Here is a 226,926-nt window from a genome sequence, read left to right as displayed (position 1 = left end):
GTGGTGCGCGATGTCGACGGCCACGACCCCGCCGCCATCGATGCCGCCATCACCGTTGCACTCGGCGTCGGCAAGCCCAGCCTGATCTGCTGCAAAACAGTGATCGGCCGCGGCGCCCCCACCAAACAGGGCACCGAGAACTCGCATGGCGCCCCGCTCGGCCCGGATGAAGCGGCCAAGGCCAAGGCGGCATTCGGCTGGAGCCACCCGCCGTTCGTGGTGCCAGACGACGTTTACGCCCAATGGAACCAGCGCGCCCGCGGCGCCGGCTTGCACGCCGACTGGACCCAGCGCTTCGAAGCCTACCGCGCGGCCTTCCCCGAGCTCGCCGCCGAGTTCGAGCGCCGCATCAACGGCGATTTGCCGGCAACCTTTCCGGCCGCGACCGCGCACGCATTGGCCGAGGCCAAGGCCGCCGGCAACGTCGCCAGCCGCAAGGCCGGCCAGGTGGCGCTGTCGGCGTACGCGCCGGACCTGCCCGAGTTGCTCGGCGGCTCGGCCGACCTCACCCACTCCAACCTCACCAATTTCAAGGGCTCAACTCCGATCACCCGCGACGCGGCCGGCAACACCATCCTGTTCGGCGTGCGTGAGTTCGGCATGAGCGCGATTGCCAACGGCATCGCGCTGCACGGCGGCTTCATCCCCTTCGTCGCCACCTTCCTGGTGTTCTCCGACTACGCCCGCAACGCCATCCGCATGAGCGCGCTGATGGGGCAGCGGGTGGTCTACGTCTTCACCCACGATTCGATCGCGCTTGGCGAGGACGGCCCCACCCACCAGCCGGTCGAGCACGTCGAAAGCCTGCGGCTGATCCCCAATCTCGACGTCTGGCGGCCGGCCGATGCGGTCGAGACCGCGTTCGCCTGGCGGGCGGCGCTGGTTCGCAAGGACGGCCCGACCGCCATCGTCCTGTCGCGCCAGACCCTGCCGGCCCAGCCGCGCGAGGCGGCGACGGAAGCTGCAATCGCCAACGGCGGCTACGTGCTGTCGGAGCCCGCGGCCAAGCCGGCGGCGGTGTTGGTCGCCACCGGCTCGGAGGTGGCGCTCGCCACCGCCGCCCGCGACCTGCTCGCCGCCGACAACATTGCGGTGCGGGTGGTGTCGATGCCCTGCCGCGAGGCATTCGAGCGGCTCGGCACCGCCGAGCAGGCCACGGTGATCGACCGCGCGATCCCGCACGTCGCAGTCGAAGCCGGGGTGACCCGCGGCTGGCGGGCGGTGGTCGGTTTCGGCGGCGACGTCGTCGGGCTCGACCGCTTCGGCGAGTCGGCGCCGGAGAAGGACCTGCTGGCCCATTTCGGCTTCACGCCGCAGCGGATCGCCGATACCGTCAAAGCCCTATTGGCTCGCTGACCTCGCCCAAGGGGTTTGACCTTTTTCAGGAGACTTGAACATGGCCCTCGTATCGCTGCGCCAGTTGCTCGACCACGCCGCCGAGCACGGCTATGGCCTGCCGGCCTTCAACGTCAACAACATGGAGCAGGTCCGCGCCATCATGGAGGGTGCGAGAGCCGTCCAGGCGCCGGTGATCCTTCAGGCCTCTGCCGGCGCCCGCAAATATGCCGGCGAGCACTTCCTGCGGCACCTGATTCTCGCCGCCGTCGAGTCCTATCCTGAGATTCCGATCGTGATGCACCAGGACCATGGCGCCTCGCCGGCAGTGTGCGTCTCGGCCATCCGCAACGGCTTCACCTCGGTGATGATGGACGGCTCGCTGAGGGACGACGGCAAGACCCCGGCCGACCACGCCTATAACGCCGCCGTCACCGGCAAGGTGGTCGAGATCGCCCACTCCATCGGCGTCTCGGTCGAGGGCGAGCTCGGCGTGCTCGGCTCGCTGGAGACCATGAAGGGCGACAAGGAGGACGGCCACGGCGCCGAGGGCACCATGACCCGCGAGCAGCTATTGACCGACCCCGAGGAGGCCGCCCGCTTCGTCGCCGAGACCCAGGTCGATGCCCTCGCCATCGCCATCGGCACCTCGCACGGCGCCTACAAATTCAGCCGCAAGCCGACCGGCGACATCCTTGCCATCGACCGCATCAAGGAGATCCACGCCCGCATCCCGAATACGCACCTCGTGATGCACGGCTCGTCCTCGGTGCCGCAGGAACTGCTGGCCGAGATCCGCGAGTTCGGCGGCGACATGAAGGAGACCTACGGCGTGCCGGTCGAGGAGATCGTCCAGGGCATCAAGTACGGCGTGCGCAAGGTCAATATCGACACCGACATCCGCCTTGCCATGACCGCGGCGGTGCGCCGGGTGTTCGCCAAGAACCCGTCGGAATTCGACCCGCGCAAGTACCTCGCCGTCGCCCAGGATGCCGCCAAGAAGGTCGTCATCGCCCGGCTTGAGGCGTTCGGCGCCGCCGGCCAGGCCGGCAACATCAAGCCGATCGAGCTCGACGAGATGGCCGCGCGATACAAGAAGGGCGAGCTGAAGCAGGTGGTGACCGACGGAAAGGCCGCCGCATGAGCATGGTGATCGCGCCGTCGATCCTGTCGGCCGATTTTGCGCGGCTCGGCGAGGAGGTGAACACCGTCCTCGCCGGCGGCGCCGACTGGATCCACTTCGACGTGATGGATGGCCACTACGTCCCGAACCTCACCATCGGACCGCCGGTGCTGGCCTCGCTGCGCAAGGTGACCACGGCGCCGATCGACGTCCACCTGATGGTCGAGCCGGTTGACCTGCTGGTGGAGATGTTCGCCAATGCCGGCGCCAATCTCATCAGCTTCCACCCCGAAGCCAGCCGCCACGTCGACCGCACCGTCGAGTTGATCCGCTCCAAGGGCTGCCAGGCCGGCCTGGTGCTCAACCCGGCCACGCCGTTGTCGGTGCTCGACTGGGTATTGCCCAAGCTCGACCTGGTTCTGCTGATGACCGTCAACCCCGGCTTCGGCGGACAGGCCTTCATCGAAGGCATGCTGCCGAAGATCGCCGCCACACGGCGGCTGATCGAGGAGTCGGGCCGCGACATCCGGCTTCAGGTCGATGGCGGGGTGACGGTGAAGAACATCGGCCGGGTTGCCAAGGCCGGCGCCGATACCTTTGTCGCCGGCAGCGCGATTTTCGGCTCGTCCGACTATGCCGCCACCATCAAGGCGATGCGGGCCGAGATCGATGCCGCGTTTCAGGTCGCCGCCTAAGTTCGCGCCGGCCACCGTCGATGCCCCCGGCGCCAGCGGCGACCGGGGGTTTTTATGCGGTTTCCCCGGCGGCGCGGCACGCTCCGTCTTCAAGCAGGCAACCGCTTCTACGGTGTCCGAATGAACCCGCGGTGATCGGGCACATCCTCGCCGATAATACCAGTGGCCCTGAGGAGCGACCTTTCGCGGCCTCATGCTGAGGAGGCTGCGAAGCAGCCGTCTCGAAGCATGGGCCGAAGGCCGCCGTCAGCGTCGCCTTATCCTTCGAGACGCGGTCTTGCGACCGCTCCTCAGGATGAGGCGAGCCGACGTCGACCAAAGGTCAAACGTAAAGGCCGTTGGTATAATTCATTGATGAATTGAGTCTTTTGCCGACGATCAACGTGTTGCGTGGCCTGATCGGCCGGGCGCCGCGTCGGCGCTTTCGCAAACAGCGCCAGCGCAATCTCGCTCGATCCGCCGCCGGTCAATGTCCGGCCCCTCCGGCCTCCCGCCGGCCAAGCTCCGCCGGACGCGCGGCGCAGCCGACGAATGCCTCCTGCAGCCGAGTGCCGTCGAGCGCGCGCCCGACCGCGACCACGCGCGGGTGGTGGCGTGGCCTGCCGCCCGCGTCGAACTCGACCGCAGACACCCCCTCAAGGTCAAATCGGATCCAGCCGCCGCCGGATCTGACGATGCCGTCCACGCTCTCGATCTCGCCGTAGCTGCCATTGCTGATGGCATCGAGCAATTCCCGCAGCCGAACCGAATCGCAGTCGAGATCGAGCGGAATGCTCCAGGCCCGAAGCTGCGGCGTCGTCCCGTCGGGCGCGTGGTCCTGGCTGGCTTCCCGAACCAGCGGGCAAGCCTCGCACAGCGTCGGCCAAGCCTGCGGGCCGGTGCGCAGGTTCTCGTGCGTTCGCAGCCCCCACCGCCACAGCACGGCGACCGGCAGCGGCACCACCAGGAACCAGTGCTCGATCACCGCGAGCCCCGACAGCGTCGACAGCAGCGAATAGGCCGCCGCTGGAAACGGCGCGGACGTCACCGCATTATGCACGAGGTAGGTCGTGAACAATGTCGACGCCGTCACCGTGAACGGGAACAGCATGTTCATCGGCCGGCGGACGAAATAGGTCTTCAGGTATTCCAGGTGCGTCGGCAGAAACTCTTCGGACAGGTTGGGAACGCCGAGGAAGATGTTGAACTTGGTCGAGAGCCGCATCAGCCACAGCACGAAGAACGTTACTGTCCCGACCTGGTTTGGCGCTCCCCAGGTCACCGCCACCACCAGCGCCGCCGACGCCAGAATCGCCAGCTCGTGGTGGAGAATCGTACGGGTGGCGAGGGAAAACCGCGCCCATCCGGTGACCGCCGGCGGACAGGGCGCGCGCACCGGACCGGTGGCGTATCCCATCAGGAACGCCATCTCGTTCCAGGCCCACACCATCAGCCCGCACGAGAAGCCAGCGTAGGCCCCGAACGGCGTCACGTCATAGGACGTCGCCCAGACGCCATGCAATGCCCCGGCCAGCAGCGCGGTGGCGCCGGCCATGCTCCACTTGAAGGTCCACCGCGGCAGACCGTCGAGAAAAAGTATCGCGCCCGTGCTAAACCACCACAAGAACAGGGCGTAGAGCACGGCAATGCCGTAGTCGGCCATGGGCGCCTCCCCTCTACTGGGCGGGCGCCTGGCGGACCCGATGAGGCGGCGGGTTCGGAAGGATCGGAACGATCACGCGACTGCCGATGCTTGCGCCCGCGGACCGCCGATCATGGACATGGACACCGCGCCGAGTGACCGACGCGGCGGCGCAAAAGTCGGCGGCCGTGAGGCCGGATGGTATCGCTGAACCATCCTCCGAGGTCGAAACGCTCATTGCGTCGCCTCTCCCGCCTTGCCTTCCTGGGATTTGAGGAACCGGGTGAACTGGGCGATGTTGGTCGGCCCGAACGCGTTGAGGACGAAGTCACGTCCGGTTGAAAGATCGGTCAGCGTCAGGCGACCATCGGAAAACAGCGACAGGCGATAAGGCTTGTCACTACCGTCGCCGGCGACCTTGCGCTCATGAGCAAACGCACGAACCATGCCGCGCAAAAAGCCCCATTTGTCGCCCTCGAGCAGATAGATGCGATCCGTGCTCACCGCGTCGAACACCGCGATGTGGCCCTCGTCGTTGGTCTCAAACCGCAGATCGCGGGTTTCAACCACCGTGCGCGGCTGCGCATCAGGCGGAACGCCGATATCACCCCTCAGGTGGGGGCCGAACACGAGCACCGCGACAACGGCCACCGCCGCTGCGAACCCCAGCAGGGTTCGCAGCGAAAGCCGATTCCGAGGCTGGGGGGGCGTTCCGTCCACGGCTCACTCCTAACGGTTTACTTATTGACCGAGGCCGACTTCGGCTGGTCCGTCTCGATCTCGGTCGCGGTCGCCTCGTTCGGCGCAGCCGCCTCGGCGGTACCGGCTGCGGCCGGCGCCGCGTGTCCCGCGCCGTCGTTGCCGCCGAACCACGCCTCGTCCTTGGCATGCTGCTCGGCGCGCGCGGCGGCGGCGGCACTCATTGCGTTGGCGAGGATTTCAGAAACCTTCGCGGCATCGGGAATGCACCGCAGCATCGGCTCGGGGCGCTCGAAACGCCACGGCCGCACGTACGGCCACATCGCGACGTAGTTGACGGTGCTGCTCGGGCTCAGCGTCAGCGGAATGTCGCCGGTGCCGTCGGAATAAAGCCGGAGGGCAGCGCGTTCGATCGCCTTGAACGGCAAATTGAACGTCATCTGCAGCACCACGCCGCACTGGATGATGACCCGACGGGTGGTGATGGTGATCACCGTGCTCCGTGTGGTGGCCCAAGCGGCGAGCAGGAAGACGCCGACCGCAACCGCACCGCCCGTGAACAGCCAGCTCACGGTGAGGGTAAGTGCCTTGGTCGTCTCCGAACCATAGCCGGCAAGCAGGGCCCAGACGATCAGCAGCGCAAAATACGCTGCGACCGCCCGTACATGGAACGCTTGTACAGCGAGGCGCCGCCACTGCGGCGCCCCCTGCCAGAGCATGTCCTCGCCTGCCGGGAGTGGACCCGGCAGGCCAGGAGCATACTCACCTTCGAAATCGTCGTGGCTCACAGCAACGATTCCGCACGCTCCGGCGTCGCGTAGAGCAGACCGCCAGCGTAGTAGGCCGACACCTTGTCTTCTTCGCGCAGCGTGATCTGGTCGCGGCTCTGCAGACGCGGCACGTTGGCGAACTGCTCGGACAGGATCGACGTCACGACGATCTTGTCCTTCTTGACGTCGCAGAAGCCGAGCGGGATCAGCGCGGTGCGGGCGCTGCCGGCCACCGAGAGCTCGAGGTAGCGGAAATAGTGCTCCGAGCGGTCGACCCAGAGGTCGGTAACCGTACCAGCCTCGACGCCGTCAGCGGCAACCACCGGCAGGCCACGCGGATCGACGTCGCCTTCCGCGATCGAGAAGTCGGTCGCAACGCGCAGCGGGACGATCTTGGCCTTGCCGTCAACCGTGGCGTCGACCACTTCCGCACGCTCGGCATACGAAGCCGGGCCGACGGCGTCGACCAGCGGATTGCCGGTCGGCTGCAGCGGGGCGCCTTCGAAGCCGTCGGTCTGCGCGAGCTTCAGTTCGCGGGTTTCCGGACGACGACGCGGAACCGTGACGGTGCCGCCGTGCGGGAGCACGAACGTCTTGGGATAGGGCAGCTCGTAGACCTGGCCGTCTTCCGGCGCCAGCTTGACGAGACCAAGCGGCTCGACCAGCGGGTAGCCTTCGCGACGGTCCTCACGGCGGAGGTACAGCAGGACAACCGTCCAGATGACCAGCCACTGCGCGTACCATACGAGTTGTGCGATGTCTAAATGTTGAGCGAGAGCGCCGTGATACATAAGAACCTCCGTGGGCAGAAAACTGTCTAGCCGGGGAATTCGGCAAGACCAAACGAGGAATCCCGACGAGAACGGTGCTGGCCATGGGATTTTACCAGCGGTCCGATCACGACGAGCGCGGCGAACAGCAGGAGCAGTTCGATGGAATAGACGAACTCATAACCGGCGAGCGGGCTGTTCATCGCCGGGCCGAGCAGCCCGAGGGAAGCGAACTCGGATACCACGTCACGTAGCGCGCCGCCTAGAGCGATTGCCCCACCAGCGGCAGTGGCTTGGACCGCACCCCAGGCCCCGAGCGCGAGCCCATTTTGCTCGGCATCGAGACCCATGGCAAAGGTCAAGGTGCCCACTGAGAACAGACCGCCGGCGAAACCGATCAGCGCAACGCCGATACGGAACAGCAGCGGTAGCTCCAGCGGGCCGGCGAGAATGACGACGATAAACGCCGCCACACCGATCAGCATGCCGAATCTGGCAAGCCGACACGGATCCATTCCGCGGCCGAGCAGACGGGCGGCGAGCCCAAAGGCAACCAGAGATCCAGCTGCCATCAGCGCGGTCAGCGCGGTCGTCGCCGAAACCGACAGGCCGAGGATTTCCCCGCCATACGGCTCCAGCACGATATCCTGCATGTTGAACGCCGCCGTTCCCAGGCCAAGGGCGACCAGGAAGCGAGCAGCGTGTGTCTGTTTGACGAAGCCACGCCACACCTCGCCGAACGGCGGCTCGACGATGGCGACGCGCTTGGAGTTGCGCGGCTCCTGGCCCCACAACGCAATCAGGTTCAGCACCAGCGACACCACGGCGAGGCCCTGGATCACCTGGATCAGCCGCAGCACGCTGAAGTCCTGCAGCAGCAGGCCATATCCGAACGCGCCGACCAGCATGCCAACCAGCAGCATGACGTACATCATCGCCACCACGCGGGGCCGCGATTGTTCCGACGCACGGTCAGTGGCGAGCGCAAGACCTGCGGTCTGCACCGTCTGCATGCCAGCACCGACTGCCAGAAATGACAGTGCTCCGCCAACGTGGCCGACCCACACCGGCCCCACCGCGTCGCCCGACATGATCATCAGCGCCCACGGCATGAAGGCAAAGCCGCCGAACTGAAGCATGGTGCCGAACCAGATGAACGGCACCCGCTTCCAGCCCAGCGACGACCGGTAATGGTCCGACTTGAAGCCGATGATGGCGCGGAACGGCGCGACCAGCAGCGGGATCGCGATCATCGCCGCCACCAGCCAGGCGCCCATGCCCAGCTCGACGATCATCACCCGGTTCAGCGTTCCCACCAACATGGCGGTCGCCATGCCGACGGTGAACTGGAACAGCGACAGCCGAAGCAGCCGGCCGAACGGCAGATCCACCGAGGCCGCGTCCGCGAACGGCATCAGCTGGGAGGTGAACTTGCTCCAGAACTGGACGGCCGGCAGTTCCGGGTTCGGCGGGGTCTCGTTACTCATGAGCGGACGAGCTCCATGGCCTCGGAAATGTAGAAGCCACTGGTGACGCGCTGCAAGCGCCCGGGCCGCCATCCGGCCAGCACCGGCTCGGCCGCGACCAGCCGCGCGAGTTCGGCCGCGGTCACCGGCACGATTGCCGGCGCGCGGTCGCCACGCGGGAACAGGCGGCCGATCAGGTGCATCAGGGTCAGAAGCGGGGTGCGAGGTGCAAAGGTGAACAGGATCGAGCTCGAGGTGCGCGGGGCGATGCCGGCCAGAACCCGGATAATGTCCGCCGCCTCGTAATGGATCAGTGAATCCATCGCCACGACATGGTCGAAACGGCCGAGGTCGGGGTCGAGCATGTCGCCGACGCGGAAATCGATCGAGCCGGCGCCGAGGTCTTTCGGCAGCCGCTCGGCGGCGAGGCCGACCAGGGTCGGCGACAGGTCGATCGCCACCACATCGGCGCCGCGCCGCGCCGCTTCGACCGACAGCGCGCCGGTGCCACAGCCGGCGTCCAGCAGCCGCCGGCCGGCGAGGTCCGCCGGCAACCAGGACAGCAGCGTGGCGCGCATGCGATCGCGCCCGGCACGTACGGTCGCGCGGACGCCGCTGACCGGCGCGTCGGACGTCAGCTTGGACCACGCCTCGACCGCGGTGCGGTCGAAGTAGGTCTCAAGCTCGCCTCGGCGCTCCTGGTACGACGCGGTTCCCATCAATCAAACCCCAGAAGATCGAAAATCTCGCGATCCCTCAGCGGCTTCACGACCAGAGGGTCGACGCCGGCATAAAGCGTCTCCGCGAGTTGCAGGTATTCGTTCTGCACGGCCACCACCTCCGGCGTCGACTCCATTTCGAACAGAGTCGCCTTCTTTAACCGGCTCTGGCGGATGACGTCGAGGGCGGGAATGCGCGCACGGGTCTTGAGACCCACAGCTGCGTTGAACTTTTCGATCTGGTCGATATCGACCGACCGGTTGGCGATCACGCCGCCGAGCCGGACCGGATAGTTCTTCGACTTCGCCTGGATCGCGGCGACGATGCGGTTCATCGCGAAAATCGAGTCGAAATCGTTGGCCGCGACGATCAGCGCGCGCTCGGAGTGCTGCAACGGCGTGGCGAAGCCGCCGCACACCACATCGCCCAGCACGTCGAACAACACCACGTCGGTGTCCTCGAGCAGATGATGCTCCTTCAGGAGCTTGACGGTCTGGCCGACGACATAGCCGCCGCAGCCGGTGCCGGCGGGCGGGCCGCCGGCCTCCACGCACATCACGCCGTTATAGCCCTCGAAGACGTAGTCTTCCGGACGCAGTTCCTCGGGGTGGAAATCCACACTTTCGAGGATGTCGATCACCGTCGGCACCAGCCGCTTGGTGAGCGTGAAGGTCGAATCGTGCTTGGGATCGCAGCCGATCTGCAGCACCCGCTTGCCGAGCTTGGAGAACGCGACGGACAGGTTGGACGACGTGGTCGACTTCCCGATACCGCCCTTGCCATAGATCGAGAAAATCTTCGCCGTGCCAAGGCTCAGGCGCTGGTCCATATGAACCTGCACGCTGCCCTCGCCGTCCGGCCGCCGGGATCCACTATCGATTAGGGTAACGGGCTTCACCATAGTCTCCCTGAGATGCCGCAATTACGCAGCGACATCCACGCCGACGCCTTCAAGTCGATCCTCGAGCTCCTCTCCGGCCCGCCGCAACGCCTCCAGCGTCTCAGGGTCCGGATTCCAGTAGTTGCGTGCGTGCGCTTCAAGCAGGCGATTGGCAACCTTGGCGGAGGCGGTCGGATTGAGGGCCGCCATGCGCTGACGCATTTCATCGTCCAGCATATAGGTCTGCGTGAGTTGTTGATAGACCCACGGCGCCACCTGCCCGGTCGTCGCCGACCAGCCCATGGTGTTGGTGACGTGCTCTTCGATCTGACGCACGCCCTCATATCCGTGTTTCAACATACCCTCATACCATTTCGGATTCAGCATCCGGGTACGGGTTTCCAGCGCCACCTGTTCGCCGAGCGTGCGCACCGAGCCGTCGCCGCGGGTCTGGTCGCCGATATAGACCGGCAGGTCGTTGCCGCCTTTGGCGCGCTTCACCGCGCGGCTGATGCCGCCGAGCGTGTCGAAGTAGTGGTCGATGGTGGTGACGCCGAGCTCGACCGACTCCAGGTTCTGGTAGGCGAGCTGCACGTTCGACAGCACGCTGGTCAAGAGCTCGGGCTGCCGCACCGCGCTACCGGCGCGGCCATAGGCATAGCACTTGCGGCGGGTATAGGTCTCCGCCAACTCGTCCTCGTCCTCCCACCGGCTGTTGCCGATCAGCTGATTGACGTTCGAGCCGTAGGCGCCGTCGGCGTTCGAGAACACCCGGAGCGCCGCGGTCTCGATGTCGCAATTGTTGGCCCGCTGATAGGCCAGCACGTGCTTGCGGACGAAGTTCAGCTCCTCCGGCTCGTCGGCGGTCGCGGCGAGGAAGGCCGCTTCGGCGAGCAGCTTGATCTGCAACGGCAACAGGTCGCGGAAGATGCCCGACAGCGTCATCACCACGTCGACGCGCGGCCGGCCAAGGTCGGCGAGCGGAATGAGGTTCGCCCCGCACAAGCGGCCGTAATTGTCGTAGCGCGGCGTGGCGCCGATCAGCGCCAGGGCCTGGGCGATCGGACCGCCCTCGGATTTGAGGTTGTCGGTGCCCCACAGCACCAGCGCGATCGATTCGGGGAACGGATTGCCGTCCTCGACGTAGCGGGCAAGCAGCCGCGCCGCCTGCTGGGCGCCGTCCTTGATCGCGAAGGCACTCGGGATGCGGAACGGGTCGAAGCCGTGGAGGTTGCGGCCGGTCGGCAGGATCGTCGGGGTGCGGAGCAGGTCGCCACCCGGCGCCGGCGGGATGAACCGGCCGTCGAGCGCGCGCAGGATCGCGGCGATCTCGTGGTCCTTCGCCAGCAGCCGGTCGGTCTCCGCCAACTCCTGGAACATCGCCCGCGCCGCCTCGTCATTGGCAAGGCCGCTCATCGCCAGCGCCTGATCGGCGGGCGTGCCCTCGACCAAGGCCTCGATCGAGTCCTTCGACGGCCGCAGGCTATGAGTGGCCTCGGCCACCGACATCAGCAGGTCGACGCGCTCGGCCGGCGTCGCCGCTTCGCCGATCACGTGCAGGCCGTGCGGAATGAGGGTGTATTCGAGTTCGAGCACCGCGGTGTTGAGGGCGAGGATTCTCGCACCGACCTCGCTGTCCTCCCAGGCCGGCTCGGCCTGAACGAGATCGACGCTCGCGGCCTGGGCCTGGATCAGCACGGTCAACTCGCGCCGCTCGCTGGCGGCCTCGGGCGGAAGCTGGCGCCAGCGCTCGATCGAGCCCTTGAGTTCGAGCAAGCCGCGATAGAGCCCGGCGTGGGCGATCGGCGGCGTCAGATAGCTGATCAAGGTGGCGTTGCCGCGCCGTTTGGCCAGCGTGCCCTCCGAGGGGTTGTTGGAGGCGTAGAGATAGAGGTTCGGCAGATCGCCGATCAGCCGGTCCGGCCAGCACTTGGACGACAGGCCCGCCTGCTTGCCGGGCATGAACTCCAGCGCGCCGTGGGTGCCGAAATGCAGCACGGCGTCGGCGCCGAAGTCCTCGCGAATCCAGCGATAGAACGCGGTGAAGGCGTGGGTCGGCACGAAGCCCTTCTCGAACAGAAGGCGCATCGGGTCGCCCTCGTAGCCGAACGCGGGCTGGACGCCGACGAACACGTTGCCGAACTGCTCGCCGAGCACGAAAATCGACGAGCCGTCGCTCTGCTGGCGGCCGGGCGCCGGACCCCACATCTGCTCGAGTTCGCTGAGATAGCGCTCGCGCTTGACGTGGTCGGCTGCCGGGATGCGGACGAACACGTTGGCGTGCGCGCCGAAGCGGGACGAATTGCCGCCCGTAATGCGCTCGCGCAACGCATCGACGCTCTCGGGCACCTCGACCTGGTAGCCGGATGCCTTCATCGCCTTCAGCGTATTGTGGAGCGAGGCAAACACCGACAGGTACGCCGCGGTGCCGGTATTGCCGGCGTTCGGCGGGAAATTGAACAGCACGATGGCGACCTTACGCTCGGCCGTCGCGCGCTGTCGCAGCGCGATCATGCGGTCGACGCGGGCGGCGAGCATCGCCGCGCGCTCCTCATGCACGCGCATGTCGCGGGTGTTTTCGTCCACGCCATTGGCGGAGCGGCCACCGAACACCATCGAACCGGTGGCGCCGTCGAGCTCGGGAATGGCGACCATCATGGTGGCCTCGACCGGCAACAGGCCGCGCTCGTTGTCCTCCCACTGCTCGATGGTCTGGAACTCGACCGGCGTGACCGACACGTACGGCACGTCGAGCGCGGTGAGCATCTCCTCGGCCGCCTTGGCGTCGTTGTAGGCCGGGCCGCCGACCAGCGAGAAGCCGGTGAGCGAGACGATGGCATCGACGGTGGCGCGGCCGTTCTGCAGGAAATAGCGTTCGACCGCCGGCCGGGCGTCGAGACCGCAGGCGAACGCCGGCACCACCGACAGGCCGCGCGCCTCGAACGCCTTGATCACGCCGTCATAGTGCCCGGCATTGCCGGCCAGCACATAGGAGCGCATCACCAGAAGGCCGACCCTGCCGCGCGCGCCCGACGCCGTCGGCAGCTTGTCGGCCCGCTCGCCGATCTTGTCCTTCAGCCGCGGATGGTAGACCCCGACCTCGGGATATTCGAATGGCGCCGCGGCCTTCAGCGTGCCGCGCAGGCTCTTGCGCGGACCGTCGGCATAGCGGTCCACCAGCAGGCGGACCATGTTGGCGACGTTCTCCTCCGACCCCGCCATCCAATACTGCATGGTGAGGAAGTAGGCGCGAACGTCCTGGGCGGTGCCGGGGATGAAGCGCAGAATCTTCGGGATTCGCCGCAGCATCTTCATCTGCTGGGCGCCCGCCGAGCCGCCGGGCTTGGAGGAATCCTTGCCGCGCAGCCGCTTGAGGAAGCCGAGCGCGCCGCCGCCCTCGTTCATCTTGAAGCGGCCGAGCTTGGTCAATTTGCTGACGTCGGCACCCGACATGCAGACCACCAGCGCGTCGCAGTCCTCGCGCCGCTTCTCCAGCCACGGCAGAACCGGCTGGATGTGGTCTTCCATGAACAGCATGGTGGCGACGATGATGTCGGCCTTCTCGATGTCGGCACGGCAACGCTCGAGCGCGTCGGCATCGGCGTGGAAATCGGTGGCCGCGTGCAGCGTGAAAGTCAGGCCGGGCAACTCACGCCGCAGCTTGGCTCCGGCGCGATCGACCGCGCTCGCCAAGTGATTGTCGAGAGTGACGATAACGACGCGAATGCTCGTCGTGTCAGCGGCCGAAGTGCGCTTTTGCATCGTAGAGCGTGTCCACGGTGATGATCGAAACGCCCCGCTCGAGCGCGAAGCGTTCGGTGTTGCGACGGGCCTTGCCCCTGACGAAGAACGGAATTTTCCGCAATTCCTTCTCCGCTTCGGGCACCCAGGTGAGCGACGCGGGCAGCGTGGTCGAGGTTGGCGACGACGGCGCCGATTCGGCGTTCAGGGAAACCGCCTCGCTCCCGGGCAAGGACGCGTCGGTCTCGGCGCCGGCGGCGGACGGCAGCGCGCCGCCAAGGTGCGACGGCGCGTCGTGAAACTCTGAATCCTTCCGGAACATCGTCAGGAGATGCTCCTCAAGGCCCATCATCAGCGGGTGAACCCAGGTGTCGAAAATGACGTTGGCGCCCTCAAATCCCATCTGCGGGGCGTAGCGCGCCGGGAAGTCCTGTACGTGGACCGGCGCGGAGATCACCGCGCACGGGATGCCGAGGCGCTTGGCGATGTGCCGCTCCATCTGGGTGCCGAGCACCAAATCGGGATGGGCCTCGGCCACCTTGGCCTCGACCTCCAGATAGTCGTCGGTGATCAGCGGCTCGACATCGTAGCGCTTGGCGGCCTCGCGCACCTCGCGGGCGAACTCGCGGGCGTAGGTACCGAGCCCCACCACCGTGAAGCCGAACTCCTCCGCCGCGATGCGGGCGGCGGCGACGGCGTGGGTGCCGTCGGCGAAGATGAACACCCGCTTGCCGGTGAGATAGGTCGAGTCGACCGAGCGCGAGTACCACGGCAGCCGCGAGCGCACGCCCGACAGCACCGGTGACGGGTCGACCCCGGCGAGCTGCGCCACCTCGTTGATGAAGTCGCGCGTGGCGCCGTAGCCGATCGGCACCACCGTGGTGAACGGTTGACCGAAGGTGCGTTTCAGCCACCCGGCGGCCTGACCGGCGGTCTCGGGATACAGCACGACGTTGAAATCGGCCTCGCCGAGCCGGGCGACGTCGGCCGGCGTCGCACCGAGCGGCGCGGTCACCGCCACCTCGATGCCGAGTTCGCCAAGCAGCCTAGTGATCTCCACCACGTCGTCGCGGTGGCGGAAACCAAGCGCGGTCGGCCCGAGCAGATTGCAGCGCGGCTTGGCACCGGCGGCCCCTGCCGGACGCGGCTCGCCGGGCTTGGGCGCGTGCGGCGCACACAGCGCGCGGACCAACTGGTAGAAGGTCTCGGCCGCGCCCCAGATTTCCTTGCGCTGATAGGACGGCAGATCGAGCTGCACCACCGGGATCGGCAGGTTCAGCGCGCGGGCGAGCCCGCCCGGATCGTCCTGGATCAGTTCGGCGGTGCAGGAGGAGCCGACCAGCAGCGCCTGCGGCTTGAACCGCTCATAGGCTTCGCGCGCGGTCTCCTGAAACAGCTCGGCGGTATCGGCGCCGAGATCGCGAGCCTGGAAGGTGGAATAGCTGACCGGCGGCCGCTTGGAGCGCCGCTCGATCATGGTGAACAGCAGGTCGGCGTAGGTATCGCCCTGCGGGGCGTGCAGCACGTAGTGCAGCCCCTCCATCGCAGTGGCAACGCGCATGGCACCGATGTGAGGAGGCCCCTCGTACGTCCAGACCGTCAGCTGCATGGCCTAGACCTCCAGCCGCGCGCGCCGCATCAGCGGACGGGCAAAGACTTCTGCAAGGTCCCCAGCCTGCTCGTAGCCATGGATCGGCGAGAACACAAGTTCGATTGACCACTTGGTGGTCAGCCCTTCCGCCTCCAGCGGATTGGCGAGGCCGAGGCCGCATACCACCAGATCCGGCTTCTGGGCGCGGCAGCGGTCGAGCTGGTTTTCGACATGCTGCCCCTCGCTGAGCACGACGTCGGCCGGCAGCAGCGCGAGTTCGGCGGCGAGGTTCTGGCGGTGGAGATACGGCGTGCCGACCTCGGTCAGCCGCATGCCGAGTTCGCGCGACAGCATCCGCGCCAGCGGCACCTCGAGCTGGGAATCGGGGAAGAAGAAAATGCGCTTGCCTTCGAGCTGGTCGCGGTAGCGCGACATTGCCCGCTTGGCGCGCTCCTGGCCGAGCGCAGTCACGGTGCGGAACCGCTCGGGGTCGACGTTGAAGGCCTCGGCGGCAGCGGCCAGCCACGCCGTGGTGCCCTCGGCGCCGAACGGGAACGGCGCGGTGAGGCGCTTGGCGCCGCGCTGCTCCAGCGCCCGCACCGTGTCGGACACGAACGGCTGCGCCATCAGCACCCGGGTGCTGGGCCCGACCGGCGGCATCTCATCGGCATGGCGCGCCGGCAGAAAGCGCACTGAATCGATGCCAAGATCGGCGAACAACCGGCTGAACTGGTCCTCGACCACGTCGGCGAGCGCGCCCACCACCAGAAGCGAAGGCGGCGCGTCCGGCGCCTCCGCCGGCAACTCCGGCACCAACGCGGCCAGGCAGGCGTCCTCGCCCTGGGTGAAGGTGGTCTCCAGGCCGCTGCCGGAATAGCTCAGCACCCGCACGCCGCGACCGGCCTGGAGCTGATCGAGCCGTTCGGCGGCGCGGGACAGATCGAGCTTGATCACCTCGGACGGGCACGAGCCGACCAGGAACAGCAGGCGAATGTCGGAGCGCCGCTCCAGGAGCCGCGTCACCACGCGGTCGAGCTCGGCATTGACGTCGGCCAGCCCGGCGAGGTCGCGCTCCTCGATGATGGCCGTGCCGAACCGCGGCTCGGCAAAGATCATCACGCCGGCGGCCGATTGCATCAGGTGGGCACAGGTGCGCGATCCGACCACCAGGAAGAACGCGTCCTGAATCTTGCGGTGCAGCCAGATAATGCCGGCCAGCCCGCAGAACACCTCACGACGGCCGCGCTCGCGCAGCACCGCGAGTTCGCCGCAGCCGCCAGGGACCGTCGACCGGGGCGTTGCCGCCAATCCGCTCATTTCGTCAACCTCGCCACGCCGGGATCGATCGCCGCGCCTTCGATGGCGACACCTTCGATCGCAGGGTCCTGGGCAACAGCAGCGCCCGAGTGCGCCCCGTCCAGCCTCGCGGCCCTGAGCTTCAGCAGGAATTGCGTGGCGTTGATAACATAGGTTGCATAGGCCGCCAGTGCGATGAACATCTGATGGCGGGGATCGGCATCGACATAGAGGGCGACGAGATAGGCGGTGTGAAGCGCCAGCACCAGCATCGAGAAGACGTCTTCCCAGAAAAACGCCTCTACGAAAAGATACTTGCCATATACGTCACGTTCCCAGATCGAGCCCGTGATCATGATCGTGTAAAGAACCACCGTCTTGATGACGACGGATACCGTTGCGGCAAAGAAACCTTCACCAGTCAGGAGGTAGCTTACCACCAGCCACAAGCTGACCAGGAACACCAGGAACTGAAGCGGCGCCAATACCCCCTGGACGATGGTCCAGGGCGAGGCATCCCGACGCCGACGCTCTTCCGGTGAATAGAGGGGTTTTCTGTGGCCCGGCTGACGCATCACCTCTCCTCGCTCGCGCCGCTCCACCGTGCCGAGGTCGACCCTCAGAGGCGGAACACTAAAACCGGCCCGATCGCCTGTCAAAGAATTTGGACGTCAATGCGACTTTACGGCGCCCGGCTGCGGAGTCGAATACGCGGAGGCCCTGATCGAATGCAGACCGGAAATGTACTTAACTGGAAAAAAAGAGGGGAAGAGGGCGGGGAGGACCGCGGTCGCCTTCGTCCCTTTGGCTGCAAACTGCAACCGATAATCGTAACACGGCAAGTGCTGGGGACACCCATGGCTGGCGTGATGCCGCTTGCGACGACGCGAACCGATACCCTTGGGGACGACACGGATAGGGGCGTTGCTGCCCTGTTCGAGAAAGCCGACGGCTCCCCGATCGACACCGAGCTTACCCGCACCATCGAGGGTGAGATCATTCCGCGCCTGATGCTGGTGCATCGGGTCGAGCCGGCGCTGACGCCGGCGGACGACGACGAACGGCCGGCGCTCAACACCGACGAGGTGGCGGAGTTCGCCCGCCTCGTGATGTCGCACGACATTGCCGATGCCTCCCAGTACATTGAGAAGCTGCGGTCCGTCGGCATGTCGCTGGAGACGCTGTTCCTCGACCTGCTGGCCCCCACCGCCCGCCTGCTTGAGGACCTGTGGCAGGTCGACCTGTGCGATTCGACCGACGTGACGGTCGGGCTGTGCCACCTTCAGCAGCTTCTGCGGGAATACGGCCCGGCGTTCGAGACCGAGGTCGAGCACCACGAGCACGGCCGCCGCGTGCTGTGGGCGCCGCTGCCCGGCGAGCCCTGCACCTTCGAACTGCAGCACGCCTTCGGCGTCCGCATCGCCGAAGAGTTCTTCCGCCGGGCCGGCTGGGACGTGTGGAGTGGCAACCCCGGCTCGGTGAACGAGCTGGTTTCGATCGTGCGCCGCGAATGGTTCGACCTCGTCGGCTTGACCGTCAACTGCAACACCCCACTTGATCAGGTGGCCTCCATGGTTGGCGCGATCCGGCGGGCCTCCTGCAATCGCGCCGTTGGCGTGATGGTCGGCGGCCCGATGTTCGTCGATCACCCCGAATGGGTCACCCAGATCGGGGCCGATGCGATTGCTGTGGACGGACGCCAAGCAATTCTGCAAGCTCAGAGTCTGCTCGGTCTGATGGCGCGACGGTGCTAGGACGCACGCGGCAACAGGGACGTTGATTGGTCACTTGACCCCGGTATCGCGCTTTAAAACTCCTGAACAGTCGCTCGGCGAGCTCGACACGCTGGACGCGGCCAAATTGATCGCGGCCGCGGCAGACATTGCGCTGATCCTCGATCAGGACGGGGTCATCCAGGATGTCGCCTTCGGCAGCGAAGACCTGCAGAAGGGTGGATTCGGCCCGTGGCAGGGCCAACGCTGGGTCGACACCGTCACGGTGGAGAGCCGGACCAAGGTCGAGCAGCTGCTGAAGGAAGCCGCAGACAGCGGCACGCCTCGCTGGCGCGAGATCAGCCACGCCGCCCCGCGCGGCGGCACGCTCCTGGTGCGCTATTCGGCCGTCCGCCTCGGCGACAATGGCCGGGTGGTCGCGATCGGGCGCGATCTGCGCGCCATCGCCAACCTGCAGCAGCGCCTGATCGCCGCCCAGCAGTCAATGGAGCGGGAATATGCCCGGCTCCGCCACGCCGAAACCCGTTACCGCCTGTTGTTCCACCTCGCCGCCGAGGCGGTGCTGATCGTCGACGTCTCCACTCAGAAGATCGTCGAGGCCAACCCCTCGGCCGCGCAGCTGCTCGGCATGCCGGCCGGCCGGCTGGTGGGCAAGCCGATCACCGAACTGTTCGCCGACAGCGGCGCGAGTGCGGTGCAGAACCTGCTGGTGGCAGTGCGCGGCGCCGGCTGGGCCGATGACGTGCGCGCCCGCCTTGCCAACGGCGAGCAGGAATTCTCAGTGTCGGCCTCGATCTTCCGGCAGGAAAACGCCTCTCACTTCCTGCTCCGGCTGGCCTCGCTCCACAATGAGCCGAGCGGCGTGCTGCCGCGCGCCAAATCCAAGCTGCTCAAGGTGGTCGACTCGATGCCGGACGCGCTGGTGGTCACCGGCCCCGACCACACAGTGCTCGACGTCAACCCGGCCTTTCTTGACATGGCGCAACTCGCCACCGAGGAGCAGGCCCGCGGCGAACCGCTCGACCGCTGGCTCGGCCGCAACGCCGTCGACTTCAGTGTCCTGGTGGCGAACCTGCGCGAATACGGCTCGGTGCGGAACTTCTCGACCGTCGTGCACGGCGAGTTCGGCTCGATCGAGGAGGTCGAAATCTCGGCCGTGGCGGTGATCAACGGTGAGCAGCCGTGCGACGGCTTCGTCATCCGCCACGCCCGCCACCGCGAGACGGTCGAGCCCACCGGCGAGAAACAGTTGCCGCGCTCGGTCGAGCAGTTGACCGGATTGGTCGGCCGGGTGTCGCTCAAGGAGCTGGTCCGGGAAACCACCGATGTGATCGAGCGGCTGTGCATTCAGGCTGCCCTCACCCACACCGGCGACAACCGCGCCTCGGCGGCGCAGATGCTCGGCCTCAGCCGCCAGAGCCTTTATGCCAAGCTGCGCCGGTTCGGCATGGGCGATCTCGGCCCCGACGAGGCCGAGGACGCCGAAGAAAGCTGACCCGGCCGCGCTGACTCGGGAAAACCGACCCGCCAACGTCGTTCCACCCACGCCATTTCGATGACTGTCCATCCGGGCTGGCACGAGGGCATTTCGACTGTCAGGTTCAATTGACGGGCCGAAGTGTCATGAATAGTGTCCGCGCCATGCAACGTCCGACCCTTGCCGCGGTTCTTGAGCTGCTCAAGCCGATCACATGGTTTGCGCCCATGTGGGCGTTCGGCTGTGGCGTGGTTTCCTCCGGTTTGCCGGCGTCCGAACGCTGGCCGGTGATCGTCGCCGGCATCGTGCTCGCCGGGCCGCTGGTGTGTGCCACCAGCCAGGCGATCAACGATTGGTTCGACCGCCACGTCGATGCCATCAACGAGCCCAACCGCCCGATTCCATCCGGCCGCATTCCCGGCCGCTGGGGCCTCTACATCGCCATGATCGGCACCGCGCTGTCGCTGGCGGTCGCCGCTACGCTCGGGTCGTGGGTGCTGGGCGCCGCCATCGTCGGGCTGGTGCTGGCGTGGCTCTACAGCGCGCCGCCGATCCGGCTGAAGCAGAACGGCTGGTTCGGCAACAGCGCCGTGGCGTTGAGCTACGAGGGGCTGCCCTGGTTCACCGGGGCGGCGGTGATGGCAGCGGTGATGCCGGACTGGCGCATCATCCTGGTGGCCTTTCTCTACAGCGTCGGCGCCCACGGCATCATGACCACCAACGATTTCAAGGCGGTGGAGGGCGACCGCAAGCTCGGCGTCCGCTCGCTGCCGGTGATGCTGGGCGAGGACTTCGCCGCCAAGCTCGCCTGCGTGGTGATGGCGGTGCCCCAGATGGTGGTGATCGGGCTGCTGGCCTATTGGGACCGGCCGGTTCACGCCCTGATCGTCGGCGGCCTGCTCGCTGCGCAGTTCGTGCTGATGGTGTCGCTGCTCAAGGATCCCAAAGGCAAAGCCGCCTGGTATAACGCCACCGGAACAACGCTTTACGTGCTCGGCATGCTGACGTCCGCGTTTGCTCTCGGTGCGGGTGGGGCATGACGCAGACCCCGCTCGGCTGGTTCGGCATCATCCGCCTCGGTCTGGTCCAGACCGCGCTCGGCGCCGTCGTCGTTCTCACCACGTCGACCATGAACCGGGTGATGGTGGTCGAGCTGGCGTTGCCGGCGATGATTCCCGGTGCGCTGGTCACGTGGCATTACGCGTTGCAGATGCTGCGGCCGCGCTGGGGCTACGGCTCCGACGTCGGCGGGCGGCGCACGCCCTGGATCGTCGGCGGCATGGCGGTGCTCGCGACCGGCGGCATCGGCGCCGCGCTGGCAACGGCGTGGATGGCGACCGATTTCGCCGCCGGCGCCATTCTGGCGGCGCTGTCCTTCACCCTGATCGGCATCGGTGTCGGCGCCGCCGGCACCTCGCTGTTGGTGCTGCTGGCCAAGCGCGTCGCCGCGCCGCGCCGCGCCCCGGCCGCCACCATCGTGTGGATCATGATGATCGCCGGCTTCGCGGTGACCGCGGGCATCGCCGGCCATCTGCTCGACCCGTTCTCGCCGGCCCGGCTGGTCGCGGTGACCTCCGGCGTGGCGGTGGCCGCCTTCCTGCTCGCCGTGGTGGCGGTGTGGGGCGTCGAGGGCCGCGCCAGCGCGACCCATCAGCCGGCCGAGGCCGCTGCCGCCAAGCCGCCGTTCCGCGTCGCGCTTGCCGAGGTGTGGGCGGAGCCCGAGGCTCGCCGCTTCACCATTTTCCTGTTCATGTCGATGCTGGCCTACAGCGCCCAGGACCTGATCCTGGAGCCGTTCGCCGGCGCCGTGTTCGGCCTGACGCCGGGTGAGTCGACCAAACTGTCCGGCCTCCAGCACAGCGGCGTGCTGACCGGCCTGATCGTGGTCGCGATCGCTGGATCCTCGCTGTGCCGCGGCTGGGCCGGCTCGATGCGCCAGTGGGTGATTGGCGGCTGCCTCGTTTCTGCGATGGCGCTGGCGAGCCTGGTGGTTGCCGGCGCCGTCGGCCCGGTGTGGCCGCTCAACGCCTCGGTGTTCGTACTCGGTGCGGCCAATGGCGCCTTTGCTGGCGCCGCCATCACCTCGATGATGGGCCTTGCCGGCCAGGGCCGCGCCTCCCGCGAGGGCGTGCGCATGGGCATGTGGGGCGCCTCGCAGGCGGTGGCGTTCGGGCTCGGCGGCTTCGCCGGCACCGTCGCCGTCGACATGGTTCGCTACTTCGTGGGTGAGCCGGTGATTGCCTATACCGGCGTGTTTGCCACCGAAGCACTGCTGTTCGTCATATCTGCCGTCCTTGCGCTGCAGATTCACGGTCTTGAACAACCGGTCGAACGCGACCGGACCCGGACGGTCGAAGAGGGTTTCGCCGCCGGCACAGGGAGGGGATGAGCCATGAGCGGGCACGAAACCTTCGACGTCGTGGTGGTCGGCGGCGGTCCTGCCGGCGCCACTGCGGCAACCGATCTCGCCCGGCGCGGCCACTCTGTCCTGCTGTTGGACAGGGCAGGCCGCATCAAGCCGTGCGGCGGTGCGATTCCGCCGCGGGCGATGCGCGATTTCGACATTCCGGAATCGCAGCTCGTCGCCAAGGTGACCGCGGCGCGGATGGTGTCGCCCTCGAACAAAGAGGTCGATATGCCGATCGAGGACGGCTATGTCGGCATGGTCGATCGCGAGACCTTCGATGAGTGGCTGCGCGAGCGCGCCGCCAAGGCCGGCGCCACCCGCCGGGCCGGCTCGTTCGAGCGGCTCGACCGCGACAGCGACGGCGTCGCGCTGGTGCGCTACCTGCCCAAGGGCGGCGGCGAGCTGGCCACCGTGCGCGCTCACGCCGTGATCGGCGCCGACGGCGCCCGCTCGGAAGTGGCGCGCCAGACCGTGCCGAACGCCGACAAGGTGCCGTACGTGTTCGCCTATCATGAGATCGTCCGCGCCCCGGCGCAGGGCACCGGCACCTACGACCCCAGGCGCTGCGACGTCTATTACCAGGGCGATGTCTCGCCGGACTTCTACGGCTGGGTGTTCCCGCACGGCCCGACCGTCAGTATCGGCGTCGGCTCCGCCCACAAGGGCTTCGCGCTGCGCGAGGCGACCCAGTTGCTGCGCCAGCGCGCCGGGCTCGAGGGCTGCGAGATGATCCGCCACGAGGGCGCGCCGATCCCGCTGCACCCGCTGAAGGTGTGGGACAACGGCCGCGACGTGGTGCTGGCGGGCGATGCCTCCGGCGTGGTGGCGCCCGCCTCCGGCGAGGGCATCTTCTACGCCCTGACTGGCGGCCGCCTCGCCGCCGAAGCGGTCGAGAAGTTCCTGGCCACCGGCGACGTCCGCGCGCTCGCCACTGCCAGGAAGCGCTTCATGAAGGACCACGGCCGGGTGTTCTGGATCCTCGGCCTGCTGCAGCGGTTCTTCTACACCAACGACAAACGGCGCGAGCGCTTCGTCTCGATCTGCCGCGACAAGGACGTCCAGAAACTGACCTGGGACGCCTATATGAACAAGGAGTTGGTCCGCAAGAAGCCGGCGGCCCACATGAAGATCCTGTTCAAGGACATCGCCCACCTGCTCGGCGTCGTCCGGCCGTAACGCCGATCCGTCGCGGCCGCCTGCGCCGCGCCGCGGGCAGGCAGGCCGCAACGGGGCGGCAGCCGGTCGACATGTCGTTCATTGGTCGAAATTGCGCGATTGAATCGGCTTTTCGATGCGGCAGGCCCTGATCACGCCGCGATCTTCGGGCCAAGAGTGGGGCGCCGTCGCCCGGCCCAACCGGCGCCGCGGCTTCGGCACCCGCCCGCGCAGTGCGGACGGCCGCGGTTCGGGAGTGAGATCTGATGGCGATGGCGACAGGAACCGGCGCAGCGTCGGCCTCGATCTGGTGGATGGCCATTCGGCCACGCACCTTGTCGATGGCGATCGTGCCGGTGGCGGTCGGCGCCGCCTCCGCCGTGGCCGGCAGCGGGCGCTTCGCCGTGCTGGGGTTTCTGATCGCGCTGGCGGTGGCGCTGGCGATCCAGATCGGCACCAACCTGCTCAACGACTGGCGCGACGGCGAGTCCGGCCTCGACACCGCCGACCGGCTCGGCCCCACCCGCGTCACCGCCAGCGGCCTGATGAAGCCGGCCGACGTCAAGCGCATGGCCTATATCGCCTTCGGCTGCGCCGCGGTGGCCGGGCTGTTCGCCATCGTGCTCGGCGGCGTGCCGATGCTGGTGATCGGGGCGGCCTCGCTGGTGGCCGGGCTCGGCTATTCCAACGGGCCGCGGCCGATCTCGGGCACACCGTTCGGCGAGGTGTTCGTGCTGGCGTTCTTCGGCCTCGCCGCGGTTGTCGGCACCCATTGGCTGATGACCGGGGCGTGGTCGCTGACCGCCTTGATGTGCGGCCTGCAGATCGGGCTGCCGGCTGCCGCGGTGCTGCTGGTCAACAATCACCGCGACCGCGTCGGCGACGCCGCCTCCGGACGCCGCACCCTGGCCATTCTGCTCGGGCCTGAGCGCTCCCAGTCCCTCTACGGACTGATCATGGTCGGCGCCTGCCTGTTCGGGGTGCTGGTCGCCCTCACCTCGCTGTCGTTCGGACCGCTGGCGACGCTTGCGGCGCTGCCGCTCGCGCTCGCGCTGCGCCGCCGGATCGCCGCCGAGGCGGTCGGGCCCGGCCTCAACGAGGTGCTGGTGCGCACCGCGCAGTTCCAGGTGCTGCTCGGCGTGCTGCTGGTCTGCGGGCTGCTGATCGCGGTCTGATACCCAAGCCTAAGATCGGCCGGAGCTGTTCGGCGAGCCGACGACGAAACCCCGGCCGATCGGCCCGTTTCACATGACCTGCCGGGCATCCCGCGCGAACGCGCCGCCCGCCTTCGAACCGTCGTGGCTCTGATGGCGCCACCAAATTGCGGCGTCCCGACCCGGCGTGAGGCGTCAGGCGTTGCGTTTGGTCGCAATGTGGATCGCGGCGATGCCGAACGACAAATTTATCCAGCGCACCTCGGCGAACCCGGCCTGTTCGATCAGATGCGCGAACGCCGGCTGATCGGGGAACCGGCGGATCGACTCGATCAGGTAGCGGTAGGCGCTCGGGCTGCCGGCGATCGCCGCGCCCAGCGCCGGGATCGCGGTCGACGACCACGCCTGATAAAATGGGCGAATGATCGCGTGGGGGCGGGAGAATTCCAGGCACAGGAACCGCCCGCCCGGCTTCAGCACCCGATGGATTTCGGTCAGGGCCTCGCCGAGATGGGTGACGTTGCGAATGCCGAACGAAATCGTCAGGCAATCAATGGTGCCGGCACCGAACGGCAGCCGCTCGCCCTCCCCCGCCACAAACTCCAGCGCGTCGTCCGGCCGCCGGCCGGCGCACATCATCGCCGTCGACGGATCGACCACCACCACCCGCGCGCCCGACCCGGCCATCAGCCGCGCAACGTCACCAGTGCCGCCGGCAAGGTCGACCACCGTCTCACCTCGCTTCGGCGCCGCCAATGCTGCGAACTGCCGCTTCCACAGCCGGTGGATGCCAAAGCTCATCAGGTCGTTCATCACGTCGTAGCGCGGCGCCACCTCGACGAACACGCGGCGGATGAGCGCCCGCCTCTCCTCGGGCGAGACGGTTTCGGTGCCGAAGCTGCCGGACAGCGGGTCGGTCATGGCGGGCATTTCCCTGATAGACAACGGCATGCGCAACCGCGCTGCGCCGCTTGGGCGGCAACGTTTCGCGCGCCGCGCGTTGTAGCAGAGGTGCCGGCGTTTGGGGCGGAGTTCGTCAGCCGCGCGAGCGGAGAATGGGCGGCGGCTGGCCACCCTCCTCTGGCGCTCATCGCGGCGTGAGGACGCCGTTCCCGCCAAATCACGCGGTCGCGCCAAGCAGCAACGCCGTCGGCTGCGCGCGATTCGGGCGCTGGAGGCATTCGTGGCCGCGAAATTCAAATCCAGCTGCAATCACGCCGTCCGGCCGCGGTGCCTCGCACGACAAGAGCTTTCGCCTTCGCAGGCTTTTCGCACCGGTATATGGTAATCTGGCAAATCAGATTGCAGATGCTAGAACTTTGACACGTCCGGTTCGACTAAGCTGAAGCGGTGACTGGCTGCATTGAATTCGCCCTCGCCCGGCCGTCCGTCATTCCCATTCATGTCGCAGAAGCGCCGGTACCCGCAACGATGCGGCGAGGCAGACAGGTAATTCAGCCGCCACCAAAAGCGGTATCTCTCCACCAGATCTCCGTTCAAACCGGTTTTGTCAAAAAATTTACTTATGCGTCTAGCGCATACCGGTTCAGGTGACAGCGGTGCGGCCGAATTCGGTTGCGCCCTTGGCTTTGTGCGCCTTTCGCGTGTATTTTCGCGACTCTAGTTTGTATCGCTTTGGTGCCGCAGCATTTTTCGTCCGCAAACTCGGCAATGCCGCTTTGCCGAATTCCAAACTTCTAATTTCATCGGAAACAGGTCTCTCCAGCCTGAGTTTTACATCAGCTTTCCAAAAAAATCGCCGACGATTGCGCGGTTTCGGGCAAAACCGGCTGAGAGGGCACACCATCGTCCCCGAATTCTTTCGCCAAATCTGCCTTCAACCGGTCAGCCAACCTGACGCTACACCACGAACTCGGTTGCAGAACGCGCGTACACAATTCATAGTGGGCGCCATCGGCCGGATCGTCCCTCCCGAGTTGAAATCGCCAACCGAGGCTTTTCCTGGCTCAGGTCTGCGGCCTGCACATGGTCGGCGACCGTGTCCTCTCCCTTCGCCGCGGTTTCTCTTGTCCACCGGAAAACCAGATGTCATGGCTTGGTTGTCCTTAAGTTAGATTTTTTTCACCATGTCGCGTCCTCTGGCCGTTCGCCGCCTGTCGGAAATCCTCCGCCGCGTTCACGCGGCGGGGTCGGTATCCGTTGTCGAACTCGCAACCGCGTTCGACGTGTCGCGCGAGACAATTCGGCGTGACCTCAAGCTGCTCGCCAACCGCGGAGAACTTGAGGTTGTCCATGGCGGCGCCATGCGCCGCGACACGCTCGACATTCCCCAGCCACAGCGGACGACCCGCGATTCCGGCGCCAGCGGCCGTCAGGCCATCGGCCAGCTCGCCGCCAGCCTGATCGAGGACGGCGCCACCGTTCTGCTCGATTCCGGCGCGCTGGCCGGCGCGATCGTGTCCGGGTTGCTTGGCAAGCGCGACATCACCGTTTGCACCCACTCGCTCACCCACGCTCTCGCGCTGGTCCGCCACCCGCTGATCCGCGTCTTCGTGCTCGGCGGCCAGGTCGACGCCACCGAGGAGGCGGCGTTCGGGGTCGACACCGTTTTGGCGCTCGACAGTTATTCCTGCGACCTTGCGTTCATCTCCGCCCGCGGCTTCACCAGCGACGGCGAGCCCACCGACACCACGCGCCACGGCGCGGAGTTGCGCGCACGCATGCTGCTCGCCGCACGGCGGCCATATCTGCTCGCCGACCACGCCCAGTTCCAGCGCACGACCCCGATCCGCATTCCGAACAGCGACCGCGCCGCCGGCCTTCTGGTCGACCACGCCCCGCCCGAGACGCTGGCGGACGCGTTTCGTCGTAACGGGTTGCCGGTCACCGTCGCCGGCACAAGTGTCAGGACAGATTGACGCACCCTGCGGTCGCGACCGCAGGCACCCCTCGGTCAAGCCTCGGTCAAGCCTCAGCAAAATCGTACGAACTTGACGCCGCCGTTCGGCTTTGTCATTTGCGCTTGACGCAGATCAAGGCTGCTTTCGCCCGCTGGTGTCCATGGTGGGGCGAACATGCAGTGGACCGGCCCCGAAGGGCTCCGAGGAGCGTAGCATGGATTATCAGACCTTCTTCCGTGGTGCCGTCGAGAGCCTGAAGGCCGAGCGACGCTACCGGGTGTTCGCCGACCTCGAGCGGCGTGCCGGTGAGTTCCCGCATGCCACCTGGCATTCGCCGGAAGGCCCGCGCGACGTCGTCGTCTGGTGCTCCAACGACTATCTCGGCATGGGCCAGCACCCCGCGGTGGTTCAGGCGATGACCGAGACCGCCGCCCGCATGGGCACCGGCGCCGGCGGCACCCGCAACATCTCCGGCACCAACCACCCGCTGGTGACGCTGGAGGCCGAACTCGCCGACCTCCACGGCAAGGAAGCCGGCCTGGTGTTCACCTCCGGCTACGTCTCCAACCAGACCGGCATTTCGACGCTTGCCAAGCTGATTCCGAACTGCCTGATCCTGTCCGACGCGCTCAACCACAATTCGATGATCGAGGGCGTCAAGCAGGCCGGCTGCGAGAAGAAGATTTTCCGCCACAACGACATGGAGCATCTCGAAGACCTGCTCAAGGCCGCCGGCAAGGAGCGCCCCAAGCTGATCGTGTTCGAGAGCGTCTATTCGATGGACGGCGACATCGGCAAGATCGGCGAGATCTGCGACCTTGCCGAGAAGTACAGCGCGATGACCTATATCGATGAGGTCCACGCCGTCGGCATGTATGGCCCGCGCGGCGCCGGCATCGCCGAACGCGACGGCCACATGCAGCGCATCGACGTCGTCGAGGGCACGCTGGCCAAGGCGTTCGGGTGCCTCGGCGGCTACATCACCTCGACCGAAGCCGTGGTCGACGCGGTTCGCTCGCACGCCGCCGGCTTCATCTTCACCACCGCGCTGCCGCCGGCAATCTGCGCCGCCGCCACTGCCTCGATCCGCCACCTCAAGGCCTCGACCGCCGAGCGCGACGGTCAGCACGCCCAGGCCACCCGCGCCAAGGCGGTGCTGGCCAATGCCGGCCTGCCGGTGATGCCGACCGACACCCACATCGTGCCGGTGATGGTGCGCGACGCCGAGAAGTGCAAAGCGGCGACCGACCTTTTGCTCGCCGAGCATGGCATCTACATCCAGCCGATCAACTACCCGACCGTGCCGGTCGGCGCCGAGCGGCTGCGCATCACCCCCACCCCGTTCCACAATGACGCGCTGATCGACCATCTCGCCGGCGCGCTGGTCGCGGTGTGGAAGAAGCTTGGCCTGCCGTTCACCCGCCAGGCGATCGCCGCCGAGTAACGACAACGGCACAGCGGCGGCACCCGCCGCCGTGCCGCCCGCCGATGCGGTTTTCCGAGGGCCATCGGTTCGCCACGGCCATCCGCATCTGCCCATCGCCGCGGCGCGTGGGCAGCGTCACGTTCAACGAGCCGCCCGGCGGCCCTTCTTGCAGGGTACCGCCGGTCGGGAGGGCGCCACGTCGAGCCGCCGGACACCTTGGTCCGGCGGCTCGTTTCTTTTGGCGGTTCGTCAGCCGATCGGCTCGATTGCCCCCGGCTCGACCCGGAACTGCACCGTCTCCGCCCCCACCGCCGCGAACGCCGCAGCGTCGGTGCCGGTCATCCACGCCTGCACGCCGAGATCGGCCAGCGCGCGGTGAAGCGCGGCCCGGCGGTCGGGATCGAAATGGGCGGCGATCTCGTCGAGCAGCAGCACCGGCAAGAGGCCGGTCATCGCCCCGACCAGCCGCACCTGCGCCAGCACCAGCCCGACCAGCAGCGCCTTCTGCTCGCCGGTCGAGGCGCTCGCCGCCGGCACGCCCTTGGGACCGTAGATGACGATGAGGTCGGAGCGGTGCGGCCCCTCCAACGTGCGACCGGCGGCGCGGTCGCGCGCACGGGCGTCGGCGAGGCGGGCGCGGTAGCGATCCTCCAGCGCCAGCGCCGGGGTGCCGCCGACCTCCGCCTCCAGCCAGCCGTCGACGGCAATGCCGGCCCACGGAAACGGCCCGGACGCCGCGCGCGTCGCGGCGATCTCGCCGACCAGCCGGCGCACCGTCTCGGCCCGCGCCGCCGCCACCGCCACCGCCACCTCGGCGACCTCGTGCTCAACCGCGTCGAGCCAGCGCGTGTCAGCCGTGCCCTGCTCCAGGAGACGGTTGCGCGAGCGCAGCGCCCGCTCCAGCGCGTTGATGCGCCCGCCATGGGTGGGATCGACCGCCAGCACCATGCGGTCGAGAAAGCGCCGCCGCTCGGCGGCCGGCCCGGTGAACAGCTGGTCCATCTGCGGGATCAGCCAGGCGATCGCGAGATGCTCGGCGAACGCCGCCGCCGAGCCGACCGGGGCGCGGTCGATGCGGCACTCCCGGACGGTGGGCGGCCCGCCCGCGCCGCGCGGCGCAATGCCGGTGCCGAGCAGCGCCGGCCCGACCTGTCCGTCGATCTCGGCGGACACCGCCCAGGATCCTTCGCCCAAGGATCCATCGCCCGAAGATCCGTCGCCGGGCGGTCCATCGCCGGACAAGCCGTCGCCGACCCGCGCCACCTCCTCCAGCGTGGCGCGGCGCAGGCCGCGGCCGGGGGCGAGGAAGGAGATCGCTTCGAGAATGTTGGTCTTGCCGGCACCATTGGCGCCGACCAGCACCACCGAGGCCGCGCCGGGCTCGATCACCACGTGGCGCCAGGAGCGGAAATTCACCAGCGCCAGCCGCCGCACCCGCGCGGCGGGGCGGCAATCGGGCGGAGCCTCGACCGAGGTCATCATCTGCCGACCCTGCGCCGGCCCGAATCCCGCCGACCTCGCCCGCTCACACCCGCATCGGCATCAGCACATAGAGCGCGCCCTGGCTGCCCTTGTCGCGCACCAGGGTCGGCGAGCCGGGGTCGGCCAGTTTCAGCTCGGCCTCGTCGCCCTCGAGCTGGCCAGTGATCTCCAGCAGATAACGCGAGTTGAAGCCGATCTCGAGCGGATCGGCGGCGTATTCGGCCTCGATCTCCTCGGTGGCAGAGCCGGAGTCGGGGTTCACCACCGTCAGCACCAGCTTGCCCTCCGACAGCGCCAGCTTGACGGCGCGGCCGCGTTCGCTCGACACCGTCGACACCCGGTCGATCGCCGCAGCAAAATCGGCCTTGTCGACTACCAGGGTCTTGTCGTTGGCGACCGGGATCACCCGCACATAATCGGGAAAGGTGCCGTCGATCAGCTTGGAGGTCAGCACGATGTCGCCGAAGGCAAAGCGGATCTTGGCGGTGGAGAGTTCCACCACCACCTCGGCCGAGCCATCCTCCATCAGGCGCTGCACCTCGGCCACGGTCTTGCGCGGCACGATCACGCCCGGCATGCCGACCGCGCCGGCCGGCGCCGGCAGCTCGATCTGGGCGAGGCGGTGGCCGTCGGTGGCGACCGCGCGCAGCAACTCGACGTCCGCACCCGGCACGGTGTGGAGGTAGATGCCGTTGAGATAGTAGCGCGTCTCCTCGGTCGAGATCGCGAACTGGGTCTTGTCGACCAGGCGCTTGAGCTCGGCGGCGCTGAGCGCGAAGCGGTGGCCGAACTCGCCGGCGGTGAGGTCGGGGAAGTCGGACTCCGGCAGCGTCTGCAACTGGAAGCGGGCGCGACCGGCACGGATCACCAGCGTGCCCTTTTCAGCGTCCGCCTCGAGCGAGATCTCGGCGCCCTCCGGCAGCTTGCGCACGATGTCGTAGAACATGTGCGCCGGCACGGTGGTGGCGCCGGCCACCTTGACGTCGGCGGCAATCGATTCGACCACCTCGAGGTCGAGGTCGGTGGCCTTCATCTCGAGCCGGGCGCCGTCGGCACGCAGCAGCACATTGCCGAGAATCGGAATGGTATTGCGCCGCTCCACCACCCGGTGGACGTGGCCGAGCGATTTTGCGAGGTCAGCGCGCTCAACAACGGTACGCATGAAGACACCTCGAAGGCCGGCGACACGCAACCGCACGGCAGACAATCCAGCAAATACATCCGTCGCCGCGTCAGCGAAACGCCCGACAGTTTCGGCAAACGCCGAACCGGAGCGCAGGCCATTGCGCCTCGGGCAGGCCCGCCGCGCTTCAGCCCGCTTCCGCGCCGGACTGACGTGTTTATTCGAGAATTCGGCGTTTGAGAAGCTCGACCTCTTCGGCAAAGCCGCGATCGGTCTTGGTCTTGCCCTCGATCTTGCGTACGGCGTGCAGCACCGTGGTGTGATCGCGGCCGCCGAACCTCCGGCCGATTTCCGGCAGCGAGCGCAGCGTCAGGGTCTTGGCAAGGTACATCGCGACCTGACGCGGCAGCACCACATTGGCGGTGCGGCGCGAGGACAGGACATCCTGCTTGGTGATGCCGGAATGCTCGGCGACGATGCGGATGATGTCCTCGATCCGCACCCGTTTGGTGTTATCGGGGCTGCGCACCAGATCGCGGATGGCGTGCTCGGCCATCTCCAGCGTCACCGCGCAGCTGGTCAGCGTGTTGTGGGCGAGCAGCCGGTTCAGGGCACCGTCGAGGTCGCGGCCATTGGCAGTGACCTGGGCCGCGACGTAGCCGACCACCTCGTCCGGCACCTCGAAGCCCGGGTGCTTGGCGCGGATCTGGCCGATGCGGGCGGCGAGGATCGAGCGGCGCAGCTCCTCCTCGAGCGGCCCGATCTCGACCGGCAGGCCGCCGGCGAGGCGCGAGCGCACCCGCTCGTCCAGGCTCTCAAGTTCCGCCGGCGGACGGTCGGCGGCGATCACCACCGGACGGCCCGAATCGATCAAGGCATTGAGAGTGTGACAGAACTCCTGCTGCACCGACTTGCCTTGCAGGAACTGCAGATCGTCGATGATCAAAAGGTCGATGCCGCGCAGCGCCTCCTTGAACGCCAGCGCGGTCTGATTCTTCAGCGCCGCGACGAAGCCGAACATGAACTTCTCGGCGGTGAGGTAGAGCACGCGGCGGCCGAGCCGGCTGGCCTGCCACGCAATCGCCTGCAGCAGGTGGGTTTTGCCGAGCCCGACGGCGGAATGGACGTAGAGCGGGTTGAAGCGGGTGCTCTCGCCGGCGCGGCACTCGGAGATCTCCCGTGCGGCGGCGTGTGCCAGGGTGTTGGAGCGGCCGACCACGAAGGTATCGAAATTCAGCCGCGGGTCGAGCGGCGAGGCCGGCAGCCCGTCGACGCTCGCCATCGGCGCCTCGGCGGCAAACGGCACGGCCGTGCGCGGCCTCGGCGCAACGGCGGCGGCAGCCGTCGCCTTCGGCGCTGCGGCCTGCTCGCCGACCGGACGGAGCGGCATGCGGGCCACCGCCGAGCGCACCACGAGGTCGACCTGCTTGAGGGTCGGCACCTCCTCGCGCCAAAAAGTGTCGAGCGGCTCGGCATAATGGGTCTGGATCCAGCTCTTCAGAAACCGGGTCGGCACCGACAGCTGCACGCCCTCGCCCGCCACGGCGTCGAGCTGCATGCAGGCGAACCAGCTCGTATAAACCTCCTCGCCCAGCGTCGACTTCAGGCGCGAGCGCACACGATCCCAGGAAGCAGCGGCCGTCTGCGAGTCGAAACGCGCCGGCGTGCGGGCAAATGACCCCTGCGCGGGTCGCGCCGACTTGTGGCCGGGGAAAAACCCGCTCGCGATACCTTCGCTCTTGTACATTTGCCGCTCCATTTTCTTATCGATAGGGTCGCAAGGACCTCGCTCTGCCCGATTAGGGCAGAGAGCAAAACTCAACTTGTACTGAAGAGATACCGGGGCGGCGCGCCGAAAGCGCGCCAGCGGCGCCGGTTGATGTCACGCGTTAGGTGCCGGACCGGATCCCGGGCCCGCCGCCGCCACCTCGTCCGCCGGCGGTGCACTCGGCGCCCACGTCGAGCCGGAGCCGCGTCCAACTGAGCCTATCAGCGTTCGCAACCTGGGCCGTCAGCGCGGCGGCCGCGCGGAGGGTGCGGCTCCCGATAATCACGGACATAGTGTTCCCCCGGCTGCAACAACGCGCAGCTCTTTTTACTTGGTATGTCGATTTGAATGAATCCAATCGCCGTCTTGCGACCGGTCAATCATCTACCGAACAAACGTTCGAGTAGAACGCTCACAGAATTCTTACGCCATGCACAAGACCCTGGCAGAAATTCGAATCATCATAAAAAGCTCCCCGCATCCGACTCAAAAAAATCTGGTCCCACACAAACTCACCTGTGGATCGCCCCCAGGTGAACGGAGTCTTAACACGCCTCCCGCCCTTCGCAACCGGACTGGCGATGCGGCCGAACCGCACCCGAAACGAAAGCGGTCGTCGCGGCCCGATGCTCAGCCGGCAAATCGCTGAGGACTCTGTTGGAATCCTGGGGAGGACGCCCCCCCGACCGGCCCGGCCACGATACGGCTACACCAGCTTTGCCTTGCCCCCAAACCGGGTCCCGGCCCGACCCCCCCATCGCCCTTAGGGTCCAAGCTCTTGTCCTACATATAGAAAATTTGTGCGGGCGAGCCGAGCCCCCAACGCTACTGCGCCGCGCAAAAAGCCGGAAATTCCGAAAAGTGTGTCAATAGGGTAAACGCAGATTAAGCCGATTTGGCACCCGATCGGGGCCCGCCCAACGCAAAAGGGCGCCGGAGACCAGCTCCGGCGCCCTTTTTTGATTTGGTGTTCCGTTCTGGAACAGACCCGCCCATCGTCGCGATGCGGGCCCGGCCGACCGACGGCGTCAGGCGCCGATCTTCTTCACCCGCTTGGTCAGGCGCGACACTTTGCGGGCGGCGGTGTTGCGGTGCAGGATGCCCTTGCCGACCGAGCGCATGATCTCCGGCTCGGCGAGCTTGAGCGCGGCAACGGCGCCGACGGCATCGCCCTTGGCGAGCGCGTCTTCGACCTTGCGCACCGCGGTGCGCACCCGGGTGCGCCGCATCTTGTTGATCGCGGTCCGCCGGGCGATCTTACGGGCCGCTTTCTTAGCGGAACTGGTATTGGCCATTCCTGGAATCCTGTGCCTTTCGATGCGGCCCGACGCCGCGCCTGCAGGGCTGCTTATCTGGATCGCTCACGCGAGCTTCCCGGCTCGCCGGCGTGCCGGGCCGCAACTCGCACGCTGGCTCTATAACCGCGGGCTGGAGGAGCGTCAACGGTACCATTGCCGCCCAGCCCCGGAGCAATGGGGGAAATGCTTGCAGTAAAGCTTGCGGCTATGGAAGAACGGCGTGCCGGTTCAGCCGCATCCTGCCTGCTGAGCCCGCCGGCCAAGGGTGACATATGACGCTCGGCGATCTGATCGAAGCGACCTGCCTCGGACTTCTCGAAGGTCTTACCGAATTCTTACCGGTCTCATCCACTGGACATCTGTTGCTCGCCGGGCATTTTCTCGGCTTTGACTCGCCGGGAAAGACCTTCGAGGTCCTGATCCAGCTCGGCGCGATCCTGGCGATCTTGGTGGTCTACTTCGCCAAGTTTACCGGCATTGCGATGCGCTTGCGGACAGACCCTGCGGCGCGGCGGTTCGTCATCGGCATCGTCGCCGGATTCCTGCCGGCGGCGCTGATCGGCGTTGCCGCGCACGGCTTTATCAAAACTGTGCTGTTCCATACGCCGGCACTGATCTGCGTCAGCCTGATCGTCGGCGGCGTGGCGCTGCTGATCGTCGACCGCCTGACCTTGACGCCGCGCCACCACGACGCCACCGCGCTGTCGCCGCTGACCTGCTTCTATATCGGCTGTTGCCAGACCGTGGCGATGATCCCCGGCGTGTCGCGCTCGGGCGCCACCATCGTCGGCGCCATGTTGCTCGGGGTCGACAAGCGCGCCGCCGCCGAATTCTCGTTCTTCCTCGCCTTGCCGACCATGGCCGGCGCCTTCAGCTACGACCTTTACAAGAACTGGTCGACGCTCGATGTCGACCACGGCCTCCTGATCTTCGTCGGCTTCGTCGCCGCGTTCTGCGCCGCGGTGCTGGTGGTGAAATCGCTGCTCGACTTCATCTCCCGCCACGGCTTCGCGCCGTTCGCCTATTACCGCATCGCCGCGGGAACGGCCGGCCTGCTGGCGCTGTGGCTGGTGGGATGAGCCGGCGCCGAGCGTGGCGGGGCGCGCCGCCCCGCCACTGCCCCCCGGTAACACTGCCCGCCGGTAACAACGTAACCGCCGGCGCGAGGCGGCGTCGCCAGATCGCGCCGCGAACGCCGAAACCGTGTCAGACCGCCGACGAGCCGGCGAACTGGCCGGTGCGGCGGAACCGCGACAGATAGCTCGGCAGGATGGTGAGCAGCGCGGTGGGCTGGATGCCGAGCCCCTCCAGCGTGCGGCCCGAATCGATCGCGGCGTGCGAGACGATGTTGTTGGTCTTGAGCAGCGTCACCTGGTCCGGCGTCATCAGCGGGTTCGGCAGATATTGCAGCACCGAGGCCTGGAGATAGGCCACCCAGAACGGCAGCGGCACCAACAGCCGCTTGCGGCCGGTGATGTTCAGGATCAGCTCCAACAGTTCGCGGAAGGTCTTCACCTCCGGGCCGCCGAGCTCGTAGACGGCGGGCGCCGCCTGGCCATCCGCCCCCTTCACCACCGCTTTGGCGACGTCGCCAGCATAGACCGGCTGGAAGCAGGTGGTGCCGCCGCCGACCAGCGGCAGCACCGGCGAGATGCGGGCGAGGCTGGCGAACAGGTTGAAGAAGCCGTCCTCCGGGCCGAACACGATGGAGGGCCGCAGAATCACCGCGCCCGGCGCCGCCGCAATAACCTTGGCCTCGCCCTCGGCCTTGGTGCGGGCGTAGATCGAGCCCGACGCAGCGTCGGCGCCGATCGCCGAGATGTGCACCATGCGCGCGCCGACCGCCGCAGCCGCCTCGGCCACCGTGCCGGCGCCCTGGGCGTGGACCGAGCCGAACCGCTGGCGGCCGGTCTCGAACAGGATGCCGACGGCGTTGACCACCGCCTCCGAGCCCTCGACCGCGCGGCGGACCGAATCCGCATCGCGCAGATTGGCCTGGATGGCGGTGATCTGGCCGACCGAGCCGAGCGGCTGCAGATGCCCGGCGAGGTCCGGGCGCCGCACCGCGGCACGCACCCGCCAGCCGGCCCGCGCCAGCGCCCGCACCGCGTGGCGCCCAACGAAGCCCGACCCCCCGAACACCGTGACGAGACGATCCATTTTCGAATGTCCTTTCCCGCGTTATGCGGAATTCTGCCCACCTCGGCGGGCGGTTACAATCCTGTAGCCGCTTCCCCGTCCGCGTAAAGCGCAGCGCCACCGGTGCACTGCCGCAGCGGGCTTGCAGTCCGCCGCCCTGCCCGCTACCCCTCCGCCGGAGCGGGAGTGAGTCAACATGAATGTCCTTCTGATCGGCTCGGGCGGCCGCGAACATGCGCTGGCCTGGAAGCTGGCGGCGAGCCCGCGGCTGACCCGGCTCTATTGCGCGCCGGGCAACCCCGGCATTGCCGAGGAGGCAGCCTGCATCGCGCTCGACCCGGCCGACCATGCCGCGGTGATCGCGTTCTGCCGGGTCAAGAGCATCGACCTCGTGGTGGTCGGCCCCGAGGCGCCGCTGGTCGCCGGCCTGGTCGACGACCTCGAGGCCGCCGGCATCAAGGCGTTCGGCCCGACCAAGGCGGCAGCCCGGCTCGAAGGCTCCAAGGGCTTCACCAAGGACCTGTGCCGCGACGCCGGCATCCCCACCGCCGATTACGCCCGCTTCGACGCCGCACAGCCCGCCAAGGCCTATGTCCGCCGGCACGGCGCGCCGATCGTGGTCAAAGCCGACGGGCTTGCCGCCGGCAAGGGCGTGGTGGTCGCCGCGACCATCGAGGAGGCGGAGGCCGCCATCGACCACCTGTTCGCCGGCGCTGCCGGCGCCGAGGTGGTGATCGAGGAGGTCCTGGAGGGCGAGGAAGCCTCGTTCTTCGTGCTCAGCGATGGCGTCACCGCGCTGCCGCTCGCCACCGCCCAGGACCACAAGCGCGCCTTCGACGGCGATGAGGGTCCCAACACCGGCGGCATGGGCGCCTATTCGCCGGCGCCGGTGATGACCAAGGCCATGGTCGAGGACACCATGGCGACCATCATCCGCCCGACCCTCAAGGCGATGGCGGACAAGGGCTGCCCGTTCAAGGGCATCCTCTATGCCGGCCTGATGGTCGGCCCCGCCGGCCCCAAGCTGATCGAATACAATGTCCGGTTCGGCGATCCGGAGTGTCAGGTGCTGATGATGCGGCTGATCTCCGACCTGCTGCCGGCGCTGGCCGCCGCCCGCGACGGCACGCTGGCAGACATCGAGCTGCGCTGGTACGACGCCCCCGCCCTCACCGTGGTGCTGGCGGCAAACGGCTATCCCGGCCACATCGAGACCTCGGGCTCGATTATCCGCGGCCTCGACAAGGCCGCCGCCGGCGACCTCGACGTGGTGGTGTTCCACGCCGGCACGGCGCGGCGGGGCGAGGACATCGTCGCCGCCGGCGGCCGCGTGCTCGGCGTCACCGCGATGGCGCCGAGCATCGAGCAGGCGCAGGCGAAGGCCTATGCCGCGGTCGACCGCATCGATTGGCCGGGCGGCTTTTGCCGCCGCGACATCGGCTGGCAGGCGATCGGCCGGACATCCTGAGTTATTTCAGCGGGATCGGATAGACCCGGCGCACGCCGTGGGCGACCAGCCCGGCGACCACCGCCTTGGCGAGGTCGCCCGGCACGAACGCCAGCGAGCCCAGCGCCGCGGTCTTGAGCGACAGCCCGGCGGAGAACGCCAACCAGGGAATGCCGAGCGCGTAGCAGGCGCCGATGCCGCCGACCACGCAGGCAAGACTGACGACCGCCGCCCGCTGCCACCCCGGACCGCGGCCCTGGCCGAACCGGGCGACCAGCCAGCCGATGGTGTAGGCGGCGGCAACGAAGCCGATCAAAAAGCCGCCGGAGGGGCCCAGCAGCACGCCGAGCCCGCCGCGACCGCCCGACAGCACCGGCAACCCCAGCGCCACCAGCAAAATCAGCAGCGCGGTGGCGGCGGCGCCGCGCTTGGGGCCGAGCACCGCACCCGCCAGCATCACCGCGAGGTTCTGCAGCGTGATCGGCACCGGAATGCCGGCGACCGGAATCGCCGGCACCGCGCCGAACGCCACGATGATCGCGCCAAACAGCGCAATGAGAACGATGTCGCGAATGGTCATGGTGCCCCCGAACAGAACGCCCACCACACCACGGATCGGCCGCCGCCGGCAATTCGCCCTTCGCACAGCGCCGCCTCTCGGCGCCTCCAGCGCCTCGCCCGAGGATGACGCGTCGAGGTGGTGCGCCGGCTCGCCCCGCGGATGACGCGTCGAGGTTGGTGCGCGGAACCTCGACCTGTCGTCCCCGGCGAGCATCGCGAAAAGCGATGCGAGGGAAGGGGACCCATGATCCGCGAGGCTTGCAGGAAATTCGCGGCGCGCGGTGGGAGCAGCGACCGGCGCTGCGCGATCCGCCCGAGGCTTGCTCTTCCGCCCGACCTCTTTCCGCCCGAGCCTTGCTTCTGGCGCCGTCAGTCGCCGGCCCGGGCGGGCGGAAAGCCGCGCGCCTCGATGGCGGCGGCGACGTCGTCGGCGTCCTTGAGCGTGCGCACCACCAGCGGCACGATCAAGGCCAGCGGATTGGCGTCGAGCCCGCGCGCCGCCTGGGCCTCGCGCACCTCGCGGTAATGGCCGAGGATGCCCGGCACGAAGCGCAGCACCAGCGACACCGCCAGCGACACCCGCGCGGCGTCGACCAGACCACGGCGGTCGAGCGGCGCCAGCGCGCGCTCGATCGCCTCCAGCATGTCGGCGCTGCGGGTCGACAGCGTCACCACCAGCGCCGCCACCACCAGCGCCGAAAACCGCGACGCCACCACCGCGCCATGGTGGAGCCCGCTCGACAGCGCCGCCAGCACCGCCACCACCGCGATCAGCACCGCCACGCCGGCGAGCTGGCGGCGCACCCGCTCACGCGGCGGCCGCAGCGCGGCCAGCACCGCCGCCGCCACCACCGCCGCCGGCACGAGAATCCATAGCGCCGTGGTAAGGAACAGCGCAGTGCCGAGCCCGGCCAGCGCCAGCAGCTTCACCCCCGCCGGGGCCCGGTGCAGCACGCTGTCGCCGGGGAAATAAAGCGGGGTCACGACGCCCGCCCCACATACCAGGGGACGGCGGCGGCCGGCGCATCGTCCGCCGCCACCCGGCCGTCCTCGATCACCAGCACCCGGTCGAACTCACCGATCAGATCGAGATCGTGGGTGACGACGATGGCCGACTGCGGCAGCGCCGCGATGGCCGCGCGCAGGCGGTTGCGGTTGTTCAGGTCGAGCAGCGTGGTCGGCTCGTCGAACACAATCAGCCTTGGCCGCATCACCAGCACCGAGCACAGCGCCACCATCTGCTTTTCGCCGCCCGACAGCGAATGGCTGGCGCGCTCGGCGAGATGGGCGATGCCGAATCGCCCGAGCTCAGCGGCGATGCGGGCCGGAATCTCAGCCTTGGCAAGGCCGACATTCTTCAGGCCGAACGCGACGTCCTCCGACACCATCGGAAAGACGATCTGGTTGTCGGGGTTCTGGAACACGAAGCCGACGGTGCGGCGAACCTTGGCGGCATCGGCGACGGTGTCGAGACCATCGACGGTGACGCGGCCGGCGGTCGGCGCAATCAGGCCGTTGACCAGGCGGGCGAACGTGCTCTTGCCCGAGCCGTTGGCGCCGATGATGGCGACCCGCCGTTCGGCGAGGGTGAGCGTGGTCGAAAGCAGGATGGCACGATCCTCGATCGTGACGCAGGCGCCCTCGAACGCGACCTTGGGCGTTGCGGCTTCGGGCGGGGACGGATCGGGCGAGCGCATGATAACCCTTGCAGGCGGCGATGGCCGGTCATAGCCGGCGCAGCGCAGCTGCGCCACCGCCCCGTGCCGGCGGCGGCCGGCCGGCACCGACCGGGCAAAAACGCATGGATCGGTAATCCGCTAGCGCGCGCCAGCGTATCCTCCATAGCGGGCAGTCCGATCAGGGGTGTTGCGGACCTCCGGGCGCGACACCTTGAACTTTAGCGCGCCGGGCACCCTGGGCTATGCCGATCCCGCCGAAATCGGCATAGCCGCGCTGTTGCAAGCACTTGCGGTCGACGCCAGGACGGGCCAGATTCGAACTAGGAATTTAACCTAAGGAGTGAGTCTCATCCACGCCTTCGTCAACCCGCGTTCCGTGTCCGACGCCCGCTTGGACAGCGTGCTCGACACCGCCGTCGATGGCATCGTCGTCATCGACGAGAGCGGGAGCATCCTTGTGTTCAATCAGGCATGCGAGAAGCTGTTCGGCTGGAACGAAGACGAGGTCCGCGGCCACAACATCAGCATCCTGATGCCGGAGGACTACGCCTCCAAACACGACGATTACGTCGCCAATTATCTGACAACCGGCGTCCGCAAGATCATCGGCATCGGGCGGGAGGTGCGCGGCCAGCATCGCAACGGCACCTCGTTCCCGGTCGAGTTGTCGGTGGGCGAGGCCATCACCCCTGAAGGCCGCCAGTTCGTCGGCTTCCTGAGCGACCTTCGCCCCCGCAAGGAGGCCGAACAGCGGCTGAACCAGTTGCAGACCGACCTGCTGCACATGGCGCGGGTGTCGGCGATGGACGAGATGGGCGCGGCGCTGGCGCACGAACTCAACCAGCCGCTCACCGCGGTCATGCTCTATCTGCAGGCGATTTCGCGCGCCAATGCGCGGGAGACGGCGCGGCTGGGCGGCAGCAGCGGCTTCTCCGAGAACACCAAGCTCATTCTCGACAAGGCGGTGCGCGAAGCCGAGCGCGCCGGCAACATCATCCAGCGCATGCGCCAGTTCGTCGAGAAGCGCGAGCCCGAGCGCCGCCTGCTCGACCTCAACCCGCTGGTCGACGACGCGGTGGAACTGACGCTGCTCGGCCACCGCCGTGGCACCCGCATGACACGCGCGCTCACCGACAACCTGCCGCAGGTGCTGGTCGACCCGGTCCAGATCCAGCAGATCGTGGTCAATCTGGTGCGCAACGCGCTGGAGGTGGTCAAGAACGTCGACTCGCCCGAGGTGCAGGTCACCACCCGCACCTGCGACGACATGGTGGAGATGGCGGTCGAGGACAACGGTCCCGGCATTCCGCCCGACGCGGTGCCGAACCTGTTCCGCGCCTTCGTCACCTCCAAGCGCACCGGGCTCGGCCTCGGCCTCGCCATCTCGCGCACCATCGCGCAGAACCATGGCGGCGACCTGACGGTGGACCCCGGCGGCAACGGCCACGGCGCCTGTTTCGTGCTGAAGCTGCCCATTTCGCGGACGGCGCCGTCGTGACGACCGACGCAGACCACATCCGGCACACGGCAGCACCGCTCGATCGGAACGCGGCCGAGACCCTCTCGGGCGGCGGGCTGGCGGCGAACGGCGCGCGACGAATTTCCCATTGCGCCCGGCGGCAGCGGCGTGGAAATTCGGCGTCAGCATCATACCGACTGCGGCGGCAGCCGCGCGGTGGTCCGGGACACGGCGTTTCGCGAAATCGTCGATTTCACGAGAGCGCCCGGCACGGTTCGACGGCCCGACGCCACCGGCGTGCCGGGCCGCCAGCGCAGGTGGTGAGCAGGCGCGAACGGCCGGTCGCCGCGGCCCGCACCTGACGGGCGAAGGACAGCAAGAAGGCGAGCAAGAGGAAGACCATGCCGACGACTCAAGCAATGGGCGCCAACGAGGTCTTCGTTGTCGACGACGATCCCGCGGTCCGCGACGCGCTCGCGACCGTGCTGACCATCGAGGGATTCCACGTCACCGGCTTTGCCGATGGCGGCGCCTTCCTGGTGGCGGCGCGCTCGCGCACGCCGGCCTGCATCCTGCTCGACGTCCACATGCCCGGCCGCTCCGGGCTCGACATCCTGCGCGACCTCAACGCCCAGCACTACCCGGCGCCGATTTTCATCATCTCCGGCCAGGGCGATATCCCGATGGCGGTCGAGGCCATCAAGAACGGTGCGCTCGATTTCATCGAGAAGCCGTTCGACGCCGAGACGGTGGTGTCGCGGGTGCGCGAGGCGATCGAGGCCAGCGTCCGCCGCACCCAGAACGGCAAGGCCGACTTCCTCCACATCAGCTTTCCCGGCCACGACCTGCTCACCCCGCGCGAGCGCGAGGTGCTGGCGCAGATCGCCTCCGGCGCCTCCAACAAGGAGGCCGGCCGCCACCTCGGCATCAGCCCGCGCACCATCGAGGTGCACCGCGCCCGCATCATGGAAAAGCTCGGCGCCAAGAACGCCGCCGACCTGGTGCGGATCGTGCTGACCGAAAGCCGCAATCAGTGAGCGGACCGGGCGCCGCAACCCTGGCGCGACCGCGCCGATGACGAACACAGGGCGCAAGAGCGCGCGCACCGGCGGTCACCGGGCGGGAGAATTCGTGCGGTTCACCGCGCCGTCGCATTTCCCCGCATTGTTGTCGGGTCGAACGACGGTCTTTTCTAGCGGCTGGCGGTGGACGGCTACTGACGATTGCCGATTTTGGAAGCGTTGAAGGTGACAATCCATATTGTCGAAGACGATCCGGGAGTCAGAGATGCCTTGGTCCTGCTCCTCAAGAGCCTGGGACATCAGGCAGTTGCGTATCCCGATGCTGAAACGTTTTTCCGCCAGGAACCGCCCGGGTCCGGCGATACCATCATCATCGACCTGCTGCTGCCGGGCATCAGCGGCGTGAAGGTGATCCGCTGGTTGCAGCATCTGGCCAACCCGCCCGCCATCATCGCCATTTCCGGCCAGCCGCAATCGGCGATCGAGGCGCAGTTCCGCGGCATGGAAATCCCGCGTCTGCTGCGGAAGCCCCTGACCGAGGACATCCTGACGCAAGAACTTGGCTGATATGCGCCCGACGCATGGCTCCGACCCCGGATGCGTAGCCACCCGTCATTGACGGGTCCCGATCGTTACGCCAACAGATGGCGCGGCCGGGTTGCGGCGCCACGGTCCGGCGTTATCCCTAAGTACGTAACCGGCTATCGCCCGGAGGCCGCCAGACTAGGCTTTTCGCAATAAGCAAGCCGGAGCCGTATGTTTTTCCGGCAAGACGGGGGAACCATGAAGCAACTCATCGAGGAGCGGCAGGGTGAATCTGCCGCACGCTGCGGTCACACCCCCGTCCTTCATGCGCCGCCGGTGCTGCCCGTTCACGAAGGCGACTGCGAGATCGAAGGCCAGCGGGTTCGATTCGCCCAGCACGCGCTGGTTTTCCTTGAGGGTGACCCCGCGGACCGCATCTTCCAGGTCGTCGACGGCGCGGTGATGCTCTACAAGCTGCTGCCCGACGGTCGCCGCCAGGTGGTCGAGCTGCTCGGCCCAGGCGACATTTTCGGCCTCTCGTTCAAGCCGAGCTTCGATTCCTCCGCCGAGACGCTGACGCCGACGCTGGTGACCTCGTTCGAGCGCACCGCCGTGGAGCGTTCGCCCAATTTTCTGGCGCGGCTGAACCGCTGCGTCCAATCGCAGATTTGCGCGCTGCACGAGCACGCCGTGCTGCTCGGCCGCAAGTCGGCGCTGGAACGGGTGGCCAGTTTCCTGATGCGGTTCGTGCCGCTGCACATCTGCCCGACCCACCACGGCCGCGAGCAGCTGTTCGCCACCATCCGCCTGAGCATGACGCGGCAGGAGATCGCCGACTATCTCGGCCTCACCATCGAAACGGTGTCGCGCGCCTTCTCCGAGCTGCGCCGCCGCGGCATCGTCTCGCTGGAGCGGCAGGACGAGGTCAAGATCAACCACGTCTGCGGCATCTGCCGGCTGACCGGCACGCACTGAGCGGCAAGGCGCCGCCCCGAGCGGCGGGTCGGGCGGCCGCGGGCGCCCGTGTCACCACATCGTCGGCCTCACGGCACCCTCGATTTCGCACCGCGGTATTGATGCCCCCGCGCGGCACCGACCGTCCGCTCCGGCGGCGGCGGTCGATCGAAGCGGGCTTTTGCGGCGGCCGCCCGACGACACGCCGGCCTGATCGGCCGGGTTCGCCTCACACGTCGACGCTGGCGGTCAGGGCGTTGTCCTGAATGAACTCGCGGCGCGGCTCCACCACGTCACCCATCAGCTTGGTGAAGATGTCGTCGGCCTCGTCGATCTCCTTGATCCTCACCTGCAGCAGCGTGCGGACGTTGCGGTCGAGCGTGGTCTCCCACAATTGCTCGGGGTTCATCTCGCCGAGGCCTTTGTAGCGCTGCAGCGCTACGCCCTTGCGGCCGGCATTGGTCACCGCCTCGAACAGCCCGACCGGGCCGAAGATGGCCTGAACGTCGCCCTTGCGCGCCAGCGTCGCCGGGCGGGCATAGACCTCCTGCAGCGCCACGGCGTGGGCGTCGAGCTTGCGGGCGTCGGCGCTGGACAGCAGCGCCGCGTCGATGGTGGCGACCTCCTTGACGCCGCGCAACACGCGGGCGAAGCGGAACGACCCGCCGGAGAACTCGCCCTCCCAGCCGCGCTCGATGTCCTCGGCCACCACGTCGAGCCGGCGCGCGATATAGCCGGCCGCCTCCGCCGCCTTGTCGGGATCGTCGAACACCGCCGGGGTCAGCACGCCGGCGATGGCGGCCTGCTCCACCACCGGGCGGGGATAGCGCGGATGCAGGCCATGGAGAATGCCGCGCACCGTGCGCGCCTCCTCCACCAGGCGGCGCAGGTCGCCGCTGCCGCGCACCTCGCCGGACGCCAGCGTCAGCGTGGTCTCGTCGAGGCCGGCGTCGATCAGATAGTCCTCGTGCGCCCGCTCGTCCTTGAGGTACTGCTCGCTCTTGCCGCGGGTGACCCGGTAGAGCGGCGGCTGGGCGATATAAAGGTGCCCGCGCTCGATCAGCGCCGGCATCTGCCGGAAGAAGAAGGTGAGCAGCAAGGTGCGAATGTGGGCGCCGTCGACGTCGGCGTCCGTCATGATGATGATCTTGTGGTAGCGCAGCTTGTCGGGGTTGAACTCCTCGCGGCCGATGCCGGTGCCGAGCGCGGTGATCAGGGTGCCGATCTCCTGGCTCGACAGCATCTTGTCGAACCGCGCGCGCTCGACGTTGAGGATCTTGCCGCGCAGCGGCAGGACCGCCTGATAGGCGCGGTCGCGGCCCTGCTTGGCCGAGCCGCCGGCCGAGTCGCCCTCGACCAGGAACAGTTCCGATTTCGCCGGGTCCTTCTCCTGGCAGTCGGCCAGCTTGCCGGGCAGCGAGGAGATGTCGAGCGCCCCCTTGCGGCGGGTGAGTTCGCGCGCCTTGCGCGCCGCCTCGCGCGCCGCGGCCGCCTCCACCACCTTGCCGACGATCGATTTCGCCTCGGCCGGGTGCTCCTCGAACCACACCGACAGCGCCTCGCCGACCAGGTTCTCCACCACCGGCCGCACCTCGGACGACACCAGCTTGTCCTTGGTTTGCGAGGAGAATTTCGGGTCCGGCACCTTGACCGAAAGCACCGCGGTCAGCCCCTCGCGGCAGTCGTCGCCGGTGAGGTCGACCTTCTCGCGCTTGGTGAGGCCGGAGGATTCGGCGTAGGCGGTGACGTGCCGGGTCAGCGCGGCGCGGAAGCCGGCGAGGTGGGTGCCGCCGTCGCGCTGCGGAATGTTGTTGGTGAACACCAGCACCGACTCGTGGTAGCCGTCGTTCCACCACAGCGCGCATTCCACCGTGATGCCGTCGCGCTCGGACTTCGACACCACCGGCGCCGGCACCAGCGGCGTCTTGTTGCGGTCGAGGAAGCGCACGAACTCCTCGACCCCGCCGTCGTAATGCATCTCCTCGCTGCGCGGCTCGGGACCGCGACAGTCCTCCAGCAGGATGCGGACGCCGGAATTGAGGAAGGCGAGTTCGCGCAGCCGATGCTCCAGGGTGGCGAAGTCGAACTCCACCATGGTGAAGGTTTCGGTCGAGGGCAGGAATGTCACCTCGGTGCCGCGGCGGCCGTTGGCCGGCCCGACCGCGACCAGCGGTGACACCGGATCGCCGCGCCGGAACTCCAGGAAGTGCTCGGTGTCCTCGCGCCAGATCGTCAGCTTCAGCCAGCTCGACAGCGCGTTGACCACCGAGACGCCGACGCCGTGCAGGCCGCCCGACACCTTGTAGGAATTCTGGTTGAACTTGCCGCCGGCGTGGAGCTGGGTCATCACCACCTCGGCGGCGGAAACGCCCTCCTCCGAGTGGATTTCGGTGGGGATGCCGCGGCCGTCGTCGGTCACGGTCACCGAGCCGTCGGCGTTGAGGCACACCCGAACGTGGGAGGCGAAGCCGGCCAGCACCTCGTCGATGGCGTTGTCGACCACCTCATAGACCATATGGTGCAGGCCCGAGCCGTCGTCGGTATCGCCGATATACATGCCGGGGCGCTTGCGCACGGCGTCGAGGCCGCGCAGCACGGTGATCGACTCGGCCCCATAATCGGTTTCGGAGGCGGGCTTGCGAACGGGTTCGACCATAAACGGAAAAAGTCCCGGAAAGCTGAGGAATCGGACTTCCGGAATATAGGCAGTCGCCCGGCCGATTTCATGCGAAATCGCAGGACATTTTGTCATGCCGAATCAATTCATTATCGATTGTCGTCCGCTTTGGGCCTCAGCTTGGCCGGCGATCCGGCGCCCAATGCGGGCCCGCCGCCGACGGTAGCGGCGGGCATGCCCTGGCGACGGGCTCAGCGTCCTGCCGCGGCCGGGGCTCCGGCGGCGGCAGGCTCGGTGGCCGACACTTGCTGGCCGTTGCCCGCCCCGCCGTGCAGGGTCGCGGTGTGGTGGTTGAGGGCATAGAGGCCGTAGCCGACCACCGCGCTGCTGACCACCGACCACGCCAGCGCGGCGACGGCGATGCCCAGCACCAGCCGGGACGACCGCGCCGTCGTCGCCGCCGCCGAGGCCGGCGCCGGCTCGTCCGCCGGTTGCACGTCCGCAGTCACGTCGACCGCGGCGATGCCGGGCGAGTCGCGCAGCTCGATCAGCGGCCGGTAGGACCCCGGCAGCATGTGGATGCGAATGAGCGATTCGCGACCTTCCTCGGCGTAATACGCCGTCAGCGCCGCGCGCAGGCGGGTGGCCTCGACGCGCACGATCGGGTCCTTGCCGGGGTCGAAATCGGAGGAGCGCCCGAGCGCCCGGGTGGCGATGGTATAGGCTTTCAGCTTGTCGCCGCGGCCGACGAGGCTCTCTTCGACGACGAAGGCCAGGAATCGCCGAAGTTGTACCGCACTCCGCAACCTTGCGCTGCGCATCACCTGCTCGAGCGCAGCGTTGACGGTTTCGGTATCGATCAAGCCAGGCGATAACGGCACAGCACCGGTTGCAGCTCTCGGCGGAGCTGCCGTAAATGTTACGGTGGCGGCACCCTCTGTTGCGTCCGGTCTTTCAGCGTCGCAATAGTCTATGCGCATCTGCAAACCCTTCTGCTGACGGTTCCCTATGCTCCACCAGCACGAATCACTCGCTATCCCCAACCGCAACATGCCGTATCATCCGACCACCGAATATTCCCATTTCTAATAATGAAACGGCGTCGAATCACTTCGGCTGTGGAAACCACACGCTTACGTGGCAAATTCGGTAAGCGCATTTCCGAATTAACGGGCAACTCACGCAACTCTTGCGCGCGCATTCCGGTTGCCGGGGCGGCGCGTGCGCCGCGTTTACGTTGCGACCGCTCTGCCACCGGCATCACCAAGTCAAATCCGCAACATAGCGCGAGAACGACTATCTCGTCCGGCGGAACAGTGACGGAATTCTTGGAGAAACTCGGCCAGTGCCAAGCCTGTCACCAATTGAATTCAATAATTTTCCACTTTTCTTGCGGATGGTCCCGCCGGCCGGCTGCAATGAAACCGCTAACGGGATTCAATCGATAAGGCCGAGGCGAAGTGCCTGGGCGACCGCGTGCGCCCGCGACGATGCCCGCAGCTTGGCCATGGTCGAGCTGAGATGGGCCACCGCGGTGTATTCGGAAATGCCGAGAATGGTGCCGATCTCGCCGGCGGTCTTGCCGTGGGACGCCCAGCTCAGGCATTCCCGCTCGCGCCGGGTCAGCTCGTCGGCGACCGCCGTCCGCAGCTCGGCAGCGGTGCTGTGAATGGCGGGCGCCGCCAGGGTGAGAAACTCGACATCGTCGGGCGAGAACGGCGCCGCCCGCCGGAACAGCACGAAACCGCCGTCGCGGCCGCAATAGCTGATCGGCACGCCGACCGCCTCGCCACCGACGCTGCGCTCCAGCTCCGCCAGCCATCGAACCATCGGGGCGTCCGCCGCCGCGGCGCGGATCTCCGCCGTGGTCACCACCCGCCGCGCGCTCAACGCCCGCACCTGCGGGTCGAGCTTGGGCCAGTCTGGCTGGAAGAAGGCGTCGCGGATATCGGGCTGGCTGCTGCAGGCGAGCAGAACGCCGCTGTCGGAGCTGATGCCGCGGAACGGCCGGCCCACCGCCAGGAACCAGTCGAACGGCACCACCGCCCGGACCTGACCGAGCAGGCGCTCGAGCCCGTCGCCACGCGCCCCGCCGCAACCGCCTGCGCCTGGCCGCAAACCCGGCCGAACGATCGGTCGGACGCTCGAGGAGTCCTGCAACATCGGAAGCTTCCCCCTCCTCTTGCCGGAGCGAGGCCGTCATCGCCGCCGAATCAAGCCATGGCAGCGGTTCGTTCTAGCGGCGTCAGCTTGAACGGAACAATGCCGACGCCGCCGCAAGAACCCGCCGCCGAAAGCGTTGCCTTGACCGGGCGACCGGCCCGCCAGCATCAAGTAGCGCAAAATGTACGGTTGAATTGCGGCGGCGCGATTCACAATCGCCCCGATCGATCGCGCCGGCGCGGTATCGGGCGGGTTCTTGCCCGACGGGTGGCCTCACCGCACTGGGACCGCCCGCCGTTCATCACCGCTGCCGACGGCGGCGACCGCCATTTCGGTAACACGATACGAAATCCGGCCGATCAGCCCGGCGTTTCGTCGTCCTGTCGCCGAAACACCTTTTCGATCAATGGCTTTTCGGCAAGATCGTTTGCGGGGTCACGTCGTGATCAACCGGAAACGGCATGAAACCGCAAATTGCGGCCGGCCGGCGACCCCGGCTTTGGCGCGGATCCGGCGCCCGCTGCCGCCGCGGCCTCGCCCGCAGCTCAATCGATCAGGCCGCGGCGGAGCGCCTCCGCCACCGCCTGGGCGCGGGAGACCGCCCGCAGCTTGCGCACGGCGCCGTTGAGATGGGCCACCGCGGTGTGCTCGGAGATGCCGAGGATGGAGCCGATCTCCCAGGCGGTCTTGCCGACCGAGGTCCAGGCCAGGCACTCGCGCTCGCGCGGGGTCAGATCGTCGGGCGGGCCTGCCACCGGCAGTTCGGTGGCGGCCAGCAGCAAGGCCGGCGCCGCCAGCTCGCAATAGCCGACCTCGGCGTCAGAGAACTCGGCGCCGCGGCGGCGGAACACCACATCGCCGCTCAGCCGGTTGCGAAAGCGCAGCGGGATCGCCAGCACCGCCGGCCCCAGCGCCGCGACGGCAGCGGCGAAGCACGGCATCAGCTCAGGGTCGGCCTCAGCCACCGCGCGCACCTCGGCGGTGCGAACCGGCAACCGCCCGGCACGGCTGGCGAGCATCACCGGGTCGCGCTCAAAATCGCGGTGTTCGAGATAGCGCCGCCGGTAGTCCTCCGGCAAATTGTCGGCCAGCAGCCGGCCGGAACCGCCGCCGCGCCCGCACGCCGGCGCCACCGAGATCGCGTAGACGTCGAACGGCACATCGATCGACAACCGGCCAACGAGCTTCAAAAATCGCGTCTCTGCCTCGGTCGGCGCGTCTGAGCGGATGGAGACTGGCGGTTCGAGCCCAGACATTGCGACCATCACCCGAGTTCAATCAACGCTGCGGCAACATGCAACCGACACCCCGAAATGGCGGCAGAAGCGTCAATCGACAATAATTTTTTCTTCACCGCCCCGCACTTACCCGTCCTCAAGGGACAATAGGCGCATGCCCGCATTATCGGAACGGCACATGGGCAACTATATACCGCGAGGCGGCGCTTTGGAGGCGGCGCCGACGGTTAGATGTGAATTTTTCTGGCGAAGGTCCCGTCTTTCTCCTGTTTCCTCAGCAGCGCTGCCAGGCGTCCCGCCAACCCGCCGCAACCGCCCGCTGCGTGGGCGGCGCTCGCCGAAAGGTCGGGTCGAATGCGAAGTTTCGGCAAGATCGATGACGACCGCCACGTTTGCCACTTTTTTTGCTGAAATAGCCGGATATATCGCCGTTTTTGCGTAACGCTTGGAGCCGGGCGATGCGACCGCCCCAGCGTCCACACCGGCGGATGCGCTAGTCGCGGCCGAGGGCGTGCGGCGGCGCCGACCGCGTGCCGAACCACACCGTCCGGCCGCGCTGGCCGGCAAGCTCGACGGCGGCAAAGCCGCGGACGTCCAACCCGCGCCCGGCGCAGTCGGCGTGGTCGCGCAGCTCGAACCGGCTGGCGCGGGTGCATAGCAGCGTCGGCCCGCCCCACGCCAGCGCCCGCCCGCCCTCCGTCACCACCGCGCCGTCCGGCCCCACCGCCTCAGCGAAGCTGAACAGCCGCCGCGGCGCGGGGCCGAGGGCGTCGGGCGCCACGCAGCGGCCGGGCTCGACCCGCCACCAGCCGCGGCTGACGATGGCGCCGTGGTCGTCCTCGCCCAGCGCCGCCATCACCGCGTGCCGGGTGTCGTTGCACCAGGTCAGGCCACGCCCGCCGGCGGCCTCCGCCGCCGCCACCAGCCGCTCGAACACCGCCGGCCCGCGCGCGGTATCGGCGGGCAGCCGCCGGGCGGCGACCAGCCGCGCCAGCGCCTGGTCGGTGCGCCGCCCCGGCAGGCCGTCGATCGGGCCGGGGTCGTAGCCCGCCACCGCCAGCAGGCGCTGCACCCCGGCGCGGCGGGCAGCGTCGATGGAAAAGTCGGCGTCCTCGGTCAGGGCGGCGGTCGGGCCCTGCGCGGTCGCCTTCGGCACCACCACCGCGAAGCGGGCCGGCCGCGCCGGCGCGGTGCAGGACGTCGCCGCGGCGATCAGGAAATCGCCGTCCTCGACGCACAGCTCGCGGTGGCCGTCCTGGCTGAAGGCGTCGCGGCCGTAGATCGCCAGGGCGCGGGCGTGCAGCAGCAGCTGGCCGCCCGGCATGTCGCCCGACAGCACCGGCCGGCACTGGCCGGGCTCGAACCGGAACCAGCCGCGCGTCGCCGTCGCCCCGGCCGCCTCCAGGCCGATGGCGGCGTCCAGCACGAAGCTGGTGCGGTTGCACACCGTGAGGTCGGCCGCGGCCGGACTCGCCGCCGCCAGCGCGGACACCAGCGCCAGCGCGGCGCGCCGCGTCCATCCGCGGGTTCGTCCGAACCCGGCGGATGCGCGCGACGGCCGCGTGACCGCACGTCCGTCCGCCCGCGCGGGCAACGCGCCTACGGACCGTGCGTCAGCGATGAAGCAGCGTCCCGGCGCCGGCATCGGTGAGCAATTCCATCAGCACCGCGTGCGGCGCCTTGCCGTCGAGGATGACGACGCCTTCGACGCCCTTCTCCAGCGCGAAGATGCAGGTCTCGACCTTGGGGATCATGCCGCCCGAGATGGTGCCGTCGGCGATCAGCCGCCGGGCGTCGGCCACCGACAGCTCCTTGATCAGGCGCTTCGACTTGTCGAGCACGCCCGGCACGTCGGTGAGGAACAACAGGCGCTTGGCCTTCAGCGCGCCGGCCACCGCGCCCGCGAAGGTGTCGGCGTTGACGTTGAAGGTGCCGCCGTTCGCCGCCGCCGCCACCGGCGCCAGCACCGGGATGATCTCGGTGCCGATGATGCGGTCGAGCACCGTGGTGTCGACCCTCTCCGGCTCGCCGACGAAGCCCAGATCCACCACCTGCTCGATCGCCGAGTCGGGGTCGACCACCGTGCGCGTCACCTTTCGCGCGGTGACCATGTTGCCGTCCTTGCCGCACAGGCCGATGGCCTTGCCGCCGGCGGCGTTGATGAAGCCGACGATCTGCTTGTTGATCGAGCCGGCCAGCACCATCTCGACGATCTCGACGGTGGGGGCGTCGGTGATGCGCAGGCCGGCGGCGAACTTGCTCTCGATGCCGAGCCGCGTCAGCATCGACTGGATCTGCGGCCCGCCGCCATGCACCACCACCGGGTTCACCCCGGCCTGCTCCAGCAGCACGATGTCGCGGGCGAACTCGCGGGCGAGCTGCTCGTCGCCCATGGCGTGGCCGCCGTACTTCACCACCACCGTGGCATCGTCATAGCGCTGCATGTGGGGCAGCGCCTGGGCCAGCACCCTTGCCTGCATCTGCGGATCGGTGGGGACGGCGATCTCGGCCATGACCTGACTTCGCGTTGACGTGACGGGGTGTTGCGGCATGAATCTTCCGGCTTGAGCGCCGACGCGCTTGTCTACCAACCGTCGCCGGGCGCTGCTAGTGTCCTGGCGACATGCTGACCATCCCCGCCCCTGCCCGCGCCGCGCGCGGCTTTGCCGACGTTGACGCCTGGGTGTTCGACCTCGACAACACGCTCTATCCGGCCCATCTCGACCTGTGGTCGCAGATTGACGAGCGGATGACCGATTACATCACCGGCTTTCTCGGCGTCGGCCGCGACGAGGCGTTCCGGCTGCAAAAGGATTATTACCGCCGCTTCGGCACCTCGATGCGCGGGCTGATGATCAATCACGGCCTCGATCCCGCCGAATTCCTCCACTTTGTCCACGACATCGACCATTCGCCGATCGAGCCCGCCCCGCTGCTCGGCGCCGCGCTGGCAGCGCTGCCGGGCCAGAAGCTGATTCTCACCAACGGATCGGTCGCCCACGCCGAGGCGGTGACCGGGCGGCTCGGCCTCAGCCACCATTTCGACGGCGTGTTCGACATCTTCGCCGCCGACTTCGTGCCCAAGCCGAATCCGGAGACCTACCTCCGCTTCCTCGATCGCCACGGCGTCGACCCCACCCGCGCTGCGATGTTCGAGGACCTCGCCCGCAACCTCACCGTGCCGCACGAGCTCGGCATGACCACGGTGCTGGTGACCCCGGACGCGGCGCGCGAGGTCGAGCGCGAGGCGTGGGAGTTGGAAGGCCGCGCCGACCCCCACATCGACCACGTCACCTCCGACCTCGCCGGCTTCCTCCACGGCATTGCCGCCGCGCTGACGCGGCGTTGACGCATCCGGCCGGCCGTGTTTGATCGCGCCCAACCGGGAGCACCACGATGACCAACCCTGCCGCGTCCGACCTTGCCGCCGTCATCGACGACGCCTTCGAGAACCGCGCCTCGATCGGGCACGCCACCACCGGCGCCGTGCGCGATGCCGTCGAGGCCGCGCTGGAGCTGCTCGATTCTGGTCAGGCGCGGGTCGCCTCGCGCGGGCCGGACGGCACCTGGACGGTCAATCAGTGGCTGAAGAAGGCGGTGCTGCTGTCGTTCCGCCTCAACGACATGGTGCCGATCGCGGGCGGCCCCGGCGGCGCACACTGGTGGGACAAGGTGCCCTCGAAGTTCGTCGGCTGGGACGAGGACGCGTTCCGCAAGGCCGGCTTCCGCGCCGTGCCGCACTGCGTGGTGCGGCGCTCCGCCTACATCGCGCCGGGCGTGGTGCTGATGCCCTCGTTCGTCAATCTCGGCGCCTATGTCGACGAGAGCGCGATGATCGACACCTGGGCCACGGTCGGCTCCTGCGCCCAGATCGGCAAGCGGGTTCACCTGTCCGGCGGTGCCGGCATCGGCGGCGTGCTGGAGCCGCTGCAGGCCGGGCCGGTGATCATCGAGGACGACTGCTTCATCGGCGCGCGCGCCGAAGTGGCCGAGGGCGTGATCGTGCGCCAGGGCTCGGTGCTGTCGATGGGCGTCTATCTCGGCGCCTCGACCAAGATCGTCGACCGCTCGACCGGCGAGGTCCATATCGGCGAGGTGCCGCCCTACTCGGTGGTGGTGTCCGGCACCATGCCGGGCAAGCCGCTGCCGAACGGCGAGCCGGGGCCGGGGCTCTACTGCGCGGTGATCGTCAAGCGGGTGGACGAGAAGACCCGCTCCAAGACCTCGATCAACGAGTTGTTGCGGGATTGACGGCTACTCACCGCTACCGGATGCTGACGGCGTGATCCCGCGGCCTGCCGGTCTCTGCTCGAACAGCGGCCGGCGAGCCATCTCGCCTCCCCCGCAGCGGTTGTGATCATGCGTGTCGATCCTGTTGCCTTCACCCGCGCCCTGGTGCGGTGTCCCTCGGTCACGCCGGCCGAGGGCGGCGCCCTGGCGCTGCTCGAAACCACGCTCGCCGCCCTCGGCTTCACCGTCCACCGCGTCACCTTCGCCGCGCCCGGCACGCCGGACGTTGAGAATCTGTTCGCCACCCTCGGCAGCGGCCGGCCGCATCTGGTGTTTGCCGGCCACACCGACGTGGTGCCGCCGGGCGATGCCGCGGCGTGGACGTCGCCGCCGTTCGAGGGCGCCGTGGTCGACGGCCGGCTGATCGGCCGCGGCGCCGTCGACATGAAGGGCGGCATCGCCGCCATGGTGGCAGCGGTGAGCGAGGTCATCGCCGCGCGCGGGCCGGACATCGGCGGCACCGTCTCCTTCCTCATCACCGGCGACGAGGAAGGCCCGGCCATCAACGGCACCAGGAAGCTGCTCGAGTGGGCGCGCGAGCGCGGCATCGCCTTCGACCATTGCATTCTCGGCGAGCCGACCTCGGTGGCCGAACTCGGCGACACGCTGAAAGTCGGCCGGCGCGGCTCGATGTCCGGCACGCTGGTGGTGGAGGGAACGCAGGGCCACGTCGCCTACCCCCACCGCGCCGACAACCCGATACGGCGGCTCAGCCGCATTCTCCACCACGTGCTCGCCCGCCCGCTCGACGGCGGCACCGCGCAGTTCCAGCCCTCCAACCTCGAATTCGTCTCGCTCGACACCGGCAACCCGGCCTTCAACGTCATCCCCGCCAAGGTCGAGGCGCGCTTCAACATCCGCTTCAACGACCGCTGGACGCCGGCCACGCTGCGCGCGCACCTGGAGGCCGAGATCGGGGTGGCGGCGCCGGTCGGGCGCTGGCGCGTCGAGTGGGACCCGACGGTGTCGGAGTGCTTCATCACCCCGTCCGGGCCGTTCACCGCGATGGTGGCGGACGCGGTCGAGGCGGTCACCGGCCGGCGGCCGGAGCCTTCCACCGGCGGCGGCACCTCCGATGCCCGCTTCATCAAGGCGGCCTGCCCGGTGGTGGAACTCGGCCCGGTCGGCACCACCATGCACCAGGTCGACGAGGCGGTGCCGGTGGCCGAGCTGGAAGCGCTGGCGACAATCTACCGGCGGGTGCTGGAGCAGTATTTCGCCAATTAGAGCATTTTCCGCACAACGGTTTCCGTTTGACCAGCTCGGCTCATTCTTCCCTCTCCCCTTGCGGGAGAGGATGCCGAGCGATCGCGAAGATCGCGAGGCGGGTGAGCGACTGTCTTTCTGGTCAAGCGGTTCGCCATGGCTGTTTGTCTCTGAGGATGGCGTTGAGGATGACGAGGAGGCGCCTGGCGACGGCGACGAGAGCGAGCATCTTGGGCTTTCCGGCGTCGAGGAGGCGGCGGTAGAAGGTTTTCAGGACGGGGTTGTACCGGCTGGCGACCAGCGCGGCCATGAACAGCACTGTTCTGACGGTCGAGCGACCGCCGCCGATGAAGCTGCGCCCCTTCCAGGACCCGGACTGGCGGGTGAAGGGGGCGAGCCCGGCGAGGGCGGCGATCTTCTTGCGGTCGAGCGTTCCCAGCTCGGGCAGCTCGGCGAGGAGCGAGCGCGCCACGATTGGCCCGACGCCGGGAACGGAGGACAAAAGGTCCTCGGCCTCGCGCCAGGCGGGCGAGCTGCGGACGGCGGTGTCGATGTCGCGGTCGATCTCGGCGAGTTCCTTTTCGAGGGCCTGGATGAGGCGCTCGATCGATTGGCGCACGCGCGCGACGGCGGTATGGCGCAGGCGCTGGCGCTCTGCGCCCATCATCTCGACGATCTGCCGGCGGCGGGCCATCAGCGCGGCGAGACGGCGCGTCGCCTCGTCGGGCATCGGCCGCACCTCCGGCGCGGTGGCCGCGGCGAAGTGGGCGATCACCGCGGCGTCGATCGGATCGGTCTTGGCGCGCTTGCCGAGGGCGCGGGCAAACGCACGCACCTGGGCGGGGTTGACCACCACCACCGGCAGGCCGGCCGCAACCAGCGCTGCGGTGACGACCGCCTCAAAGCCGCCGGTCGCCTCCAGGGCGACGAGGGCGGGGGCGAGCGCCGTCAGGCGGTGGCAGAGATTGGCGAGGCCTTCGCCGTCGCGCGGGACGGCAAACGCCTCGCCCAGGGGGCGGACATGGACATCGAGGCGATCCTTGGAGACATCGATACCGACGGTGATCTGTTCCGACATGACCCGACCTTGCCGAAGCGAGCTCGTGCGGCCCTGGCGACTGTCCGGGTTCGAAGGAACGACGGGTGGGGCGCCGATCTCACCCACGGTCTCGGACGACCCAGGGGTTTGCGGGCTCCCACCCGTCACCGCACCCGGTAGCTTACCCGATCGCGGCGCATTCAAGTTACAAGGGGTGCTTGCCCGCAAGGGGAGAGCGAATCGACGCGGCCCTCGGCCAACGGCCAGTCCGAACTGATCAACCGGGAACCCGGTCACTGCCCGCGCCCGAACAGGCGGTCGATCAGCCAGCCGTCGAGGCTGCCGCTCTCGCCCGCAGCCCGGCCGCCGAAGCCCGGCCCCTGGATGGCGGGCCGCTCGGCCTCAGCCGACGGCGGCTGATCGGGGGTGGTCCAGCGGAAATTCGGCCCGCGGCTGCCGCCGGGCAGCTCGGTCGGGGCGAAGTCGCGGTGGGCCTCGCGCATGAAGCGGCCCCAGATCTCGGCCGGCAGGCCGCCGCCGGTCACCTTCTTCATCGGCGAGGAGTCGTCGTTGCCGAGCCACACCCCGGCCACCAGCCGACCGGTGAAGCCGACGAACCAGGCGTCCTTGAAGTCCTGGGTGGTGCCGGTCTTGCCGGCCGCCTGCCAGCCCGCGATCTGGGCCTTGCGGCCGGTGCCGGACACGATCACCTCCTCCAGCATCGCGTTCATCATGCCGACATAGCCCGGCGCCACCACCCGGCCGCGCGGGTCGGCGCGGCGGACGTAGAGCGTCTTGCCGCCAGCGGCGCGCACCCGCTCGACCATCACCGGCCTCGCCGGCAGCCCGCCATTGGCGAACGGCGCGAACGCCGAGGTCAGCTCGAGCAGCGTCACCTCCGAGGTGCCGAGCGCGATCGAGGCGTTGGCTTCGAGCTTGGCGGCGATGCCGAGCCGCTGGGCGGTGTCGACCACCGCCCTGGGGCCGACCTCCAGCGCCAGCCGCACCGCCACGGTGTTGAGCGAGTGGGCGAGCGCGGTGGTCAGCGTCACCGGCCCGCGATAGTCGTGGGTGTAGTTCTCTGGCTTCCAGCCCTTGATCTGGATCGGGCTGTCGTCGCGCAGCGTGTCCGGGGTGAGGCCGCGCTCCAGCGCGGCGAGGTAGACGAACGGCTTGAACGCCGAGCCGGGCTGGCGGCGCGCGGTGACAGCGCGGTTGAACTGGCTGTCGGCGTAGCTGCGGCCGCCGACCAGCGCCCGCACCGCGCCGTCCGGGCTCATCGCCACCATCGCGCCCTGGCTGGCGTCGGCCTTGGCGCCATCGCGCGCCAGCGTCTCGACTAGCGCGCGCTCGGCAAGCTGCTGCAGCACCGGATCGAGGGTGGTGATGACGGTGACGTCATCCTCAACGTGTCCGACCAGATCGTCGAGCACGTCCATCACGTAGTCGGCGACAAAGCCGATCGAGCCGGCATCCTGGCGTTTCACCACCTGGGCCGGGCGGGCCAGCGCCACCGCCTCGGCCTGGCGGTTGATGTAGCCCTCGTCCGCCATCGCCTGGACCACCAGCGCAGCGCGGCGCTGGGCGGCGTCGAGGTGGCGGGTCGGCGCCAGCCGGGTCGGCGACTTGACCAGGCCCGCCAGCATGGCGGATTCGGCCAGCGTCAGCTGGCGCGCCGGCTTGCCGAAATAGCGCTGCGCCGCCGCCTCCACGCCATAGGCGCCGGCGCCGAAATAGACCCGGTTGAGGTAGAGTTCGAGGATCTGGTCCTTGGAGAACTTGCGCTCCAGCCACAGCGCCAGCACCACTTCCTGCAGCTTGCGGGAGAAGGTGCGCTCCTGGGTGAGGAACAGGTTTTTCGCCAGTTGCTGGGTCAGGGTCGAGCCGCCCTGCGACACGCCGCGGCGCAACACATTGGCGACCGCGGCGCGGGCGATGCCCACGGGGTCGACCCCGAAATGGTCTCGGAAGCGCTTGTCCTCGATGGCGATGAAGGCGTCGGGCAGATAGTCCGGCAGCGCCTGCAGCGGCACCGCGGCCCCGCCCATCTCGCCGCGGGTGGCGATCACCCTGCCGTCGAGCCCGGCGATCTGCACCGTCGGCGGGCGCTTCGGCACATCGAGCGACTGAATCGGCGGCAGATGCGCCGCCTGCCACACCAGCAGGCCGAGCCCGGCCAGCCCGGCCCAGATCGCGATGACGACGCTCCAATAGACCGCCCGGCCGATCCAGCCGAGAAAACCGCGGCGGGCCTTGCGCACCGGCTTGCGCGGCGCCGGCTCCGGGTGGGCGGCCTTGCTAGGGGGCGGGCGCTTCTTCGCAGTGGGGGCTTTGGCGGCGGGGATTCTCCCGCCGGAGGTTTTGCCGCCAGCGGGGCCGCCGACGCGGTCGGCGGGATCGAGGCGCAGGTCGAGCGTGCCGCGCGGCCGGCTCTCGCCTTCCGGCGCGCGGTGCCCGCCCTGCCTGCGCTCCTTCCACGCCATGCCGGACCCGTCCCGCCCAACCGTTGAGGCGCCCCCGATCTGCAGGATGCCGGCGGTTTCGTTAAGGGGCGGTTAGGGAGGAAATGCGGCGCCCGGCCCGGCCGATTTCGCGATTGAGAGCGCCCGGCCCCGCGCTCTTACCGCCTTGACCGCTCCGGCCGGCGCCGCCATCGTCGCGGCCTGCCGCCGATGCGGCAGGCTGGCGGCGCGCGGCCTCGAAGGTCTGGCGCGCGAGCCGGCAGTCCGTTCATGACGGCGGGGGCGTGTCATGCCGTTCGTATTCATCTCGCTGCAGGCGCTGATCATCGGCGTGGCGACGTTCGATCTGATCGGCGCACTGGTCAATGTCGCCGAACTGGGCTCGCGCACCTTCCTTCGCCACGCCGTGCTCGACGGCGGCGTGATCGTGCTGTCGGTGGCGAACATCTATTTCATCCTGAAGGTGCTCAACGCGCGCTACGCCGACCACATCCGGCTGGAGATCATGTATTTCAGCCAGTTGCTCTGCCTCGGCGCATTGGTGTTCCTGCTCCGCCACTTCCAGCATTCGCTCGATTTCGAGGCGGGCACCCTCACCTATGAGAGCGGCCGGCTCGGCGGCGCGGTCACGGTGTGGCTGGGCTATTCGGCGGCGATGGCGGCTTGCCTCGCCGCAATCTGGAAGCTGTGGACCAAGTCGCGCTGGGTGGCCCAGCGCTTCGAGCGCTAAGAGACCGTTTGGAAACTCGGACGGCAGGCCGCGTTGTGCGCGAACTGCCGGACGCCAGGAGGAAAGCGAGACCGATACCGGGGAGTATCGGCGAGCTTTTTGACGCCGCGACCGGCGTTCGCCCCGCAACCCGAAGGGCCGGGCCGCTTTCGGGCGCCCGGTTCGTCGCCGATCTCGACCGTACTCCCCGGTACGCTCTTCGATCGGCTCCTGCCGGAGCGCCCGAAATCGGCTCCGGCGCGGCCCCGTCGGAGTTTCCAAACGGTCTCTAAGAGACCGCCATCACGTCGCCATCGACTTCGGCTGGTGTAGGCTTGGCCGGGAGTGGCGGTGATTCACCGCCGATCCGGGTCGGGACGTCAGGAGGAGACGATGCGGCGGACATCGACAAAGCGGCGGAGCACCGGCTTCAGCCTTGTTGTTGCGGCGGTGGCGGCGCTGATAGCGGCCCCGGCCGCGGCGACGCCGGCTGCAGCACCCGCAAGCGTGCCGTGCCGCACCTCGGGCAGCTTCGAGAGCTGGCTGGAGGGGGTGAAGGCCGAGGCGCGCGCCGCCGGCGTGGCCAATTCCGCCATCGAGGCCGCGCTTGCCGGCGTGACCTATGATCCGGCCATCATCCGGCGCGACCAGGGCCAGGGCGTCTTCCAACAGACCTTCCTCACCTTCTCCGATCGCATGGTCTCCAGCGACCGCATGGTGCGCGGCCGCAAGTATCTCGGCCAATATGCCGGCGTGCTGTCGCGCATCGAGGCGCAATACGGCGTGCCGGGCGCGGTGCTGGTGGCGTTCTGGGGGCTGGAGACCGATTTCGGCTCCGACCTCGGCAAGTACAGGGCGCCAGCGGCGGTGGCGACGCTGGCCTACGACTGCCGGCGCGCCGACTATTTCCGGCCCGAGCTGATCGACCTGTTGCGTATCGTCGCCCGCGGCGATCTGAAGCCCTCGGAGATGGTCGGCGACTGGGCGGGCGAGCTCGGCCACCTGATGTTCACGCCCACCGACCTCTACCGCTACGCCGCCGACGGCGACGGCGACGGCCACATCAACGTCATGCGCTCGGTGCCGGACTCGTTCGCCACCGGCGCCAACTTCCTGCGCGGCCTCGGCTGGCGGCGCGGCGAGCCGTGGCTGGAGGAGGTCGCGGTGCCGGCCGACATGGACTGGTCGCAGGCCGACCTCGACACCATGCTGCCGCGCGCGGCGTGGTCGCGGATGGGGGTGCGCACGCCCGCGGGCACCGCGTTGGCGGTGGGCGGGCCGCCGGCGGCCCTGCTGTTGCCGATGGGCCGGAACGGCCCGGCCTTCCTCGCCTACCCCAACTTCAAGGTCTATCTCGGCTGGAACAAGGCGATGGTCTATTCCACCACCGCCGCCTACTACGCCACCCGCCTTGCCGGCGCCCCCCAGGTCTCGCGCGGCCGCGACCCGGTCACCCCGCTCTCCACCGAGCAAATGCGCCACCTGCAGGCGCTGTTGCAGCGCGCAAGCTTCACCCGCGATGCGCCGGACGGCCGGTTCGGCCAGGGCACCCGCGCGGCGGTGCGGGCGGCGCAGATCGCCCTCGGCCTGCCGGCCGACGGCTACCCGTCGACCGAGCTGATCGCGGCGCTGGAGCGCCGGCGCTGAGGGGAACACTTGGTTCGGCGCACGCCGACCTCATGCTGAGGAGGCGTGAAACGCCGTCTCGAAGCATGAGGCCCTCACCCTTCGAGACGGCCTTCGGCCTCCACCGCGTGAGGGCAGCAGCTCACCGGAACGCGACATCCCGCAGCGCCAGCGTGATCCACGGCAGATAGGTGATCGCCATCAGGCAGGCCAGCACCGCCGCGATGAACACCACGAGCGGCGCCATCATGCGCTCGAGCGGGATCCTCGCCACCTGGGCCGCAGCGAACAGGTTGACCCCGAACGGCGGGGTGATCATGCCGAGCGCCAGGTTGACCACCATCACCGTGCCGAAATGCACCGGGTCGATGCCGAACCGCACCGCCGCCTCGGCCAGGATCGGCGCCAGGATGATGATCGAGGCGCTGGTCTCGACGAACATGCCGACAACGAACAGCAGCAGATTGACGCCGAGGAGATAGAGGGCCGGAGTGTCGAAGGTCGCGACGATCCAGCCCGCCGCCGCATCCGGCACGCCCTGGCGGTTGAGCAGGTACGAGAACAGGCTAGCCATCGCGATGATGAACAAGATCACCGAGGACGTGATCGCCGAGCGCCGGAAGACCGGGTAGAGGTCGTGCCAGGAGATCTCGCGGTGGATCGCCATGCCGACCACCAGCGCGTAGACCACCGCGACCACCGAGGCCTCGGTCGGGGTGGTGACGCCGCCATAGATCCCGCCCAGCACCACCGCCGGCATCATCAGCGCGAACGCCGCCTCGCGCAGCGCCGCCAGTGGCTTGAGGCGCCCCTCGCCGTCGCCGCGGCCCCAGCCCTTGAGCCGGCACCACGCCAGCACCGTCAGGCTGAGCACGGCGCCGATCAGCAGGCCGGGGCCGATGCCGGCGATGAACAGCTCCGGCACGCTGGTCTGGGTGGTGACGCCGTAGAGGATCAGCGGGATCGAGGGCGGGATGATGACGCCGAGTTCGGCCGAGGCGGCCTGCAGCGCCGCGGCGAACGGCGCCGGATAGCCGCGCTTGACCAACGCCGGAATCATGATGGCGCCTATGGCAAAGGTGGTGGCGACCGAGGAGCCGGAAATCGCGGCGAAGATCATGCAGGCGAGGACGCAGGTCGTGGCCAAGGCGCCCTGCACGCCACCGACGATGGCGCGGGCGAACTCGATCAGCCGCCGGCTGATGCCGCCGACCTCCATCAGATTGCCGGCCAGGATGAAGAACGGCACCGCCGCGAGCGGAAAGCGGTCGAGCCCGATGAAGGCCTGCTGCGCCACCACGATCAGCGGAAACTGGGTGAAGCCCGCCATGCCGGCGACGCTGGCGAGCCCCACCGCCACCGCGATCGGCACGCCGGCGACGAACAGCGCCAGCATCACGCCGAGCATCAAGGCGGTCACGGCTGCGCCTCCCCATCCAGCGGTGCCGGATCGAGGAAGCGCGCCACCGCGCCGACCGCGGCGAACCCGGCGCCGACCGGAATGGCGGCATAGCCCCAGGCAATCGAGATATCGAGCCCGGCCAGCACCTGAAACCGCACCCGCTCGGCCATCTCCCAGCCGAACCACACCAGCACGCCCATCAGCGCAAGATTGGAAAGGAGCGCGAACGCCTCCAGCGCCCGCTTCAGCGGCGGCGGCGCCAGGCGGCCGACGAGATCGATCGACAGCAGCGCCCCCGACCGCAGCGCCGCACCGAGCCCCAGCATCGTCATCCAGATCAGCGCGGTCCGCACCAGCGCCTCGCTCCACGGCGACGGCGCCTCAAGCAGGAAGCGCGCCGCCACCTGCCAGACCCCGGCGCCGAGCGCCACCACCAGCGCCGCCACCGCCAGCGCGGTGGCGCCGCCGATGGCAAGGCGGTCGGCGGCGGTGAGGACGCGGCGGAGGGCAGCGTTCATCTCGCGAGATCAGAGCGAGCCGCGCCGCCACCCTCTCCCCTCGTGGGAGAGGGTGGCGAGACCGAGCGACGCGAGGTCGAGCCGGGTGAGGGGGGGCTTCGAAGCCGTACGGACAGCCCCCTCACCCGCCTCGCGATCTAAAGATCGCTCGGCACCCTCTCCCACAAGGGGAGAGGGGAAGAAGGGGCTGATCCCGCGGCCGGCCGACTGGGGCATGTTCAATCAATCACTGCGATGGCGCAGCGGCGCGGATGCGGGCGATGAGGTTGCCGTCGAGCTCCTTGGCATAGACCGCGTAGGCCGGCGCCAGCGCCGCCTCGAACTTGGCGCGGTCGATGTCGGTGACGACGCTCATGCCGCGGCGCCGCAGCTCCGCGACCCCGGTCGCCTCGTCGGCGCTGACGCGGTCGCGGTTGGCCGTCTGCGCGGCGCGGGCTGCCTCGATCATCGCGGCGCGGTCCGCCGCCGAGAACCGCGCCACCGTGGCCGGGGCGGCCACCAGCACCGCCGGCGAATAGACGTGGCCGGTGAGCGAGAGATATTTCTGCACCTGGTCGAGATTGTTGGAGACGATCACGGTGATGGGGTTCTCCTGGCCGTCGACCGTGCCCTGCTGCAGCGCAGTAATGATCTCGCTGAAGGTCATCGGGGTCGGCAGCGCGCCCAGCGTCTCGAATGCGCGCATGTGCACCTGATTCTCCATGGTGCGGATCTTCAGGCCCTTGATGTCGTCGGGCGTCACCACCGGGCGCCGGCTGTTGGTGAGATGGCGGAAGCCGTTCTCCAGCCAGATCACCCCGGTGAGGCCGCGCCGCTCGAACGCAGCGAGGATCTCGTTGCCGATGTCGCCGTCCAGCACGCCGCGGGCGTGGGCGGTGTCGCGAAACAGAAACGGCACGTCGAGATTTTTGGATTCGGGCACGAAATTGCCGACCGGCCCGGTCGATGAGACGGAGAAGTCGAGCGTACCGATCTGCAGGCTCTCCATCATCTCGCGCTCGTTGTCGTTACGTTGGACCACCACGCGGTAACGCCCGTCGGTCAGCCGCTCGAAGGCGTCCTTGAAGGCGCTGGCGCCGGCACCATAATGACTGTTGAGCGGTAGCGGATGCTGGATGGTCAGCGTGGTCTGGGCCGACGCCGGCAGCGCCGCTACCGCAAGGGCGCCGACCGCGGCCAGCACGACCCTGGCAGCAGCGGTGCCGGCGGCGGCCAGCCAACCCGCCAGCCGGCTCGATCGTGTCACCGCCATTGCGTCCTCCCGGCAGATTTTGAAGTTGTTGGTTGGTGCGGACGGCATTTCACCGCGCAGGTCCGGTTGTGTCGAGCGCGTTCGGTTCGAAACCGCAGCGATCGATTGCCGCCGATGGCAAATGAACCGTAAAAGGGCCACCGGCGCGGGGTTGCGGCGCCAGCGGTAGCGCGGTTGCTTTGCCGGCGCACCCGCTTGCGCGGCGGAAGATCACGGAAGATCGGTATGCCCCTGATAAGAAATACGTGCTAGCACGCGACAGGACCCCCGGCCTTGGCAAGCACAGACAGTTTGTGGACACAGGCAGATGACTGCGAACCGACAGACAGCCCGCCGTAACAGCGTGGCGTACCCGAAATCACTCTGGGCGGCGGTCACAGCCGACGGGCCCACCTATCACACGCTGGACGGTGAGGCGACTGCTGACGTCGTGGTCGTGGGCGGCGGTCTCGTTGGCCTGTCGGCGGCGCTACAGCTTGCCGAGTCCGGCGTCGACGTGGCGGTGGTCGAGGCGGTCGAACCCGGTTGGGGCGCTGCCGGCCGCAACAACGGCCAAGTCATCCCGACCCTGACCCAGCACGACCCCGACGACATCGTCGCCCGCGAGGGCGAAGCCGGCGAGCGGTTCGTCGGCCTGCTGCGCAACAGCGCGCAGACGGTGTTCAACACCATCAAGCGCCTGGGCATCGCCGCCGAGGCCGAGCAGACCGGCTGGATGCAGCCGGCCCATTCGTCCGGCCGCATGCGGCTGGCCGAGCAGCGCGTCGAGCAGTGGGCCAAATATGGCGCGCCGGTCGAGCTGCTGTCGCGCGACCAGGTGCGCGAAATGACCGGCTCGGACGTCTGGCACGGCGGCTGGCTCAACCGCTCCGGCGGCCTGATCAACCCGCTGGCGCTGACGCGCGGGCTCGCCCAGGCGGTGATGGTCGCCCGCGGCCGCGTCTATGCCCACGCCCCGGTCTACGGCATCCGCCGCGACGGCGACCGCTGGGTGGTCGACGCCAAGTCCGGCCGGGTGACGGCGCGGGCGCTGATCCTCGCCACCAACGCCTATACCGGCGAGTTCTCCTCGCTGATGGGCACGCCGGCCACCGACATCCGCCGCGAGATCATACCGGTGATGTCGTGGCAGATCGCCACCGAGCCGCTGTCGGCCGAAATCCGCCAGGCCGTGCTGCCCAAGCGCCAGGCGCTGACCGACACCCACCGCGACCCGCACTTCATCCGCTGGGACGTCCGCGGCCGCCTCGTCACCGGCGGCGCGCTGATGAACCCGCTGAGCGGGGCCTGGAACCTCAAGACCCACATCGCCCGTCGGCTGAACGAGCTGTTTCCGGGCCGGTTCGAGGCGGCACGGTTCGAATACGCTTGGCACGGCCGCATCGCCGTCACCCCGGACCACTTCCCGCGCTTCCACAAGCTCGGGCCGGACGCGGTGGGCTGGGCAGGCTGCAACGGCCGCGGCGTGGCGCTCGGGGTGTCGGTGGGTAAGGAACTGGCGAAGTCGGTGATGGGCGTACCCGACAGCGAGGTTGCGCTGCCGTTCGGCCCGCCGACCGTGGTGCCCTATCTGCCGCTGGTGAAGGCCGCCGCGCCGCTGGCGGTGGCGTTCATGCGCTGGCAGGACCAGCGCGAGGTTCGCGACCGCCCCGACGCGTGAGATCACCGGCCCCGGATGCTGACGCATCGGCTCGACGCCGGCCACCCTCTCCCCATGCTGGGGAGGGTGGCCTGGCTGTGAGTTCGCAACGCGGATAAGGCATCCGGCCGGGCCGGTGTTTCGTTGCCCCGTCGCCGAAAAGTCCCTGTCCAAGAAAGAATTTTTCGGCGCGGTTGTCTCTGCCGATCACGGCGTGATCAACCGGAATCCGTATCAATTTGCCACCGGAATTCCGCCCCGCCGAACGTGAAACCGCCGGTCGTTCCGGGCGAAGCGAAGCTGCGACCCGGAACCCATGATCCGCGACGTTTCCGGCACCGGCAGCGCGAGCGATGCCGCGCAGCTAGGGGCGATGCGGACAATGGCGAGAGTCGCGGATCATGGGTCCCGGATCGCGCGGCTTCGCCGCTTGTCCGGGACGACGGCGCGAGGTCTCCCGCCGCAGGGCCGGTCTTGGACGTCGGACGGCACGGCGCCGTGGAGTGCAGTGCGTCCAGTTTCTGTTTAGCCCGCCCAGTGGCGGCGGTGCTGATCGACGATTTCCTCGACGTCGTCGGCCGACACCGACACCAGATCGGCGTGGCCGAAGCCCTTCGAGTAGTCGGTCACCGACACCACGTCCGGCACCAGCCGCAGCATGGCGATCTCCGCCGGGTTGGGCGCCGGCAGCACGCGGTATTCCGGGTAGCGTTGCAGATAGAGCGTGCGGGCGTGCTCGATCTCGCTGCGGTCCTCGACCACCACCGCGCGGCCGGCCAGCGACAGGCCCTTGATGTCGAGCGGCCGGCGGGTATCGCTTCCGACCGCCGCCGACACCCGCGGCTCGTGCCGGATGTTGCGGACCTTCTGGCTGTCGCGGCTGACGAACATGTAGAGCGCCAAGCCGTCGTTGCAGAAGCCGACCAGGGTGGCGTGTGGCCAGCCATCGGGACGAACCGTGGCCAGCGTCAGCACGCGATGCTCGCCCAGCAGCTTGACGATGGCGTCCTTGAAGGCACGGTTCATCAGACGTCTCCAACCCAGGGCGTAACCCGCCTCCACGGGCCGGCAGTCGCCCAATGCCGCAGCGCGACGGAATCCTGCCGGAAGATCAGTCCCGTAAATGGGTAGCGCCGTCCACCGTCTTCTCGCAAGAGGCGGCGGGCGGTTCGACACCGGCTTGCGGCGAGCACGTACGGAGGGTAGCGAGGGGAAAGCCCGAAGGGACCCCATGCCACGCTACCGGCTCACCATCGAATACGACGGCACCCCGTTCGTCGGCTGGCAGATCCAGGCCGCCGGCCTCAGCGTCCAGGGGGTGCTGACCGAGGCGGTGCGGCGGCTGTCCGGCGAGCGGGTGCGTCTCACCGGCGCCGGCCGCACCGATGCCGGCGTCCACGCCCTCGGCCAGGTCGCCCATTTCGACCTGTCCCGCGACTGGCGGCCCGACACCTTGCGCGAGGGCCTCAACGCCCACCTGCGGCCGCACCCGGTGGCGGTGCTGGTGGCGGAGGCGGCCGCCGACGATTTCGACGCCCGCTTCTCCGCAACCCGCCGGCATTATCGCTACGTCGTCGTCAATCGCCGGGCACCGCTGACCGTCGCGCGCGACCGGGCCTGGCGGGTGATCCGGCCGCTCGACGCCGGCGCGATGCACGACGCCGCGCAGCTATTGGTCGGGCGGCACGACTTCACCACCTTCCGCGCCGCCGAGTGCCAGGCCAACAGCCCGGTGAAGACGCTCGACCGCCTGACGGTGACGCGGGCCGGCGCAGAGTTGGCGATCGAGGCCTGCGCCCGCTCGTTCCTGCACCACCAGATCCGCTCGATAACTGGCTCGCTGGTCCAGGTCGGCATCGGCAAGTGGACTGCAGCCGACCTCAGGGCGGCGCTGGAGGCGCGCGACCGCAGCCGCTGCGGCCCGATGGCGCCGCCCGACGGGCTCTACCTCACCGCGGTCGAGTATTAGAGCATTCTCCAAGCAAGCGGATACCGCCCGTTTGGAATAATACCGGCGGCAGCCGGCCGTTGGTCCTGATCGTAGATTATCGTGAAATCCTGATTTCAAGGACGAAAATCTGCGAGCTTCAACGGCCCATGCGTCAGCAGCCGGGACCGTCGGTATAAATATATATCAGATCGCTAAATTCTGGGTTGCGCCAGCGAGCGCCTGTGGCGAGCGCCTTCACGCGCGCGCCACCCCATTAAGTTGTATTTATGTGACTCAAACGGCCGGTCGCTTTGCGGCGCAGCGACCGCCGCCGTCGTAAATTTGTTTACATGCGATGTTTTTTTGAGCGCCGGAAATGTTCATCGACATCGTAATCCGCCGATCCGCTGCGCTGCGGTAAACGAATGACACCGGATCAGCCTAAGCTGGTCTTACTCTATTCCAGATCAAATCTGCCGACGCCGCCGACCTGGGCGCTTTTGAACACGCCAATCGGCGCCACCCTGAGCTGCGACACTTTGTATAGCGAGCGGAACCGATTTCGCTTTAATCCTTTGTTGTGGCGCCTCACCATAGGATGCAGGCATCGGTCACATATTCAGCTATTTGACCACACTGCTCATGGACGCTGGACTGATTTGGAATGAAGCGCCTTCACATTCTCCGCCTCCCCAGTCTTGTGGTTAGCGGCCAGAGTTCCGCGATCTTTGGCGTCTGTATTATCGCGATGCTATGGGGTGGGGTTATATTAAAATATTACGATGACAGCCGGAACGACCTGAAGGAAGCGGTATCCGTCATCGACAACTACTCTATCGTTTTCGAGGAGAACGTACTGCGTTCGATCGGAGAGATCGATAAATCGCTGCTTTACACCCGCAGGCTGATCGAGCGCCGCACCGGACCGGACGGGTTCGACCGGATCGTCGGAAGCGACGACCTCATCAGCGAGATCATCCTCCAGGTTGCCATCGCCGACGCCGACGGCGTGCTGCGCGCTTCGAACGCCGGGCCGCACCCGGCGCCAGCGCTCGATCTCAACGCCCGCGACCACGTCCGCATCCACCGCGACGCTGCCGACGACCGCTTGTTCATCGCCCGGCCGCAGATTGGGCGGGCCGCCAAGCAATGGCAGATCGAGCTCAGCCGCCGTTTCCTCAATCCCGACGGCAGCTTCGGCGGCGTGGTGGTCGCCTCGCTCAAGCCGGAGCACTTCACCAACTTCTACAACAAGCTCAATTTCGGCGCCTCGGTGTCGATCGCCCTGATCGGCCACGACGGCGTGGTGCGCTCCAGCGGCGGCAGCGCCGGCGGCTTCCATCTCGGCCAGAACCTCAGCGACACCCGCTTCTTCGAGCGCGCCCGCAACGCCGCCGGCACCACCTTCATCGACACCAACGCCTTCAGCGGCGAAAAGCGCCTGCTCGCCTTCCAGGCCGTCCATGGCCAGCCGCTGTGGCTGAACGTCAGCACCGCCGTCGACTCGGTCTACGTCAACGCGCTCGCCAATCTTCGCGTCAACGTCATCGTCGGCCTTATCCTCACCGTGGTGATGCTCATCGCCATCGAGCGCATCCTGCGGGCCGAAGCCAGGGCCCGCCAGAAGGCCGAACAGCTGCGCTGCACCCTGGAGAACATGAGCCAGGGCATCATGATGGTGACTCGGGACCTCGAGATTCCCGTCATCAACGCCCGCTGCGGCGAACTGCTCGACCTGCCGCCCGACATGGTCCAGCACCCGCCGCGGTTCGACGCGCTCACCACCTTCCAGGCCCGCCGCGACGCCGACCGCCGCAACGGCCGGCGCCGGGCGCGCGAGGTGCCGCACCCGCCGCCAAGCGAGCGCTGCAGCGAGACCGTGCGCGAGATGGCCGATGGCACCGTCCTTGAGGTCCGCAGCATGCCGCTGCCGGACGGCGGCTTGGTGCAGACCTTCACCGACATAACGCAGCGCCGTCTGGCCGAGGCGCGCGTGGCGCGGTTGGCGTCCGAGGACCCGCTGACCGGACTGCTGAACCGAAGGGTGTTCCGCGCCATGCTGGAGGACATCTTCCCGGTCGACAAGGCGCTGCACCCCGAGGCGGAATCGCAGCTCGCCCTGCTGTTCCTCGACCTCGACCGCTTCAAGGTCATCAACGACGCGCTCGGCCACCGCACCGGCGACAGACTGCTGCAGGAGGTGGCGGGGCGGCTGCGCCAAGCGGTCGAGCCCGGCGCGCTGCTGGCGCGGCTCGGGGGCGACGAGTTCGCCATCGCCGCGCCCGGACCGCGTTCGCACGCCGAGGTCGCGAGCCTTGCCGCCCGGCTGCTGGAAACGGTGCGCCCGCCGCTCGAAATCGACGGCTATCAGGTCCGCACCGGCGCCAGCATCGGCATCGCCATCGGCCCAGGAGACGGCGCCGACGTCGAAGACCTGCTCAAGGCGGCCGACCTCGCGCTCTATGCGGCGAAGGCGGAAAGCCGCGGCACCTACAAGTTCTATAACCAGAAGATGAGCGCCGCGCTCAAGGACCGGCGCGAGATCGAGACCGACCTCCGGGCCGCGCTCGAGCGCAACGAGCTGGAACTGCACTACCAGCCCATCGTCAGCTTGCAAGACAGTCGCATCAGCGGCTTTGAGGCGCTGGCGCGCTGGCGCCATCCGACCAAGGGCATGATCCCGCCCTCGCAGTTCATCCCGGTGGCGGAGGATTCCGGGCTGATCCTGTCGCTCGGCGACTGGGCGCTCGCCGCCGCCTGTCGCGAGGCGACGCGCTGGCCGGGCGACCTCAGGGTCGCGGTGAACCTGTCACCGGTGCAGCTGCTCATGCCCGACCTCGCCGACACGGTGGCCAAGCTGCTGGCCGAAACCGGCCTCGCCCCGCACCGCCTCGAGATCGAGATCACCGAGCAGACCGTGCTCGCGGACAACGAGCACACCATCGCCACCCTGCGGCGGCTGAAGGAGATCGGCATCCGCATCGCCATGGACGATTTCGGCACCGGCTACTCGTCGCTGAGCTATCTGCGGACCTTCCCGTTCGACAGGGTCAAGATCGACCGCAGCTTCGTCGCCGACCTCAAGCTGGGCTCCGACCACGCCGTCATCGTCCAGGCGGTGGTCAGCATCGCCGGGGCGCTCGGCATCACCACCACCGCCGAGGGCGTCGAATCCGAGCACCAGCGCGATTTCCTGAAAGCACTGGGCTGCAACGAGGCGCAGGGCTTCCTGTTCTCGCCGGCGATCCCGGCCGACTTGATCCCCCGCGTGCTCGCCGATCGCGGCTACCACCCGGTGCTGGCGGCCTGATCGACGGCAAGCCGCATCAGGGTCAGGACACCCCCTCGCACGGCGCCACCACGGCGTCGAGTTCGTTGCCGCGCATCAGCAGCATCCGCGGCGTCAGACCGCCGCGCTTGGCGATCCAGCTCCGCACCTGCGACGGATAATGCGAGAGCATGAAGCGCGTCGCCTTTGAGCTCGGAGTGCGGGTGGAGCCATCGGTGTACCAGGCGGCGTGGAAGCCGAACACCGCGTTTCGGGTGGCGCACACCCGGCCGCGCGGCAGCATGCCCAGCACCAACGTGCAGGCCGACATGCACGGACCATCGATGATCACCCGCTCGCCGCTGCGGCGGATCTGCTCAAGGCGCGCAGAATAGGCGCCGAGGTGTCCACCCGGATCGTACTGAATCCGCACGTCGGCGCGTGCCGGCACGCCCGATAGGGCGAACGCAACGCCAATGCACGCTGCCATAACTCGCATCATCCTCTGCCCTTTCGCAGTGGCGGCCGCCTTCATCGCGATCGCCGTTCCAGATCATGTCCAATGCACGTCCGAAGCCAGACCTTCGCCTCGGACTGACAGACTGTAGGCAATCGCGATCAATTGCAGTAGCCGCCAAGTTCCCGATTGGGTTGTCCCGACCTTTGCAGCCGCAAAAATGCCGCTTTGCCCAAGCTAAAACTTCAGCGCAAGCTGGCTCGTCTTATGCCGGCCTTGCCTTGAATCGAACGTAAGCTTGGCAACGAGCGCCCCGCCCGCGGCTGGTGGCGTTTGGTGCTATTCAGAGCCGTTCGGCCAACCGGAGCCACGATGTCCCAGTCCGTTTCGCAGCCCGCCCCGCCGCATGGCAGGGCCATCGCGCTGGTCGCCCACGACCTCAAAAAGCCCGCACTGGTGGCGTGGTGCGGCCGGCACCTCGACCAGCTCCGCCGCTTTCCGCTGATCGCCACCGGCACCACCGGCGGCCGGATCCAGGATGCCTTTCCGGAGCTTCAGATCGAGCGGATGAAAAGCGGACCGCAGGGCGGCGACCAGCAGATCGGCGCCCGCATCGTCGAGGGCCGGGTGATGGCGCTGATCTTCTTCGTCGACCCGCTGACGCCGATGCCGCACGACGTCGACGTCAAGGCGCTGACCCGCATCGCCACCGTCTACGACATCCCGTGCGCGCAATCGTCCGTCACCGCCGACTGTATCCTGTACGCCATCCGCGACGGCCACATCGCCGTCGGCTGATCGATGCCGCCGCGGCCATCGGCCAAGGCCGCCTCAGCGGGCGGTCGAACGGCTGGCTGCAGCGGGCCGACAGGCACGCCGGCGCGCGGGAGGCCGGTTTGCCGCACCGGTCCGCCGTTGCGGAAACAACGGTCGAGCAGCCGCACTCTGCTAGTCTCCTCGCCGATCGTCTCCTCGCTGATCGACGCGCCGCCGAGTCGGCGAGGGAACCCGCACCAGGAGATCCGCAATGGGCCACGGGCGCACCACCGGCAAGCCCGCCAATTCCCCCGACGCCACCTCCCGCGCCACCGCCGCGCCCGACGCCCGGCCGCACGAGAGCGAGGTGCTGCGCGCCGCCCGCGAGAAGGCGGCGCTGGAATCGATCTGGCCGACGGTGAACAAGCCGGAGCCGCACACTCCGCCCAAGCACTACAGGTACGTCGAGGAACTCGCCCACCTGCAATACGAGCTGATCAAGCTTCAGGAATGGGTGCGGGTGCAAGGCCTGAAGGTGGCGGTGATCTTCGAGGGCCGCGACGCCGCCGGCAAAGGCGGCGTCATCAAGCGCATCACCGAGCCGCTCAATCCGCGCACCTGCCGGGTGGTCGCGCTCGGCACCCCGACCGAGCGCGAGCGCGGCCAGTGGTACTTCCAGCGCTACGCTGCAGAATTGCCGGCGAACGGCGAGATCGTGCTGTTCGACCGCTCCTGGTACAATCGCGCCGGCGTCGAGCACGTGATGGGCTTCTGCACCGACGACGAATACCGCGAGTTTCTGCGCGCCTGCCCGCTGTTCGAGGAGATGCTGGTCAGGTCCGGCGTCAAATTGATCAAGTACTGGTTCTCGGTCAGCGACGAGGAGCAGGAGCGGCGCTTCATCGAGCGGGCGCAGAACCCGTTCAAGCGCTGGAAGCTGTCGCCGATGGACATCGAATCGCGGGCGCGCTGGGTGGACTATTCGAAGGCCAAGGACGTGATGTTCGCCGCCACCGACACCGAGGTCTGCCCGTGGAACGTGGTCGACGCCGACGACAAGAAGCGGGCCCGCCTCAACGCCATCGCCCACCTCCTGACCCAGATCCCCTACCAGCACGTCGAGCCGGCTGCGATCGAGCTGCCGCCGCGCCAACCTGACACCGGCTACCGCCGCCCGAAGAAATCGAACCAGCATTTCGTGCCGAAAATTTACTAAACAGAACCTGTACGCACTGCGCGCCACGGCGCCGTGCCGTCGCGCGTCCACGGCCGGCCGCGGCGCAGACCTCGCGCCGTCGTCTCGGACAAGCGGCAAAGCCGCGCGATCGGACCCATGATCCGCGAGGCTTGCCGTCGTCCGCATCACCCCTAGCTGCGCGGCATCGCTCGCACTGCCGTTGCCCGAAACGTCGCGGATCATGGGTTCGGAGTCTCAGCTTCGCTTCGCCCGGAACGACCGGCGGTTTCATGTTCGGCGGGTCGGTTCTCCCGGTGGCCAACCGATACGAAATCCGGCCGATCAGGCCGCAGTTTCGCCGTCCTGTCGCGAAAATCTCTGATCAAGGAATTTCGGCGAGGTTGTTTCCGCTGGTCCCGACGCGGTCAACCGCAGACCGTATGCTGCCGCCGGGCGCAACCCTGATCGTTGCGCCTGCCATCGCCGCCGGGCCGGCCCGGCGGCGCAATCCGGCCCGCGCCGGCAGCCGCATCCCAAACACGGCTGAAATCAAGGCCGTGGAGAGCCCCGGCCCGTGCTCGGCCCGATGCCGAGCGGCCGGATTCGGCGGCGGCCGGCACGCGCCGGCCGGCCGCACGGCGCTCCGCCGCGGCAGCGTGGTATCCCCGGTCCTTGGCCCGGCCCCTTGCCCGGCGGCGGCGGGACTGGTAAACCGCAGCCGGGTGAAGTTTGAATTTGCCCGATATTTCAATACGCTAGGGAAAGCGGCTACGCTTCCCCAGCCATCTTTCTCCCTTCGGGAGCGTGCGCCGAGCCGGCGCCCTCCCTGGTGTGTGTGCTGAATGACCTTGCGTTTTCACCGCGGCGATCTGCCGGATCTGTCGCATTACGGTTCGTCCGTGGCCGTCGACACCGAGACCATGGGGCTGCTGCCCCACCGCGACCGGCTGTGCGTGGTGCAGCTTTCGCCCGGCGACGGCAGCGCCGACGTGGTGCAGATCCCGCCGGGTGCGCCCAAGCCGGAAAACCTGATCCGCCTGCTGGCCGACCCGCGCGTGCTGAAGATCTTCCACTTCGCCCGCTTCGACCTCGCCGCGATCGAGCACGCCTTCGGCATCATGCCCGAGCCGGTCTACTGCACCAAGATCGCCTCGCGCCTGGTCCGCACCTACACCGACAAGCACGGCCTCAAGGACCTCGTCCGCGACATGCTCGGCATCGACGTATCGAAGCAGCAGCAGAGTTCGGACTGGGGCGCCGCCACCTTGACCGACCCGCAGATCGCCTACGCCGCCTCCGACGTGCTGCATCTGCACGCGCTGAAGAACAAGCTCGACGTGCTGCTGGCCCGCGAGGGACGCACCGAGCTGGCACAGGCCTGCTTCCGTTTCCTGCCGACGCGGTCGCGGCTCGACCTCGCCGGCTGGGCCGAGCAGGACATCTTCGCGCATTCTTGACCGCTGCCGGACGCCGGCGACGGCAGACGTCCGCGCCAACGTCGGGTAAGATGTCTCGCCCCGCAACCACAGATCGTGCCGGGCGGCGACCGCAACACGGAAGGCCCGGCCTCGGCGTCTGGGGCCGAGGCCCTGGCCAGGGTTTCAAGGTCCTGGCCAGGGGGTCCAAGGTCTTGGGCCAGAGCAGTCTCCGCAAAAGTCGAAACCGGTTTTGCGAATGAGAATGCGTAATTCAAAGACTTAGAGCGACCGCCTGGTGCAATCGGGTCGGCGGACGCTCCAAGAGCTCGAAGTCCCGGATTCCGGGTCGACCTCAGGCGAGATGGATGTGGGCAACGCAAGGCGCATGACGATGCCGCACACGACCGCTCCGCGGACGCCGGGGACGCAGCTCGACGCGGTATTCGAGCCGCGCGGCGACCTCGACACCGTGTTCCGCCGCGCGCTCCGCCACAGCCGCCGGGTGCGCTTCCTGCGCGTGGCCGTGCCAATGGTCGCGATCATCGCCATCCTGGCGCCGCTGCTGTTTTCGGCGATCCGCTCGATCTCGCTGACGGTGCCGCTCGGCGATTTCGGCCGACTGGTGCTGACCGGCAACAAGCTGACGATGGAAGCGCCCCGCCTCGCCGGCTTCACCAAGGAAAACCGCGCCTACGAGGTCACCGCCAAGCGGGCGCAGCAGGACATCACCCACCCCTACGTGGTGGACCTCGACGAGATTCAAGCCAGGATTGAGCTTACGGAGGGCCGCATCGACATGACCGCCGAGCACGGCCAGCTCGATGCCAAGACCGAACTCTTGACGCTCAGCCGCGGCATCTTCATCAGGTCGAGCCAGGGCTATGAGGGCCACCTGACCGAGGCCCACGTCGACGTCAAGGCCGGCACCGTGGTGTCGCCGCGACCGGTCGATCTGAAATTCCTGCAAGGCGACCTCCGGGCCGACACCATGAAGCTCTTCAACAAAGACCAGATGGTGCGGTTCGACGGAAACGTGGTGTTGAACGTGAAGCTGCCGCAATCGGACGGCACGCCTGCCGCCGATGCGGGAGCCCGTCCATGAAACGCGTCCTGATGCCGCGCGTCCTGATTCCGATCGTCCTCGCCGCGGCGTCTTTGGCCGCGCCCGCCGGGGCCCAGCAGGGCAACGTTCCCAACGCGCTACAGGGCTTCGCCAAGAACCGCGACCAGCCGGTTCGGGTGGAGGCAGCCAGCCTGGAGGTGCGCGACCGCGACCGCACCGCCGTGTTCACCGGCAATGTGGTGGTGCAGCAGGGTGACACCACCATGCGCTCCAAGCAGTTGGTGATCCACTACAATCTCGATGCCGACAAGGGGCAGGATAAAGGCCAGGCCAAGGGCCAGGCGGCCAAAGGCCAAGCGGACAAGAGCCAGGCGGCCAAGACCGCCACCGAGGGCGTGGCGCCGCGGCAGATCGAGCGGCTCGAAGCCAGCGGCGGGGTGATCGTGAACACCCGCGAGCAGACCGCGACCGGCGACAACGGCCTGTTCGAGATGAAAAAGAACACCGTCACGCTGTCGGGCAACGTGGTGCTGATGCAAGGGCCGAACGTGCTGCGCGGCGAGCGTCTGGTGGTCGACCTCAATTCCGGCGTCTCGCGCATCGAAGCTGGCAAAGGTGGTTCCGGCCGGGTCCAGGGCCTGTTCGTGCCGGGCAGCGAGAAGTCCGACAAGGGCGACGCCAAGGCGGAGTCCAAGGGCGATTCCAAGACCGACCCCAAGCCCCCGCGGGCGCCGGTGTCGCCGATGCCGTTGCGGGGCAACTGACCCGCCCCGACATTGCCTCTCGTCGTCCCGCCCGGGCAACCCGGGCCGGGTCGACCCCGTAAGGTGTGGTGCGTGCGCAAGCTGATCGACAAGTTGTTGCAGAGACGGCCGTCTGAGGCGAAGACCGCCCCGGCGACGGACGATCTTTACACCTACCGCCTCGACGAGGACTTAAGCGGGCCGGAAAGCCCGCCGTGGTCGGACGCCGTGCCGATGCAGCTGCCCCGCGAAGCCTCGAAGCCGGCGCCGGTCACCGATTTTGGCTGGCTGGAGCCGGACCTGCCGTATTTCGACGACGCTGCCGGCCGCGCCGCCCCACCGCCCGCCCAGCCGCGCGGGCAGAGTTATGGCCAGGACCACGGCCAGGACCACGGCCAAGGCTACGCGCGCGATGCCCACGGCTACGAGCAGGGCTCCGGCCGGAGCAGCCAGGGCAGCCCGGCGCGGCAGCCCCGCCATGCCACCCCGGCCTACGGCGAGGCGTACGACGACGATATCGCCGACGATCTGACCCAGCCGGCGACCCGCGAACCCCAGCCGGCGGCCCGCGACAGGGCCGAGGCCAAGACCGCTCCCAAGACCGCAGCCAAACCCGCGACCAAATCCTCGCGCAAATCCGCCGCCAAGCTCGACGGGTTCGACGGCGTGCTGATGGTCGACGCGGTCGAGAAGAGCTATCGCGGCCGCAAGGTGGTGCGCGGCGTGTCGCTCTACGTCCGCGAGGGCGAGGCGGTCGGCCTGCTCGGCCCCAACGGCGCCGGCAAGACCACGGTGTTCTACATGACCACCGGGTTGGTGAAGGCCGACACCGGCCGCATCTTCCTGCACGGCTATGACATCACCGCCATGCCGATGTACCGCAGAGCCCGGCTCGGCATCGGCTATCTGCCGCAGGAGCCGTCCATCTTCCGCGGCCTCAATGTCGAGGACAACATCCGCGCCGTGCTGGAGGTGGTCGAGCCCAACCGCAAGAAGCGCGAGGAGGAACTCGACGCCCTGCTCGACGAGTTCGGCATCGCCCGCCTGCGCAAGTCACCCTCGATCGCGCTGTCCGGCGGCGAGCGCCGCCGCTGCGAGATTGCCCGGGCGCTGGCCACCCGCCCCTCGTTCATGCTGCTCGACGAGCCGTTCGCCGGCATCGACCCGATCGCGGTCGGCGACATCCAGGCCCTGGTGCGCCACCTCACCCACCGCGGTATCGGCGTCTTGATCACCGACCACAATGTGCGCGAAACGCTCGGCCTGATCGACCGCGCCTACATCATCCACTCCGGCGAAGTGCTGATGGAAGGCTCCGCCGACGACATTGTGTCGAGTCCGGATGTCCGCAGGCTTTACCTCGGTGAGGAATTCAGGCTTTAACAGGCGGGTGGCAAAGCAAGGTTCGTACCAGCTTCCGCCCGTTTGAGTCCTGAAGGCCGGTACCGCAATGGCGCTTTCGCAAAAGCTCGAACTTCGCCAGAGCCAGTCGCTGGTGATGACGCCGCAGCTGATGCAGGCGATCAAGCTTCTGCAGCTGTCCCATCTCGACCTGTCCGCCTATGTCGACGCCGAGCTGGAGCGCAACCCGCTGCTCGAACGCGCCGATGAGCCCGATTTTTCCTCCCCGACCGACGCCGCCAGCGGCGAGCCCGAGCCGCCGCCCAGCCATGACGAGCAGCGCACCGGCGACTGGCTGGAGGAGCCGCTGGGCTCGCGCGAGGCGATCGAGGCCCGGCTCGACACCGACCTCGGCAACGTGTTCCAGGACGACGGGCCGGCCGAGCCGGCCCACGCCGCCACCGAGCCAGTCGGCTATTCGGAGTGGGCCTCGGTCGGCTCCGGCGGCCGGCTTGAGGAGGATTCCAACCTCGACGCCTACGTCTCCGCCACATCGAGCCTTGCCGACCACCTCGCCGAGCAGCTTGCGCTGGCCGAGACCGAGCCCAAGCGGCGGCTGATCGGCCAGTACCTGATCGACCTCGTCGACGACGCCGGCTACCTCACCGCCGACCTTGCCGAGGTGGCAGACAAGCTCGGCGCCCCGCTGGAGACGGTGGAGAGCGTGCTTGCGGTGATCCAGACCTTCGATCCGTCCGGAGTAGCGGCACGCTCGCTGGCCGAGTGCCTCGCTTTGCAGCTCAAGGAGCGCGACCGCTTCGACCCGGCGATGGCAGCGCTGGTCGCCAACCTGCCGCTGCTGGCCAGGCGCGACTTCGCCGCGCTGAAGAAGCTGTGCGGCATCGACGACGAGGACCTCGCCGACATGGTGGCCGAGATCAAGCGGCTCGACCCCAAGCCGGGGCTGGCGCTCGGCGGCGGCCCGGTGACGCCGATCGTGCCCGACGTGTTCGTGCGGCCGGCGTCGGATGGCGGCTGGCAGGTCGACCTCAACACCGACACCTTGCCGCGCGTCTTGATCAACCAGAGCTATTTCGGCCGCGTCGCGCCCGCGGCGAAGGACACCAAGGACAAGACCTTTCTTGCCGACTGCTTGCAGACCGCGACCTGGCTGACCCGCGCGCTCGACCAGCGCGCCAAGACCATCCTCAAGGTGGCGATGGAGATCACCCGCCAGCAGGATGCCTTTCTCGCCCACGGCGTCGAGCACCTGCGGCCGCTGGTGCTCAAGACCGTCGCCGACGCGATTTCCATGCACGAATCGACGGTGTCGCGCGTGACCTCCAACAAATACATGGCGACGCCGCGCGGCATCTTCGAAATGAAGTATTTCTTCACCTCGGCGATCGCCAATGCCAATGGCGGCGACGCCCATTCCGCCGAGGCGGTGCGGCACCGAATCAAGCAGATGATCGACGCCGAAAGCGCGGCCGACGTCCTGTCCGACGACACCATCGTCAAGCGGCTACGCGAGGCGGGCATCGACATCGCCCGCCGCACCGTCGCCAAGTACCGGGAAGGAATGCGGATTCCCTCCTCGGTCCAACGGCGGCGGGAGAAGCAGGCAGCCGCCGCCTCATCCTGACTGCCCCGGCGCATCCGGATTCCTCTTCTGCCAAATGTGGGCTAAATCAGATCTGACCATCGGACCCCTCGCCCCGGTGGCGTGGCCTTGGAGACAAAAAAATGACTTTGAGAGTGTCCGGCAAGAACCTCGACATCGGCGAGGCCCTGCGCACCCGCATCGAGGCGCGCATCGCAGAGGCGATCGAGAAGTTCTTCGACCGCGGCTGGTCCGGCCGCGCCATCGTGGAGCGCGAAGGCACCTTCTTCCGGACGGACTGCATCTTGCACCTGTCGTCGGGCGTGGAACTGCAATCGCACGCCACCGCCGCCGACGCCTACCAGAGCTGCGACCTCGCCTGCGAGCGGATCGAGAAGCGGCTGCGCCGCTACAAGCGCAAGCTGCGTGAGGACCATGGCGGCGAACGTGCGGTGCCGACCGCGCCGATGTACGTGCTGCAGGCGCCGCCGGAGGACGACGACGTCGACGTCGATACCGGGCCTGACGGCGATCACCCCGTGGTGGTGGCAGAGACCACGACCGGCTTCGGCCAGATCTCGGTTGCCGAGGCGGTGTCCGAACTCGACCTCACCGGCGCGCCGGTGGTGATCTTCCGCCACGCCACCTCGGGCCGGATCAACGTGGTCTACCGGCGGGCCGACGGTAATATTGGGTGGATCGACCCCCCGGCAGAGTCCCATTGACCCGCGATCATGCCGGGCCTATCGTCCGCCGCAATTGCCGGTGGGTTGGTATCATGACCCCGCGCCTTTTACGTCCGAGCCGGCCATGCCGCTAAGCGATCTTGTCGCGCCGAATGCGGTGTGGCCCGCCCTTCGGGTCAATTCCAAGAAGCAAGCGCTGCAGGAACTCGCCGAGCGCGCGGCCCAGCTGACGGGCCGCGGCGAGCGCGAGATCTTCGAAACGCTGCAGCAACGCGAACGGCTGGGCTCGACCGGCGTCGGCAACGGCATCGCCATCCCGCATGGCAAGATGGCGAAGCTGGACCGGCTGGTCGGGCTGTTCGCACGCCTGGACAAGCCGATCGATTTCGAGGCGCTCGACGGCGAGCCGGTCGACCTGATCTTCCTGCTGCTGGCGCCGGAAACCGCTGGCGCCGATCACCTCAAGGCGCTGGCCCGGGTGGCCCGGCTGTTGCGCGACCCCGACCTCGTCCAGCGCCTTCGGGCCTCGCGCGATGCCGAGGCACTCTACGTCGTGCTGACCCAGCCGCAGCCGACCACGGCGTGAGGCCGGATCTCTCGTACGGATGTCGGGGTTCCGCCCGCCGCGGAACCCCGAACCTCATGGCTTCGGAGGTCCGGCACAGCGGCGATCAATGCACGCTGAACGGCTGCAGTTCGTTTTCCATCGCGTTAGCGACCACCGCCTCGCGCGAATCGGCCAGCATGATCGGCGTGCCGTCGGCGCCGTGGAGCGCGAACAGCATCCGGCCGGGCGCAATCCTGGGGGCCTGCGGAAACAGCGCCTTCACGTCCTCGGACCGGATCGGCTTGACATAGGCGATCAGGCCACCGCCCAGAAGCGCGAAGGCCTCCGGTGTCATCAGCTCGTCGCCCGCAGTGTTGGTGTCAGTGTCTAAGGTCATTCCCGACTCCTGTTGTTGTCGAGACCGGTTACTCGTCCGACGCGATAGCGATCCGGCGCGCCACCCGTTCCGGCTCCAGCCGGACCAGATCGACCGCCAAAAGGCCGTTCTTCAGCTCCGCGCCGAGCACCTCGATTCCTTCGGCCAACACGAACGCACGCTGGAACTGGCGCGCGGCAATGCCGCGGTGCAGGTAAACGCGTCCATCGTCGAGATCGGCCTGCCGGCCGCGGATCACGAGCTGATTGTCCTCGACCACCACGTCGAGCTGGTCGCGGGTGAAGCCCGCAACCGCCAGCACGATGCGCAGCCGGTCACAACCGGCGTCATCGGGCGGCAGGCGCTCGATATTGTACGGCGGATAACCGTCGGCACCCTTGGTGACGCGATCGAGGACACGCTCGATCTCTTCAAAGCCGAGCAGGAACGGGCTCGACAAGGACGAAACACGGGACATGGTCTCAAAGCCCTCGTGAAGCGACTTCGAGCGCGAGGCCCGCCTCATGCGGCACCCCGCCCGCCGCGGCCCGATTCCCTTGCGAAAGCCGGGGGCGACATCTGCGAGATATGGCCACGGCAAGCACCCGACGCAAGGGTCGGCCACACCGGCGGCGCCACCAGCCGGCGCGGCCGGCACGAATCCGGCGCCCCGGCAGTGGGCAACCTCGCGAACCGCACTGCCAGGCGGCGCGAGCGTCTTTACGGCGCGCGGCCGGCCGCGCATGCTGCCACATGACCTTTGGCGCGGAGACGAGCGGAACGAGCCGAATGGCAAACCACGGTGCCGACGGGTTTGGGGTCGATGCGGCGGATGCGCCGTTCCGTCAGCTTGCCGTGGTGCTGGTGTGCGGGTTGATCGGCGTCCTGATCGCGCTCGCGGCGCTCGCCATGGCCCCGCCGCGCTACCACGCCAGCGCCGAGTTGGCGCTGGCTTCGCCCGCCGCCGCCGCCGAGGCTGAGGACGCCGCCACCTCGGACGTGGTGCTGGCCGCGGTCGCCGCCGCGCTGACGCCCGAGCCCGACCAGGTGCAGGGCCTCGACCGGCTGCGGGTGCTGTTTGCCGAGGCGCTGAGCCCAAAATCGGCGGCGTCGGCCGGCGTCGCCGCGCTACGCGGCCGCATCACCGTCGACCGCAGCAGCGACCGCGTGGTGATTACCGCCGTCGGCGACGACGGCCGCGACGCCGCCCGGCTGGCCGACGCCGTCGCCCGCGCCGTGCTGGCCCACCGCCCCGCGACGCCGGCACCCCGGCCCGCGCCGCCGCCGCCCGAGGACGACCGCCGGCTGGACCAAGCCCGCGCCGAGGCCGAGGCTCGCAGCGCCGCGGTGCAGCGGGTGACCGAGGCGCTGCTGGCCGAGCTTCGCGCCCGCCTCGCCTTGGCCAGGGTGCGTAGCGCCGAGCAGCGCGTCCGCCTCGCCCAAATCGAGCGCCTGACGCGCACCGGCGCCGATGCCGGCAGCGTGCCGGAGGTTCGCCAGTCGCTCACCCTCGCCGCGCTGCGCAGCCAGGTCGGCGCGACCCTCCGGCGCGAGCGCCAGGCCGCCCGGATGCTCGGCAGCCGCCACCCCAGCATCAAGGCGCTGCGCGAGGAACGCCAGCGCGCCGAACGGCTGATCCGCACCGAGCTGCAGAAGATCGCCGCCGCCGCCCGGCTGGAGCTGGAGCGCGCCGAGGCCGCCGAGCAAGCGCTGGCCGTCGAAATCGAGATCCAGCGCGGCGGGGTGGTCGCCGCGGTCGAGGCGCTGACCCGGCTGCGCGCGCTCGAACAGGCCGCCCCCGGCAGCCCGCCGCCCACGCCGGTCCAGCGCAGCGAGGCCCCACCCGCCGCCGGCACGCCCGGCCGGCTGGTCGCCGCCGCGGTGCCGCCCGCCCGGCCCGAGGGCCTGCCGACCGCGGCGGTGCTCGGCATCGGCCTTGCCGCCGGCTGCGGCATCGGCGCCGCGGTGGCCGTCGCCCGCCGGCGTGCGCCGCCGTGAGCGAGCGCCACCCGCCGGCATGGCCGCAATCGTGGCCGCGGTCTCCGCATGAGGCAAACGGCTCGACGGCTTGATCGGCCGCAACGGTATGAAATCCCCGAAACCCGATGGTGCCCGACCGACCACGCCGAGGAGCCCTGCCGATGACCGCCGACACCCCGCCCCGTTTCCGCCTGGTGCGAACCGACCGCGTCCATGACGGCTGGGCGCAATTCTCGGTCGCCCGCTACACGCTGGAGGACGGCACCGAGCTGGTGCGCGAGATCGAGCACCACGGCGACGCCATCGCGGTGCTGCCCTACGACCCCGCCCGCGGCACGGTGTTCCTGGTGCGCCAGTTCCGGGCCCCGGTGGCGATGGCCTCGGGCGCGCCCGAGATTTTGGAGGCGTGCGCCGGCTGCCTGGAGCCCGGCGAGGACGCCGAAGCCTGCGCGCGGCGCGAGCTTGAGGAGGAATGCGGCCTCACCGCGCGCACGATGGACCGTGTCGCCACGCTGTGGACCATCCCCGGCATCTCGACCGAACGCGTCAGCTATTTCCTGGCCGAGGTCGACGGCAGCAGGCGCGGCCGCGGCGGCGGCCTCGACGCCGAGCACGAGTTCATCACCGTGGTCGAGATGCCGCTGGCCGAGCTGGCCGGGCCGGACCGCTTCCGCCTGCTGCCGGACGCCAAGTCGCAGTTTCTGCTCGACCGCCTGCTGGATCGGCTCGGCCGCTGAGGCGCGGCCAGTCGCACGCGGCGGCTACTAGGCCACGCTGCGCACCAGCACGTCGCCGGTGGCGGTCAGGAACCGCAGCGACAGGCCGCTGTGGCCGCCGGTGCGCTGCGCCACCACCGGGATGCCATTCCGGGCGAGCTCGCCCACCGCGATCTTGATGTTCTTGGAGCCGACGTCTTGGGCGGACCGCTCGCCGCGCAGCACCGCGGCCCCGCCGAACACCTTGGCCTCGATGCCGCCGATATGGCAGCCCAGCCGCAGCATCTCATCGACCAGCGCCGGAATGGCGATGTCGCCGTAACGCAGCGACCGCTCGCCGGTCGGCAGCAGGAAATGGTTGATGCCGGCGACGCGCCGGACCGGGTGCCACAGGCACACCGACACGCACGAGCCGAGCACGGTGGTCACCACGGTGGGCTCGGCGGAGCAGAACAGCGTGCCGGGCATCAGATAGACCCGCTGGGGCGCCCCGGGAACGGTCGCCATCGTCTGGGGGATCATCTGGGCCTCGCCTGCAGGATTTCGCGTGCCAGTCGGTCGAGCGGCACCACGGCGTCGACCGCGCCGCGCGCGATCGCCTCTCTCGGCATGCCGAACACCACCGAGGTCGCCTCGTCCTGGGCGATGGTGCGGGCGCCGGCGGCCTTCATTTCGCCGAGACCACGCGCACCGTCGTCGCCCATGCCGGTCATGATGATGCCGGCGGCATTGGCGCCGGCGTAGCGCGCGGCGGAGCGGAACAGCACGTCCACCGACGGCCGGTGACGCGACACCAGCGGCCCGTCCCGGACCGCGACATAGTAGCGGGCACCCGAGCGCTGCAGCAGGGTGTGACGGTTGCCGGGCGCGATCAGCACCCGGCCGCGCAGCACCGTGTCGCCGTCGGCGGCCTCCTTGACCTCGACCTGGCACAGGCCGTTGAGGCGCGCGGCGAAGGCGCGGGTAAAGCCCTCCGGCATGTGCTGCACCACCACGATGCCGGGACAGTCCACCGGCAGCGCCTCCAGCACCACGCGCAGCGATTCGGTGCCGCCGGTCGAGGCGCCGATGCACACCACGGTATCGGTGGTTTTTGCCATCGCCTCGCGGGCCGAGGGCGGCGGCAGCATGGCGTCGGCGGTGAGCTTCTTCTGCACGAAGTGGCTGCCGCGCAGCGGGATGCGGCCAAGCCGCGCCCGCGCCGCCGCCTTGACCACGTCGCAGATATGCTCGCCGGCCTCGAGCAGGCCCTGCTTGGTGTCGAGCCGCGGCTTGAGCACGACGTCGACCGCGCCGGCCTCCATCGCCTCGACCAGGGTGGCCGAGCCGGCCTCGGTGAGGCTGGAGCACATCACCACCGGGATCGGCCGCTGCGCCATCAGGCGGCGCAGAAAGGTGATGCCGTCCATGCGCGGCATCTCGACGTCGAGGGTGATGACATCGGGAACGGCTTCCTGCAGCCGCTTGGCGGCGACGTAGGGGTCGGAGGCCGTCGCCATCACCTCGATCTCGGGATCGGCGTTGAAGATGTCGGTCAGCGTCTGCCGGACCGAGGCGGAATCGTCGATGATCAGCACGCGGATCGGGGGCATGGCGCGGTTAGATCCGCTCGAACACGGTGGCGGCGACCGGCTGCACCGGCAAGCCGAACCCGGTCAGCGATTCCGAATGGCCGATGAACAGAAAGCCGCCCGGCACCAGGTGCTCGCACAGCTGTTCCAGCACCTGGCGCTGGGTGGCCTTGTCGAAATAGATCAGGATGTTGCGGCAGAAGACGACGTGCATGTCGCGCTCGACCGGATAGGGCGGCTCGACCAGATTGACGCGGCCGAACTGCACCATCTGGCGCACCTCCGGCGCGATGCGCACCCGGTCGCGGGCGCCGGCGCGGGCGCGCAGCAAATAGCGGCGGCGCAGCTCCATCGGCACCGGCTCGATCATGGCGTGCGGATATATGCCGAGGGTGGCGGTCTCCAGCACGTCGGTGCAGATGTCGGTGGCCAGGATCTGGCTGCGAAAGCCGGGCGTGGTGCGGGCGATCTCCGACAGCACCATCGCCAGGGTGTAGGGCTCCGCGCCCACCGAGCACGCCGCGCTCCACGCCCTGAGCGGCGTCCGGCCCGACACGTGGCGGCGCTCGATCAGCTTCGGCACCACGACGTCGGCGAGCAGGCCGAAATGGTCGGCCTCGCGGAAGAAGTCGGTCTTGTTGGTGGTCACGGCGTCGATGAGATGGACGGCCTCGTCGGCGAGGCCGCCGTGGTCGAACACGTAGCGGCAATAATCCGCCAGTGTTTCGGTGTCGGTGGCGCGCAGCCGGCGGCGCAGCCGGCCCTCGACCATGGTCTTCTTGGCTGGCGGCATCTTGATGCCGCTATAGCCATGGATGAAATCGGCAAGACGCCGAAAGTCGGACTGGCTGAGCTGGTCGAAGGCGTCGACAGACATGGCCCGAGTGCCGCAAAGCGCGCGATTTCGAGGGAATCCGGAGGATCACATCGTGACCCCGGCGTCGGGCTCGCCACCTCGCCCCGGCGCGCGGGGCGAGGTCAGGCGACCGGCCTTGCAGCCGGTGCGGCCGAAGGCGGCGGTGCCGATCCGATGGGCCGGACCGGCGCTCCAGAGTGTCAGCCTATCGCAGGTGTGTTGACGCAATCCTTCCGCACCCGCGCAAAACCGAGGCGTGACTTTGCGCTGCCCGCCGCCGCGCCACACACGTTTTCCGGGAGAGCCGCGGCGCCAGAGCGGCCGCAAGGCGACGGCGCACCGTCCTTGATCGGAACGGGGTCATTTGGCGACCCAACGACGAACCGCCGGCCTGATCGACGACACGCCCGATCACGCCACCGCGCGTTCGGCCGCCACCGCGAACCCGGCGTCCTCGTCGGCGAACAGCCGCGCAAGATTGAAGATGATGACGAACTGGCCGTTGCGGCGGCCGACACCACGGATGTAGTCCGAGCGCCAGCTGACGCCGATGTCCGGCGCCGCCTCGATCTCGTCCTCGCCGAGCGCGATCACCTCGACCACGCGGTCGGCCACCAGGCCCAGCACCAGCAGGCGGCCGCCGGCGACCACCTCCAGTACCAGGATGCGCATCGACTCGGTCGGCGGAATGCGCGGCAGCCCGAGCTTGGTGCGCAGATCGAGCACCGGCACCGAGCGCCCGCGCAGATCGATCAGGCCGAGCATGTGGGCCGGCGCCTCCGGCACCCGGAACACCGGCTGCATGTCGAGGATTTCCAGCACCGCTTCGACCGGGACCGCGAACACCTCGCGGTCGATGCCGAGGGTGACGAACTGCGCCTCGTGCGCGGAGAGCGGCTGTGCCATGGGTTTGTACCGCTAGAGCATGTTCCGCAAAAGTCGGAGCCGGTTTTGCGGACGGAAATACGACACGTCAGGAGCTTGGAGCGTCCGCCTGGATCGATCGGATCGGCGGACGCTCATTCGGCCACCACCGCGTTCAGTAGCGCTCGAACTCGGCGTCGTGGGCGTCGGCACCGGCAAGGTCGAGCTTGAAGCCCTTGCTGCCGGAAGCCTCCACCCGGCCCCGGCCGGCGGCCGGCTTGCGCGCCGCCTTGGGCGCCAGGCTCGGGCTGGCCACCTTGGGCAGCCGGCCCGGCTGCGACAGCTGCGGCGCCGCCGCCCTGGCCGCCGGCGCAGCGCCGACGTCATCGATGCGGAAGAACGCGATCGAGGACTGCAGCTGTTCGGCCTGGGCCGCCAGCTCCTCGGAGGTGGCCGACATCTGCTCGGCGGCGCCGGCGTTCTGCTGGATCACCTTGTCGAGCTGCTGGATCGCCTGGTTGACCTGGGCGGCGCCGATGTCCTGCTCGCGGCAGGCCGCGGAGATCTCCCCGACCAGTTCGGCGGTCTTTCTGATGTCCGGCACCAGCTTGCCCAGCATCTCGCCGGCCTCGCGCGCCACCGTCACGGTCTGGCCGGACAGCGCGCCGATCTCGGCGGCCGCGGCCTGGCTGCGCTCGGCGAGCTTGCGCACCTCCGATGCCACCACCGCAAAGCCCTTGCCGTGCTCGCCGGCGCGGGCGGCTTCCACCGCGGCGTTGAGGGCGAGCAGGTCGGTCTGCCGGGCGATTTCCTGAACGAAGGTGATCTTCTCGGCGATGGTCTGCATCGCCTGCACCGCGCGGTTGACCGCCTCGCCGCTGGCCTGGGCGTCGGCCGAGGACTTGCGGGCGATCTTCTCGGTCTGGCCGGCGTTGTCGGCGTTCTGCTTGATGTTGGCCGCCATCTCCTCCATCGACGAGGAGGCTTCCTCCGCCGCCGCCGCCTGCTCAGTGGCGCCGGCCGACAGTTCCTCCGCACCGGCCGACAGCTCCTGGCTGCCGGAGGACACGTTCTCGGCCGCGTTCAGCGTCTCGCCGACGATGGCGCGCAGCTTCTCGTTCATGGTGTTGAGCGCCTCGACCAGATCGTTGATCTCGTCGTTGCTGCGCACCGCGATCTTCTGGGTGAGATCGCCGGACGCCACCGCGTTGGCGAGCGCGCCGGCGCGGGACAGGCCGCGGCTGATCGACATCGAGATCCACACGCCCGCGGCGGCGCCGATCAGCAGCACCAGGACGCCGGCGAGCAGCAGCAGCTCGCGCATCGTCTCATATTGCTCGGTGGCCTGCACCTGGGTCTGGCGCATGAACTCGGCGTTGAGGTCGATGACCTCCTGCAGGATCTTGCTGATCTCGCCGGTCAGAGCCCGGCCCTGGCTCATGTGCAGCGCCTTGGCCTCGGCGTGCTGACCGGCCTTGGCCAGTTCGCGGACGCGGTCCTGCACCGCCACCCATTTCTGCCAGGCGGCATTGAGCGGCGCGATCTTCTTGCGGCCCTCCTCGGAGGCGATCGCCATCAGCTTGTCTTCGTGCGCGACGAACCGCGCACGCGCCGCCAGCTCATCGGCGTCGTACTTGGCGACGTCCTGCGGCGTCTCGGCCAGCAGCATGTTCTTCTCGGCCCGCAGGATTTGCAGCACCTCGGTCTGCATGTCGGACTCGATCAGCGCCCGCTGCACCGGCCCCTTGAGCAGCTCGTTCATGGTGCTGTTGAGCGAGCCGAGGCTGGAGATGCCGAGCCACGCCATGGCACCGGTGAGCAGGATGATCACGGTGAAGGTCGCGGCAAGTTTCAGCTTGATGGTGACGCGCATGACCGAATGTCCTTGAGAAATCGAAACCGGGGGCTAGGCGGCGGATCGCCCGGAACTGCCGTCGGCGCCGAACTCGCGCCTTGGCCGCCGGTGGGATGCGAACACCGCCTCGATGTCGAGCACGACGACGAAGTCGCCGTTCCGTTTGGCAATGCAGTCGATGTAGTCCCGCCGCCATGTCAGGCCGATGCGCGGCGTCTCCTCGATGGCAACGGCGGCGATCTCGGTGACTTCGTGCACCTTCTCGGCAATGATGCCGATCATGGTCGGATCGCCGTCGACATCGACCTCGATCACCACGATGCGGGTGTCGATGGTGGACGGTGCGATCGGCATGCCGAACTTGTGGCGCAGATCGGCGAACGGCACCACGCGGCCACGTACATTGATCAGGCCGCTGACGAACGGATTGGCGCCGGGCACCTCGGTAACTGGCACCACGTCGAGAATCTCGCGGACGTAGCAGGCCGGCACCGCGAAGGCGTGGCCATCGAGGCTGAGCGTAAGAACTTCCAGGGCGTCGCTGCGCAGCTTGGTCATGTCCATCGCCTCACCCGGCCGCCTTGAGGCGCTCTTCGGCGAGCTGGCCGAACTCGACCAGATGCGGCACGTCGAGGATCATCGCCACCGTGCCGTCGCCGAGAATGGTGGCGCCGGAGAACATCTCGATGTCGGCGTGCAGCTTCGACAGCGATTTGATGACGGTCTGGTGGTCGCCGATTACCTGATCGACCACCAGCCCGACCTTGAGATCGCCGGCCGACACGATCACCACCTTCTGGAATTCTTCCGCCGGCGTGTTCACCGCGAACAACTCGCGCAGGCGCAGGAACGGCACCAGCTCGTCGCGGATGTTGAGGAAGCTGCGGCCGCGGCTGCGCAGATCGTCGGCGGCGGTGAGCTCGACGCACTCCTCCACCGCGCCGAGCGGCAGCACGTAGCGGCCCCTGCCGACGCGGACCAGCAGCCCGTCGATGATGGCGAGGGTGAGCGGCAGCCGCAGCGTGACCGCGGTGCCTTGGCCCGGCGGGCTGACGACGTCGATCTTGGAACGCAGCGCCTCGATGGTGCGCTTGACCACGTCCATGCCGACGCCGCGGCCGGACAGGCTGGTGACGGTCTCGGCGGTCGAGAACCCCGGCTCGAACAGCACCTGGAACAGCTCGGCGTCGGCAATCTCGCCGGTCGCCGGCAGCAGGCCGCGCTGCACCGCGCGGGCGCGGATGCGCTCGCGGTCGAGGCCGCGGCCGTCGTCGCGCACGGTGATCAACACCTCGGTGCCGGCATGGCGCGCCGCCAGCAGGATGCGCCCGACCCGCGGCTTGCCGGCAGCCAGCCGCGCCGCCGGGTCTTCGAGGCCGTGGTCGATGGCGTTGCGGATAAGGTGGACCACCGGGTCGTTGAGCTGCTCGATCACGGTCTTGTCGAGCTCGGTCTCCTCGCCCTCCATCGCCAGCGCGACCTCCTTGCCAAGGTCGTGCGACAGATCGTGGACGACACGGCGGAAGCGCCCGAACAGCGAACCGATCGGCACCATGCGGATGCCCATGGTGGTGTCGCGCAGCTCCAGCACCAGCCGCTCGATCTCCTCGGCCACCGCCGACACCTGCTGATCGGCGTTGGAGGTGGCGATCTGGCGCAGGCGCGACTGCGCGATCACCAGTTCGCCGACGCGGTCCATCAGTTCGTCGAGCCGCTCGGCCGGAACGCGCACGCTGGCGCCGCTGCGCACCTCGCGCGGAGCACGCGCGCCCTCGCCTGGCTCGGCGGTCTCGCCGGCCGGCTTCGGCGTGGCGGCCGCCCGCGGCCGGGCCTCAGTGTTCGGTGGTTCGGTCCGGGGCGGGTCGATGCGGGGCGCGGCGGCATCGGCGCCAGCAGCCGGCGCGGCCGGCACGATCGAGCAGCTCGCCTCCGGCGTCACCTCCGCCGAAGGCTCGGCCGGCTCCGGGCACTCGATCCGTTCGATGTCGAGCGCCATCTCGTCGCGCACGAACACGAATACGTCCTCGATGGCGGAAAGCGGCTGGCTGGTGGTGAGCCTCACCTCCCAGCCAATATAGCAGCCGGTGGGATCGATCTCCGCCAGCGGCGGAATGTGGTCGGTCGAGGCGGTCACCACCGCCGGTCCCAGCGCGCACAGCTCGTCCAGCAGCAGCAGCGGGTTGGTGCCGGTGGCCATCACGTCGCGCGGCAGCCTCATCCGGATGCGCCAGCGCGACGGTGTATCGGTCGCCGCAGCGGGCGGGGGTGCGCCGGTTGCCGATGCGCCGGCGCCGACCGCCTGGCCTAGCGCGGACAGCAGGAGCGCGCCGTCGCCGACGTCGATGCAGCCGGGGTTCTCGATCAGCACGCGCATGAAATCCTGCGCTTGCAGGGCGACCGCGATCAGCTCGACGGTCGGCGCCACGTCGCCGCGCCGGACCTGGTCGAACGCGGTTTCGACGTGGTGGGTGAAGGCGGCGAGGGCGTCGAAGCCGAACATCGCGCCCGAACCCTTGATGGTGTGGAGGGCGCGAAACGCAGTGTCGATCAGGGCGGCGTCGTCGGGCGTCGACTCCAGGTCGAGCAGCGCCGCCTCGAGCTGGGCCAGGAGGTCCTGCGCCTCCTGGCGGAAGACCTCTTTCGGGTCGGTGGTGTTCACGCGCCCAGCACCTTTCTGGTGACCGACAGCAACTGGTCGGGCTGGAACGGCTTGGTGATCCAGCCGGTGGCGCCGGCGGCCTTGGCTTCCTGCTTGCGCTCAGCGTCGGACTCGGTGGTGAGCAGCACGATCGGCACGCCGGTATAGGACGGCAGCCGGCGCAGCTCGCGGATCAGGGCGATGCCGTTCATGCGCGGCATGTTGAGGTCGGTCAGCACCATGTCGATGCCGCCCTTGCGGGCGGCGGCGAGGCCCTGCTCGCCGTCCTCGGCCTCGACGACCTGATAGCCGGCCCCCGCAAGGGTGAGCTTGACCATCTGCCGGATGCTCGCGGAGTCATCCACGGTGAGGACGGTCTTCGCCATCAGTTGCCTCCTTGCTGAAACCAGAACTCTTGGCCGGGAATCGGGGCGCTGCCGTCGGCGGCGACCAGGCCGGCGCGTTGCAGCACGTCGAGCAGGTCGCCGGAGGCGCGCTGCGCCAGCGACAGGCGCTTGCCGGCCGCCGCGGCGCTGCGGCGGGCCGACAGCACCAGTTGAACGAAGCTGAGATCGACTTGAGTGGCCTGCGAGCAATCGACCACGACGTGGCGATGCTGGCGAAGCGCGTCGACGAAACTCTCATGAATCTGGTCGGCGTGGCGAACCGTCAGCGCGCCGCCGAAGGTCACGCGATGCGTTCCCTGCGAACCGTCAACCACCGACATCGACTTCCCCGCGCCCACGTTGCGCCGCCACCGCGACACAGCGTGGTGCGACGCAAGGGACAATGGCGTGAGGATGTTAAATAAGACCTAGTCAATAACTGAGTGATAGTACGTATCACGCATCTTCAGCGCCGTCGAAGTGTCTGATTGCCGTCGGAAAACGTAAGGCGATCGATGCTGTAATTGGTAAAATTCGAGGGATCTTCTCAGGCCATCACGCGACATCATCGTGAGATATCCAGAAAGACGGACACTCCGCATTGTAACCGCAGCGGCAGAACTGTCATCGGACCGTCATTTCGCACTGCACGGAAATTAAACGATTTCCCGGTACTGACGAACTATGTCCCAAAATTACACGCACCAGTCGGTGGCGAGTGAAAGGTCCATGTCCGAACCGCAACGCCACCGCGGCGATCCCCGTTGCGATCCCCGTTGCGACTTGGCAACGATGCAGCAGCGCGCGCTGGAGGCCCTGGTCGCCGAAATCGGCCTGGCGTCGACCGACGTCGAAGGCAAGGTCCAGGATCTGTCCCGTCGCTTCCAGGATATCGTCGCGGCCTCCCGCGCCCAGACCACCACGGTGCAGACGCTGGGCAGCTCGATCCAGGAAGTCCAACTTGGCGGCGAGTCGGTGCCGCTGCCCCGGATCGCCACCGACCTCGGCAACACCCTGGCCGGGCTGGTCGGCAAGATCGACACCATGTCCGGCCGCGGCGTCGCCATGGTGTCCTCGCTCGAGGGCGTGTTCATGGAGTTGAAGTCGGTCGAGGCCAGCGTCGGCCAGATCAACACCATCAACCGCCAGACCAACCTGCTCGCGCTCAACGCCAAGATCGAGGCGGCGCGGGCCGGCGAGGCCGGTCGCGGCTTCGCGGTGGTGGCCGACGAGGTGCGCGAGCTCGCCAAGACGGTCAACGCGCTGGCCGGCGTGATCGGCACCCAGATCGCCTCGATCGCCCACGGTCTCGGCAACAGCTACGCCATGCTGCAGGAGATCGCCCAGGTCGACGTCTCGCGCGAGAACCTGGACGCCAATGCCCGCATCAACACCATGATGCAGTGCCTGGTCGAGCAGAACGGCCGGTTCGCGACCGTGCTGCAGGAGACCGCGATCGCCTCCGAGCGCATCACCCGCGAAGTCTCGGGCGCCATCGTCGACATGCAGTTCCAGGACCTCGCCAAGCAGCGCCTCGACAATGTCAGCGGCGCGCTGACCTCCCTGGCCGATGCCATCGTCGCGACCACGCCGGCGACCCCGGATGCCGCGGTGCCGCCCGCCGCGGCCTGGGCGCACCAGATGATCGCCAGCTGCACCTTGAGCGAGGTGCGCAACCGCCTGTCCGAACGCCTGCTCGACCGTCCGGCCGAGGCGGCGCCCGCCAAAGCTGCGCCGGCCACGGCGGCCGACAGCGCCAACGTCGAGCTGTTCTGAGCCGCTCATGCCAACGGCGCCGCGTCTGGGGCCGATGAAATCACGCCGCCGCCACCAAGCGGCCGACCTCCGCCAGCACCGCGTTGCGCGCATCAGCGCTACCGGCGGGGTTGACGTAATACGCCGTCACCACCATCGGCGCCCGCCCCGGCGGCCACATCACCGCAACGTCGTTGGCCTCGCCGCGCGGCCCCGAGCCGGTCTTGTCGCCGACCCGCCACGCCGCCGGCACCCCGGCGCGCAAGCGCTGATCGCCGGTCTTGCAATTGACCAGCCACTCAATCAATCGGTGCCGCGACGCCGGCGCCAGCGCATTGCCGACCACCAGCCGCAGCAGGGTATCGCCCATCGCCTGCGGCGTGGTGGTATCGCGCTCCTCGCCCGGCGGCACGTCGTTGAGCGCCGGCTCGCGACGGTCGAGCCGTGTCGCGCCATCGCCGAGCCCGCGCAGCATCGCCGTCACCGCCGCCGGCCCACCGAAGCTGTCGAGCAGCAGATTGGCGGCGGTATTATCGCTCAGCGTCATCGTCGCCTCGCACAGCTCGCCGAGCGTCATGCCGTCGGCAAGGCGGCGTTCGGTGACCGGCGAATAGGGCACCAGATCGTCGCGGCGATAGAGGATGCGGCGGTCGAGGCTGTCGTCGCCGCGCTCGACCCGCGCCAGCACCACCGCCGCCGCCAGCACCTTGAAGGTGCTGCACAGCGCGAACCGCTCGCTGCCGCGATGGCTCGCCCGCCGGGCGCTGCCGGTGTCGAGGATGGCGACGCCGAGCCGGCCGCCAAAGCGCCGCTCGAGGTCGGCCAGCGCGCGTTCGGTGGCGGCAGCCCAATCGTCGGCCGCGCCGGCCGGCGCCGCGAGCAGCGCCCCGGCCAGCAGGTTTCGCCGCGAGATCATCAGCGCCTCCGGTTAAGCCGGCGGAGCCTACTCCACCTGCGCACCGCGCCACCAGCCGCGGAAAAGCAAAACCTCCGGCCCAAGGGCCGGAGGTCCGCCCATTTCATCCGGCGGCCCTCACGCGATGAACTTGCCGCGCGGGGTGTAGTGGGTGTGCAGTAGCTGGTGCGCCTCGTGCCCGCCCGGCCCGCCGAGCAGGAAGTCGCTGTAGAGCTGCAGCACGGCGGCGTTCTCGTGCGACTTGCGCACTGGTGCGTCGCTGTCTTCCTGGTAGATCGCCCTGGCGCGCGCCGCCCGGACCTCGGCATTGGTCGGGATCGGCTGACCGCCGCCGCCCAGGCATCCGCCCGGGCAGGCCATGAACTCGATGAAGTGGCACTGGCTGAACGGGCCGCCGGCCTTGATGTCCTCCAGCACCTCGCGGGCGTTGGCGGTGCCGTGGGCGACGCCGACCTTGAGCGTCGCGCCCTTCAGCCAGTTCCAGTCCGGCACCAGGTGCTTGAGGATGTCCGGCACCGCGCCGACCTCGCCGATGGTGAGTTCGGCCATGCGTGCGCCCTCGAAGCCACGCAGCGGCACGATGTCGGCATGATCGTAGAAGTTCTCGACGGTCTTGCCGGTGACCAGCTCGATCACGGTGCGGATCGCCGCCTCCATCACCCCGCCGGTGGCGCCGAAGATCACGCCCGAGCCGGTGGCGCTGCCGAACGGCGGGTCGAACTCCGACTTCGGCAGCTTGGGCAGGTCGATGCCGGCCTCCTTCACCATCTTGGCGAGCTCGCGGGTGGTGAGGGCATAGTCGACGTCCCTGTAGCCGCTCGACACCATCTCCGGCCGGTTGGCCTCGAACTTCTTGGCGGTGCACGGCATCAGCGACACCACCACCAGGTCCTTGGGATCGATGCCTTTCTTCTGAGCGTAGTAGGTCTTGATCAGGGCGCCGAACATCTGCTGCGGGCTTTTTGCCGTCGACAGGTGCGCCAGCATGTCAGGATTGAAGTGCTCGATATATTTCACCCAGCCCGGCGAGCAGCTGGTGAACATCGGCAGCATGACCGAGGGGTCCTTCTTCACCAGCGCCTTGTAGAGGCGCAGGATCAGCTCGGTGCCCTCCTCGATGATGGTGAGGTCGGCCGAGAAGTTGGTGTCGAACACACCGTCGAAGCCGATGCGGCGCAGCGCCGAGTTCATCTCGAACGTCACCGGCGTGCCGGGCTCGAGCCCGAAGCACTCGCCGATGGCGGCGCGCGGCGCCGGCGCGGTCTGGATCACCACGTGCTTGGTGGGATCGTCGAGCAGTGTCCACACTTCGTCGGTCTGGTCCGCCTCGCTCAAGGCGCCGGTCGGGCAGCGGTTGATGCACTGGCCGCAGCTGATGCAGATCACCGATGCCAGCGCCTTGTCGGCGAAGGTCGAGATCTTCGACTGCGTGCCGCGGCCGTCGATGGTGAGGCAGCCGACCTCCTGCAGCTCGCTGCAGGTGCGCACGCAGCGCCGGCACAGCACGCACTTGTTCATGTCGCGCACGATGGTGCCGCTGGAGCGGTCGATCTCGTATTTCGGCTGGGTGGTGCGGCCGAACCGGAAGCTGTCGACGCCGTATTCCTGGGCCAGCGACTGCAGCTCGCAATTGTTGTTGCGCTTGCAGGTGAAGCAGTCGCCATGGTGGTTGGCGAGCATCAGATCGATGATGTGGCGGCGAGCCTTGCGCACCGCTTTGGTGGTGGTGTTGACCTTGATCGGGTGGGTGATGGGATAGGCGCACGAGGCCTGCAGCGCCCGCGAGCCCTCGACCTCGACCACGCACACCCGGCACACCCCGGCCGGCGACAGGTCGGCATGGTGGCACAGCGTCGGGATGCGGACGCCGGCCTTCTCGGCGGCGGCGAGGATGGTGGTGCCGGTCGGCACCGTGACCTCGACGCCGTCGATGGTGGCGGTCACCGGCGCGGCGTTGGGATCGACCGCGGGATGGCTGTGGGAATGGCTGTGCGGGGCGGACGCGGAGCTGGCGGCCGGCGCGGCGCTGGTGGTTGCGATGTCCATGGACGTGATCCTCCGGCGTCAGTGCTGGCCAACCACGGGACGCGCCAAAATCTCGTCCCGGAAGTGCCTGTTGATGGCGATCAGAATGTTGGGGCTAAGCTGGCCGAGGCCGCATTTGGAGGCGACCTGGATGGTCTCGCACAGGCTGATCAGTTCGTTGAGATAGCGGCTGGTGCACTTGCCCTGGCGCAGCGCGCGGATGCCTTCGAGCAGCTTGACGTTGCCATCGCGGCATGGCGTGCACTGGCCGCAGGATTCGTCGACGAAAAACTCGAAATAGTTCTCGGCGACGTCGAGCATGTCGCGGTCCTGGCCGTAGACGATCACCGAGCCGCCGATGCCGAGATCCTCATAGGCGAGGCGGCGGTCGAACTGCGAGGCCGGGATCAACTGGCCGGAATAGCCGCCGACCTGCACCGCCTTGGCATTGCCGCCGCCGACCGTCTCCAGAAGTTGCTCGACCGTGATGCCCCACGGAAATTCGTAGACGCCGGGGCGCGTGCAGTCGCCCGACACGCTGAACAGCTTGAAGCCCTTGGAGCGCTCGGTGCCGATCGAGGAGAACCACGCAGCGCCCCGGCCGAGGATGCAGGACACCGACGCCAGCGTCTCGACGTTGTTGACCACGGTCGGCATGCCGTTGAGGCCGACGTCGATCGGGTAGGGCGGGCGGTTGCGCGGGTGGCCGCGGCGGCCCTCCAGCGATTCGATCAGCGCGGTCTCCTCGCCGCAGACATAGGCGCCGGCGCCCATGTGCAGGCGGATGTCGAAATCGAAGCCTTCCCTGCCGAGGATGGCGTTGCCGAGCAGCCCGTTCTGGCGCCGCGCCTCCAGCGCCGCCTCCAGCTGCGGGCGAAGGAAGGTGTATTCAGCCCGCAGATAGATCAGCCCTTCGCGCGCGCCGACGGCGTAGGCGGCGATCGTCATGCCCTCGAACACCAGGTCGGCGTAGCGCGACAGGATGATGCGGTCCTTGAAGGTGCCGGGCTCGCCCTCGTCGGCGTTGCAGACGATGTATTTGAACTCGCCCTTGGCCTCCGCCGCCAGCTTCCATTTGGTGCCAGTCGGAAAACCGGCGCCGCCGCGGCCGCGGATGCCGGCGGCACCCACCTCGCCCGCCACCTCCGCCGGGCTCATCGCCAAGGCATTGCGCAGGCCGGCGTCGGCCTCGTGGCTCGAATAGGTCAAGGCAGACGAATAGGTCTCGCCGATCTTGCCGAGGGTCGGGCGGTGGGCGCGGAAGCCCTGCAGACAATCCTCGATGATGAGGTGGGCGCGCTGCGGCGTGAGGTTGGAGAACACCTCGTTGTTGATCAGCATCGCCGGCGCCTGGTAGTTCATGCCGATGCAGCTGGTCCATTCCAGCGTGAACATGCCGTCCGGCGTGGTCTGGCCGAATTTGATGCCGAGGTCGTTTTCGAGCTGGCGCGCCACCGTCTTGGCGCCCTTCATCATCGACGACATGTCGCGGCTGAGCCGGATGATGAACTTGCCCTTCGGCGCGGTGTTGATGAACTGGTAGAAGGTGGCGACCGAATAGACGTCGGCGGCGTGCAGGCCGAGCACGTCGGCGATGTGCTGCATGGCGAACTGCGACACCTCGCCGTAATCGCGCTGGACGGTCTGCAGGATGGGGATGAGCGCCGATCGCTTGCGGGCGTGCCGCTCGGCCAGCTGGGAAATCAGCGCCTTTTGTTTGTCCTGTTCCGTCAACAACATGGCATGTCTCCACGGCCGGTGCGCACCGGCAAGATTCGAAGTCCCGGGTCGGGCCGGCCTGCGGGTCGGTCCGATGTCGTCGTCAAGCGGCGGGTGATGCGGGCGTCATCGCGACGCGCATCATCCGTCCGGTCGACGAGCTAACCGCAGCGGGGGGAGCGGAAACGACGAGGCGCCGTGTGCGAACCACGACAAACGGACACGGCGCGGCGAATGACTTTGGCGGGTAACGAACGACCTCTTTGTTCGAAATGTCCGGTGTCCGGCCTCGGAAATGCCGGGGTGTCGGCCAATCGGCGCCGTCACGGCCACCGCGGCGATCCTCCGTGCAAATTCCGTTCCGGATGCAACGCGGCGGCGATCGCGACCGAGGCGCCGCGGTGTTGCGATTTCGTTGCAGACCGGCCCGGCCACGCGGCACCCTCCCCGGCTTCATGTCGCCGGCCCGCCGGCGCGTTTCGGCAACCCTGCACTCGTCCGGCGAGCGCAGGCGGCGCCGGGGTCGAGCGACCTCGGCGGTGTTGGTGACGGCCATCGGGCGCTGGAGCGCGGGCGCACGTCGCCGTTGCCGCGGCGACTGCCGCCGGCCCAATCAGTCAGGTTGTGACGTCGACCCGTTCGATCGCCTACACCGGCGTGGGGGAAATACCGGCGGTCGTCGCTGACGCATAATCCGTTGCGAGCGCGATTACATTTTTGCCGCCGCAAATTGTCAACGGCGATTGCGCTCGCGCCATATGCGACCTTCGCAGCCCCATCAACGACTTATCGCCATTCACTCGCATTCGCGAGCCAGGTTGCGGGCCGGTTTGCGGGCCAGTCGCAACCGCGGCGCCCGCCACCGCGAACGTTGCGCCGGCTTCGTTCGGCCCGCGGCACGATCGCTCACGCCGTGCCGCGAAAGCCGGTGGCGAGCACGTAGAGCTCGGCGGAATCGGCGCGGCTGGCCGGCGGCTTGACGTGCACCACCTTGGTGAAATCGCGCTTCAGGTCGGCGAGCAGCCCGGCCTCGGTGCCGCCCTGCAGCACCTTGGCGAGGAAGGCGCCGTCCGGCGCCAGCACCTCGCGAGCGAAGGTGGCGGCAAGCTCGACCAAGGCAACGATGCGCAGGTGGTCGGTCTTCTTGTGACCGATGGCGTTGGCCGCCATGTCGGACAGCACGATATCGGCCGAGCCGCCGAGCGTTTCCTTGAGGCGGTCGGGCGCGGTGGGGTCGAGAAAATCCATTTGCTCGAACTCGACGCCGGCAACCGGCGCCATGTCGAGCAGGTCGATCGCCACCACCCGGCCCTGCCCGGCCGCGACGCCGACCCGCTGCGCCGCGATCTGGCTCCAGCCGCCGGGCGCAGCGCCAAGGTCGACCACGCGCTGGCCGCGCTTGAGCACATGGTACTTGTCGTCGATCTCGACCAGCTTGAACGCCGCGCGCGAACGATAGCCGGCGGCGCGCGCCCGCGCGACGTAGGGATCGTTGAGCTGGCGCTTCAGCCATTGCTGCGAGGACGTGGTGCGGCCGCGGGCGGTCTTCAGCCGCACCGCGAGCGGACGCTCGCCATCGGTCCGTTTGTCATTCATGTTCGTCTCCGCCGCCACACCTCGTCTGCGCGCATCAATTCGACCAGGATGCCCTCGCGCAGGCCGCGGTCGGCGACCCGCAGCCGCTCGGAAGGAAAAGCCCGCCGGATCGCCTCCAGGATGGCGCAGCCGGCCAGCACCAAATCGGCGCGGTCGTTGCCGATGCAGGCGTTGGCGGCGCGCTCGGACCAGCTCATGTCGAGCAGCGAGTGGGTGACGCGGGCGATGTCCGGCTCGGCCAGCCAGACGCCGTCGACCATGCGGCGATCATAGCGCGGCAGGCCAAGATGGACCCCGGCGATGGTGGTGACGGTGCCGGACGTACCGAGCAGGTGGCGGCTCGGCGTCCGCCGCACCTCGTCGGCGCCGGGGAAGCTCACCAACAGGTCGGTGACCTCGGCCACCATGCGCTCGAACACGGCACGGTCGACCTGATGGCCGCCGTGGCGCTCCGCCAGCGTCACCACGCCGACCGGCAGCGACGCCCACGCCCGGATGTCGGCGCGCGGCGGCCCGGCGTCGGTCGGCCGCGGCGGGCCGAGCCAGACGATCTCAGAGGAGCCGCCGCCGATGTCGAACAACAGCGCGCCGTCGGCGGCGGTGTCGACCAGGGTGGTGCAACCGCCGGCGGCGAGCCGGGCCTCGGTCTCGCGGCTGACGATTTCGAGCGACAGGCCGGCGCGGTCGGCGACGCGGTCGATGAAGTCCGGCGCGTTGCCGGCGGACCGGCAGGCCTCGGTGGCGATCAGGCGCATGCGGCGCACGCTGTAGGCCTTGAGGCGGTCGCGGCACACCGCAAGGGCGTCGATCGCCCGGTTCATCGCCGCCTCGCTCAGCAGGCCGCTGGCGGTCAGCCCCTCGCCCAGGCGCACGATCCGCGAGAATGCCCCCACCACGCGGAACCCGTCGTGGGTCGGCCGCGCGATCAGCAATCGGCAGTTGTTGGTGCCGAGATCGAGCGCGGCATAGGTCGGGCGCACCTGCGCAATGCCGCCGGGTCGGCGGAACGACGCCCGCCCTCCAGGGCGCCCCGCAGACGCAGGCTGCGCCGGGACCACTTCCTCCGACATGCGATGCCTTTCCGGCGTCCGGTTCGCCGCTGCGGCGCTCGACGGACGGCCGTTGTTTCTTCAGTTGGACAATACTGTAACAATGGCGTGGCATATCCCGCAATGGATGTCTGTGGCGGGTCCAGGGCGATCGGGTGAAGAAAGGGGTGACAAAGGCCTGAAGTGCTGAATCTGTCGGTTCCTCCGATTCGGATGCGGAGGATGGGCGATGGAGCCAGCGGAACCGGACTTTGCCGCGCTTGGGGAAGCTCTTGTTTTCCTGGACTATTTCAAGGACATGCCCGACCCGCGCCAGCGCGGCAAGGTGATGTACTCGCTGGAGGAGGTGCTGCTGCTGTGCCTGCTGGCGGTGCTGGCCGGCGCCGAGACCTTCGTCGACATCGCAAGGTTCGGCGAGACGAAGCTCGACCTGCTGCGCCGGTTCCGCACGTTTCTCCATGGCACCCCCTCGCACGACCACCTCGGCGACATCCTCGCCACCCTCGATGCTGCGCAGTTCCAGCGTTGCTTCGTCGCCTGGGTGGCGGCGGTGACCGGGGCGCCCGCAGACGTGATCGCCATCGACGGCAAGACGCTGCGCCGCTCGGCTAAGAGGGACGCCAAGGCGGCGGTCCACATGGTGTCCGCCTTCGCGGCGCGCCAGCGCCTGGTGCTCGGCCAGGTCAAGGTGGCCGACAAGTCGAACGAGATCGTCGCCATCCCCCAACTGCTCTCCCTGCTGTCGATCGAGGGCGCCATCGTCACCATCGACGCCATGGGCTGCCAGCGCGCCATCGCCGCGCAAATCCTCGCCCAGAAGGCCGACTATGTGCTGGCCCTGAAAGGCAACCAGGGCAGCTTGCGAGAGGACGTCGAGCTGTTCGCCGCCGAGCAGAAAGCCAATGGTTTCAAGGACACAGCGATCAGCCGCCATCACAGCGTCGATGGCGATCACGGCCGCATCGAGACCCGCACCACCACGGTGATGCACGACGTGGCTTGGCTCCGAGACCGTCACGATTGGCCCGGCCTGACCAGTGTCGTCATGGTCGAAAGCATGCGCGAGATCGGCGCCAAGTGCGAGCAGGAGACCCGCTTCTACATCGCCTCGCTGGCGTCCCCGGCCGACCAGCTCGGACCCGTCATCCGCAGCCATTGGGCGGTGGAGAACAGCCTGCATTGGATCATGGACATGGTGTTCCGCGATGACGACTGCCGCGTCCGCACCGATCACGCCCCCGCCAATTTCACCACCCTCAAGCACATGGCCCTCAATCTCATCCGCAAGGCCCCGGGCAAGGATTCTCTCCGCCTCAAGCGAAAAGTCGCCGCCTGGGACGACGACTTCCTCGCAAGTCTCCTGGCAGCGTGATTTTTCACCCGATTGCCCTGGTGGCGGGTCGAGCGGCCTCGCCCGCCCGCCACGGCCGCGCCCGCGGCCGTCGGACAGGGGCTTTACGGATTTCGCATTCGCTCGTTCCAGCCCATTTCGAAACCGGCAGTACGCTTCCCCCGCGATCGTCCTCTGCCACGAACAACGGAGATGGCCGATGTTGGACGCCATTTTGAAGACAATTCGCAACCCGCGGTTCAAATTCGCGGCTGGGTGGCTGGCCGGCGGCGCCGCGCTCGGCGCCGTGGCGCTGCTCACCGTCGACAAGGTGGTGGAGTCCACCAACACGCTGGAGTTCTGCAGCTCCTGCCACGAGATGCGCCACTCGGTGCTGCCGGAGTACCAGACCACCGTCCACTACGCCAATGCGTTCGGGGTGCGGGCGACCTGCGCCGACTGCCACGTGCCGCGGGCCTGGCCGGCCAAGATGCTGCACAAGATCGGCTCGATCAACGAGATCTATCATTGGGCGCTCGGCACCATCGACACGCCCGAGAAGTTCGAGGCGCACCGCGCCGAGCTCGCCGCCCGGGTGTGGGCGGAGATGAAGACCAACGATTCGGCCGAGTGCCGCCATTGCCACACCGTCGAGGCAATGGATCGTGCCCGCCAGAACCCGGTGGCGCGCGAGGTGCACCCGGCGGCGCTCAAGGCCGGCTCGACCTGCATCGACTGCCACAAGGGCATCGCCCACAAGCTGCCGGACGCCAAGAAGGTGGCGGCGATCCCGACGGCCGCCGCCCCGGCCGCGACCCCGGCTCAACCGCCGCAGGCACAGCCGACACCGCCGACCCAGCAGGCCGCCACCGCCCTGCCGGCGCCGACGCCTGCGACCACCCAGGCCCCCCCCAAGACGCCGCACCCGGCGGTGACCGACTCGGCGGCGTGCCTGACCTGCCACAAGGGCGTCACCGACCAGCCGATCCGGCCCGGCCAATCGCCCGATCCGACCAAGAAGCACCCGGTCGGCATCCGTGACGGCGTCAACTGCGTCATCTGCCACAAGACGCCGGGGCAGATGCCGGGGCAGTGAGCCAGCCGTTGCTGCCGTGCCGAACCGGCAGAAGCGTATCCGGAAGGAACGAAGAAGGCCGCGGGCGGAGGTCCGCGGCCTTTCCGTTTGGCCCGATCTGTTGGGCCGATCGTTTGGGCCGGGCGCGTCGATCAGGCCGCCTTCGCAACCGTGCCGGCGGCGGTGAGGCCGCGTTCGACATCGGCCAGGATGTCGTCGATGTGCTCGATGCCGATCGAAAGGCGCACATAGCCGTCCGACACGCCGGTGGCGTGCTGGTCTTCCGGCGAAAGCTGCGAGTGGGTGGTCGTCGCCGGGTGGATGGCGAGGCTGCGGGCATCGCCGATATTGGCAACGTGGTAGAACAGCTGCAGCGCATCAATGAAGCGGCGCCCGGCGTCGCGGCCGCCGGCGAGTTCGAAGCCGACCAGGCCGCCATAGCCGCCCTTGAGATATTTGTCGGCGCGCTGGCGCTCGACGCCGCTCTGCTGCGAGGGGTGGATCACCCGCACCACCTCCGGCCGCTTGGCCAGCCAGTTGGCCACCTGGGTGGCGTTCTGCGAATGCCGCTCGATGCGCAGCGCCAAGGTCTCGATGCCCTGCAGGGTGAGGAAGGCGTTGAACGGCGACAGCGCGGCGCCAAGGTCGCGCAGCAGCGTGACGCGCGCCTTGATGATGTAGGCGATCGGGCCGAGCGGCTTCACCGCCTCGGTCCACACCGCACCGTGGTAGCTGGGATCGGGCGTGTTGAGCGCCGGCTGGCGCCCGGGGAACTTGGCCCAGTCGAAATTGCCGCCGTCGACGATCAGTCCGCCGATCGAGGTGCCATGGCCGCCGAGATACTTGGTCGACGAATAGACCACGACCGCGGCGCCATGATCGAGCGGCCGGGTCAGGATCGGCGCCGCGGTGTTGTCGACGATCAAGGGAATGCCGTATTCGCGCCCGATCGCGGCGACCTCGGCGATCGGAAACACCACGAGCTTCGGATTGGGCAGCGTCTCGGCGTAGTAGGCGCGGGTGCGGGCGTCGGTGGCCCGGCGGAAGTTCTCCGGGTCGGAGGGATCGACGAAGCGGACCTCGATGCCCTGGTCCTTCAGGGTGTTGGCGAACAGGTTCCAGGTGCCGCCGTAGAGATCAGTCGACGACACCACGTTATCGCCGGCCTTCGCCAGATTCTGTAGCGCGAACGCAGAGGCTGCCTGCCCCGACGCCACCGCCAGCGCGGCGACGCCGCCTTCGAGCGCGGCGACGCGCTTCTCCAGCACGTCGTTGGTGGGGTTGTTGATGCGGGTGTAGATGTTGCCGAGCTCGGCCAGCGCGAACAGATTGGCGGCGTGCTCGGTATCGCGGAATTGGTACGAGGTCGTTTGGTAGATCGGCACCGCCACCGCGCCGGTGGCGGGATCGGCGCGCCAGCCGGCGTGCAGCGACAGGGTTTCGGGGTGGGTGCTCTCGGTCATCATTGGTCTCGCTGTGGCGTGTCGTGGGAAAGCGCGTCAAGCGGCGCGGCTGAAGCCGCGGCGGCTCTCGATCAGCTTACGGGCGGCGCGCTGCGCCGCGCGGGGGGAGCGGAAGCGCTGCTGTTCGAGCGCGTTGAAGGCGTGGGTGGAGGCGAAGAAGCGGAAATGGTTGTCCTCGTCGCGCACGACGATGCCGACGGTGTCGTCGCCGATCTCGATGACGTAGGCGTGGTGGGTATCGCCGTGATGGCTGTCGCTGGACATGAGTGTCTCCTGCCGCTGAAGCAGCGGCCGTATCCGGTCGGGTGATCGAGGAAGCGTCGGGGGGCGGCGGCTTCGGCCGGCCGGGCCCGGCGGGGCTCGGCTCTAGGCGGACGCCAGGCGCATCGCGGCGGCTTGGCCGCATACGCTGTAACAGCACGCTTGCCGACACGATCCGGCGGCCATCAGGCGCCGCCGCGACGGATCAACGGATTGGGAGACGTTCAAGGCAGTTTTAAAGGTCATACGCATCGCGGACAGTCCAATTCGCAAAAGAAGGAGCCCACGAACCGCTTCGTGGCGCTTTAGCATTGGTGTCGCGGCGCAAGCTGCTCCATCAAATCCCGCGGCCGACCGTCGATCGCTCAACGAGCGGCCTTGAAAACGTGCCGATTTCGCAGCCTGATTGCAAGGCGATGGGGTTTGTCATTTTGCCGCAGCCAAGAGGGCGGCATTCCGGCGCTGTCGGCCGAGGGGGAAAATAATTCTCCCCGCTTTGGCGCTCCGCCCGCAGCGGCGATGGCGCATCAACCCGCGGGCGGGCGCCGGTCAGCCGAGATCGACCACCGGCCGGGCGGCGTCAGCGACCACAACCCGCAGCCGCCCGCCGCAGAAGCGGGCGAGCAGATCGGTAAGGTCGGCAGCGGCGGCCTCGACGTCGCCGAAGCCGTTGGACTGGACGGTGACCAGCGCCCGCCGCGTTGCCGGCGAAATCACCGAGCGGGCGTCCTGCCGCCAATTCCACCGCCGGCAAAGCACTTTCGTTGAGTCGGCAAACACCACCTCGCCCGGCTTGGGCGGGCCGCCGAGCTCGCCCTCCCCGCTCATGTCGCGAAAATCGTCGCCCTCGCGCGCGAAGCGGAAGGCGACGTCGCCGGCCACCTGGGCGAGGTCGTCGGCGCCAGCCGGCATGACATGGGCCAGCGACACCGCGTTGTAGGCGTCGACGAAGCCGTTGATGGCGGGAAGCGAGCGCCCGGCCAATACGTTTTTCACCAGCCGCTCGACCGATGAGCGGTAGGAGGTCGACTTGATGCCGAACGCCTTGTAGGCGGCGCGCCACGCCGCGATGCCGGCAATGGCAGAGAGCTCGGCGCCGGCCCAGCGCGCCCGGCAGTCGTGCTCGCGCGCGGCGATCAGCGCCGCCAGCGCCAACGGGCGCTCGGCGGGAATCGTCAGATCCTCCGCCACCACCGCGGCGATGCGGACCGCGGGAAAGCGCGGCACGAGTTCTGCAATCGACAGCTCCATCGCCCAGTTTTGGCCGGCGGCGCGGCGAAGTGCAAGCGGGTGCAGGCGGCCCCGTCGTCCCGGGCAAGCGGCGTCAGACGCGCGACCCGGGATCGTTCGGCGAGTTCGCGATTCGTCTGCTGACGGTCTTGTGCTGACGGCCCCGGGTCTGCGCTTCGCGCCGCCCGGGGCGACAGCGTCTTCTCACATCATCCCGATCGCCCGCGGCAGCCACAGCGAGATTTCGGGCACGTAAGTCACCAGCATCAGGAAGCCCAGCATGGTGAGCAGCCACGGCCACACCGCGATGGTGAGTTCGGTGATGCCGAGCTTGGTGATGCCTGAGGCGACATAGAGGTTCAGCCCCACCGGGGGATGGCACATGCCGACCTCCATGTTGACCACGATCAGGATGCCGAAATGGATCGGATCGATGCCAAGCTTCACCGCCACCGGGAACAGGATCGGTGCCATGATCAGCACGATCGAGGACGGCTCCATCACGTTGCCGGCGAGCAGCAGCAAGATGTTGACGAAGAGAAGGAAGCCGATCCAGCCCACCCCGGTGTCGACGATCCAGGCGGCCATCGACTGCGGGATGTTCTCGTGCGTCATCAGGAACGAGAACAGCACGGCGTTGGTGATGATGTAGAGCAGCATCGCCGACATGTTGGCCGAGCCGAGCAGCACCTTCGGCACCTCGATCAGCTTCATGTCGCGATAGATGAACACCGAGACGATGAAGGCGTAGACCGCGGCCATCGCGGCAGCCTCGGTGGGGGTGAAGGCGCCGGAATAGATGCCGCCGATCACCACCACGATGAGAAGAAGACCCCACATCGCCTCGCGGAACGCCGTCCAGCGCTCGGCCCAGCTCGCCTTCGGCATGCGCGGCAGGTCGAACTTCCAGGCGCGGTAGAAGGTGGTGAGGCCGAGCAGGGTGGCCAGCATTAGGCCGGGAATGACGCCGGCCATGAACAATTGGCCGACCGAGGCGGAGGTGACGCGCTCGCCGGTCGGACCCGTCACCGACATGCCGGCGGTGGCAACCGCGTACATCACCATCACGATCGAGGGCGGGATCAGGATGCCGAGCGCGCCGGAGGTGGCGATGACGCCGGCGCCGAACCGCGGCGGGAAGCCCTGCTTCACCATCGCCGGCAGCAGGATCGAGCCGATCGCCACCACGGTGGCGGGCGATGAGCCGGATACCGCGGCGAACAGCGCGCACGCCATCACGCCGGCGAGACCGAGGCCGCCATACCAGTGGCCGACCATGGAGGTGGCAAAGGCGATCATGCGTTTCGCCACACCGCCATGGGTGAGGAAGCCGCCGGCCAGGATGAAGAACGGGATCGCCATGATCTCGAACTTCTCGATACCGGTGAACAGCTTCAGCGCCACCGACTCGATCGGCACGTGCGTCATCGTGAACAGGAACGTGAGCACGGTGAGGCCGAGCGAAATCGAGATCGGCATGCCGGTCAGCATCAGCGCGAACAGCAGACCGAAAATGAGTGCGACGCTCATGGCCTCAACCCTTCGTCACGGCGGCAACGGTGGCGTCGGGCGCCGGCTCGGCGATGCCCTCCACATGGCCGGGGTCATGGGTCGGCAGCTCGCCGGTGCGCCAAAACCGCCAAGTCACCTGAAGAAACCGGAAACACATCAAATAGGAGCCGAGCGGAACGCACAGATAGACCAGCCACATCGGCACCTCGAGGTCGGCCGACACCTGTTCGGTGTGGGCGATGTGCCAGACGAAATTGGCGCCGAGCGTGCCGACGATGGCGGTGAACAGCGCCCCGCACATCAGGGCGAAGGTGATGACCTTGTGGCGCGGCCCGGACGACAAGCGGTTGACCAGCACGTCGACGCCGACATGGATGCCAGTGCGCACGCCGTAGGCGGCACCGAACTTGGCCATCCATACGAACAGATAGATGCACAGCTCCTGCGCCCAGGTGAAGTTGAGGCCGCGCAGCCACAAAAAGCCGACCCGCCCGAGATCGGTCAGCCAGGCGATGTCGTGGGCGCGGCCATAATTGAACACGGCGGCGACGCCGGTCAGGCTGTAGCGGTGGGCGACGGCGGTGAAGATGATCAGGGTAGCCGCGGCCATCAGCGCCGCGATCAGGACCTCTTCCAGCCGATCGAGGAGCTTCAACAACATCGAGACCTCTCAAGGCGGGTGCGGCCGGACATGGCACGGCCGCGGCTGTCACGCCTGTCCGCACAGGCGGATGGCGGGCACTTCGGAAAATCGCGGCGAAACGGCCGCAGAACGCGGAACCGGCGCCGGCTTTGAACCGGCGCCGGTCTGGCATGCGGCCTTTAGTCGACCAGGCCGGTTTCTTTCTGGGTCCGGGCGACCAGATCGGCGCCGATCCGGCTGGCCATCTCCTTGTGCACCGGCAGCAGCGCCTTGATCCAGGTCTGGCGCTCGGCCGGCGACAGCTCGAAGAACTGGGTCTTGCCGGAGGCCTTCATCGCCGCGAGCGAATCGTCATTCTCCTGCTGGGCGATCGAGTTGGCGTATTCGGTGGCTTCCGCCATCGCCTTCTCGAGCTGGGTGCGGACGTCGGGGGCAAGGCCGTCCCAGAACGCCTTGTTAGCGATCACCGCATAGCCGAGATAGCCGTGGTTGGAGACCGTGGCGTGGCTCTGCACCTCGTGCATCTTCTGGGTATACATGTTGGACGGCGGGTTCTCGGTGCCGTCGACCACGCCGGTCTGCAGCGCCTGATAGACCTCGGAGAACGCCATCACCTGCGGCACCGCGCCGAGCGCCTTCATCTCCGCCTCGAGCACCTTGGAGGACTGGATGCGCATCTTGAGGCCGAGGAAGTCGTCCGGGGTCCGGAGCGGCCGGTTGGCGCTCATCACCTTGAAGCCGTTGTCCCAATAGGCCAGACCGACGATGCCCTTGGGCTCCAGCTTGGCCAGAAGCTCCTTGCCGATCGGGCCGGTGGTCACCTTGCGCAGCGCTTCCTTGTCCGGGAAGATATAAGGCAGGTCGAACACCTCGAACTCGCGCGCGCCGAGCGGGCCGAACTTGGCCAGCGAGGGCGCCAGCATCTGCACTGCGCCAAGCTGCAGCGCCTCCAGTTCCTCTTTGTCCTTGTAGAGCTGGGAGTTGGGGTAGACTTCGACCTTGACCGCGCCGCCGGTATACTTCTCCGCCAGTTCGCGGAAACGCTCGGCGCCCTTGCCCTTCGGCGTATCCGGCGCCACCACGTGGCTGAACTTGACGACGATCGGCTGCTGGGCACCAGCCGACAACGGCGACAACACCAAGATTGCGGCCGTTCCCAAGGCGAGCATGGTAGTCTTCATGGGCGTTCCTCGTTACGGGATGGATCGCGATCCCTGGCCTGAGGTAGTCAAGAATGCGTTACCTTCGCCATTGTGGATTTCCGAATCCCTTCCAAAACGCAAACGCATCACCGAAAAGGCGAATTGACATCGGCCCCGCGATCCGGAGGACGGGATGGACGCCGGTCCGCGCGGCCTGACACCTGAGCCCGGCGACACCGGCCGCCGGTCCGGCGCCGCCGGCTGGCGCCGCGGTCCAGCCCGCCTTGGGTGGCGGCTGCTGGGCCGGCGCGGCCTGAAGGTGGCAACGCCGGCGCTGACCGCCGCCGGCATCCTGGCCATCAGCCTCGCCCTCGCCGCGCTGGTCTGGCTCGCCGACCGCGACGAACGGCTCGAGCGCCAGCAGGCGCTGATCAAGGATTCGCTGTGGGTCGAGCAGACGCTACGGTTCGAGCTCGGCGCCGACCTCGGCTTCATCGACCGTCTCGCCCTCGACATCGGCCGCGGCAGCGCCGACGCCAGCCAAGTGGCGGTGCGGGCGCGCCACCTGGTGTCCAACAGTCCCGAGATCGTCCGCCTGCAATGGCTCGACGCCGACGACCGCCCCGCCCTGGCGGTGCCGCCACAGACCGAGCGCACCGCGCCGCCGCCGCCGCTGACGGTGGCGCTGGAACTCGCCCGCGCCGGCGGCCGCGCGGTGCCCTCCTCCGACTTCGTGCTGGCGAACGGTCAGGCCGGCTTTGCGCTGGTGACGCCGATCCACCGCGGCGAGGCCTATGCCGGCGCGCTGGTCGCGACGGTTTCGCTCAGCGCCCTGCTGTCGGAGCATATCCCGTGGTGGATCGTCGAGCGCTACCGGGTGACGGTGGTGGACGTATCGGGCCGCGAGTTGGCGGCGCGCTCGCGCGTCGCCGTCCCCGACGGCAGCATCAGCCATACCATCGCGCTCGACCCGCCGGCGCGCGACCTGTTCATCTCGATCTCCACCGTCGCCGCCAAGACCAACCTGGTTCGCAACAGCCTGGTCGCCACCATCGCCGCGCTGGCGCTGGTGGTGGCGGCCAGCTTTCTTGCGCTGCACCGCCACATCCAGCGCCGCATCGCCGCGGAGAGCGAGGTGCGCGCCCAGCACGCCTTTCGCAAGGCGATGGAGGACTCGCTCACCGTCGGCATGCGCGCCAAGGACATCGCCGGCCGCATCATCTACGTGAACCCGGCGTTCTGCCGCATGGTCGGCTTCGCCGCCGACGAGCTGATCGGGCAGCCGCCGCCGATGCCCTACTGGGTGCCGGAGCTGCTCGACGAGACGCTGGCGGTCTACCGCGCGGTGCTGGACGGCCGTGCCCCGCCCGACGGCTTCGAGATCACCTTCCAGCGCCGCAACGGCGAGTGGTTCGACGCCCTGATCTACGAGGCGCCGCTGATCGACGCCGACGGCCGCCACGCCGGCTGGATGGCCTCGGTGGTCGACATCACCGATCGCAAGCGCGCCGAGGAGCTGTCGCGCCAGCAGAGCGAGCAGTTGGCGCGCACCGCGCGGCTGGTGTCGATGGGCGAGATGGCGTCCTCAATCGCCCACGAGCTGAACCAGCCGCTGTCGGCGGTGGCGAGCTACGCCACCGGCTCGCTCAACATGATTAGGTCCGGCTGCAGCGGCGAGGATATCGCGCCGGCGATCGAGAAGATCGCCGAGCAGGCCCAGCGCGCCGGCCAGATCGTCCATTCGATCTACAACGTGGTGCGCCGCAGCGAGCCCCAGATCGCCCCGCTCGACATCGTGGCGCTGATCGAGGAGGCCGCCGCCTTCATTGCGCCCGAGGCCCGCAAGTACGGCGTCGAGGTCGTCATCCGCAACAACAGCGACGTCAACGCCGTTCCCGGCGACCGCGTGCTGCTGGAGCAGGTGCTGCTCAACCTCGCCCGCAACGCCTGCGAGGCGATGGCGCGCACCGCGGCCGAAGACCGCCGGCTCGTCATCAAGGTCGAGCGGGTGGCGGCGGAGCTGGTGTTCTCGCTCGCCGACCGCGGCCCCGGCATCGCCGCCGACGTGCTCGAGTCGCTGTTCTCACCGTTCGTCTCCACCAAGCCGGAGGGCATGGGCATGGGCCTTTGTATTTGCCGCACCATCATCGAGCGCCACCACGGCCGGCTGTGGTTCGAGCCGGCCGAGCCGCGCGGCACCGTGTTCCGCTTCGTCCTGCCGCTCGGGGGGATGCAATGAGCGAGGCGGCGCGGGCGCGGGTGTTCGTCGTCGACGACGACGCGGCAATCCGCGATTCGCTGGTGTGGCTGTTCCGCTCGCGCGGACTTCTGGCGCTCAGCTTCTCCTCGGGCGAGGCATTCCTGGACACTTGGCGGCCGGACCTCGACGGCTGCATCGTCGCCGACATCCGCATGGAGGGCATCGGCGGGCTCGAGCTGTTCGACCGCCTCAAGCAACAGGGCAGCCGGCTGCCGGTGGTGTTTCTCACCGGGCACGGCGACGTGCCAATGGCGGTATCGGCGCTCAAGCGCGGCGCCCGCGACTTCATCGAAAAGCCGTTCAACGACAACGACCTGGTCGACATCGTCATCGCCGTGCTCGACGAGCAGGCGGTGCTGCGCGCCGCCGAGCAGCAGAGCCTGGAGCGCGACCACCGCCTCGACCGGCTGACCGCGCGCGAGCGGCAGGTGCTCGACCTTCTGCTCGAAGGCCGGCTCAACAAGCAGATCGCCGACGAGCTCGGCGTGTCGATGCGCACGGTCGAGGTCCACCGGGCGCGGGTGTTCGAAAAGATGGGCGTGCGCAATGCGGTAGAACTGGCGAGCCAGCTGGCGCCGCGCCGGCCGTGACCGCTGCCGCCCCTGCGGCAGACCCGCGCACCGGTGATTGCCGGTCAGTATTGTCCCCTAGCGCCGGCCGCGCCGGAGGTAGCAGGGTCAAAATAAGTTACCGAATTTGAAATTTGCTTGAACGAAACACATTCAATACTTCGGCGACCTATGAATATCGGGCAACCATAACCCTCGTTAACTAGTGCGCTCTCCGAACCGAACCGTTAGCGTGACCATAGATGATCGGCTGGAGCAGCAGGAGCGTCACGCTTCACAAGCAAGTCAGGCCCGACCTGCTTGGAACTTCGGCCGACCCCAGCGTTGAACCTGTCCGTGGCACGGCGCGACCAATCGCCGAACACGGACTGCGACAACCGCGTAAACGGCGAGGCGGACGATGAACGGGAACCTGATTGCGAGCTCCAAGGACACCGATCTGCGCATCGGCGTGGTGGCCGCGCTGACCCTGGCGATCATCGTGACCCTGACCGCGGTGCTCAGCCACGATCAGCAGGGTTCGACCGCGCCGCGCACCTCGATCACCTTGTCCGCCAGCGCGCCGGAAATCGTCCGGCCGGCGGCGAAGGAGATCGTTCAGCACATGGAGGATGGCGAATCCACCGTTGAGTAGCTGCTACTTCGACTTTTTCGACCTCTCTCTCTCGTCACTTAAGCTGGCCCCTCCGCTCCTGCGCGAGGGGCCTTTTTTTCGCGCGGACGGATCGGCCGCGATGGCAGCAAGCTGCGGCTTGGCCGCCCCCCCAGCCGAACACCTTGGCCGAGCGGTTCGCCGCCGCGGCCGGGCGCCCACGCCGCGCCAAATAATCACCGCGGCCGTTACCACGCGGCTCCCGTTGTGGCGGCGGGTGCAGGAAAGCCAAGCTGGCTTGAAACCAACCTCCCTCCTCCACGGTTGTCGTGTTTTCCCGACAGGAGGAACTGGGATGAACCTTTTCGAGACGATCCGGTCAAAGATCTTCGGAACCACCCCCGCCGAGGCGTCGACCGCGTCACCAGCGCCGACGTCCGCCACGAAAACCGTCGACGTTGCCGCCATCCTCGATGGCCTTGCGTCGAAGTCGTCGGAAAAGCTCGACTGGCGCCGGTCGATTGTCGATCTGATGAAGCTGCTGGATATGGATGCGAGCCAGTCGGCCCGGAAGGACCTGGCCAAAGAGCTGCATTACGACGGCGACAGTGGGGATTCCGGGAAGATGAACGTTTGGCTGCACAAGCAAGTCATGGCCAAGCTGGCCGCAAACGGCGGCAAGCTTCCGCCCGAACTCGCGGCGTGAGGCTGGCCAGCTCCCGCGTCGCCCAGGACGCCGTCGCGGCGCTGCGCCAGCCACACGGTATGGCCGCCGCAGCCGGGGTCCTCGGCGACATGGGCCACCACGGCAAAGCCGTGATCGGCCAGCAGCGCCCGATACTCGGCGGCATCCAGGCTGGCGTGGTACAGCGGCTCGCCCTCGAACGTGCCAGTCGCCTCGCCGTGCGCCGGGCCGCTGGTGAACATCAGCGCGGCGCGCGGCGCCGCGTGCCTCCGGAAGATCGGGAACATGCGGCGCTGGTCGTCATGGCTGAGGTGGAACATGCTGTCCCAGGCGATGATGCCGGCGAAGGCGCGGCCGAGCGCCAGCGTGCGCATGTCCGCCACCCGCCAGGTCTGCCGCGGCTGGCGCTGCGCGCACATCGCGATCATTTCCGGCGACGAGTCGATCCCGGTCAGCGCGCAGCCGCGCTCGACCAGCTCGCGCCCGATCGGCTCGCCCGAGCCGCAGCCGATGTCGAGCACCGCGGCGGCCGGCGGCAACAGGGCGCAAAACCGCTCCAGCCACGCCGCCTCCATCAGCGGCCCTGCCCGAGCTGCACGCCGGTCCGCCCAGGCACGGGCATGGCGGCGGTAGAGACCGATGATGCGTTCGGCGTCGGTGGCCATGGTTCCTCCGCGGCGGCCGCGCCGATCGGCTCCGCGGGCACAACGTCCCGGCCTGCGGAACTCACCAACGAAACGGCCGAGCCCAAGGCCCGGCCGCGGTCGGCATCGCCGTGCGGTGCGCGGCGCCAGCGCTCAGGCGTGGCGGAGCTGCGCGCCGATGCGGTCGAGTTCGCTCTGCTCGCGGGCGGCTTCGACCATGCGCTCGCGCTCCTGATCGCGCTCCTCGAGGATCTCGACCTTCTTGAGCTCGTCGAACGCCTCGGCCAGTTGGGCGCGGGCGTCATCGAGCTGCCCGCGCAGTTCGTCGGCCGAGCGGCGCAGATTGTCGCGCCGCGTCATCGCCGCCCTGGCGTAGGTCGGGTAGGCGAAATGGCCCGGATCGTTGATGCCGGCGCGGTCCTGCTCGCTCAGGATCTCGCGATCGAGTTCGGCGGACATCCGTTCGAAATCCGCAATCATGGCCTCGATCTGAACCACCTGCCGGCGACGTTCGTCGACCTGGAAGCGTTTCAAGCGGATGAGCGTTTCACGCGACTTCATGGACTCGACACTGGTGTACGGCAGATCGCCTGGGACTTGGGACAACGGCAGGTTCAGCCGAATAGGGCGCACGATATGGCCCAGGCGTTGAACTTTGGTTACCAGGACATTCGCGCGCACCGCACTATTCGCCGCTTCATCCGAAATCCGCCCGATCAGACCGGGGCTTCGCCGTCCAGCCGCCGAGAAATCCCTTTCTGATCAAGGCGTTTCAGCGCGGCTGTGTCCGGGATCACGACGGGATCAACCGCACACAGTTTAACGTCGCCACCCGGCCTGCGGGGGCACGCCCGCCGCCACGCCGCAGCGACCGGCCGCGCGCAACCTGGCCGACGCACGGCGAAATTCATCGCTCGAACAGGGGCTTTCGACCAACGAGCGCGGGACTCCCGCCCGGCCTCACCCTTTCGGCTTGGCGCCGGCGGGCGAGGCCTTGGCGCCGGCGGGCGAGACGATGTCCGCCAGCCGGCGATAGCCCTCCGCCAGCGAGGTCGACTCCTCCTTGGCCTGGGCCAGGAAGGCTTCCAGCGCCGGGTTGAGCTGGATCGACTCGTCGACCTCGGCGCTGGCGCCCGGCCGGTAGGCGCCGAGTCGAATCAGTTCTTCCATGTCGGAGAAGGTGCCGAGCACCTTCTTGGCGCGCTGCACCACCGGCCAGAACGCCGGATCGCACGACCGCGGCATGGTGCGCGACACCGACTTCAGCACGTTGATCGCCGGATAGCGGCCGCGCTCGGCGATCGAGCGCTCCATCACGATATGGCCGTCGAGAATGCCGCGCACCGCGTCGGCCACCGGTTCGTTGTGATCGTCGCCGTCGACCAGCACGGTGAAGATGCCGGTGATGGTGCCTTCGTCGATGCCGGGGCCGGCGCGCTCCAGCAGCCGCGGTAGTTCGGTGAACACGGTCGGGGTATAGCCCTTGGCGGTGGGCGGCTCGCCGGTCGACAGCCCGATCTCGCGCTGCGCCATGGCGAAGCGGGTGACAGAATCCATCATGCACAGCACGTCGGCGCCCTGGTCGCGGAAATATTCCGCGACCGCCAGCGTCAAATAGGCGGCCTGCCGGCGCATCAGCGCCGGCTCGTCGGAGGTGGCGACCACCACCACCGCGCGCTTCATGCCCTCCTCGCCGAGGTCGTCCTCCAGGAACTCCTTCACCTCGCGGCCACGCTCGCCGACCAGCCCGATTACCGATACGTCGGCGGCGGTGTTGCGCGCCAGCATCGACAGCAGCACCGACTTGCCGACGCCCGAGCCGGCGAAGATGCCCATGCGCTGGCCGCGGCAACAGGTCAGAAACGTGTTCAGCGCGCGAACGCCGAGGTCGAGCGGCTCGCCGACCCGGCGACGGGCGTGGGCGGACGGCGGCGAATTGCGGAACGGATAGGGCTCGGCGCCGGCCGGCAGCGGCCCCTTGCCGTCGACCGGCTCGCCCATGGCGTTGACGACACGGCCAAGCCAGCCCGCCGACGGCCGCACTGTCGGCACCGTCGGCGACACGATGGCGCGACAGCCGCGCCGTACGCCTTCAAGGTCCGAGAACGGCATCAGCAGCGCGCGGCCGCTGACAAAGCCGACCACCTCGCAGGGAATGGTGCGATCGGGCGCGGTCTCCACCGAGATGCGCGCGCCGATCGGCATCGCGTTCACCGGCCCGGCCACTTCGACCAGCAGGCCGCGCACGGTGGCGACGCGCCCATAGATTTCGACGGCGCCGATCTCCGCGATCTGATCGGCCAGCGTCTTCATCATGAAGGATCCTTCGGGCTGGTGCCCGGCGACGGCGTGTCCTTGCCGGGAGGGTTTAACGCGTGCGCACAAACCGCGGGTGAAACGGCGTTCTTCCCGACACTTGCGGCGGCGTAAACGATTTGTTTACTCGCCTCGTTAATCATCGCCGTTGGGTTCAGGGTGGCCAAGGCCGGCACCACAAGGTGCCACCTCGCAGGCCGCTTTTTTTGGGAGTTCCTCCGGCGTTATGCAAACCAGGGTACGGTACGAAACGCACGATCGATGGCAAAATATTACGTGATTCGTCAAAAGTCTGGCAGGGGCCGGTTGCCTGGCCGAAGCGGACTTTGTTAACCATCAGTCGCTAGTTTTCGAATCAATCGTACCGAGCCGGGTTTGCGTGTGCATCGGCAAGGGGTCCGGGTCGCCGCCATGCTGGCGGGAAGGGGATACTGATGCGTGTCCTGCTGATAGAGGACGACAGCGCGACGGCTCAGAGCATCGAATTGATGCTCAAGTCGGAGAGCTTCAACGTCTACACGACGGACCTTGGCGAAGAGGGCGTCGATCTCGGCAAGCTATACGACTACGATATCATTCTGCTGGATCTCAATTTGCCCGACATGTCGGGCTATGAGGTGCTGCGGACGTTGCGCGTCTCCAAGGTGAAGACACCGATCCTGATCCTTTCCGGCCTCGCCGGCATCGAGGACAAGGTGAAGGGGCTCGGCTTTGGCGCCGACGACTATCTGACCAAGCCGTTCCACAAGGACGAGCTGATCGCGCGCATCCACGCCATCGTGCGGCGCTCGAAAGGCCACGCCCAATCGGTCATCGCCACCGGCGACCTGATCGTCAATCTCGACACCAAGACCGTCGAGGTCCACGGCGCCCGCGTCCATCTGACCGGCAAGGAGTACCAGATGCTGGAACTCCTCAGCCTGCGCAAAGGCACCACGCTGACCAAGGAGATGTTCCTCAACCATCTCTATGGCGGCATGGACGAGCCGGAGCTGAAGATCATCGACGTCTTCATCTGCAAGCTGCGCAAGAAGCTGGCCAACGCCTCGAACGGCAAGAACTACATCGAGACGGTGTGGGGCCGCGGCTACGTGCTGCGCGAGCCCTCCGAGAATGACGAGCGCATTCCGGCCTGACCGAATTCCCGAGCCGTATTCCGTCTGGCCCCGCTCGTGCGGGGCCTTTTGGTTACGGCGGGGCGAACGGTGGTGGGACGACCACCGCGCGCGCTGCCAAGCTAACGGCATCATACCGTTTCCGGTTGATCCGCTCGTGATCCCGGAAGCCGTATGAATTGCCACATGTCGTCGGCCCCCCTCCGGTTGTATCCGCGCCAGGTTTGGAACAGTCCTCTCCCGATCGGGTTGTGATGGCAGCTCACGCGACGCGGTCGTCGCGCGTCGGAGGCTCGTCATGACCATTCGCAGCATGCTGGCGGTTGCCGGCATCGTCGTCCTGGTCGAAAGCCTGACCGGAGCCTCGCCGGTCCTGGCCGGTCCGTGCTCGAAGGCGATCGACCGGATGCAGACACATGTCGATGCCGCGCTGGCGGCGCACGCCGCGGCCGGGCCGGTCGGGGACGAAGGCAACCGCGCCTTGATGCATCGCCAGCCGACGCCGGACTCGATCGCCGCGGCCGAAGTCAACCTCGGCGACATCTCGCCAGAGGCGATGGATACCATCGTGGTCGGAATGGAGCGGGCGCGTCAGGCTGACGCCGTTGGCGATGCCGGTGCCTGCGAACAGGCGCTGGGCGAGGTGCGGCGCGCCATCGCCCCGCGGGCCGACTGAGCCCTGGCACGACAAAATTGCCGCGCAGGTGGCAGCGCAGGTGCGAAGCGGTTTCCGGCTGGTCCCCGGGAAACCGAAGGCGATACCGACGGTCGGCCGCCGCCGCCGTTGGTGTTACATCCGCGCGCCCGCCACATTGAGGCGCGGCGCCCCGATCGAGCCCAGCCCCGGCTTGCCGGTGACGTTGGGCTGATAAAGGCCGCGCTTGTCCGGCACCGGCACGAACGCATCGGTGAGGCCGACCACGGTCTCCGCCGCACCCAGCACCAGGAAGCCCTCCGGCACGGTGAGCCTGGCGATGCGGCTCAGCACGCCGACCTTGGTGTCCTGGTCGAAATAGATCAGCACGTTGCGGCAGAACACGATGTCGAAACTGCCGAGCGAGGAGAAGTCGGTGAGCAGGTTGAGGGGACGGTATTGCACCATGCCCCGGATTTCGGATTTGATCTGCCACACGTCGCCGGTCTGGTCGAAATACTTGACCAGCATCTGGATCGGCAGGCCGCGCTGCACCTCGAACTGGCTGTAGATGCCGGCCTTGGCCTTGTCGAGCACCTCGATGGACAGGTCGGTGCCGATGATCTCGACGCGCCAACCCATCAGCTTGTCAGCCATCTCCTTGAGCACGATGGCGAGCGAATAGGGCTCCTGGCCGGTCGAGGCCGCCGCGCACCAGATGCGCAGGCGCCGCTCCCTGGCGCGCGCCGCCATCATTTTCGGCAGCATGGTGTCGCGGAAATGGTCGAACGGCACCTTGTCGCGAAAGAAGAACGACTCGTTGGTCGTCATCGCCTCGGTGACATCGATCGCGAGGCGATCGGCACCCGGCGCCTTCAACTTGGCGACCAGCTCCGAAATCGAGCCAAGCCCGACCTTGCGCGCCACCGGCAGCAAGCGGCTCTCGATCAGGTACTGCTTGTCGTTGGAGAGCACCAGACCGGAGCGATCTTTCAGGAACTTGCGCAGGTACTCATAATCGAGTGGCGTCACAGGCGGTCTCCTGAAGCAAGGCGAATGATGCGCGGGGCGATGTCTGCGAGCGGCAGCACCGCCGAACACACCCCGGAATGCGCGGTGGCGCCGGGCATGCCCCAGACGACGCTGGTCGCCTCGTCCTGGGCGATGACCGCACCGCCGCGTGCGACGATGCCTCCGGCGCCGTGGGCCCCGTCGGAGCCCATGCCGGTCAGCACGACGGCGAGCAGCCCTGCGCCATAGGCGTCCGCCGCCGACGCGAACAAGGGGTCGACCGCGGGTTTGCAGTAGTTTACCGGCGGGCCGTCATCGAGCCCGATCACCGGCACGTTGTTGACGCGCTTGATCACCATGTGGCGGCCGCCCGGCGCGACATAGATGGTGCCGGCGGTGATCGCCTCGCCGTCGATGCCCTCGTGCGCCGGCCGGCCGCTGGCGCGGCTGAGGTGCTCGGCGAGAATGGTGGTGAAGGTCGGCGGCATGTGCTGGGTGATGATGATGGGAAAGCGCGCGGCGATTGGCGCCAGTCCCTTGAGCACCACCTGCAGCGCCTGCGGCCCGCCGGTCGATGAGCCGATGACGATGATGCGCGGCGGCGTCGGCGGAAACGGCCGAAGCCTGATGTCGGCCGGCAGCGGCCCGAGGCGCGGCGCCAGCTGCGGCACCGGCCGGCCGGGAGCCGGCGCCGGGCGCGGCCCGCTGCGGCGGCGGCGGGCGCCGAGGCTCTTGATCTTGTCGACCAGCTCACGCCGGAACGTCGTCGAGGTGGTGACGTCGCGGTTGGTTTCCGGCTTGGGGATGTAGTCGGCGGCACCGAGCGACAGCGCCTTGAGCGAGATCTCGGCGTTGCGGCGCGTCAGCGTCGACGCCATGATCACCACGAGGTCGCGCTTCTTTTCCAGCAGCCGCGGCAGCGTCGAGATGCCGTCGAGCTCGGGCATCTCGATGTCGAGCACCACCACGTCCGGGTCGTAGCGGCTGAACTGGTCGACCGCCTCGCGGCCGTTGCGCAGCGACGCCACCACCTCCACGCCCTGCTCTTCGGCGAGCCAGCGCGATACCAGCCCGCGAACGACGACGGCGTCGTCGACAATCATCACGCGGATCGGGTGGTCGGCTGGGGACAACACGGGGGCGGTGGCGCTCATCGTTCACACGCGTCGCAGAATGGAAAGGGTCCGGACCCGCGGCTGCGGCGCCCGTGCCGTATCGGCGCGGAATCGGACGGATCACGAAATCAGGCCGACCAGGCCAGCGTTTCGGCTTCCGGTCACCGAAAAATCAGATCGAGGATTGGTCGGCGAAGTCGTTTCCGGAATCACGACGTGATCGTCCGAAGACCTTATCAGATCAAGCCGACTTCTTGGAACTTCGCCTCGACGATCTCCTTGTCGAACGGCTTCATGATGTACTCGTTGGCACCGGCGTGCAGCGCACGGGCGATGTGAGCGACATCGTTCTCGGTGGTGCAGAACACCACCTTCGGCGCCGAGCCGCCCGGCATCGCGCGCAGGTTCTTCAGGAACTCGTAGCCGTCCATCACCGGCATGTTCCAGTCGAGCAGCACGGCGTCGGGCATCTGCTTGCGACAGGCGACCAGCGCCTTCTCGCCGTCCTCGGCCTCGTTCACCGAGAACTGGAAGCCTTCGATGATCCGCCGGGCAACCTTCCGGATGACGCTCGAGTCGTCGACCACCAAACAGGTCTTCATGTCATCCTCTCCTCATCACGCGGCGAGCGCGTCGGTGCCGGTATCGAGCACGCGGTCGACGTCGAGAATCACCATCAGCTGGCCGTCGAGACGGTGCACGCCACCCGCCACCCGCGACCAGCGCGAGTCGAGGTTGGCCGGATTGGCCTCGCGGGTCGCTTCCGACACCTTCAGCACTTCGCCGACCTGGTCGATCAGGAGGCCGTAGCTCTCGCCCTTGTGCTCGATGCCGACTGCCATGTTGGTCTTGCCGTCGTCGCGGGGCGGCAGGCCGAGGCGCACGCGCATGTCGATGGCGGTCACGATGCGGCCGCGCAGGTTGAGCACGCCCGCCAGTTCCGGCGCCGCCAGCGGCACGCGGGTGAGGCGGTCGGGCATGAACACGTCCTGCACCCGCCCGATCGGCAGACCGAACAACTGTCCGCCGATCAGCACGGTGACGAACTCGATGGTGTCGTCGCTCAACGCGGCCGTCACGGTCGTATCCTCGGCGCTCACGCTGCCTTCTCCCATTCCACGGTGCATTCCTTCAGCGCCGCGATCAGGCCCTGCCGGTCGAACTTGGCGATATGGTCGTCGAACCCAGCCTGGCGGCCGCGCTCGATCGAGGACGGCGTCGTCACCGACGACAGCGCGATCATCGGCATGTGCTTGGTGCGCGGATCGGTCTTGACCTGCTCGGCGAGCTCGAAGCCGTCCATGCCCGGCATCTCGACGTCGGCGACCACCGCATCGAAGCGCTGATCGGCCTTCAGAACCTGAAGCGCCGCCTCGCCGTCGACGCAGGCGACGACGTCATAGCCCGCCGCGCGCAGCACCGGCGTCAGCATGTTGCGGAAGAACGGCGAGTCGTCGACGAACAGCAGCTTGCGCGAGGCGGAGCTGGTGCGGGCCAGGCCGCGCGACATCCAGTCCTCGAACGCCATCGGCAGATAATGGCCGATGTCGATCACCTCGGTGGCCTGGCCCTTGATCACCGCCGAGCCAAGCACGCCGGGCTGCTCGCTCGCCACCTCGATGTTGAGGCGGTCCTCGACGATGTCGACGATTTCGTCGACGACGAGGCCCATCGAGCGGCCGGACTCCGAGAACACCAGCATCGGCTGGGTGCCTTCGGAGCGCACGGTGAGGTGCGGATTCACCGTCACCAGCGGCATCAGGCTGCCGCGGTACTGCACCAGCCACCGGCCGTTGGAGCGCTCGATCTTCTTGGCGTCGATCTCCTCCAGCCGGGTGACCAGCGACAGCGGCACCGCCTTGGGCTCGGTGGAGCCGGCGCGGAACACCAGGAGCGAAATGGTCTGGCTGGCGGCGTCCGAATACGCCTCCTCGGCCTCGTCCTCGGCAGCCTGGCGGGTGTCGGTGCCCGCACCGAACGCGGAGGAAATGCCGTTCGGATCGATGATCATGATCACCGAGCCGTCGCCGAGGATGGTGTTGCCGGAGAACATCGGGATGTGGCGCAGCTTCGAGGACATCGGCTTGACCACGATTTCCTCGGTGTGGAACACGCCGTCGACCACGATGCCGAAGGTCTGGTTGCCGACCTGCGTCACCACGATGAAGCCGGTCTCCTCGTCGATCTTCTGGCCGCCGTCGATCTTGAGCAGACGCTTCAGATGCACCAGCGGCAGCAGCTTGTTGCGCAGCCGCAGCACCGGAGTGTCCTTGATGCGCTCGATGCGGTGCTCGGAATTGGACTGCGCCCGCACCAGCTCGACCACCGCGAGCTGCGGGATGGCGAAGCGGTCGCCGCCCGCCTCCACGATCAGCGCCGAGACGATGGCCAGCGTCAGCGGGATCTTGATGGTGACGGTGGTGCCTTCGCCGTAAACCGACTTCAGGTCGATGGCGCCGCCGATCTGGTCGATGTTGGTGCGCACCACGTCCATGCCGACGCCGCGGCCGGACACCGAAGTCACCTTGGCGGCGGTCGAAAAGCCCGGCGCGAAGATGAACTTCTGGATCTGGTTCTCCGACATCTTCTCGGCGTCGACCTCGTTGATCAGGCCGTTGGCAATCGCCTTGGCCTTGATCTTCTCGGTGTGGAGGCCGCGCCCGTCGTCGGCGATCTCGATGATGATGTGGCCGCCCTCGTGGAAGGCCGACAGGCGGATGGTGCCGGTCTCGGACTTGCCATTGGCGCGCCGCTCCTCCGGGCCTTCGAGCCCGTGGTCCGCCGAGTTGCGAACCATGTGGGTGAGCGGGTCCTTGATCAGGTCGAGCACCTGGCGGTCGAGCTCGGTCTCGGCGCCGACCGTCTCAAGCTCGATCGACTTGCCCAGCTCGTTGGCGAGGTCGCGCACCACCCGCGGCAGCTTCTGCCAGGCGTTGCCGATCGGCTGCATGCGCGTCTTCATCACGCCTTCCTGCAGCTCGGCGGTGACGTTGGACAGCCGCTGCAGCGGCACCTTGAATTCGGAATCTTCGTGGCGGCGGACGATCTCGAGCAGCTGGTTGCGGGTCAGCACCAGCTCGGACACCATGGTCATCAGGTGCTCGAGCGTCTCGACATTGACGCGGATGCTCTGGTTCTTGACCAGCGACTCCGGCGCCTTCTCATCGTCCTCGGTCTTGGCGTCGGCCTTCTTCGCCTCGGCCTTCTTGGCTTCGGCCCTCTTGCCCTTCGCCGTCTTCGGCGCCGGCACCGGCACCTCCGGCGCGGTCTCGCGGAATGCCCGCTCGAGCTCATCGAGCGAAACCTCGCCCGGGCGCAGCGGCCGCTCCAGGGTCTGCTCGGTCAGCGAGCCGGTGGCCAGCGCCGGCGCTTCGGGCTCCGGCTCGGGCACCGTCGCCGGCGCAGCTTCGCCGAGCCCGTGCAGCGCCATGTGCTCCAACTGCCCGATCAGGTCGGTGTCGGAACCGGTGGGTTCCTCCTCCTGGCGTTCGAGCCCGTCCAGCACCTGCTTCAGGCGATCGATGGTGCACAGGATCAGCGTCACCGCCTCGCCGGTGACCGGCATGCCGTCGCGGAATTTGCCCATCAGGGTCTCGGCGGCGTGCGCCAGAGCCTCGAGGCGCGGCAGGCCGAGGAAGCCGCAGGTCCCCTTGATGGTGTGGACCAGGCGGAAGATGTTATCGAGAATTTTCTTGTCGTTCGGATCCTGCTCGAATCGAACCAGCTGAACGTCGACCGTATCCAGACTTTCATTCGTCTCGGTCAGGAATTCGCGAAGAAGATCGTCCATGAGAGGCACGCCTCGGTCGAGCATGACGGACTGAACCGGACGGACGCCCGGGTCTTTGACGCAGTGTCGACAGCAGGCGTTAAAATTGACTGAAGTGACGGCGTGCCGCCCGGCCGGGCTGAGACAAGGTCACCGATCGGTTGATGGATTCAATGAACTCCGCAAGGTTGGCGGTGCCCGGTCGCCGAACCCGCAGATAATCTTGCGGAAACCACCGTGAAGCCAACCACCCACCTCTGGTAACGTCAGCTCAAACTCTTGCCGCCACCCCCCGGCGGCAACGCTGGCGGGCGCGGCCGGGCGCGGCAAAGCCGCCGGACCGGCAGGCATCGCCGTGCCGCGGGTTGCAAAAGCCGCCGTGACGATACGGAAATTGTGCGCTGAACGAGCCGGTGCGATATGACCGGGTGCAATCGGTCCAACCTCGCCGCCGGCCGGCGGCGAGGCCAAGCTTGGCTTCAGGCGACGCCGGGCTGGGGCGCGGCTGCGACGGCGGTGAACGCCACGCCGCCGTCCTCGATAGCCACGGCGACGTCCAGGCCCGCGGTGCGGGCCAGAAGCCCGGTATAGAACGGCTGGATCGCGGTGCCATCGATGTGGTCGCTGGCCGGCCGGCCAGCCAGGAGGTCCTGGATGCCCGCTGGAATGCGCGGATTGGTGCCCGCCGACAGCACCCGGAAGCCGCCGCCGTCGCAACCGACCATGATCGTGCCGCCACGCGGAATGGCGTTGCCGGCGAGCAGCACCAGGTTCAGCAACAGCTTGACGCGGTTCTTCGGCATCAGTTGCCGCGGCACCTGCCAGGTCAGTTTGGTGCGGTCGTCCTCAACCACGCCGCGTGCCACTGTCTCGGCGTCGCCGGTGTCGATTTCCGAGCCGGCCGAGCCGGCCGCGCCGAAGGCGATGCGGCAGAACTGCAGGCGGGCGGAGGCCTGGTGGGCGCTGCGGCGGATGAGGTCCAGCGCGAAGGTGCGGGTTTCCTCGTCCTGCTTGGCCTCGTCGAGCACTTCCAGGCCGTTGACGATGGCGCCGACCGGGCTGATGACGTCGTGGCACACCCGGCTGGCGACCAGCGCCGCGAGGTCAAGGCTCTCAAGAGCAAAAACGTCAGACATTAGGGCCTTCCCTGGAAGCCTTCCGGTAGCCGATAACGATTCGACACGAAGCCACGATTCGTCATGGTCCCATCCGGTTCCGGATACACCGCGACGCCCCACGCTGCCAAGGCTGACGGCATGACCCTTTCACTCGGTGGCGCCGCCATCGCCGACCTCGACCTGATCGCCGCGCTCGGCGAACTCGCTATTTGCGCCGGCCGCCGGATCGAGGCGATCCGCGCCGCCGGTGCCGCCGCCTGCCTGAAACCGGACGGCAGTCCCGTCACCGAGGCCGACCGCGCCTCAGAGGCGATCGTGCTGGCCGGGCTCGCCGAGCTGCTGCCGGACGTCCCGGTGGCCTCGGAGGAAGCGGTGGCTGCCGGCGTGACCCCGCCGCAGAGCGACCGGCTCATCCTGGTCGACCCGCTCGACGGCACCAAGGAATTCCTGGCCGGCAACGGCGAATATGCCGTCAATATCGGGCTGGTGGCGGACGGCAAGCCGGTGCTCGGCGTGGTTCACGCCCCAGTCACCGGCGAAACCTGGCTCGGCGTGGTCGGCGTGGGCGCCTGGTACGCCGCGCCGGCCGAGGCCGGGCTGGCGCCCCGCACGGCATGGAAGCCGATCCGCTGCCGGCCGCGCCCGGCGGTGCCGACCGTGGTGCTGAGCCGCACCCATCTTGACCCCGCCACCGAGCGGGAGGTGGCGGCGCTGGGGCCGATCCACTGCCTGCGCCACGGTTCGGCGCTGAAATTCACCTTGATCGCCGAAGGCCGCGCCGACCTCTACCCGCGCTTGGCGCCGGTGTGCGAATGGGACATCGCCGCCGGCCATGCCCTGGTCGCGGCCGCCGGCGGCGACGTGACAGCGGCCGATGGCACGCCGCTGACCTATTGCCACGCCGGCGCCGGATATTTGGTGCCGAACTTTCGGGCGCGCGGCCTGCCCGCGACGGCCTGATGCCGCCTCATCCGGTGCCGGCGCCGCGGTTAGCGCGGCAGGGTTTTCGCCGCGTCCTCCCAGCCGAGCTCGGCGGCGTGGAAGATGGCGCCGGGGTCAGTGAAGAACCGCTCGCGGCTGGCGGCATTGTGGAACATCAGCAGCTTGCCGTTCCAGATCGCGAACACCTCCGGATTGCCCGGTACCGCCGCCTTGCGGGCCACCGCCGGCGGATCGAAGCCGCCGAACGCCGGCATGTAATCGTCCGGCCGGTCCTTGAACGCAGCCAGGTTGCCGGCGTTGACGAAGCGCCACATCAGGCCGCCATGGTCGAGTTCGAACTCGGCGCTGCCCGGTCGCGCCTGCCGATCGAGGTGATAGGCGACCGGATCGTAGCCCCACAGCGCCAGTCCCGAGTGGCGGTCGGCCACCACGCGCTCGTTGGTCGCCGCCAGCGCCGACCCCAGCACCGCCAGCACCATCAGCAGCGCCGGCCACACCGGGCCGGCGGTGCCGAACGCCAGCTGCCGCGATTGCCTAGCACACGCCATACTCGTGCTCCTTACTGATGCCGATTCGGGTCGGGAGACCGGCCGCGTCGGCCATCGCCGGCTCGAATGATAGGAACGAGCGATGAGCGCTGCGTTAATCGCCCTCCTCCAACCGGAGCACGACCGATGATTCTCCTGCGGATTTTGGTGTTCGCCGTCCTCATCCTCGTTGCCGGCACGCCGTTCAGCCACGGCCAGGCGCAAGGTCGGGTCGGCCAGTTCAACCCGGACGAGTTGGTCCAGGCCGGCCACAACTTCTTCGGCGGCCTGTCGCGCGGGCTCGCCCTCGCCATCCAGGACGTGGTGGCGAAATGGGGCCTGCCGAACGGCTACATCCTGGGCCAGGAGGGCACTGGTGCCTTCGCCATCGGCCTGCGCTACGGCGAAGGCACGCTCTACACCAAGAACGCCGGCGACCTGCCGGTATTCTGGCAGGGCCCCTCGCTCGGCTTCGACTTCGGCGGCGACGGCGCCCGCACCATGATGCTGATCTACAACCTGCGTCAGGTCACCGACATCTTCCAGCGCTTCCCCGGCATCGACGGCTCGGCCTATCTGGTTGCCGGCTTCGGGGTGACGGCGATGAACAGCAGCGGGGTGACGGTGGTGCCGATCCGCTCCGGCGTCGGTCTGCGCCTCGGCGCCAATGTCGGCTATCTCAAGTTCACCCAGAAGCCGACCTGGAATCCGTTCTGACCGGCCGGCCCTCCTCGCTCGGGCACCTCTGCGCGCAGGGCCGCTTTCACTGGCAGCGGCCTCGCGCGCGTGGCATGAATGCGAGGGGATTCTCCCTCGCTCCTGAAAGGTTGGGCATGATCGAAGCGATCATGTATTTCGCCCTCGGCTTTCTGATCGCCGCGGCGATTGCGCTCACCACCCTGCCGGCGGTGTGGAACCGCGCCGTGCGGTTGACCCGGCGGCGGATCGAAAGCCTGGTGCCGGTGTCGCTCGCCGAAATCCAGGCCGACAAGGACCAGGTCCGCGCCGGCTACGCCATGTCGATGCGACGGCTGGAGCTGACCGCCGACAATCTGCAGTGGAAGACCGCCGAGCAGGCGGTGGAGATCGGCCGGCAGGCGGTGTCGGTCCTCAGCATGAAGGCCGAACTGGCCCAGAAGCTGAGCGAGAAGGACACCCTGATCCAGGTCCTGGAGAGCCAGGGCGCCGCGCTGCGCGAGCAGCTTGCCGCCACCGAGCAAAGGCTGACTGCGACCGAGCAGGTGCTGGTCGACAAGACCGCCGCGCTCGAGGACGCCGTGGCGCGGATCGAGGACCAGGACCGCTCGCTCGCCGGGCTGCAGCGGCTGGTCGACGAAACCGCCGCCCTGAGCGAAACCCGCAAGGACGAGATCGCGGCGCGGGACGCCGAGCTCGCCGCGCTCAAGGCCAAGGTGACCGACCTCGAAGACGGCCTCGCCGCCGCGGCGGCGCAGGCCCAGCGCCAGCGCGCCGATGTCGAGGCGCTGAGCCGCACCCTCGCCGAGCAGCGCGCCCAGGCCGAGCTGGCCACCAGCCGCATCGCCGAGCTGGATGGCCGGCTGGCCGCCCAAGGCCGCGAGCACGACGGGCTGGTCAAGCGCATCGCCGCGCTGCAGGGCGAGTTGCAGGCGCGCGAGGCACGCCTGCATGACGCCGAGGCCGCCGCCCGCCGCGAGCGCGAGCAGGCCACGGTCGAGACCGAGCAGGGCCCGGTGCCGCTGCGCGCCGCCTTCGACAAGGTGCAGGCGGACAAGACGGCGCTGGAGAGCCAGTTGGCCCAGGCGCGCGAGGAGCGCGCCAAGCTCCAGCGCGAGCTGGCGCAGGCCAGGCGTCAGGCCGAGGGCAACGCCGCCGCCGAACGCGCTGACAACGATCTGCTGCGCGAGCGGATCGGCGAGGTGGCCGCCGAAGTCGCCCGCCTCACCGCCCAGCTCGAAGGCCCCGGCTCGCCGATCAACGCCATCGTTGCCGACGAGGTGTGGGTCAACGGCGCCGCCCCGGCGCGCGAGGGCGCCCCGGCCAACACGCTGGCCGACCGCATTCGCGCCCTGCAGGCCCGCGCCAGCGACGCCTGACCGCCGGCCGCTCGGCCTATTCGGCCGCTTGGCGCCGAACGAACGCGAGCAGATCGGCCAGCTCCCGGCGAGTGAGGTCGAGCGTAGGCATCGGCGGGTGCGGCGAGGCCATCGCCATGCCAAACTTGAGCTCAGTCCAGCTTTTGGTGCCGATGGCGCGGAAGGTCGGCACCGCGTCATTGCCCTGCGCCTGTTCGGCGTCGACCACGTGGCAGGCCGAGCACCAGCGCTCTGCCAACACCCGGCCGGCCGCCGCATCGCCCGCTTGCGCATTCGCCGCCAACGGTGCGCCGCAGCCCATCGCCACCGCCATCGCTACCACCCGCCGCATGATGCTCCTGCCCCGGTTCCGCGTGGATGAGCGCCACGCCGCCGGAGGTCGGCCTCCGGTCGCGCGGGGCGCGCGCGGCTGATGTCCGGTGCCGCCGGTCGAGGCGCCGGACCCGTCAATACAAACAGAGGTTTCGCCCCGCATCAACCGGCAACCGCGCGTGGCGCAACGCGAAACCGTGCCTCCTACCCCCGCGACCGCATGTCGAGCACGCGCTTGGCCTTGCCGACCGAGCGCTCGATCGAGTTGGGATCGACCACATTGACGCGGACGGTGACGCCGACCACCGCCTTGACGTGATGGGTCAGTTCCTTGACCTGGGTGGCGCGCGTCGCCGCATCGGCGGCCTCCGGCCGCGCCTCGACCAGCACGCTCATGGTGTCGAGCCGGCCTTCGCGCCCGAGCTCGATGACGTAGTGCGGCGCCAGCCCCGAGCATTTCAGGATCTGCTCCTCGATCTGGCTCGGAAATACGTTGACGCCGCGCAGGATGATCATGTCGTCGGAGCGGCCGGACACCTTCTCCATCCGCCGCATCGACCGCGCCGTGCCGGGCAGCAGCCGGGTGAGGTCGCGGGTGCGGTAGCGGATGATCGGCATCGCCTCCTTGGTGAGGGAGGTGAATACGATCTCGCCGAACTCGCCGTCCGGCACCACCGCGCCGGTCACCGGGTCGATGATCTCGGGATAGAAGTGATCTTCCCAGACGTGCAGGCCGTCCTTGGTCTCGACGCACTCGTTGGCGACGCCCGGCCCGATCACCTCCGACAGGCCGTAGACGTCGACGGCGTGCATGTCGAACGCCTCCTCGATCTCCAGGCGCATGGCGTTGGTCCACGGCTCGGCGCCGAACATGCCGACCTTCAGGCTGCAGGTGCGGGCGTCGATGCCGATGCGGCGGAACTCGTCGAGCAGCGCCAGCATGTAGGACGGCGTCACCATGATGACGTCGGGCTGGAAGTCGCGCATCAGCTGGACCTGGCGCTCGGTCATGCCGCCCGACACCGGGATGACGGTGCAGCCCAACCGCTCGGCCCCGTAATGGGCGCCGAGGCCGCCGGTGAACAGGCCATAGCCGTAGGCGACGTGGACCTTCATGCCCGGCCGGGCGCCGGCGGCGCGCATCGAGCGGGCCATGACGTCGGCCCACATGTCGATATCGCCCTTGGAATAGCCCACCACGGTCGGCCGTCCGGTGGTGCCGGAGGAGGCGTGGACGCGCATCACCTGCGACTGCGGCACCGCGAACATGCCGAAAGGATAGGTGTCGCGCAGGTCCTGCTTGGTTGTGAACGGAAACCTGGCGAGGTCGGCCAGCGTCTTGACGTCGTCGGGGTGGACACCGGCAGCGTCGAACGCGGCGCGATAGTGGGCGACGTTGGTATAGGCGTGGCGCAACGTCCATTTGAGGCGGTCGAGCTGCAGCGCCGCCAACTCGTCGCGCGAGGCGGTTTCGATCGGCTCAAGGTCGCCCGGGCGCGGCGAGAGGTCCAGCATGGTCATTTCCTTCTTCAGGCTGTTGGGCGGTCTCGACACGTTCGAACGCCACGTCGTGGGGAGAGGCAATAGCCCCGGCCTCCCCCGCGCTTCATTGCGGTTGATCACGTAACGGCTCGGCCCTGGCGATTTTTTGCATCGCCGCAACGGCCCGGCGTCACCGGCATTCCCGCAGCAGACGGTCGTGCTGGGCGGACAGCCCGGCGAGATCGAACTCCTCGACCACCACGCCGCCGCTGCGCGTCGTGACTTCGAGGACAAGCTGGCTGCCCGCCAGGATGCGGTGGAACGCCTTGCCATCGATGTGCACCTGCTGGCGGGGGCGGTCGGCGCCGCGCGGGGAGCGCTCCCGGCTCGGCTCGGCGTCGTCGATACGGTAGCGGTAACGAGCGACGCCGCCGCGGGCAGAGAAATCGACCACCAGATCGTCGCGCCCGACCCGGACATAGGGCTTGGCCGGCGGGGAGATGACGCAGACCTCAGTGCCGGTGAGGCGGTCCTGCCGGCGTTCCAGCACCCAGCCCGCCAGCCCGGCTTCGGCCGGCGCCGCCTCGTCCGGCTTTGCCGACTTGGCCGCCTCGGCGTCATAGCACGCCAGCCGCTCGGCGGCGCCGGGGATGCCGGCGCAGGCGGCTCGGCCTACCGCCGGCTCGGCGACGGCAGCGCCGGCCAGACCGAGCGCGAGCGGGACAACCAGCAGCGTCAGGAGCTTCATGGGCCTCTCCCTTCAGTGTGACCGACGATCGCAGCGCCGGACGGTCAGAACAGCTTTCCCGGCACGGTGCGGCTGTGGCCGCGGAACTCCGCGATCGCCACCCCGTCCGCGGTGACCTCGACATCGTAGATGCCGGATCGTTCGGCGCGGTGGCGCTCGCGGGCGGTGGCAACCAGTTTCATGCCGATTTGGGCCGGCGTGAGAAAGCTTATCGCGCAGTGCTGCGCGACCGCGCGCTGATTGTAGGAGTTGCAGGCATAGGCGAAAGCGGTGTCGGCCAGCGCGAACAGATAGCCGCCGTGGCAGGTGCCGTGGCCGTTGGCCATGGCCGCGGTGACGACCATCGAAGCGACCGCCTCGCCCGGCCCGACCGTTTCGACGACGACGCCAATCGCCGCCGGTGCCCTGTCGTCAGGCCGCATCGCCTCGGCGGACTTGCGGGCAATCTCCTCCGGCGTCATCACCGTCCTCCCCTCCTGCTGCGGCAGGTTGCGCCGCCGCTCCGTCGATACAGCAACCCGGCCCCAACGACAGCCCGACCATTGCCTCATGGCCAGCGTCGCCGTTTCGTTTGAAACGGTGCCATGCGCGGATTACAAGGGGCCCATGCCGGATTTGAAGGGAACGTCCGGCACGGCGGCCGGCGGAACCAGGCCGCGACCAAAGGGGGGAACGGTGTCGTCATTGCGGAATTGGGCCAAGCCTCGCTTGGCCAAAATCACCTTGGCTCAAACGAACTGGGCCGGCGCCGCGCTGGCCGCGGCGATGATGGGCCTCTGCGGCACAGCGGCCGCCGCCGGCGAGATCCGGATCGGCTCGGTGGTGTCCTCGACCGGCCCGGCCGCCTTCCTCGGCGAGCCCGAGGACAAGACGCTGAAGCTCTATGTCGAGGAAATGAACAAGGCCGGCGGCATCATTGGCAACACCGTCAAGCTCGTCATCTATGACGACGGCGGCGACGCCGACAAGGCGCGTACCTTCGCCACCCGTCTGGTCGAGGAGGACAAGGTGGTCGCGGTGCTCGGCGGCACCACCTCCGGCACCACCTTCGCGATGATCCCGGTGTTCGAGGACGCCGAGGTGCCGTTCATCGCGTTTGCCGGCGCGGTTGGCATCGTCGAGCCTACCAAGACCTGGGTGTTCAAGACCCCGCACACCGACCGCATGGCGTGCGAGAAGATCTTCGAGGACCTCAGGAAGAACAACCTCACCAAGGTCGGCATCATTTCCGGCACCGACGGCTTCGGCAAGTCGATGCGCGAGCAGTGCGTCAAGGTCAACGCCAAATACGGCATCGAGATCGTCGCTGAGGAAACCTACGGCCCGCGCGATTCCGACATGACCGCCCAGCTCACCAACCTGAAGGGCGCGCCCGGCATCCAGGCGTTGATCAACCCCGGCATGGGCCAGGGTCCGGCAATCGTCACCCGCAACGTGCGTCAGCTCGGCATCGCCCTGCCGCTCTACCAGAGCCACGGCGTCGCCTCGAAAAGCTTCATCGAGCTGGCCGGCGAGGCCGCCGAGGGCGTGCGGCTGCCGGCCGCCGCGCTGCTGGTCGCCGACAAGCTGCCCGACTCCGATCCGCAAAAGAGCGTCGCCACCGGCTACAAGACGACCTACGAGGTCGCCACCAACGGCCAGGTCTCGACCTTCGGCGGCCACGCCTTCGACGCGCTGTTCATCCTCAAGGCCGCGGTCGAGCGGGCGAACTCGACCGAGCCGGCCAAGATTCGCGACCAGATCGAGAACACCAAAGGCTTCATCGGCACCGCCGGCATCTTCAACATGACGCCGACCGACCACATGGGCCTCGACCTCTCCGCCTTCAAAATGCTCGAGGTCAAGGGCGGCGACTGGGTGCTGGCGGAGTGAGGGCGGCACGAAACGCGTCGTCCCGGCCAAGCGCGCTCAGCGCGCGCGAGCCGGGACCGTCAGCAAATTAAGGCACCTGCTCGCCAAACGGTCCCGGCTCGACGCTAAGCTTGGGTCGGGACGACGAGGAATGGATGACCTCAGCGGGATTGAGTTGATGGCCGATTTCGTCCAGTTCGCCGTCTCCGGGCTGACCATCGGCGCGGTCTACGCGCTGGTCGCGCTCGGCTTCACCCTGATCTACAACGCCTCCAGCGTGGTGAACTTCGCCCAGGGCGAGTTCGTCATGCTCGGCGGCATGGCGACGGTTTTCCTCGCCGCGCTCGGCCTGCCGCTGCCGGCAGCGGCAGTGGCAGCGGTGATCGCGGCGGTCGCCGTCGGCATCGTCGTCCACGCTTTGGTGATCGAGCCGGCGCGCGGCGCCAATGCGGTGACGCTGATCATCCTCACCATCGGGGTGTCGCTGGTGCTGCGCGGCGCAGCGCCGCTGATCTTCGACAAGCAGTTCCACAAGCTGCCGGGCTTCTCCGGCGAGGCCGCGGTCGGCGTGCTCGGCGCCGCGGTGCAGCCCCAGGCGTTCTGGGTGGTCGGCGGCGCCGCGGTGATCGTGCTGGCGCTGAAGCTGTTTCTCGCCCGCACCCTGTTCGGCAAGGCGGTGCTCGCCACCGCCGCCGACCGCATGGCGGCGATGCTGGCCGGCATCAACACCGGCGTCATCGTCGGCTTCGCCTTCGCTACCTCGGCGGCGATCGGCGCCATCGCCGGCATTCTCGTCACCCCGATCACGCTGACCAGCTACGACGTCGGCGTGATGCTGTCGCTCAAGGGCTTCGCCGCCGCGGTGCTCGGCGGCATCGGCAGCCCGCTCGGCGCGGTGGCGGGCGGGCTGTTGCTCGGCCTGCTGGAAGCGCTCGCCGCCGGCTATCTGTCATCCACCTACAAGGACGCCGCCGCCTTCGTGGTGCTGATCGCGGTGCTGATGGCGATGCCGGGCGGCCTTGCCCGGGTCAAGCAGGTGGAGCGGGTGTGATGGCGTTCAAGCTCTCGCCCGCCACCCTCATCGTCCTTGCCGCGATCGCCATCGTGGTGCTGCCGGGGCTGGTGCTGCCGTCGGCGTATTATTTCCGGGTCGGCGCGCTGGTGTTCATCAGCGCGCTCGCCGTGATCGGGCTGAACCTGTTGATGGGCTATGCCGGCCAGGTCAGCCTCGGCCACGCCGGCTTCTTCGCCATCGGCGCCTACGGCCCGGCCATCCTGCCGGCGCAGTTCGGCTGGCACCCGCTGATGGCGGCGTTTGCCGGCGTCGTGCTCGCCGCCGCGCTGGCCTTCGTCATCGGCAAGCCGATCCTGCGGCTCAAGGGCCATTACCTCGCCGTCGCCACCCTCGGCGTCGGCATGCTGATCACCTTGGTGCTGACCGCCGAGGTCGCCATCACCGGCGGCCCGGACGGCATGGCGGTGGCCCGCGCCAGCGTGCTGGGCGCCAAGCTGCGGACGCCGGAAACCTGGTACTGGATTTGCGGCGTACTCCTGATCCTCGGCGTCGTTGCCGCGATCAATCTTCTCGACAGCCCGACCGGGCGGGCGCTGCGGGCGCTGCACGATTCGGAGGTGGCGGCGGCGGGGCTCGGCGTCGACATTGCCGGCTACAAGCTGCTCGCCTTCGTCGCCGCCGCCATCTACGCCGCCGTCGCCGGCGCCGCCTCGGCGCTGCTCAACGGTCACGTCACCCCCGACGTCGGCAGTTTTCTGCACTCGGTCGAGTTCGTCACCATGGCGGTGATCGGCGGGCTCGGCTCGATCCTGGGCTCGATCATCGGCGCTGCGGTGCTCGTCATCCTGCCGCAGGCGCTGACGGTGTTCCACGATTACGAGACGCTGGCGCTGGGCGTGATGATCGTCCTGTTCATGCTGTTCCTGCGCGAGGGCATCGTGCCGGGCCTGGCCCGGCGTCTCAGAGCGGGGCAGACATGACCATTCTCTCGGTCGACAGCCTGTCGATCTCGTTCGGCGGCATCCGCGCCGTCGACGCGGTGTCGTTCGCGGTGAACAAGGCCGAGATCTTTTCGATCATTGGCCCGAACGGCGCCGGCAAGACCACGCTGTTCAACCTGATCTCTGGCATCTACCGCCCGGACGACGGCACCATCGCGATCGACGGCCTCGACGTCACCGCTCTGCGGCCGGCCGCGCTCGCCCGCCTCGGGGTGTCGCGCACCTTCCAGAACCTGCAGCTGTTCGGCCGCATGAGCGTGCTCGACAACGTCATGACCGGCCGCCACCGCCACGAACGGCATGGCGTGCTCGGCCACCTCGTGCGCTCGCCGGCGACGCGGGCGCAGGAGAAGCGCTCGCGCGAGGCGGCGATGGCCTGCCTTGCCCGCGTCGGCCTCGACAACGTTGCCGGCCGTGTTGCCGGCGCCCTGCCCTACGGCGCGATGCGGCGGCTGGAGATCGCGCGGGCGCTCGCCGCCGAGCCGCGCCTGCTGCTGCTCGACGAGCCGGCCGCCGGCTGCAACGCCGCCGAGACTGAGGAGATCGACCGCCTGACGGTGTCGATCGCCGAGGGCGGCATCACCGTCGTGCTGATCGAGCACGACATGAAGCTGGTGATGGGCATTTCGAGCCGGGTGCTGGTGCTGGTCGAGGGCCGCGTGCTGACCGTGGGCACGCCGCTCGAAGTCGCCCGCGACCCGCGGGTGGTGGAAGCCTATCTCGGCGCCGCCGCGGCAAGCCCCGCCGAGGCGGCCTATGCTTGAGGTGGGTGGTCTCGTCAGCGCCTATGGCCGCATCGAGGCGCTGCACGGCGTCTCGCTCCACGTCCGCACCGGCGAGGTGGTGGCGCTGGTCGGCGCCAACGGCGCCGGCAAGACCACCCTGCTGCGCGCCATTTCCGGGGTGCAGCCGATCCGGCGCGGCACCATCCGCTTTGCCGGCGAAGCGATCGAAACCCTGCCGGCCCACCGCCGGGTCGCGCGCGGCCTCGCCCAGGTGCCGGAGGGCCGCCACGTCTTCAAGCCGCTCAGCGTGCTGGACAACCTCGTGCTCGGCGCCTATCGCCGCGGCAAGGCCGACGCCGCCGCCAGCCTGGAACACGTCTTCGAGCTGTTCCCGGTGCTGAAGGAGCGCCGCCACCAGCACGCCGGCGCGCTGTCCGGCGGCCAGCAGCAGATGCTGGCGATGGGCCGCGCGCTGATGTCACGGCCCAAGCTGCTGCTGCTCGACGAGCCGAGCATGGGCCTCGCGCCGCTGCTGGTCGAGCAGGTGTTCGCGGTGATACGGCGGCTGGCCGACGAGGGGGTGACCATCCTGGTGGTGGAGCAGAACGCCTTCGCCGCGCTGCAGGCGGCCGATCGCGGCTATGTGCTCGAAACCGGCTGCATCTCGCTCGCCGGCACCGGGGCGGCGCTGATCGCCGAGCCGCGGGTCCGCGAGGCCTATCTCGGGTTGTAGCCGGCGAAGGAGAATGCAGGGCGATGACATCCTCGCCCCGCCGCTGCTCAGGCATTGCCCAGGGTGGCGTGGAATTGAACAGTTCTATAGAGTGCGCCGCCCTGACAGGGGCCATAAGTTTCCCGAAGGGCAAGCAATCCCGAAAGGGCCGGAAACGCGATGAATCTTCAAGTCAGAGAGGTCGAGGCGGTGAGCGAGCAATCGCTGCCGCTGATGGGCAACGAGGCCATCGCCCGCGGCGCCTGGGAAGCGGGTGTGCGGGTCGCCAGCGCCTACCCCGGCACGCCGAGCACCGAGATCCTGGAGTCGCTCGCCGGCTACCCGGCCTCCGACCTTTACGCCGACTGGTCGACCAACGAGAAGGTGGCGCTCGACGTCGCCATCGGCGCCGCGCTGTCCGGCGTGCGCGCGATCTGCACCATGAAGCACGTCGGCCTCAACGTCGCGTCCGACTCGCTGATGTCGCAGTCCTATATCGGCGCGCACGGCGGCCTGGTGCTGGTGGTCTGCGACGACCCGGGCATCCACTCCTCGCAGAACGAGCAGGACACCCGGCTGTTCGCCAAGCTGGCCGGCGTGCCGGTGCTGGAGCCCTCCGACGCCCAGGAAGCCTACGATTTCACCAAGCTGGCGTTCGAGATCTCGGAGGCGTTCGACACGCCGGTGATCCTGCGCTCGACCACCCGGCTGTCGCACACCCGCTCGCTGGTGCGGGTCGGCACCCGCAAGACGCCGCCGTCGAAGGGCTTCGTCAACGCCCCGACCCGCACGGTGACGATTCCCGCCAACGCCCGCCGGCTGCACCCCAAGGTGATCGAGCGCGAGGCCAAGCTCGCCCGGTATCTTGAGGACTCCCCCCTCACCCGCTGGGAGAAGGGCGACACAAGGTTCGGCATCGTCACCGGCGCGACGTCCTACCTCTACGTCAAGGAGGTCGCCCCCACCGCCTCGGTCCTCAAGCTCGGCACCGCCTATCCGCTGCCGGAAGCCGCCATCGCGGCGTTCGCCGCCTCGGTCGACCGCCTGATCGTGGTCGAGGAGCTGGAGCCGGTGCTGGAGAAGGACATCCGTGCGCTCGGCATCCCGGCCGAGGGCAAGTCGCTGTTCCCGCGCGTCGGCGAACTGTCGCCCGAGCTGGTGCGCGCCGGACTCGCCAAGGCCGGGCTGATGGAGGCCGCGCCCCCGACCGTCTCGCTCGACATCGAGCCGATGGCGCGGCCGCCGGTGCTGTGCTCGGGCTGCCCGCACACCGCCACCTTCCTCGCCCTGCGCGGGCTCGACACCCGCGTCGCCGGCGACATCGGCTGCTACACCCTGGCCGCGGTGGAGCCGCTGCGATCGATCGACACCACGGTGTGCATGGGCGCCTCGATCGCCAACGCCACCGGCATGGCGCTGTCGGGCAGCGAGACCAAGCCCATCGTCGCCACCATCGGCGACTCCACCTTCCTGCACTCCGGCATCCCGCCGCTGATCGACGCGGTCTATCACCGGGCCAACATCGCGGTGGTGATCCTTGACAACGGCATCACCGCGATGACCGGCGGCCAGCATCACCCCGGCACCGGGCGCACGTTGCGCGGCCAGCCGGCGCCCAAAGTCGATTACGAAAAGCTGTGCCGGGCGGTTGGCGTCGACTGGATCCGCACCGTCGATCCCTACGAGGTCGGCCGGCTCTACCAGGCGCTGCGCGAGGCGATCGCCTTCAAGGGCGTCGCGGTGGTGATCGCGCAGCGGCCGTGCGTGCTCGATCCGATCAAGATCAAGGGCACGCCGCTGGCGGTGAACGCCGCCAATTGCGTCGCCTGCCAGTCGTGCATGAACCTCGGCTGCCCCTCGATCACCTGGTCCGACGACGTCCATGACGGCCGCCACAAGGTGAAGATCGACAGCTCGACCTGCATCGGCTGCACGGTGTGCGCCCAGGTCTGCCCCTCGGACTGCATCCAGCCAGTTCAGCCGGTGATGCCGTGAACGCCAAGCGTAACAAGATGACTGCAAACACCGCCCTCACCTTGGACGACGCAGCCCCGGCGGCGGCGGCCAAGCCGGCCGAGGCCCGCAACATCATGATCGTCGGCGTCGGTGGCCAGGGCGTCTTGATGATCTCCAAGGTGATGGCGCTGATGGGCCAGCGCCAGGGGCTGCAGGTCAAGCAGAGCGAAGTGCACGGCATGGCCAAGCGCGGCGGCATCGTGTTCAGCCACGTCCGCTTCGGCAGCGAGGTGTGGTCGCCCACCATCGCCAAGGGCGAGGCCGACGCGCTGATCGCGCTGGAATGGGCCGAGGGGCTGCGCTGGCTCGATCACTTGAAGCCCGACAGCGGCGTGTTCATCGCCGACACCCGCCGCATCGTGCCGCCGTTCGCCTGCCGCAGCCGCAAGCACGGCGCCACCACCAACTACGCCCGCGAGACCCCGGCCGAGATCGTCAGCCGCATCGCCGACGGCTATGCGCTCGACGCCACCACCATCGCCGACGACCTCGGCGACGTGCGCGCCGCCAACACCGTGCTGCTCGGCACGCTGTCGGTTTCGCTGGACTATCCGGTCGCCGACTGGCTGGCGGTGATCGAGGAACTGGTGCCCAAGCGCACCCGCGACATCAACCGCAAGGCGTTCGAGGCCGGCCGGGCCTGGGCCGAGGCCGCCCGGCTCGACCCCGAGCTCAGGTTCGACAAGTCGATCACCCGCCGCCCGGCGTTCCGGCCACACCCAGAGGTGTCGTTCGAGGTCGAGGTCAACGAGGCCTGGTGCAAGGGCTGCGACATTTGCGTCAAGCTGTGCCCGGAGCGTTGCCTTGCAATGTCGCGCGAGCACATCGCCACCGTGGCCCACCCCGAAGCCTGCACCGGCTGCCACGTCTGCGAGTGGCTGTGCCCGGATTTCGCGATTTCCGTCAAAACCACCGTGCGTGAACCGGTGAGCATGTGATGTCGTCTTCACTCCAGTCGCTTCAAGGCAACAAGGCCTGCGCCCTGGCGGCGGTTGCCGCCGGCTGCCGCTTCTTTGCCGGCTACCCGATCACCCCGTCCTCCGAGATCGCCGAAAAGCTGTCGCGCGAATTGCCGCGCGTCGACGGCGTGTTCATCCAGATGGAGGACGAGATCGCCTCGATCGCGGCGGTGATCGGCGCCTCGCTCGGCGGCGCCAAGGCGATGACCGCGACCTCCGGTCCCGGCTTCTCCCTGATGCAGGAAAATCTCGGCTTTGCCGCCATGACCGAGGTGCCATGCGTGATCGTCAACGTGATGCGCGGCGGCCCCTCCACCGGCATGCCGACCAAGCCGGCGCAAGGCGACCTGATGCAGGCGCGCTGGGGCACCCATGGCGACCACCCCATCATCGTGGTGGCACCGGCCTCGGTGCAGGAGGTCTATACCGAGACCATCCGCGCCTTTAACCTCGCCGAGGAATTCCGGGTGCCGGTGATCGTCACCTACGACCAGATCATCGCGCACCTGGTGGAGTCGGTCGAGCTGCCACGGCGCGGAGAGATCAAGATCGTCGATCGCAAATGGGCCGACGGCACCGAGCACGACTTCAAGCCCTACGCCGAGACCGATGACCTCATCCCGCTGATGGCGCGGCCCGGCGACGGCCACCGCCTGCACGTCACCGGCCTCACCCATCTTCCGGACGGCTTCCCGACCCAGAAGCCCGACCTCGCTTCGAAGGCCCTGACCCGCCTCCTCGACAAGATCGAGCGCCACCGCGCCAGGATCGACAAGGTCGAGCTGATCGAGACCGCCGACGCCGAGGTGGTGATCGTCGCGGTCGGCATCGCCGCCCGCGCCGCCCGCCGCGCGGTCGAGACGCTGCGCTCAGAGGGCATCAAGGCCGGGCTGGTGCGCCCGGTGACGCTGTGGCCGTTCCCGGAGGAGGCGTTGCGCACCGCCGCCGCCAACGCCCGGCTGGTGCTGGTGCCGGAAATGAACCTCGGCCAGCTGGTGCTGGAGGTCGAGCGCGTGCTCGGCCGCGGCGTCAGGGTCGCCGGCCTCAACCGCGTCGACGGCGAGCCGATCCCACCCGCCGCGATGGTCAGCAAGATTCGGGAGCTTGTGGCGCAATGAACGAGATCGCCCGCATTACCGATTTCGACGTCAAGGACTACCTGCGGCTCCATTTGATGCCGCATTTCATGTGCCCGGGCTGCGGCCACGGCATCGCGCTGCGCTCGCTATTGTGGGCGGTGCACGACCTTGGCATCGACCGCAACCGGCTCGCGATCGTCTCCGGCATCGGCTGCTCGGGGCGGGTCGGCGCCTATATCGACGCCAACACCTACCACACCACCCACGGCCGGCCGCTGGCGTTCGCCACCGGGCTCAAGCTGGCGCGGCCCGACCTCACCGTGGTGGTGATCGCCGGCGACGGCGACTGCCTCGCCATCGGCGGCAACCACCTCATCCACGCCTGCCGCCGCAACCTCGACCTCACCTGCCTGATGCTCAACAACGAGATCTACGGCATGACCGGCGGCCAGGTGTCGCCGACCACCGCCGCGACGCGGGTGACCTCGACCACGCCGTCCGGCAACGCCGAGCCCACCTTTGATGCCTGCAAGCTGGCCGACGCCGCCGGCGCCAGCTTCGTCGGCCGCGAGGTGACGCGCCAAGCCCCGGCGCTGAAGAACCTCATCAAGTCGGCGATCGAGCACGACGGCTTCTCGTTCGTCGAGGTGATGACCGACTGCACCGAGATCTACGGTCGCAAGAACGACCTCGGCGAGTCGCCGGAGATGATCCTCAGCCAGAAGTGCGACATGGTGCCCGACGGCCTCGGCAACGCGCCCGACCAGCCGTTCCGGCCGAACCCGATGGCGACCGGCATCCTCGCCCGCCACGCCCGGCCCGAATACGGCCGCACCTACCGCGACCGCGCCGCAGACCTGCGCGCCGAAAAGGGACGCTGACCATGGCCGTGACGGATCGCACCGAACTCCGCCTCGCCGGCGCCGGCGGCCAGGGCCTCATCCTTGGCATGCAGATCCTGTTCCGCGCGCTGGGGCTGGAGGGCAAGCGCGCCGCCCAGTCGCAGAGCTATGAGCCGACCTCGCGCGGCGGCTACTGCTATTCCGACCTCATTTTGTCGCGCGATGCGTCCGACTATCCGCTGGTCACCGGGCTCGACGTCATCGCCGCGCTGTCGCAGGTCGGCATCGAGCGCTCGCTGCCCTTCATCAAGCCGGGCGCGCTGGTGATCGTGGACGAGCGGCTGGTCGAGACGCCGCCCACTGGGCCGTTCAAGCTCCACGTGCTGCCGCTCAGCGAGCGCGCGGCAGCGATCGGCTCGCCGAAGGTCGCCAACATCATCGCGCTCGGCGCGATGGCGAAGCTGTCGGGGGTGTGCGGCAGGGACGCGCTGGAAGAGGCGGTGCGGCTGGAGACGCCGCCGAAATTCGCCGACCTCAACCTCGCCGCGCTGAAGGAAGGCTTCGCGCTCGACCACCTCGCGCTGGCGGACGCGTAAGGCGGAATAGCGCAGCCTCCATCAACCGTTTCCCGTCGTCCCGGCCAAGCGGCAGCGCCGCGCGAGCCGGGACCGTCAGCAAGACAAGGCGCTCATCCCGCATACGATCCCGGATCGGCGCCGGATGCTCCGCATCCCGCACCGTCCGGGATGACGAAGGTGTAAAATTTAGAACATCACCATGCGTTCGGACGCCATGTAGCCGGTCAGCAGGGCTGCGCCGAACGCCGCCACCGCCAGCGCCGCGAGAAATTCCAGTCCGCGCAGCACAAGGTCGGCGCGGCCGCTGGAGGCCAGCGCCAACCTCACCGCCGCCGCCTTGGCGAACACCGCCAGGGCGGCAATGGCCGCCACCGTCACCGCCGTGCCGAGCGCCATGGCGAAGGTCGCCGACACCCCGAGCCACAGCACGCCGTTGGCGGCCGAGAACACCAGCACCAGCAGCGCCCCCGAGCACGGCCGCGCCCCGACCGACACCACCGCGGCCGCGGCGCGCTTGAAGCCACCCGGTTTTGCCAACTCGCGCGGGTCGAGGTGGGCGGTGTGGTCGCAGCCGGGGCCGCAGCCGGCGGCGGTGCCGCGCCACGTCGCGACCAATGCCCGGCCCTTGCTCCACGCCAGCCACAGCCCGAGCCCGACGATTCCGGCGTAGGAGGCCGTCTCGACCACGCGGATGGCCGAGCTCATTTGCGTCGCCGTCAGCCGCAGCGCCGCCACCGATGCCAGCACCAGGCCCACCGCCACCACCGCCTGCATCATGGCCGAGGCGAACGACAGTACCGCGCCGCGCCGCCACGTCGCCTCGTTGGCGACGAGATAGGCCGAGATCACCGCCTTGCCGTGGCCGGGACCGGCGGCATGGAACACGCCGTAGGCGAAGCTGAGGCCGACCAGCCCCCACGCGGCGGAGCCATCGCTGCGCGCCGCCCGCAGCGCCTGGGTCAGATCGCGGTAGAACTGGGCTTGGACCGAAAGCAGCCAGCCGACGACGCCATCGGGCGGCGGCGGCTTCGGCCCGACCCCGAGCGGCGAGCCCTGCGCCAGGGCCGGCAGCGCCGCCGCCAGCACCACGATCGCCATCGCTGCGGCAAGGAGGAAACGCCGCCTCACGGGCATGTCACCGTCGCGCGATTGGCAAACTGCAGGCCGAAATCGCTGCCGGAGGTGAGGCTGTTGAAGAACGACTCCGAGATGTCGAACTGCTGGCCGGGCTGAAGCGGCTTGGGCCGCTCGACCGCGACCGCGCAGCCCGCCGGCGCGCCGGCCAGCGCCACCGGCGTCTCAGCCTCGGCAAAGGCAAAAGCGACCAGAACGGTGGGATCGTAGACCTCAAGCCGCAGCGGGCTTTTCGTCACCTGGGGCTTTGCCACCGGCAAGGTGAAATGCAGCACCAGGACGTTGTCGCGGTACTCCAGATGATAGTCGGTCGGATCGGTGAAGGTGATCTTGCGCGAGCCGGCGGTGGCAACGGTGAAGTAGCCGAATTCCTTCAGCGACTCGATATTGGTGGTGGCGAGTTCGGCGAGTTCCTCGCGGGAGTAGACGCCGTCATTGTTGGCGTCGAGCCCCTGGATGGCGAACGCCGAGAACATGTCGTCGAATTCCCAGGCGAAGCGAACGCCGGTCAGCGCGCCCGCGGCATAGACCAGTTCGCCGGTGGCGATCACCCAGACGTGAGGATGCGCGAGCGCCGTCGCCGGCAGCGCAATGACGGCTCCCGCCGCCACGAGCGCGGCCTTCCATGACGTCAACGCCGTCGACATGCGCCGTCCCTCGCGGAGTCGCCAGCCGTTTCGGCCACGACTGCGGCGGAACGGTGGCCGCGCCCGGCAGGTGTCGGCGCAGCGGCCTCAGCGCAGCATCATCACCGCAGAACGACCACCGGCGCGCCGACGTGGACGCGCTCGTAGAGGTCCACCACGTCGGCATTGTACATGCGGAAACAGCCGTTGGAGGACGCGGTGCCGATCGACGACGGCTTGGTGGTGCCGTGGATGCGGAACTCGCTCCAGCCGAGATAAAGCGCGCGGACGCCGAGAGGATTGCCGGCGCCGCCCCGCACGTAGCTCGGCAGCGACGGATTGGCGTTGCGCATGCGCGGCGTCGGCCGCCAGTCGGGGTTGACGCGCTTGGCCGACACCCAGCTTTCGCCCGACCACTGGCGGATCGGCTCGCCGACCGCGATGCGGTAGCGATAGGCCTTGCCGTTGCCGAGCGCGAGATAGAGCCGGCGCTCGGAGGTCTTCACCACCAGCGTGCCGGGCTCATAGGAGTCGTCGAAATCAACCAGTTGCGGGCCGGGGCCGACCGGGCGGCCGGCCGGCGAGGTCGCCGCCGTCGCCTGCCCGGAGAACGCCGCAATCGCCAGCACGCACGCCGCAACTCGAACCAACGCCAACATGTCTTCCGCCCTTTGGTGCATCAATCCTAAGAATGACGCAAATCCCCCGGTTCAGGTTCACGCCGGCTGCGCTTTCGCCGCGTCGGCGCGCCAGATGAGCGCCGCGAATTGATCACGAAGCGTTGAAAATACGGTTAAGCCGGAGCTTGTCGCGCGTATCTGGTGTTTCCCTTCGACAGCGTCAACTCCGGAAACGACGGGCTCGCGCCGGTGCGGCGGCGGGGCTATTGTCGCCCTCCCACTTGCCAACCCGGCGTTTCCGGCACATTCGAGCCCGCGATGGATGCCGCGCGCGACCCTTCTCCGATAGAGACCGTGATGACCGCAGCCGACGGCGCACCCACCGCGCCCGCCGCGGGCATCCGCACCGCCAAGCTGGACGACCTCGACGCCCTCGCTGCGCTGGAATGTCGCGTGTTCGAGACCGACCGGCTGTCGCGCCGCTCGTTCCGCCACTTCCTCAGCCAGGATCGCGACGAATTGCTGGTTGCCGAGGTCGGCGGCCGCATCGCCGGCTATGCGCTGGTGCTGTTCCGCAGCGGCACCGCGCTCGGCCGGCTCTATTCGATCGCGGTTGAGCCCGAGGCGGCCGGCCGCGGCCTTGGCCGCCGCCTGCTGGATGCCGCCGAGACCGCCGCCGAAACGCGCGGCTGCCTGTTCCTGCGGCTGGAAGTGCGCGAGGACAACGCCACCGCAAAGGCGCTGTACCGCTCCGCCGGCTATCGCCAGATCGCCCGCCTCGCCGACTATTACCAGGACCACGAACCGGCGCTGAGGCTGGAGAAACGGCTGATCGCGGAGGTCGAGGCGCCGCTCAAGCCGCCGCCTTACTTTCACCAAACCACCGACTTCACATGCGGTCCGGCGTGCATGCTGATGGCGCTCGCCTGGGACGACCGGTCGCTCCGCCCGAGCCGGGCGCTCGAACTCAAGCTGTGGCGCGATTCGACGACGATCTTCATGACGTCCGGCCCCGGCGGTTGCGATCCCTACGGCCTTGCGGTCACGCTGAAGCATCGCGGCCTTGAGCCGGAGGTGCGGGTATCCCATTGCGGCCCCTATTTCCTCGATGGCGTACGCTCGCCGGAGAAAAAGGACGTCATGCGCCTCGTGCAGGAAGGCTTCCGCGAGGAGGCGCACGAACTCGGCATTCCCGACCGCGGCGGCGCAATGACGGAAAGCGACTACGCCGCCGTGCTGAACGGCGAGGCACTCGCGCTGGTGCTCGTTTCCGGTTACCGCATGTACCGCCGCAAGGAACCGCATTGGGTTCTGGCGTTCGGCCGCGACGATCGCCACATCTTCGTCCACGATCCCTGGTTTGAAGCGGAGTCGCGCGAGAGCATTCTCGCCGCCGCCAACCTGCCGATTCCCGCCGCCGAATTCCACCGCATGGCGCGGTTCGGCCGCGACAATCTTCGCGCCGCGGTGTTGGTCCGAAAGGGACACTGACCATGACCGGTTGGGTGATCATCGTCGATCAGCCCAAGGACTTCCGCAACGCCGACACGCCCCACAAGGTCATTACCACGAGCGAGTATCTCGCCCGACCGCGGCTGTTCGATTCAGGACGTCCGAAGCTCATCAATCTGTCGCGATCGTACAACTACCAGAGCCAGGGCTATTACGCCTCGCTGCTGGCGGAGGCGCGCGGCCACCGCGTGATGCCGACGGTCGAAACCATGCTCGAGCTGCGCGAGGCGACGCTGTATGAGAAGGCGCTGCCGGAGCTGGAGGACGAGCTGAACCGCTGTGCCCGCAAGACCGGCTGGCAGCCTGCCTCCGACCAGAGGCTGATGGTGTGCTTCGGCCTGGTCGCCGACGAGCGCTTCGAGGCGTTCGGCAAGCTGCTGTTCGACTGGTTCCGCTGCCCGGCGATCGAGGTGTCGCTGGAGCCGGGCACCGACGCCAACAGCTGGATTTCGATCGCGCGCCTGCGCGCCCGCCCCATCACCAAGCTGGAAAACGGCGACGCGCGGTTCTTCGCCGAGGCGCTGCACGCCCACACCAGGCGCGACTGGCGGCGGCCGAAGGCGCGCGCCGTCGCCAAGTACGATCTCGCCGTGCTGCACGACCCGCAGGAAAAGCTGCCGCCGAGTTCGACGGCCTCCATTCGCCACCTGGCCCGGGTGGCGGAGAAGATGTCGGTGTCGGTGCAGACCATCACCCGCCGCCAATTGTCCGACCTCGCCGAATACGACGCGCTGTTCATCCGCGAAACCACCTCGATCGACAACCACACCTACCGCTTCGCCCGGCTCGCGGTGCAGCAGGGCATGCCGGTCATCGACGACCCGATCTCGATGATCCGCTGCACCAACAAGGTCTACCTGATGGAGAAGCTCGGCGGGCACGACGTGGCGATGCCGCCGACGCTGCTGCTGTCGGGCGAGGACGGCGAGCTGGAACAGGCGATCGACGAGCTCGGCCTGCCGCTGGTGGTGAAGATCCCGGACGGCTCGTTCTCGCGCGGGGTGGTGAAGGTGGCGACGCCGGAGGAGCTGAAGCGCGTCACCGAGCACATGTTCGAGGACACCGACCTCGTCATCGCCCAGAAGTTCATGCCGACGGAATACGACTGGCGGGTCGGCGTGCTGGGCGGCGAGCCGCTGTTCGCCTGCCAATACATGATGGCGCGCGGCCACTGGCAGATCCTCAAGCACGAGCCGAACGGCATCGCCAAGGAAGGCGGCTTCCGCACCCTGCCGGTCGCCACCGCGCCGCCCGACGTCATCGACCTTGCGGTGCGCGCCTGCCGGCTGATCGGCAACGGCCTCTACGGCGTCGACATCAAGCAGACCAATGGCGGCATCTACGTCATCGAGGTCAACGACAACCCCAATATCGAGCACGGCGTCGAGGACGCCGCCGAAAAGGACGCGGTGTGGCAGCGCCTGGTCGGCTGGTTCGTCAAGAAGCTGGAGGGGTAGGCGCGGCGGTCTGCTGCTTGCGCCATTGCAGAGTCTGGTCCCCTTCCCTCCCAGGACGTTGTCCGGCTCGCCGGGGACGACGGGTTGCGTCTGCAGAACCAAGCTTCGGAACCTCAACGGGTCGTCCCCGGCGAGCGTCGCGCAGCGACGCAAGGGAAGGGGACCCATGATTGAACGACGCTACTCGTGATCATCCCCCGCCCAGCGGCCCCGGCGTCAGCGCCGCAACGTCGAACGCATCGACGTCGCGCAGCAGCTCGATGAAGGCGCGCGCGCCGAACTCGGCGGCGGCGCGGCCCTTGTCGGCGGTCGCCGCGGCGGCGTTGCCGACCACGCCCTCGGCATTGAGGTCCTGCGCCATCCAGCCGAAGCCGACCGGGCTGGTCGCCCGCAGCCGCCGAAACCGCGCCTCCATCGCCTGCGCCGCCGACGGAAAATCGCGGGCCTCCGCCATGCGCACCAGCTCCGGCCGCGCCGCCAGCATCAACGAGGTCTCGATCTCGCCGCCATGGATGCCGAACCGCACCTCATCGGCTGAGAACAGCCGGTCGGGATAGCCGAGCTTGTGCCAGGAGCACGTCACCACGAAAAGGCCGAACCGCGCCCGCAGTTCGACCGCCGCAAGGCTCGCCGCCGCGACGTTGCCGCCGTGGCTGGTGACGATCACCAGCTTGCGCACCCCGGCACGATGGAGCCCCTCGCCGACCGCAATCCACCCCGCCACCGCGGCGGCGGCATCGACGCTCAGGGTGCCGGGAAAGCCGAGATGCTCGGGCGAGACGCCGATCGTCGCCATCGGCAATAGCACGGCGGGCACCTCGTCCGGCAGCAGCGCCTCGACCCGCGCCAGGTAGAACTCGGCGATGATTGCGTCGGTGCCGAGCGGCAGATGCGGCCCGTGCTGCTCCACCGCCGCCAGCGGCAGCACCGCGATCCAGCGCGCGGCATCAGCGGCCGCAAGGTCAGTCCAGCTCAGCTCCAGCCAGCGGCGCCGTGGCGGCATCCAAGGTCCTCCGACAGATTTTTCTTCGCCGACATACAGTTTTCATCAAGTGACGGAAACTATCGGCGTGCCGAATCGTGCAGAATACGATGAAAGTGTCCGCTGCCGGTCTTTCTGGTGCGCAGGCGCTGCCGGCAAACAGTCCGCGGGGTGAAGGCTATGAAGAATGCCGCCGCCAAGGATGCTCACGTCAAGACGGTCGGCTACCGGCTGAACCACACCGCCCGGCTGCAACGGGCGCGCACGGCCAAGCTGCTGACCGGGCTCGGCTTGTTTCCCGGCCAGGAAACCGTGCTTAAGCTCTTGGCCGAGCATGACGGCCGCACCATGGGCGACCTCGCCGGCGCGCTCCGGGTCCGGCCGCCCACCGCCTCCAAGACCATCGCCCGCCTCACCGCGCAGGGGCTGGTCGAGCGCCGCGCCGTCAACGGCGACGGCCGCTTGGTGCGAGTCCATCTCACCGAGCCGGGGCGCACGCGCGCCAGCGCCATCGACGGCATCTGGCACACCCTTGAGCAGGAGATGCTGGAGGGCCTCGACGGCAAGGACCGCAAGCGCCTGCGCAAGCTGCTGCGCCGTATCGAGAAGAACCTCGCCGGCCGCCTCGGCACCGACGCGCACGAGGACGACGCCGACGACGACGCCGACGACGCGCCGGCCGACAGGGCGTCGGAATAGACGGCGCCGGAATAGACGGCGTCATCAAGGACCGCGAGCGGAGCGGCGGTCGGCAGGGGGCTTAGCTTCTCCCGCACGGGAGAGCCGGCCCGGCGGGACGATGCCGCTAGGGGCGACGGCGCCGTGTTCGGCGCCAAAGCGGGCACCGGACAGCCGCGGCCTTCCGCAAGGCTGCCATGAGCGGCGCCGCCCGCCCTTGCCATCGGCGCCCCGCCGTGCTCGGTGCGGGAACACCCGCCGACCGATCCTCCCGAAAGCCCCGCCCCCCGTTGGACGCCACCCCCACTCCGCCGTTCGTGGTGACTGAGCCACGGCAGCACCGTTTGGCCGGCATCGCCCTGATGGGCGCTGCGCTCGCCTGTTTTTGCTGCCTCGACACCACCGCCAAATGGCTCGGCCACCACATCGACACCGCGCTGGTGGTGTGGGCGCGCTACGCCAGCGCCTTCGTCCTCACCATCCTGATCGTCAATCCATGGACGGTGCCGGGCCTGATCCGCACCCGCCGGCCAGCGCTGCAGCTCGGCCGCTCGACGCTGCTGTTCGCCTCCACCGTGTGCAATTTCGTCGCGCTGCACTACCTCCGGCTCGACCAGACCATGTCGATCGTGTTCACAACGCCGTTCTTCGTCGTGGCGATGGCCGGGCCGCTGCTCGGCGAGTGGATCGGCTGGAAGCGCTGGCTGGCGATCCTGGTCGGCTTCTGCGGCGTGCTGGTGATCACCCGCCCGGGCGTCGGCGAGGTCCATTGGGCGGTCGGGCTGTCGCTGGCGGGCGCGGTGGCCTACGCCCTCTACAACATCTCGACCCGAGTGCTGGCGAGCTACGATTCCGCCCTCACCACGCTGTTCTATTCCAACCTGGTCGGCGTCCTGCTGGCCTCCGTGCCGCTGCCCTGGCTGTGGTCGACGCCGAACGACGCCCGCGTCGTTACGCTGATGGTGGCGGTCGGTGCGCTCGGCAGCGTCGGCCACTGGCTGCTGATCCTCGCCCACCGCAAGGCCCCGGCCGGGGTGCTGGCGCCGTTCATCTACGCCCAGCTGCTCGGCATGGTGGCGATGGGCTATCTGGTGTTCGGCGACGTGCCCGACCCCTGGACCCTCGCCGGCGGCACCATCGTCGTCGCCTCCGGCCTGTTCCTGCTAATGTGCGAGCGTCGACCGGCACCGGCCGAAACACACCCGAATTTGGATTGACGCCGGGCGCAGACCTCGGCCACCACCGCGCGGCGACGCAGGAGCGACCCATGACCGATACGCCCGAAATCCTGGTGCCCCGGCCGATGATGCCGACCGTGACCGAACAGCTCGGCCGCCGCTTCCGGCTGCACAAGCTGTGGGAGTCGGGCGACGGCGCGCTCGATGCCGTCGCCGCGCGGGTTCGCGGCCTGGCCACCACCGCCGCCGGCCATCCGGTTGACGAGGCGCTGCTGGCGAAGCTGCCCAAGCTTGAGATCATCTCCAATTTCGGCGTCGGCTACGACCATATCGACGCCGCGGCCGCCGCCCGCCACGGCGTGGTGGTGACCTACACCCCCGACGTCCTGACCGAGGAGGTCGCCGACACCGCACTCGGCCTGCTGCTGGCCACCGTGCGCCGGCTGCCACAGGCCGACCGCTACGTCCGCGCCGGCGCCTGGCCCAAGGCGCATTTCCCGCTCAGCCCGTCGCTGCGCGACCGCCGCATCGGCATCTACGGTCTCGGCCGCATCGGCCGCGCCATCGCCCGCCGGCTCGACGGCTTCGGCGTGCCGCTGGCCTATCACAGCCGCACCCGCCACACCGACGTGCCCTATCCCTACCATCCCGACCTTGCCTCGCTGGCGGCGGCGGTCGACACCCTGATCGTGATCACCCCCGGCGGCCCGGACACCAAGAACAGCGTCAACGCCGCCGTGCTCGCCGCGCTCGGCCCGCGCGGCGTCCTGATCAACGTTGCCCGCGGCTCGGTGGTCGACGAGCCGGCGCTGATCGAGGCGCTGAGAGCCGGCACCATTCTCGCCGCCGGCCTCGATGTGTTCGCCGACGAGCCCAACGTGCCGGCCGAGCTGATGGCGATGGACAATGTGGTGCTGCTGCCGCACGTCGGCTCGGCCACGCTCTACACCCGCCAGGCCATGGCGCAGCTCACCGTCGACAATCTGGTGAGCTGGTTCGACGACCGCGGACCGTTAACCCCGGTACCGGAAACGCCTTGGCCGAACCCGCGCCGGGCGTGATAACCTATTAAGAGATCCTGAATTGCCGTTAGGTCAATTTGGGCGGCACGCACGGCGGGGGACGGACATGCGCGCGGTTCTTATCCCAGTGACCCTGATGCTCGCGCTGATCGGAGCTGGGGCGGCGACGGCGGAAACGGCGCGGCCGGCGAAGGTACCCGACGAGGTTCGTCAACTGGCGGGCCCGTTCGATCTGACCGACGCCGAAGGCCACCGCCGCTGCGCGCTGGCGCTGGAGGCGAAAATCCAGGGCACCGGCTTCGCCCTCGGCTTCGACAAGCCGACCTGCGTCGGCGCGATGCCATTCCTCGCCACCGTCACCTCCTGGAGCCGCGGCCCGGCCAGCGCCATCCGGCTTCTCGACGGCACCGGCCGCGTCGTCGCCGAGTTCGGCGAGACCGAGGACGGCCTCTATGAGATGGCGCGCGCCGGAGAAGGCGTGTTCTTCCTGTCGCGGGCCGGCGGCACCGAGCCGGCCGGGCCGACGCCCGCCGAGCTGACCGGAACCTGGTCGTTCGCCCGCCAGCCGGGTCGGCCGATCTGCAGCGTGACATTGACCGAAGAGCCGGCCGACGGCGACAGTTACCGCCTGACCCTCGCCGGCACCTGCGACCAGACCATCAAGTCGTTTGCGCCGGTGTCGTGGCGGCTCGACCGCGCCGACATCGTGATTACCTCCGGGCAGGGCGATCAGGTGCGGTTCGAACGCACCGAGGACAACATCTGGCGCCGTGTTTCCGACGCCAGCCGGCCGCTGTTCCTGACCCGCTAGAGCATTTTCCGCACAAGTGGGATCCGGTTGTGCGGAAGAAAATGCGAAATCACAAAGGCCTGGAGCATCCGCCCTGATGCAGCCAGGTCGGATCCTCCGGACGCCCGCCGGTCGCCTCGAGCGGGAGCTGCCTTGGCCTTGGTGCCGGCGCTCACGGCGTCAGGCTTGACCGCGCCACGGCCAGACCGAGCCGGGCCACCGGCGCGACCTCCTCCGCCGCCCGCGCCGGTGCGGCGGCCTCGTCGGGGCCAAGCCGCTGGTAGAGCCGCTTTCGCCGCGACTGGCCGCAGAGCCGGTAGCCATGGCCAGTCAAGAGGGCGTGAAGGTCGGAGTGCCAAAGATGCGGCGTATTGGCCAGGATCAGCTGCGCCGGCCACCGCGCCGGCGCAGTCGACTGGAAGAACGGCACCAGCACCAGATCCTCGGCGCCTTCGACATCGATCTTCATGGCGTCGACCCGGTCGATGCCCTCGCTGTCGAGGATACGCTCCAGCGTTTCGGCCGGCACCGTGACGCTGGAGCCTTCGCCCGGCGCAAAGCCCACCATCTTGATGCTCGACTCGCCCTTGTTGCGCGGGGCGAGGAACAGCGTCAGCGGCCCGTCGCGGTCGGCCACCGCCACCGACAGCGCCTTGACCCCGCAGCCGGGATTGGCGGAGATGTTGAAGCATAGCCGCTCGAACACCACCGGCTGCGGCTCGATGGCGAGCAGCCGGGCACGTCCGGCCGTGTGCGCCGCCAGGAACAGGCTGTAGCCGCCGATATTGGCGCCGACGTCGACGAAGGTGACCTCGCGGCCCTCGCCGGCCAGCGCATCGGCGAACGCCGCCAGCGCCGCCCGCTCGACCGCGTCGAAATACTGCGGCGTGAACAGGATGCGCTTCTCGCACACGTTGTTGAACGGGTAGAGCCGGAAGCGGGCGCCCATCGACTCCACGTCCAGCGGCCGCCCGGCCAGCCTGAACGTCACCAGCCGCCTGAGCGCGAAGGCAAGGCGCCGGTACAGCCACCGATCCGGGATCCGGCGGGTCAACCCGATGACGTTGGACGCAAAGCTGTCCGGCTTGCAGGCGCCGAAGGGGCTGGAGTCGTTTTCGCGTGCCAGCAAACGGAACTCCACTACGGCGTGCCTCGACCCGACCGTTCCCACCGCGGCTGGACGGACGCTCGGAACCTCATCGATCCCGGCAGAACCGGTCGCACCGGACGCGATCGTCCGCATCCGAACCTCTGGGGAGTCCGAATCGAACCTTAGTGCCGAATCCGGACCACTCCGCCTGGAACACCGGCCAATCATCGATCCGAGTGCCCCGGGTGTCCAGTCCCGAACCGTTTCCGCCGCCCGCCCTTCCGGGCGCGTGCCGGCGGGAACCGGCAACGCATCCTTGCGCGCGACCGCCGATCGCCTACATTGCCCGAACCGGCAAGACAAGAGGCGGCCCCGACGACCGCCATTTCCGAGTGCAACTGAAATGACCTATGTCGACGCTGCTGCCGCACCGCTCCGGAAGAACGGCCAGATCAAGCTTCACGGCCCGGCCGATTTCGAAGGCATGCGCAAGGCCGGCCGCCTGGTCGCCGAGGCGCTGGACCTGATCGTCCCGCTGATCCGCCCTGGCGTCGCCACCGAGGCGATCGACAAGGCGGTGTTCGAGTTCGCCATGGACCATGGCGCGCTGCCGGCGACGCTGATGTACCGCGGCTATCGCAAGTCGACCTGCACCTCGATCAACCACGTGGTCTGCCACGGCATTCCCAACGAAAAGCCGCTGCGCGAGGGTGACATCGTCAATGTCGACGTCACCCTGGTCCTCGACGGCTGGTACGGCGACTCCAGCCGCATGTATCCGGTCGGCGAAATCCCCCGCCGCGCCGAGAAGCTGATCGAGATCACCTATGAGGCGATGATGCGCGGCATTGCCGTGATCAAGCCCGGCGCCACCGTCGGCGACATCGGCGCCGCCATCCAGGACTTCGTCGAACCGTGCCACCTCAGCGTGGTGCGCGATTTCTGCGGCCACGGCGTCGGCCGGCTATTCCACGACGAGCCCAACATCGTCCATGTCGGCCGCCCCGGCGAGGGCGCAGTGCTGAAGCCCGGCATGTTCTTCACCGTCGAGCCGATGATCAATCTCGGCCGGCCGCACGTGAAGGTGCTGTCCGACGGCTGGACCGCGGTGACGCGCGACCGCTCGCTGTCGGCACAGTTCGAGCACGCGGTCGGGGTGACGGAGACCGGCGTGGAGATCTTCACGCTGTCGCCGAAAGGGCTCGACAAGCCGCCCTACAACGTCTGAGGCGCACCGTGGCCCGTGCCCCGAAATCGGCGGCGGGGACGTTGGAGCCTCATTTCGTCGGCCACCGCGCCCGGCTGCGCACCCGCTTTCTGGAGTCCGGGCCGGACGCGCTGGCCGACTACGAACTTTTGGAACTGGTGCTGTTCCGCGCCCTGCCGCGCCAGGACACCAAGCCGCTGGCCAAGGCGCTGCTGGCGCGGTTCGGCTCGTTCGCCGAGGTGGTGTCGGCGCCACCGCCGCGGCTGGCGGAGGTCGAGGGCGTCGGCGAGGCGGTGGTGGCCGAGCTGAAGCTCGTGCAGGCCGCCGCCCTGCGCCTGGCCAAGGGTGAGCTCAAGGCCCGGCCGGTGCTGAGCTCGTGGTCGCAGGTGCTCGACTTCTGCCGCACCGCGATGGCGTTCGCCGACCGCGAGGAATTCCGCATTCTGTTCCTCGACAAGCGCAACCAGCTGATCGCCGACGAGGTGCTGTCGCGCGGCACCGTCGACCACACCCCGGTCTATCCGCGCGAGGTGGTCAAGCGCGCGCTGGAGCTATCGGCGACTGCCTTGATTTTAGTGCACAATCACCCGTCCGGCGACCCGACGCCGTCCTCTGCCGACGTGCAGATGACGCGCAGGATCGCCGAGGTCGCCGCCCCGCTCGGCATCGCGCTGCACGACCACCTCATCATCGGCAAGAACGGCCACGCCAGCCTGAAGGGGCTCGGGCTGATCTGACGGTCACCGCGCCAGCGTCACCAGCCGCTCCAACGCGTCGGGATCGCCCAGCGCCGCCGCCTTCTCGCGTGGCGTCAGCAACGCCAGCGCCTCATTGAGATCGCGGGCGTCCTCGATCTTGGCGCGGGCGACCAGCCGCTCGGGGGCGTAGTCGCCCGGCCGGCGGGCGCCGCCGGCCGGCAGCATGGCGTGGTGGGCGGCGAGCAGTTCCGGATCGCGCGCCAGCGCCGCCACCGCCTCGCCCACCGTCTCCTGAGCCCGCGCCGCCGCAAGGTCGGCGGCCCGCCGCAGCACCTCGGGCGGGTTGCGCCCCTCCGGCGTGCGCAGCAGGCCGGCCAGCGCCCGGCCGGCGCCACGGGAGGCGGTGAGCGCCGCCACCGGCACCGCTAGCACCAGGCCGGCGATCACCGGCGTCATCCACAGGAACAGCTCGGGCGAGATCGCGAACGCCGCGCCGGCCAGCGCCAGCCCGAACAGGGTGTGCGGCGCGAAGCGCCGGGCGATGTGGGCGAACGGCATGGTGCCGTCGTCGCGGCGCTGCGGCTGCCAGCCGGCGTCGCGCCCGGCCAGGATGCCGGCCACCGCCGCCGACTGCGACACCATGGTGATCGGCGCGGTCAGCGCGGAGATCGCGGTTTCGGCGACGACGCCGACCAGGGCGAACACGCCGAAGCCGCGCCGCGCGTCGCGGTCGGCCAGCATTAGGGCGTAGCCGATCAGCTTGGGCAGCAGCAGCACCGCCATGGTGCCGACGAACACCCAGGCGGCGCGCACCGGGTCCTGCGCCGGCCACTCTGGGAACAGCGAGAACGCGGTGGGGAAATAGTCCGGCGGCACGAAGCGGGCCTGCAACGCGGCCAGAAGGCCGATCAGCAGCATGGCGAGCCACAGCGGCGCGGTGACATAAGCACCGATGCCGGTGAGGAGATGGAGCCGGGACAGCGGATGAAGCCCGCGCGCCGGCAGTACCGCGATGTGCTGGAGGTTGCCCTGGCACCAGCGGCGGTCGCGCACCGACAGATCCATCAGCGAGGGCGGCCCTTCCTCGAAGCTGCCGGCCAGCGCCGGCACCATGTGCACCGCCCAGCCGCCGCGCCGGATCAGCGCCGCCTCGACGAAATCGTGGCTGAGGATGTGGCCGCCGAACGGTTTCCTGCCCTTGAGGTGCGGCAGCCCGGCCTCGCCGGCAAACGCCCTCACCCGGATGATGGCGTTGTGCCCCCAGTAATTGCCGTCGGGGCCATGCCACCACGCCAGCCCGTGGGCGATTAGCGGGCCGTAGAGCCGGCCGGCGAACTGCTGCACCCGGGCGAACAGGCTGCGGCCGCCGACGATCACCGGCAAGGTCTGGATCAGGCCGACGCCGGGGTTTTGCTCCATCGCCGCGGCGATGCGCACCATCGCCTCGCCGGTCATGACGCTGTCGGCGTCGAGCACGATCATGCTGTCATAGCCGCCGCCGAACCTCATCACCCAATCGGCGATGTTGCCGGCCTTGCGATCGATATTGCGCGGCCGCCGGCGATAGAACATGCGGCCATCGCCGCCGGCGCGCGCGCGCAGCGCCAGGAAGCCGGCCTCCTCGGCGACCCAGACGTCGGCGTCGGTGGTGTCGCTCAGGATGAACAGGTCGAACGCCGCGCTCCGCCCGGTCGCCACCAGCGACTGCCAGGTCGCCTCCAGCCCGGCGAACACCCGCGCCGGCGCCTCGTTGTAGGTCGGCATCAACAGCGCGATGCGGCCGGTCAGTTCGGGCAGCGGCGATGCCGGATCGATGCCGAGCCCGCCATCGCCGCGCCGAGCCATGGCGATGGCGCCGCCCAGCGCGTTGGTGAAGGAGAACGCGATCCAGGCGAACAGCACCACGAACAGCACCAGCACCACCGTTTCCAGCACGGTGAGGCCGGCGACGTTGAGCACCGCGTACATTTCCTCCGCGGCCAGCGCAGTGAGCGCGAGCGCGCCGCCGAACACGAACGCCCGCCGGGCGGCGAGCCTTGCCGGCGCCGTGGTCGGGCGCAGGCGCGCCGCCGGCGCGGCGCGGAGCGACTGCACCGGCATCGCCAGCGGCGAGTCCGGCGGCAGCGCCGGGGCGGGGGATTCCGGCGCGACGCCGGCCGGCACAGTTACCGCGTCCATCGATAGATCCACGCTTCGCTCATGCGCTCCTCGCCGCGCAGCACCTCGGCGCGCAGCTCGACCAGATCCTGGCCCGCGGTGTCGAGCGTGAACGACAGCCGCCAGCCCTCGATGTCGGGGTTGGGCTGCAGCACGACGTTGGTGACCGCCCCCCCGCTCGCCCCGACGTCCACCCGCAGCGCCTCGGCCGCGACGCCGCGCAGGTTGTCGCCGACGACGTCCAGCACGAACAGCCGCCGCTCGGCGTTGCCGCCGACGCGGGTGGCGGCGAAGCGGGCGCGAGCGTCGCGGCCCGGCATGTCCCAGGTCCAGTGCAGACGGTAGGTGTAGATGTATTCGGCGCCCTTGCGCAGCGGGTCTTTCGGCCGCCAGAACGCGACGATGTTGTCGTGAACCTCTTCCGGGGTCGGGATCTCGAACAGGTGCACCGCGCCCTCGCCCCAATCCCCGATCGGCTCGACCCACACGCTGGGCCGCCGCTCGTAGCGCGCCTCCAAATCCTGGTAGTCGAAGAACGAGCGCTGCGCCTGCATCAGGCCGAAACCGCGCACATTGGTGTCGACGAAGGCGGACGCCTGGAGCCGGCGCGGATTGGTCAGCGGCCGCCACAGCAACTCGCCTTTGCCGTTGAGGATGGCGAGGCCCTGGGCGTCGTGCACCGCCGGCCGGAAATCGTCGATGCCGTCGCGGTCGTTGGGGCCGAACAGGAACATGCTGGTAAGCGTCGCCAAACCCGGCTGGTCGACGTCGGCCCGCGGGTAGAGCGCCATCTCCACCGTCATCACCGTGGCATCGCCCGGCCGGATGGTGAAGCGGTAGGCCGCCGCCGCGCTCGGGCTGTCGAGCAGCGCGTGCACCACGACGGAATCGCCGCCGGGGCGCGGGCGCTCGATCCACACCGCCTTGAAAACCGGGAACTCCTCGCCGCCAGCGTCCCCGGTCTTGATCGACAGGCCGCGCGCGGAGGAACCGTAGCTTTGGCCCTTGCCCACCGCGCGGAAATAGCTCGCGCCCTGGAACACCACGACCTCGTCGTAATAATCGGGCCGGTTGAGCAGGCCGTGCAGGCGGAAGCCGGAGAAGCCGAGATCGGCGCTCGGGTCGGGCCGCTCGACGCCGTGCTCGAAGCGGAAGAAATCGGGGCTGTAGGCGACCGGCGTCGCCCGGCCGTCGGTGACAACGAAAATGTCGACGCGGTCGCGAAACAAGAAGCCGCGGTGGAGCAGTTGCGCCTCGAACGGCAACCCCTCGCCATGCCACAGCGCGCGCTCGGCGTTGAAGCGGATGTTGCGGTAGGCGTCGTAGCTGAGGGCGTCGAGCGGACGCGGCAGGCTCTGGCTGCCAGCCTTGTAGGGATTGGCAGCGAGTTCGCGCGCCATCCGCCGCACCACGTGGGCATCGAACGGCGTGCCGCCGGCGTCCTGGGCCGACACCTCGTCGGTCAGGCGTGGGATCAGCGGCAGATAGGCGGCGGCGACCACCGGCAGCAGGGCGGCACCCATGACCAATTGACGGCGTCGCATTCGGCTCTCCCTGTCCCGACGCCGTTTCGAACCACTCCGAATCGGCGCCCGTCTTCGCTGGTCCGGCTGTTGGGCGCGAACGTGTCCCTTTTACGAACACGCCCGGCCGTGACGCCAGCTTTCAACAGCCAACGCGGCGGTCATGTCTCGAATGGCAAATCGTGGCGGATGTTCCAGGACTCGCGTCGACCCGGCACCGCGCCCGCCGACTGCGCGTCAGCGAAACTCCTCGAGCCGCCGCAGATGGCGGCCGCCGGCGTCAAAGTTCGCCGGATCGAGCCAGGCGGCGAAGGCGCGTTGGCGCGCCGGCCACTCGCAGTCGAGCATGGCGAACCAGGCGGTGTCGCGGCTCTTGCCCTTCTGCACCATGTGCTGGCGGAACAGCCCCTCATACTGGAAGCCGAACCGCACGGCGGCGCGCTTGGACGGCGTGTTGCGGTCGTTGCACTTCCACTCCAGGCGGCGGTAGCCAAGATCGTCGAACACGTGGCCGGCGAGGAGCGCGATCGCCTCGGTGGCGCCGGCGGTCCGCTGCAGCAGCGGCCCGAACAGGACACTGCCGACCTCGATCACCCCGTGCTTGGCGTCGATGCGCATCAAGGCAAGGCGCCCCACCGCGCGGCCCAAGGCCTGATCGACGATGGCATAGAAGAATGGATCGAGGCTTGCCGCCGCCTCCGACGCCCAGCCGATCACCTCGGCCGGCAGCACCGGCGGCGGCTCGAACAGATAGTCATAGAGCGAGGCCGGCGCCGCCGTGGTGGCGGCAAGGTCGGCGCCATGACGGCCACCGTCCAGTTTTTCCAGCCGCACGAGGCGACCGGCCAGCGAGCGGCCGTCCGGCAGCGGCCGGCGCTCCCACCCTGAAAGATCGGCGGACACGGCGAAAGCGGCATCGCCCATGGCGGTCTCCTGACTGAGGTCTCGTAACGTCGCTTGGCGATCCCGCCTCGCGACCGGGGCGGCGGACCGCGAGGTTGGTCTAGCGGAACTCGTCCGACATGGACACCCGGGCTTCGGGCGGCCATTGTGCCGCCAACCGCAAGAGGGGGTGCCATGTCTCGCGTCGTCGCCATCGGAGAAGTGCTGGTCGAGTTGTCGCGCGGCGGCGACGGCCGCTACGGCCTGTCGTTCGGCGGCGACTGCTTCAGCACCGCGGTCTATCTCGCCCGGCTCGGCGTTCCCACGGCGTTCGCCACCGCGCTCGGCGACGATCCCTATTCGCGCGCCATCATCGCCGCCGCCGAGGCCGCGGGGCTGGCGACCGGCCTCACCGTCCGCATCGCCGGCGGCAAGCCCGGCCTGGTGCTGGTCGACACCGACGAGGGCGGCGAGCGCCGCGTCCAGCACTGGCGCGACGGCGCGTCGGTGCGCCATCTGTTCACGGTCGAAGGCTGGGGCCTGCTGGCCGAGGCGATGACCCAGGCCAGCCTGATCTATCTGTCCGGCGCCACGCTGTCGCTGTTCGACAATGTCGGCCTCGGCCGCTTGCTCGCCACCCTGGAAGTGGCGCGCGAGCGCGGCGCCAAGGTGGCGTTCGACGGCAATTTCGCCCCCTCGCACTGGGGCGGCGACATCGCCCGCGCCCGCGCCGTCTATGCCGAATCGCTCAAGCGGATCGACATCGCACTGCTGCGCTTCGCCGACGAGGCGCTGCTGTTCGGCGAGGCCTCGCCCGAGGCGACGTTCGAGCGCTTCGCCGCGGCCGGCATCGGCGAGATCGTGCTCAAGACCGGCGCCGACGGCGTGCTGCTGCGCCGCGGCGGCGAAACCGTCCGTGTGCCGGCGGCAGCGCACCGCGACCCGGCCGACCCCGCGGCCGACGATGCCTTCAACGCCGGCTATCTTGCCGCCCGGCTCGCCGAACAGGGGCCGGACGCGGCCGCGCTCGCCGGCCACCGCCTCGCCGCCGAACTGGCGAGCAACCGCGGCGCCATCCAGCCGCGCACGGGCGCCAACGGCCACGGCGACGACGCCGCCCGCTGATTCGCACGACGGCCCGCGTCGGCGCATCCGTCACGGCCGCGGCGGCAGCCCGGTCGATCTCCAGATTTTGCGGCACAGCCGCGGCTGGCCTACGCCACGCTGGCGCCGAACCCGGCGTCCTCGATCGCCTTGATCAGGACCTCGGCCGGCGCGCTGGTGTCGGCCTCGACCCGGCCGGAGGCAAGGTCGACGGCGACCTTCGCCGCGGCATCCTCGCGCTTGATCAGCTTCTCGACCGTCGCGGCACAGCCGCCGCAGGTCATTCCGGTCACGGTCAGCGTCACCATTCGATGTGCTCCCAATCGATCCTGCGCCGATGGTTCGAGGCGCCCTTGCCGGCGCGCGCGGTGTTGTTTCGCAAATAAGCAGCCCACCGTCTGCCACTAGGCTGTGGATAATGCGAACATTGTAACAACAGTGTCGTCACGACAACCGTCCTATTGCCATTGGGGACGACCCTGCAGCGGTATCTGAAGCCGGCACGGCGGTGCATCTCAGACTTTTTGCCGACGCCCTGCCCCGCTGATCAGGCCCTTGACAGATGTGCGCCAACAAGAAACGTTGCGTAATGCCCTATTTCGTGAGGTCAGTTTCTTGCGTGTTTTTCTTGCATTTTGGCGTGTTTCCTTGTGTTGCTCACGGTGGGGCTTGCGGCACTTGATTCTCGTCGCCGGGTGCGAGACCCGATCCATCTCCGTCGTCGGGGCAGTCGCCCCTGAACGACGAATCGCTCATATTTTGCCGTGTTTCGGCCCACAGGACTGCGAGCCATGCAACGCATTGGTACGTTGTTTATAGCCTTTTGCATGGTAATTGCGTCGGGATCGCTCGGCGCGTTGCTGTTTCTCGTCGCCGGCATTCCGGCCGCCATTTCCGGTCTCGTTTCGCTGACCTTGCTGTTGGCGCTGGCGTGGTGGCAGTTTTCTGCTCTGCGCACCGCCGACCGCGCCGACCTCGGACGCCAGATCGGCGATCTGTCGTCGACGGTGACCGACGTCGCCCGCGCCTTGGCCGACATCTCGCGCCGGGTGTCGGACCTCTCCCACCGCTTGCAGGCGGTCGAGCGCCGCGAATCCTCCATTGAGGCGGCTGCGACCGAAGCGGCGGAGAAGACCGTGCATCCGCTCGCCAAGGAATTGGCAGTGCTGACCGGCCTGATCAAGGACATCGCCGAGGCCGCCGCCGTGCACGAACAGACCCTGGCACTGCACGGCCAGGAGATGCAGAACCTCGCCGCGCGCCCGCAGGTGATCATGGCGCCGGCAGCCTCGGCCGCAGCGACGGCGTCGACCGGCCCCGCTGCCGAGACAGCCGCGTCGGCGGCGACCTCCCCGGTGGTGCGCCATGGCGTGCTGGCGGGGCTCGCCGAGCCCGACGCTCTGGCGCTGGTGCAGCGTGCGGTGAAGGGCGGGCGGGTCGAGATCTTCCTGCAGCCGATCGTCACGCTGCCGCAGCGCAAAGTACGTTACTACGAAGCGACGCCGCGGCTCCGTGCCGACGACGGCTCGCTGCTGCAGCCCGACGACTATGCCGAAATCGCCCGCAGCGGCCGCCTGCAGGCGGAGATCGACCTCCAGGTGCTGCTGCGCAGCGTGCAGGTGATCCGCCGGCTGGCCACCCGCAACCGCGAGATCGGCCTGTTCCTCGACCTCTCCGCCGACACCCTCGTCGATAGCGAGGCGATGGGGCGTTACACCGAGTTCCTCGAAACCAACCGCGCCTTCGCCCCCACCCTGGTGCTGCAAATCGCCCAGGAGCAGATGCGCATGATCGGGCCGGTCGAGGCGGAGGCAATGGCTGGCGTGGTCGAGCGCGGCTTCAAGCTGGCGCTTCACCGCATCCGCGACCTGCGCTTCGACGCCCGCGACCTCGCTGAGCGCGGCGTCAAGTTCGTCAAGGTGCCGGCGATCGGGCTGCTCGACCGTACGCGCGACATCGGCGCCGAAATCCACCCGGCCGATCTGGCCGACCTGCTCAGCCGGCATGGCATCGACCTGGTTGGCGAGGCCATCGACACCGAAGGCCAAGTGGTCGACCTGCTCGACTACGACGTCAAGTTCGGCCAGGGCAACCTGTTCGCCCCGCCCAAGCCGGTGCGCGCCGACGTGCTCGGCCCGGCCGACCGGCGGCCGGCGCGCGAGCCGGTCGAGGCGGCACCCGCCCCGATGCAGCGGGTCGAACTCGGCACCAGCGACCACAAGCGCGAGACGCCGCCGCCACGCCGGACCGGGACGCTGGCCGACCTCGCCAAGACCACCATCCGCCGCGTTTAAACAGAAACCGTGCGCGCTGCGCGGCATCGCTCGCTGCGTCCTAATCCGGGGCCGGTGGCCTGACGCGCTGCCGCGCCCGCGGCGAACCTGCGATGGAAATGCCAACCTCCGGCCCTTGAAGGCCGGAGTTTTGCATTTCGGGCGTCGCCGGCTACACCACGCCAAGGGGCGCGATCAAATCCCCCGACAAGACGGATTTCTGCACCCGCCCGCCGCGGCGCCGCCTTAAGGTGAGATTCGGACCACGCCCTGGAGGGGTGCGCGGCCAAAGGACAGTCTATGCGGCCCTCGTTCGCCTTCGCTGCCATCGCCGGGCCAACCCCGCGTGCCGCTTCCCGCCGACGGCTGCGGCAGCACCGGACCTTGAGGGGCGCTTAAGCCGACAACCATGGACAAGCTCTCCGCTATCGATTGGACCCTGTTCATCGGCTCCGGCATGGTGCTTGCGGGCATTCTTTCGAGCCTGGTCGCCAAGCGCTTCGGCGCACCGTTGCTGCTGGTGTTCCTGGCGATCGGCATGCTGGCCGGCGAGGACGGCCCGGGCGGACTGACCTTCGGCGACTATGAAACGACCTATCTGGTCGGCTCGCTCGCCCTCTCGGTCATCCTGTTCGACGGCGCGCTGCGCACCAAGCTCCGGCTGGTGCGCCGGGCACTGGTGCCGGCGCTGGTGCTGGCCACCGCCGGCGTGATTCTGACCGCGGCACTGACCGGCGCCTTCGTCAAGTTCCTGCTCGGCGGCACCTGGATCGAAGCGTTCCTGGTCGGCTCGATCGTCGCCTCGACCGACGCCGCCGCGGTGATGTTTCTGCTGCGCACCTCCGGCCTGACCTTGAGCCCGCGGGTCGGCGCCACCGTCGAGATCGAGTCCGGCACCAACGATCCGATCGCGGTGTTCTTGGTCATTTTGCTGACCCGGCTGGCGCTCGCCGGCGAGACGACCGCGGCGACGGTGATGGTCGAGGTGGTGGTCGATTTCGCCATCGGCGCCGTCGTCGGCGTCGGCGGCGGCCTCCTGGTGGTGCGGGCGCTGAACCGGCTCGACCTGCCGCCTGGCCTGCACTCGCCGTTCGTCGCCACCGCCGCGGTCGCCATTTTCGGCTTCGCCTCGGTCAGCGGCGGCTCCGGCCTGCTCGCCGCCTACCTCGCCGGCCTGGTGGTCGGCAACCGGCCGGTCAAGGCCTACCCCGCCATCGAGAGCTTCCAGGGCGCGGCGACCTGGCTGTGCCAAATCGTCATGTTCTTGATGCTGGGCCTGTTGGTGACACCATCGGACCTCGTCCATGACGGGCTGCCGGCCGCCGCCATCGCGGTGTTCCTGATGCTGGTGGGCCGGCCGCTGGCGGTGTGGCTGTGCCTGCTGCCGTTCCGCATGCCCTGGCGCGAAACCGCGTTCATCGGCTGGGTCGGCCTGCGCGGCGCGGTGTCGATCTTCCTCGCCGCCATCCCGACCCTGGCCGGCCTGCCGGGCGCGGAGGACTATTTCAATTACGCCTTCGTGGCGGTGCTGGTGTCGCTGCTGGTGCAGGGCTGGACGGTGAACCTCGCCGGCCGCTGGAGCGGCGTCGCCACCCCCGCCACCTCGCGGCCGGTGCAGCGGATGGAGATCGACATGCCCGGAGATACCGGGCGTGAATTGGTCGGCTATCCGGTCGAGCCCGAAAGTCCGCTGGCGCGCGGCGGCCGAATTCCGCCATGGGCGCAGGCGGCGCTGGTGGTGCGCAACGGCAACGTGCTCAATCCGCGCGACGCCGGCGACGTCCGCAGCGGCGACTACGTCTACGTTCTGGTGGCGCCCGCCCGCGTCAACCGGCTCGATGCGCTGTTCGCCGCCAACGTCGAGGACCCCACCACCGCCCAGATCGCCTTCGCAGAACTGCCCCTGATCGGCGACGCCCCGCTTGCCGAGATCGCCGCGCTCTACGGGCTTGAGGTCGATGGCGAGCCCGTCGCCACCGTGGCCGACGCCTTCGCCGATCGCTTCGCCGACCGCGCCCGCCCCGGCGACCGCATCAGCCTCGGCGCGGCGGTACTGATCGCGCGCCGGGTCGACCTCGACGGCCGCGTTGCCCTGGCCGGCCTGCGCCTGCCTGGCTTTACCGAACAGCCGCGGCCGCCGGGCTGGATCAGGCTGATGCGCCGGCTCGGCGCGATGCCGAGGGAGTGAAGCGCGGCGTGCAGCCGCTCTGTCCGCTCATCCGGCAACCGAATCACGCCCTCGCCGCGGCCAAAAAGCCCTCAACCATGCCGCGGTAGCCGCCGCCGAACAGGCGAAGATGGACCAGCGCCGGCCACAGCCGGTAGATGACGAGCCGGTCGTCGGCGCCGGGCTCCAGCACGCCGTAGGCATGATAAAACGCCGGGCCCGGCCGGTCGAACAGCGTCAGCATGGCAAGATCGACCTCGGCGTGGCCGAAATAGCAGGCCGGGTCGATCAGCCCGCTGACGCGGGCGTCCTCGACCAGCACGTTGCCGCCCCACAGATCGCCGTGCAGCAGCGAAGGCGGCGGATGGCGGGGCAGACGGTTCGGCAGATCGGCGGCGAGCGCTTCGAGCCGGCGCGCCAGTGCCGCCGGCACCTGCGACAGGCTGGTGAGCAGCCGCCGCTCGGCCCAGAATGTCGGCCAGTCGTCGGTCCAGGTGTTTTCGATGGCGACGCGGCCGAACGCAAAATCGGCGTCCCATCCGTAGCGCGGACCAACGCAGCGATGCAGCCCGGCGAGCGCCGCACCGAGGCTGCCCCAGGCGTTGCGCAGGGAGCCGCCGGCCGGCAGCGCCTCGATCACCAGCGCGTCGTCGCTCGCCGCCAGCACCATTGGCGCCGGCGCGCCGGCGGCACCGATGGCAGCCAGCATCGCCGCCTCGGTCCTCGGCGCCGGGCCGTTCTTGACGATGGCGACGCGGCCATCCGCAAGCGTGATGCGGACGATCTGCGACAGGTCCCCGCCGGACAGCGGCTCGGCCCGGACCAGCCGGCCGCCGAGCAGCGCCGCGCCCGCGCCCGCGAGCGCGGTCATCCGCTGGCCACGAGGCGTTTCGCCAACGCCTCGGCGCCGGTGGTGACGTCGGCCCAGGTGATGGCGAAGCCGTCGTCGCCGCCGAAATAGGGGTCGGCCACCGGCTGGCCGTGGCGCCCCGGCACATGGTCGAGCAGCAAGCTGAGCTCGGCCGCGGCGTCGTTGGGACGCATGCGCTGAAGCGTGGCGAGGTTGTCGCGGTCGAGCGCGACGATGTGGGAGAAGCGGCGGAAATCGTCCGGCTTCACCTGGCGGGCACGGTAGGTGCTGATGTCGATGCCGTATTTCCGCGCCACCGCCTGAGCCCGGCTGTCAGGCGGCTCGCCGACGTGCCAGTTGCCGGTGCCGGCCGAATCGACCTCGACGTCGAGGTCGAGGCGCCCGATCTCGCGCCGGAACGCCGCCTCCGCCAGCGGCGAACGGCAGATATTGCCAAGACAAACGAACAGCACCGCCGGCTTTTTCGACACCCCATCCCCCGTTCGGCTGGTTGCGGATATGCCGGCCATGATGTCCCGATCGCGCCGGCCCCGGCAAGCCGGCTCAATCCCCCCCGAACGGCCCGGCCGGCGCCTCGACCAGCCCTTCGAGCGCGCCGTAGAGGTCGGCGTCCTCGACATGGGCGACCGCCTTGAGAATTTTGGCCGCCGCGGTGCGCCGGCCCGGCCGCATCACCAAAATCACCGTCTCCGCCCCGCCGGCGCAGCCGGGATCGCCGCAGGCAAGCTCGGTGACCGACACCGTCGCCGCCTCCGGCAAAGCGAGGTGCGCCCGCGTCAACTCGGCGAGGCGGCGAACGCGGTCGCGCTGGTCGTCCTCGATGCCGCCGCGCCGGGTGAAGAAGAACCGTGCCATCTGCCCCGCCTGCCATTGTTGCCCACCGCCAGATACCATGGCGCCGCAGGCCGCCGTTCATCCTAACCCCGAACGGCGATAGAGCCCGCGCCCAGCCTTTGCTAAGAGGCCGTAAACGGGGCAAAAGACAGGCATGGACGGTCCGATTTCCGCGGATGAGGCCGGCGAGACGCCGGCGCAGACTCTGCTCACCCAGTTCGAGCGCGCCGGCTACCGCTATGTCGCGCCCGCCATCCTGCAGCCGGCCGACATGGTGCTCGACCTCGCCGGCGAGGACATGCGGCGGCGGATCTTTCTCACCACCGACGCCGGCGGGCGCGAATGGTGTCTCAGGCCCGACCTCACCATCCCGGTGTGCCGCGACCACCTCGCCGCCGGCCGCGGCGGCGGGCCGGTCGGCTATTGCTATCTCGGCCCGGTGTTCCGCTTCCGCGGCGAGGCACCCGGCGAATTCCTTCAGGCCGGCATCGAGTCGCTCGGCCGCCAGGACCGCGAGGCCGCCGACGCCGAGGTGCTGGCACTGGGCTGCGAGGCCGCCGGCCAGTTTGGCATCGCCCGTCCCGAAATTCTGATCGGCGACCGCAGCCTGTTCGCCGCGCTGATCGAGGCGCTCGACCTGCCGCCGCAGTGGCGGCGGCGGCTGTTGAAGGATTTCAACCGCGGCGGCTCGCTGACCGATGACCTCGAACGGATCGGCTCGGCGCAGCCGTCCATGCCCTACGCCGGCGTGCTGGCCGCGCTGGCGGGCCAGGACCCCAAGGCCGCCCGCGCCGTGGTCACCGACCTGTTGTCGATTGCCGGCATCACCACCGTCGGCGGCAGATCCGCCGGCGAAATCGCCGAACGCTTCCTGGAGCAGGCCGCGCTCGGCGCCACCGCGGCGATGCCGGCGGCCGCGCTCGGGGTGATCGAGCAGTTCCTGCAGATCAGCGGCGACCCCGACGAAGCCGCCGACGCGCTGCGCACGCTGGCGCGCGAGGCCGACATCGACCTTACGCCGGCCATCGACGCCTTCGAGCAGCGCACCGGCTTCTTCGCCGCGCAGGGGCTTGAGGTCTCCCGCATGCGGTTCTCGACCGCGTTCGGCCGCGGCCTGGAATATTATTCCGGCTTCGTGTTCGAGTTGCACGACCCGGACGGCGCCGAGCCCGGCCCGCTGGTCGCCGGCGGCCGCTACGACGAACTGTGCACGCTGCTCGGCAGCGAGACGAAGGTGGCGGCGGTCGGGCTGGCGTGCTGGATCGATCGGCTCACCAAGGCGGGAGGTCTGGCATGAACAAATCCCCGCTGGTTCTCGCCGTGCCCTCGAAGGGCCGGCTGCAGGAGAACACCCACGCCTTCTTCGGCCGCGCCGGCATGGCGCTGGTGCAGGGGCGCGGCGCCCGCGACTATCGCGGCGCGCTGGCCGGCGTGCCCGGCGTCGAGGTGGCGTATCTGTCCGCCTCCGAGATCGCCAAGGAAGTTGCGGCCGGCACCGTGCATTTCGGCGTCACCGGCGAAGACCTGGTGCGCGAGACCATCCCCGACGCCGACGCCCGCGTGGCGATGGTGACGCCGCTCGGCTTCGGTTACGCCAATGTGGTGGTGGCGGTGCCGCAAGCCTGGATCGACGTCGCCACCATGCATGACCTCGACGACGTCGCCACCGCCTTCCGCGCCAAGCATGACCGGAAACTGCGCGTCGCCACCAAGTATCTCAACCTCACCGGCGGGTTCTTCGCCCGCCACGGCCTGGTCGACTACCGCATCGTCGAAAGCCTCGGCGCCACCGAGGGCACCCCGGCGACCGGCGCCGCCGAGCTCATCGTCGACATCACCACCACCGGCGGCACCCTCGCCGCCAACGCGTTGAAGGTGCTCGACGACGGCGTGATCCTGCGCTCGGAGGCGAACCTGGTCGCCTCGCTCACCGCCACCTGGACCGACGACAACCGCACCGCCGCCGCCGCCATCCTCGACCGCATCGCCGCCGAGGGGCTCGCCCGCTCGATCCGCGAGGTGCGCACCCGCTTCCCCGAGCTCACCGCCGAGATGATCGAGGACGCCACGGCGAAATTCGGCGTCACCGCGCCGTTCGGCGCGCCGACCTCGACCGGCATGGTGACGCTGCATTGCCCGCCAGTGGCGATCCATGCTCTCGCCTCATTCCTGCGCGAACGAGGAGCGGAGGCAGTGACGGTGGCACCGATCGAGTACGTCTTCACCGCCTCAAATCCCTTGTGGGAGACGCTAGAGGCACGGCTGGGGTAACAGCGCATCCGCAACCGGTTTGCGGGCGGACGCACGAAACGCCAGTTCGACGAACCCGCTCCGATGTCCTTGGTCGGAGCGGCGAGGTTCGCCCGCTCCGCAACGACGGACACCGTCTCCCGCACAGTGGCACGACCTTCGGCCGAGCATGCCGGAGGGACGCGCAGTTCGGCCGCCGCGAAATCCCGCCAAATGAGGATTTCCGGTGCGCCCCGACCCGGCGTCACGCGGTGACCGACCGGGTCGCACCTGTCGAGAGGGGCGATCAGATGACGAATTCGAGCGAGCGCCGGCACAACGCCGGTGCGCGGGCCGTTGTGGCGGCCGGGACCGCGAAGCGTCCCCTTACCGCAATCGTAAATTGTTCGTTAACCTTGACGGAGGATAAGCGGAGTCTGGTGATTTGAATCCCGGGACCCGCATGACCATCCGTCGCGACCACAGCCGTCTTCGCGAGGTCGCCGCCATCGTCGCCGTCGTCCTGTGCGGCGCCACTGTCGGCCCCGCGCCGCTCGCCGCGGCGCAGCTCCCCGCCATCAAGGCCGGACCCGGCAACCAGGTGCCCGCCTGCGTCACCCCGGCCCAGCTGACCCGATTCCTGAAGACGCGCCACCACGACCTCGACCCGCGCCTTCAGACCATCGCGCAGCATTACGCCCAGCACGGCCGCGCGCTCGGCCTGCGCTGGGATTATGCCTTCTTCCAGATGGTGGTGGAGACCAACTGGCTGCGGTTCTTCCAGGCCAACGGCCGCCCGGGCCTGGTGTCGCCGGGTCAGAACAACTTCGCCGGCATCGGCGCCACCGGCCGCGGCCAAAGCGGCGAGGCCTTCGCCGACGTCTCGACCGGCGTGCTCGCCCACCTCCAGCATGTCTCGATGTATGCCGGTGAGGACGTCGACCAACCGGTCGCCAACCGCACCCGGCTGGTGCAGGGCTGGGGCGAAATCCCCAACTGGGCGCACCGCCTGCGCCGCCCGATCACCTTCACCGACCTGACCCGCAAGTGGTCGCCGCACGACCGCGGCTATTCCGACGACATCGCCGCCGTGGCCGCACAGTTCTTCGAGAACCATTGCACCGTGCGCTACGCCCGCAACGACACAGCGGATGCGGCGGACGGCACCGAGGTCGACGAGCCGGCCGCAACCGAGGCGCCCGCCACAGCCATGATGGCGCCGGCGGTGGCGGCCACGGTGACGCTGTCGCCCGACCCGGCCCCGACCGGAAGCGTGCGGACCAGCCTGTTCCGCAAGCTGATGAACTGAGGCGGAAGCCTCGAGCGTGGCCTTATGGGGCCGGGCAGTGAGGCCTCGAAGCCGGCCGGGCGGCCCCGACCGCCGGCCGGATGACGGTAGCTGCGAACCGCATCAATCGGCGGGAGTTCAACAAGAGCCTTGTTTTCCTCGCAGGAATGAAGCACGATTTTGTTGCATACGGATTTTGGCCGTTCCGGCCTCGTCTTTCGCCGAACGGCCTTTGACGTCTCTCGGACCCCCAAAATCACCGGGTGTGGCGGCGAGCGTGGAGAACGACCACGCGCGGTGTCGAGACTTCACTCACTTCGGAGACCGACGATGCAAAAGGGCACCGTCAAGTGGTTCAACCCGACCAAAGGTTACGGGTTCATTCAGCCGGCCACCGGCGGAAAGGACGTGTTCGTCCACATCAGCGCGGTCGAGCGGGCCGGGCTGACGACCCTGAACGAGGGTCAGACTGTCACCTTTGATCTGGTGACCAACCGCGGCAAGACTGCGGCGGAGAACCTCCGCGTCGGCTGAGGCGTGCCTCTCCCTTTTAGAGCCCCGCCCTGGCGGGGCTTTTTGTTTTTGGCGGGCTTGAACGGACCGGCCTGACCAACGAAAAGGTCGGCAAACTCGGCATCGCCCGGTGCCGCCGACCGGCAAGCGGCCACGACAGCAGCCGAGCGGGCGGCAGAACGGGCTCCCTCAAAGCAGACGGACCGGACCCCTCCCGTCCCTCCGGATCCGCCCCGCCGCAGTCAGCCATAGCGCAGCTTCATCGCCACGATTGTCAGCGTCAGCGCCAGCGTGACGACATTGGCGGCGATCATCGGGGCGTTGCCGAGGAACAGGCCGTAGACCAGCCACAGCGCCACCCCGGCCGAAAAGAAGCCGTAGCTCGCCAGCGAGATCGCCTGCGTGTTGCGGGTACGGATCAGCCGGATCGCCTGCGGCAGCCAGCACAGCGTGGTGGCGGCGGCGGCGGCAAATCCGATGGCTTCGATGGCGGTGTCTGTCATGGCCCATGGATCATACGAAATGTGGCCGATCAGGCCGGAGCTTCGTTGTCCGGTTGCCGAAAAATCCCTTTCAGCTCAAGATTTTTCGGCGCGGTTGTTTCCGGATGATCGCTTCGTGATCCCGGAAACCGGATCACGGCATGTCGCATCCGCCTGCCGCGCCCCCCCGCGAACCGCGGGCGTTGCCGCTGCGCATGTGTCGGCAACCGCGACGCCAGAACCCTATCCGGTCAAGGTGACGCTATCGACGACGAAATGCGACGCCGGGAACTGTCGCCGGCGTCCCCTCGCCCGATCACGGCGGCGTGCAACTTCGGCCGATTGCACCAAAGCCCGCCTTGCCTCTACGTTGACGCACCATGTTTGAAGCCAGATTCCAATCCTTCAGTGCCATCCCCGACCCTGCATTGGGCGGTCCGCGCCTTGAGCTGCTGCGCGCCGAACTCGCCCGGCTCGGGCTTGACGGTTTCGTGGTGCCGCGCGCCGACGCCTACCAGAACGAATACGTCCCGCCCGCCGAGGAGCGGCTGCGGTGGCTGACCGGCTTTTCCGGCTCGGCCGGCACCGTGGTTGTGCTGCGGGAGCGCGCCGCGATCTTCGTCGACGGCCGCTACACCCTCCAGGTCGGCCTGGAGGTCGATACCGCGCGGTTCGAGCCCATCAATATCGTCGACCGCACGCCGGATGCCTGGATCGCCGCCAACCTCGCCGGCGGCAGGCTCGGCTATGATCCCTGGCTGCACACCCGCGAGCAGGCGCGCAAGCTCGCCGCCGCCGCCAAGGCCGCCGGCGGCAGCCTGGTCGCGGTCGAGCCGAACCCGATCGACCGGGTGTGGACCGACCGGCCGGCGTCGCCCTGCGCGCCGGTCGTGCTCCACCCGCTCGAATTTGCCGGCGAAGCCGCGAGCGCCAAGCTCGACCGCGTCCGCGCCGCCCTGGCCGAGGCCCGGGCCGACTGCCTGCTGGTGACCGACCCGCACGCCCTGGCCTGGGTGTTCAACATCCGCGGCGGCGACGTCGCCCACACCCCGCTGCCGCTGGGCTGGGCGATGATCCCGTGCGAGGGCGAGCTGCAGCTGTTCCTTGACCATCGCAAGCTCGCCGGCGACGTTCGCGCCGCGCTGGCGGAGGTGGCAAGCCTCGCCGAGCCGGCGGAGCTGGAGACCCAGCTTTCGATCCTGGCGGCCACCGGCGCCACCGTGCGGCTCGATCGCGACAGCGCCCCCGACCGGCTTGCCGGCGTGGTCGAGCGCGCCGGCGGCATCGCCGACGTCGGGGCCGACCCGATCGCCCGGCTGAAGGCGGTCAAGAACGCGGTCGAGATCGCCGGCAGCAAGGCCGCCCACCGCCGCGACGGCGCCGCCATCGTCCGCTTCCTGGCCTGGCTCGATCGCGAGGCGCCGGCCGGCCAACTCACCGAGGTCGCGGTGGCCGAGGCGCTGGAGAGCTTCCGGCGCGACAGCGGGCTCCTGCGCGACATCTCCTTCCCCACCATCGCCGGCGCCGGGCCGAACGCGGCGCTGCCGCACTACCGCGTCACCACCGCGACCAACCGTCGGGTCGAGCCCGGCATCCTGCTGGTCGATTCCGGCGGCCAATATCAGGACGGCACCACCGACATCACCCGCACCATCGCCATCGGTGCGCCGACCGCCGCCATGCGCCGCCACTTCACCTTGGTGCTGAAGGGCCACATCGCCATCGCCACCGCGGTGTTTCCGGCCGGCACCACCGGCGCCCAGCTCGACCCGTTCGCACGGCGGGCGCTGTGGGCGGCCGGGCTCGACTTCGACCACGGCACCGGCCACGGCGTCGGCAGCTACCTCTCGGTCCACGAGGGCCCGGCGCGCATCTCCCGCCTCGGCCACACCGCGCTCGAGCCGGGCATGATCCTCTCCAACGAGCCGGGCTATTACCGTGCCGGCGCCTACGGCATCCGCATCGAAAACCTGGAGCTGGTGCGCGAGGTGCCGACCCCCGCGGGCGGCGAGCGGCCGCTGCTCGGCTTCGAGGCGCTGACGCTGGCGCCGATCGACCGCCAGCTGGTCGAGCCCGCCCTGCTGACGCCGGAGGAAATCGCCTGGCTCGACGCCTACCACGGCCGCGTCGCCGCCGAGATCGGCCCGCTGGTCGATGCGCAGACCGCGGCCTGGCTTGCGGCCGCCACCCGCCCCATATGCTGAGCGTAAGGAGGCTCCCATGGCCAGTTATCTGATCACCGGCGCCAATCGCGGCATCGGCCTTGGCATCGTCGAGCAGCTGGTGCTGCGCGGCGAGCGCGTGTTCGTCTGCGCCCGCAACCCGGACGTCGACCCTCTCGCCGTGCTGGCCGGCAAACACCCCGGCCAGGTTACCCTTCACCGCCTGGATGTCACCGATCAGGCCTCCGTCGATGCGCTGGCCGATGCCATCGCCGGTCAGCCGCTCGACGTGCTGATCAACAATGCCGGCATCCACGGCCCCGAGCGCCAGGGCGCGCTCGACATGGACTTCGAAGGGTTCGCCCGGACGCTGGCGGTCAACACCCTGGCCCCGCTGCGGGTGTCGCAGGCGCTGGTGTCCAACCTTGAGGCCGGCATCAAGCCGCGCATCGTCATGATCTCGAGCATCATGGGGCAGTTGGCGCGGCCGATGCCGGGCGACGTCGCCTATTGCACCTCCAAGACCGCGCTGAACAAGGTGATGCAGGCGCTGGCGCTGGAGCTGAAGGACGCCGGCATCGCGGTGGCCGCGGTGCATCCGGGCTGGGTCAAGACCGACATGGGCGGGCCGCAGGCGCCGCTGGCGGTGGCCGAGTCGGCCCGCAACCTGATCGCCACCATCGACGCCTTGACCTTGGCGCAGACCGGCAGCTTCTTCAACTATGACGGCACGCCGCTGGCGTGGTAAGCGGCACGGCGAAAGATAGATTGAAGGGCGCCCCCATGCACCTGCGGATGTTCTGGTCGAAGATCCATCGCGCCACCATCACCCACGCCGACCTTCATTACGAGGGCAGCTGCACCATCGACGCCGACCTGATGGACGCCGCGCGCATGCTGCCGAACCAGGAACTGCACGTGTGGAACGTGACGCGCGGCACCCGCCTCGTCACCTACGCCATCGACGGGCCGCGCGGCTCCGGCGTCATCTGCATCAACGGCGCGGCGGCGCACGGCAACCAGCCGGGCGACCTCGTCATCCTCGCCACCTTCGCCGACATGACCGCCGAGGAGGCTCGCGGCCATTGCCCGACCGTGGTGCGGGTCGACGGGAAGAACGCCATCATCGACATCCGCGCCGAGATCGCCGGCCCCGCGGAGCCGGCGATGCCGCGGCTGATGAGCTGAGCGCAGCGCGCCGAGTCTGAAGCCGCGGCGCTGGGACGGATTGCAGCGGACGAGGTCATCGTCCCGGCCGGGCGCCGGATGCCCCGCATCCGGCGCTTGGCCGGGATCGTTTTCAGTATCGCGCCCCTTCCGCACCCGATCCCGGCTCTCGCTGCGCTCGGCCGGGATGACGAAGCTCGAAGACGCTTCAAAGCAGCAACGCCCCGTCACGCCTGACGGCACGCCCGCGTTGCGGCCACCTTTCGCCTGCGCCACGGCAGCACGATCAGGAGGCCTCCCACTGCGCCAACGATCAGGTTCTCGATCGCGTTCTCCCACCGCCAGCCCAGCGTGCTGATGCGCGGAAAATGCCGCAGGTAGCGCACCTTGAGCGGGCGGCCATCTTCGGAAAGGCGGGGCGAAAACGCATCGCCCACGCGCTGGGTGACGCCCTCGGCGGTGGTACCGTCCGGCAAGCGGAACTCATAGGCGATGGCGTAGGTGTAGCGGTTGGGCACCGCCTCGCCGCGCTCGCCGCCCTGGCGGCGGACGTGGGTGACGCGGCCCTCAGCCTCGGCGCCGAACATCGCCACCAGCGGCGTGCCGAGGCCCCAAACGAGCAGCAGGATGCCGAGAAGGCTGAGAACAACGCGGCCGATCATCCAGCAATTATCCGCCAAATGGACATCGGCCCTGCGATAGACCCGAACGCCGCGCTGGCAAAGCGACTCGGCTCAAAACACCGGGGCCTTCAATCCAATTCAGGCAGCCGTTCGATTTCGTCCATCCCGGACGGCGCGAAGCGCCGAGCCGGGACCGTTTTCAGTATCGTTTCCCTGCCGCACCCGATCCCGGCACGAAGCTGCGCTTCGGCCGGGATGATGCGGCGGACGTCAACAGCCCAGCCGAGCTGCGTCGAACACCGTCTCGGTGCCGTCGTCCCAGCCGTCCCACAGGAAGTCGGCGTGGCGGCCCTCGGCGATCAGCCGGAAGGCGTAGCGCGTCTGCTCCTCGTAGAACTCGCAATAGGCGCCGGTGCGATCCATGCCGCCGTTCATCTCGTGCGCCTCGGCCGGGCACGGCGAGCCGCAGAAATGGCGGATGGCACAGCCCCGGCACGGCGCGATGTCCTCGACCTTGCGGCCGGAGACCTTGGTGAAGGCCGGCTGCGCCAGCACCTCGTCGATGTCGTCGGCAAACAGGTTGCCGCCCTTGAACTCAGGCAGGCCGATGAACTCGCTGCACGGGAACAGATCGCCGTTCGGCACCAACGCGAAGAACGCCCGCCCGCCGCCGCACGGCGAGATGTCGCACATCAGCCGCCGCGCGGTCGGCGCCAGGATGCCGATCAGGATGTTGGCGAAGTTCGCCACCACCAGCTTGCGGCCGGTTTGGCGATAGAGCGCGTGGCTGCGCTCCAGCGCGGCGATGAACGCCTCGGCCAGCGGCGCATCGTCGGGCCGCACCGTGCGCGCGCCGGGCAGCGTGCAGCGGATGACGTTGAGCATGCATGCCGGCACCTCGCGGGCGTGCAGGAACTCGACCATGGCATCGAGCTGGTCCAGGTTCTGCGAACTCATGGTGCAGATGACGTTGAAGGCCGGATAGCCCTTCAGCCGTTCGATCGCCTCGACCACCTTGTTATAGACCCCGGCGCCGCTCCAGTTCGCGCGGGTGCGGTCGGCGATCGCCGCGACCGGGGCGTCGAGCGACAGGCCGATGCCGACGCCGCGGCTGGTAAGGAAGGCGATAGCCTTGTCGTCGAGCAACGTGGCGTTGGTCTGCACCCCGAAGCGGAAGCGGTCCTTGAAGGCGTCGATGCCCTGGAAGATGGCGTCCCGCGCGATCATCGGCTCGGCGCCGTGGAAGATGATCTGCGGTTTGCGCCCCTCCGGCATGTGGCGGCGGAAATAGCGCTCGAGCCGCGACAGTGCGTCGAGCAGGGTCGGCGCATCCATGTCGGTGCCGTCCCGCCGCATCTCGGCCGGGATGTAGCAATAGGTGCAGTTGAGGTTGCAGCGCTCGGTGGCGTTGACATAGACCGCCGAGGGCTTGAGCCCGAACCTGAGCGCCGCCATCTCGCGGCCGAAGGCGTCGGCGCTGGCGCGATAGCCTTCGAGCAGCGCGCCGCCGGCCAGGGTGTCGGCGAGCTGGTCCTTGGCGATCAGCGCCCAGAACGCGGTGTCGGGCGAGATCAGCGCGATATGGGTGGGGTGGCCGATGTCGTAGGGCTGAAGCTGAGGCCCCATGCCGCTGTTGACGAAACGGCCCCGCGAGGGGGCCGTCCCGAGCGCCGTCGGATCGAACGGCGCGTTCATTTCAAAGCCTCTTTGTCCATCAGCACGAAGTGCGACAGGCCGGTGCCCTCGCTGTCGCAACTCTTGCGGATGGCGATGACGGCGGGGCGCGGCGCCGGCTGAGCGGCGGCGGGGCGGGTGGTGGCAGTGGCGGTGTGGTCCATTCCTCGGGCTCCATGTTGGCGACCGGGCGTTCGGCAGCGGCCGCGCGCAAGCGCACGCGGGACTGCCGAAACCCTTTGCCATCGGATTTCGCCCGATCTGACGTTCCAGCAGGTCTTCTGGCTCTCGGATCGACCGCCGCCTCGCGCCTTCCCGACCGGGTGGTCCCCGTCAGTGGCTGGCTCTCGCCGTCGAAGCGGCGTCCCCGATTACAGCGGCGGGTCCGCCACGGATTTTCACCGTGTTCCGGGATGCTGGAACTATGCCGCCAGCTAACCCGGCCGGGCCGGCGCCGTCAATCGCCCGGTCGAAACGGCAACGGCCGCGCCCGGTAACCGGGCGCGGCCGTTGTGAGTCGACTGTGGAGTTTCTCCGCGCGCACTCAGCGCCGCCCTGGGTCAGGGCAGGCCTCCGCGGAAAATCCGTTACGCAAGTTCCCTTGCGTCAGATCCGTCGCGCAACAGCCGCGGCCCGACCCTCAAGGCATGCCGGGCCGCCGGCGATCACGCCGGCTGGATGTTGTTGACCGCGACCTTGCCGGTGCGACGGTCCTCGGCGGTGTCGAAGGTCACCTTCTGGCCCTCGGCGAGGCCGCGGATGCCGGCACGCTCGAGCGCAGTGGCGTGGACGAACACGTCCTTGCTGCCGTCGTCGGGACGGATGAAGCCATAGCCCTTTTGGTCGTTGTAGAATTTCACGGTGCCGGTAATCATGTGGTGTCTCCTCCGCCAGTCAGGTGCACGTGATCGCAGAACAGCGCGCGTTCCGCAACTCCAGGTTCGTCGATGTTTGGAAAGACTTGAGAACGTGCGCCCGGCTAAGCCTGGGCGGAACGGCCCGATCGTCCGGCCAAAGTTCGATACCGGCGGGGATATAGGCGCTGGCGGCCCGAGCCACAAGGGTTTCCTCGCAGAGGAACACCCTGGAGTAGGTAGAATGGCGAATTTTCGGCGGCAGGCCGCGTTTTCTCGCAGCGTTGCCCGCCGGACGTGATAAGCAACCGCATTTCCCAGGCTGCCGCCGTCGTACCCGGCTGGCCGCGCAGCACAACCCAAAGATCGGAACATCGTTTGCAGGTTTTCGTCCGCGACAACAATGTCGAACAAGCCCTCAAAGTCCTCAAGAAAAAGATGCAGCGGGAAGGCGTCTTCCGCGAGATGAAGCAGCGGCGGGCCTACGAGAAGCCCTCCGAGCGCAAGACCCGCGAAAAGGCCGAGGCCGTTCGTCGCATGCGCAAGGCCGCTCGCAAGCAGGCCCAGCGCGAAGGTCTGCTGCCGGCGCCCAAGCGCCCGGCGCGTGACGCTCGTGGCGGTCGGCCGGGCTTCGGAGCACGTCCGGGCTTTGGCGCCCCGCCGCGTCCGCGTCCCGTCACCGCAGCGCCCGGCTCGCCCGAGGCCATCGGTGACACCACGGGCACGCTGACCTGACCCCGGTCTCCGCCCTGCCAAAAAACGGCACGCAGGCCCCCGGCGTTTCGCCGCAAATACCGCCGGCGCGACATCATGGTCTCGGTCATGATGCGTATGCCGGGCGAAATCCGGGTGCCAGCGGCCGCGGAGAGTGCTAATCCGTGGCCGCGGGCATTGCCGCGCCGAGGTCGGCCCCAGGCGCGTTCTGCTCGTCGATGATACGCGACTCCATCCCTCGACGCGGCAGAGCCCGACCCCCGGGGTTCCGTTGCATCGATCCCGCCCGCTAACCCGGCGGCTTCGAGTACGGACACGCGATTATGCAGTTACCGCTCCCGCAGTCCCAGATCGTGCAGGCTTCTTCCGAGCCGGCGCAACCGCAGTTCACGCTGACGATCTCCTGTCCCGACCGCATCGGCGTGGTGGCGGAGGTCAGCGGATTTCTGACCCATCACGAGTGCTTCATCACCTCGTCGTCGCACTTCGGTGACATCGAGACCGGCCAGTTCTTCATGCGCACGGCGTTCCTGCTGCCGCCGGGGCTGTCGTTCGCCGATCTGACCCCGAAGTTCGCGCCGATCGCCAGCAAGTTCTCGATGAAGTGGGGCTTTCACGACGAGCGCCGCAAGGACCGCGTGCTGCTGCTGGTCTCCAAGCAGGGCCACTGCCTCAACAATATGCTGTATCTCTACCTCAGCGGCAGCCTGCGGATCGAGATTCCGGCGATCATCTCCAACCACCGCGACCTTGAGCAGATGAGCGGCTGGCACCGCATTCCGTTCTACCATCTGCCGGTGACCAACGAGACCCGCGCCCAGCAAGAGGACAAGATCATCAAGCTGGTCGACGACCTCAAGATCGACCTGATCGTGCTCGCCCGCTACATGCAGATCCTGTCGCCCAAGCTGTGCGAAGCGCTGGCGTGGCGCGCCATCAACATCCACCACTCGTTTCTACCGAGCTTCAAGGGCGCCATGCCCTACCATCAGGCCCACACCCGCGGCGTGAAGCTGATCGGCGCCACTGCCCACTACGTCACCAAGGACCTCGACGAGGGCCCGATCATCGAGCAGGACGTCGAGCGGGTCGACCACACCCTGACGGTGGACGAGCTGATCACCATCGGCCGCGACATCGAGACCCGGGTGCTGTCGCGCGCGGTGCGCTGGCACACCCAGCACCGCGTGCTGCCCAACGGGACCAAGACCGTGGTGTTCCGCTGACGGCGGGACGCCGGCGGCGCCTCGTGGGCGACGCCCGCGTTTCGCCGAAAGGTTGCAAAACGCCGCCAATCAAATATCATCCGTAATTATGCAGGCGTGCGGCGTCGTTGCCGAGAAGGTTGCCGCCATCCTCGCCGCCCCACAAGCGGGCAGCGAGGGTGGGAGGCTGTTGTCGGCCCACCTCGCGGCGCTGCACCGGATGGCGCCGTTCGAGCGCTATTCGATGGCCGGCCTGCCGCAGCCCGGACGGGGCATCGGCACCGGCACGGTGCTCGCCAGCACCTGGCCCGAGGGGCTGCTGCACGACTATCTCGGCGCTCGCTGGTTCGAGACCGACCCCACCGTGCTGGTGATGCGGCGGTCGCCCGGCTTGTTTTCCGACACCGTGCTGGCGGATGCGACGCCCGACCTCATCGCCGCCCGCCGGCTGCAAACCGTGAAGGAAGGCGCCGGGCGTCATTTCGTCGGCGTGCCGATCCGCCATTTCGGCCGGCCGGTCGGCGCCGTGGTGATCTACCGCCACGAGGCGTTCTCGCCGACGGAATCGGCGGTGATCGAGCTGGTCGCCCCGGCGCTGCACGCCGCCGCCGCCGGGCTGCCGACCGCGAGCGAGCCGGGTCCGCTGACCCCGCGCGAGCGCGAGTGCCTGGCGTGGTGCTCGGAAGGCTTCACCTCCCGCCAGATCGGCGACCGGCTGTTGATCAGCGAATTCACCGCGATCGCCCACCTCAACGCCGCGATGCGCAAGCTGGGCGCCGGCTCGCGCACCCAGGCGGTGGCCGAGGCCATCCGCCACGGCCACATCGCCTGATACGCGTCCTGAGGTTCGGCCTGCCCGGCCCATGCTTCGAGACGGCTGCTTCGCAGCCTCCTCAGCATGAGGCCGAGAATGGTCGCTCATCAGGGCCACTGATGTAACCCGACATCATCCTTGGCGACGCGGTGTTCGGCCGCTCCATTGGATGAGCCGGGCTCACCAAACAGCTGACGGAAATCAGCGCGTCTCGCCGATCAGCTCGAACCACTCGTCCTCGGTCAGCACTACGACGCCGAGGCCTTTCGCCTTGTCGAGCTTGGAGCCGGCGCCGGGGCCGGCAACAACGTAGGAGGTCTTGGCCGACACCGAGCCCGCCACCTTGGCGCCCAGGCGCTCGGCCATCGCCTTGGCCTCATCCCGCGTCATCTTTTCCAGCGTGCCGGTGAAGACGACGGTCTTACCGGCCACCGGGCTTTCGGAGCGAGGCTGCTCGGCATCAAGGATGGTGACTTCCGCCACCAGGTTCTCGACGATGCCGAGGTTGTGCGGCTCGGCGAAGAACGCCGCGACCGCGCCCACCACCGCATCGCCGATCTGGTCGATGGCATCCATCTCCGCCCGCGCCGCCTCATCCCCCGCCGCGATCTTCTCGGCGGCGGCGCAGAACGCGGTCCAGGAGCCATAGGCGCGGGCGAGCTGGCGCGCGGTGGTCTCACCGACATGACGAATGCCGAGGGCGTAGAGGAAGCGCTCCAGCGCCACCGTGCGCCGCGCCTCGATGGCAGCGAACAGGTTCTTCACCGAGGTGGTGCCGAAGCCGTCCTTGTCCTTCAGCTTCTTGAAGTTCGCCGCATCGCGCCGCGCCAGGGTGAAGATGGCGGCCGGCTCCTTCACCGGCAAATCGGCATCCTCGAAAAAGAACGCGATCTGCTTTTCCCCCAATCCCTCGATGTCGAAGGCGCGGCGCGACACGAACAGCCGAAGGTGCTCGATGCGCTGGAACGGGCAGGCGAACTCGCCGGTGCATCTGCGCACCGCGCTGGCCTCGCCCGACGCCAGTTCCTCGCGCACCAGCGGCGTCTTCAGCTCGCACTGGCACACGTCGGGGAACGCATAGGGCGCCTCGCCGCGCGGCGCGTCCTCGATCACCCGCACCACCTGGGGAATGACGTCGCCGGCGCGCTGGATCTCCACGGTGTCGCCGACCCGGACGCCGAGCCGCGCGATCTCGTCGGCATTGTGCAAGGTGGCGTTCTGCACCACCACGCCGCCCACCGTGACCGGCTCAAGCTTTGCCACCGGGGTGTGAGCGCCGGTGCGGCCGACCTGGATGTCGATGGCTTTGACCAGCGTGGTCGCCTTCTCGGCCGAGAACTTGTGGGCGATCGCCCAGCGTGGCGAGCGCGACACGAAGCCGAGCCGGTTTTGCAACTCGATGGAGTCGACCTTGTAGACCACGCCGTCGATGTCGTAGCCAAGGCTCGCGCGCTGGCTCTCGATCAGCCGATAGTGCGCCAAAAGCTCTTCGGCCGAGTGGCACAGCGTGGTGAGATCGTTGGTGGCAAAGCCAAATGATCTCAGCGCCGCGACCATGCCGAACTGGGTGGCGGCCGGCAGATCGCCGGACACCTCGCCCCAGCCATAGGCGAAGAATTTCAGCGGCCGCGATTGGGTGATGCGCCAATCGAGCTGGCGCAGCGAGCCGGCGGCAGCATTGCGCGGATTGGCGAAGGCGGGCTTGCCCTCCGCCGCCTGCCGGGCATTGATGGCGGCGAAGTCGGCGTGGGACAGATAGACCTCGCCGCGCACCTCGAACACGGCGGGCGCGTCGCCGTGCAGCCGCTCCGGCACGTCGCTGATGGTGCGGACGTTGGCGGTGACGTCCTCGCCCTCGAAGCCGTCGCCGCGCGTCGCCGCCACCGCCAGCCGGCCGCCCTCATAGCGCAGCGAGCACGACAGGCCGTCGATCTTGGGCTCGGCGGTGATGGCCAGCCGGGCGTCGTCGGCAACGCCGAGGAAGCGCCGCATCCGCGCCACGAACTCCACCGCCTCGCCCTCGCTCATGGCGTTCTGCAGCGACAGCATCGGCACATGATGCTTGACCTTGGCGAACTTTGGCGCCGGCGCCGCGCCCACCTTGCGCGAGGGGCTGTCCGGCCGCACCAGCTCAGGAAACCGCGCCTCGATGGCGGCGTTGCGGGCGCGCAGCGCGTCATAGTCGGCGTCGGAGACGATCGGCGCGTCGTCCTGGTAATAGCGGCGGTCGTGGCCGGCGATCTCGCGCGCGAGTCGTTCCAGTTCGGCGGCCGCCTGGTCGGGCGACAGCGTCTCGACTGGCAAGGTGGCGGTCATCGTCCGTCCTTGATCAGCTTGGCGGCGGCGGCGCGCGCCTCGCGGGTGATCTCGGCGCCCGACAGCATGCGGGCGATCTCCTCGCGCCGGTGCTCTTTCTCAAGGCGGCTGACGCGGGTGGCAACGCGGCCGCCGTCCTCCACGTTCTCCTTCTGGATCAGGAAATGGCGCGAGGCCCGGGCGGCGACCTGCGGGGCGTGGGTGACGGTGACCACCTGCACCCGCTCGGCCAGGCGTGCGAGCCGCACCCCGATGGCGTCCGCCACCGCACCGCCGACGCCCGAATCGATTTCATCGAACACCAGGGTCGGCGCCGAGCCGCGATCGGCCAGCGCCACCTTCAGCGCCAGCATGAAGCGTGACAGCTCGCCGCCGGAGGCGATCTTGGCGATCGGCCCCGGCTTGGTGCCGGGGTTGGTCTGCACCCAGAACGCCACTGTGTCATAGCCGTCCGGCCCGCCGGCGGCGGGGTCGGCGGCGATCTGGGTGAAGAAGCGCGCCCGCTCCAGCTTCAGCGCCGGCAGCTCGGCGTTGACCGCCGCGTCGATCTCGGCGGCCACCGCCTGACGCTTGGCCGACAGCTCCGCCGCCGCCTCGCGATAGCCGGCCTCGGCCGCGCGCGCCGCCCGGTCCAGCGTCTTCAGCGCCGCCGCGCCGCGGTCGAGCGCGGCAAGGTCGGCGGCGAACGCCTCGGCCTTCGCCGCAAGCCCGTCCACCGCCACGGCGTATTTGCGCGAGGCGGCGCGCAACGCGAACAGCCGCTCCTCGATGCGCTCCAGCTCGTGCGGATCGAACGCCGCCAGCGCCAGCGCGTGCTCGAGGTGGCTGCGCGCCTCGTCCAGCGCCCCGAGCGCCTGGTCGAGCGCGGCGATCGCCGGCTCCACCAGCTCGCGCGCCTCGCCGCCCCGCCGCTCCAGCCGCCGCGCCGCCGCGGCAAGCTGCGGCACCGGCGAGGCGTTGCCGGCCACCGCGCTGTGGGCGTCCTCAAGGTCCTGCGCCACCTTCTCGGCGCGCATCATCGCGGCGCGGCGCTCGGCCAGCGTCGCCTCCTCGCCGGGCTCGGGCTTGAGCTTGGTCAGTTCCTCGACGGCGTGACGGATGAAATCGGCGTCGGCTTCGGCCTTCGCCAGCCGGGCGCGTTCGGCCGCGGCGGTCTTCTCCGTCGCCCGCCACCCGGCATGGCGGCGGGCGACGTCGCCGGCAAGGTCGGTGAGGCCGCCATAGGCGTCGAGCAGCGCGCGGTGGCTCATGGGATCGACCAGCGCGCGATCATCGTGCTGGCCGTGGATTTCAACCAGCGTGGCGCCGAGCAGGCGCAGCAGCTGCACCGACACCGCCTGATCGTTGACGAAGGCGCGGGTGCGGCCGTCGACGTACTGCACCCGGCGCAAGATGAGGTCGCCCTCGGCGTCGAGGCCGCCGTCGCGGACCAGCGCGCGGGCCGGATGGCCGGCGGCGAGGTCGAACACCGCGGTGACCTGGCCCTGCTCGGCGCCATGGCGCACCAGGCCGGCGTCGCCGCGGCCACCGAGCGCCAGCGCGAAGGCGTCGAGCAGGATCGACTTGCCGGCGCCGGTCTCGCCGGTCAGCACCGACATTCCACCGTCGAAGGCGAGGTCGAGCTTGTCGATCAGAACGATGTCGCGAATCGCGAGCTGGGCGAGCATGGGCGGAACGGTACGTCCATCGGGGTGTCGCGTCCGGCCCGCCGCGACGGTGCCGGTCCGGCCCGTTCTAACACAGATCGCGGGGGATCAATCGGCCCGGCGCCGCGGCCGGGCGCTCAGCCCAGGCCCAGCTTCTTGAACGAGCGGCTGATCCAGGAGCCCTGGTCCTCGCGCGGCTCAAGCCCGCCGGACTGCAGCAGCTTGTAGGCGTCCTTGTACCAGGGGCTGTCCGGGAAATTGTGGCCGAGCACGGCGGCGGCGGTCTGTGCCTCGTGGGTGATGCCCATCGCCATGTAGCACTCCACCAGCCGCATCAAGGCCTCTTCGACCTGGCGCGTCGTCTGGTACTGGATCACCACCGTCTTGAAGCGGTTGATGGCGCCGATGTAGTTGCGCTTTTCCTGGTAATAGCGGCCGACCGCCATCTCCTTGCCGGCGAGCTGGTCGCGAGCGATGGTGATCTTGCGCTTGGCGCTCTCGGCGTACTCGCTGTCGGGATACTTGCGCACCACCTCGTCGAGCGCCTGGATCGCCCGCTCGGTGCGCGCCTGGTCGCGGGTGATGTCGGCGATCTGGTCGAAATAGGAGGCGCCGACCAGGTACTGGGCGTAGGCGACATCCGGGCTGCCGGGGTGAAGCGCGACGTAGCGTTTGGCTGACGTGACCGCCTCGTCGTACTCGCTCGCTTCATAATGGACGAAGGCGGTCATCAGCAGCGCCTTGCGCGCCCATTCCGAATAGGGGTGCTGGCGGTCGATCTCTTCGAACTTCTTGGCGGCGGCCTTGTATTCCTTCTTGGCCACCAGCGTCAGGCCCTCATTGTAGAGCCTGTCGGCCGGCTCGTCCGGCAGCAGCTGCTCGGGCTTCTTGTCGAAGATGGCGCAAGCGGCAAGCGAGACGGCCAGAAGGCCGATGGCGAGCCCGCGAATGACGGTGCGCAGGCGCGATTGAAGCGGAGCAGATCGACGCATCACCTTCAGCAGATCCCCAATAGTCCAACGTCGAGAGCGGCCGCCGCCACCATCGGGACCCGGCATTGACCCGTCATGCGGTCCGGCGTCCGAGAGGTGCCGACGAGCTGCCGTCGCAATGGAACGACTCCGTGCGAAATTGCGTGATGGACCGCGGGCCGCGCCGTCCTTCAAGGCATGACGAGGATGATTTGACCGCACCCGCCCCGTGATGGCCAGGTTCGAAAACCCTGCCTAGGCGCTATCGCGACAACGGGACGGGATTGTGGCGAAGTTGTCCACAGTCCGCGACCGCACGATGGCGCAAGCGTCGTCGCCGCCACGCGCGGCAGCATCTGCCGCCGCGACGCTCGCGACGCGCAAGGCGAAACGCAGGACAGCCGTCAGCTGTGATCGGCGCGGAACGCCGGCATCGCCAGTTCGGCACCGCGGCCGGCATAGGCGCGGCGCGGCGCGGCGGCGTGTTCGACCGGCTTGTCGGTCCAGCACCACGCGCTGGCGTCGGCCAGCAGCGCCCGCAGCACCATGTGGTTCAGGCGATGACCGCCGCAATAGGAGCGGTAGAGCCCGATCAGCGGCGCGCCGGCCATCGCGAGATCGCCGATGGCGTCGAGCGCCTTGTGGCGGACGAATTCGTCGGCATAGCGCAGGCCGTCCTGATTGAGGACGCGGTCGTCGCCGACCACCAGCGTGTTGTCGAGCGAGGCGCCGAGCGCGTAGCCCGCGCTCCACAGCCGGGTGACGTCCGAGAGAAAGCCGAAGGTGCGGGCGCGGGCGAGATCGCGGCGGAACATCGCCGGGCCGACATCGCCGGCAAAGGATTGGCGGCCGATCAGCGGGTTGTCGAAATCGATCTCGGTCTCGACGCGGAAGCCGCCATCGCGCGGGCGCAGTTCGCCCCAGCCGCGCCCCATCATAACCTTGATGGGCTTGAGGACCTTGATGTAGCGGCGCGCCTTGGTCAGCGTGCGCAGCCCGACCTGATCGATCGCCTCGACGAAGGCGCCGGCCGAGCCGTCCATGATCGGGACTTCCGGGCCGTCGATCTCGCAGATCACGTTGTCGACGCCGAGCGCCGACAGCGTCGACATCAGGTGCTCGACGGTGGCCACGACGGCGCCCGACGAATCACCGAGCACGGTGGCGAGTTCGGTGGCGTTGACCGCGTCCGGGCCGACCTTCACCGAGCGTTCGCCGTCTTCGCCCGAACGGACGAACACCACGCCGCTACCGGCATCGGCAGGTAAAAGAGATAGCGTTGCAAGAGAACCGGAATGAACGCCGAAGCCCGTAAGAACGATACGGTCACGAACCGTCGTCTGTCGGTCTGCCTTCATATACCCACAGGTGGACAGATCGCCCGGAATACGGACGTCTCGCCACCCCCCCTCTCGCTTGGCCGTTTTTTCGTCGCGCCCTGGTCCGACAAGTGCCGCACCTGTTGCGCGAATCAGGCCGTTTGATGTTCTGCACCTTAAGTGTGGTGCCGGGGGAGGCCAAGTCACGGTTCTTTTCGCTTTGTTACTGTCCACACCCTGCCGGCGACGCGCCGACCTGCGGCCGAACAGATGATGAATCAAGCGGTTGCATCCGGCCATATTCTGGCCGGATGCACGGGCGTGATGGCTCGGCCTCAATTGGCCTGGCGGCGCAGGAACGCCGGGATGTCGAGGTGATCCTCGTCCATTGCCGGCAAAGTTGCGGGCCGGCCGTGCTGGTCGAGTCCCTGCGGCGCCGGCCGCGGCGCAGCCGGCCGCTTGCCGTATTCGGACAGGATCTCGGGCGATGCCTGGGGGCGCGGCGCCCGCGGCGCGTCCAGTGAGGGCTGGATGTCGCGGATCACCGGGCGCTGGTGGGCCGGCGGCTCGTCTTCGCCGTCCTTGCGACCGAGCCCGACCGCGGCGAGGCGCTGCAGCAGCGTCATCTTCTTCTTGTCATGGCCATCGGCGCCGGCGTTGTGCGCCGCGGCGAGCTGGGCCTGCCCCGGCAGCGGAAACTCATCCGGCCGCGGCATCCGCACCGGGGGGCGGGAGGCACCCGGACGTTCCGGCAGCGGCGGAATGAAGGTCTCCGGCTCCGGCTCGGACACCGGCGCGCCCGGCGCCTGCGGCGCCTCGTCCAGGAAGTAGGCCGGCTTGGGCGGCAGCGGGCGGATGGTGACGTCGTCGATCGCCGCACCCGGGCGCGGCCGCACCCCCGGCTCGGGCGAGCGGACGAAGCCCGCGGACGGCGCCGCCGCCAGCGGATCGGTGACGATCTCGGGAATGGTGCCGCCGCTCTCGAGCAGGATACGCCCGGCGTTGGAGCGCTGGCGGTCGGTGATCGGGGTCACCGCGTCCGGCATCACCGACGGGTCGATGCCGGTGGCAACCACCGAAACGCGGACGATACCTTCGAGGTTCTGATCGAAGGTGGCGCCAAGGATGATGTTGGCGTCGGGGTCGACCTCCTCGCGGATGCGGGTGGCCGCCTCGTCGACCTCGTAGAGCGTGAGGTCGCGGCCGCCGGTGATCGAGATCAAGAGGCCGCGGGCGCCGCGCATCGAGGTCTCGTCGAGCAGCGGGTTGGCGATCGCCGCCTCGGCGGCGTTGATGGCGCGGCGGTCGCCGGAGGCCTCGCCGGTGCCCATCATCGCCTTGCCCATCTCGCGCATCACCACGCGGACGTCGGCGAAGTCGAGGTTGATCAGGCCTTCCTTCACCATCAGGTCGGTGATGCAGGCGACGCCCGAGAACAGCACCTGGTCCGCCACGGCGAAGGCGTCGGCGAAGGTGGTGCGCTCATTGGCAACCCGGAACAGGTTCTGGTTCGGGATGACGATGAGGGTGTCGACGTTCTTCTGAAGTTCGGTGATGCCGGCGTCGGCGACGCGCATCCGGCGCGCGCCTTCGAAATGGAAAGGCTTGGTGACGACCCCGACCGTCAGGATGCCCAGTTCACGCGCCGCACGCGCAATCACCGGCGAGGCGCCGGTGCCGGTGCCGCCGCCCATGCCGCCGGTCACGAACACCATGTGCGAGCCCGACAGGTGGTCGCGGATCTCGTCGAGAACCTCCTCGGCCGCGGCGCGGCCGACTTCCGGCATCGAGCCGGCGCCGAGGCCCTCGGTGACCTGCAGGCCCATCTGCACCACGCGCTCTGACTTGGTCGAAGCCAGCGCCTGGGCATCGGTGTTGGCGACCACGAACTCGACCCCTGCGAGCCCGGCCGAAATCATGTTGTTGACGGCGTTGCCGCCGGCGCCACCGATGCCGAAAACCGTGATTCTCGGCCGCAGCTCCCGAATATCGGGCTTCTTCAGGTTGATCGTCATGGGTCTCCACCTCGTCTCCGGCGCCGGCGGGCACCGTCATGCTCAGTCCTGAGGGCCGGACCGCCGCCGGCCGGGGTCGTCTTGCCGAGCCTTTCTTCCGACGCCGGAGAATCGGCCCATAACTCACGTCATCGCGCCACAATGCCTTGTGGACGCTTAGAAACTTTCCTTCAGCCAGCGCCCGACCCGCGCGACGTAGCTGCCCGAGATCCGGCCGCCGCCGCCATGGGAGGCGCGGGGATCGAAGTGCTCGCACGCCGCCACCTGGGGATAGACCAGGAGGCCGCACGCTGCCGCGAACGACGGCCCCTTGGCCGATTCCGGCAGGCCGGCGATGCCCAGCGGCCGGCCGATCCGCACCTGGCGGCCGAGCATGTGGGTGGCGAGATCGGCGATGCCGGTGAGCTGGGCGGCGCCGCCGGTCAGCACGATCCGCCCGCCGGCGATGCCGGCGAAGCCGGAGCGCACCAGCCGATCGCGCACCAGTTCCAGGATTTCGTCGACGCGCGGGCGGACGATCCGCACCAGCTGCGCCTTGGTCACCGAGTTGCGGTGGGTGCGGTCGTCCTCGCCAAGCACCGGCACGGTGACCGAGTCGTGGTCGTCGGTGCGGGCGGCGATCACCCCGCCGAACAGCGTCTTCAGCCGCTCGGCGTCGCCGATCCGGCACGACAGCCCGCGCGCCAGATCCATGGTGACGTGATGGCCGCCGATGGCGACGGCGTCGGCGTGGACGATCTGACCTTCCGACACCACCGCGATGGTGGTGGTGCCGCCGCCCATGTCGACGCAGGCGACGCCGATCTCGGCCTCGTCGTCGGTGAGGGTCGCCAGCGCACTGGCATAGGGCGCGGCCACCACGCCGGCGACGTCGAGGTGGCTGCGCTCGACCGCCAGCATCAGGTTGCGGGCACCGGCCATGTCGGCGGTGATGACGGAGAGGTCGGCGCCGAGCCGGCGGCCGAGCATGCCGCGCGGCTCCTTGATGCCGGTGTTGTCGTCGACCGAGAACCCCATCGGCAGCGCGTGCAGCACGGTGCGGCCGCCCTGCACGGCGTAGGCACCGGCCGCCGACAGCACCCGCTCGATGTCGCTCTCGGCCACCGCCGGCCGCTTGAGCTGGATCGCCGCCTGGAACGCCTCCGAATGCAGCCGGCCGGCGGTGAGCGACACGATCACCTGCTCGACCTGCAGCCGCGCCGAGCGCTCGGCGGCATCGATGGCGTGGCGGATGGCGTCCTCGACCAGGGCGAGGTCGACCACGGTGCCGCATTTGACGCCGCGTGAGCGGATATGGCCAACGCCGAGGATCTCGATCGAATGGGTGCGGCGCTTCAAGGCTTCGCCGGCGGGCCGCGGCTTCAGCCGGGCGATCAGGCAGGCGATCTTGGTGGTGCCGACGTCCAGCACCGACATGATGGCGCCGCGCCGCGACGACAGCGGACGCAGACGGGGAGTGAGATCGAAGCGCTGGGTCACGTTTCGGACCCCTTGCGCTTGACGGTCTTGGTCTTGCTGGCGTCCTCGCGGGCCTTGGCAGCGGCGTCGGACAGCCGGACGGTGACGCGGTCCTTGAGGCGCAGGTCGATCGCCACCAGGTCACGGCTGAGCAGCTTCTTCTCGCGGTCGAGCGCCACCAGCTCGGCGAGCGCGGCGGCCGGGTCGAGCTCGGGCAGCCGCACGTCGAGTCCGTTCTTCATCCTGAGGTTCCAGCGGCGCTCGGCCACCAGCACGGCGGCATGGGTCTGGGCCGCGATGTCGGGAAACCTGGCGAGCAGGGCAACGATGCTTTTCGCGCGCTTGTCGGCGCCGACACCGACCACCAGCGGCATGCCGGTGCGCGGCGCCGCCTCGCCTGGGGCGATCACCGTGCCGTCCTCGGCAATGACCTGGACCTTGCCCTTGAGCTGCCACAGCGCGAACGCCTCGCGCTCGACGATCTCGATGTCGACGCGGTCGGGATAGAGCTTGCGGACCTGGGCTTCGGCGATCCACGGAATCGTCAGCAGGCCCTCGCGGGAGGCGGCGGCGTCGAAAAACAGCACGGAGGTGCCCGGACCGATGCCGGCGGCGTGGCGGATCTCGGCCTCGCTGAGATACTTGCGCCCGGTGATGGCGACGGTGGTGAGCCCGAAGCCGGCAGCGCGGGCGCCGGCGTCGGCGCCATCCTGGATGGCGGTTGCCAGCGCCGGAACGTGGCCGCCGACGATCACGCCGTAAGTGCCGGTCGCAATGAACAAGAGCGCCGTCCCGATATAACCGATGCCGCGCGGCAAGCGCAGCGCGTTGATCCTGCCCGCAACGGCATGAACGGCCGCGCCGAGCGCGGCGGCTCCGGCGGGCGACCCCGAATGAGGTGCCGCAGGACCCACGCGATCGTCCGGCCCCGCCCGGAGTCCCGGCGGAGTCGGTTTGCGCGGTTTGCGTCCGACCCGTTCCATACCCGTTCCCTGCGGCTGCCGTGTGCCGCCAGAGCGCGCCAAGTTCGTCAAAGCAAGGGTCGCCGCGGGCTGCGGACGTCGCCGGTCGTCACCGGGACGGCCGGTGATCCGCGACCACGCCCCTTGCGACCCCGAACACGGTGCGCCGTCTCGACGAGTCTTGAAGGGTGTCGGTTAACAAAGCGTTTAGGATTTAGGACCGGTTAACCGAACCGCTCGAGTTTGAACCAATTCGAGCGGTATCCCGATCCTCTTGATTTCCCACTCCAGCACCACGCCGGAGCTTTCCAGCACGCGGCGCCGAACGGTCTCGCCCAGCGCCTCGATATCGCTGGCGCTGGCGGCGGCGAAGTTGATCAGAAAGTTACAGTGCAGCTCCGACACCATGGCGCCGCCGACCCGCAGGCCGCGACAGCCGGCCGCATCGATCAATTTCCAGGCACTGACGCCCGGCGGGTTCTTGAAGGTCGAGCCGCCGGTGCGCTCGCGAACCGGCTGGGACTCCTCGCGATGGCGGGCGATGTCGGCCATGCGGGCCTTGATCGCCGGAATTTCGTCCGGCTCGCCGGCCAGCAGCGCGGCGGTGAAAATCACCCCCTCCGCCACCGCGCTCTTGCGGTACGAGAAGCCAAGGTCCGCCGGAGTGAACACCAGGCGCGCGCCATCGGGACCGACCGCACAGGCGTGCTCGACGACGTCCTTCATCTCGCGGCCGTGGGCGCCAGCGTTCATCCGCAGGGCACCGCCGATGGTGCCGGGAATTCCGGACAGGAACTCCAAGCCCGAAAGGCCCGCCTCGGCGGCGATGGTCGCCACCCGCTTGTCGAGCGCGGCGGCACCGACGCGAAGGCCGGCCTCGCCCACGCGCTCGATCGCGCCGAACCCCTTCGGCGTCAGCCGGATCACGAAGCCGGGAATGCCGCCGTCGCGCACGATCAGATTGGAGCCGACTCCCACCACCGTGACCGGCAGGTCGTTGGGCAGATGGGCCAGTGCATAGGCGAGGTCGTCGGCGTCAACGGGCGAGAACATCACCTGCGCCGGCCCGCCGACCCGAAACCAGGTCAGCTCGGCCATCGACTGGTTGGCGACCAGCCGCCCGCGCAAGCCGGGCATCAGGCGGGCGAGGTCGGGAACGAGATCGGGAAAGGACATGTTCAAGACTGCCGATGACACCAGCGCGGGAGCAAGGTCGTTGTGCGGCGATACCGCGGAGCGGTCGATTGACGCAAATCGGGTGGAGGGATACTGTGAAAATATGAGAAATATCACAGTTTCAGTGGACGACGACACCTATCGTATGGCGCGAACGCGGGCGGCGTCGCAGGACACATCGTTGTCCGCCGTCGTCCGCATGTTCCTTGCGGACTACGCCACCGCCGCCGATAGCGAACGTGAGCGGCTGAAACGTCTTGAACTTGCGGCCCGCGCCCAAATCACCGCATTCCGCGCCGCCGACCGGCTGGACCGCGACGCCGTGCATTGCCGCAACGACGAACCGTGATGCGGTTCGTCGACACCAACATCCTGCTTTATTCCATCAGCCGTGCACCAGCCGAGGCGCGAAAGCGCCAAGCCGCCGAGGCGATCCTCGACCATGACGATCTCGCCTTGTCAGTTCAGGTGCTGCAAGAATTCTACGTCCAGGCGACACGGACCTCCCGAGCCGACCCGTTGCCTTGCGAACTCGCGGTCACATTGATCCGCAGTTGGTTGCGCTTTCCTGTCCAGGAGATCACGCTGCCAGTTCTGGCTGCCGCACTCGATATCCACGCACGGCACCGCTTGTCGTACTGGGACGCCGCGATAATCGCAGCCGCGTCTGCGCTGGGCTGCCACGAGCTTCTCAGCGAAGACATGGCCCACGGCCAAAGGATCGCGGACGTTGCAATCGTCAACCCGTTTCGGGTTTGAGACCTGCCCCTACTCCGCCGCGGTGCGTGTCGCCGCCAGATCGCCCGGCAGCGCGTAGGCCCATTGCGAGATCGAGCCGGCGCCGAGACAGATGACGTAGTCGCCCGGCTGCACCAGCCCGGCCACCAGCCCGGCCAGTTGCGGCGCGCCTTCCAGCGGCAGCACCCGGCGGTGGCCGCGCGCCTGCAGCCCCGCCACCAGCGCGTCGCGGTCGATACCCTCGATCGGCGCCTCGCCGGCCGGATAGACCGGCGCCACGATCACGGTGTCGGCATCGTTGAAGCAGGTGCAGAACTGCTCGAACAGCGATTGCAGCCGGGAGTAGCGGTGCGGCTGCACCACCGCGACCACCTGCCCGGCGCTGGCGCTGCGCGCCGCCCTCAGCGCCGCGGCGATCTCGACCGGGTGGTGGCCGTAATCGTCGATGATGGTGACGCCATTCCACTCGCCGGTGCGGGTGAAGCGGCGCTTGACGCCGCCGAACGCGGCCAGCGCGGTGCGGATGGTCTCGGCCGGGATGCCGAGCTCGTGCGCCACCGCGACGGCAGCGGTGGCGTTGAGGGCGTTGTGGACGCCCGGCACCGGCATCACCAGCTCTTCCAGCGTCTTGACCACGGTCCCGGCGCGGTCGCGGATCTGCACCGAGAACCGGGTCTGCATGCCGTTGGGCTCGATGTCGTAGATGCGGACGTCGGCCTGCGGGTTCTCGCCATAGGTGATGACGCGGCGGTCCTCGATGCGGCCGACCAGCTCCTGCACGGTGGGGTGGTCGATGCACATCACCGCGAAGCCGTAGAACGGCACGTTCTCGACGAAGTCGCGGAAGGCGTCCTTCACCGCCTCGAAGCTGCCGAAATGGTCGAGGTGCTCGGGATCGACATTGGTGACGACAGCGACGTCGGCCGGCAGCTTGAGGAAGGTGCCGTCGCTCTCGTCCGCCTCCACCACCATCCACTGGCCGCCGCCGAGGCGGGCATTGGTGCCGTAGGCGTTGATGATGCCGCCATTGATCACGGTGGGGTCGAACGCGGCGGCGTCGAGCAGCGAGGCCACGATCGAGGTGGTGGTGGTCTTGCCGTGGGTGCCGGCGATGGCGACGCAGCTCTTCAGCCGCATCAGCTCGGCCAGCATCTCGGCGCGGCGCACCACCGGCAGCCGTCGCGCCCGCGCCGCCAACAGCTCGGGATTGTCGCGCTTGACCGCCGAGGACACCACCAGCACCTCGGCCGAGCCGAGATTGGCCTCGGCGTGGCCGATGGCAATCTTGACGCCCTTCTCGCGCAGCCGCTTGACGTTGGCGTTCTCGGCGAGGTCGGACCCCTGCACGGTGTGGCCGAGATTGACCAGCACCTCGGCAATGCCGCTCATGCCGATGCCGCCGATGCCGACGAAATGAATCGGTCCAAGCTGGCGCGGAAGTTTCATGATGTGGTGACTCCGGTCGACCCTGCCGCCGTGGTGGCGAGCACGAGGTCGGCAAGGCGGGCGCTGGCGTCGGGCCGGCCCTGGCCGGCCGCCGCCGCCGCCATGCCGGCGAGGCGCGCCGGAGCCCGGGCCAGATCGGCGACGAGGTCCGCGAGGCGGATCGGGGTGAAGTCCGATTGCGGCACCAAGAGGGCGGCGCCGGCGCCCGCCAGCGAACGGGCGTTGGCGAGCTGGTCCTGGTCGAGCGCGCCGGGCAGCGGCACCAGGATGGCCGGGCGGCCGATCACCGCCAGTTCCGCCACCGTCGAGGCCCCGGCGCGGCACACCACGAGGTGGGCGCGCGCCATCCTGGCCGGCAGGTCGGAGAAGAACGGCGCCACCTCGGCCCGAACCCCCAAGGTGCGATAGGCGGTGGCGACGGCGTCGAGATCCTCCGGCCTCGCCTGCTGCACGATGGCGAGCCGGCCGCGCAACTCGGGCGGAAGACGGGTGATCGCCTCCGGCACGATCTCGCTCATCACCCGTGCGCCCTGGCTGCCGCCGAACACCAGCAGGCGCAAGGTGTCGGCCGCGCCGTCAGCGTCATACGCGGTGGCGGAGGCGGCAATCACCGCCGGCCGGGTCGGGTTGCCGGTAAAAGCGGCCTTGGCCGCCAGCGCCGGGGCGCCGGCGAACACGCCGGGAAAGCCGGTGGCGATGCGGGAGGCGCGCGGCGCCAGCCAGCGGTTGGCGCGGCCGGGCACGGCGTTCTGCTCGTGGATGACGGTCGGGATGCCGCGCCACGCCGCCGCCAGCAGCGGCGGCACGGTGGGATAGCCGCCGAACCCGACCACGGCGTCCGGCCGCACCCTGCCCATCAGCCGCCAGCCGGCGGCGAGCCCCTGCACCATGGTGAGGCCGAAACGGGCCAGCGCCAGCGGGTCGCGGCCGCGCACGGTGTCGGCGGCGACGACGTGGCGGGCGCGGGCGGGAAACGAGCCGGCATAGGCGGCGGCGCGGGCGTCGGTGACCAGCTCGACCGCGGCGCCGCGGCGGACCAGTTCGGTCGCCAGCGCCTCGGCCGGGAACAGGTGGCCGCCGGTGCCGCCGGCGGCGAGCAGGATCAGCGGCGGGCTCATGCCGGGCGCTCCGCCAGCCGCATCGCGGTCTCCGCCTCCGCCGCCACCTCGGCGCGCGGCCGGCGGCGGGTGAAGGCCAGCAGCATGCCGGTGCCGAACGCCAGCGAGATCAGCGAGGAGCCGCCGTAGGAGATGAACGGGAGCGTCATGCCCTTGGCCGGAATCAGATGCAGGTTGACCGACATGTTGATCGCCGCCTGCATGCCGAACAACAGCGCGAGCCCCGCGGTGGCGAAGCGTGTGAACGGGTCTTCGTCGCGCAGCGCGATGACGAGCGAGCGCAGCACCACGATGGCGAACAGCCCGACGATGGCAAGGCACAGCACCGAGCCGAACTCCTCCGCCGCCACCGCAAAGATGAAATCGGCGTGGCTGTCGGGCAAAATGCGCTTGACGGTGCCCTCGCCCGGCCCGCGGCCGAACCAGCCGCCGGAAGCGAAGCTGCCGAGCGCGGTCTCGATCTGGAAGCCGTCGTGGGCGGCGTCGGGGTTGAGGAACTTGTCGACGCGCTTGGTGACGTGCGGCACCAACGCGTACGCCGCCATCAGCCCGACCACGGCGGCACCGCCCAGGCCCACCATCCAGATCCAGCGCAGGCCGGCGAGGAAGAACAGCGCCGACCACACCGTCACCACCAAGATGGTCTGGCCGATGTCCGGCTGCAGCGCCAGCGGCACCACCGAGACGCCGAGCAGCGCGAACGCCAGCGGCAGCGCCGGCATGTCGGTGCGCCGGGTCGATTCGGCGAACAGCCACGCCGCCAGCACCACGAACGCCGGCTTCAGCGTCTCCGACGGCTGAATGTTGATGCCGGCGATCACCAGCCAGCGCCGCGCGCCCTTGATCTCGGCGCCGAAACCGAGGGTGGCGAACACCATCAGCACGCTGACCGCGAACACGATGACGCACAGCCGGCGCAGGTCGCGCGGACTGAGCAGCGACGTCAGGATCATCACCGAGATCGCCGGCACCAGGTAGAGCGCCTGGCGGTTGACGAAATGGAACGGCTCAAGCCCGATGCGCTGGGCGACGGCCGGGCTCGCCGCCAGCGACAGCACGATGCCGAACACGATCAGCGCGCCGATGGCGAACAAGGTGATGCGGTCGACGCTCCACCACCACTCGCCGAACCTCGTTTTCTCGCGCCTCGATACCATCGCCGGCCTCGTCGACAGGATTCATACGGTTTCCGGCTCATCGACTCGGAATAGTCGACCAGCCGGGTGCCACTCTTTCCCCCTCTCCTGGTGCGAGAGGGACGAGTGCGAGAGGGACGAAAAGCCGCGCCGATCAGCCAAAAACCACACGGCGCCGCAGGCGCAGCGCCTCAACATGCCCAACAAACCGTTAACTGGCGGTTCCCGAGGCGCCGGTTTCGGGCAGCGCCCCGACCAGCGCGGCAAAGCGCGCGCCGCGCTCCTCGAAATGGCGAAACTGGTCGTAGGAGGCGCAGGCCGGCGACAGCAGCACCACCGGGTGCGCCCGCCGCTCGGCGGCAGCATCCGCCGCGGCAAGCTCGACCGCGTTGTCGAGCGTGCCGGCGATGACGTGCGGCACGCGATCGCCCAGCGTCGATGCGAACTCCTCGGCGGCGGCCCCGATCAGATAGGCTTTCGCGATGCGCGGAAAGAAGCCGGTGAGCGAGGCGATGCCGCCGGCCTTGGGCTTGCCGCCGGCGATCCAGTAGACGTCCTCGAACGAGGCCAGCGCGCGCGCCGCGGCATCGGCGTTGGTGGCCTTGGAATCGTTGATGAACAGCACATTGCCGCGGCGGCCGACCTCCTCCATGCGATGGGCGAGGCCGGGAAAGCTCTTCAGCGCCGCGGCTGCAATCGCCGGCGCGACGCCGCTGGCGGTGGTGGCGGCGAACGCGGCGGCGGCGTTCTGGGCATTGTGGACGCCGCGCAGCGAGCCGATGCCGGCGAGCCCGACCGAGAACCGCTTGGCGCCGCCCTCGGCCAGCACGATCTCGTTGCCGTCGAGATAGAGCCCGTCGGCCAGCGGCCGCCGCACCGACAGCCGCACCACCTTGGTGCCGGCGCGCTCCAGCCGGTCGGCGATCGCCTGGCACCAGGTGTCGTCGACGCCGACCACCGCCGTGCCGCCGGGCTGGACGCCCTGGACCAGCCGCTCCTTGATGGCGGCATAATCGGCCATGGTGCCGTGGCGGTCGAGATGGTCGGGGGTGAGGTTGAGCAGCACCCCGACCGCGGGGTCGAGGGTGGGGGCGAGGTCGATCTGGAACGAAGAGCACTCCACCACGTGCGCCCGCCCCGGCGCCGGCGGCGCCAGCGACAGGATGGCGGTGCCGAAATTGCCGCCGAGCTGCACGTCCCGCCCGGCAGCCTTGAGGACATGGGCGATCAGCGCGGTGGTGGTCGACTTGCCGTTGGTGCCGGTGATGGCGATGAAGGGACTGTCCGGCTGCATCAGCCGGCGCTCGCGGGCGAACAGCTCGATGTCGCCGATCACCTCGACCGCGGCATTGCGCGCGAGCCCGACGCTCCAGTGCGGCGCCGGGTGGGTCAGCGGCACGCCGGGGCTGAGCACCAGCGCGGCGACGCCGTTCCAATCGATGTCGCGCAGCGAGCGCACGTCATAGCCCTGTGCCTGCGCCTCCGCCCGCCGCGCCGCGGTATCGTCGTCGAGGATGGGATGGGCGCCGCCGGCCTTGAGCGCCGCGGCGGTGGCAAGCCCGGAGGCGCCGAGCCCGAACACGGCGACGGTGCGGTTCTTGAACGAAGTGACGGGGATCATGACCCAGGTCTCGTCGCCCCGGGCGAGGCAGAGCCGAGACCCGGGGCCGTTTGCAGGAATTCGTGCTCTCGTGTCGCCCGGTCCCGGTTCGCGCGGCTGGCGCCGCTTGCCCGGGACGACGAGAGACACCAACAGGGTTTACCGCAGCTTCAGCGTGGCGAGGCCGGCCAGCGCCAGCACCACCGCGATGATCCAGAATCGCACCACGATCTGCGGCTCGGTCCAGCCGAGCTGCTCGAAATGATGGTGGATCGGCGCCATCTTGAACACGCGCTTGCCGGTGAGGCGGAAGCTCGTCACCTGGATGATGACCGACAGCGCCTCCAGCACGAACAGCCCGCCGACCACCGCCAGCACGATCTCGTGCTTGGTTGCCACCGCAACGGTGCCCAGCATGCCGCCGAGCGCCAGCGAGCCGGTGTCGCCCATGAAGATCTGCGCCGGCGGCGCGTTGAACCACAGGAAGCCGAGGCCGGCGCCGACCACCGCGCCCAGGATCACCGCCAGCTCGCCGGTGCCGGGCACGTGCTGGATCTGCAGGTAGTCGGCAAAAATCACGTTGCCGGAGAGATAGGCGATCAGGCCGAAGGTGGCGGCGGCGATCATCACCGGCACGATGGCCAGGCCATCGAGACCGTCGGTGAGATTCACCGCGTTGCCGGCGCCGATGATCACGAACCCGCCGAAGATCAAGAAGAACCAGCCGACATTGATCAGCACCTCCTTGAAGAACGGAAACGAGATCGAGGTGCCGAGCGGCGCCTTGGCGACCGCGACGATGGCGAACACCGCAATGCCGGCGATGAGCGCCTCGATGGCGATGCGCGCCTTGCCGGAATAGCCGTTGTGGCTCTGCTTGGTGACTTTCAGATAATCGTCGTAGAACCCGACCAGCCCGAAGCCGACGGTGACGAACAACACGATCCAGACATAGGGGTTGGCCGGGTTGGCCCACAGCATGGTGGAGACCAGCAGCCCCGACAGGATCATCAGCCCGCCCATGGTGGGCGTGCCCTTCTTCGACAGGATGTGGGACTTCGGCCCGTCCTCGCGGATCGGCTGGCCCTTGCCCTGGCGGATGCGCAGCGCCGAGATGATCATCGGGCCGAACAGGAACACGAACAGCAGCGCCGTCAGCATCGCCCCGCCGGTGCGGAAGGTGATGTAGCGGAACACGTTGAAGGCGGACACCGTGTTGGAGAGTTCCACCAGCCACGTCAGCATTCCGCTCTCCCGTCCTCCAAAGGCCCGATCCGGTGCCCGTTCAGATGCTCGTTGAGGTGTTCGTTCAAGGGTCCATGCCCCAGCGAACGGGGCCCCGCATAATCGCCCCGCCGCAGGTTGGGCAAGGTCCATCCGGTGTGAAATCGGCAATGGCTCAACCGTTGCGGGCACGTACCGCCGCAGCGATCTCGTCATGGTCGGAGAAAGGCAGCACTCGATCGCCGATGATTTGGCCGGTTTCGTGACCCTTGCCGGCCACTACCAGCACATCCCCGGCTTTCAGGCCGGCAACAGCGGTCCGAATCGCCTCGCCGCGGCCGGCGATCTCCTCGGCATTCGGCGCGCCCTGAACGATCGCGCGGCGGATCACCGCCGGGTCCTCGCTGCGCGGGTTGTCGTCGGTGACGATCACGCGGTCGGCGAGCCTGGCGGCCACCTCGCCCATGATGCGGCGCTTGCCGGGATCGCGGTCGCCGCCGGCGCCGAACAGCACCACCAGCCGGCCCGTGGTGAAGGGGCGCAGCGTCGCCAGCATCTTGTCGAGGCCGTCGGGCTTGTGGGCGTAGTCGACGAACACCAGCGCGCCGCCGGTCTCGGCCACCATCTCCAGCCGGCCCTTGGCGCCCTCAAGGTGCTCCAGCGCCGCGAACACCGCGCCCGGCTCCGAGCCGGTGACAATGGCAAGCCCGGCCGCCGCGAGCGCGTTCGACACCTGGAAGGCGCCGGCCAGCGGCAGCAGCGTCCGGTAGCGGCGGCCTGAGGTCTCGACCTCCAGCCGCTGGGCAAAGCCCTCGACCTCGGCGGAGATGAGGCGGATGCCGGCGCCGCTGCGGCCGACCGAGAACACCCTGAGGCCGCGCGGCCGCGCCACCGCGCGCACCCGGTCGGCCTCCGGCAGGTCGGCATCGACCACCACGCCGGCGCCCGGCGGCAGCAGCACCTCGAACAGCCGGAGCTTGGAGGCGAAGTAGGCGTCGAGGGTGATGTGATAGTCGAGGTGGTCGCGCGACAGGTTGAGGAAGGCGCCGGCCGCGAACCGCATGCCGTCGAGCCGGCGCTGGTCGATCCCGTGCGAGGACGCCTCGATGGCGAGGTGGCTGACGCCCTCGCCGGCCAGCCGGTCGAGCGTGGCGTGCAGGCTCAATGGGTCGGGCGTGGTCAGCGAGCCGTAATCGGCCCCCGACGGCGCCACCACCCCGATGGTGCCGATGCTGGCGGCGGCGTGGCCGAGCGCGCTCCAGACCTGGCGCACGAACGAGGTGACCGAGGTCTTGCCGCTGGTGCCGGTGACGGCGACTTCCAGCGCCGGCTGGCGCGGGAAGAGCCGCGCCGCCGCCCGCGCCAGTGCGCCGCGGACATCCTGGAGCACCACCACCGGCACGCCGAGATCGCCGGGCGGCGCGGTGGCGGCGACCACCGCCACTGCGCCGGCGGCGACCGCGGCCGGCGCGTAGGCGAGGCCGTCGGCGTGGGTGCCAGGCACCGCGACGAAGACATGGCCGGGCGCCACCCTGCGGCTGTCGACCGCGAGCCCGGTGACGGTGAGGCCGCCGGCGCGGTGGCCGGGCGGCAGGTCGGCGGCGAACAGTTCGGCAACGGTGGTCATTGCGGACCTATACCAGATCGCGCCGCGGTGATGCGTGGCCCGCCCTTGAGCAGCGCTTCTGCGGGCGGCAGGTCCTCGCGCTTCTCCAGGCCGAGCATCGGCGCGACGCGGGCGATGATCTTGCCGGTGGTCGGCGCGGCGTTCCAACCGGAGGTGGCGAAGCCATGGGTCTCGGGCAGGCCCTGGGGCTCGTCGAGCATCACCAGCACGAGGTATTTCGGCGCGTCGGCGGGCAATATCGCCATGAATGCCGCCATCACCTTGTTCTTGGCGTAGCGGCCATTGATCACCTTCTCGGCGGTGCCGGTCTTGCCGCCGACGTAATAGCCCTTGACCTCGGCCTTGGTGGCCGAGCCGACCTCGGCGTTGAGGCGCATCAGATAGCGCATCTTGTCGGAGGTCTCCGGCTTGATCACCTGGACGCCGAGCTTGCGCGCCTCCGCCGCCGAGCGCTTGAGGAAGGTCGGCGGGATCAGGGCGCCGCCATTGACCAGCGCGCACACCGCGGCGGCAGCCTGCATCGGCGCCACCGACAGGCCGTGGCCGAACGCGATGGTGACGGTGTTGAGCTCGCCCCAGCGCTTGGGAACGATCGGCTCGGCGCTCTCGGGCAATTCGGTGCGCAGCCGCTCCAGCTGGCCCATCTTCTTGAGGAACGCCTTGTGGCCGTCGACGCCGATCGCCAGCGCCATGCGCGCGGTGCCGATGTTGGAGGAGTGGGTGAACACCTCCGGCGTCGACAGGATGCGGCGGGTGGCGTGGAAGTCGTCGATGGAAAAACGGCCGTAGCGCAGCGGCGCGCGGGCGTCCCAGGTCGAGTTCAGCGAGATCTTGCCGGAGTCCAGCGCCATCGCCAGCGTCAGCGCCTTGAAGGTCGAGCCCATCTCGTAGACGCCGGTGGTAAGGCGGTTGATGGAGGCGTCGTCCTTGGAGCTCGCCGGCTTATTGGGATCGTAGTCCGGCAGCGACACCATGGCGATCACCTCGCCCGAATTGACGTCGAGGATGGCGCCGGAGGCGGCCTTGGCCTTGAACTTCGTCTTCGACTGCATCAGCTCGTCGCGCATGGCGTGCTGAACCCGCAGATCGACCGCGAGCTGGACCGGGTTCTGGGCGCGGTCGGTAGCGAGCCCGATCTGGTGCAGGAAGGCCAGCCCGCTGGAATCGACCCAGCGCTCGATGCCGGCGATGCCCTGGTTGTCGATATTGACGTGGCCGAGCACGTGGCCGGCCACCGCGCCGGCGGGATAGACCCGCTTGTTCTCGCGCAGGAAGCCGATGCCGGGAATGCCGAGCCGGTGGATCTGCGCCTGCTGCTGCGCGGTGATCTCGCGCCTGAGCCAGGCGAAGCCCTTCTTCGACGACAGCCGTTCGCGGGTTTCGGCCATGTCGAGATCGGGCAGCACGGCGGACAGCAGTTCCAGCGCCTCGTCGACGTCGATGATGCGGCGCGGCTCGGCGAACAGCGAGGCGGTCTTGACGTCGGTGGCCAGGATCTCGCCGTTGCGGTCGAGGATATCCGGCCGCACCGAGGACATCGCATCGCTGGGCGTGCCGCGCCGGCCGGCGCTGCCGTCGGCACCGGCGGCGAGATAGGCGGTCTTGCCGGCGATGACGGCGAAGATCAGCGCGAACACGCCGATCACCAGCCTGAGCCGCCCGCGCGACACCGTCTGCGGGTCGGCGCTCGGCGGCTTGGCCAGCCGTGCGACAACGTCCTGCACGCGGGCGGCCACGCCGGCGGCAAGGCGGCCCGGCTTTGAGGAGCGGCGGGCGGCATCGCTCATTGGACAGCCCCCGGAATGGAACTGGTGATGTCGAGCGGGTCCATCTCCTCGATCATGTCGCCGATCGGATCGCCCGGCGGCTTCGGCTTCTCGGGCAGCTTGTCGAGCTTGTCGAGCCGATCGAGTTCGAAGCTCTTGAGCGCGAGGTGGCGGCTCGCCAGCTCCTGGATGCGGTCCGGCCGCGACAGCTGGCTCCATTCGGCGCGCAGCAGCGCAATGGCTTCCTTCTCCTTGCGGATCTCGCCCCTGAGCTTGGCGATCCGCTCGGCCTGCAGCGTCGATTCGTACTTGACGCGATAGACCCCGACCGCGGCGCCGATCAGCGCCAGCACGACGATGATGTTGAGAATGCGTCCCACCGGCCCCTCCGTCAGCGCCGCCGGCGGGCGCCGGCGAACGGGTCGGGCACCCAGCCCGGTGCCGGCGGCTCGTCGCGTGCCGGCGCCAAGGTGCGCAGCGCCGCGCGCAGCTTGGCCGAGCGCGCCCGCGGATTGGCGGCGACCTCCGCCTCCGATGGCTCCACCGGCTTCTTGGACAGCGGCGTGAAGGTGGCGGGCGCGACGGCGGTTTCCGGCCGGTGGCGCGAGCCGCCGGCCGAGGTGCGCGAGCGCTCAGTGAGGAAGGTCTTGACGATGCGATCCTCCAGCGAGTGGAACGTCACCACCGCCAGCCGGCCGCCGGGCTTCAGCACCCGCTCGGCCGCCAGCAGCGCCGTGGCGAGCTCGTCCAGCTCCTCGTTCACCGCGATGCGCAGCGCCTGGAAGGTGCGGGTGGCCGGATGGATGTCGCCCGGCTTGGAGCGCACCACGCGGGCGACGATATCGGCGAGCTGCCGGGTGGTGGTGATCGGCGCCTCGGTACGGGCGGCAACGATGGCCCGCGCCACCGCACGGGAATGGCGCTCCTCGCCGAAGGCGTAGATCACGTTCGCCAGCGTGGTTTCATCCAGCTGCGCGATAACATCGGCGGCGCTGTCGCCGTCGTTCGACATGCGCATGTCGAGGGCGGCGTCGGCGCGGAACGAGAAGCCGCGCTCGGCCTGGTCGAGCTGCATCGACGACACGCCGATGTCGAGCACCACGCCGTCGACCTTCGGATGGCCGACGCGGGCGGCGACGGCGTCGAGTTGCGAAAAGCGGTCCTCGACCAGCGTCAGCCGGCCGGCCGCGTCATTGACCAGCTCCCAGCCGCCGAGGATGGCGCTCTGGTCGCGGTCGATCGCGACCACGCGGCAGTCTGCGCTTTGCAGGATGGCGCGGCTGTAGCCGCCGGCGCCGAAGGTGCCATCAATGATGACGTCGCCCGCCTGCGGCGTGAGCGCCGTCACCACCTCGCGTACGAGCACGGGAACGTGGCGGGCCGGTCCGCCAGCGGTCCGGTTGCCCGAACCGCTGCCCGCCATCACTCCCGTGCTCCTGCGACGCGCGCTGGCGCATCCGGGTGTCCGAGCCGCTTCCGCAAGTCCCGCATTCTCGTCTTGGCCTCGTCGAGATGCGCACGGAAGCGATCCGGCTCCCAGATCTGGAATTTGTGGCCGAGCCCCACGAACGTCACGCCGTCCTTGATCCGGGCGTGGCCCTTCAAGGTCTCGGTCAGGACGACGCGGCCCTCCGAATCGAGCTTCAGAAGCTCGCTCGAACCAAAGAGCGCCGTCGACATCTCGTCGCGTTCGTCCGAGTAGGGCGGCAGGGATTCGACCAGCCGGTCGATCTCCTCGATCAGCCGCCGTCCCCCGGCGTCGATCGCCGTGGTGTCGAGCGCCGGGATGCAGAAGGCCCCGTCGAATCCATCCTTGGTGAGAACCGTCCGGTAGGGCGCCGGGATCGAAACCCGACCCTTCGCGTCCAGCCGCATCGTGTAGCTCGACACGAAGCGATCCATCGCGAAGACCCCCTCCCTGGTTGATACGCGAACAAACGGGCACCGGCGCCGAGGCCGGCCCAACAATAACCCGCGTGCCGCAGCCCCTGGCAGGGCGCTGCGATCCCGTACCGCCCCCATCAAGGAACGGCATGCCGCGTATCAACGGGATGGTTTGGGATATCATGGGATATTGTGGTCGTCAATGGAATGGGGGCGCACTCCCGGCTGATAGCGCACCAGGTCGGCGTTGGATTTACGCTCTCTGAAGGTTAAGGAACTGTTGCCCGACGCGTGGCCCGCCGTGCCGCGGCGGCGGGGTGGGGGACCTTGGAGATGACGATCTGGGGAAAGCTGAGCGGCGCCAGTGTCGGCCTTGCCGTCGGCGGACCGCTCGGCGCGCTGGTCGGCGGCATCGCCGGCCATTTCATCATCGATCTGCCGTTCGGGCGCCCCGCCGACCCGCAGGCCAGGTCGCTCGCCTTCACCATCGGCGTGGTGGCGCTGTCGGCGAAGATGGCCAAAGCCGACGGCGTGGTGACGCCGCTGGAGGTCGAGGCCTTCCACGAGGTGTTCGAGGTGCCCGACGACGAGATGGCCAATGTGCGCCGGGTGTTCGACCTCGCCAAGGGCTCGGTCGCCGGCTTTGACGCCTATGCCCGCCAGCTCGCCGACATCTTCGCCGACGCGCCGGAGGTGAAGGAGGAGCTGATCGACGCCCTGTTCCACATCGCCAAGGCCGACCGCGCGGTGCACCCGCGCGAGCGCGCGTTCCTGCGCGACGTCGCCGCCATCTTCGGCTTTTCCGAGCACGAGTTCGCCACGATCGAGGCCCGCCACGTCGCGCCCGGCAAGGGCGACCCCTACCTCGCGCTCGGCGTGACCCGACAGGCCAGCGACGCGGAGGTCGCCAAGGCGTGGCGGCGACTGGTGCAGGAGACCCATCCCGACCGGCTGATCGGCCAGGGCCTGCCGGCCGAAGCCATCCGGATCGCCACCGACAAGCTGGCGGCCATCAACGCCGCCTATGAGACCATCCGCGCCGAGCGGATGCGGCTGAAATGACCACTGACCCGACGACGGGCTTTGCGCCCGATTCCCCCCTGGCCGCCGACATCCTGCCCTCGCCCCGCCACGGCGAGCGGCGGGGCGGCGGCGGAGCCGACATCATCGTGCTGCACTACACCGGCCTCGCCTCGCTTGAGGCGGCGCTCGGCTGCCTCGCCGGTCCCGACGGCGCGGTGTCCTGCCATTACGTGGTCGAGGAGTCCGGCCGGGTGCTGCAGCTGGTGCCGGAGCGCCGGCGGGCCTGGCACGCCGGCGAATCGTGCTGGGCCGGCGACACCGACGTCAATTCGCGCTCGATCGGCATCGAGATCGCCAATCCGGGCCACGATTTCGGCTGCCCTGACTTTCCCGAACCGCAGATCGCGGCGGTGGCGGCGCTGTGCCGCGACATCGCCGCCCGCCACGCCATCCGGCCCGACCGCGTGCTCGGTCATTCCGACGTCGCACCGCTGCGCAAGCGCGACCCCGGCGAGACATTCCCATGGGCAGCACTGGCGCAAGCCGGAGTCGGGCTGTGGGTGCCGCCGGCACCGCTGGCCGACGGCCGCTTCCTCGCCCGCGGCGACGCCGGACGGCCGGTGGAGGCGCTGCAGGCAATGCTGGCGCTCTACGGCTACGGCATCGACCTCACCGGCACCTTCGACGACGCCACCGCGGCGGTCGTGACGGCGTTTCAGCGTCACTTCCGCCCGGCCAAAGTCGACGGCGTCGCCGACGCCTCGACCGTCACCACGCTGCGCGATCTGCTGGCGGCGCGGGATGTCGCGCGACGCCGCTGATCCGGTCGTTCCGGACAAGCGCGGCTCCAGCGTAGTGTGCTTTGGGTCAAACATAGGGATGCCACGGTGGCAAAGTTGCTTGTGGAGGCCGGGGAGGCGTGCTCGGCTTTCAATTACGACAAGGTGCGCTGCGTGAAGGCCAAGCGCGTCCAGTGCGATGCGATTTGGTCGTTCTGGTACGCCAAGGAAAAGCAAGGTCGGGGAAGGCCAAGGCCGCTCCGGATCAGGCCGGCGACGTGTGGACGTGGACGGCGATTGATGCCGAGTCCAAGCTCATCCTGTCGTACATGGTCGGCGACCGCGACCGCGACCCCGGCCATGGCCGCGGGCCTCACCAACACGCCTGATGACCACGGAAGACATCGCCACGCTGATCTACGCGCGGACAAAGAAGCCTGGCAAGCGCGGGTCGCACAAGAAGCGCCCTAGTGCATAAACAGAGATCTATATATTAACTGCATTGCATGAGGCGATACGCTTTTATATTTCAAAAATTGACGCATAATCTTATAATAATCGCGCGAAACCACAAGATTCCTTGCAAATTCGGACGGATAATCATCGCGATTTGCCTCGTAATACTTGCATATCATGAAACAGTAATCGAACGCCAAATACTCGTTAGCGTATCCGAACAGCATATCGCGAAGCTCGATCTCTGTTGGCGACAGGTCGTAACCCACTGCGTCTGCAATGTCTGATTTTACATCAGTCGCCTCGACTACTGGCGACAATCGTCTAATCCAAAAGCTCAAATGACCGCACTGCTTAAAGTGATCCAAGCCTTTAGTTAAGTTTGGCTCATGATCTCCGACGCGCTTAATGTCGTGCAGCCAAGCGCCCCTAACCTCAATTAATCGGGCATCTGAAACTACTGGATAAAGCCGACAAGCCCCGAAGACTTCTCCGGCAAATTTCTTAAACTCGTCGATGAAAACTTCTTCATCCCGAATTGCGTCCAGGAAGCCTTTGTAAATACGCATCCCAACAGCCCCGCGCTACAGAATCACTCGTGTAGCGCGGGGCTCAGGAAAAATCTACTTCCCCTTGTGGGCAGCAGTTATAAACCCAGTCTCCATATCCATGGAATCGGCCGTGGTCTTAGGAAGATGGTTCTCTGGATAGCCGTAGCTGGGGCGCTTCCCAGCAGTGATCTGCTGGGCGAAATATCCTCTAAGGGTCGCGCAAGGAGCGCGCTCATCTCTTACGACCAATGCGCTAAGCTCCATATCCCATCCTCCAGTTATGGCGCCATAAGTTCACGCGGTCGTTACCATTTGTGCGCGAAGGCGCCAATCAGATCGATCCATTACGATCTAGGGCGCGCTAATAAATAGTTAATGTGGCAAAATTACAACACGCAGTTTTGAGTTGCAGGCTTGCGGTAAACGCAGTTCTGTGCCTTCGGTCCATATGCCACCAAAATTCAAACTGAGACACTGCCGGACGTTGATGCAGCCTGCCGACGTCGCCGTCCATCGATCCTCGGGTCGCGGCCAAGGCCTCGCCCGAGGATGACGGCGAGCGCGGCGACGATCATCCGAACAGCCGCTTGAGCAACCCCGGCTTTGGCCACGTCCGCACCATGACCCGTCCGCTCTCGCCGCAGACGGCGAGCCGCAAGCCATCCGGCGACCACGCCAGCGCGGCGACCGCCTCGCCGTCCGCCTCGACCACGGTTTGCGGCTCACCCTTGAAATCGATCACCGCGGCGAAGCCATCCCGGTAACCGTAAGCGATGCGGCGCAGGCGCGGGTGGAACGCCACCGTCGTCACCAGCTCCTTGCGTTCGGGTGCCAGTTCCAGCGCTCGCCGGCCGAACGGGCCGGTGCGGCCGTCGAACGGCCACACGATGACACCGTCGGCGCCGCTGGTGGCGAGGTGGCGGCCATCGCCCGCCCACGACAGCGAGGTCGGCTTGCCGCCATAGCCCGCCATCTCCATCGGCTCGCCGCCCGCCACCGGCCAGGTCACCGCCTCGCGATCCTGCGCCGCCGCCACGATGAACCGCGCGTCGGCGCTGACGGTGACCGCCACCATCGAGCCCTTGCGCGCGAACAGGCGGGAGCCGCGGCCGAACACGTGCAGCGTGACGCCGCCGTAATGCGCCGCAGCCAGCGCCTCGCCAGCGGGGGTGAAGGCCAGCGCCGCCACCGTGCTGGGGTGGGTTTCGAACCGCGACTGCTCGGCCCCCTCGCCCACCACCCGCACCGAGCGGCCGATGGCGACCGCGATCCGCCCGGTATCGGGTTCGAACGCCAGCGCGTTGATCCAGCGGCCCGGCTCGCACAGCAGCAGCCGCGGGGCGCCCACGAACGGGGTGAACACCACCCGCCCGTCGTCGCCGCCGGTGATCACGCCATCGGCGGTGGCGAGCCAGTGCAGCGTCGCCTCGGCGTGGGCGACCGTTCGCGTCGGCTCGCCCGGCTCGCCTAGCGTCAGATGCGCCACCTCGCCATTGGCGAGCACCACCGCGAGCCGATTGCCGGTGCGGGCGAACGCCGCGCCGATGGCGGCGTTTGCGAACGTGTGGGTGAAAGCCGGCCCGCCGCTGGCGGAACCGGCCCGCTCGATGTTCGGCTGGTCGCGGCCGTGGTCCGCCTGATCTTGATCTGCCAAAGCGCTCACTCGCAAGGACGTTGCATGGTCATTAGGCCGGCCGGCACCCGGCGACAATGGCGAGCACCTGGCACAGCCGGCAACTCGGCCCGGACCGGCGCCTCGGCAGCGGCGCGGCGGCGCCGGCCGCCGCAGTGCCGCATAGTCGAGCCGCCGCGCCGGCAGCGAGATAACCTATGGGAACTCTGCGCCGCCGGCCACCGTTACGTCAGCGCCAAAATCGTCGCGTCGGCAAAGCTCGCCTGGTGCGAAAATCGGCCGATCCGGCCGGAGATTTGCCGTCCGGACTCCAAAAATTCCCTTTCCGATCAATGGCATTTCGCGGAAGTTGTTGCTGCGATCACGACGTATCCATCGGTAAACCACATGAGGGATTCACCGCCTTCAGTCACGTTGACGCCTGTCGGAAGGTGGTCGGATCAAGACGCTGCCTTAGGTTCTAGAACGGCTCCCGTGTCCGGCGCCCACGGCGGCGGCACCGGAGCGTCCGCCCTTTCCTCCGCAAGCTCGGATCAACCTCGATGTCCTCACGCCTGACGCCGCTGTTCTTCGGGGCTCTCGCCATCCTCGGCGCTGCCAGCTTTGCCGGCATCGCCATCAATCGCGGCGAGACCGTCAACGCGCTGTGGTTTATCACCGCCGCCGTTTGCACCTACCTGATCGCCTACCGCTTCTATGGCTGGTGGATCGCCACCAAGGTGCTGGGCGTCGATGGCTCCCGCGCCACCCCGGCCGAACTGATCAACAACGGCCGCGACTTTGTGCCGACCCACCGCGTGGTGCTGTTCGGCCACCACTTCGCCGCCATCGCCGGCGCAGGGCCGCTGGTCGGCCCGACGCTGGCCGCGCAGTTCGGCTATCTGCCCGGCTATCTCTGGCTGCTGGTCGGCGCCGTGCTGGCCGGCTGCGTGCAGGACATGGTGGTGCTGTTCTGCTCCACCCGCCGCAACGGCAAGAGCCTCGGCCAGATGGCGCGCGACGAACTCGGGCCAATCGCCGGCTCCGCCGCCCTGCTCGGCACGCTGCTGATCATGGTGCTGATCATCGCCGTGCTCGGCCTTGTTGTCGTCAACGCCATGAAGAACTCGCCGTGGAGCACCTTCACCGTCGCGATGACCGTGCCGGTGGCGATCGTGGTCGGCCTCTACATGCGCCACTTCCGCCCCGGCCGGGTGCTGGAGGCCTCCTCGATCGGCTTCCTCGCCATGATCTTCGCCACCGTCGCCGGCGGCTGGGTCGACGCCGATCCCTACCTTCGCACCTTCTTCCTGTTCGATGGGCCTGAGACCGCGATCATCCTGATCGTCTACGGCTTCTTCGCCTCGATTCTGCCGGTGTGGCTGCTGCTCGCGCCGCGCGACTACATCTCCACCTTCATCAAGCTCGGCACCATTTTTCTGCTCGCGATCGCGATCATCGCGCTGCAGCCCGACATCAAGATGCCGGCGATCACCAAGTTCGTCGACGGCACCGGCCCGGTGTTCGCCGGCTCGTGGTTCCCATTCCTGTTCATCACCATCGCCTGCGGCGCGGTCTCCGGCTTCCACGCGCTGATCTCGTCCGGCACCACGCCGAAGATGGTCGCCAACGAGCGTGACATTCCGCTGCTCGGCTATGGCGGCATGGCGATGGAATCGTTCGTCGGCGTGATGGCGCTGATCGCCGCCTGCGTGCTCGACCCCGGCGTCTATTTCGCCATCAACAGCCCGGCCGCCATCGTCGGCGCCACGGTGGCCGATGCCACCGCCACCATCTCGAGCTGGGGCTTCCCGGTCACCGCCGACACCATGACCTATCTCGCCAAGGAGATGGGCGAGACCACCCTGCTCGCCCGCACCGGCGGCGCGCCGTCGCTGGCGGTCGGCATGGCGACCATCTTCGCCTCCGCCTTCGGCCAGAGCATGCTGGCGATCTGGTACCACTTCGCCATCATGTTCGAGGCGGTGTTCATCCTCACCGCCGTCGACGCCGGCACCCGCGTCGGCCGCTTCATGCTGCAGGACATGGCGGGCAACGTGTGGAAGGCGGCCGGCAACGTGTCGTCCTACCCGGCCACGGTGGTGGCGTCCGCGGTGTTCTGCTCGATGTGGGGCTACTTCCTCTACATCGGCACCATCGACCCCAACGGCGGCATCAACATCCTGTGGCCGCTGTTCGCGTTCTCCAACCAGATGCTCGCCGCCATCGCGCTGGCCATCGCCACCGCGATCATCCTCAAGAGCGCGCAGCGCCGCTATGCCTGGGTGACGGCGGCGCCGATGGTGTTCCTGTCGTTCATGACCAGCTGGGCGTGCATCGAGAAGATCTTCTCCTCCAACCCGCGGATCGGCTTCCTGGCCGGCGCCGACGCCATGGCGGCCAAGCTGGCCAGCGGCCAGCTCACCGGGCGGGCCGCCGAGGTGGCACCGCAGATCATCTTCAACCAGCGGCTCGACGCGGCACTGTCGGCGCTGTTCCTGATCGTGCTGGCGATCACGCTGTTCGAGGTCGGGCGGATGTACCTCAACCAGCGTCGCGGCGTCGCGGTGCGGCCCTCGAGCGAGCAGGCCTGGCGGCCGCACCCGCCGGGTGCGGCGCTGGCAGGCGAGTGAGGGACACGCCACGATGGACGGCATCACCCTGCGCGATTTGGCCGGCCGGCTCGGAGCCACGCTCAAGGCCGGCTGGGCCTTCTTGCGCACCATGACCGGCGACGACGAATACGAGCGCTACCTCGAGCGGCATGCCCGCACCCACCCGGACCTGCCGCCGGTCGACCGCAAGAGCTATTTCAAGGTCGAGATCACCCGCAAATGGAGCGGCATCCGCCGCTGCTGCTGAGCGGGACAGCGCGAAACGCCGCCGGGGGCATGGCGAAAGCTGTGCCCCCGGCCGTTTCCGGCCACCCTCGCCCTTGACGCGGCCCGCCGACACCCCCATTGCAGCGCTGCCAGTCGGCTGGACGGCCGCCGCTTTCGCGGAGGAAAGTCCGGGCTCCATGGAGACACGGTGCCGGATAACGTCCGGCGGGGGCAACCCTAGGGAAAGTGCCACAGAAATCAGACCGCCTCGGCCTATTGCCGAGGTCAGGGTGAAAAGGTGCGGTAAGAGCGCACCGCGGACCCGGCAACGGGGACGGCACGGCAAACCCCACCGGGAGCAAAACCGAATAGGGGTGGCGCGGACGGGCCTTCGGGTCGCGTCCAGGCCCGTCTCCGGGTCGCCGCCCGGGTTGGTTGCTTGAGGCGGCGCGCAAGCGTCGTCCCAGAGGAATGGCCGTCACGTCCGGGGGCAACCCCGGGCCCTACAGAACCCGGCTTACAGGCCGGCTGGCACCTTCTCCACCACCCGCCGGATCGCGCCGCCCGCCGGCGCTCGAACCTCCGCGCCCGGTATCGGCGGCGGCGCAGGGCGTCGCCCGGTCGCCGGCTCAGTCCGCTCCCGGCACCGCCGTCGCCAGCCGCCCGCCGGGCATCTCCTCGTCAAGCGCTCGGCGCTCGGTCGGCCGGCGCGGCGGCAGCGGCGCCGCAGCGCGGATCGAGCCGGTCGGCATCATGTCGGCCGCAGCTCCGGCCGGCACTGGACCGTCGGGGCTCTTGCGCACGATCAGATCGGCCGGCGAGGGCCCGGTCGGCAGCACGCCCGGATTGCAGATGTCGCGCGACTTGCGGCGGGCGAGATCGACATGGATGTGGTCGTAGTGGAACACGTTGGAGCCGGGGCCGAGCACGGTGGTGAAGCGCTTGCAGGCTGCACCGGCGATTTCACGCAGAAAGCCCTTGTCCTCCGGCGTGCCGCGGCTCCAATGGTCGCGCACCGAGACCACGCGGTCGTCCGCCAGCTTGAACGAGCCGATGTCGAGCGCGTTGCCAAAGGCATGCTCGGAAATCCGGGTGTGGGCCTGGCCGTTCTGGTTGCGACAGGAATAGGCCGACATCTGCCGGACCTCGACCACCGGCTGGCCGAACCAGCGCATCGCCGCCGGCTGGATGCTCTCGGCGATCCAGGCCTGAAGCTGCGGGACGATCGGACAGGCCAGCGTCGCCTGCGGCTTGAGCGCGACGAACCCATCGGCCAGCGCCGAGATCTTGAATGGCTTGGTCATGCCGCAGGTGCCCGAGCCGTTGATTTCCGACACCAGCCGCACCTGCTCGCTCGGCGTCACCGCGCCTTCGGCCACGCAGGCAATCTCGGCCTCGGTGCGCCACGGCTCGCGCTGCTCGAACATGCTCAGCCCGCAGCTCGACACCACGCTGGCGACGGCCATCGCCGCCGCGATCCGGAGAATTGAACGCAACATGCGCGGAGAATGCCGTCGATATGGTTGAGGAATCCTCAACCTATCGGGCGTTGCGCCGCGCACGACCGGCGCGCTTTCATGTTGCGCCGCAAAATAACTCGGCCTCACCTATCGGCATAATCCGAGGTTCAGCACCGTTTTACGGCGAGTTGCCGCAGTCTTTGCTGCACCGCAGCCATCGATTTGTTTCGACCGGTCCGATTTTTTGGGTATCCTGTCGAAGGTCAATCAGCGGGAGGTGACACGTGGACATTTCCGGCAAGCTGAACATCCTGGCCACAGGAACCGCTGTAGCTTTCATCGGCGCCATTCTGCTGCGAATGCTGTGATACCCGAGCCCTGAAGGCCGACCTTTTTCGGCCTCATGCTGAGGAGGCGGGCCGGCGTCGGCGGAAGGCCAAGCCCAAACGCCGCCGACATCGCCCACTGAGCGATCCAACGATCGCCCGCCACCCTCTCCAGCACGGTGCGAGGGAGAAGCCGCGCCGCGCGGCCCGGCCGTTCGGCGAATCGGGCGCCAACCGGACCGTCCGGCCACCGGACGACGACGACGGCGGCGCTCACGCCGCGCTGCGCCGCGGACCGGGCGGATAGTTCAGCACCGGCGCCAGCCAGCGCTCGGCCTCCTCCACCGACCAGCCCTTGCGGCGGGCGTAGTCCTCGACCTGATCGCGCTCGACCTTCGCGATGCCGAAATAGTGCGCCTCCGGATGGGCGAGATAGAGCCCGGCCACCGAGGACGCCGGCCACATCGCAAAGCTCTCGGTCAGCTTGACGCCGATCTTCTCCGCACCCAGCAGCTCGAACAAGGTCGCCTTCTCGCTGTGGTCGGGCTGGGCCGGATAACCCGGCGCCGGCCGGATGCCGCGATAGCGCTCGGCGACGATATCCTCCGGCGACAGGGCCTCGTCCGCGGCATAGCCCCACAACTGGCGGCGCACCTCAAGGTGCATGCGCTCGGCGAACGCTTCCGCCAGCCGGTCGGCGATCGCTTTCAACAGGATCGACGAATAGTCGTCGTGCGCCGCCTTGAACGCCGCGCTTCTGGCGTCTTCGCCGAGACCGGCGGTGACGACGAAGCCGCCGACATAATCGGCAATGCCGCTCTCCAGCGGCGCCACGAAGTCGGCGAGCGCGACATTGGCGCGCTCGGAGTCGCGGCGGACGATCTGCTGGCGCAGCGTGTGCATCGTCGCCAGCGGGTTGGAGCGGCTGTCGTCGCGGAACAGCACGATGTCGTCGTCGATGCGGTTGGCCGGCCAGAACCCGACCGCCGCCCGCGCCGTCAGCCATTTCTCGTTGACGATCGTCTCCAGCATGCGCTGGGCATCGTCGAACAATGCCCGCGCCGCCGGCCCGACCTTGCCGTCGTCGAGGATGGCCGGATAGCGGCCCTTCAGATCCCAGGCGTGGAAGAACGGCGTCCAATCGATGAACGGCACGATCTCGGCCAGATCGAAATCCTCGAACAGCCGTGCGCCGAGGAAGCTCGGAGGCGCGACGGTGTAGCCGGCAAAGTTCGGCCGGAACGGATTGGCCCGCGCCGCCTCCAGCGTCAGGCGCTCGTTGCGCATGGCGCCGCGGGCGTGGGCCTCGGCGACTTTGGCGTACTCGGCCCGAAGCTCGGCCATGTAGGTGAGCTTGGTCTGCGGATTGAGCAGCGAGGCGGCGACACCGACCGCGCGCGAGGCGTCGGTGACGTAGACCGCCTGGCTGCGCTCGTATTGCGGCGCGATCTTCACCGCGGTGTGGACGCGGCTGGTGGTGGCGCCGCCGATCATCAGCGGCACCTCGAAGCCCTGGCGCTCCATCTCGGCGGCCACCGTCACCATCTCGTCGAGCGAGGGGGTGATGAGGCCGGACAGGCCGATGATGTCGGCCTTGATCTCGCGGGCGGCGTCGAGAATCTTTTGCACCGGCACCATCACCCCGAGGTCGACCACCTCGAAATTGTTGCACTGGAGCACGACGCCGACGATGTTCTTGCCGATGTCGTGGACGTCGCCCTTGACGGTGGCGAGCACGATCTTGCCGGCCGAGGAGTCGCCGCTCTGGCCGCGCTCTTGCCGCTCCCGCTCCATGAACGGCATCAGATAGGCCACCGCCTGCTTCATGACGCGGGCCGACTTCACCACCTGCGGCAGGAACATCTTGCCGGCGCCGAACAGATCGCCGACCACGCCCATGCCCGCCATCAGCGGGCCTTCGATGACGTGCAGCGGGCGCTCGACCTTGGTGCGGGCTTCCTCGGTATCGGCCTCGATGAAATCGGTAATGCCGCGAACCAGCGCGTGCTCCAGCCGCTTCTCGACCGGCAGCGACCGCCAGGCGAGGTCGGCTTCCTTCGCCACGCTCGCGCCGGTGCCCTTGAAGCGCTCGGCCAGCGCCACCAGGCGCTCGGTGCCGTCGGCGCGGCGGTTCAGCACCACGTCCTCGCACGCCTCGCGCAGCTCGGCCGGCAGGTCGTCATAGACCGCGAGCTGGCCGGCATTGACGATGCCCATATCCATGCCGACCTTGATGGCGTGATAGAGGAACACCGCGTGCATCGCCTCGCGCACCGGCTCGTTGCCGCGGAACGAGAACGACAGGTTCGAAACGCCGCCCGAAACGTGGGCGTGCGGCAGGTTGGTTCGGATCCAGCGCGTCCCCTCGATGAAATCGACGCCATACCCGGCATGCTCGTCGATGCCGGTCGCCACCGCGAACACGTTGGGATCGAAGATGATGTCCTCGGGGGGAAAGCCGTGCGCGGTGAGGAGATCGTAGGCGCGGCGGCAGATTTCGATCTTGCGCTGGTAGGTGTCGGCCTGCCCGGTCTCGTCGAACGCCATCACCACCGCCGCCGCGCCGTAGCGGCGCAGCAGACCGGCGCGCTTCAGGAACTCCTCCTCGCCTTCCTTCAGCGAGATCGAATTGACGATGGGCTTGCCCTGAACGCACTTGAGCCCGGCCTCGATCACCGTCCATTTGGAGCTGTCGATCATCACCGGCACCTTGGCGATGTCCGGCTCGGCGGCGACGAGGTTGAGGAAGGTCACCATCGCCGCTTCCGAATCGAGCAGGCCCTCGTCCATGTTGACGTCGATGACCTGGGCGCCGCTCTCGACCTGATCGCGCGCCACCGCGAGCGCGGTGGTGAAATCGCCCTCCTTGATCAGCCGCCGAAAGCGCGCCGAACCGGTGACATTGGTGCGCTCGCCGACATTGACGAACGGGATCGCGTCGGTCTTGGTGAACGGCTCAAGGCCCGAGAGGCGCAGCAGCGGCTCGATCGTCGGCACCTGCCGCGGCACCTTGCCGGCGACGGCATCGGCAATCGCCCGGATATGGTCCGGCGTGGTGCCGCAGCAGCCGCCGACGATGTTGACGAGGCCGGACTCGGCGAACTCGGCGATCAGCGCCGCCATCGCCTCCGGGCTCTCGTCATAGAGGCCGAACTCGTTGGGAAGGCCGGCATTGGGATAGGCGCAGATCAAGGTGTCGGCGACGCGGCCGAGTTCTGCGATGTGCGCGCGCATCTCCTTGGCGCCGAGCGCGCAGTTGAGCCCGACCGAGAACGGCTGCGCGTGGCGCAGCGAATACCAGAACGCGGTGGGCGTCTGGCCGGACAGGGTGCGGCCGGAGAGATCGGTGATGGTGCCGGAGATCATCACCGGCACGTCGATGCCGCGCTCGGCCAGCACCTCGTCAATCGCGAACAATGCCGCCTTGGCGTTGAGGGTGTCGAACACGGTCTCGACCAGCAGGATGTCGGCGCCGCCGTCGATGAGGCCGCGGGCCTGCTCGCCATAGGCGATGCGCAGATCGTCGAAACTCACCGCGCGGAAGCCGGGGTTGTTGACGTCCGGCGAAATCGAGGCGGTGCGGTTGGTCGGCCCCAGCGCGCCGGCGACGAAGCGCGGCCGGCCGTCCTCGGCCTCGGCGGCGATGGCCGCTTCACGCGCGAGCCGGGCGCCCTCGCGATTCAGCTCGTAGGCCAAGGCCTCCATGCCGTAATCGGCCTGGGCGATGGTGGTGGAGGAGAAGGTGTTGGTCTCGACCATGTCGGCACCGGCGCGGAAATAGGCGAGGTGCACCGCGCGCACGTCGTCCGGCCGCGTCAGGTTGAGCAGGTCGTTGTTGCCCTTCAGGTCCTGCGGCCAGTCCTTGAAGCGCTCGGCCCGGAAATCGGCTTCCGTCAGCTTGAGCTGCTGGATCATGGTGCCCATGGCGCCGTCGAGCACCAGGATGCGCTGGCGCGCCGCCTCATTAAGACGGGCGCGGGCGGAGGACGGAGCGGGCGTCTGGGCCATGATAGAACCTCGATCGGCCGCCGCGCTCACGGCGGCGGCAGCGTAATGACATAAAGCTATGGTCAGGAGCGCGTTTCCAGCGCCTGAAGGCGACGCTCGATCTCGGCGAGGCGTTCCTCGACCTCGGCGGCGGCATAGCGGCCGAGCACCGACTCGCCGAACGCCGCCTGCTTGACGCCCTCAATCTTCTTTTCGATCGTCTCGAACTTCAGGTCATGCTCGGCGAGCTTGGCATCGACTTTGTCGAACCTCGCCTCCATACGGCTACGAAGGTCCCGCAGCAGCGACAGCACCAGATTGTCCGGCTCGGCCATGGCGATCTCCCGAATTCCTGCCCCCATTATATGGGAACGCTCACGCCGCCGCCTGCGCCGCCTCGGGCCGGAGGCCAAGCAGGTGACAAACGGCATAGACCAGGTCGGCCCGGTTCATGGTGTAGAAGTGGAACTCGGTAACGCCGTGGTCGACCAGGTCCAGCACCTGCTCGGCCGCCACCGCCGCGGCGATGAGCTGGCGGGTCTTGGCGTCGTCGTCGAGCCCCTCGAACCGCCGCGCCAGCCAGCCCGGCATCTCGGTGCCGCAGCGCTCGGCGAAGCTCTTGGCCTGCTTGAAGTTCAGCACCGGCAGGATGCCCGGCACGATCGGGATCGAGATGCCGCGCGCCGCAACCAGATCGCGATAGCGCAGGAAATGGGCGTTGTCGAAGAAGAACTGGCTGATGGCGCGGCCGGCACCGGCGTCGATCTTGGCCTTGAGCACGTCGAGGTCGAGGTCGATCGAGCCGCTCTCGGGATGCTTCTCGGGATAGGCCGACACCGACACCTCGAAGTCGGCGATCCGCTTGATGCCGGCGACGAGGTCGGCCGAACAGCCGTAGCCGCCGGGGTGGGGCTCGTAGCGGCTACCGGGACCGGCCGGCGGGTCGCCGCGCAGCGCCACGATGTGGCGGACTCCGGCCGCCCAATAGTCGCCGATCACGGCGTCGATCTCATCGCAGGTGGCGGCAACGCAGGTGAGGTGCGCCGCCGGCTTGAGCAAGGTGTCATCGACGATGCGCTTGACGATGGCGTGGGTGCGGGCGCGGGTCGAACCGCCAGCGCCATACGTCACCGAGACAAAGTCGGGGCCAAGCGGTGCCAAACGCGTGATGGACTCCCACAGCTGCAGGTCCATCTCCGCGGTCTTGGGCGGGAAGAACTCGAACGAGACTTTGATGCCCGGCCCGCCGGTGAACCGCGACGGGCGTGAGGACGAACCGGTCATCTAGGCAACCTCCCGGCGCGAAGTTTCGGAGCGGGCGGTGCGCCGATCGTGTCCGACCCACAAAAGAACGGTAAGCTTGTCGTCCGCGCCGCCCGGCGGCTGGAGCGCGCGCTCGGGCTCGACCTCGAGGCCGGCCGCGGCCATCCAGCCGGCCACCTCCTCGGGCGCGAAGCCCAGCCGGCGGTGGCCGAACTCGGCGCGCAGAAACTCGTGGCCGTGCGGCGCAAAGTCGACGACCAGCAGCCGCCCGCCCGGCGCGACCAGCGCCGCCGCCTGGCGCAGTGCCCCGGCCGGATCGTCGAGATAGTGCAGCACCCGGTGCACCACCACGAGGTCGAACGCGGCGGGACCGAACGGCGGCGCGAACACATCGCCTTGGCGCAGCTCGACATTTCGCTGGCCCGCCTTCTCCAGGTTGGCCCGCGCGATCGCCAGCATGGCGTGGCTGGCGTCGAGCCCGACGGCGCGGCGCACCTTCGGCGCCAATAACTGCAGCATGCGGCCGGTTCCAGTGCCGAGATCGAGCAGGGTGTCGGCCTGCCGCGCACCGACCGCCTCCACCACCGCCTGCTCGACGGCGTCCTCGGAGACGTGCAGCGAGCGGATGCGGTCCCACTCCGGGGCGAGGCGGGCGAAATGGGCCAGCGCCGCGGCGGCGCGCGCCGCCCGTACCTCGGTCAGCCGCGCGCGGTCGCGCACCACCACCGGATCGGCCGGATCGACCAGGCCGAGCAGCGCGTCGGCGGCCCGCGCGCCGGGACCGCGGCCGGCCTTGCGGTAGAACGCCCAGGCGCCTTCGCGGAAGCGGTCGACCAGGCCGGCCTCGGCCAGCAGCTTGAGATGGCGGGAAATGCGGGGCTGGGACTGGCGCAGGATATCGACCAGTTCCGTCACCGTCAGTTCGGCCTCGGCGAGCAGCACGAGCAGACGCAGCCGCGTCGCCTCGCCGGCCGCCTTGAGGCCGTCGAGCGCCTGCTGAAAGGACAGAGTGTCGGCCATCACCGCTCCCAAAAAGACATAAACATATCTTTATGCGAGGTAGCCCGGATGTCAAGGTGCCGCGGCACCGCCAGCCGATGCCGCACCCCGAGTGGCGGCCGGCGCCGCGCGAAATCACGGTTAAACCCACGTCGCGTTACCGTATTTCGCCGTCCGCGACCGTCAGCGTCATACCACCTTCAAGCGACCTTGCCACACTCGGTCCTGCTGGGAGGCACCCTGGGCGATCCCCGTTCGGATGCCTCTGGAGACGGCGATGCACAACATCCTGATCGTTGCACGGGCCTGTTTCGGGCATCGCGTCGACATTGAGGCAATCGGGCGCTTCAATGCGTCGGTTCGGCGCTGGCTGCGCGGTCTGGCGATTCGCTGACGGTGCCCGCGCCCGGTCGCATCCGACCACCGCGCCGACATTCCAGCTCCACCCTTCAGCCACCGGGACTACGTGCGAACACCTGCGAATTGCGGCGGGTCGGCACCCGAACTGTTGCGTATCGGCAACATTTATCGGCAAACTTGGCGAATCGTTCGCATTATCGCCTCCGCATGTCCCCCTGCCGTTGCTGAGGATTCGGCGGCGCGGTAAAATGTAATACTATAACAGTTCCAAGCAGGGGATTCAGTTTGATGGGCATTCGGGGAACGGCGATTCTGATGGCGGCAGCGGCGATGCTGCCGGTTACGGCGCAGGCGGCAGATTTGCGGGCGAAGGCGCCGGTGGCGGCAGCCGAACCGCAGCTCTGCAAGGAGGTGACCGAGGTCAATCCGGACATTTTCGGCTTCTCCAGTGGCACCGACGTGGCGACCCCCGGCTCGCTCGCCCTCGGCCTCGAGTACGGCGGCGCGTTCGGCACCCGCAGCGGCTCGCTCACCGGCTCGGAAGGCAAGGTGCAGCTGTCGTTCGGCTTCGTGCCCTGCATCGAGCTCGGCCCCTCCATCAGCTTCGGCATGGAACACGCCACCACCGCGTTTAGCCCCGAGGACGCCAAGAGCGAGGCGATCGGCGGCGCCATCGAGGCCAAGTTCAAGCTGCTCGGCCGCGCCCAGGCCGGCGTCGGCATGACGTTGGTGTTCGAGCCGGGCTGGGGCCGGGTGCGCGACCGCAACCACATCTTCGACGACGGCGGCAACCTGTATCGCGACAGCAACAGCCACGACGAGACCAGCCTCGCCTCCAAGATTCTGTTCGACACCGTACTGATCCCCGACCGGCTGTTCCTCGCCCTCAACTTCGTGCACGAGGCGGCTTGGGTCGACGTCACCCCGAGCGAAGAGGAGTCGACCTTCATCACCTCGGCGGCGCTGACCCTGCAGGCGTCGGAGAACTTCTTCATCGGCGTGGAAGGCAGCTACCGCCACGCCTATGCCGGCGCCTGGTTCGACGAGGCGCAGGGCGACGCGTGGTTCGTCGGCCCGACCTTCCTGTGGTCGATCTCCGAGAACGTGGCACTGTCGGGCGCGTTGGCGGTGCAGGTCGCCGGCAGCGAGAAGTCGTCCGAGGACTACCTCGGCATGGGCGACATCAACCTCGCCGACTTCAACCAGTACGAAGCCAAGCTCAAGCTCGGCATCTCGTTCTGAGGGTCCGACCGACACCGGGACCGGGGATTTCGTGATTGACGAAACCCCTCTTGCCGAACCGGCCGCGAGCGGCGAGCCTTCGTCGCCCGCGACGGTGTGATGGCGATGACTGAAGGACCCGGCCCCCGCGAGGGGGAAATTGCAATCGATCTGCCGGCGTCGTTCGACGCCGGCATTTATTTTGTCGGCCGAATCCACACGCCGTTCGCCAGTCGCGCCGACTGTCCGCGCAGCGGCTCCGACAGCGACGCCATCTGCACCGTCGAGGTGTTCGAACGCTACGCCGCCGCCCTGCGCGGCATCGAGGCGGCGTCCCACCTTCACGTGCTCTATTGGATGCACCTGTCGCCGCGCACCGTGCTGGTGCAGCGGCCGCGCCACCGGCCCGAGCTGCGCGGCGCTTTCGCCCTGCGCTCGCCGGTGCGGCCGAACCCGATCGCCCTGTCGCTCTGCCCGCTGCTCGCGGTCGACGGCCGCATCCTCACCGTGCGCGGGCTCGGCTGCGTCGACGGCACCGCGCTGCTCGACATCAAACCCCATCACCGCGACCGGGCTGCGCCATGACCGCCGGTACCAAGCGCCAGCGCACGCTGCGCAAAGCGCTGCGCGAGCTTCTGCCGCTGGTGCCGCTCGCCGACGCCGAGGCGATCTTCCAGCGCGCACTGTCGGCGCCGGGGCTGCGCGGCCTGCCGCCAACCATCGCGGTGTGGCTCGCCGCGACCTCGCATATCCGTCACCGTTACACCGACTATGACGCGCTGCTGGCCGACGGCTACGACCGCGACGCCGCAAGGTATTTCGTCGCCGACCCGACCAATGAAACCTTGACGACGTGGGGCGCGACCCGGCTGGTCGACCCGCTGGATGAGGACGGCGCGGATTAACCGACGGTTATCCGCCGTGACAATGCCCAGGCGTGCCGCAACGCCTCGCCGCGGCAACACCACCGGCGCCGCAGGAACACCGCGTCGCGGCCGGAGCTTCGCCGACGTTTTGTCGTAATCTCTGGGCAAGACTCCGGGACTAGATTGAATCGCCCCCCGGGGATGGTCCCCGCTTTGGAGCGTGAGGAGATCGCCATGAAGTGTGCGTTCACGACGCTCGCCTGCGCGGGGTTGGTCGCTGCCACGACCGCCCTCGCCCCGGCCCCCGCCCAAGCCCGCGACCGCGGCGGCGCCGTCGCCGCCGGTGCGATATTCGGGCTCGCCGCCGGCGCCATGCTCGGCGCTGCGGCCGCCAACGCCGCGCCGACCTATTATTACGCCGATCCGCCGCGCCGGGTGTATTACGACGACCCGATCGATGAGCCGCCCTGTTACGTCGCCAAGCGCCGGGTGTGGGTGGAAGGCTACGGCTGGACCGTGCGCCGCATCGAGGTGTGCGAGTAGGCCGCCGCCCGCGAGGCTGCGCGAGGTCCGGCCTGACAGCCCAGAGAGTTTGCCGGCCCGATCGGCCGGCCACCTTATGGCGAAAGGCTTGGCGATCGATCTAAGGCGTTGGAGACGCCGGCCCTTGGGCCGGCGTTCGCATGTAAAATCCGCGGCCGAAACGTCCCGCCGTGTCTTGCCGTTGGCAGGATGGCCGATCGCAGCGCTAGCCACCATCTTTGCCTTGCGCCCGGCTGGTTTGGACGGTATCGGGCAATGGTCACCGACAGAACCGCTGCAAAAATCGTGTCCGAACACTCCGACGCCGACCAAATCGCCGCCGCCGCCGACGATCTTCTGACCGTGCGCGATCTGCTGCGCTACGCCGTCAGCCGTTTCAATGCGGCCCCGCTGGTGTTCGGCCACGGCACCGGCACCGCGCTCGACGAGGCGGCGTTCCTGATTCTCGAATCGCTTCGCCTGCCGATCGACGACATCTCGCCCTGGCTCGACGCCCGCCTGACCCGGAGCGAACGAGCCCGCCTGCTCGGCCTGATCGAGACGCGCGTGTCGACGCGCACGCCGGCGCCTTATCTCGTCGGCCGCACCTATATCCAGGGCGTGCCGTTCGCGGTCGATCCGCGGGTGATCATCCCGCGCTCTTTCATCGGCGAGTTGTTGTTCCGGCAGGACCTGTTCGGCCCCGACGGCGCCCTCATCGCCGACGTTGACGCGGTCGAGCGCGTGCTCGACCTCTGCACCGGCTCGGGCTGCCTCGCCATCCTCGCCGCCCACCTCTTTCCCAACGCCATCATCGACGCGGTGGAACTGTCGCCCGAGGCTGCCGAGGTCGCCGCGCAGAACATCGAGGGCAGCGGCTTTGCCGACCGCATCGCGCTCCACCGCGGCGACCTGTTCGCGCCGGTGAACAGCCAGAGCTACGACCTGATCCTGACCAACCCGCCTTATGTCGACGCCGAGGGCATGGCGAGCCTGCCGCTGGAAGCGCTGCACGAGCCGCGTCTCGCCCTCGACGGCGGCAGCGACGGCCTGGACGTGGTGCGGCGGATCATCGATCAGGCCGCCGATTTCCTCACCGCAAGCGGCGCGCTGATGTGCGAGGTCGGCCGCGGCCGCACCGCGGTCGAAGCGGCCTATCCCGACCTCGCGCTGTTGTGGCTCGACACCGAGACCAGCGAGGGCGAGGTGTTCTGGGCGAGAGCCGAGGATCTTGCCGCCCGCGGCCCTCGGTCGTGACGCTGCGATTGGCGCTGGTTGCACCGCTGGCGCTCCTCGCCGCCACCGCCGTTGCCGACGACGATCCCGATATGCGCGGGCTGCAGACGTCGGGGCGCGACGTCCGCGCCAGCGGCTGCGTGGCGCGGGTCATCGCCCAACACACCCCGCCGCGCGAGGGCGAGCGCAGCGACGCGGCCCGCCGCCGCCTTGAGCGGCTCGGCGCCGCCGTCTACGCCCGCTGCGGATTGCCGAAGTAATATCAGCAGCCGCCGCAGCGGATGCCATATGGCGCACCGTTACCACCGCTTCGTTGCGGCCAAGCGGACCATTGGCGGGTTCCGCGACGGTGGCAGCCGGTCTGCAAACGTACATTCTTGCATTTCATACGAAATCCGCCCGGCCCGAGCGACGTTTCGCATCACCCCGCCCGCGCCTCGCGGCGGAAGGCGCCGGGGCTTTTCGCCATCCATTTGCGAAAGGCGCGGTGGAAGGCGCTGGGCTCGGCGAAGCCGAGGTCGGCGGCAATGTCGCCGACCGCCTTCTCGTTCTCCGCCAGCCAGCGGATCGCCAGCGCACGCCGGATCTCGTCCTTGATGGTCTGGTAGGTCTGGCCCTCGGCCCGAAGGCGACGGCGCAAGGTGGAGGCCGGTATCCGCATCTGTTTCGCCAGCGCCTCGAAACTCGGCCACGCCGTCGGCGGCCGCGCCCGAAGCGTGGTGCGAACGGCGCCGGTGAGCGCGGCGTCGTGGCGGTAGCGCACCAGAATGTTGGCCGGCGCTCCGCGCAGAAACTCGCGCAGCGCCCGCTCGGTGCGGGCGGTGCGCAGCTTGAGAAAACCCGCATCGAACGCCAGTGCGCTTTCGGCCTGGCTGAACCGCACCGGCGCGCCGAAGAACAAGCGGTAGTCGGCGGCGAACGCCGGCGGCCCGCAGGCGAAATCGACCCGGCGCAGCGGCAGGCGGCGGCCCACCAGCCAGCAGGCGACGCCGTGCACCAGGATCCAGAAGGTGCGATAGGCGAAAGCAGAGCGCGGCGACCCGCGGTCGTGGAGCACGATGGTGGCGATGCCATCGTCCACCACCAGGTCGCCGCGCGGATCGTCGAGCGTCACCCGCAGGAACCGCAGCATGCGCCGCAACGCCTGCTCCAACGTGCCGGCGTGGACCACGGCATGGCACAGCAGCGTGAACGAGCCCGGCCGCATCGGCCGCCCGCCGAGGCCGAAAAACTCGTCATCCATCGCCGCTGCGGCCGCCAGCCATAACGCGCCGTACTGCTCAGCCGACACCCGCTCGCGCACCACCTCCGGCAGGCCGACCGAGGCCAGCACC

General features: G+C 68.7%; 204 protein-coding genes, 1 other RNA gene, 1 pseudogene and 1 riboswitch (2 of these 207 running past the window's edge). Of the genes and pseudogenes, 94 read left to right on the top strand and 112 right to left on the bottom strand.

Features of this window, described 5'->3' with window-relative positions:
* The 3 genes in view from tkt to rpe are tightly spaced (at most 40 nt apart) and all read left to right on the top strand, a layout consistent with a single transcriptional unit that may run on beyond the window.
* Positions 1-1,356, top strand: partial view of a transketolase gene (tkt, locus tag BVIR_RS02855; protein ID WP_055036347.1) — the 3' portion only. 663 nt of this gene lie to the left of the window's left edge; 1,356 of the gene's 2,019 nt are visible here — the last part of the coding sequence; the start codon falls outside the window, past its left edge; the stop codon is at positions 1,354-1,356.
* A 40-nt stretch (positions 1,357-1,396) separates the two neighbouring features.
* Positions 1,397-2,479 carry a class II fructose-bisphosphate aldolase gene (gene fba, locus BVIR_RS02850; RefSeq protein ID WP_055036346.1) on the top strand — a complete coding sequence of 361 codons (1,083 nt, stop codon included), beginning with the start codon at positions 1,397-1,399 and terminating at the stop codon, positions 2,477-2,479.
* Positions 2,476-3,153 carry a ribulose-phosphate 3-epimerase gene (rpe, locus tag BVIR_RS02845; protein WP_055036345.1) on the top strand — a complete coding sequence of 226 codons (678 nt, stop codon included), beginning with the start codon at positions 2,476-2,478 and terminating at the stop codon, positions 3,151-3,153. The genes fba and rpe overlap by 4 nt, the downstream gene beginning before the upstream one ends.
* Before the next feature lie 466 nt (positions 3,154-3,619).
* On the opposite strand, the gene puhE is transcribed toward rpe, so the two are convergent.
* From puhE to bchF, 11 genes are all read right to left on the bottom strand, one after another.
* Positions 3,620-4,795 carry a putative photosynthetic complex assembly protein PuhE gene (gene puhE / locus BVIR_RS02840; RefSeq protein WP_055036344.1) on the bottom strand — a complete coding sequence of 392 codons (1,176 nt, stop codon included), beginning with the start codon at positions 4,793-4,795 and terminating at the stop codon, positions 3,620-3,622.
* Positions 4,796-5,008: 213 nt separating this feature from the next.
* The gene (gene puhC / locus BVIR_RS02835; RefSeq protein ID WP_082416604.1) at positions 5,009-5,494 is read right to left on the bottom strand and encodes a photosynthetic complex assembly protein PuhC; all 486 of its coding nucleotides are present in this window, start codon (positions 5,492-5,494) and stop codon (positions 5,009-5,011) included.
* A gap of 17 nt (positions 5,495-5,511) precedes the next feature.
* On the bottom strand, positions 5,512-6,261 hold the full coding sequence (gene puhB / locus BVIR_RS02830) for a photosynthetic complex putative assembly protein PuhB (protein WP_197604389.1): 750 nt from the start codon (positions 6,259-6,261) through the stop codon (positions 5,512-5,514).
* Positions 6,258-7,034 (bottom strand): photosynthetic reaction center subunit H, encoded by a 777-nt coding sequence (gene puhA, locus BVIR_RS02825; protein ID WP_055036342.1) that lies wholly within the window; start codon positions 7,032-7,034, stop codon positions 6,258-6,260. The genes puhB and puhA overlap by 4 nt, the downstream gene beginning before the upstream one ends.
* A gap of 26 nt (positions 7,035-7,060) precedes the next feature.
* Complete coding sequence (locus tag BVIR_RS02820) at positions 7,061-8,500, bottom strand: BCD family MFS transporter (RefSeq protein ID WP_055036341.1); 1,440 nt, start codon at positions 8,498-8,500, stop codon at positions 7,061-7,063.
* Positions 8,497-9,198 carry a magnesium protoporphyrin IX methyltransferase gene (gene bchM, locus BVIR_RS02815; protein WP_055036340.1) on the bottom strand — a complete coding sequence of 234 codons (702 nt, stop codon included), beginning with the start codon at positions 9,196-9,198 and terminating at the stop codon, positions 8,497-8,499. Before bchM ends, BVIR_RS02820 begins: the two co-directional genes overlap by 4 nt.
* A complete protein-coding gene (bchL, locus tag BVIR_RS02810; RefSeq protein ID WP_055036339.1) occupies positions 9,198-10,100 on the bottom strand; it encodes a ferredoxin:protochlorophyllide reductase (ATP-dependent) iron-sulfur ATP-binding protein in 903 nt (300 codons plus the stop codon). The genes bchM and bchL overlap by 1 nt, the downstream gene beginning before the upstream one ends.
* A 21-nt stretch (positions 10,101-10,121) precedes the next feature.
* Complete coding sequence (locus tag BVIR_RS02805; RefSeq protein WP_055036338.1) at positions 10,122-13,841, bottom strand: magnesium chelatase subunit H; 3,720 nt, start codon at positions 13,839-13,841, stop codon at positions 10,122-10,124.
* Positions 13,816-15,429 carry a ferredoxin:protochlorophyllide reductase (ATP-dependent) subunit B gene (gene bchB / locus BVIR_RS02800; RefSeq protein ID WP_055036337.1) on the bottom strand — a complete coding sequence of 538 codons (1,614 nt, stop codon included), beginning with the start codon at positions 15,427-15,429 and terminating at the stop codon, positions 13,816-13,818. The genes BVIR_RS02805 and bchB overlap by 26 nt, the downstream gene beginning before the upstream one ends.
* Before the next feature lie 3 nt (positions 15,430-15,432).
* A complete protein-coding gene (locus BVIR_RS02795; RefSeq protein ID WP_055036336.1) occupies positions 15,433-16,728 on the bottom strand; it encodes a ferredoxin:protochlorophyllide reductase (ATP-dependent) subunit N in 1,296 nt (431 codons plus the stop codon).
* Positions 16,725-17,282, bottom strand: a complete 558-nt coding sequence (bchF, locus tag BVIR_RS02790; RefSeq protein ID WP_055038632.1) for a 2-vinyl bacteriochlorophyllide hydratase — start codon at positions 17,280-17,282, stop codon at positions 16,725-16,727. The genes BVIR_RS02795 and bchF overlap by 4 nt, the downstream gene beginning before the upstream one ends.
* 153 nt (positions 17,283-17,435) lie before the next feature.
* Here bchF and BVIR_RS02785 point away from each other — a divergent pair, with 153 nt between their 5' ends.
* From BVIR_RS02785 to menA, 6 genes are all read left to right on the top strand, one after another.
* Entirely contained in the window at positions 17,436-18,461 is a 1,026-nt protein-coding gene (locus BVIR_RS02785; protein WP_169788571.1) for a cobalamin B12-binding domain-containing protein, read from the top strand.
* A gap of 34 nt (positions 18,462-18,495) precedes the next feature.
* Positions 18,496-19,935 (top strand): transcriptional regulator PpsR, encoded by a 1,440-nt coding sequence (ppsR, locus tag BVIR_RS02780; RefSeq protein ID WP_171841641.1) that lies wholly within the window; start codon positions 18,496-18,498, stop codon positions 19,933-19,935.
* Between the two features lie 146 nt (positions 19,936-20,081).
* On the top strand, positions 20,082-20,957 hold the full coding sequence (gene chlG / locus BVIR_RS02775) for a chlorophyll synthase ChlG (RefSeq protein WP_055036334.1): 876 nt from the start codon (positions 20,082-20,084) through the stop codon (positions 20,955-20,957).
* On the top strand, positions 20,954-22,306 hold the full coding sequence (locus BVIR_RS02770) for a BCD family MFS transporter (RefSeq protein ID WP_055036333.1): 1,353 nt from the start codon (positions 20,954-20,956) through the stop codon (positions 22,304-22,306). The genes chlG and BVIR_RS02770 overlap by 4 nt, the downstream gene beginning before the upstream one ends.
* 3 nt (positions 22,307-22,309) lie before the next feature.
* Complete coding sequence (locus tag BVIR_RS02765) at positions 22,310-23,500, top strand: geranylgeranyl diphosphate reductase (RefSeq protein ID WP_055036332.1); 1,191 nt, start codon at positions 22,310-22,312, stop codon at positions 23,498-23,500.
* A 251-nt stretch (positions 23,501-23,751) separates the two neighbouring features.
* Positions 23,752-24,654 carry a 1,4-dihydroxy-2-naphthoate octaprenyltransferase gene (gene menA, locus BVIR_RS02760; protein WP_055038630.1) on the top strand — a complete coding sequence of 301 codons (903 nt, stop codon included), beginning with the start codon at positions 23,752-23,754 and terminating at the stop codon, positions 24,652-24,654.
* 174 nt (positions 24,655-24,828) lie between these two features.
* Here menA and BVIR_RS02755 read toward each other — a convergent pair whose 3' ends face one another.
* On the bottom strand, positions 24,829-25,554 hold the full coding sequence (locus tag BVIR_RS02755) for a class I SAM-dependent methyltransferase (RefSeq protein WP_055038629.1): 726 nt from the start codon (positions 25,552-25,554) through the stop codon (positions 24,829-24,831).
* Between the two features lie 1,166 nt (positions 25,555-26,720).
* Between BVIR_RS02755 and BVIR_RS02750 the strand changes: the two genes are divergently transcribed.
* Positions 26,721-27,512: a DeoR/GlpR family DNA-binding transcription regulator gene (locus BVIR_RS02750; protein WP_055036331.1), complete on the top strand. Its 792-nt coding sequence runs from the start codon at positions 26,721-26,723 to the stop codon at positions 27,510-27,512.
* A gap of 196 nt (positions 27,513-27,708) precedes the next feature.
* Entirely contained in the window at positions 27,709-28,938 is a 1,230-nt protein-coding gene (hemA, locus tag BVIR_RS02745) for a 5-aminolevulinate synthase (RefSeq protein ID WP_055036330.1), read from the top strand.
* A gap of 231 nt (positions 28,939-29,169) precedes the next feature.
* On the opposite strand, the gene BVIR_RS02740 is transcribed toward hemA, so the two are convergent.
* The 4 genes from BVIR_RS02740 to rpsT form a co-directional block, all read right to left on the bottom strand.
* Positions 29,170-30,402 (bottom strand): DNA replication/repair protein RecF, encoded by a 1,233-nt coding sequence (locus tag BVIR_RS02740; RefSeq protein WP_236823673.1) that lies wholly within the window; start codon positions 30,400-30,402, stop codon positions 29,170-29,172.
* A gap of 43 nt (positions 30,403-30,445) precedes the next feature.
* Positions 30,446-31,564 carry a DNA polymerase III subunit beta gene (dnaN, locus tag BVIR_RS02735; RefSeq protein WP_055036329.1) on the bottom strand — a complete coding sequence of 373 codons (1,119 nt, stop codon included), beginning with the start codon at positions 31,562-31,564 and terminating at the stop codon, positions 30,446-30,448.
* A gap of 178 nt (positions 31,565-31,742) precedes the next feature.
* Positions 31,743-33,272 (bottom strand): chromosomal replication initiator protein DnaA, encoded by a 1,530-nt coding sequence (gene dnaA / locus BVIR_RS02730; RefSeq protein WP_082416598.1) that lies wholly within the window; start codon positions 33,270-33,272, stop codon positions 31,743-31,745.
* A gap of 1,049 nt (positions 33,273-34,321) precedes the next feature.
* Positions 34,322-34,588, bottom strand: coding sequence for a 30S ribosomal protein S20 (gene rpsT, locus BVIR_RS02725; protein WP_055036327.1), 267 nt, complete (start codon positions 34,586-34,588; stop codon positions 34,322-34,324).
* Between the two features lie 275 nt (positions 34,589-34,863).
* Between rpsT and BVIR_RS02720 the strand changes: the two genes are divergently transcribed.
* Positions 34,864-35,670, top strand: a complete 807-nt coding sequence (locus BVIR_RS02720) for an undecaprenyl-diphosphate phosphatase (RefSeq protein ID WP_055036326.1) — start codon at positions 34,864-34,866, stop codon at positions 35,668-35,670.
* Between the two features lie 127 nt (positions 35,671-35,797).
* On the opposite strand, the gene BVIR_RS02715 is transcribed toward BVIR_RS02720, so the two are convergent.
* Entirely contained in the window at positions 35,798-36,751 is a 954-nt protein-coding gene (locus BVIR_RS02715) for a complex I NDUFA9 subunit family protein (protein ID WP_055036325.1), read from the bottom strand.
* Between the two features lie 175 nt (positions 36,752-36,926).
* Between BVIR_RS02715 and purD the strand changes: the two genes are divergently transcribed.
* Positions 36,927-38,198: a phosphoribosylamine--glycine ligase gene (gene purD, locus BVIR_RS02710; protein ID WP_055036324.1), complete on the top strand. Its 1,272-nt coding sequence runs from the start codon at positions 36,927-36,929 to the stop codon at positions 38,196-38,198.
* Between the two features lies 1 nt (position 38,199).
* On the opposite strand, the gene BVIR_RS02705 is transcribed toward purD, so the two are convergent.
* From BVIR_RS02705 to BVIR_RS02695, 3 genes are all read right to left on the bottom strand, one after another.
* Complete coding sequence (locus tag BVIR_RS02705; RefSeq protein WP_055038627.1) at positions 38,200-38,757, bottom strand: biotin transporter BioY; 558 nt, start codon at positions 38,755-38,757, stop codon at positions 38,200-38,202.
* A 350-nt stretch (positions 38,758-39,107) separates the two neighbouring features.
* Entirely contained in the window at positions 39,108-39,722 is a 615-nt protein-coding gene (locus BVIR_RS02700) for an energy-coupling factor transporter transmembrane component T family protein (protein ID WP_197604386.1), read from the bottom strand.
* Positions 39,719-40,435, bottom strand: coding sequence for an energy-coupling factor ABC transporter ATP-binding protein (locus BVIR_RS02695; protein WP_055036322.1), 717 nt, complete (start codon positions 40,433-40,435; stop codon positions 39,719-39,721). Before BVIR_RS02695 ends, BVIR_RS02700 begins: the two co-directional genes overlap by 4 nt.
* Before the next feature lie 322 nt (positions 40,436-40,757).
* Between BVIR_RS02695 and BVIR_RS02690 the strand changes: the two genes are divergently transcribed.
* The 4 genes from BVIR_RS02690 to BVIR_RS02675 all read left to right on the top strand — a co-directional run bounded on the left by BVIR_RS02690 (position 40,758) and on the right by BVIR_RS02675 (position 44,398).
* A complete protein-coding gene (locus BVIR_RS02690) occupies positions 40,758-41,915 on the top strand; it encodes a two-component system sensor histidine kinase NtrB (RefSeq protein ID WP_055036321.1) in 1,158 nt (385 codons plus the stop codon).
* A 362-nt stretch (positions 41,916-42,277) separates the two neighbouring features.
* The gene (locus tag BVIR_RS02685) at positions 42,278-42,913 is read left to right on the top strand and encodes a response regulator transcription factor (RefSeq protein WP_236823672.1); all 636 of its coding nucleotides are present in this window, start codon (positions 42,278-42,280) and stop codon (positions 42,911-42,913) included.
* Between the two features lie 186 nt (positions 42,914-43,099).
* Positions 43,100-43,465, top strand: coding sequence for a response regulator (locus BVIR_RS02680; protein ID WP_236823670.1), 366 nt, complete (start codon positions 43,100-43,102; stop codon positions 43,463-43,465).
* Positions 43,466-43,681: 216 nt separating this feature from the next.
* A complete protein-coding gene (locus BVIR_RS02675; RefSeq protein WP_055036318.1) occupies positions 43,682-44,398 on the top strand; it encodes a helix-turn-helix domain-containing protein in 717 nt (238 codons plus the stop codon).
* Positions 44,399-44,606: 208 nt separating this feature from the next.
* Here BVIR_RS02675 and gyrB read toward each other — a convergent pair whose 3' ends face one another.
* The 3 genes from gyrB to BVIR_RS02660 all read right to left on the bottom strand — a co-directional run bounded on the left by gyrB (position 44,607) and on the right by BVIR_RS02660 (position 49,157).
* On the bottom strand, positions 44,607-47,033 hold the full coding sequence (gyrB, locus tag BVIR_RS02670) for a DNA topoisomerase (ATP-hydrolyzing) subunit B (RefSeq protein ID WP_055036317.1): 2,427 nt from the start codon (positions 47,031-47,033) through the stop codon (positions 44,607-44,609).
* A gap of 212 nt (positions 47,034-47,245) precedes the next feature.
* Positions 47,246-47,857, bottom strand: coding sequence for a hypothetical protein (locus BVIR_RS02665; protein WP_055036316.1), 612 nt, complete (start codon positions 47,855-47,857; stop codon positions 47,246-47,248).
* A gap of 574 nt (positions 47,858-48,431) precedes the next feature.
* A complete protein-coding gene (locus BVIR_RS02660; protein ID WP_082416596.1) occupies positions 48,432-49,157 on the bottom strand; it encodes a helix-turn-helix transcriptional regulator in 726 nt (241 codons plus the stop codon).
* Between the two features lie 99 nt (positions 49,158-49,256).
* On the opposite strand from BVIR_RS02660, the gene BVIR_RS16600 reads away from it, so the two are divergent.
* Entirely contained in the window at positions 49,257-49,622 is a 366-nt protein-coding gene (locus tag BVIR_RS16600) for a hypothetical protein (protein ID WP_145911888.1), read from the top strand.
* An 80-nt stretch (positions 49,623-49,702) separates the two neighbouring features.
* Here the strand turns inward: BVIR_RS16600 and BVIR_RS17355 are convergent, their stop codons facing one another.
* The 3 genes from BVIR_RS17355 to argB all read right to left on the bottom strand — a co-directional run bounded on the left by BVIR_RS17355 (position 49,703) and on the right by argB (position 52,908).
* On the bottom strand, positions 49,703-50,347 hold the full coding sequence (locus BVIR_RS17355; RefSeq protein WP_060832935.1) for a helix-turn-helix transcriptional regulator: 645 nt from the start codon (positions 50,345-50,347) through the stop codon (positions 49,703-49,705).
* Positions 50,348-50,888: 541 nt separating this feature from the next.
* Entirely contained in the window at positions 50,889-51,887 is a 999-nt protein-coding gene (locus BVIR_RS02650) for a DUF1036 domain-containing protein (RefSeq protein ID WP_169788570.1), read from the bottom strand.
* 121 nt (positions 51,888-52,008) lie between these two features.
* Positions 52,009-52,908 carry an acetylglutamate kinase gene (argB, locus tag BVIR_RS02645; RefSeq protein WP_055036312.1) on the bottom strand — a complete coding sequence of 300 codons (900 nt, stop codon included), beginning with the start codon at positions 52,906-52,908 and terminating at the stop codon, positions 52,009-52,011.
* Between the two features lie 110 nt (positions 52,909-53,018).
* On the opposite strand from argB, the gene BVIR_RS02640 reads away from it, so the two are divergent.
* The 3 genes from BVIR_RS02640 to dapE all read left to right on the top strand — a co-directional run bounded on the left by BVIR_RS02640 (position 53,019) and on the right by dapE (position 55,912).
* Complete coding sequence (locus BVIR_RS02640) at positions 53,019-53,744, top strand: pyrimidine 5'-nucleotidase (protein WP_055036311.1); 726 nt, start codon at positions 53,019-53,021, stop codon at positions 53,742-53,744.
* 47 nt (positions 53,745-53,791) lie between these two features.
* The gene (gene dapD / locus BVIR_RS02635) at positions 53,792-54,646 is read left to right on the top strand and encodes a 2,3,4,5-tetrahydropyridine-2,6-dicarboxylate N-succinyltransferase (RefSeq protein ID WP_055036310.1); all 855 of its coding nucleotides are present in this window, start codon (positions 53,792-53,794) and stop codon (positions 54,644-54,646) included.
* Between the two features lie 108 nt (positions 54,647-54,754).
* Positions 54,755-55,912 (top strand): succinyl-diaminopimelate desuccinylase, encoded by a 1,158-nt coding sequence (gene dapE, locus BVIR_RS02630; RefSeq protein ID WP_055038626.1) that lies wholly within the window; start codon positions 54,755-54,757, stop codon positions 55,910-55,912.
* 121 nt (positions 55,913-56,033) lie between these two features.
* On the opposite strand, the gene BVIR_RS02625 is transcribed toward dapE, so the two are convergent.
* Together BVIR_RS02625 and BVIR_RS02620 are read right to left on the bottom strand one after the other, a co-directional pair.
* Positions 56,034-56,969: an IS110 family RNA-guided transposase gene (locus tag BVIR_RS02625; protein WP_055036118.1), complete on the bottom strand. Its 936-nt coding sequence runs from the start codon at positions 56,967-56,969 to the stop codon at positions 56,034-56,036.
* 254 nt (positions 56,970-57,223) lie between these two features.
* On the bottom strand, positions 57,224-59,413 hold the full coding sequence (locus BVIR_RS02620) for a transglycosylase domain-containing protein (protein ID WP_055036309.1): 2,190 nt from the start codon (positions 59,411-59,413) through the stop codon (positions 57,224-57,226).
* Between the two features lie 268 nt (positions 59,414-59,681).
* On the opposite strand from BVIR_RS02620, the gene BVIR_RS02615 reads away from it, so the two are divergent.
* Both BVIR_RS02615 and BVIR_RS02610 read left to right on the top strand, forming a co-directional pair.
* Complete coding sequence (locus BVIR_RS02615; RefSeq protein WP_055036308.1) at positions 59,682-60,122, top strand: hypothetical protein; 441 nt, start codon at positions 59,682-59,684, stop codon at positions 60,120-60,122.
* Positions 60,123-60,494: 372 nt separating this feature from the next.
* Positions 60,495-61,748 (top strand): lytic murein transglycosylase, encoded by a 1,254-nt coding sequence (locus tag BVIR_RS02610; RefSeq protein ID WP_058124853.1) that lies wholly within the window; start codon positions 60,495-60,497, stop codon positions 61,746-61,748.
* A gap of 121 nt (positions 61,749-61,869) precedes the next feature.
* On the opposite strand, the gene BVIR_RS02605 is transcribed toward BVIR_RS02610, so the two are convergent.
* The 3 genes from BVIR_RS02605 to BVIR_RS02590 form a co-directional block, all read right to left on the bottom strand.
* The gene (locus tag BVIR_RS02605; RefSeq protein ID WP_055036307.1) at positions 61,870-63,147 is read right to left on the bottom strand and encodes a TRAP transporter large permease; all 1,278 of its coding nucleotides are present in this window, start codon (positions 63,145-63,147) and stop codon (positions 61,870-61,872) included.
* A complete protein-coding gene (locus BVIR_RS02600) occupies positions 63,144-63,647 on the bottom strand; it encodes a TRAP transporter small permease (RefSeq protein WP_055036306.1) in 504 nt (167 codons plus the stop codon). The genes BVIR_RS02605 and BVIR_RS02600 overlap by 4 nt, the downstream gene beginning before the upstream one ends.
* A gap of 226 nt (positions 63,648-63,873) precedes the next feature.
* Entirely contained in the window at positions 63,874-64,899 is a 1,026-nt protein-coding gene (locus tag BVIR_RS02590; RefSeq protein ID WP_082416590.1) for a DctP family TRAP transporter solute-binding subunit, read from the bottom strand.
* A 307-nt stretch (positions 64,900-65,206) separates the two neighbouring features.
* On the opposite strand from BVIR_RS02590, the gene BVIR_RS02585 reads away from it, so the two are divergent.
* A complete protein-coding gene (locus BVIR_RS02585) occupies positions 65,207-66,559 on the top strand; it encodes an NAD(P)/FAD-dependent oxidoreductase (RefSeq protein ID WP_055036304.1) in 1,353 nt (450 codons plus the stop codon).
* Positions 66,560-67,063: 504 nt separating this feature from the next.
* Here BVIR_RS02585 and BVIR_RS02580 read toward each other — a convergent pair.
* A complete protein-coding gene (locus tag BVIR_RS02580; RefSeq protein ID WP_082416588.1) occupies positions 67,064-67,564 on the bottom strand; it encodes a pyridoxamine 5'-phosphate oxidase family protein in 501 nt (166 codons plus the stop codon).
* Between the two features lie 205 nt (positions 67,565-67,769).
* Between BVIR_RS02580 and truA the strand changes: the two genes are divergently transcribed.
* Together truA and BVIR_RS02570 are read left to right on the top strand one after the other, a co-directional pair.
* The gene (gene truA, locus BVIR_RS02575) at positions 67,770-68,507 is read left to right on the top strand and encodes a tRNA pseudouridine(38-40) synthase TruA (RefSeq protein WP_055036303.1); all 738 of its coding nucleotides are present in this window, start codon (positions 67,770-67,772) and stop codon (positions 68,505-68,507) included.
* Between the two features lie 709 nt (positions 68,508-69,216).
* Complete coding sequence (locus BVIR_RS02570; protein ID WP_236823668.1) at positions 69,217-71,778, top strand: bifunctional diguanylate cyclase/phosphodiesterase; 2,562 nt, start codon at positions 69,217-69,219, stop codon at positions 71,776-71,778.
* 22 nt (positions 71,779-71,800) lie between these two features.
* Here BVIR_RS02570 and BVIR_RS02565 read toward each other — a convergent pair whose 3' ends face one another.
* Positions 71,801-72,226 carry a hypothetical protein gene (locus tag BVIR_RS02565; protein WP_335338139.1) on the bottom strand — a complete coding sequence of 142 codons (426 nt, stop codon included), beginning with the start codon at positions 72,224-72,226 and terminating at the stop codon, positions 71,801-71,803.
* Positions 72,227-72,565: 339 nt separating this feature from the next.
* Between BVIR_RS02565 and BVIR_RS02560 the strand changes: the two genes are divergently transcribed.
* From BVIR_RS02560 to ptsN, 9 genes are all read left to right on the top strand, one after another.
* On the top strand, positions 72,566-72,991 hold the full coding sequence (locus BVIR_RS02560) for a methylglyoxal synthase (RefSeq protein ID WP_055036300.1): 426 nt from the start codon (positions 72,566-72,568) through the stop codon (positions 72,989-72,991).
* Positions 72,992-73,220: 229 nt separating this feature from the next.
* Positions 73,221-74,165, top strand: coding sequence for a polyphosphate kinase 2 (gene ppk2 / locus BVIR_RS02555; protein WP_082416587.1), 945 nt, complete (start codon positions 73,221-73,223; stop codon positions 74,163-74,165).
* 803 nt (positions 74,166-74,968) lie between these two features.
* Positions 74,969-75,583: a ribonuclease D gene (locus tag BVIR_RS02550; protein WP_055036299.1), complete on the top strand. Its 615-nt coding sequence runs from the start codon at positions 74,969-74,971 to the stop codon at positions 75,581-75,583.
* Between the two features lie 352 nt (positions 75,584-75,935).
* Positions 75,936-76,646, top strand: a complete 711-nt coding sequence (locus BVIR_RS02545) for an LPS export ABC transporter periplasmic protein LptC (RefSeq protein ID WP_145911890.1) — start codon at positions 75,936-75,938, stop codon at positions 76,644-76,646.
* Positions 76,643-77,371: an LptA/OstA family protein gene (locus tag BVIR_RS02540; protein WP_055036298.1), complete on the top strand. Its 729-nt coding sequence runs from the start codon at positions 76,643-76,645 to the stop codon at positions 77,369-77,371. Before BVIR_RS02545 ends, BVIR_RS02540 begins: the two co-directional genes overlap by 4 nt.
* Positions 77,372-77,638: 267 nt before the next feature.
* Positions 77,639-78,733 (top strand): LPS export ABC transporter ATP-binding protein, encoded by a 1,095-nt coding sequence (gene lptB, locus BVIR_RS02535; protein ID WP_417852049.1) that lies wholly within the window; start codon positions 77,639-77,641, stop codon positions 78,731-78,733.
* A gap of 67 nt (positions 78,734-78,800) precedes the next feature.
* Positions 78,801-80,336 carry an RNA polymerase factor sigma-54 gene (gene rpoN, locus BVIR_RS02530; RefSeq protein WP_055036297.1) on the top strand — a complete coding sequence of 512 codons (1,536 nt, stop codon included), beginning with the start codon at positions 78,801-78,803 and terminating at the stop codon, positions 80,334-80,336.
* 101 nt (positions 80,337-80,437) lie between these two features.
* A complete protein-coding gene (hpf, locus tag BVIR_RS02525) occupies positions 80,438-81,019 on the top strand; it encodes a ribosome hibernation-promoting factor, HPF/YfiA family (protein ID WP_055036296.1) in 582 nt (193 codons plus the stop codon).
* An 85-nt stretch (positions 81,020-81,104) separates the two neighbouring features.
* A complete protein-coding gene (gene ptsN, locus BVIR_RS02520) occupies positions 81,105-81,566 on the top strand; it encodes a PTS IIA-like nitrogen regulatory protein PtsN (RefSeq protein WP_055036295.1) in 462 nt (153 codons plus the stop codon).
* A gap of 85 nt (positions 81,567-81,651) precedes the next feature.
* Here ptsN and BVIR_RS02515 read toward each other — a convergent pair whose 3' ends face one another.
* Positions 81,652-81,924: a BQ00720 family protein gene (locus tag BVIR_RS02515; RefSeq protein ID WP_055036294.1), complete on the bottom strand. Its 273-nt coding sequence runs from the start codon at positions 81,922-81,924 to the stop codon at positions 81,652-81,654.
* Positions 81,925-81,952: 28 nt separating this feature from the next.
* Complete coding sequence (locus tag BVIR_RS02510; RefSeq protein ID WP_055038621.1) at positions 81,953-82,381, bottom strand: Hsp20 family protein; 429 nt, start codon at positions 82,379-82,381, stop codon at positions 81,953-81,955.
* Between the two features lie 311 nt (positions 82,382-82,692).
* On the opposite strand from BVIR_RS02510, the gene BVIR_RS02505 reads away from it, so the two are divergent.
* Positions 82,693-83,901: a GumC domain-containing protein gene (locus BVIR_RS02505; RefSeq protein WP_055036293.1), complete on the top strand. Its 1,209-nt coding sequence runs from the start codon at positions 82,693-82,695 to the stop codon at positions 83,899-83,901.
* 143 nt (positions 83,902-84,044) lie between these two features.
* Positions 84,045-84,620 (top strand): NUDIX domain-containing protein, encoded by a 576-nt coding sequence (locus BVIR_RS02500; RefSeq protein ID WP_055036292.1) that lies wholly within the window; start codon positions 84,045-84,047, stop codon positions 84,618-84,620.
* A 27-nt stretch (positions 84,621-84,647) separates the two neighbouring features.
* Here BVIR_RS02500 and BVIR_RS02495 read toward each other — a convergent pair whose 3' ends face one another.
* The 9 genes from BVIR_RS02495 to BVIR_RS02455 form a co-directional block, all read right to left on the bottom strand.
* A complete protein-coding gene (locus BVIR_RS02495; RefSeq protein WP_055036291.1) occupies positions 84,648-85,121 on the bottom strand; it encodes a chemotaxis protein CheD in 474 nt (157 codons plus the stop codon).
* A complete protein-coding gene (locus tag BVIR_RS02490; protein ID WP_055036290.1) occupies positions 85,118-86,191 on the bottom strand; it encodes a protein-glutamate methylesterase/protein-glutamine glutaminase in 1,074 nt (357 codons plus the stop codon). The genes BVIR_RS02495 and BVIR_RS02490 overlap by 4 nt, the downstream gene beginning before the upstream one ends.
* Before the next feature lie 7 nt (positions 86,192-86,198).
* Complete coding sequence (locus BVIR_RS02485) at positions 86,199-87,047, bottom strand: CheR family methyltransferase (RefSeq protein ID WP_055036289.1); 849 nt, start codon at positions 87,045-87,047, stop codon at positions 86,199-86,201.
* A 390-nt stretch (positions 87,048-87,437) separates the two neighbouring features.
* On the bottom strand, positions 87,438-87,932 hold the full coding sequence (locus tag BVIR_RS02480) for a chemotaxis protein CheW (RefSeq protein ID WP_055036288.1): 495 nt from the start codon (positions 87,930-87,932) through the stop codon (positions 87,438-87,440).
* Positions 87,933-88,065: 133 nt separating this feature from the next.
* Complete coding sequence (locus tag BVIR_RS02475; RefSeq protein WP_055036287.1) at positions 88,066-89,763, bottom strand: methyl-accepting chemotaxis protein; 1,698 nt, start codon at positions 89,761-89,763, stop codon at positions 88,066-88,068.
* 33 nt (positions 89,764-89,796) lie between these two features.
* Positions 89,797-90,303: a chemotaxis protein CheW gene (locus BVIR_RS02470; protein WP_055036286.1), complete on the bottom strand. Its 507-nt coding sequence runs from the start codon at positions 90,301-90,303 to the stop codon at positions 89,797-89,799.
* Positions 90,304-90,313: 10 nt separating this feature from the next.
* Complete coding sequence (locus tag BVIR_RS02465; protein WP_055036285.1) at positions 90,314-92,404, bottom strand: chemotaxis protein CheA; 2,091 nt, start codon at positions 92,402-92,404, stop codon at positions 90,314-90,316.
* Positions 92,401-92,769: a response regulator gene (locus tag BVIR_RS02460; RefSeq protein ID WP_055036284.1), complete on the bottom strand. Its 369-nt coding sequence runs from the start codon at positions 92,767-92,769 to the stop codon at positions 92,401-92,403. The genes BVIR_RS02465 and BVIR_RS02460 overlap by 4 nt, the downstream gene beginning before the upstream one ends.
* Entirely contained in the window at positions 92,769-93,110 is a 342-nt protein-coding gene (locus tag BVIR_RS02455) for an STAS domain-containing protein (protein WP_060832936.1), read from the bottom strand. The genes BVIR_RS02460 and BVIR_RS02455 overlap by 1 nt, the downstream gene beginning before the upstream one ends.
* A 388-nt stretch (positions 93,111-93,498) precedes the next feature.
* Between BVIR_RS02455 and BVIR_RS02450 the strand changes: the two genes are divergently transcribed.
* Entirely contained in the window at positions 93,499-94,545 is a 1,047-nt protein-coding gene (locus BVIR_RS02450; RefSeq protein ID WP_145911892.1) for a methyl-accepting chemotaxis protein, read from the top strand.
* Between the two features lie 40 nt (positions 94,546-94,585).
* Here BVIR_RS02450 and bla read toward each other — a convergent pair whose 3' ends face one another.
* The 5 genes from bla to BVIR_RS02425 all read right to left on the bottom strand — a co-directional run bounded on the left by bla (position 94,586) and on the right by BVIR_RS02425 (position 101,760).
* Entirely contained in the window at positions 94,586-95,440 is an 855-nt protein-coding gene (bla, locus tag BVIR_RS02445; RefSeq protein ID WP_055036281.1) for a class A beta-lactamase, read from the bottom strand.
* Positions 95,441-95,557: 117 nt separating this feature from the next.
* Positions 95,558-97,486 (bottom strand): NADH-dependent [FeFe] hydrogenase, group A6, encoded by a 1,929-nt coding sequence (locus BVIR_RS02440; protein WP_082416581.1) that lies wholly within the window; start codon positions 97,484-97,486, stop codon positions 95,558-95,560.
* Between the two features lie 18 nt (positions 97,487-97,504).
* Positions 97,505-99,205 (bottom strand): NAD(P)H-dependent oxidoreductase subunit E, encoded by a 1,701-nt coding sequence (locus tag BVIR_RS02435; RefSeq protein WP_055036280.1) that lies wholly within the window; start codon positions 99,203-99,205, stop codon positions 97,505-97,507.
* Positions 99,206-100,090: 885 nt separating this feature from the next.
* Entirely contained in the window at positions 100,091-100,780 is a 690-nt protein-coding gene (locus BVIR_RS02430; RefSeq protein WP_055036279.1) for an RlmE family RNA methyltransferase, read from the bottom strand.
* Positions 100,777-101,760 carry a Ppx/GppA phosphatase family protein gene (locus tag BVIR_RS02425; protein WP_335338138.1) on the bottom strand — a complete coding sequence of 328 codons (984 nt, stop codon included), beginning with the start codon at positions 101,758-101,760 and terminating at the stop codon, positions 100,777-100,779. The genes BVIR_RS02430 and BVIR_RS02425 overlap by 4 nt, the downstream gene beginning before the upstream one ends.
* Positions 101,761-102,058: 298 nt before the next feature.
* On the opposite strand from BVIR_RS02425, the gene BVIR_RS02420 reads away from it, so the two are divergent.
* Together BVIR_RS02420 and BVIR_RS02415 are read left to right on the top strand one after the other, a co-directional pair.
* Positions 102,059-103,201: an ISAs1 family transposase gene (locus BVIR_RS02420; protein ID WP_082416579.1), complete on the top strand. Its 1,143-nt coding sequence runs from the start codon at positions 102,059-102,061 to the stop codon at positions 103,199-103,201.
* 178 nt (positions 103,202-103,379) lie between these two features.
* A complete protein-coding gene (locus tag BVIR_RS02415) occupies positions 103,380-104,255 on the top strand; it encodes a NapC/NirT family cytochrome c (RefSeq protein WP_055036277.1) in 876 nt (291 codons plus the stop codon).
* A 131-nt stretch (positions 104,256-104,386) separates the two neighbouring features.
* Here the strand turns inward: BVIR_RS02415 and BVIR_RS02410 are convergent, their stop codons facing one another.
* The 6 genes from BVIR_RS02410 to BVIR_RS02385 all read right to left on the bottom strand — a co-directional run bounded on the left by BVIR_RS02410 (position 104,387) and on the right by BVIR_RS02385 (position 110,524).
* Complete coding sequence (locus BVIR_RS02410; RefSeq protein ID WP_055038618.1) at positions 104,387-105,697, bottom strand: O-acetylhomoserine aminocarboxypropyltransferase/cysteine synthase family protein; 1,311 nt, start codon at positions 105,695-105,697, stop codon at positions 104,387-104,389.
* Positions 105,698-105,733: 36 nt separating this feature from the next.
* Positions 105,734-105,961, bottom strand: a complete 228-nt coding sequence (locus BVIR_RS02405; RefSeq protein WP_055036276.1) for a hypothetical protein — start codon at positions 105,959-105,961, stop codon at positions 105,734-105,736.
* 546 nt (positions 105,962-106,507) lie between these two features.
* Positions 106,508-107,209 (bottom strand): B3/B4 domain-containing protein, encoded by a 702-nt coding sequence (locus BVIR_RS02400; protein WP_055036275.1) that lies wholly within the window; start codon positions 107,207-107,209, stop codon positions 106,508-106,510.
* 183 nt (positions 107,210-107,392) lie between these two features.
* Positions 107,393-108,718 carry a TRAP transporter large permease gene (locus BVIR_RS02395; protein ID WP_055036274.1) on the bottom strand — a complete coding sequence of 442 codons (1,326 nt, stop codon included), beginning with the start codon at positions 108,716-108,718 and terminating at the stop codon, positions 107,393-107,395.
* A 4-nt stretch (positions 108,719-108,722) separates the two neighbouring features.
* Entirely contained in the window at positions 108,723-109,361 is a 639-nt protein-coding gene (locus tag BVIR_RS02390) for a TRAP transporter small permease (RefSeq protein WP_055036273.1), read from the bottom strand.
* Between the two features lie 161 nt (positions 109,362-109,522).
* Positions 109,523-110,524, bottom strand: a complete 1,002-nt coding sequence (locus BVIR_RS02385; protein WP_055036272.1) for a TRAP transporter substrate-binding protein — start codon at positions 110,522-110,524, stop codon at positions 109,523-109,525.
* 154 nt (positions 110,525-110,678) lie between these two features.
* Between BVIR_RS02385 and BVIR_RS02380 the strand changes: the two genes are divergently transcribed.
* The 4 genes from BVIR_RS02380 to BVIR_RS16225 all read left to right on the top strand — a co-directional run bounded on the left by BVIR_RS02380 (position 110,679) and on the right by BVIR_RS16225 (position 114,612).
* The gene (locus BVIR_RS02380; protein WP_055036271.1) at positions 110,679-112,724 is read left to right on the top strand and encodes a sensor histidine kinase; all 2,046 of its coding nucleotides are present in this window, start codon (positions 110,679-110,681) and stop codon (positions 112,722-112,724) included.
* Positions 112,721-113,335 (top strand): response regulator transcription factor, encoded by a 615-nt coding sequence (locus tag BVIR_RS02375; RefSeq protein WP_055036270.1) that lies wholly within the window; start codon positions 112,721-112,723, stop codon positions 113,333-113,335. The genes BVIR_RS02380 and BVIR_RS02375 overlap by 4 nt, the downstream gene beginning before the upstream one ends.
* Before the next feature lie 379 nt (positions 113,336-113,714).
* Positions 113,715-113,948 carry a hypothetical protein gene (locus tag BVIR_RS02370; protein WP_055036269.1) on the top strand — a complete coding sequence of 78 codons (234 nt, stop codon included), beginning with the start codon at positions 113,715-113,717 and terminating at the stop codon, positions 113,946-113,948.
* Positions 113,949-114,261: 313 nt separating this feature from the next.
* Positions 114,262-114,612, top strand: a complete 351-nt coding sequence (locus BVIR_RS16225) for a DUF3597 domain-containing protein (RefSeq protein ID WP_060832937.1) — start codon at positions 114,262-114,264, stop codon at positions 114,610-114,612.
* Here BVIR_RS16225 and BVIR_RS02365 read toward each other — a convergent pair.
* The 3 genes from BVIR_RS02365 to fliI all read right to left on the bottom strand — a co-directional run bounded on the left by BVIR_RS02365 (position 114,501) and on the right by fliI (position 117,548).
* Entirely contained in the window at positions 114,501-115,256 is a 756-nt protein-coding gene (locus BVIR_RS02365; RefSeq protein WP_082416577.1) for a class I SAM-dependent methyltransferase, read from the bottom strand. The genes BVIR_RS16225 and BVIR_RS02365 overlap by 112 nt on opposite strands.
* 132 nt (positions 115,257-115,388) lie before the next feature.
* Entirely contained in the window at positions 115,389-115,796 is a 408-nt protein-coding gene (gene fliJ / locus BVIR_RS02360) for a flagellar export protein FliJ (RefSeq protein ID WP_055036268.1), read from the bottom strand.
* A 399-nt stretch (positions 115,797-116,195) separates the two neighbouring features.
* A complete protein-coding gene (gene fliI / locus BVIR_RS02355) occupies positions 116,196-117,548 on the bottom strand; it encodes a flagellar protein export ATPase FliI (protein ID WP_055038617.1) in 1,353 nt (450 codons plus the stop codon).
* Between the two features lie 437 nt (positions 117,549-117,985).
* On the opposite strand from fliI, the gene ctrA reads away from it, so the two are divergent.
* Positions 117,986-118,687 (top strand): response regulator transcription factor CtrA, encoded by a 702-nt coding sequence (gene ctrA, locus BVIR_RS02350; protein WP_055036267.1) that lies wholly within the window; start codon positions 117,986-117,988, stop codon positions 118,685-118,687.
* 277 nt (positions 118,688-118,964) lie between these two features.
* Positions 118,965-119,342, top strand: a complete 378-nt coding sequence (locus tag BVIR_RS02345; protein WP_055036266.1) for a hypothetical protein — start codon at positions 118,965-118,967, stop codon at positions 119,340-119,342.
* Positions 119,343-119,456: 114 nt separating this feature from the next.
* Here the strand turns inward: BVIR_RS02345 and BVIR_RS02340 are convergent, their stop codons facing one another.
* The 6 genes from BVIR_RS02340 to chpT form a co-directional block, all read right to left on the bottom strand.
* Entirely contained in the window at positions 119,457-120,332 is an 876-nt protein-coding gene (locus BVIR_RS02340) for a CheR family methyltransferase (RefSeq protein WP_055036265.1), read from the bottom strand.
* Positions 120,329-121,465 (bottom strand): protein-glutamate methylesterase/protein-glutamine glutaminase, encoded by a 1,137-nt coding sequence (locus tag BVIR_RS02335; protein ID WP_055036264.1) that lies wholly within the window; start codon positions 121,463-121,465, stop codon positions 120,329-120,331. The genes BVIR_RS02340 and BVIR_RS02335 overlap by 4 nt, the downstream gene beginning before the upstream one ends.
* A 197-nt stretch (positions 121,466-121,662) precedes the next feature.
* On the bottom strand, positions 121,663-122,028 hold the full coding sequence (locus BVIR_RS02330) for a response regulator (RefSeq protein WP_055036263.1): 366 nt from the start codon (positions 122,026-122,028) through the stop codon (positions 121,663-121,665).
* A gap of 15 nt (positions 122,029-122,043) precedes the next feature.
* Positions 122,044-122,541 carry a chemotaxis protein CheW gene (locus tag BVIR_RS02325; protein WP_082416575.1) on the bottom strand — a complete coding sequence of 166 codons (498 nt, stop codon included), beginning with the start codon at positions 122,539-122,541 and terminating at the stop codon, positions 122,044-122,046.
* Entirely contained in the window at positions 122,523-125,216 is a 2,694-nt protein-coding gene (locus tag BVIR_RS02320) for a hybrid sensor histidine kinase/response regulator (RefSeq protein WP_055036262.1), read from the bottom strand. The genes BVIR_RS02325 and BVIR_RS02320 overlap by 19 nt, the downstream gene beginning before the upstream one ends.
* Before the next feature lie 458 nt (positions 125,217-125,674).
* A complete protein-coding gene (gene chpT / locus BVIR_RS02315) occupies positions 125,675-126,331 on the bottom strand; it encodes a histidine phosphotransferase ChpT (protein WP_055036261.1) in 657 nt (218 codons plus the stop codon).
* Between the two features lie 120 nt (positions 126,332-126,451).
* On the opposite strand from chpT, the gene BVIR_RS02310 reads away from it, so the two are divergent.
* On the top strand, positions 126,452-127,273 hold the full coding sequence (locus tag BVIR_RS02310; RefSeq protein WP_055038615.1) for a 3'(2'),5'-bisphosphate nucleotidase CysQ family protein: 822 nt from the start codon (positions 126,452-126,454) through the stop codon (positions 127,271-127,273).
* 29 nt (positions 127,274-127,302) lie between these two features.
* On the opposite strand, the gene BVIR_RS02305 is transcribed toward BVIR_RS02310, so the two are convergent.
* Positions 127,303-127,803 carry a YHS domain-containing (seleno)protein gene (locus tag BVIR_RS02305; protein ID WP_055036260.1) on the bottom strand — a complete coding sequence of 167 codons (501 nt, stop codon included), beginning with the start codon at positions 127,801-127,803 and terminating at the stop codon, positions 127,303-127,305.
* Between the two features lie 126 nt (positions 127,804-127,929).
* Here BVIR_RS02305 and BVIR_RS02300 point away from each other — a divergent pair, with 126 nt between their 5' ends.
* Both BVIR_RS02300 and BVIR_RS02295 read left to right on the top strand, forming a co-directional pair.
* On the top strand, positions 127,930-128,499 hold the full coding sequence (locus BVIR_RS02300; RefSeq protein WP_055036259.1) for a DUF1134 domain-containing protein: 570 nt from the start codon (positions 127,930-127,932) through the stop codon (positions 128,497-128,499).
* A gap of 116 nt (positions 128,500-128,615) precedes the next feature.
* Positions 128,616-129,857 (top strand): coiled-coil domain-containing protein, encoded by a 1,242-nt coding sequence (locus BVIR_RS02295; RefSeq protein ID WP_055036258.1) that lies wholly within the window; start codon positions 128,616-128,618, stop codon positions 129,855-129,857.
* 16 nt (positions 129,858-129,873) lie between these two features.
* Here the strand turns inward: BVIR_RS02295 and BVIR_RS02290 are convergent, their stop codons facing one another.
* The 4 genes from BVIR_RS02290 to paaI form a co-directional block, all read right to left on the bottom strand.
* Positions 129,874-130,188 carry a c-type cytochrome gene (locus tag BVIR_RS02290; protein ID WP_145911893.1) on the bottom strand — a complete coding sequence of 105 codons (315 nt, stop codon included), beginning with the start codon at positions 130,186-130,188 and terminating at the stop codon, positions 129,874-129,876.
* Between the two features lie 185 nt (positions 130,189-130,373).
* A complete protein-coding gene (gene paaK / locus BVIR_RS02285) occupies positions 130,374-131,684 on the bottom strand; it encodes a phenylacetate--CoA ligase PaaK (protein WP_055036256.1) in 1,311 nt (436 codons plus the stop codon).
* A 157-nt stretch (positions 131,685-131,841) separates the two neighbouring features.
* Entirely contained in the window at positions 131,842-132,399 is a 558-nt protein-coding gene (locus tag BVIR_RS02280; protein WP_055036255.1) for a hypothetical protein, read from the bottom strand.
* Positions 132,400-132,443: 44 nt separating this feature from the next.
* The gene (gene paaI, locus BVIR_RS02275) at positions 132,444-132,860 is read right to left on the bottom strand and encodes a hydroxyphenylacetyl-CoA thioesterase PaaI (protein ID WP_055036254.1); all 417 of its coding nucleotides are present in this window, start codon (positions 132,858-132,860) and stop codon (positions 132,444-132,446) included.
* Positions 132,861-133,164: 304 nt separating this feature from the next.
* Between paaI and BVIR_RS02270 the strand changes: the two genes are divergently transcribed.
* From BVIR_RS02270 to BVIR_RS02225, 10 genes are all read left to right on the top strand, one after another.
* Positions 133,165-134,271: an ABC transporter substrate-binding protein gene (locus BVIR_RS02270; RefSeq protein WP_055038614.1), complete on the top strand. Its 1,107-nt coding sequence runs from the start codon at positions 133,165-133,167 to the stop codon at positions 134,269-134,271.
* Positions 134,272-134,428: 157 nt separating this feature from the next.
* Complete coding sequence (locus BVIR_RS02265) at positions 134,429-135,301, top strand: branched-chain amino acid ABC transporter permease (RefSeq protein ID WP_055036253.1); 873 nt, start codon at positions 134,429-134,431, stop codon at positions 135,299-135,301.
* Positions 135,301-136,245: a branched-chain amino acid ABC transporter permease gene (locus BVIR_RS02260; RefSeq protein ID WP_055036252.1), complete on the top strand. Its 945-nt coding sequence runs from the start codon at positions 135,301-135,303 to the stop codon at positions 136,243-136,245. The genes BVIR_RS02265 and BVIR_RS02260 overlap by 1 nt, the downstream gene beginning before the upstream one ends.
* Complete coding sequence (locus BVIR_RS02255) at positions 136,242-137,030, top strand: ABC transporter ATP-binding protein (RefSeq protein WP_055036251.1); 789 nt, start codon at positions 136,242-136,244, stop codon at positions 137,028-137,030. The genes BVIR_RS02260 and BVIR_RS02255 overlap by 4 nt, the downstream gene beginning before the upstream one ends.
* Positions 137,023-137,724: an ABC transporter ATP-binding protein gene (locus BVIR_RS02250; protein ID WP_055036250.1), complete on the top strand. Its 702-nt coding sequence runs from the start codon at positions 137,023-137,025 to the stop codon at positions 137,722-137,724. The genes BVIR_RS02255 and BVIR_RS02250 overlap by 8 nt, the downstream gene beginning before the upstream one ends.
* A gap of 159 nt (positions 137,725-137,883) precedes the next feature.
* Complete coding sequence (gene iorA / locus BVIR_RS02245) at positions 137,884-139,698, top strand: indolepyruvate ferredoxin oxidoreductase subunit alpha (RefSeq protein WP_055036249.1); 1,815 nt, start codon at positions 137,884-137,886, stop codon at positions 139,696-139,698.
* A 17-nt stretch (positions 139,699-139,715) separates the two neighbouring features.
* On the top strand, positions 139,716-140,657 hold the full coding sequence (locus BVIR_RS02240; protein WP_055038613.1) for a 2-oxoacid:acceptor oxidoreductase family protein: 942 nt from the start codon (positions 139,716-139,718) through the stop codon (positions 140,655-140,657).
* Positions 140,657-141,796: a 2-oxoacid:acceptor oxidoreductase subunit alpha gene (locus BVIR_RS02235; protein ID WP_055038612.1), complete on the top strand. Its 1,140-nt coding sequence runs from the start codon at positions 140,657-140,659 to the stop codon at positions 141,794-141,796. Before BVIR_RS02240 ends, BVIR_RS02235 begins: the two co-directional genes overlap by 1 nt.
* Entirely contained in the window at positions 141,793-142,638 is an 846-nt protein-coding gene (locus BVIR_RS02230; RefSeq protein WP_055036248.1) for a 2-oxoacid:ferredoxin oxidoreductase subunit beta, read from the top strand. The genes BVIR_RS02235 and BVIR_RS02230 overlap by 4 nt, the downstream gene beginning before the upstream one ends.
* A gap of 2 nt (positions 142,639-142,640) precedes the next feature.
* Complete coding sequence (locus BVIR_RS02225; protein WP_055036247.1) at positions 142,641-143,195, top strand: 2-oxoacid:acceptor oxidoreductase family protein; 555 nt, start codon at positions 142,641-142,643, stop codon at positions 143,193-143,195.
* Between the two features lie 168 nt (positions 143,196-143,363).
* Here the strand turns inward: BVIR_RS02225 and BVIR_RS02220 are convergent, their stop codons facing one another.
* The 3 genes from BVIR_RS02220 to BVIR_RS02210 all read right to left on the bottom strand — a co-directional run bounded on the left by BVIR_RS02220 (position 143,364) and on the right by BVIR_RS02210 (position 145,596).
* The gene (locus BVIR_RS02220) at positions 143,364-144,305 is read right to left on the bottom strand and encodes a nickel/cobalt transporter (protein ID WP_236823666.1); all 942 of its coding nucleotides are present in this window, start codon (positions 144,303-144,305) and stop codon (positions 143,364-143,366) included.
* Positions 144,302-144,958 carry a DUF1007 family protein gene (locus BVIR_RS02215; protein ID WP_055036245.1) on the bottom strand — a complete coding sequence of 219 codons (657 nt, stop codon included), beginning with the start codon at positions 144,956-144,958 and terminating at the stop codon, positions 144,302-144,304. The genes BVIR_RS02220 and BVIR_RS02215 overlap by 4 nt, the downstream gene beginning before the upstream one ends.
* A gap of 101 nt (positions 144,959-145,059) precedes the next feature.
* Positions 145,060-145,596 (bottom strand): L,D-transpeptidase, encoded by a 537-nt coding sequence (locus tag BVIR_RS02210; RefSeq protein ID WP_055036244.1) that lies wholly within the window; start codon positions 145,594-145,596, stop codon positions 145,060-145,062.
* A gap of 318 nt (positions 145,597-145,914) precedes the next feature.
* Between BVIR_RS02210 and rimI the strand changes: the two genes are divergently transcribed.
* Both rimI and BVIR_RS02200 read left to right on the top strand, forming a co-directional pair.
* The gene (gene rimI, locus BVIR_RS02205) at positions 145,915-147,048 is read left to right on the top strand and encodes a ribosomal protein S18-alanine N-acetyltransferase (protein WP_055036243.1); all 1,134 of its coding nucleotides are present in this window, start codon (positions 145,915-145,917) and stop codon (positions 147,046-147,048) included.
* A 2-nt stretch (positions 147,049-147,050) separates the two neighbouring features.
* Complete coding sequence (locus BVIR_RS02200) at positions 147,051-148,526, top strand: RimK family protein (protein ID WP_055036242.1); 1,476 nt, start codon at positions 147,051-147,053, stop codon at positions 148,524-148,526.
* A 190-nt stretch (positions 148,527-148,716) separates the two neighbouring features.
* Here BVIR_RS02200 and BVIR_RS02195 read toward each other — a convergent pair whose 3' ends face one another.
* On the bottom strand, positions 148,717-149,529 hold the full coding sequence (locus BVIR_RS02195) for a creatininase family protein (protein ID WP_055036241.1): 813 nt from the start codon (positions 149,527-149,529) through the stop codon (positions 148,717-148,719).
* A 159-nt stretch (positions 149,530-149,688) separates the two neighbouring features.
* On the opposite strand from BVIR_RS02195, the gene BVIR_RS02190 reads away from it, so the two are divergent.
* From BVIR_RS02190 to BVIR_RS02175, 4 genes are all read left to right on the top strand, one after another.
* Positions 149,689-150,207, top strand: a complete 519-nt coding sequence (locus BVIR_RS02190) for a MarR family winged helix-turn-helix transcriptional regulator (protein ID WP_055036240.1) — start codon at positions 149,689-149,691, stop codon at positions 150,205-150,207.
* 323 nt (positions 150,208-150,530) lie between these two features.
* Entirely contained in the window at positions 150,531-151,403 is an 873-nt protein-coding gene (locus BVIR_RS02185; protein WP_236823665.1) for a DMT family transporter, read from the top strand.
* A gap of 50 nt (positions 151,404-151,453) precedes the next feature.
* Complete coding sequence (locus tag BVIR_RS02180; protein WP_055036238.1) at positions 151,454-152,425, top strand: 2-hydroxyacid dehydrogenase; 972 nt, start codon at positions 151,454-151,456, stop codon at positions 152,423-152,425.
* A 67-nt stretch (positions 152,426-152,492) separates the two neighbouring features.
* Positions 152,493-153,197 carry a protease inhibitor Inh/omp19 family protein gene (locus BVIR_RS02175; protein ID WP_061349892.1) on the top strand — a complete coding sequence of 235 codons (705 nt, stop codon included), beginning with the start codon at positions 152,493-152,495 and terminating at the stop codon, positions 153,195-153,197.
* 151 nt (positions 153,198-153,348) lie between these two features.
* Here BVIR_RS02175 and BVIR_RS02170 read toward each other — a convergent pair whose 3' ends face one another.
* The gene (locus tag BVIR_RS02170) at positions 153,349-154,305 is read right to left on the bottom strand and encodes an FkbM family methyltransferase (protein WP_236823663.1); all 957 of its coding nucleotides are present in this window, start codon (positions 154,303-154,305) and stop codon (positions 153,349-153,351) included.
* 364 nt (positions 154,306-154,669) lie between these two features.
* Between BVIR_RS02170 and map the strand changes: the two genes are divergently transcribed.
* A complete protein-coding gene (gene map, locus BVIR_RS02165) occupies positions 154,670-155,494 on the top strand; it encodes a type I methionyl aminopeptidase (protein ID WP_055036236.1) in 825 nt (274 codons plus the stop codon).
* Positions 155,495-155,502: 8 nt separating this feature from the next.
* Positions 155,503-156,210, top strand: a complete 708-nt coding sequence (gene radC / locus BVIR_RS02160; protein WP_055036235.1) for a RadC family protein — start codon at positions 155,503-155,505, stop codon at positions 156,208-156,210.
* A gap of 3 nt (positions 156,211-156,213) precedes the next feature.
* Here the strand turns inward: radC and mdoH are convergent, their stop codons facing one another.
* From mdoH to BVIR_RS02145, 3 genes are all read right to left on the bottom strand, one after another.
* Positions 156,214-158,349: a glucans biosynthesis glucosyltransferase MdoH gene (gene mdoH / locus BVIR_RS02155; RefSeq protein ID WP_055036234.1), complete on the bottom strand. Its 2,136-nt coding sequence runs from the start codon at positions 158,347-158,349 to the stop codon at positions 156,214-156,216.
* Positions 158,337-159,872: an OpgD/OpgG family glucan biosynthesis protein gene (locus BVIR_RS02150; RefSeq protein WP_145911894.1), complete on the bottom strand. Its 1,536-nt coding sequence runs from the start codon at positions 159,870-159,872 to the stop codon at positions 158,337-158,339. Before BVIR_RS02150 ends, mdoH begins: the two co-directional genes overlap by 13 nt.
* Positions 159,873-160,088: 216 nt before the next feature.
* Complete coding sequence (locus tag BVIR_RS02145; protein WP_055036233.1) at positions 160,089-160,775, bottom strand: GNAT family N-acetyltransferase; 687 nt, start codon at positions 160,773-160,775, stop codon at positions 160,089-160,091.
* A 153-nt stretch (positions 160,776-160,928) separates the two neighbouring features.
* Between BVIR_RS02145 and BVIR_RS02140 the strand changes: the two genes are divergently transcribed.
* Positions 160,929-161,858 (top strand): sugar kinase, encoded by a 930-nt coding sequence (locus BVIR_RS02140; RefSeq protein ID WP_055036232.1) that lies wholly within the window; start codon positions 160,929-160,931, stop codon positions 161,856-161,858.
* Positions 161,859-161,947: 89 nt separating this feature from the next.
* Here the strand turns inward: BVIR_RS02140 and BVIR_RS02135 are convergent, their stop codons facing one another.
* A complete protein-coding gene (locus tag BVIR_RS02135; protein ID WP_055036231.1) occupies positions 161,948-162,145 on the bottom strand; it encodes a heavy-metal-associated domain-containing protein in 198 nt (65 codons plus the stop codon).
* A gap of 549 nt (positions 162,146-162,694) precedes the next feature.
* Between BVIR_RS02135 and BVIR_RS02130 the strand changes: the two genes are divergently transcribed.
* Together BVIR_RS02130 and BVIR_RS02125 are read left to right on the top strand one after the other, a co-directional pair.
* Positions 162,695-164,131: an EAL domain-containing protein gene (locus tag BVIR_RS02130; RefSeq protein ID WP_169788569.1), complete on the top strand. Its 1,437-nt coding sequence runs from the start codon at positions 162,695-162,697 to the stop codon at positions 164,129-164,131.
* Positions 164,132-164,519: 388 nt separating this feature from the next.
* The gene (locus tag BVIR_RS02125; RefSeq protein WP_055036229.1) at positions 164,520-166,298 is read left to right on the top strand and encodes a potassium/proton antiporter; all 1,779 of its coding nucleotides are present in this window, start codon (positions 164,520-164,522) and stop codon (positions 166,296-166,298) included.
* Between the two features lie 43 nt (positions 166,299-166,341).
* On the opposite strand, the gene BVIR_RS02120 is transcribed toward BVIR_RS02125, so the two are convergent.
* The 3 genes from BVIR_RS02120 to BVIR_RS02110 are packed head-to-tail and all read right to left on the bottom strand — an operon-like array spanning position 166,342 to position 168,003.
* On the bottom strand, positions 166,342-167,148 hold the full coding sequence (locus BVIR_RS02120) for a fructosamine kinase family protein (RefSeq protein ID WP_055036228.1): 807 nt from the start codon (positions 167,146-167,148) through the stop codon (positions 166,342-166,344).
* Positions 167,145-167,657: a low molecular weight protein-tyrosine-phosphatase gene (locus BVIR_RS02115; RefSeq protein ID WP_082416567.1), complete on the bottom strand. Its 513-nt coding sequence runs from the start codon at positions 167,655-167,657 to the stop codon at positions 167,145-167,147. The genes BVIR_RS02120 and BVIR_RS02115 overlap by 4 nt, the downstream gene beginning before the upstream one ends.
* Before the next feature lie 34 nt (positions 167,658-167,691).
* The gene (locus tag BVIR_RS02110; protein ID WP_055036226.1) at positions 167,692-168,003 is read right to left on the bottom strand and encodes a hypothetical protein; all 312 of its coding nucleotides are present in this window, start codon (positions 168,001-168,003) and stop codon (positions 167,692-167,694) included.
* A gap of 133 nt (positions 168,004-168,136) precedes the next feature.
* Between BVIR_RS02110 and BVIR_RS02105 the strand changes: the two genes are divergently transcribed.
* The 4 genes from BVIR_RS02105 (at position 168,137) to BVIR_RS02090 (ending at position 172,033) form a co-directional block, all read left to right on the top strand.
* The gene (locus BVIR_RS02105; protein ID WP_055036225.1) at positions 168,137-169,279 is read left to right on the top strand and encodes an ATP phosphoribosyltransferase regulatory subunit; all 1,143 of its coding nucleotides are present in this window, start codon (positions 168,137-168,139) and stop codon (positions 169,277-169,279) included.
* Positions 169,276-170,253, top strand: a complete 978-nt coding sequence (gene hisG / locus BVIR_RS02100) for an ATP phosphoribosyltransferase (protein WP_055036224.1) — start codon at positions 169,276-169,278, stop codon at positions 170,251-170,253. The genes BVIR_RS02105 and hisG overlap by 4 nt, the downstream gene beginning before the upstream one ends.
* A gap of 421 nt (positions 170,254-170,674) precedes the next feature.
* Positions 170,675-171,520, top strand: coding sequence for a glucosaminidase domain-containing protein (locus tag BVIR_RS02095; protein WP_055036223.1), 846 nt, complete (start codon positions 170,675-170,677; stop codon positions 171,518-171,520).
* 309 nt (positions 171,521-171,829) lie between these two features.
* Complete coding sequence (locus tag BVIR_RS02090; protein ID WP_055036222.1) at positions 171,830-172,033, top strand: cold-shock protein; 204 nt, start codon at positions 171,830-171,832, stop codon at positions 172,031-172,033.
* A gap of 221 nt (positions 172,034-172,254) precedes the next feature.
* On the opposite strand, the gene BVIR_RS02085 is transcribed toward BVIR_RS02090, so the two are convergent.
* Positions 172,255-172,515 carry a SemiSWEET transporter gene (locus BVIR_RS02085; protein WP_055036221.1) on the bottom strand — a complete coding sequence of 87 codons (261 nt, stop codon included), beginning with the start codon at positions 172,513-172,515 and terminating at the stop codon, positions 172,255-172,257.
* A gap of 359 nt (positions 172,516-172,874) precedes the next feature.
* Between BVIR_RS02085 and BVIR_RS02080 the strand changes: the two genes are divergently transcribed.
* Genes BVIR_RS02080 through panD form a run of 3 tightly spaced genes read left to right on the top strand, consistent with a single transcriptional unit; the run spans position 172,875 to position 175,844 of the window.
* Positions 172,875-174,698 (top strand): aminopeptidase P family protein, encoded by a 1,824-nt coding sequence (locus BVIR_RS02080; RefSeq protein WP_055036220.1) that lies wholly within the window; start codon positions 172,875-172,877, stop codon positions 174,696-174,698.
* Between the two features lie 16 nt (positions 174,699-174,714).
* Complete coding sequence (locus BVIR_RS02075) at positions 174,715-175,404, top strand: SDR family oxidoreductase (protein ID WP_055036219.1); 690 nt, start codon at positions 174,715-174,717, stop codon at positions 175,402-175,404.
* A 20-nt stretch (positions 175,405-175,424) separates the two neighbouring features.
* Positions 175,425-175,844, top strand: a complete 420-nt coding sequence (gene panD / locus BVIR_RS02070; protein ID WP_236823662.1) for an aspartate 1-decarboxylase — start codon at positions 175,425-175,427, stop codon at positions 175,842-175,844.
* Between the two features lie 206 nt (positions 175,845-176,050).
* Here the strand turns inward: panD and BVIR_RS02065 are convergent, their stop codons facing one another.
* From BVIR_RS02065 to BVIR_RS02055, 4 genes are all read right to left on the bottom strand, one after another.
* The gene (locus tag BVIR_RS02065; protein WP_055036217.1) at positions 176,051-176,485 is read right to left on the bottom strand and encodes a DUF3592 domain-containing protein; all 435 of its coding nucleotides are present in this window, start codon (positions 176,483-176,485) and stop codon (positions 176,051-176,053) included.
* A 231-nt stretch (positions 176,486-176,716) separates the two neighbouring features.
* Complete coding sequence (gene cbpB / locus BVIR_RS02060; RefSeq protein ID WP_082416565.1) at positions 176,717-178,141, bottom strand: peptide-modifying radical SAM enzyme CbpB; 1,425 nt, start codon at positions 178,139-178,141, stop codon at positions 176,717-176,719.
* The gene (cbpA, locus tag BVIR_RS16220; RefSeq protein ID WP_082416563.1) at positions 178,138-178,284 is read right to left on the bottom strand and encodes a modified peptide precursor CbpA; all 147 of its coding nucleotides are present in this window, start codon (positions 178,282-178,284) and stop codon (positions 178,138-178,140) included. Before cbpA ends, cbpB begins: the two co-directional genes overlap by 4 nt.
* 112 nt (positions 178,285-178,396) lie before the next feature.
* A riboswitch (cobalamin riboswitch) is annotated at positions 178,397-178,530 on the bottom strand.
* A gap of 255 nt (positions 178,531-178,785) precedes the next feature.
* Entirely contained in the window at positions 178,786-178,995 is a 210-nt protein-coding gene (locus tag BVIR_RS02055) for a cold-shock protein (RefSeq protein ID WP_055036216.1), read from the bottom strand.
* A gap of 357 nt (positions 178,996-179,352) precedes the next feature.
* Between BVIR_RS02055 and rpsU the strand changes: the two genes are divergently transcribed.
* The 3 genes from rpsU to BVIR_RS02040 all read left to right on the top strand — a co-directional run bounded on the left by rpsU (position 179,353) and on the right by BVIR_RS02040 (position 181,725).
* Complete coding sequence (gene rpsU, locus BVIR_RS02050) at positions 179,353-179,709, top strand: 30S ribosomal protein S21 (protein WP_055036215.1); 357 nt, start codon at positions 179,353-179,355, stop codon at positions 179,707-179,709.
* A gap of 302 nt (positions 179,710-180,011) precedes the next feature.
* Complete coding sequence (gene purU / locus BVIR_RS02045; protein ID WP_055036214.1) at positions 180,012-180,914, top strand: formyltetrahydrofolate deformylase; 903 nt, start codon at positions 180,012-180,014, stop codon at positions 180,912-180,914.
* 88 nt (positions 180,915-181,002) lie between these two features.
* Positions 181,003-181,725: a helix-turn-helix transcriptional regulator gene (locus BVIR_RS02040; protein WP_055036213.1), complete on the top strand. Its 723-nt coding sequence runs from the start codon at positions 181,003-181,005 to the stop codon at positions 181,723-181,725.
* Positions 181,726-181,908: 183 nt separating this feature from the next.
* Here the strand turns inward: BVIR_RS02040 and ligA are convergent, their stop codons facing one another.
* The 8 genes from ligA to murB all read right to left on the bottom strand — a co-directional run bounded on the left by ligA (position 181,909) and on the right by murB (position 193,570).
* Positions 181,909-184,023, bottom strand: coding sequence for an NAD-dependent DNA ligase LigA (gene ligA, locus BVIR_RS02035; RefSeq protein WP_055036212.1), 2,115 nt, complete (start codon positions 184,021-184,023; stop codon positions 181,909-181,911).
* Positions 184,020-185,690, bottom strand: a complete 1,671-nt coding sequence (gene recN, locus BVIR_RS02030; RefSeq protein ID WP_055036211.1) for a DNA repair protein RecN — start codon at positions 185,688-185,690, stop codon at positions 184,020-184,022. The genes ligA and recN overlap by 4 nt, the downstream gene beginning before the upstream one ends.
* A 116-nt stretch (positions 185,691-185,806) precedes the next feature.
* The gene (locus BVIR_RS02025; protein WP_055036210.1) at positions 185,807-186,661 is read right to left on the bottom strand and encodes an outer membrane protein assembly factor BamD; all 855 of its coding nucleotides are present in this window, start codon (positions 186,659-186,661) and stop codon (positions 185,807-185,809) included.
* A gap of 383 nt (positions 186,662-187,044) precedes the next feature.
* Entirely contained in the window at positions 187,045-187,998 is a 954-nt protein-coding gene (lpxC, locus tag BVIR_RS02020; protein ID WP_055036209.1) for a UDP-3-O-acyl-N-acetylglucosamine deacetylase, read from the bottom strand.
* A gap of 296 nt (positions 187,999-188,294) precedes the next feature.
* Positions 188,295-189,974, bottom strand: coding sequence for a cell division protein FtsZ (gene ftsZ / locus BVIR_RS02015; protein ID WP_055036208.1), 1,680 nt, complete (start codon positions 189,972-189,974; stop codon positions 188,295-188,297).
* A gap of 156 nt (positions 189,975-190,130) precedes the next feature.
* A complete protein-coding gene (gene ftsA, locus BVIR_RS02010; RefSeq protein ID WP_082417284.1) occupies positions 190,131-191,390 on the bottom strand; it encodes a cell division protein FtsA in 1,260 nt (419 codons plus the stop codon).
* A gap of 59 nt (positions 191,391-191,449) precedes the next feature.
* Positions 191,450-192,214 carry a cell division protein FtsQ/DivIB gene (locus BVIR_RS02005; protein ID WP_169788568.1) on the bottom strand — a complete coding sequence of 255 codons (765 nt, stop codon included), beginning with the start codon at positions 192,212-192,214 and terminating at the stop codon, positions 191,450-191,452.
* A 387-nt stretch (positions 192,215-192,601) separates the two neighbouring features.
* Positions 192,602-193,570 carry a UDP-N-acetylmuramate dehydrogenase gene (murB, locus tag BVIR_RS02000; protein ID WP_055036206.1) on the bottom strand — a complete coding sequence of 323 codons (969 nt, stop codon included), beginning with the start codon at positions 193,568-193,570 and terminating at the stop codon, positions 192,602-192,604.
* On the opposite strand from murB, the gene BVIR_RS01995 reads away from it, so the two are divergent.
* Positions 193,569-193,919: a hypothetical protein gene (locus BVIR_RS01995; RefSeq protein ID WP_236823660.1), complete on the top strand. Its 351-nt coding sequence runs from the start codon at positions 193,569-193,571 to the stop codon at positions 193,917-193,919. The genes murB and BVIR_RS01995 overlap by 2 nt on opposite strands.
* Positions 193,919-194,329, top strand: a complete 411-nt coding sequence (locus BVIR_RS01990) for a PIN domain-containing protein (protein ID WP_055036204.1) — start codon at positions 193,919-193,921, stop codon at positions 194,327-194,329. Before BVIR_RS01995 ends, BVIR_RS01990 begins: the two co-directional genes overlap by 1 nt.
* A 9-nt stretch (positions 194,330-194,338) precedes the next feature.
* On the opposite strand, the gene murC is transcribed toward BVIR_RS01990, so the two are convergent.
* From murC to BVIR_RS01940, 10 genes are all read right to left on the bottom strand, one after another.
* Positions 194,339-195,754, bottom strand: coding sequence for a UDP-N-acetylmuramate--L-alanine ligase (murC, locus tag BVIR_RS01985; RefSeq protein WP_055036203.1), 1,416 nt, complete (start codon positions 195,752-195,754; stop codon positions 194,339-194,341).
* A complete protein-coding gene (murG, locus tag BVIR_RS01980) occupies positions 195,751-196,872 on the bottom strand; it encodes an undecaprenyldiphospho-muramoylpentapeptide beta-N-acetylglucosaminyltransferase (RefSeq protein WP_055036202.1) in 1,122 nt (373 codons plus the stop codon). The genes murC and murG overlap by 4 nt, the downstream gene beginning before the upstream one ends.
* Positions 196,869-198,029 (bottom strand): putative lipid II flippase FtsW, encoded by a 1,161-nt coding sequence (ftsW, locus tag BVIR_RS01975; RefSeq protein WP_055036201.1) that lies wholly within the window; start codon positions 198,027-198,029, stop codon positions 196,869-196,871. Before ftsW ends, murG begins: the two co-directional genes overlap by 4 nt.
* A gap of 190 nt (positions 198,030-198,219) precedes the next feature.
* Positions 198,220-199,629: a UDP-N-acetylmuramoyl-L-alanine--D-glutamate ligase gene (gene murD, locus BVIR_RS01970; RefSeq protein WP_055036200.1), complete on the bottom strand. Its 1,410-nt coding sequence runs from the start codon at positions 199,627-199,629 to the stop codon at positions 198,220-198,222.
* A 138-nt stretch (positions 199,630-199,767) separates the two neighbouring features.
* Entirely contained in the window at positions 199,768-200,853 is a 1,086-nt protein-coding gene (gene mraY / locus BVIR_RS01965) for a phospho-N-acetylmuramoyl-pentapeptide-transferase (protein ID WP_055036199.1), read from the bottom strand.
* A gap of 154 nt (positions 200,854-201,007) precedes the next feature.
* Positions 201,008-202,459, bottom strand: coding sequence for a UDP-N-acetylmuramoyl-L-alanyl-D-glutamate--2,6-diaminopimelate ligase (locus tag BVIR_RS01960; RefSeq protein ID WP_055036198.1), 1,452 nt, complete (start codon positions 202,457-202,459; stop codon positions 201,008-201,010).
* A complete protein-coding gene (locus BVIR_RS01955) occupies positions 202,456-204,246 on the bottom strand; it encodes a peptidoglycan D,D-transpeptidase FtsI family protein (protein WP_055036197.1) in 1,791 nt (596 codons plus the stop codon). The genes BVIR_RS01960 and BVIR_RS01955 overlap by 4 nt, the downstream gene beginning before the upstream one ends.
* Positions 204,243-204,605 (bottom strand): cell division protein FtsL, encoded by a 363-nt coding sequence (ftsL, locus tag BVIR_RS01950; RefSeq protein WP_055036196.1) that lies wholly within the window; start codon positions 204,603-204,605, stop codon positions 204,243-204,245. The genes BVIR_RS01955 and ftsL overlap by 4 nt, the downstream gene beginning before the upstream one ends.
* An 11-nt stretch (positions 204,606-204,616) precedes the next feature.
* Positions 204,617-205,648 (bottom strand): 16S rRNA (cytosine(1402)-N(4))-methyltransferase RsmH, encoded by a 1,032-nt coding sequence (gene rsmH, locus BVIR_RS01945; protein WP_055036195.1) that lies wholly within the window; start codon positions 205,646-205,648, stop codon positions 204,617-204,619.
* Complete coding sequence (locus BVIR_RS01940; RefSeq protein ID WP_055036194.1) at positions 205,648-206,127, bottom strand: division/cell wall cluster transcriptional repressor MraZ; 480 nt, start codon at positions 206,125-206,127, stop codon at positions 205,648-205,650. The genes rsmH and BVIR_RS01940 overlap by 1 nt, the downstream gene beginning before the upstream one ends.
* A 315-nt stretch (positions 206,128-206,442) precedes the next feature.
* Here BVIR_RS01940 and BVIR_RS01935 point away from each other — a divergent pair, with 315 nt between their 5' ends.
* The 3 genes and pseudogenes from BVIR_RS01935 to BVIR_RS17145 form a co-directional block, all read left to right on the top strand.
* Positions 206,443-207,171, top strand: a complete 729-nt coding sequence (locus tag BVIR_RS01935) for a TerB family tellurite resistance protein (protein WP_055036193.1) — start codon at positions 206,443-206,445, stop codon at positions 207,169-207,171.
* Complete coding sequence (locus tag BVIR_RS01930) at positions 207,168-207,953, top strand: N-acetylmuramoyl-L-alanine amidase (protein WP_055036192.1); 786 nt, start codon at positions 207,168-207,170, stop codon at positions 207,951-207,953. Before BVIR_RS01935 ends, BVIR_RS01930 begins: the two co-directional genes overlap by 4 nt.
* A gap of 63 nt (positions 207,954-208,016) precedes the next feature.
* Positions 208,017-208,264, top strand: a pseudogene (locus BVIR_RS17145) (IS1 family transposase); the annotation flags it as partial.
* Between the two features lie 114 nt (positions 208,265-208,378).
* Here BVIR_RS17145 and BVIR_RS16595 read toward each other — a convergent pair.
* Positions 208,379-208,936, bottom strand: coding sequence for a hypothetical protein (locus tag BVIR_RS16595; protein WP_145911897.1), 558 nt, complete (start codon positions 208,934-208,936; stop codon positions 208,379-208,381).
* 553 nt (positions 208,937-209,489) lie between these two features.
* Positions 209,490-210,572, bottom strand: a complete 1,083-nt coding sequence (locus BVIR_RS01925) for a WD40 repeat domain-containing protein (RefSeq protein ID WP_055036191.1) — start codon at positions 210,570-210,572, stop codon at positions 209,490-209,492.
* Between the two features lie 521 nt (positions 210,573-211,093).
* Here BVIR_RS01925 and BVIR_RS01920 point away from each other — a divergent pair.
* The 3 genes from BVIR_RS01920 to rnpB all read left to right on the top strand — a co-directional run bounded on the left by BVIR_RS01920 (position 211,094) and on the right by rnpB (position 213,888).
* Positions 211,094-213,163, top strand: coding sequence for a carbon starvation CstA family protein (locus BVIR_RS01920; RefSeq protein ID WP_055036190.1), 2,070 nt, complete (start codon positions 211,094-211,096; stop codon positions 213,161-213,163).
* Between the two features lie 13 nt (positions 213,164-213,176).
* Positions 213,177-213,392, top strand: coding sequence for a YbdD/YjiX family protein (locus tag BVIR_RS01915; protein ID WP_055036189.1), 216 nt, complete (start codon positions 213,177-213,179; stop codon positions 213,390-213,392).
* Positions 213,393-213,501: 109 nt separating this feature from the next.
* Positions 213,502-213,888: RNase P RNA component class A (gene rnpB / locus BVIR_RS16180), an RNA gene on the top strand.
* 93 nt (positions 213,889-213,981) lie between these two features.
* On the opposite strand, the gene BVIR_RS01910 is transcribed toward rnpB, so the two are convergent.
* The 5 genes from BVIR_RS01910 to BVIR_RS01890 all read right to left on the bottom strand — a co-directional run bounded on the left by BVIR_RS01910 (position 213,982) and on the right by BVIR_RS01890 (position 221,408).
* Positions 213,982-214,818: an extensin-like domain-containing protein gene (locus BVIR_RS01910; RefSeq protein ID WP_055036188.1), complete on the bottom strand. Its 837-nt coding sequence runs from the start codon at positions 214,816-214,818 to the stop codon at positions 213,982-213,984.
* Between the two features lie 593 nt (positions 214,819-215,411).
* A complete protein-coding gene (metH, locus tag BVIR_RS01905) occupies positions 215,412-219,146 on the bottom strand; it encodes a methionine synthase (protein ID WP_055036187.1) in 3,735 nt (1,244 codons plus the stop codon).
* A gap of 62 nt (positions 219,147-219,208) precedes the next feature.
* Positions 219,209-219,460 (bottom strand): hypothetical protein, encoded by a 252-nt coding sequence (locus tag BVIR_RS01900; RefSeq protein WP_055036186.1) that lies wholly within the window; start codon positions 219,458-219,460, stop codon positions 219,209-219,211.
* A gap of 40 nt (positions 219,461-219,500) precedes the next feature.
* The gene (metF, locus tag BVIR_RS01895; protein ID WP_055036185.1) at positions 219,501-220,409 is read right to left on the bottom strand and encodes a methylenetetrahydrofolate reductase [NAD(P)H]; all 909 of its coding nucleotides are present in this window, start codon (positions 220,407-220,409) and stop codon (positions 219,501-219,503) included.
* Positions 220,410-221,408 (bottom strand): ArsR/SmtB family transcription factor, encoded by a 999-nt coding sequence (locus BVIR_RS01890; RefSeq protein ID WP_055036184.1) that lies wholly within the window; start codon positions 221,406-221,408, stop codon positions 220,410-220,412.
* Positions 221,409-222,035: 627 nt separating this feature from the next.
* On the opposite strand from BVIR_RS01890, the gene BVIR_RS01885 reads away from it, so the two are divergent.
* The 6 genes from BVIR_RS01885 to BVIR_RS01860 all read left to right on the top strand — a co-directional run bounded on the left by BVIR_RS01885 (position 222,036) and on the right by BVIR_RS01860 (position 225,852).
* Positions 222,036-222,989, top strand: coding sequence for a hypothetical protein (locus tag BVIR_RS01885; protein WP_145911898.1), 954 nt, complete (start codon positions 222,036-222,038; stop codon positions 222,987-222,989).
* A gap of 105 nt (positions 222,990-223,094) precedes the next feature.
* A complete protein-coding gene (tsaA, locus tag BVIR_RS01880) occupies positions 223,095-223,553 on the top strand; it encodes a tRNA (N6-threonylcarbamoyladenosine(37)-N6)-methyltransferase TrmO (protein WP_055038608.1) in 459 nt (152 codons plus the stop codon).
* A complete protein-coding gene (locus tag BVIR_RS01875) occupies positions 223,550-223,873 on the top strand; it encodes a DUF2293 domain-containing protein (protein ID WP_055036182.1) in 324 nt (107 codons plus the stop codon). Before tsaA ends, BVIR_RS01875 begins: the two co-directional genes overlap by 4 nt.
* Before the next feature lie 195 nt (positions 223,874-224,068).
* Entirely contained in the window at positions 224,069-224,377 is a 309-nt protein-coding gene (locus BVIR_RS01870; RefSeq protein ID WP_055038607.1) for a hypothetical protein, read from the top strand.
* A gap of 255 nt (positions 224,378-224,632) precedes the next feature.
* On the top strand, positions 224,633-225,613 hold the full coding sequence (prmB, locus tag BVIR_RS01865) for a 50S ribosomal protein L3 N(5)-glutamine methyltransferase (protein ID WP_082416559.1): 981 nt from the start codon (positions 224,633-224,635) through the stop codon (positions 225,611-225,613).
* Complete coding sequence (locus BVIR_RS01860; RefSeq protein ID WP_060832939.1) at positions 225,610-225,852, top strand: hypothetical protein; 243 nt, start codon at positions 225,610-225,612, stop codon at positions 225,850-225,852. The genes prmB and BVIR_RS01860 overlap by 4 nt, the downstream gene beginning before the upstream one ends.
* 161 nt (positions 225,853-226,013) lie before the next feature.
* On the opposite strand, the gene BVIR_RS01855 is transcribed toward BVIR_RS01860, so the two are convergent.
* On the bottom strand, positions 226,014-226,926 hold the 3' portion of the coding sequence (locus BVIR_RS01855) for an AraC family transcriptional regulator (RefSeq protein WP_055036180.1). 80 nt of this gene lie beyond the right edge of the window; only the last 913 of its 993 coding nucleotides appear in the window; its start codon lies off the right edge, out of view; its stop codon occupies positions 226,014-226,016.

It is taken from the genome of Blastochloris viridis (assembly GCF_001402875.1).
Classification (GTDB): Bacteria; Pseudomonadota; Alphaproteobacteria; order Rhizobiales; family Xanthobacteraceae; genus Blastochloris; species Blastochloris viridis.
This window is presented reverse-complemented; position numbering and strand designations above follow the sequence as displayed.

Excerpts from the sequence above, each read along its gene's own strand:
- BVIR_RS02210 (WP_055036244.1), bottom strand. The coding sequence starts at position 145,596 with ATGTTGGCGTTGGTTCGAGTTGCGGCGTGCGTGCTGGCGATTGCGGCG.
- chlG (WP_055036334.1), top strand. The coding sequence starts at position 20,082 with ATGCAACGTCCGACCCTTGCCGCGGTTCTTGAGCTGCTCAAGCCGATC.
- tsaA (WP_055038608.1), top strand. The coding sequence starts at position 223,095 with ATGACTGAAGGACCCGGCCCCCGCGAGGGGGAAATTGCAATCGATCTG.
- BVIR_RS02450 (WP_145911892.1), top strand. The coding sequence starts at position 93,499 with ATGTCCGAACCGCAACGCCACCGCGGCGATCCCCGTTGCGATCCCCGT.
- BVIR_RS02055 (WP_055036216.1), bottom strand. The coding sequence starts at position 178,995 with ATGATTACCGGCACCGTGAAATTCTACAACGACCAAAAGGGCTATGGC.
- BVIR_RS02820 (WP_055036341.1), bottom strand. The coding sequence starts at position 8,500 with ATGAGTAACGAGACCCCGCCGAACCCGGAACTGCCGGCCGTCCAGTTC.
- truA (WP_055036303.1), top strand. The coding sequence starts at position 67,770 with ATGCCACGCTACCGGCTCACCATCGAATACGACGGCACCCCGTTCGTC.
- lpxC (WP_055036209.1), bottom strand. The coding sequence starts at position 187,998 with ATGAAGGCAGACCGACAGACGACGGTTCGTGACCGTATCGTTCTTACG.
- BVIR_RS02195 (WP_055036241.1), bottom strand. The coding sequence starts at position 149,529 with ATGCCGCCACGGCGCCGCTGGCTGGAGCTGAGCTGGACTGACCTTGCG.
- BVIR_RS02490 (WP_055036290.1), bottom strand. The coding sequence starts at position 86,191 with ATGCCCCCGATCCGCGTGCTGATCATCGACGATTCCGCCTCGGTCCGG.
- BVIR_RS02040 (WP_055036213.1), top strand. The coding sequence starts at position 181,003 with ATGCAGGCGTGCGGCGTCGTTGCCGAGAAGGTTGCCGCCATCCTCGCC.
- gyrB (WP_055036317.1), bottom strand. The coding sequence starts at position 47,033 with ATGGTCGAACCCGTTCGCAAGCCCGCCTCCGAAACCGATTATGGGGCC.
- BVIR_RS02740 (WP_236823673.1), bottom strand. The coding sequence starts at position 30,402 with ATGATGACCTCGGTCGAGGCTCCGCCCGATTGCCGCCCCGCCGCGCGG.
- murG (WP_055036202.1), bottom strand. The coding sequence starts at position 196,872 with ATGAGCCCGCCGCTGATCCTGCTCGCCGCCGGCGGCACCGGCGGCCAC.
- bla (WP_055036281.1), bottom strand. The coding sequence starts at position 95,440 with ATGATCTCGCGGCGAAACCTGCTGGCCGGGGCGCTGCTCGCGGCGCCG.
- BVIR_RS02590 (WP_082416590.1), bottom strand. The coding sequence starts at position 64,899 with ATGGCGGTGACACGATCGAGCCGGCTGGCGGGTTGGCTGGCCGCCGCC.
- BVIR_RS02720 (WP_055036326.1), top strand. The coding sequence starts at position 34,864 with ATGACGCTCGGCGATCTGATCGAAGCGACCTGCCTCGGACTTCTCGAA.
- BVIR_RS02430 (WP_055036279.1), bottom strand. The coding sequence starts at position 100,780 with ATGAATGACAAACGGACCGATGGCGAGCGTCCGCTCGCGGTGCGGCTG.
- BVIR_RS02715 (WP_055036325.1), bottom strand. The coding sequence starts at position 36,751 with ATGGATCGTCTCGTCACGGTGTTCGGGGGGTCGGGCTTCGTTGGGCGC.
- BVIR_RS02140 (WP_055036232.1), top strand. The coding sequence starts at position 160,929 with ATGTCTCGCGTCGTCGCCATCGGAGAAGTGCTGGTCGAGTTGTCGCGC.
- BVIR_RS02495 (WP_055036291.1), bottom strand. The coding sequence starts at position 85,121 with ATGATCCCCCAGACGATGGCGACCGTTCCCGGGGCGCCCCAGCGGGTC.
- BVIR_RS02250 (WP_055036250.1), top strand. The coding sequence starts at position 137,023 with ATGCTTGAGGTGGGTGGTCTCGTCAGCGCCTATGGCCGCATCGAGGCG.
- cbpB (WP_082416565.1), bottom strand. The coding sequence starts at position 178,141 with ATGAACGCGCCGTTCGATCCGACGGCGCTCGGGACGGCCCCCTCGCGG.
- BVIR_RS02230 (WP_055036248.1), top strand. The coding sequence starts at position 141,793 with ATGAACGAGATCGCCCGCATTACCGATTTCGACGTCAAGGACTACCTG.
- BVIR_RS02105 (WP_055036225.1), top strand. The coding sequence starts at position 168,137 with ATGGACGGTCCGATTTCCGCGGATGAGGCCGGCGAGACGCCGGCGCAG.
- menA (WP_055038630.1), top strand. The coding sequence starts at position 23,752 with ATGGCGACAGGAACCGGCGCAGCGTCGGCCTCGATCTGGTGGATGGCC.
- BVIR_RS02190 (WP_055036240.1), top strand. The coding sequence starts at position 149,689 with ATGAAGAATGCCGCCGCCAAGGATGCTCACGTCAAGACGGTCGGCTAC.
- BVIR_RS02475 (WP_055036287.1), bottom strand. The coding sequence starts at position 89,763 with ATGCGCGTCACCATCAAGCTGAAACTTGCCGCGACCTTCACCGTGATC.
- paaK (WP_055036256.1), bottom strand. The coding sequence starts at position 131,684 with ATGCTGGACCTCTCGCCGCGCCCGGGCGACCTTGAGCCGATCGAAACC.
- BVIR_RS02080 (WP_055036220.1), top strand. The coding sequence starts at position 172,875 with ATGTTTGAAGCCAGATTCCAATCCTTCAGTGCCATCCCCGACCCTGCA.
- BVIR_RS16225 (WP_060832937.1), top strand. The coding sequence starts at position 114,262 with ATGAACCTTTTCGAGACGATCCGGTCAAAGATCTTCGGAACCACCCCC.
- BVIR_RS02370 (WP_055036269.1), top strand. The coding sequence starts at position 113,715 with ATGAACGGGAACCTGATTGCGAGCTCCAAGGACACCGATCTGCGCATC.
- BVIR_RS02695 (WP_055036322.1), bottom strand. The coding sequence starts at position 40,435 with ATGCGCTCGCCCGATCCGTCCCCGCCCGAAGCCGCAACGCCCAAGGTC.
- map (WP_055036236.1), top strand. The coding sequence starts at position 154,670 with ATGACCTATGTCGACGCTGCTGCCGCACCGCTCCGGAAGAACGGCCAG.
- BVIR_RS02400 (WP_055036275.1), bottom strand. The coding sequence starts at position 107,209 with ATGGAGCTGTCGATTGCAGAACTCGTGCCGCGCTTTCCCGCGGTCCGC.
- BVIR_RS02240 (WP_055038613.1), top strand. The coding sequence starts at position 139,716 with ATGACTGCAAACACCGCCCTCACCTTGGACGACGCAGCCCCGGCGGCG.
- BVIR_RS02095 (WP_055036223.1), top strand. The coding sequence starts at position 170,675 with ATGACCATCCGTCGCGACCACAGCCGTCTTCGCGAGGTCGCCGCCATC.
- BVIR_RS01875 (WP_055036182.1), top strand. The coding sequence starts at position 223,550 with ATGACCGCCGGTACCAAGCGCCAGCGCACGCTGCGCAAAGCGCTGCGC.
- BVIR_RS02235 (WP_055038612.1), top strand. The coding sequence starts at position 140,657 with ATGTCGTCTTCACTCCAGTCGCTTCAAGGCAACAAGGCCTGCGCCCTG.
- BVIR_RS01995 (WP_236823660.1), top strand. The coding sequence starts at position 193,569 with ATGTTCAAGACTGCCGATGACACCAGCGCGGGAGCAAGGTCGTTGTGC.
- BVIR_RS02460 (WP_055036284.1), bottom strand. The coding sequence starts at position 92,769 with ATGGCGAAGACCGTCCTCACCGTGGATGACTCCGCGAGCATCCGGCAG.
- mdoH (WP_055036234.1), bottom strand. The coding sequence starts at position 158,349 with ATGGACGCGGTAACTGTGCCGGCCGGCGTCGCGCCGGAATCCCCCGCC.
- BVIR_RS02380 (WP_055036271.1), top strand. The coding sequence starts at position 110,679 with ATGGACGCCGGTCCGCGCGGCCTGACACCTGAGCCCGGCGACACCGGC.
- fliI (WP_055038617.1), bottom strand. The coding sequence starts at position 117,548 with ATGAAGACGCTGGCCGATCAGATCGCGGAGATCGGCGCCGTCGAAATC.
- BVIR_RS02115 (WP_082416567.1), bottom strand. The coding sequence starts at position 167,657 with ATGGCCGGCATATCCGCAACCAGCCGAACGGGGGATGGGGTGTCGAAA.
- BVIR_RS02325 (WP_082416575.1), bottom strand. The coding sequence starts at position 122,541 with ATGGGAGAAGGCAGCGTGAGCGCCGAGGATACGACCGTGACGGCCGCG.
- rpe (WP_055036345.1), top strand. The coding sequence starts at position 2,476 with ATGAGCATGGTGATCGCGCCGTCGATCCTGTCGGCCGATTTTGCGCGG.
- BVIR_RS02120 (WP_055036228.1), bottom strand. The coding sequence starts at position 167,148 with ATGACCGCGCTCGCGGGCGCGGGCGCGGCGCTGCTCGGCGGCCGGCTG.
- BVIR_RS02410 (WP_055038618.1), bottom strand. The coding sequence starts at position 105,697 with ATGACCGAGAGCACCCACCCCGAAACCCTGTCGCTGCACGCCGGCTGG.
- BVIR_RS02625 (WP_055036118.1), bottom strand. The coding sequence starts at position 56,969 with ATGTCGGAACAGATCACCGTCGGTATCGATGTCTCCAAGGATCGCCTC.
- BVIR_RS02685 (WP_236823672.1), top strand. The coding sequence starts at position 42,278 with ATGCCGACGACTCAAGCAATGGGCGCCAACGAGGTCTTCGTTGTCGAC.
- BVIR_RS02550 (WP_055036299.1), top strand. The coding sequence starts at position 74,969 with ATGACCTTGCGTTTTCACCGCGGCGATCTGCCGGATCTGTCGCATTAC.
- BVIR_RS02570 (WP_236823668.1), top strand. The coding sequence starts at position 69,217 with ATGCTATGGGGTGGGGTTATATTAAAATATTACGATGACAGCCGGAAC.
- puhA (WP_055036342.1), bottom strand. The coding sequence starts at position 7,034 with ATGTATCACGGCGCTCTCGCTCAACATTTAGACATCGCACAACTCGTA.
- rimI (WP_055036243.1), top strand. The coding sequence starts at position 145,915 with ATGACCGCAGCCGACGGCGCACCCACCGCGCCCGCCGCGGGCATCCGC.
- BVIR_RS02215 (WP_055036245.1), bottom strand. The coding sequence starts at position 144,958 with ATGTCGACGGCGTTGACGTCATGGAAGGCCGCGCTCGTGGCGGCGGGA.
- BVIR_RS02805 (WP_055036338.1), bottom strand. The coding sequence starts at position 13,841 with ATGCAAAAGCGCACTTCGGCCGCTGACACGACGAGCATTCGCGTCGTT.
- BVIR_RS16595 (WP_145911897.1), bottom strand. The coding sequence starts at position 208,936 with ATGCGTATTTACAAAGGCTTCCTGGACGCAATTCGGGATGAAGAAGTT.
- BVIR_RS02135 (WP_055036231.1), bottom strand. The coding sequence starts at position 162,145 with ATGGTGACGCTGACCGTGACCGGAATGACCTGCGGCGGCTGTGCCGCG.
- hisG (WP_055036224.1), top strand. The coding sequence starts at position 169,276 with ATGAACAAATCCCCGCTGGTTCTCGCCGTGCCCTCGAAGGGCCGGCTG.
- BVIR_RS02585 (WP_055036304.1), top strand. The coding sequence starts at position 65,207 with ATGACTGCGAACCGACAGACAGCCCGCCGTAACAGCGTGGCGTACCCG.
- BVIR_RS02200 (WP_055036242.1), top strand. The coding sequence starts at position 147,051 with ATGACCGGTTGGGTGATCATCGTCGATCAGCCCAAGGACTTCCGCAAC.
- BVIR_RS02440 (WP_082416581.1), bottom strand. The coding sequence starts at position 97,486 with ATGGACATCGCAACCACCAGCGCCGCGCCGGCCGCCAGCTCCGCGTCC.
- recN (WP_055036211.1), bottom strand. The coding sequence starts at position 185,690 with ATGCTCGCCCAGCTCGCGATTCGCGACATCGTTCTGATCGACAAGCTC.
- fba (WP_055036346.1), top strand. The coding sequence starts at position 1,397 with ATGGCCCTCGTATCGCTGCGCCAGTTGCTCGACCACGCCGCCGAGCAC.
- BVIR_RS01955 (WP_055036197.1), bottom strand. The coding sequence starts at position 204,246 with ATGAGCGATGCCGCCCGCCGCTCCTCAAAGCCGGGCCGCCTTGCCGCC.
- argB (WP_055036312.1), bottom strand. The coding sequence starts at position 52,908 with ATGGCCGAGATCGCCGTCCCCACCGATCCGCAGATGCAGGCAAGGGTG.
- prmB (WP_082416559.1), top strand. The coding sequence starts at position 224,633 with ATGGTCACCGACAGAACCGCTGCAAAAATCGTGTCCGAACACTCCGAC.
- BVIR_RS02065 (WP_055036217.1), bottom strand. The coding sequence starts at position 176,485 with ATGATCGGCCGCGTTGTTCTCAGCCTTCTCGGCATCCTGCTGCTCGTT.
- BVIR_RS01870 (WP_055038607.1), top strand. The coding sequence starts at position 224,069 with ATGAAGTGTGCGTTCACGACGCTCGCCTGCGCGGGGTTGGTCGCTGCC.
- bchF (WP_055038632.1), bottom strand. The coding sequence starts at position 17,282 with ATGCGTCAGCCGGGCCACAGAAAACCCCTCTATTCACCGGAAGAGCGT.
- BVIR_RS02515 (WP_055036294.1), bottom strand. The coding sequence starts at position 81,924 with ATGACCTTAGACACTGACACCAACACTGCGGGCGACGAGCTGATGACA.
- BVIR_RS02675 (WP_055036318.1), top strand. The coding sequence starts at position 43,682 with ATGAAGCAACTCATCGAGGAGCGGCAGGGTGAATCTGCCGCACGCTGC.
- dapD (WP_055036310.1), top strand. The coding sequence starts at position 53,792 with ATGACCAACCCTGCCGCGTCCGACCTTGCCGCCGTCATCGACGACGCC.
- BVIR_RS02510 (WP_055038621.1), bottom strand. The coding sequence starts at position 82,381 with ATGTCCCGTGTTTCGTCCTTGTCGAGCCCGTTCCTGCTCGGCTTTGAA.
- rpsT (WP_055036327.1), bottom strand. The coding sequence starts at position 34,588 with ATGGCCAATACCAGTTCCGCTAAGAAAGCGGCCCGTAAGATCGCCCGG.
- paaI (WP_055036254.1), bottom strand. The coding sequence starts at position 132,860 with ATGACGCCGGAGGAGATTGCCCGCAAGTCCGCCGAGGCGATGCGGCCT.
- BVIR_RS02615 (WP_055036308.1), top strand. The coding sequence starts at position 59,682 with ATGCCGTTCGTATTCATCTCGCTGCAGGCGCTGATCATCGGCGTGGCG.
- BVIR_RS02175 (WP_061349892.1), top strand. The coding sequence starts at position 152,493 with ATGCGCGCGGTTCTTATCCCAGTGACCCTGATGCTCGCGCTGATCGGA.
- BVIR_RS01960 (WP_055036198.1), bottom strand. The coding sequence starts at position 202,459 with ATGACCACCGTTGCCGAACTGTTCGCCGCCGACCTGCCGCCCGGCCAC.
- BVIR_RS02390 (WP_055036273.1), bottom strand. The coding sequence starts at position 109,361 with ATGTTGTTGAAGCTCCTCGATCGGCTGGAAGAGGTCCTGATCGCGGCG.
- BVIR_RS02270 (WP_055038614.1), top strand. The coding sequence starts at position 133,165 with ATGATGGGCCTCTGCGGCACAGCGGCCGCCGCCGGCGAGATCCGGATC.
- BVIR_RS01935 (WP_055036193.1), top strand. The coding sequence starts at position 206,443 with ATGACGATCTGGGGAAAGCTGAGCGGCGCCAGTGTCGGCCTTGCCGTC.
- BVIR_RS02560 (WP_055036300.1), top strand. The coding sequence starts at position 72,566 with ATGTCCCAGTCCGTTTCGCAGCCCGCCCCGCCGCATGGCAGGGCCATC.
- BVIR_RS02580 (WP_082416588.1), bottom strand. The coding sequence starts at position 67,564 with ATGAACCGTGCCTTCAAGGACGCCATCGTCAAGCTGCTGGGCGAGCAT.
- murB (WP_055036206.1), bottom strand. The coding sequence starts at position 193,570 with ATGTCCTTTCCCGATCTCGTTCCCGACCTCGCCCGCCTGATGCCCGGC.
- BVIR_RS02085 (WP_055036221.1), bottom strand. The coding sequence starts at position 172,515 with ATGACAGACACCGCCATCGAAGCCATCGGATTTGCCGCCGCCGCCGCC.
- BVIR_RS02470 (WP_055036286.1), bottom strand. The coding sequence starts at position 90,303 with ATGACCAAGCTGCGCAGCGACGCCCTGGAAGTTCTTACGCTCAGCCTC.
- BVIR_RS02320 (WP_055036262.1), bottom strand. The coding sequence starts at position 125,216 with ATGGACGATCTTCTTCGCGAATTCCTGACCGAGACGAATGAAAGTCTG.
- BVIR_RS01885 (WP_145911898.1), top strand. The coding sequence starts at position 222,036 with ATGGGCATTCGGGGAACGGCGATTCTGATGGCGGCAGCGGCGATGCTG.
- BVIR_RS02335 (WP_055036264.1), bottom strand. The coding sequence starts at position 121,465 with ATGAGCGCCACCGCCCCCGTGTTGTCCCCAGCCGACCACCCGATCCGC.
- BVIR_RS01890 (WP_055036184.1), bottom strand. The coding sequence starts at position 221,408 with ATGGCCGACACTCTGTCCTTTCAGCAGGCGCTCGACGGCCTCAAGGCG.
- BVIR_RS02435 (WP_055036280.1), bottom strand. The coding sequence starts at position 99,205 with ATGTTGTTGACGGAACAGGACAAACAAAAGGCGCTGATTTCCCAGCTG.
- ligA (WP_055036212.1), bottom strand. The coding sequence starts at position 184,023 with ATGACCGCCACCTTGCCAGTCGAGACGCTGTCGCCCGACCAGGCGGCC.
- chpT (WP_055036261.1), bottom strand. The coding sequence starts at position 126,331 with ATGTCTGACGTTTTTGCTCTTGAGAGCCTTGACCTCGCGGCGCTGGTC.
- BVIR_RS02260 (WP_055036252.1), top strand. The coding sequence starts at position 135,301 with ATGGCGTTCAAGCTCTCGCCCGCCACCCTCATCGTCCTTGCCGCGATC.
- BVIR_RS02180 (WP_055036238.1), top strand. The coding sequence starts at position 151,454 with ATGACCGATACGCCCGAAATCCTGGTGCCCCGGCCGATGATGCCGACC.
- BVIR_RS02620 (WP_055036309.1), bottom strand. The coding sequence starts at position 59,413 with ATGGCGTGGAAGGAGCGCAGGCAGGGCGGGCACCGCGCGCCGGAAGGC.
- BVIR_RS02110 (WP_055036226.1), bottom strand. The coding sequence starts at position 168,003 with ATGGCACGGTTCTTCTTCACCCGGCGCGGCGGCATCGAGGACGACCAG.
- rpoN (WP_055036297.1), top strand. The coding sequence starts at position 78,801 with ATGGCGCTTTCGCAAAAGCTCGAACTTCGCCAGAGCCAGTCGCTGGTG.
- BVIR_RS02385 (WP_055036272.1), bottom strand. The coding sequence starts at position 110,524 with ATGAAGACTACCATGCTCGCCTTGGGAACGGCCGCAATCTTGGTGTTG.
- BVIR_RS02540 (WP_055036298.1), top strand. The coding sequence starts at position 76,643 with ATGAAACGCGTCCTGATGCCGCGCGTCCTGATTCCGATCGTCCTCGCC.
- BVIR_RS02075 (WP_055036219.1), top strand. The coding sequence starts at position 174,715 with ATGGCCAGTTATCTGATCACCGGCGCCAATCGCGGCATCGGCCTTGGC.
- BVIR_RS02145 (WP_055036233.1), bottom strand. The coding sequence starts at position 160,775 with ATGGGCGATGCCGCTTTCGCCGTGTCCGCCGATCTTTCAGGGTGGGAG.
- BVIR_RS02405 (WP_055036276.1), bottom strand. The coding sequence starts at position 105,961 with ATGTCCAGCGACAGCCATCACGGCGATACCCACCACGCCTACGTCATC.
- BVIR_RS01900 (WP_055036186.1), bottom strand. The coding sequence starts at position 219,460 with ATGGCCGAGCCGGACAATCTGGTGCTGTCGCTGCTGCGGGACCTTCGT.
- murC (WP_055036203.1), bottom strand. The coding sequence starts at position 195,754 with ATGAAACTTCCGCGCCAGCTTGGACCGATTCATTTCGTCGGCATCGGC.
- BVIR_RS02310 (WP_055038615.1), top strand. The coding sequence starts at position 126,452 with ATGACCCTTTCACTCGGTGGCGCCGCCATCGCCGACCTCGACCTGATC.
- dnaA (WP_082416598.1), bottom strand. The coding sequence starts at position 33,272 with ATGTACAAGAGCGAAGGTATCGCGAGCGGGTTTTTCCCCGGCCACAAG.
- bchB (WP_055036337.1), bottom strand. The coding sequence starts at position 15,429 with ATGCAGCTGACGGTCTGGACGTACGAGGGGCCTCCTCACATCGGTGCC.
- BVIR_RS02785 (WP_169788571.1), top strand. The coding sequence starts at position 17,436 with ATGCAGACCGGAAATGTACTTAACTGGAAAAAAAGAGGGGAAGAGGGC.
- BVIR_RS02705 (WP_055038627.1), bottom strand. The coding sequence starts at position 38,757 with ATGACCATTCGCGACATCGTTCTCATTGCGCTGTTTGGCGCGATCATC.
- BVIR_RS02265 (WP_055036253.1), top strand. The coding sequence starts at position 134,429 with ATGGCCGATTTCGTCCAGTTCGCCGTCTCCGGGCTGACCATCGGCGCG.
- murD (WP_055036200.1), bottom strand. The coding sequence starts at position 199,629 with ATGATCCCCGTCACTTCGTTCAAGAACCGCACCGTCGCCGTGTTCGGG.
- BVIR_RS02480 (WP_055036288.1), bottom strand. The coding sequence starts at position 87,932 with ATGGCACAGCCGCTCTCCGCGCACGAGGCGCAGTTCGTCACCCTCGGC.
- BVIR_RS02305 (WP_055036260.1), bottom strand. The coding sequence starts at position 127,803 with ATGGCGTGTGCTAGGCAATCGCGGCAGCTGGCGTTCGGCACCGCCGGC.
- ppk2 (WP_082416587.1), top strand. The coding sequence starts at position 73,221 with ATGGGCCACGGGCGCACCACCGGCAAGCCCGCCAATTCCCCCGACGCC.
- BVIR_RS02610 (WP_058124853.1), top strand. The coding sequence starts at position 60,495 with ATGCGGCGGACATCGACAAAGCGGCGGAGCACCGGCTTCAGCCTTGTT.
- metF (WP_055036185.1), bottom strand. The coding sequence starts at position 220,409 with ATGACCGGTTCGTCCTCACGCCCGTCGCGGTTCACCGGCGGGCCGGGC.
- BVIR_RS02795 (WP_055036336.1), bottom strand. The coding sequence starts at position 16,728 with ATGAGCGGATTGGCGGCAACGCCCCGGTCGACGGTCCCTGGCGGCTGC.
- BVIR_RS02755 (WP_055038629.1), bottom strand. The coding sequence starts at position 25,554 with ATGACCGACCCGCTGTCCGGCAGCTTCGGCACCGAAACCGTCTCGCCC.
- BVIR_RS01930 (WP_055036192.1), top strand. The coding sequence starts at position 207,168 with ATGACCACTGACCCGACGACGGGCTTTGCGCCCGATTCCCCCCTGGCC.
- BVIR_RS02125 (WP_055036229.1), top strand. The coding sequence starts at position 164,520 with ATGGACAAGCTCTCCGCTATCGATTGGACCCTGTTCATCGGCTCCGGC.
- BVIR_RS02640 (WP_055036311.1), top strand. The coding sequence starts at position 53,019 with ATGCTGACCATCCCCGCCCCTGCCCGCGCCGCGCGCGGCTTTGCCGAC.
- BVIR_RS02375 (WP_055036270.1), top strand. The coding sequence starts at position 112,721 with ATGAGCGAGGCGGCGCGGGCGCGGGTGTTCGTCGTCGACGACGACGCG.
- BVIR_RS02500 (WP_055036292.1), top strand. The coding sequence starts at position 84,045 with ATGACCGCCGACACCCCGCCCCGTTTCCGCCTGGTGCGAACCGACCGC.
- ctrA (WP_055036267.1), top strand. The coding sequence starts at position 117,986 with ATGCGTGTCCTGCTGATAGAGGACGACAGCGCGACGGCTCAGAGCATC.
- BVIR_RS02255 (WP_055036251.1), top strand. The coding sequence starts at position 136,242 with ATGACCATTCTCTCGGTCGACAGCCTGTCGATCTCGTTCGGCGGCATC.
- ftsW (WP_055036201.1), bottom strand. The coding sequence starts at position 198,029 with ATGGTATCGAGGCGCGAGAAAACGAGGTTCGGCGAGTGGTGGTGGAGC.
- BVIR_RS01920 (WP_055036190.1), top strand. The coding sequence starts at position 211,094 with ATGTCCTCACGCCTGACGCCGCTGTTCTTCGGGGCTCTCGCCATCCTC.
- BVIR_RS02150 (WP_145911894.1), bottom strand. The coding sequence starts at position 159,872 with ATGCGACGCCGTCAATTGGTCATGGGTGCCGCCCTGCTGCCGGTGGTC.
- hpf (WP_055036296.1), top strand. The coding sequence starts at position 80,438 with ATGACTTTGAGAGTGTCCGGCAAGAACCTCGACATCGGCGAGGCCCTG.
- purU (WP_055036214.1), top strand. The coding sequence starts at position 180,012 with ATGCAGTTACCGCTCCCGCAGTCCCAGATCGTGCAGGCTTCTTCCGAG.
- purD (WP_055036324.1), top strand. The coding sequence starts at position 36,927 with ATGAATGTCCTTCTGATCGGCTCGGGCGGCCGCGAACATGCGCTGGCC.
- iorA (WP_055036249.1), top strand. The coding sequence starts at position 137,884 with ATGAATCTTCAAGTCAGAGAGGTCGAGGCGGTGAGCGAGCAATCGCTG.
- BVIR_RS02750 (WP_055036331.1), top strand. The coding sequence starts at position 26,721 with ATGTCGCGTCCTCTGGCCGTTCGCCGCCTGTCGGAAATCCTCCGCCGC.
- BVIR_RS02420 (WP_082416579.1), top strand. The coding sequence starts at position 102,059 with ATGGAGCCAGCGGAACCGGACTTTGCCGCGCTTGGGGAAGCTCTTGTT.
- dapE (WP_055038626.1), top strand. The coding sequence starts at position 54,755 with ATGCGTGTCGATCCTGTTGCCTTCACCCGCGCCCTGGTGCGGTGTCCC.
- BVIR_RS16600 (WP_145911888.1), top strand. The coding sequence starts at position 49,257 with ATGCCGACGCCGCCGCAAGAACCCGCCGCCGAAAGCGTTGCCTTGACC.
- BVIR_RS01940 (WP_055036194.1), bottom strand. The coding sequence starts at position 206,127 with ATGGATCGCTTCGTGTCGAGCTACACGATGCGGCTGGACGCGAAGGGT.
- BVIR_RS02300 (WP_055036259.1), top strand. The coding sequence starts at position 127,930 with ATGATTCTCCTGCGGATTTTGGTGTTCGCCGTCCTCATCCTCGTTGCC.
- BVIR_RS02330 (WP_055036263.1), bottom strand. The coding sequence starts at position 122,028 with ATGAAGACCTGTTTGGTGGTCGACGACTCGAGCGTCATCCGGAAGGTT.
- BVIR_RS02600 (WP_055036306.1), bottom strand. The coding sequence starts at position 63,647 with ATGAACGCTGCCCTCCGCCGCGTCCTCACCGCCGCCGACCGCCTTGCC.
- bchM (WP_055036340.1), bottom strand. The coding sequence starts at position 9,198 with ATGGGAACCGCGTCGTACCAGGAGCGCCGAGGCGAGCTTGAGACCTAC.
- puhE (WP_055036344.1), bottom strand. The coding sequence starts at position 4,795 with ATGGCCGACTACGGCATTGCCGTGCTCTACGCCCTGTTCTTGTGGTGG.
- BVIR_RS02770 (WP_055036333.1), top strand. The coding sequence starts at position 20,954 with ATGACGCAGACCCCGCTCGGCTGGTTCGGCATCATCCGCCTCGGTCTG.
- BVIR_RS01910 (WP_055036188.1), bottom strand. The coding sequence starts at position 214,818 with ATGGCCGTCGCCAGCGTGGTGTCGAGCTGCGGGCTGAGCATGTTCGAG.
- BVIR_RS01990 (WP_055036204.1), top strand. The coding sequence starts at position 193,919 with ATGCGGTTCGTCGACACCAACATCCTGCTTTATTCCATCAGCCGTGCA.
- metH (WP_055036187.1), bottom strand. The coding sequence starts at position 219,146 with ATGGCCCAGACGCCCGCTCCGTCCTCCGCCCGCGCCCGTCTTAATGAG.
- BVIR_RS02345 (WP_055036266.1), top strand. The coding sequence starts at position 118,965 with ATGACCATTCGCAGCATGCTGGCGGTTGCCGGCATCGTCGTCCTGGTC.
- BVIR_RS02455 (WP_060832936.1), bottom strand. The coding sequence starts at position 93,110 with ATGTCGGTGGTTGACGGTTCGCAGGGAACGCATCGCGTGACCTTCGGC.
- BVIR_RS02295 (WP_055036258.1), top strand. The coding sequence starts at position 128,616 with ATGATCGAAGCGATCATGTATTTCGCCCTCGGCTTTCTGATCGCCGCG.
- fliJ (WP_055036268.1), bottom strand. The coding sequence starts at position 115,796 with ATGAAGTCGCGTGAAACGCTCATCCGCTTGAAACGCTTCCAGGTCGAC.
- BVIR_RS02395 (WP_055036274.1), bottom strand. The coding sequence starts at position 108,718 with ATGAGCGTCGCACTCATTTTCGGTCTGCTGTTCGCGCTGATGCTGACC.
- cbpA (WP_082416563.1), bottom strand. The coding sequence starts at position 178,284 with ATGGACCACACCGCCACTGCCACCACCCGCCCCGCCGCCGCTCAGCCG.
- BVIR_RS02505 (WP_055036293.1), top strand. The coding sequence starts at position 82,693 with ATGGCAAACCACGGTGCCGACGGGTTTGGGGTCGATGCGGCGGATGCG.
- BVIR_RS02660 (WP_082416596.1), bottom strand. The coding sequence starts at position 49,157 with ATGTTGCAGGACTCCTCGAGCGTCCGACCGATCGTTCGGCCGGGTTTG.
- hemA (WP_055036330.1), top strand. The coding sequence starts at position 27,709 with ATGGATTATCAGACCTTCTTCCGTGGTGCCGTCGAGAGCCTGAAGGCC.
- BVIR_RS02280 (WP_055036255.1), bottom strand. The coding sequence starts at position 132,399 with ATGAAGCTCCTGACGCTGCTGGTTGTCCCGCTCGCGCTCGGTCTGGCC.
- BVIR_RS02565 (WP_335338139.1), bottom strand. The coding sequence starts at position 72,226 with ATGGCAGCGTGCATTGGCGTTGCGTTCGCCCTATCGGGCGTGCCGGCA.
- ftsA (WP_082417284.1), bottom strand. The coding sequence starts at position 191,390 with ATGTCGGTGCTGGACGTCGGCACCACCAAGATCGCCTGCCTGATCGCC.
- BVIR_RS02225 (WP_055036247.1), top strand. The coding sequence starts at position 142,641 with ATGGCCGTGACGGATCGCACCGAACTCCGCCTCGCCGGCGCCGGCGGC.
- BVIR_RS02290 (WP_145911893.1), bottom strand. The coding sequence starts at position 130,188 with ATGCGGCGGGTGGTAGCGATGGCGGTGGCGATGGGCTGCGGCGCACCG.
- BVIR_RS01915 (WP_055036189.1), top strand. The coding sequence starts at position 213,177 with ATGGACGGCATCACCCTGCGCGATTTGGCCGGCCGGCTCGGAGCCACG.
- ptsN (WP_055036295.1), top strand. The coding sequence starts at position 81,105 with ATGCCGCTAAGCGATCTTGTCGCGCCGAATGCGGTGTGGCCCGCCCTT.
- dnaN (WP_055036329.1), bottom strand. The coding sequence starts at position 31,564 with ATGCGTACCGTTGTTGAGCGCGCTGACCTCGCAAAATCGCTCGGCCAC.
- ftsZ (WP_055036208.1), bottom strand. The coding sequence starts at position 189,974 with ATGACGATCAACCTGAAGAAGCCCGATATTCGGGAGCTGCGGCCGAGA.
- bchL (WP_055036339.1), bottom strand. The coding sequence starts at position 10,100 with ATGGTGAAGCCCGTTACCCTAATCGATAGTGGATCCCGGCGGCCGGAC.
- BVIR_RS02765 (WP_055036332.1), top strand. The coding sequence starts at position 22,310 with ATGAGCGGGCACGAAACCTTCGACGTCGTGGTGGTCGGCGGCGGTCCT.
- BVIR_RS02090 (WP_055036222.1), top strand. The coding sequence starts at position 171,830 with ATGCAAAAGGGCACCGTCAAGTGGTTCAACCCGACCAAAGGTTACGGG.
- BVIR_RS02365 (WP_082416577.1), bottom strand. The coding sequence starts at position 115,256 with ATGGCCACCGACGCCGAACGCATCATCGGTCTCTACCGCCGCCATGCC.
- rsmH (WP_055036195.1), bottom strand. The coding sequence starts at position 205,648 with ATGGCGGGCAGCGGTTCGGGCAACCGGACCGCTGGCGGACCGGCCCGC.
- mraY (WP_055036199.1), bottom strand. The coding sequence starts at position 200,853 with ATGCTGACGTGGCTGGTGGAACTCTCCAACACGGTGTCCGCCTTCAAC.
- BVIR_RS02025 (WP_055036210.1), bottom strand. The coding sequence starts at position 186,661 with ATGCGTCGATCTGCTCCGCTTCAATCGCGCCTGCGCACCGTCATTCGC.
- BVIR_RS02415 (WP_055036277.1), top strand. The coding sequence starts at position 103,380 with ATGTTGGACGCCATTTTGAAGACAATTCGCAACCCGCGGTTCAAATTC.
- BVIR_RS02485 (WP_055036289.1), bottom strand. The coding sequence starts at position 87,047 with ATGTCTGTCGACGCCTTCGACCAGCTCAGCCAGTCCGACTTTCGGCGT.
- BVIR_RS02545 (WP_145911890.1), top strand. The coding sequence starts at position 75,936 with ATGCCGCACACGACCGCTCCGCGGACGCCGGGGACGCAGCTCGACGCG.